This is a genomic window from Synechococcus sp. W55.1, from assembly GCF_047461655.1.
GTDB lineage: Bacteria > Cyanobacteriota > Cyanobacteriia > Thermostichales > Thermostichaceae > Thermostichus.
Genome location: NZ_JANSHN010000002.1, coordinates 1 through 197,011 on the forward strand (window position 1 = coordinate 1; position 197,011 = coordinate 197,011).

Annotated in this window: 176 protein-coding genes, 2 tRNA genes, 1 other RNA gene, 4 pseudogenes and 1 riboswitch; of the genes and pseudogenes, 79 read left to right on the top strand and 104 right to left on the bottom strand. The window is 58.0% G+C overall.

The genetic code is table 11. The annotated features are described in order from the left end of the window. Positions 1 to 153: 153 nt before the first annotated feature. Positions 154 to 1,134 carry an alpha-ketoacid dehydrogenase subunit beta gene (locus NW816_RS01220; RefSeq protein ID WP_414407965.1) on the bottom strand — a complete coding sequence of 327 codons (981 nt, stop codon included), beginning with the start codon at positions 1,132 to 1,134 and terminating at the stop codon, positions 154 to 156. 201 nt (positions 1,135 to 1,335) lie between these two features. Between NW816_RS01220 and pdxA the strand changes: the two genes are divergently transcribed. The 3 genes from pdxA (at position 1,336) to NW816_RS01235 (ending at position 4,396) form a co-directional block, all read left to right on the top strand. Continuing rightward, positions 1,336 to 2,370: a 4-hydroxythreonine-4-phosphate dehydrogenase PdxA gene (gene pdxA, locus NW816_RS01225; protein ID WP_414407966.1), complete on the top strand. Its 1,035-nt coding sequence runs from the start codon at positions 1,336 to 1,338 to the stop codon at positions 2,368 to 2,370. Positions 2,371 to 2,451: 81 nt separating this feature from the next. Then, positions 2,452 to 3,567 carry an aldo/keto reductase gene (locus NW816_RS01230; RefSeq protein WP_414408081.1) on the top strand — a complete coding sequence of 372 codons (1,116 nt, stop codon included), beginning with the start codon at positions 2,452 to 2,454 and terminating at the stop codon, positions 3,565 to 3,567. 397 nt (positions 3,568 to 3,964) lie between these two features. Beyond that, positions 3,965 to 4,396 (top strand): hypothetical protein, encoded by a 432-nt coding sequence (locus NW816_RS01235; RefSeq protein ID WP_414407967.1) that lies wholly within the window; start codon positions 3,965 to 3,967, stop codon positions 4,394 to 4,396. A 34-nt stretch (positions 4,397 to 4,430) separates the two neighbouring features. Here NW816_RS01235 and NW816_RS01240 read toward each other — a convergent pair whose 3' ends face one another. Next, positions 4,431 to 4,661, bottom strand: a complete 231-nt coding sequence (locus NW816_RS01240; RefSeq protein ID WP_414407968.1) for a DUF2555 domain-containing protein — start codon at positions 4,659 to 4,661, stop codon at positions 4,431 to 4,433. 236 nt (positions 4,662 to 4,897) lie between these two features. On the opposite strand from NW816_RS01240, the gene NW816_RS01245 reads away from it, so the two are divergent. Next, positions 4,898 to 6,676: a flavin reductase gene (locus NW816_RS01245; RefSeq protein ID WP_414407969.1), complete on the top strand. Its 1,779-nt coding sequence runs from the start codon at positions 4,898 to 4,900 to the stop codon at positions 6,674 to 6,676. A gap of 64 nt (positions 6,677 to 6,740) precedes the next feature. Further along, entirely contained in the window at positions 6,741 to 7,694 is a 954-nt protein-coding gene (locus NW816_RS01250; protein WP_414355762.1) for a DUF726 domain-containing protein, read from the top strand. 127 nt (positions 7,695 to 7,821) lie between these two features. Here NW816_RS01250 and NW816_RS01255 read toward each other — a convergent pair whose 3' ends face one another. The 4 genes and pseudogenes from NW816_RS01255 to apcD (NW816_RS01270) form a co-directional block, all read right to left on the bottom strand. After that, a complete protein-coding gene (locus NW816_RS01255; protein WP_414407970.1) occupies positions 7,822 to 8,376 on the bottom strand; it encodes a Uma2 family endonuclease in 555 nt (184 codons plus the stop codon). A gap of 721 nt (positions 8,377 to 9,097) precedes the next feature. Next, a pseudogene (locus NW816_RS01260) lies at positions 9,098 to 10,084 on the bottom strand (chlorophyll a/b binding light-harvesting protein); the annotation flags it as partial. 39 nt (positions 10,085 to 10,123) lie between these two features. Then, the gene (locus tag NW816_RS01265) at positions 10,124 to 10,609 is read right to left on the bottom strand and encodes an allophycocyanin subunit beta (RefSeq protein WP_099812041.1); all 486 of its coding nucleotides are present in this window, start codon (positions 10,607 to 10,609) and stop codon (positions 10,124 to 10,126) included. 267 nt (positions 10,610 to 10,876) lie between these two features. After that, complete coding sequence (gene apcD, locus NW816_RS01270) at positions 10,877 to 11,350, bottom strand: allophycocyanin subunit alpha-B (RefSeq protein WP_099812040.1); 474 nt, start codon at positions 11,348 to 11,350, stop codon at positions 10,877 to 10,879. Positions 11,351 to 11,681: 331 nt separating this feature from the next. Here apcD (NW816_RS01270) and rpsU point away from each other — a divergent pair. Then, positions 11,682 to 11,825, top strand: a pseudogene (rpsU, locus tag NW816_RS01275) (30S ribosomal protein S21). Here rpsU and NW816_RS01280 read toward each other — a convergent pair. The 5 genes and pseudogenes from NW816_RS01280 to NW816_RS01300 form a co-directional block, all read right to left on the bottom strand. Continuing rightward, positions 11,822 to 15,556 (bottom strand): PAS domain S-box protein, encoded by a 3,735-nt coding sequence (locus NW816_RS01280; RefSeq protein WP_414407971.1) that lies wholly within the window; start codon positions 15,554 to 15,556, stop codon positions 11,822 to 11,824. The pseudogene rpsU and the gene NW816_RS01280 overlap by 4 nt on opposite strands. 191 nt (positions 15,557 to 15,747) lie before the next feature. After that, the gene (locus NW816_RS01285) at positions 15,748 to 16,332 is read right to left on the bottom strand and encodes a hypothetical protein (RefSeq protein ID WP_414407972.1); all 585 of its coding nucleotides are present in this window, start codon (positions 16,330 to 16,332) and stop codon (positions 15,748 to 15,750) included. Positions 16,333 to 16,412: 80 nt separating this feature from the next. After that, positions 16,413 to 16,760 (bottom strand): Uma2 family endonuclease, encoded by a 348-nt coding sequence (locus NW816_RS01290; RefSeq protein ID WP_414407973.1) that lies wholly within the window; start codon positions 16,758 to 16,760, stop codon positions 16,413 to 16,415. A gap of 10 nt (positions 16,761 to 16,770) precedes the next feature. Continuing rightward, a pseudogene (locus NW816_RS01295) lies at positions 16,771 to 17,028 on the bottom strand (Uma2 family endonuclease); the annotation flags it as partial. Positions 17,029 to 17,148: 120 nt separating this feature from the next. Then, positions 17,149 to 18,453, bottom strand: a complete 1,305-nt coding sequence (locus tag NW816_RS01300; RefSeq protein WP_414407974.1) for a serpin family protein — start codon at positions 18,451 to 18,453, stop codon at positions 17,149 to 17,151. 253 nt (positions 18,454 to 18,706) lie between these two features. On the opposite strand from NW816_RS01300, the gene NW816_RS01305 reads away from it, so the two are divergent. The 8 genes from NW816_RS01305 to NW816_RS01340 all read left to right on the top strand — a co-directional run bounded on the left by NW816_RS01305 (position 18,707) and on the right by NW816_RS01340 (position 27,788). Then, on the top strand, positions 18,707 to 19,288 hold the full coding sequence (locus NW816_RS01305) for a DUF192 domain-containing protein (protein ID WP_414407975.1): 582 nt from the start codon (positions 18,707 to 18,709) through the stop codon (positions 19,286 to 19,288). A gap of 167 nt (positions 19,289 to 19,455) precedes the next feature. Next, positions 19,456 to 20,724, top strand: coding sequence for a bifunctional sterol desaturase/short chain dehydrogenase (locus tag NW816_RS01310; RefSeq protein WP_414407976.1), 1,269 nt, complete (start codon positions 19,456 to 19,458; stop codon positions 20,722 to 20,724). 191 nt (positions 20,725 to 20,915) lie between these two features. Next, on the top strand, positions 20,916 to 21,692 hold the full coding sequence (locus tag NW816_RS01315) for a DUF4397 domain-containing protein (RefSeq protein WP_414407977.1): 777 nt from the start codon (positions 20,916 to 20,918) through the stop codon (positions 21,690 to 21,692). Between the two features lie 252 nt (positions 21,693 to 21,944). Beyond that, positions 21,945 to 22,802, top strand: a complete 858-nt coding sequence (locus tag NW816_RS01320) for an FAD-dependent thymidylate synthase (protein WP_414408082.1) — start codon at positions 21,945 to 21,947, stop codon at positions 22,800 to 22,802. 77 nt (positions 22,803 to 22,879) lie between these two features. Then, a complete protein-coding gene (locus tag NW816_RS01325) occupies positions 22,880 to 23,617 on the top strand; it encodes a class I SAM-dependent methyltransferase (RefSeq protein ID WP_041436582.1) in 738 nt (245 codons plus the stop codon). Between the two features lie 353 nt (positions 23,618 to 23,970). After that, a complete protein-coding gene (locus NW816_RS01330) occupies positions 23,971 to 25,530 on the top strand; it encodes a sugar transferase (RefSeq protein WP_414407978.1) in 1,560 nt (519 codons plus the stop codon). Positions 25,531 to 25,540: 10 nt separating this feature from the next. Further along, a complete protein-coding gene (gene purC, locus NW816_RS01335) occupies positions 25,541 to 26,308 on the top strand; it encodes a phosphoribosylaminoimidazolesuccinocarboxamide synthase (protein WP_414407979.1) in 768 nt (255 codons plus the stop codon). A gap of 61 nt (positions 26,309 to 26,369) precedes the next feature. Continuing rightward, entirely contained in the window at positions 26,370 to 27,788 is a 1,419-nt protein-coding gene (locus NW816_RS01340) for a DUF2157 domain-containing protein (protein WP_414407980.1), read from the top strand. Positions 27,789 to 28,927: 1,139 nt separating this feature from the next. Here NW816_RS01340 and hemC read toward each other — a convergent pair. Continuing rightward, positions 28,928 to 29,914 (bottom strand): hydroxymethylbilane synthase, encoded by a 987-nt coding sequence (gene hemC / locus NW816_RS01345; RefSeq protein ID WP_414407981.1) that lies wholly within the window; start codon positions 29,912 to 29,914, stop codon positions 28,928 to 28,930. Between the two features lie 278 nt (positions 29,915 to 30,192). Between hemC and NW816_RS01350 the strand changes: the two genes are divergently transcribed. The 4 genes from NW816_RS01350 (at position 30,193) to serS (ending at position 34,718) form a co-directional block, all read left to right on the top strand. Then, positions 30,193 to 30,654 (top strand): YlqD family protein, encoded by a 462-nt coding sequence (locus NW816_RS01350; RefSeq protein WP_011433386.1) that lies wholly within the window; start codon positions 30,193 to 30,195, stop codon positions 30,652 to 30,654. Positions 30,655 to 30,841: 187 nt separating this feature from the next. Then, positions 30,842 to 32,320 (top strand): glycosyltransferase, encoded by a 1,479-nt coding sequence (locus tag NW816_RS01355; RefSeq protein ID WP_414407982.1) that lies wholly within the window; start codon positions 30,842 to 30,844, stop codon positions 32,318 to 32,320. 63 nt (positions 32,321 to 32,383) lie between these two features. After that, positions 32,384 to 33,376, top strand: coding sequence for a ketol-acid reductoisomerase (gene ilvC / locus NW816_RS01360; RefSeq protein ID WP_414407983.1), 993 nt, complete (start codon positions 32,384 to 32,386; stop codon positions 33,374 to 33,376). A 34-nt stretch (positions 33,377 to 33,410) separates the two neighbouring features. Next, entirely contained in the window at positions 33,411 to 34,718 is a 1,308-nt protein-coding gene (gene serS, locus NW816_RS01365; RefSeq protein WP_414407984.1) for a serine--tRNA ligase, read from the top strand. Positions 34,719 to 35,020: 302 nt separating this feature from the next. Here serS and NW816_RS01370 read toward each other — a convergent pair whose 3' ends face one another. The 12 genes from NW816_RS01370 to NW816_RS01425 form a co-directional block, all read right to left on the bottom strand. Beyond that, on the bottom strand, positions 35,021 to 35,425 hold the full coding sequence (locus NW816_RS01370; protein ID WP_414329207.1) for a hypothetical protein: 405 nt from the start codon (positions 35,423 to 35,425) through the stop codon (positions 35,021 to 35,023). A 64-nt stretch (positions 35,426 to 35,489) separates the two neighbouring features. Then, positions 35,490 to 35,587, bottom strand: an RNA gene (gene ffs, locus NW816_RS01375) — signal recognition particle sRNA small type. Between the two features lie 72 nt (positions 35,588 to 35,659). Then, on the bottom strand, positions 35,660 to 36,382 hold the full coding sequence (locus NW816_RS01380) for a carbon dioxide-concentrating mechanism protein CcmK (RefSeq protein ID WP_414329208.1): 723 nt from the start codon (positions 36,380 to 36,382) through the stop codon (positions 35,660 to 35,662). A gap of 26 nt (positions 36,383 to 36,408) precedes the next feature. Continuing rightward, on the bottom strand, positions 36,409 to 37,074 hold the full coding sequence (locus NW816_RS01385) for a hypothetical protein (protein WP_414407985.1): 666 nt from the start codon (positions 37,072 to 37,074) through the stop codon (positions 36,409 to 36,411). A gap of 66 nt (positions 37,075 to 37,140) precedes the next feature. Further along, positions 37,141 to 39,102 carry a ribulose bisphosphate carboxylase small subunit gene (locus tag NW816_RS01390; protein WP_414407986.1) on the bottom strand — a complete coding sequence of 654 codons (1,962 nt, stop codon included), beginning with the start codon at positions 39,100 to 39,102 and terminating at the stop codon, positions 37,141 to 37,143. Positions 39,103 to 39,173: 71 nt separating this feature from the next. Beyond that, positions 39,174 to 39,473 (bottom strand): EutN/CcmL family microcompartment protein, encoded by a 300-nt coding sequence (locus NW816_RS01395; protein WP_011433394.1) that lies wholly within the window; start codon positions 39,471 to 39,473, stop codon positions 39,174 to 39,176. Next, positions 39,473 to 39,814 (bottom strand): carbon dioxide-concentrating mechanism protein CcmK, encoded by a 342-nt coding sequence (locus NW816_RS01400; protein ID WP_011433395.1) that lies wholly within the window; start codon positions 39,812 to 39,814, stop codon positions 39,473 to 39,475. The genes NW816_RS01395 and NW816_RS01400 overlap by 1 nt, the downstream gene beginning before the upstream one ends. Before the next feature lie 71 nt (positions 39,815 to 39,885). Next, complete coding sequence (locus NW816_RS01405; RefSeq protein ID WP_011430450.1) at positions 39,886 to 40,194, bottom strand: carbon dioxide-concentrating mechanism protein CcmK; 309 nt, start codon at positions 40,192 to 40,194, stop codon at positions 39,886 to 39,888. 524 nt (positions 40,195 to 40,718) lie between these two features. Continuing rightward, entirely contained in the window at positions 40,719 to 41,444 is a 726-nt protein-coding gene (locus NW816_RS01410; protein ID WP_414407987.1) for an energy-coupling factor ABC transporter ATP-binding protein, read from the bottom strand. Between the two features lie 7 nt (positions 41,445 to 41,451). Next, entirely contained in the window at positions 41,452 to 42,279 is an 828-nt protein-coding gene (locus tag NW816_RS01415) for a cell division protein FtsQ/DivIB (protein WP_414407988.1), read from the bottom strand. Positions 42,280 to 42,336: 57 nt separating this feature from the next. Then, positions 42,337 to 42,555 carry an NAD(P)H-quinone oxidoreductase subunit O gene (locus NW816_RS01420; protein WP_011433398.1) on the bottom strand — a complete coding sequence of 73 codons (219 nt, stop codon included), beginning with the start codon at positions 42,553 to 42,555 and terminating at the stop codon, positions 42,337 to 42,339. A 129-nt stretch (positions 42,556 to 42,684) separates the two neighbouring features. Then, positions 42,685 to 43,089: a hypothetical protein gene (locus NW816_RS01425; protein ID WP_414407989.1), complete on the bottom strand. Its 405-nt coding sequence runs from the start codon at positions 43,087 to 43,089 to the stop codon at positions 42,685 to 42,687. 1,607 nt (positions 43,090 to 44,696) lie between these two features. Between NW816_RS01425 and petE the strand changes: the two genes are divergently transcribed. Both petE and NW816_RS01435 read left to right on the top strand, forming a co-directional pair. After that, entirely contained in the window at positions 44,697 to 45,107 is a 411-nt protein-coding gene (petE, locus tag NW816_RS01430) for a plastocyanin (protein ID WP_011433401.1), read from the top strand. 176 nt (positions 45,108 to 45,283) lie between these two features. Further along, positions 45,284 to 45,514 (top strand): hypothetical protein, encoded by a 231-nt coding sequence (locus NW816_RS01435; RefSeq protein WP_414380853.1) that lies wholly within the window; start codon positions 45,284 to 45,286, stop codon positions 45,512 to 45,514. A gap of 36 nt (positions 45,515 to 45,550) precedes the next feature. Here the strand turns inward: NW816_RS01435 and NW816_RS01440 are convergent, their stop codons facing one another. Beyond that, positions 45,551 to 45,763: a DUF2997 domain-containing protein gene (locus tag NW816_RS01440; protein ID WP_414344087.1), complete on the bottom strand. Its 213-nt coding sequence runs from the start codon at positions 45,761 to 45,763 to the stop codon at positions 45,551 to 45,553. A gap of 88 nt (positions 45,764 to 45,851) precedes the next feature. Here NW816_RS01440 and NW816_RS01445 point away from each other — a divergent pair, with 88 nt between their 5' ends. Beyond that, positions 45,852 to 46,901: a potassium channel family protein gene (locus tag NW816_RS01445; RefSeq protein WP_414407990.1), complete on the top strand. Its 1,050-nt coding sequence runs from the start codon at positions 45,852 to 45,854 to the stop codon at positions 46,899 to 46,901. Positions 46,902 to 46,924: 23 nt separating this feature from the next. On the opposite strand, the gene NW816_RS01450 is transcribed toward NW816_RS01445, so the two are convergent. From NW816_RS01450 to NW816_RS01480, 7 genes are all read right to left on the bottom strand, one after another. After that, entirely contained in the window at positions 46,925 to 47,593 is a 669-nt protein-coding gene (locus NW816_RS01450) for a PHP domain-containing protein (RefSeq protein ID WP_414407991.1), read from the bottom strand. 98 nt (positions 47,594 to 47,691) lie between these two features. After that, the gene (locus NW816_RS01455) at positions 47,692 to 48,855 is read right to left on the bottom strand and encodes a pyridoxal-phosphate-dependent aminotransferase family protein (protein ID WP_414380850.1); all 1,164 of its coding nucleotides are present in this window, start codon (positions 48,853 to 48,855) and stop codon (positions 47,692 to 47,694) included. Between the two features lie 34 nt (positions 48,856 to 48,889). Then, positions 48,890 to 48,961: transfer RNA gene (locus tag NW816_RS01460), tRNA-Cys, on the bottom strand. Positions 48,962 to 49,043: 82 nt separating this feature from the next. Continuing rightward, positions 49,044 to 50,225, bottom strand: coding sequence for a CO2 hydration protein (locus NW816_RS01465; RefSeq protein WP_414407992.1), 1,182 nt, complete (start codon positions 50,223 to 50,225; stop codon positions 49,044 to 49,046). Between the two features lie 36 nt (positions 50,226 to 50,261). Further along, positions 50,262 to 51,770 carry an NADH-quinone oxidoreductase subunit M gene (locus NW816_RS01470; protein ID WP_414407993.1) on the bottom strand — a complete coding sequence of 503 codons (1,509 nt, stop codon included), beginning with the start codon at positions 51,768 to 51,770 and terminating at the stop codon, positions 50,262 to 50,264. Positions 51,771 to 51,782: 12 nt separating this feature from the next. Further along, a complete protein-coding gene (locus NW816_RS01475; RefSeq protein WP_414407994.1) occupies positions 51,783 to 53,636 on the bottom strand; it encodes an NAD(P)H-quinone oxidoreductase subunit F in 1,854 nt (617 codons plus the stop codon). Positions 53,637 to 53,734: 98 nt separating this feature from the next. After that, a complete protein-coding gene (locus tag NW816_RS01480; protein WP_414407995.1) occupies positions 53,735 to 54,985 on the bottom strand; it encodes a lipid-A-disaccharide synthase-related protein in 1,251 nt (416 codons plus the stop codon). Positions 54,986 to 55,053: 68 nt separating this feature from the next. Between NW816_RS01480 and NW816_RS01485 the strand changes: the two genes are divergently transcribed. From NW816_RS01485 to NW816_RS01495, 3 genes are all read left to right on the top strand, one after another. Further along, a complete protein-coding gene (locus NW816_RS01485) occupies positions 55,054 to 55,389 on the top strand; it encodes a hypothetical protein (protein WP_011433411.1) in 336 nt (111 codons plus the stop codon). Between the two features lie 109 nt (positions 55,390 to 55,498). Then, positions 55,499 to 56,545 carry a thiamine phosphate synthase gene (locus tag NW816_RS01490; RefSeq protein ID WP_414407996.1) on the top strand — a complete coding sequence of 349 codons (1,047 nt, stop codon included), beginning with the start codon at positions 55,499 to 55,501 and terminating at the stop codon, positions 56,543 to 56,545. A 203-nt stretch (positions 56,546 to 56,748) separates the two neighbouring features. Next, positions 56,749 to 58,272 carry an AAA family ATPase gene (locus NW816_RS01495; protein WP_414408083.1) on the top strand — a complete coding sequence of 508 codons (1,524 nt, stop codon included), beginning with the start codon at positions 56,749 to 56,751 and terminating at the stop codon, positions 58,270 to 58,272. 103 nt (positions 58,273 to 58,375) lie between these two features. On the opposite strand, the gene NW816_RS01500 is transcribed toward NW816_RS01495, so the two are convergent. The 5 genes from NW816_RS01500 to NW816_RS01520 form a co-directional block, all read right to left on the bottom strand. Next, positions 58,376 to 58,804, bottom strand: coding sequence for a hypothetical protein (locus NW816_RS01500; RefSeq protein WP_414407997.1), 429 nt, complete (start codon positions 58,802 to 58,804; stop codon positions 58,376 to 58,378). Positions 58,805 to 58,903: 99 nt separating this feature from the next. Further along, positions 58,904 to 59,233 (bottom strand): DnaJ domain-containing protein, encoded by a 330-nt coding sequence (locus NW816_RS01505; protein WP_414407998.1) that lies wholly within the window; start codon positions 59,231 to 59,233, stop codon positions 58,904 to 58,906. A 202-nt stretch (positions 59,234 to 59,435) separates the two neighbouring features. Next, positions 59,436 to 60,968 (bottom strand): leucyl aminopeptidase, encoded by a 1,533-nt coding sequence (locus NW816_RS01510; RefSeq protein ID WP_414407999.1) that lies wholly within the window; start codon positions 60,966 to 60,968, stop codon positions 59,436 to 59,438. 81 nt (positions 60,969 to 61,049) lie between these two features. Further along, complete coding sequence (locus NW816_RS01515; protein WP_011433416.1) at positions 61,050 to 62,375, bottom strand: FIST N-terminal domain-containing protein; 1,326 nt, start codon at positions 62,373 to 62,375, stop codon at positions 61,050 to 61,052. A 92-nt stretch (positions 62,376 to 62,467) separates the two neighbouring features. Continuing rightward, on the bottom strand, positions 62,468 to 63,934 hold the full coding sequence (locus tag NW816_RS01520) for a LysM peptidoglycan-binding domain-containing protein (protein WP_414408000.1): 1,467 nt from the start codon (positions 63,932 to 63,934) through the stop codon (positions 62,468 to 62,470). A 556-nt stretch (positions 63,935 to 64,490) separates the two neighbouring features. Here NW816_RS01520 and cysS point away from each other — a divergent pair. Then, positions 64,491 to 66,074: a cysteine--tRNA ligase gene (gene cysS / locus NW816_RS01525; protein ID WP_414408001.1), complete on the top strand. Its 1,584-nt coding sequence runs from the start codon at positions 64,491 to 64,493 to the stop codon at positions 66,072 to 66,074. Positions 66,075 to 66,266: 192 nt separating this feature from the next. Here the strand turns inward: cysS and NW816_RS01530 are convergent, their stop codons facing one another. The 7 genes from NW816_RS01530 to NW816_RS01560 all read right to left on the bottom strand — a co-directional run bounded on the left by NW816_RS01530 (position 66,267) and on the right by NW816_RS01560 (position 74,510). After that, positions 66,267 to 67,100: an ABC transporter ATP-binding protein gene (locus tag NW816_RS01530; RefSeq protein WP_414356827.1), complete on the bottom strand. Its 834-nt coding sequence runs from the start codon at positions 67,098 to 67,100 to the stop codon at positions 66,267 to 66,269. 360 nt (positions 67,101 to 67,460) lie between these two features. Beyond that, a complete protein-coding gene (locus tag NW816_RS01535) occupies positions 67,461 to 68,879 on the bottom strand; it encodes a CmpA/NrtA family ABC transporter substrate-binding protein (RefSeq protein WP_414356818.1) in 1,419 nt (472 codons plus the stop codon). Between the two features lie 162 nt (positions 68,880 to 69,041). Next, on the bottom strand, positions 69,042 to 69,791 hold the full coding sequence (ntrB, locus tag NW816_RS01540; RefSeq protein WP_414373765.1) for a nitrate ABC transporter permease: 750 nt from the start codon (positions 69,789 to 69,791) through the stop codon (positions 69,042 to 69,044). 235 nt (positions 69,792 to 70,026) lie between these two features. Beyond that, positions 70,027 to 70,168, bottom strand: a riboswitch (cyclic di-AMP (ydaO/yuaA leader). Positions 70,169 to 70,314: 146 nt separating this feature from the next. Next, complete coding sequence (locus tag NW816_RS01545) at positions 70,315 to 71,850, bottom strand: S10 family peptidase (RefSeq protein WP_414408002.1); 1,536 nt, start codon at positions 71,848 to 71,850, stop codon at positions 70,315 to 70,317. 77 nt (positions 71,851 to 71,927) lie between these two features. Next, entirely contained in the window at positions 71,928 to 72,521 is a 594-nt protein-coding gene (locus tag NW816_RS01550; protein WP_414408003.1) for a hypothetical protein, read from the bottom strand. A gap of 201 nt (positions 72,522 to 72,722) precedes the next feature. Next, entirely contained in the window at positions 72,723 to 73,745 is a 1,023-nt protein-coding gene (gene thiL, locus NW816_RS01555) for a thiamine-phosphate kinase (RefSeq protein WP_414408004.1), read from the bottom strand. Positions 73,746 to 73,859: 114 nt separating this feature from the next. Continuing rightward, positions 73,860 to 74,510: a class I SAM-dependent methyltransferase gene (locus NW816_RS01560; RefSeq protein WP_414408005.1), complete on the bottom strand. Its 651-nt coding sequence runs from the start codon at positions 74,508 to 74,510 to the stop codon at positions 73,860 to 73,862. A gap of 113 nt (positions 74,511 to 74,623) precedes the next feature. Between NW816_RS01560 and NW816_RS01565 the strand changes: the two genes are divergently transcribed. Next, complete coding sequence (locus NW816_RS01565) at positions 74,624 to 74,842, top strand: hypothetical protein (protein ID WP_414399141.1); 219 nt, start codon at positions 74,624 to 74,626, stop codon at positions 74,840 to 74,842. Between the two features lie 24 nt (positions 74,843 to 74,866). Here the strand turns inward: NW816_RS01565 and NW816_RS01570 are convergent, their stop codons facing one another. Together NW816_RS01570 and NW816_RS01575 are read right to left on the bottom strand one after the other, a co-directional pair. After that, positions 74,867 to 75,721, bottom strand: coding sequence for an ABC transporter permease (locus NW816_RS01570; RefSeq protein ID WP_414408006.1), 855 nt, complete (start codon positions 75,719 to 75,721; stop codon positions 74,867 to 74,869). A 112-nt stretch (positions 75,722 to 75,833) separates the two neighbouring features. Beyond that, complete coding sequence (locus tag NW816_RS01575) at positions 75,834 to 76,847, bottom strand: ATP-binding cassette domain-containing protein (RefSeq protein WP_414408007.1); 1,014 nt, start codon at positions 76,845 to 76,847, stop codon at positions 75,834 to 75,836. Positions 76,848 to 77,168: 321 nt separating this feature from the next. Here NW816_RS01575 and NW816_RS01580 point away from each other — a divergent pair, with 321 nt between their 5' ends. From NW816_RS01580 to chrA, 6 genes are all read left to right on the top strand, one after another. Next, positions 77,169 to 78,179: a hypothetical protein gene (locus NW816_RS01580; protein WP_414408008.1), complete on the top strand. Its 1,011-nt coding sequence runs from the start codon at positions 77,169 to 77,171 to the stop codon at positions 78,177 to 78,179. A 297-nt stretch (positions 78,180 to 78,476) separates the two neighbouring features. Continuing rightward, on the top strand, positions 78,477 to 83,084 hold the full coding sequence (locus tag NW816_RS01585) for a glutamate synthase-related protein (RefSeq protein WP_414408009.1): 4,608 nt from the start codon (positions 78,477 to 78,479) through the stop codon (positions 83,082 to 83,084). A 104-nt stretch (positions 83,085 to 83,188) separates the two neighbouring features. Then, on the top strand, positions 83,189 to 84,280 hold the full coding sequence (gene acsF / locus NW816_RS01590) for a magnesium-protoporphyrin IX monomethyl ester (oxidative) cyclase (protein WP_414408010.1): 1,092 nt from the start codon (positions 83,189 to 83,191) through the stop codon (positions 84,278 to 84,280). A gap of 73 nt (positions 84,281 to 84,353) precedes the next feature. Next, entirely contained in the window at positions 84,354 to 85,829 is a 1,476-nt protein-coding gene (locus NW816_RS01595; protein ID WP_414373771.1) for a site-2 protease family protein, read from the top strand. A 48-nt stretch (positions 85,830 to 85,877) separates the two neighbouring features. Continuing rightward, positions 85,878 to 87,839 carry a tetratricopeptide repeat protein gene (locus NW816_RS01600; RefSeq protein WP_414408011.1) on the top strand — a complete coding sequence of 654 codons (1,962 nt, stop codon included), beginning with the start codon at positions 85,878 to 85,880 and terminating at the stop codon, positions 87,837 to 87,839. 102 nt (positions 87,840 to 87,941) lie between these two features. Then, positions 87,942 to 89,213 (top strand): chromate efflux transporter, encoded by a 1,272-nt coding sequence (gene chrA, locus NW816_RS01605; protein ID WP_414408012.1) that lies wholly within the window; start codon positions 87,942 to 87,944, stop codon positions 89,211 to 89,213. Between the two features lie 74 nt (positions 89,214 to 89,287). Here the strand turns inward: chrA and lgt are convergent, their stop codons facing one another. Continuing rightward, complete coding sequence (gene lgt / locus NW816_RS01610) at positions 89,288 to 90,445, bottom strand: prolipoprotein diacylglyceryl transferase (protein ID WP_414408013.1); 1,158 nt, start codon at positions 90,443 to 90,445, stop codon at positions 89,288 to 89,290. A 69-nt stretch (positions 90,446 to 90,514) separates the two neighbouring features. Beyond that, on the bottom strand, positions 90,515 to 91,207 hold the full coding sequence (locus NW816_RS01615; RefSeq protein WP_414373777.1) for a response regulator transcription factor: 693 nt from the start codon (positions 91,205 to 91,207) through the stop codon (positions 90,515 to 90,517). 207 nt (positions 91,208 to 91,414) lie between these two features. Here NW816_RS01615 and NW816_RS01620 point away from each other — a divergent pair, with 207 nt between their 5' ends. Next, positions 91,415 to 92,188, top strand: coding sequence for a Uma2 family endonuclease (locus tag NW816_RS01620; RefSeq protein ID WP_414408014.1), 774 nt, complete (start codon positions 91,415 to 91,417; stop codon positions 92,186 to 92,188). An 8-nt stretch (positions 92,189 to 92,196) separates the two neighbouring features. On the opposite strand, the gene NW816_RS01625 is transcribed toward NW816_RS01620, so the two are convergent. After that, positions 92,197 to 93,378, bottom strand: coding sequence for a glycosyltransferase (locus NW816_RS01625; RefSeq protein ID WP_414408015.1), 1,182 nt, complete (start codon positions 93,376 to 93,378; stop codon positions 92,197 to 92,199). Positions 93,379 to 93,531: 153 nt separating this feature from the next. Between NW816_RS01625 and NW816_RS01630 the strand changes: the two genes are divergently transcribed. Beyond that, positions 93,532 to 93,879, top strand: coding sequence for an STAS domain-containing protein (locus NW816_RS01630; RefSeq protein ID WP_414408016.1), 348 nt, complete (start codon positions 93,532 to 93,534; stop codon positions 93,877 to 93,879). A 79-nt stretch (positions 93,880 to 93,958) separates the two neighbouring features. On the opposite strand, the gene NW816_RS01635 is transcribed toward NW816_RS01630, so the two are convergent. After that, the gene (locus NW816_RS01635) at positions 93,959 to 94,783 is read right to left on the bottom strand and encodes a tetratricopeptide repeat protein (RefSeq protein WP_414408017.1); all 825 of its coding nucleotides are present in this window, start codon (positions 94,781 to 94,783) and stop codon (positions 93,959 to 93,961) included. 134 nt (positions 94,784 to 94,917) lie between these two features. On the opposite strand from NW816_RS01635, the gene NW816_RS01640 reads away from it, so the two are divergent. After that, positions 94,918 to 95,988 carry a 2Fe-2S iron-sulfur cluster-binding protein gene (locus NW816_RS01640; protein ID WP_414408018.1) on the top strand — a complete coding sequence of 357 codons (1,071 nt, stop codon included), beginning with the start codon at positions 94,918 to 94,920 and terminating at the stop codon, positions 95,986 to 95,988. A 9-nt stretch (positions 95,989 to 95,997) separates the two neighbouring features. Here NW816_RS01640 and NW816_RS01645 read toward each other — a convergent pair whose 3' ends face one another. The 5 genes from NW816_RS01645 to rpsO form a co-directional block, all read right to left on the bottom strand. Further along, positions 95,998 to 97,779 carry an NADPH-dependent assimilatory sulfite reductase hemoprotein subunit gene (locus NW816_RS01645; protein WP_414408019.1) on the bottom strand — a complete coding sequence of 594 codons (1,782 nt, stop codon included), beginning with the start codon at positions 97,777 to 97,779 and terminating at the stop codon, positions 95,998 to 96,000. A 154-nt stretch (positions 97,780 to 97,933) separates the two neighbouring features. Next, positions 97,934 to 99,928, bottom strand: coding sequence for an ABC transporter ATP-binding protein/permease (locus NW816_RS01650; protein WP_414408020.1), 1,995 nt, complete (start codon positions 99,926 to 99,928; stop codon positions 97,934 to 97,936). A 183-nt stretch (positions 99,929 to 100,111) separates the two neighbouring features. After that, positions 100,112 to 101,305, bottom strand: a complete 1,194-nt coding sequence (larC, locus tag NW816_RS01655; RefSeq protein ID WP_414408021.1) for a nickel pincer cofactor biosynthesis protein LarC — start codon at positions 101,303 to 101,305, stop codon at positions 100,112 to 100,114. A 96-nt stretch (positions 101,306 to 101,401) separates the two neighbouring features. Continuing rightward, positions 101,402 to 101,839 (bottom strand): photosystem II biosynthesis protein, encoded by a 438-nt coding sequence (locus NW816_RS01660; RefSeq protein ID WP_414408022.1) that lies wholly within the window; start codon positions 101,837 to 101,839, stop codon positions 101,402 to 101,404. Between the two features lie 36 nt (positions 101,840 to 101,875). Beyond that, positions 101,876 to 102,151: a 30S ribosomal protein S15 gene (rpsO, locus tag NW816_RS01665; RefSeq protein WP_011431855.1), complete on the bottom strand. Its 276-nt coding sequence runs from the start codon at positions 102,149 to 102,151 to the stop codon at positions 101,876 to 101,878. 92 nt (positions 102,152 to 102,243) lie between these two features. Here rpsO and NW816_RS01670 point away from each other — a divergent pair, with 92 nt between their 5' ends. Beyond that, positions 102,244 to 102,927 carry a HEAT repeat domain-containing protein gene (locus NW816_RS01670; protein ID WP_414408023.1) on the top strand — a complete coding sequence of 228 codons (684 nt, stop codon included), beginning with the start codon at positions 102,244 to 102,246 and terminating at the stop codon, positions 102,925 to 102,927. A gap of 4 nt (positions 102,928 to 102,931) precedes the next feature. On the opposite strand, the gene apcD (NW816_RS01675) is transcribed toward NW816_RS01670, so the two are convergent. From apcD (NW816_RS01675) to NW816_RS01690, 4 genes are all read right to left on the bottom strand, one after another. Then, positions 102,932 to 103,417 (bottom strand): allophycocyanin subunit alpha-B, encoded by a 486-nt coding sequence (apcD, locus tag NW816_RS01675; protein WP_011431857.1) that lies wholly within the window; start codon positions 103,415 to 103,417, stop codon positions 102,932 to 102,934. 192 nt (positions 103,418 to 103,609) lie between these two features. Beyond that, positions 103,610 to 104,944, bottom strand: a complete 1,335-nt coding sequence (locus NW816_RS01680) for a type IV pilus twitching motility protein PilT (RefSeq protein WP_414408084.1) — start codon at positions 104,942 to 104,944, stop codon at positions 103,610 to 103,612. 271 nt (positions 104,945 to 105,215) lie between these two features. Then, positions 105,216 to 105,905 carry a GTP cyclohydrolase I FolE gene (gene folE / locus NW816_RS01685; protein ID WP_414408024.1) on the bottom strand — a complete coding sequence of 230 codons (690 nt, stop codon included), beginning with the start codon at positions 105,903 to 105,905 and terminating at the stop codon, positions 105,216 to 105,218. Between the two features lie 131 nt (positions 105,906 to 106,036). Beyond that, positions 106,037 to 106,768 (bottom strand): SDR family oxidoreductase, encoded by a 732-nt coding sequence (locus NW816_RS01690; RefSeq protein ID WP_414408025.1) that lies wholly within the window; start codon positions 106,766 to 106,768, stop codon positions 106,037 to 106,039. Positions 106,769 to 107,010: 242 nt separating this feature from the next. Here NW816_RS01690 and NW816_RS01695 point away from each other — a divergent pair, with 242 nt between their 5' ends. From NW816_RS01695 to NW816_RS01715, 5 genes are all read left to right on the top strand, one after another. Further along, entirely contained in the window at positions 107,011 to 108,234 is a 1,224-nt protein-coding gene (locus tag NW816_RS01695; RefSeq protein WP_414408026.1) for an ABC transporter ATP-binding protein, read from the top strand. A 161-nt stretch (positions 108,235 to 108,395) separates the two neighbouring features. Next, a complete protein-coding gene (locus NW816_RS01700; protein ID WP_414408027.1) occupies positions 108,396 to 109,139 on the top strand; it encodes an NUDIX hydrolase in 744 nt (247 codons plus the stop codon). A 386-nt stretch (positions 109,140 to 109,525) separates the two neighbouring features. Continuing rightward, a complete protein-coding gene (gene trxA / locus NW816_RS01705) occupies positions 109,526 to 109,867 on the top strand; it encodes a thioredoxin (RefSeq protein ID WP_011431863.1) in 342 nt (113 codons plus the stop codon). 127 nt (positions 109,868 to 109,994) lie between these two features. Continuing rightward, on the top strand, positions 109,995 to 111,065 hold the full coding sequence (locus tag NW816_RS01710) for an LOG family protein (RefSeq protein WP_414408028.1): 1,071 nt from the start codon (positions 109,995 to 109,997) through the stop codon (positions 111,063 to 111,065). Between the two features lie 62 nt (positions 111,066 to 111,127). Beyond that, a complete protein-coding gene (locus NW816_RS01715) occupies positions 111,128 to 111,829 on the top strand; it encodes a phosphoribosylanthranilate isomerase (protein WP_414408029.1) in 702 nt (233 codons plus the stop codon). Between the two features lie 16 nt (positions 111,830 to 111,845). On the opposite strand, the gene NW816_RS01720 is transcribed toward NW816_RS01715, so the two are convergent. The 5 genes and pseudogenes from NW816_RS01720 to rbfA form a co-directional block, all read right to left on the bottom strand. Then, positions 111,846 to 112,373 carry a DUF4115 domain-containing protein gene (locus NW816_RS01720; protein WP_414408085.1) on the bottom strand — a complete coding sequence of 176 codons (528 nt, stop codon included), beginning with the start codon at positions 112,371 to 112,373 and terminating at the stop codon, positions 111,846 to 111,848. Positions 112,374 to 112,505: 132 nt separating this feature from the next. Continuing rightward, a pseudogene (locus tag NW816_RS01725) lies at positions 112,506 to 112,718 on the bottom strand (helix-turn-helix domain-containing protein); the annotation flags it as partial. Positions 112,719 to 112,783: 65 nt separating this feature from the next. Further along, a complete protein-coding gene (locus NW816_RS01730; RefSeq protein WP_414408030.1) occupies positions 112,784 to 113,584 on the bottom strand; it encodes a pseudouridine synthase in 801 nt (266 codons plus the stop codon). A gap of 41 nt (positions 113,585 to 113,625) precedes the next feature. Next, a complete protein-coding gene (locus NW816_RS01735) occupies positions 113,626 to 114,159 on the bottom strand; it encodes a hypothetical protein (protein ID WP_414408031.1) in 534 nt (177 codons plus the stop codon). 295 nt (positions 114,160 to 114,454) lie between these two features. After that, the gene (rbfA, locus tag NW816_RS01740) at positions 114,455 to 114,889 is read right to left on the bottom strand and encodes a 30S ribosome-binding factor RbfA (RefSeq protein ID WP_414382476.1); all 435 of its coding nucleotides are present in this window, start codon (positions 114,887 to 114,889) and stop codon (positions 114,455 to 114,457) included. 191 nt (positions 114,890 to 115,080) lie between these two features. Between rbfA and NW816_RS01745 the strand changes: the two genes are divergently transcribed. Next, positions 115,081 to 115,296 carry a hypothetical protein gene (locus NW816_RS01745; protein WP_238376842.1) on the top strand — a complete coding sequence of 72 codons (216 nt, stop codon included), beginning with the start codon at positions 115,081 to 115,083 and terminating at the stop codon, positions 115,294 to 115,296. A gap of 122 nt (positions 115,297 to 115,418) precedes the next feature. After that, a complete protein-coding gene (locus NW816_RS01750; RefSeq protein ID WP_414408032.1) occupies positions 115,419 to 116,894 on the top strand; it encodes a cryptochrome/photolyase family protein in 1,476 nt (491 codons plus the stop codon). An 85-nt stretch (positions 116,895 to 116,979) separates the two neighbouring features. Here the strand turns inward: NW816_RS01750 and NW816_RS01755 are convergent, their stop codons facing one another. Both NW816_RS01755 and NW816_RS01760 read right to left on the bottom strand, forming a co-directional pair. Beyond that, on the bottom strand, positions 116,980 to 118,320 hold the full coding sequence (locus tag NW816_RS01755; RefSeq protein ID WP_414408033.1) for an alkaline phosphatase: 1,341 nt from the start codon (positions 118,318 to 118,320) through the stop codon (positions 116,980 to 116,982). Positions 118,321 to 118,576: 256 nt separating this feature from the next. Next, positions 118,577 to 120,955, bottom strand: a complete 2,379-nt coding sequence (locus NW816_RS01760) for a transglutaminaseTgpA domain-containing protein (protein ID WP_414408034.1) — start codon at positions 120,953 to 120,955, stop codon at positions 118,577 to 118,579. 183 nt (positions 120,956 to 121,138) lie between these two features. On the opposite strand from NW816_RS01760, the gene uvrA reads away from it, so the two are divergent. From uvrA to NW816_RS01785, 5 genes are all read left to right on the top strand, one after another. Further along, the gene (gene uvrA, locus NW816_RS01765; protein ID WP_414408035.1) at positions 121,139 to 124,042 is read left to right on the top strand and encodes an excinuclease ABC subunit UvrA; all 2,904 of its coding nucleotides are present in this window, start codon (positions 121,139 to 121,141) and stop codon (positions 124,040 to 124,042) included. Positions 124,043 to 124,179: 137 nt separating this feature from the next. Beyond that, positions 124,180 to 126,438 (top strand): hypothetical protein, encoded by a 2,259-nt coding sequence (locus tag NW816_RS01770; RefSeq protein ID WP_414408036.1) that lies wholly within the window; start codon positions 124,180 to 124,182, stop codon positions 126,436 to 126,438. Continuing rightward, the gene (locus tag NW816_RS01775) at positions 126,438 to 127,802 is read left to right on the top strand and encodes an NAD(P)/FAD-dependent oxidoreductase (protein ID WP_414408037.1); all 1,365 of its coding nucleotides are present in this window, start codon (positions 126,438 to 126,440) and stop codon (positions 127,800 to 127,802) included. The genes NW816_RS01770 and NW816_RS01775 overlap by 1 nt, the downstream gene beginning before the upstream one ends. A 65-nt stretch (positions 127,803 to 127,867) precedes the next feature. After that, positions 127,868 to 128,599 (top strand): glycerophosphoryl diester phosphodiesterase membrane domain-containing protein, encoded by a 732-nt coding sequence (locus NW816_RS01780; RefSeq protein ID WP_414408038.1) that lies wholly within the window; start codon positions 127,868 to 127,870, stop codon positions 128,597 to 128,599. Positions 128,600 to 128,651: 52 nt separating this feature from the next. Next, entirely contained in the window at positions 128,652 to 129,422 is a 771-nt protein-coding gene (locus tag NW816_RS01785) for a glycerophosphoryl diester phosphodiesterase membrane domain-containing protein (RefSeq protein WP_414408039.1), read from the top strand. A gap of 12 nt (positions 129,423 to 129,434) precedes the next feature. Here the strand turns inward: NW816_RS01785 and mnmA are convergent, their stop codons facing one another. Together mnmA and NW816_RS01795 are read right to left on the bottom strand one after the other, a co-directional pair. Beyond that, on the bottom strand, positions 129,435 to 130,547 hold the full coding sequence (gene mnmA, locus NW816_RS01790) for a tRNA 2-thiouridine(34) synthase MnmA (protein WP_414408040.1): 1,113 nt from the start codon (positions 130,545 to 130,547) through the stop codon (positions 129,435 to 129,437). Between the two features lie 102 nt (positions 130,548 to 130,649). Then, positions 130,650 to 131,387 (bottom strand): HEAT repeat domain-containing protein, encoded by a 738-nt coding sequence (locus tag NW816_RS01795; protein WP_414408041.1) that lies wholly within the window; start codon positions 131,385 to 131,387, stop codon positions 130,650 to 130,652. 226 nt (positions 131,388 to 131,613) lie between these two features. On the opposite strand from NW816_RS01795, the gene NW816_RS01800 reads away from it, so the two are divergent. After that, positions 131,614 to 132,498 carry a hypothetical protein gene (locus NW816_RS01800; protein WP_414381889.1) on the top strand — a complete coding sequence of 295 codons (885 nt, stop codon included), beginning with the start codon at positions 131,614 to 131,616 and terminating at the stop codon, positions 132,496 to 132,498. Positions 132,499 to 132,719: 221 nt separating this feature from the next. Here the strand turns inward: NW816_RS01800 and NW816_RS01805 are convergent, their stop codons facing one another. Beyond that, positions 132,720 to 133,307, bottom strand: a complete 588-nt coding sequence (locus NW816_RS01805; protein WP_414329849.1) for a hypothetical protein — start codon at positions 133,305 to 133,307, stop codon at positions 132,720 to 132,722. Positions 133,308 to 133,614: 307 nt separating this feature from the next. On the opposite strand from NW816_RS01805, the gene NW816_RS01810 reads away from it, so the two are divergent. Then, positions 133,615 to 134,556, top strand: a complete 942-nt coding sequence (locus NW816_RS01810) for a hypothetical protein (protein ID WP_414408042.1) — start codon at positions 133,615 to 133,617, stop codon at positions 134,554 to 134,556. A 47-nt stretch (positions 134,557 to 134,603) separates the two neighbouring features. Here NW816_RS01810 and NW816_RS01815 read toward each other — a convergent pair whose 3' ends face one another. The 3 genes from NW816_RS01815 to selD all read right to left on the bottom strand — a co-directional run bounded on the left by NW816_RS01815 (position 134,604) and on the right by selD (position 137,608). After that, on the bottom strand, positions 134,604 to 135,740 hold the full coding sequence (locus tag NW816_RS01815) for an ABC transporter permease (RefSeq protein ID WP_414408043.1): 1,137 nt from the start codon (positions 135,738 to 135,740) through the stop codon (positions 134,604 to 134,606). 171 nt (positions 135,741 to 135,911) lie between these two features. After that, a complete protein-coding gene (locus NW816_RS01820) occupies positions 135,912 to 136,409 on the bottom strand; it encodes a hypothetical protein (protein WP_414408044.1) in 498 nt (165 codons plus the stop codon). 131 nt (positions 136,410 to 136,540) lie between these two features. After that, complete coding sequence (gene selD / locus NW816_RS01825; RefSeq protein WP_414408045.1) at positions 136,541 to 137,608, bottom strand: selenide, water dikinase SelD; 1,068 nt, start codon at positions 137,606 to 137,608, stop codon at positions 136,541 to 136,543. A 117-nt stretch (positions 137,609 to 137,725) separates the two neighbouring features. Between selD and NW816_RS01830 the strand changes: the two genes are divergently transcribed. Then, positions 137,726 to 141,223: a DNA polymerase III subunit alpha gene (locus tag NW816_RS01830; RefSeq protein WP_414408046.1), complete on the top strand. Its 3,498-nt coding sequence runs from the start codon at positions 137,726 to 137,728 to the stop codon at positions 141,221 to 141,223. 37 nt (positions 141,224 to 141,260) lie between these two features. Here the strand turns inward: NW816_RS01830 and NW816_RS01835 are convergent, their stop codons facing one another. From NW816_RS01835 to NW816_RS01880, 10 genes are all read right to left on the bottom strand, one after another. Next, a complete protein-coding gene (locus NW816_RS01835) occupies positions 141,261 to 141,521 on the bottom strand; it encodes a glutaredoxin family protein (RefSeq protein WP_414408047.1) in 261 nt (86 codons plus the stop codon). A gap of 9 nt (positions 141,522 to 141,530) precedes the next feature. Next, positions 141,531 to 142,358, bottom strand: a complete 828-nt coding sequence (locus tag NW816_RS01840; protein WP_011432809.1) for a carbon-nitrogen hydrolase family protein — start codon at positions 142,356 to 142,358, stop codon at positions 141,531 to 141,533. Between the two features lie 40 nt (positions 142,359 to 142,398). Beyond that, positions 142,399 to 142,620 (bottom strand): DUF2839 domain-containing protein, encoded by a 222-nt coding sequence (locus tag NW816_RS01845; protein WP_011432808.1) that lies wholly within the window; start codon positions 142,618 to 142,620, stop codon positions 142,399 to 142,401. Between the two features lie 149 nt (positions 142,621 to 142,769). Further along, on the bottom strand, positions 142,770 to 143,516 hold the full coding sequence (locus tag NW816_RS01850) for an anti-sigma factor domain-containing protein (protein ID WP_414408048.1): 747 nt from the start codon (positions 143,514 to 143,516) through the stop codon (positions 142,770 to 142,772). Further along, positions 143,513 to 144,094, bottom strand: a complete 582-nt coding sequence (locus NW816_RS01855) for a sigma-70 family RNA polymerase sigma factor (protein ID WP_414408049.1) — start codon at positions 144,092 to 144,094, stop codon at positions 143,513 to 143,515. The genes NW816_RS01850 and NW816_RS01855 overlap by 4 nt, the downstream gene beginning before the upstream one ends. A 287-nt stretch (positions 144,095 to 144,381) precedes the next feature. Beyond that, entirely contained in the window at positions 144,382 to 145,095 is a 714-nt protein-coding gene (locus NW816_RS01860; RefSeq protein WP_414408050.1) for a DUF4394 domain-containing protein, read from the bottom strand. Between the two features lie 341 nt (positions 145,096 to 145,436). Beyond that, entirely contained in the window at positions 145,437 to 146,219 is a 783-nt protein-coding gene (locus NW816_RS01865) for an ABC transporter permease (RefSeq protein WP_414349888.1), read from the bottom strand. A gap of 17 nt (positions 146,220 to 146,236) precedes the next feature. Further along, positions 146,237 to 146,980 carry a class I SAM-dependent methyltransferase gene (locus NW816_RS01870; protein WP_414381914.1) on the bottom strand — a complete coding sequence of 248 codons (744 nt, stop codon included), beginning with the start codon at positions 146,978 to 146,980 and terminating at the stop codon, positions 146,237 to 146,239. Between the two features lie 42 nt (positions 146,981 to 147,022). Continuing rightward, positions 147,023 to 147,508, bottom strand: coding sequence for an FHA domain-containing protein (locus NW816_RS01875; protein WP_414408051.1), 486 nt, complete (start codon positions 147,506 to 147,508; stop codon positions 147,023 to 147,025). Between the two features lie 181 nt (positions 147,509 to 147,689). Beyond that, complete coding sequence (locus NW816_RS01880; protein ID WP_414408052.1) at positions 147,690 to 148,880, bottom strand: RNA-guided endonuclease InsQ/TnpB family protein; 1,191 nt, start codon at positions 148,878 to 148,880, stop codon at positions 147,690 to 147,692. A 380-nt stretch (positions 148,881 to 149,260) separates the two neighbouring features. Here NW816_RS01880 and NW816_RS01885 point away from each other — a divergent pair, with 380 nt between their 5' ends. Then, positions 149,261 to 149,941 carry a DUF3318 domain-containing protein gene (locus NW816_RS01885; protein ID WP_414408053.1) on the top strand — a complete coding sequence of 227 codons (681 nt, stop codon included), beginning with the start codon at positions 149,261 to 149,263 and terminating at the stop codon, positions 149,939 to 149,941. Between the two features lie 4 nt (positions 149,942 to 149,945). Here the strand turns inward: NW816_RS01885 and NW816_RS01890 are convergent, their stop codons facing one another. Next, on the bottom strand, positions 149,946 to 150,899 hold the full coding sequence (locus tag NW816_RS01890) for an asparaginase (RefSeq protein WP_414408054.1): 954 nt from the start codon (positions 150,897 to 150,899) through the stop codon (positions 149,946 to 149,948). Positions 150,900 to 151,041: 142 nt separating this feature from the next. Here NW816_RS01890 and NW816_RS01895 point away from each other — a divergent pair, with 142 nt between their 5' ends. From NW816_RS01895 to NW816_RS01910, 4 genes are all read left to right on the top strand, one after another. Continuing rightward, positions 151,042 to 151,836 carry a sirohydrochlorin chelatase gene (locus NW816_RS01895; RefSeq protein ID WP_414384297.1) on the top strand — a complete coding sequence of 265 codons (795 nt, stop codon included), beginning with the start codon at positions 151,042 to 151,044 and terminating at the stop codon, positions 151,834 to 151,836. 43 nt (positions 151,837 to 151,879) lie between these two features. After that, entirely contained in the window at positions 151,880 to 152,683 is an 804-nt protein-coding gene (cobA, locus tag NW816_RS01900; RefSeq protein ID WP_414408055.1) for a uroporphyrinogen-III C-methyltransferase, read from the top strand. Then, positions 152,680 to 153,468 (top strand): ABC transporter permease, encoded by a 789-nt coding sequence (locus tag NW816_RS01905; RefSeq protein WP_414408056.1) that lies wholly within the window; start codon positions 152,680 to 152,682, stop codon positions 153,466 to 153,468. The genes cobA and NW816_RS01905 overlap by 4 nt, the downstream gene beginning before the upstream one ends. 189 nt (positions 153,469 to 153,657) lie before the next feature. Continuing rightward, the gene (locus NW816_RS01910; RefSeq protein WP_414408057.1) at positions 153,658 to 154,347 is read left to right on the top strand and encodes a response regulator transcription factor; all 690 of its coding nucleotides are present in this window, start codon (positions 153,658 to 153,660) and stop codon (positions 154,345 to 154,347) included. Here the strand turns inward: NW816_RS01910 and NW816_RS01915 are convergent. Then, a complete protein-coding gene (locus NW816_RS01915) occupies positions 154,333 to 154,596 on the bottom strand; it encodes a sulfiredoxin (protein ID WP_011432677.1) in 264 nt (87 codons plus the stop codon). The genes NW816_RS01910 and NW816_RS01915 overlap by 15 nt on opposite strands. Before the next feature lie 148 nt (positions 154,597 to 154,744). On the opposite strand from NW816_RS01915, the gene NW816_RS01920 reads away from it, so the two are divergent. The 3 genes from NW816_RS01920 to NW816_RS01930 all read left to right on the top strand — a co-directional run bounded on the left by NW816_RS01920 (position 154,745) and on the right by NW816_RS01930 (position 156,885). Continuing rightward, on the top strand, positions 154,745 to 155,179 hold the full coding sequence (locus NW816_RS01920) for a hypothetical protein (protein ID WP_414408058.1): 435 nt from the start codon (positions 154,745 to 154,747) through the stop codon (positions 155,177 to 155,179). Between the two features lie 138 nt (positions 155,180 to 155,317). Then, positions 155,318 to 155,800 carry an ABA4-like family protein gene (locus NW816_RS01925; RefSeq protein ID WP_414382604.1) on the top strand — a complete coding sequence of 161 codons (483 nt, stop codon included), beginning with the start codon at positions 155,318 to 155,320 and terminating at the stop codon, positions 155,798 to 155,800. Between the two features lie 464 nt (positions 155,801 to 156,264). Next, positions 156,265 to 156,885, top strand: coding sequence for a biotin transporter BioY (locus NW816_RS01930; RefSeq protein WP_414408059.1), 621 nt, complete (start codon positions 156,265 to 156,267; stop codon positions 156,883 to 156,885). 403 nt (positions 156,886 to 157,288) lie between these two features. On the opposite strand, the gene gshB is transcribed toward NW816_RS01930, so the two are convergent. Beyond that, positions 157,289 to 158,236, bottom strand: coding sequence for a glutathione synthase (gshB, locus tag NW816_RS01935; RefSeq protein ID WP_414408060.1), 948 nt, complete (start codon positions 158,234 to 158,236; stop codon positions 157,289 to 157,291). A 252-nt stretch (positions 158,237 to 158,488) separates the two neighbouring features. Here gshB and NW816_RS01940 point away from each other — a divergent pair, with 252 nt between their 5' ends. Further along, positions 158,489 to 159,217: a pentapeptide repeat-containing protein gene (locus NW816_RS01940; protein WP_414408061.1), complete on the top strand. Its 729-nt coding sequence runs from the start codon at positions 158,489 to 158,491 to the stop codon at positions 159,215 to 159,217. Between the two features lie 39 nt (positions 159,218 to 159,256). On the opposite strand, the gene rpmB is transcribed toward NW816_RS01940, so the two are convergent. Together rpmB and NW816_RS01950 are read right to left on the bottom strand one after the other, a co-directional pair. After that, on the bottom strand, positions 159,257 to 159,493 hold the full coding sequence (gene rpmB, locus NW816_RS01945; protein WP_414373986.1) for a 50S ribosomal protein L28: 237 nt from the start codon (positions 159,491 to 159,493) through the stop codon (positions 159,257 to 159,259). A gap of 24 nt (positions 159,494 to 159,517) precedes the next feature. Next, on the bottom strand, positions 159,518 to 159,880 hold the full coding sequence (locus NW816_RS01950; protein ID WP_414408062.1) for a hypothetical protein: 363 nt from the start codon (positions 159,878 to 159,880) through the stop codon (positions 159,518 to 159,520). Between the two features lie 180 nt (positions 159,881 to 160,060). Between NW816_RS01950 and NW816_RS01955 the strand changes: the two genes are divergently transcribed. The 5 genes from NW816_RS01955 to NW816_RS01975 all read left to right on the top strand — a co-directional run bounded on the left by NW816_RS01955 (position 160,061) and on the right by NW816_RS01975 (position 164,759). Then, complete coding sequence (locus tag NW816_RS01955) at positions 160,061 to 161,173, top strand: dockerin type I domain-containing protein (protein WP_414408063.1); 1,113 nt, start codon at positions 160,061 to 160,063, stop codon at positions 161,171 to 161,173. A gap of 318 nt (positions 161,174 to 161,491) precedes the next feature. After that, entirely contained in the window at positions 161,492 to 162,628 is a 1,137-nt protein-coding gene (locus tag NW816_RS01960; RefSeq protein WP_414329613.1) for an NYN domain-containing protein, read from the top strand. Positions 162,629 to 162,844: 216 nt separating this feature from the next. Beyond that, positions 162,845 to 163,462 carry an HD domain-containing protein gene (locus NW816_RS01965; protein WP_414329611.1) on the top strand — a complete coding sequence of 206 codons (618 nt, stop codon included), beginning with the start codon at positions 162,845 to 162,847 and terminating at the stop codon, positions 163,460 to 163,462. Between the two features lie 70 nt (positions 163,463 to 163,532). Continuing rightward, the gene (locus tag NW816_RS01970; RefSeq protein WP_011432689.1) at positions 163,533 to 163,970 is read left to right on the top strand and encodes a peroxiredoxin; all 438 of its coding nucleotides are present in this window, start codon (positions 163,533 to 163,535) and stop codon (positions 163,968 to 163,970) included. A 48-nt stretch (positions 163,971 to 164,018) separates the two neighbouring features. Next, positions 164,019 to 164,759: a D-alanyl-D-alanine carboxypeptidase family protein gene (locus NW816_RS01975; protein ID WP_414351645.1), complete on the top strand. Its 741-nt coding sequence runs from the start codon at positions 164,019 to 164,021 to the stop codon at positions 164,757 to 164,759. A gap of 49 nt (positions 164,760 to 164,808) precedes the next feature. Here NW816_RS01975 and NW816_RS01980 read toward each other — a convergent pair. Beyond that, positions 164,809 to 164,880: transfer RNA gene (locus NW816_RS01980), tRNA-Gly, on the bottom strand. Positions 164,881 to 165,032: 152 nt separating this feature from the next. Between NW816_RS01980 and zds the strand changes: the two genes are divergently transcribed. Together zds and NW816_RS01990 are read left to right on the top strand one after the other, a co-directional pair. After that, the gene (gene zds / locus NW816_RS01985) at positions 165,033 to 166,475 is read left to right on the top strand and encodes a 9,9'-di-cis-zeta-carotene desaturase (RefSeq protein ID WP_414408064.1); all 1,443 of its coding nucleotides are present in this window, start codon (positions 165,033 to 165,035) and stop codon (positions 166,473 to 166,475) included. Between the two features lie 328 nt (positions 166,476 to 166,803). Then, complete coding sequence (locus NW816_RS01990; protein WP_414408086.1) at positions 166,804 to 167,376, top strand: Uma2 family endonuclease; 573 nt, start codon at positions 166,804 to 166,806, stop codon at positions 167,374 to 167,376. Positions 167,377 to 167,453: 77 nt separating this feature from the next. On the opposite strand, the gene NW816_RS01995 is transcribed toward NW816_RS01990, so the two are convergent. From NW816_RS01995 to NW816_RS02015, 5 genes are all read right to left on the bottom strand, one after another. After that, on the bottom strand, positions 167,454 to 168,818 hold the full coding sequence (locus NW816_RS01995; protein WP_414408087.1) for a cytosine deaminase: 1,365 nt from the start codon (positions 168,816 to 168,818) through the stop codon (positions 167,454 to 167,456). Between the two features lie 75 nt (positions 168,819 to 168,893). After that, entirely contained in the window at positions 168,894 to 169,223 is a 330-nt protein-coding gene (locus tag NW816_RS02000; protein WP_414408065.1) for a YggT family protein, read from the bottom strand. A 178-nt stretch (positions 169,224 to 169,401) separates the two neighbouring features. Beyond that, positions 169,402 to 169,770, bottom strand: a complete 369-nt coding sequence (locus NW816_RS02005; RefSeq protein WP_414355872.1) for a hypothetical protein — start codon at positions 169,768 to 169,770, stop codon at positions 169,402 to 169,404. 55 nt (positions 169,771 to 169,825) lie between these two features. Beyond that, positions 169,826 to 171,598 (bottom strand): ABC1 kinase family protein, encoded by a 1,773-nt coding sequence (locus NW816_RS02010; RefSeq protein ID WP_414408066.1) that lies wholly within the window; start codon positions 171,596 to 171,598, stop codon positions 169,826 to 169,828. Between the two features lie 135 nt (positions 171,599 to 171,733). Then, on the bottom strand, positions 171,734 to 173,020 hold the full coding sequence (locus NW816_RS02015) for a glucose-1-phosphate adenylyltransferase (RefSeq protein WP_414408067.1): 1,287 nt from the start codon (positions 173,018 to 173,020) through the stop codon (positions 171,734 to 171,736). 124 nt (positions 173,021 to 173,144) lie between these two features. On the opposite strand from NW816_RS02015, the gene NW816_RS02020 reads away from it, so the two are divergent. The 3 genes from NW816_RS02020 (at position 173,145) to sat (ending at position 175,799) form a co-directional block, all read left to right on the top strand. Beyond that, positions 173,145 to 173,927 carry a ParA family protein gene (locus NW816_RS02020; RefSeq protein ID WP_414355869.1) on the top strand — a complete coding sequence of 261 codons (783 nt, stop codon included), beginning with the start codon at positions 173,145 to 173,147 and terminating at the stop codon, positions 173,925 to 173,927. 140 nt (positions 173,928 to 174,067) lie between these two features. Beyond that, positions 174,068 to 174,436 (top strand): hypothetical protein, encoded by a 369-nt coding sequence (locus NW816_RS02025; protein ID WP_414408068.1) that lies wholly within the window; start codon positions 174,068 to 174,070, stop codon positions 174,434 to 174,436. 166 nt (positions 174,437 to 174,602) lie between these two features. Beyond that, entirely contained in the window at positions 174,603 to 175,799 is a 1,197-nt protein-coding gene (gene sat, locus NW816_RS02030) for a sulfate adenylyltransferase (RefSeq protein WP_414408069.1), read from the top strand. 77 nt (positions 175,800 to 175,876) lie between these two features. Here the strand turns inward: sat and NW816_RS02035 are convergent, their stop codons facing one another. The 8 genes from NW816_RS02035 to pstS form a co-directional block, all read right to left on the bottom strand. Beyond that, the gene (locus NW816_RS02035; RefSeq protein WP_414408070.1) at positions 175,877 to 177,877 is read right to left on the bottom strand and encodes a primary-amine oxidase; all 2,001 of its coding nucleotides are present in this window, start codon (positions 177,875 to 177,877) and stop codon (positions 175,877 to 175,879) included. Positions 177,878 to 178,121: 244 nt separating this feature from the next. After that, complete coding sequence (locus NW816_RS02040) at positions 178,122 to 178,298, bottom strand: hypothetical protein (RefSeq protein WP_414355865.1); 177 nt, start codon at positions 178,296 to 178,298, stop codon at positions 178,122 to 178,124. 368 nt (positions 178,299 to 178,666) lie between these two features. After that, the gene (locus NW816_RS02045; protein WP_011432703.1) at positions 178,667 to 179,092 is read right to left on the bottom strand and encodes a hypothetical protein; all 426 of its coding nucleotides are present in this window, start codon (positions 179,090 to 179,092) and stop codon (positions 178,667 to 178,669) included. Between the two features lie 43 nt (positions 179,093 to 179,135). After that, entirely contained in the window at positions 179,136 to 179,963 is an 828-nt protein-coding gene (locus NW816_RS02050) for a TlyA family RNA methyltransferase (protein ID WP_414408071.1), read from the bottom strand. 95 nt (positions 179,964 to 180,058) lie between these two features. Further along, a complete protein-coding gene (gene pstB, locus NW816_RS02055) occupies positions 180,059 to 180,886 on the bottom strand; it encodes a phosphate ABC transporter ATP-binding protein PstB (RefSeq protein ID WP_414355863.1) in 828 nt (275 codons plus the stop codon). Positions 180,887 to 180,952: 66 nt separating this feature from the next. Continuing rightward, entirely contained in the window at positions 180,953 to 181,843 is an 891-nt protein-coding gene (pstA, locus tag NW816_RS02060; protein WP_414408072.1) for a phosphate ABC transporter permease PstA, read from the bottom strand. Positions 181,844 to 181,849: 6 nt separating this feature from the next. Further along, positions 181,850 to 182,818 carry a phosphate ABC transporter permease subunit PstC gene (gene pstC / locus NW816_RS02065; protein WP_414408073.1) on the bottom strand — a complete coding sequence of 323 codons (969 nt, stop codon included), beginning with the start codon at positions 182,816 to 182,818 and terminating at the stop codon, positions 181,850 to 181,852. Positions 182,819 to 182,904: 86 nt separating this feature from the next. Beyond that, positions 182,905 to 183,981, bottom strand: a complete 1,077-nt coding sequence (pstS, locus tag NW816_RS02070; protein WP_414408074.1) for a phosphate ABC transporter substrate-binding protein PstS — start codon at positions 183,979 to 183,981, stop codon at positions 182,905 to 182,907. A gap of 623 nt (positions 183,982 to 184,604) precedes the next feature. Between pstS and rplI the strand changes: the two genes are divergently transcribed. The 8 genes from rplI to glmS all read left to right on the top strand — a co-directional run bounded on the left by rplI (position 184,605) and on the right by glmS (position 194,324). Further along, entirely contained in the window at positions 184,605 to 185,069 is a 465-nt protein-coding gene (gene rplI, locus NW816_RS02075) for a 50S ribosomal protein L9 (protein WP_414329820.1), read from the top strand. A 171-nt stretch (positions 185,070 to 185,240) separates the two neighbouring features. Beyond that, positions 185,241 to 187,013: a replicative DNA helicase gene (dnaB, locus tag NW816_RS02080; RefSeq protein ID WP_414408088.1), complete on the top strand. Its 1,773-nt coding sequence runs from the start codon at positions 185,241 to 185,243 to the stop codon at positions 187,011 to 187,013. A 131-nt stretch (positions 187,014 to 187,144) separates the two neighbouring features. Beyond that, positions 187,145 to 188,041: a universal stress protein gene (locus NW816_RS02085; RefSeq protein ID WP_414408075.1), complete on the top strand. Its 897-nt coding sequence runs from the start codon at positions 187,145 to 187,147 to the stop codon at positions 188,039 to 188,041. A gap of 46 nt (positions 188,042 to 188,087) precedes the next feature. After that, the gene (larB, locus tag NW816_RS02090; RefSeq protein ID WP_414408076.1) at positions 188,088 to 188,921 is read left to right on the top strand and encodes a nickel pincer cofactor biosynthesis protein LarB; all 834 of its coding nucleotides are present in this window, start codon (positions 188,088 to 188,090) and stop codon (positions 188,919 to 188,921) included. Between the two features lie 272 nt (positions 188,922 to 189,193). Then, positions 189,194 to 190,069 carry a TerC family protein gene (locus tag NW816_RS02095; protein ID WP_414408077.1) on the top strand — a complete coding sequence of 292 codons (876 nt, stop codon included), beginning with the start codon at positions 189,194 to 189,196 and terminating at the stop codon, positions 190,067 to 190,069. Positions 190,070 to 190,273: 204 nt separating this feature from the next. Next, a complete protein-coding gene (locus NW816_RS02100) occupies positions 190,274 to 191,080 on the top strand; it encodes an ABC transporter ATP-binding protein (RefSeq protein ID WP_414355855.1) in 807 nt (268 codons plus the stop codon). Next, the gene (locus tag NW816_RS02105) at positions 191,080 to 192,300 is read left to right on the top strand and encodes an MlaD family protein (RefSeq protein ID WP_414408078.1); all 1,221 of its coding nucleotides are present in this window, start codon (positions 191,080 to 191,082) and stop codon (positions 192,298 to 192,300) included. The genes NW816_RS02100 and NW816_RS02105 overlap by 1 nt, the downstream gene beginning before the upstream one ends. A 176-nt stretch (positions 192,301 to 192,476) precedes the next feature. After that, positions 192,477 to 194,324 (top strand): glutamine--fructose-6-phosphate transaminase (isomerizing), encoded by a 1,848-nt coding sequence (gene glmS, locus NW816_RS02110; RefSeq protein ID WP_414382665.1) that lies wholly within the window; start codon positions 192,477 to 192,479, stop codon positions 194,322 to 194,324. Here the strand turns inward: glmS and NW816_RS02115 are convergent. Further along, entirely contained in the window at positions 194,285 to 194,791 is a 507-nt protein-coding gene (locus NW816_RS02115; protein WP_414408079.1) for a heavy metal-responsive transcriptional regulator, read from the bottom strand. The genes glmS and NW816_RS02115 overlap by 40 nt on opposite strands. 160 nt (positions 194,792 to 194,951) lie before the next feature. Next, positions 194,952 to 195,359 carry an ATP synthase F1 subunit epsilon gene (gene atpC / locus NW816_RS02120; RefSeq protein ID WP_414355851.1) on the bottom strand — a complete coding sequence of 136 codons (408 nt, stop codon included), beginning with the start codon at positions 195,357 to 195,359 and terminating at the stop codon, positions 194,952 to 194,954. Positions 195,360 to 195,665: 306 nt separating this feature from the next. Here atpC and NW816_RS02125 point away from each other — a divergent pair, with 306 nt between their 5' ends. Beyond that, a complete protein-coding gene (locus NW816_RS02125) occupies positions 195,666 to 196,304 on the top strand; it encodes a Crp/Fnr family transcriptional regulator (RefSeq protein WP_414355850.1) in 639 nt (212 codons plus the stop codon). 401 nt (positions 196,305 to 196,705) lie between these two features. On the opposite strand, the gene NW816_RS02130 is transcribed toward NW816_RS02125, so the two are convergent. Next, positions 196,706 to 197,011: zinc ribbon domain-containing protein (locus NW816_RS02130; RefSeq protein ID WP_414408080.1), on the bottom strand; the 306-nt coding region annotated here is incomplete at its 5' end.

Consider the following 197,011-nt stretch of genomic DNA (forward strand, 5'->3'; position numbering starts at 1 on the left):
CCAGCCTAGAGGTCAAGCCTACGGCTCGCTTCGCGAACGTGGTTGGCTTGCCAACTACAGGGCTACCGAAAGCCTGCACTCTTTCGCTTTAGCGGCGCGGAGCACTCTGCGTCAGCATGAGTGCGGGTAGTTTACTGTTGTTTTGTAGGGGTTCTAATCCGCGTAGAGGAGCTGCTCCACCGCCGCCACGATATCTGCAGGTTGCACGATGGTGGCTGCCTCCAGGGTGCCGTTGTAGGGGGTGGGAATGTCCTGCGAAGCCAAACGCACCACCGGCGCATCCAGCTCATCGAACAGTTCTTCCATGATGCGAGCCGTCAGTTCCGCCCCAATGCCACCCGATTTCATGTCTTCCTCAACAATAATCACCCGATGGGTTTTGCGCACCGAAGCGGCAATGGTCTCCATATCCAGAGGCTTGAGGGAGATCAAGTCGATCACCTCGGGGTCGATCTCCTGCTGCACCAGAGTGTCCACGGCCTTGAGCACGTGGTAGCGCATGCGGGAGTAGGTGAGCAGGGTAACATCGGAGCCAGATCGGACGATTTCGGCTTTGTCCAGAGGCAAAAGGTATTCTTCCTCCGGCAGATCTTCTTTCAAGTTGTACAAAAGGACATGCTCGAAAAAGAGAACTGGGTTGTCATCGCGGATGGCGGACTTGAGCAAGCCCTTGGCATTGTAAGGCGTTGAACAGGCTACGATCTTGAGCCCAGGCACCGCTTGAAAGTAAGCCTCTAGCCGCTGCGAGTGCTCTGCCCCCAACTGACGACCCACCCCGCCCGGCCCGCGGATGACCATCGGGATCTTGAAGTTGCCCCCAGAAGTGTAGCGAAGCATACCGGCATTGTTGGCAATTTGGTTGAAGGCCAGGAGCAGAAAGCCCATGTTCATCCCTTCCACCACCGGGCGCAAGCCGGTCATGGCTGCCCCAATGGCCAAGCCGGTAAAGCTGTTCTCGCAGATGGGGGTATCCAGCAGGCGCATCTCCCCATACTTGCGATACAGGTCTTTGGTGACTTTGTAGGAGCCACCGTAATGGCCGACATCTTCTCCCAAAACAAACACGTTGGGATCCCGGGCCATTTCTTCGTCGAGGGCAGCACGCAAGGCGTTGTAAAGGAATGTCTCGGCCATATGAGGTCAAATATCGCTAAACCCTCATTAAACCATTTTGCCGGCATGGATCCCCTTGCAGATGACTGGATAGGCTGAGCTCAGCATTCTGGCTCAGAGGGATGGCGACCTTACCCCACAGCTTTTGTCGGCACTCTGCTTCCCCTGCAAAATGGAGATCATCTGTCTTCTCAAGATCTGTCTTCTCAAGATAAAGACACCATGAGCCTTGCACTGCCCAAACTGGCCCTGACCTTGGGGGATCCCACGGGAATTGGGCCGGAAATTGTGCTCAAGGTGCTGGCGGATCCTGAGGTGCGGTCTTGCGCCCACATCACGGTTGTGGGGGATTGGCAGGTTTTGGAAGCCACCTATCGCCTGCTCAGGGATCGATTGCCGGCTCCGTTGGCCCATCCAGCAGGGATCCCGATGGTGGAATGCGACACGGGCTTTCGATTACAGTCTGGCCGTATCGGTCAAGGGGATGCTGACAGTGGTGCAGCCAGCTTTGCTTACCTGAAAACGTCAGTCGAAGCGACGCTGCGGGGCGAGTTTCAGGGGATCGTGACAGCGCCCATCGCCAAATATCTCTGGCATCGCGCCAGCTATCGGTTCCCCGGCCAAACAGAGGTTTTGGCCCAACTGAGTGGGTCTGAACGCTACGGGATGCTGTTTGTCGCCCGTTCCCCCCACAGCGGCTGGCAGATGCGGGTTTTGCTGGCCACCACCCATATTCCCCTCGGCCAAGTGCCCACCGTGCTGACCCCAGAGCGGTTGCGGACAACGCTGGATTTGCTGGTGGGATCCCTGCGCCACACCTTTGGGATCCCGGCTCCTGTGATTGCGGTAGCTGGCCTGAATCCCCATGCCGGCGAACAGGGGCAACTGGGATCCGAGGAAAAAGAATGGCTGACCGAGCTGCTGCGCACCTATTCCCAGGCCCAAATCTGGGGGCCGCTCCCCCCTGACACCATGTGGCTAGCTCCCGCGCAGGCCTGGTATGGCCAGGGATCCCCAAGTGTGGCAGATGCTTACTTGGCTCTCTATCATGATCAAGGCTTGATCCCGGTGAAGATGCTGGCCTTTGACCGGGCGGTCAACCTGACGATTGGGCTGCCTTTTATTCGCACCTCTCCCGATCATGGCACCGCCTTCGACATTGCCGGCCAAGGGTTGGCCCGCTGCGAGAGCCTTAAGCAGGCGATCCTGCTGGCGGCAGAACTGCTGGGCAAAAGACAATCCCCTGAAGGAAACTAATGTCTGTACCCGACAACCTGAGGCTGTTTCCCGCTTTCAAGAGGTGGCTTGATGGGAGTGCCTGGCATTACCACAACCGGAATGCTTTACCGCCGCTTTGGGCGCACCCAGCAGCTCATTTCGGCCTTTTCTCTGGGCAGCATGCGCCTGGTCAATGTGCCCAGGGATCAGGCTCAGGCAACCGTTGAGGCAGCCCTAGCCGCAGGGATCAACCACATCGAAACGGCCCAGGCTTATGGTCATGCCGAGGTGCTCTTGGGCGAGATTTTACAAGCTCTGCCCTTCCCACGCCATCAGTTGATTCTGACCAGCAAACTCACGCCCACAGATGGGTTGCGAGAGCGGCTGCAGGGATCCCTGCGCCGTCTGCGGGTGGATTATCTGGATCAGTTTGCCTTTCATGGCATCAACTTGCCGGAACATCTGGAGTGGGTTCTGCAGAAAGGGTTACCGGTTCTCAAGCAGCTCCAGCAGGAAGGCTGGGTGCGCCACATTGGTTTTTCGACCCATGGATCCCTGGAGTTGATCTTGCAGGCCATCCAGACCGGATGCTTTGACTTTGTCAATTTGCACTACCACTTTTTCCAGCAACGCAATGCGCCGGCCCTGGAAGCGGCTGTCCAGCAGGATATGGGTGTGTTCATCATTTCTCCTGCCGATAAAGGGGGGATGCTCTATCGCCCGCCTCAACGCCTGCAGGAGTGCTGTGCGCCTTTCAGCCCCTTAGAATTTGCCTATCGTTTTTTGCTGGCGGATCCCCGTGTGCACACCCTCAGCCTGGGCATCACTCATCCTGAGGAGCTACAGGTGGCCTTGTCGGCCTTACGGGATCCCGACCGTTGGTGGGTGGATGGCCCTCAGATTCAGGAGCGGTTGCGCCAAACCGAGCAGGAACGCTTGGGATCCAGTCGCTGCACCCAGTGCTACGCCTGCCTGCCTTGCCCAGAAGGGATCCACATTCCTGAAGTGCTGCGGTTGCGCAACTTGGCCATCGCCCACGAGATGACGGAGTTTGCCCAGTACCGCTACAACATGTTCGGCCAAGCTGGGCATTGGTTTCCGGGGTTACCTGCCGACCGCTGTACCGAATGCGGTGACTGCTTGCCCCGCTGCCCAGAGCATCTGCGGATCCCGGAGTTGCTGGCCGAAGCCCACCAGTTGCTGCATCGGTCTCCGATCCGGCGACTCTGGGAATGACCATTCCCCCTATCCTGCTTGGCTGAGCTCAACTTCGTTTATCAGAAAACTGGGTTTAAAACCCCGCCCTTTGTTGCTACGCAATGCTATCGCGACAGGGCGGCTTTGTGCTTTCGCGTAAGCGGCACGGAGTGCTAAGCTTGGCTAAGGAAGTTAAAGTCAAACTTCCGCAGTCGGGATGGGGCAAAGCGCTCCGCGCCGCCGGAGGCGAACGCCCGACTTTAAAACGGACGTGGAGATCGTTCGCGTTAGCGGGACGGAGTCCTCGTAAGACTGCATAGTTGCAAGGCTACGCAGCATCGGTCAATGAAGCGTCAAGAATCCTTGCCCTTCAGGGCAGGGAGTATGTCAAGATCGGCTGCAGTTCGTCGATGAACTCACAAGGCGAGGCATTAGGGTGAATAGTCAGAGCCAAGACCGCCTAGACCGAGTGGAGCAACTGCTGGCCTGGACGGCTGAACAGACTGCTGCCAACAGCCGAGAAATCCGGGAGCTCTGCCAATCCATCCAGGAGCTGCGCCAGTCCATCCAAGAAAGCCGCACCCAGTCTGCCGAACAAGCTGCTGCTCAAGCTCAAAGCCTGCGAGAGCTACAGCAAGTTGTCAGCGAGACCCGCTCTGACCTAGCTCACCTTGCCGAGTGGGCAGAGGAAGTGACTCAAGCTCTGGTCACCCTCACCGCCCTACAACGAGAGCACGAGCGCGCCATCCAGGCCATCAACCAACGGCAAGCGGAAACGGATCAGAGGTTCAACGTTCTCCTTGAAGAAGTGCGCTACCTGATTCGCAGGCAAGGCTCTGACGGAAATTCTCCCCCCTCGTCGGTCTGAGCACTGGGATCCCTTTAGAACCGCGAAGACAGTCCTAATCTTCATCCACTTCCCACTCCAATAGGTGTGCGTAGGGAGCCACTAGGTCGGGCGCATAGAAAGCAATAGCTCGAAGGGCATGCCAGTCTTCCAAGCAGCCAAAGACGGTCGGATAGTCATTGCGCTCCAACCGCTCTGCAATTGCCGCCACCTCAGCTTCGGTAAACTGGCGGGGATCCATCCCCTTGGCAGGGGCTTCCACTTTGGACTTGGATCGGGCAGACATAGGCAGCCTGAACACGCTACAAGCCGATCTTAGCCTCTTCCTTTTTGCCCGGCCGACTTTGAAAAAACTTGACACACTCCCCACCTCAATCGCTTGCTTCTTGCGCAGTTGTGAGGACGGGGCCTCAGACTTAACTTTTGGGCAAGCCGGGCCGTGGGCTCCCAAACTCTGAAAAGGGATCCCCATTCCTCCAGTTTCGTGGCAAGGTGAGGACAGATACCGCATCGGAGGCTGCCATGGAGAGCAAGATCCCCGCCCGCGATGTCCAAGTCGCCCTTATCGGCCCGTCCACGTTGGTTCTCCGCTCCCGCACCTGGGATCGCCTGAAGTTTGAGCTGGAATACGCTCGGCAACGGGGCACCACTGCCAATAGCTACCTCATCCAGGCCCGCCAAACCCTTCTCATCGATCCTCCCGGGGAATCGTTCACCGGCATCTTCTTAGAAGAGTTGGCCCAACACCAGTACCTGCAGCGGTTGGACTTTATTTTGCTCAGCCACGTCAACTTTAACCGCATTGCCACTCTCAAAGCCCTATTGCCTCTGGCTCCCTACGCGATGGTGCTCTGCTCCAAGCCGGGATCCATTACGCTACGGGCCGCCTTTGAAGAGATGGATCCCTTGCCCCGCAGTCGCGACGAAGAGGAAGCCGCCGATCTGGGCATTTTCTACAATGGCGACCAGTCTTTCCGTTTGCGGGTCATCCGAGATGGGGATCGCCTGGATTTGGGAGAAGGGCATGAGTTGCACTTTCGCACCGTGCCCACACCCCGCCACCCCGATGCCCTCTGTGCCTACGATCCGGCTACCGGGATCCTCTACACCGATAAGTTGTTCGGTGCCCATGTGTGCGATGAGCAGGTGTTTGACGAGCATTGGCGGCAGCTCAGCGAAGACCGTCGCTACTACTTCGACTGCTTGCACCGCAACCAATTGCCCCAGGTGAAGGCAGCCCTGGCCAAGTTGGAAGAATTTCCCGCCCAAATCTATGCCCCTGCCCACGGCCCCTTGGTGCGCCACAGCCTGCGGCGGTTGCGGTTGGACTACCACACTTGGTGCGAGGAGGATCCCGGCGAGCAGCGGGTAGCTCTTCTGTACACTTCTGCTTACGGGAATACAGGTTTGATGGCCATGGCCATAGCCCAAGGGTTGGAGCGAGCCGGCGTTAAGGTGGAGCGGATCAACTGCGAATGGGCCACCCCGGAAGAGATTGCCCAGGCTCTGGAGCGCTGCCAAGGGTTTGTTATCGGATCCCCGACCTTGGCCGGCCATCCTCCTGTGCAGATTCAAACCGCCCTCGGCATCATCCTTTCTTCGGTTCCCACCACCCGGTTGGCCGGGGTTTTTGGCTCCTACGGCTGGAGCGGAGAAGCGGTGGATCTCATCGAGAGCAAGTTGCTCAATGCCGGCTTTTCTCTGGGGTTTGAGACGATCCGAGCCAAGTTTAAGCCCACTCCCGAAATCCTAGAAGCCTGTCAAGAGGCGGGATCCCAGTTTGCTCAGGCCCTGCGCAAAGCCAAACGAGCCCGCGCCCCTCGCCAAACCAGCAGTGAAACTCAGGCGGATCGGGTTGGGCAAGCCCTAAGCCGGGTAGTGGGATCCCTGTGCGTCGTGACCGCTCTACAAGGAGAGACCCGCCGTGGCTTTCTCACCTGGTCGGTGGCCCAGGCTAGCTTCAATCCACCAGGGCTAACCCTGTCGGTGAACAAGGAACAAGAAGCCGAATTGCTGACCTATCCCCAGGCCCCCTTTGTGCTCAACATCTTGCGGGAAGGCAAAGGTAGCAATTTGCAACGGCACTTTCAGCGGCCCCAGCGCCCTGGAGAAGATCGGTTTGCCGGCTTGTCCACGGCCACTGCCGAAAATGGCTGCCCCATTTTGTTGGACGCCCTAGCTTACCTGGAGTGCCGTGTCAAAACCTGGATGGACTGCGGGGATCGCTACCTGGTCTATGCCGAGGTGGAACGGGGCAAAGTTCTGGATCCCACAGGAGTTACCGCCATGCGGCGGGGGTAGGATATGCCAAAGTACGCTCCAATCTGAGTCTTTTGTTGGTCTCAGCTTTTGGGCAATCAGAAACATGAGAGAACTTTCCCACATTTTTCAGCAGGCTATTGAAGCTTCTGTCGGGGTCGGGGGAGAAATTGTAGAGATAGTCTTCGGCACCAGTAAGGTTGCCGGCCAGGTTATCGGGAAAGTCGGGCAAACTACTGTAGGCACAACCATTGAGATCACCAAGAAAGGTGAGGAAATTCTCTTTGACACCAGTAAAGCCACTACCCAAGTTGTCTTTCACGAAGAAGTTGTCCATCATGAGCCCTATCTGATCCCTATTGAACCCTCTCTAGGTTGGGACGAAGCTCTGGTTTTTATCAATGGTTTTCTCAGCGAGGGTGAAACTCAACCCTGGAGAAAAAGACTATTGTGGGAGACGATCCGACGGGCTGGATGGAAGGGATCCCTGTACTACCTTTGGTGGGATGCCTCCAACCCGGCAAGTTTGGTTTTGTCCACTCTTAAACTTGGGGTAGGACTGCTTGCCCACTGGGAAGCTCACAAAGCAAAGGCTAAAGAAGTGGGGCTTGAGTACGCCTATCCTTTGCTCTCCTCCTTGCCAGAAAGGCAGATTACGCTGATGGGGTTTTCTTTGGGAGCAAGGATAGCCTACTACGTTATGCGAGGTTGGCCTCAAACTGCAAATCGGCGCCTTAAGGACATCATTCTGCTCAGCGGTGCTGTTAGAAGGCAAGCCGATAAGCACTGGAGCCTGCATGTAGAAAATATTACCGGAAAGCTGGTGAATATTTACAACGAAGATGACGCGGTTTTAGCCTTTGTCTTCAAAGTCCCTTCCCTCAACCGCAGCCCCTGTGGGATCAAGCCGATTAAAGAGTTTCACCCCAGAATCGAGAACCTCAATGCCACTCACTTAATTGGCTCAGGAGAGCACAGCTACGAAGCCTATCTACCTCACTTGGAGTTTCTTCTCGATCAGAAACTGGACTGGAAAGCTCGCAGGAGCCGCTGGGTCTAGCTCACCCAAAACCCAGCCATCTAGCAGCTACCTCTCTTGCCGCCCACCAAAGAGGATCCCTGCCGAGTTCTACCCGAGGAAGAAACCGGAAGATCATCGTCTGCAGCTTTTGGCTTGTCTAGCTTGTTCAACTTTCAGCCATCCTAAAGATCTGCTGCGGGGTCAATGCTAGCTGGATCCCGTCAATGACCTTGAGTTGGCGATCTCCTCGGCAAATTTCTGGCTCTTGTTGAGGGGCAAATATCAAAACAGAGTAATCATCTGGATCAACCATCCACCCCAATTGACTGCCATGCTTGAGGCAATGTAGGATATTGTCAATTACACGGCTTACCCTTTGACCAGGTGAAAGAATTTCGATGATCCAGTCGGGTGCTGAGGTGAAGTCATCCTCTAGCTCGCCTGTTTCACTTGGGTAAACTCGATCCCACGCGATTACGGCAATATCGGGAACAATAGAACGATCGGCGAAAGTGCATCGCAATTCGGGCAGGGCAGTATAGCCGGTGGTGCTGCCATCAACCTCGGCCACAAGGTGTTTTTGCAAAATGGAGTGGCGGGCTTTGGGTATCGGTTTTTGAATGGCAACTCCATCCACATACTCCCACGCCGGAGAATCTTCTATGTAAGGCAACTTGAGGAAGTCTTCAAGGGTAAGAGGCGGAGCCAGGCGAGTTGTCATAGGTTTAGGCAAAGCTCCTCAGGATCCCTACCAGTACTGTATCCCAAATCCCCAAGCGAGGGCGAGTGGTGGAGTAGGGGTTAGAATTGCAGCAATTGGAGTAGATGTAGCGTGAAAGTTGTCCAGCCGGCGGCGCTGCTGACCTCGATGGATCCCCTCAGTTGATCCACCATTTGCTTCACCAAGGCCAAGTCTAGATCGGTACTCCCTTCCTTAGCCCACACTGCGGAGCCCTAGCAAAGCAAAAAGCCCCCAGGCAGGGTAATCACCTCTCCTGAGGGCCAAACCCCCTCAAATCCCAGGTAGGTTAAGCCTGAACTCTGCTCGGCTCGTAGAAGACTTTGGGCAGAGATCGAGCAAACTTCGAGAAATCAGCCCTTGACTTGCGCGAACCATAATCTGCCTTTAAGTCAGAACGATTGAAAGCTATCTTCTCTCTTGCGGGCTCGTAGAAGATCCACCTCCTAAGGGTGTAGTTCACTTCATAGAGAGTTTGCCGAACGCCGTTTATCAACGATAGAGATCTGGAGCTGGGAGCCTTTGGCGGCTGATACCAGTAGATATCCTCGGGAGATACAGATAGAGGCTCTGGACCTGCAAAGGGCGGCTCGTAAAAAGTTGCAAAGTCAGGCTGAGGTCGGCACTGAAATTGAACCTGATACACCGACTGAGAGGTCATTTCCTGCCGACTCTGCTGCCAAAGCTGCAGCATCTTGCCGACATCAAATCCCATCGCTCGCTGAAAATGCCACAGGGATCCTTGTAGAAAAAAGAAGGCTAAGTAGAAGTGAGCATTCGCCAGCCAAACCCTTGAGGAGTAGTTCCACGCTCCCGTTTGATTTGGATCGAAGTAGTAAGGAGTAAAGGCGGATTTCAGCTCCAGGGTGGGGCCGTAAAACTCCACCGGGTAGGCCAGCGAGTTAAACCCACAGTAGTAAGAAGCCGCAAAACCGGCTAGGGCGATGCCGAATAGAGAGTAGGAGAGGATCCCATCTGCTGAGAAGAGAAAGCGAGCTTTAACCCACTCAAACGGCGGAACCAGGATATGCCACACCCCTCCCAACAAGAGAAGAGCTCCCACATAGATATGGCCCCCCACCAAGTCTTCCAAATTATTGACATCAAACAGGTGGGTGCGGTAGTTCCAAAGGGTGGCAAAGTCCAAAGTTGGAGCCGTAACCAGGCGTACCTGACCGGTGTTGGCGTCATACAGCCCCCCGAACACCATCGCCTTGGCCACCAACAATAGGGATCCCAGGCCCAAAATCAGTAGGTGGTGCCCCAAAATCACTCCCAACGTTTTGGCATCATCCCAAGTGAAGTGAAACTTGGCAGCCCTGCCGAATTCCATATCTAAGCTGGGGGGAAGTTGGGTTTGGTGGAAGTAGGCTCCTCCAGCCAACACGCCGGCAGCCACCAGGTGAATTGAGGCAATGGCCACATAGGGAAAGGTATTGACGATCTGGCCACCGGGGCCAACCCCCCACCCCAATGTGGCCAAGTGGGGCAGCAAAATCAGCCCTTGCTCGTACATGGGCCGCTCTGGCGAGAACTTGGCCAGCTCAAACAAGGTAAAGCCCCCCGCCCAAGCCATGATCAAGGCCGCATGGGCCACATGCGCCACGATAAAAGTATTAGAGAGGTTCATCAATCGAGCGTTACCTGACCACCAGGGGTAGCCCGATGGGTGCATCTTTTTGGCATTCATAGATAGCTCCTCAGTGAGCCCTCAAAAATACAGGCACGTTTAGCTCAGACCGGCAATGATATGGTCAAGATAAACGGCCATTTCTTGACTTGCCTCTGTGTCGAGACTTTCGGTCAGGACCTCTTTCATGGCATTGAGGGCCTGAATGACGCGATCGATGGGAACGCCGAGGGTGATGTAAGTTTCTTTTAAACCCTGCAACACGCGCTCATCCAAAATTGAGGGATCGGCAGCCAACATGGCGTAGGTGGCATAGCGTAGAAAATAGGTCAGGTCCCGCAAGCAAGCCGCGTAGCGCCGAGTAGGGTACATATTGCCCCCCGGTAGGGTAATATCCCCGTAGAGCAAGCTCTTGGCAACCGTTTTGCTGATAATGCTGCTGGCGCTGGAGCTGATGGTTTTGGCCGCCTTGACGCGCATGTTGCCACTCTGGAAATAGCGATTTAATTGTTCCAGAGCTGCGGCATCTAAGTAAGAGCCTTTCTCATCGGCGGGGTTAATCAGGGAAGTGATGGTATCTTTCATGGATTTTTCTCCTCTAAGCACTAGTAGGGACTGATTTCTTGAGGCAATTGGGCAAATGCTGTTCGCGTTAGCGGGACGGAGTCCTTGCACCGCTTGCTCAGGCATTGCCTGTGAGAACTCTTATGGATTGCAACTTAAGACAACTTCACAGCTTGCAGGTCAAGCTCGCAAAGCCAGCCGAAACCTCAAGCTCACAGAGGCAGGAGTAGCGCGCCTCAACTCTAAAACTGAGCGAGAGGGCAGCGATTTGTCTATCCATTCATCGATTCAAAAAGCGCGAATCAGTCGATCAAAGTAGGGGGCAGCTAGAGCCATCTCCTCTGAAGAAAGAATGCCGGCAGCTACCTCTTTTAGGCAGCTCATCGCCACCCGCAGGTTGGGTAGCGGCACGCCCAAAGAGATGTACATTTCTCGCATGCCGTTCAAGCCGATATCTTCCAGCGGCTTATCGTTGCCTGCCAAGATGCAATAGCTAACCAAGCGGATATACCAGCCTTGATCTCGTTGACAGAGGGCAGTTTTTTGAGGGTTGCCCTTATTGCTGGGGGTGTTGGGGCATTTGGCCCAAAACCGTTTGCTGCCTTCCTGGACAATTTTTTGCTCGTTCTCTGCTAACTTTTGGGCGGCTCGGATGCGAACTTGACCCTTGCTGAAGAAATCCTCTAGCTTGGCGATCTCGGCACTGCTGAGGAAGCGATCAGCCGCGTCCGACTGCGCGATGACTTGGGCAACAATGCTCATAGGTTTTTGGCAAGGAACACTCTACAGGTAACAAAGTAAGCCAGATCCTCAAGAACCGAAATCACTTATTAAGAAAAAGTTGTGAATTGAAACTTACTTGCAACAAATCCTCTCTGCCTCGCGTCTTCGGCAGCGTGACCAGATTGAGAAGGTTGGGTTGGCGGCCAATCCAGATCCCGGATACGACAGCAACCCTCAGAATACTCAGCCTCTATCTCTTCTGGCCGAGATGAGCATCTGTGTTGGGAACTATTTCCGTATCTGTTGCTACAGAACTTACAATAAGACGGGCTGTGCAGAGGTACCGGGGGAGAGAACCCCTAAGGTAGGGATCAAATCGGCGCTGCGCCGCTTTAAGGGCTAAGTTTCTGAGGCAGGAATCTTGCCAGATCTGCGTAACCATCGCTACTTTGAAACCAACCTGGAAAAGCGCAAGCGCAAAGCAGGAGTCCCCAGGGATCCGCTCAACCTTTAAAACTGGGGCAGAGGGGGCAGGTGGAGCGTGAAAGTTGTCCAGCCGGCGGCGCTGCTGACCTCGATGGATCCCCTTAGTTGATCCACCATTTGCTTCACTAGGGCCAAGCCTAGACCGGTGCCCCCTTCCTTCCAGGGATCACTCTTAGGGATCCGGTAAAAGCGCTCGAAAATGCGAGTTAACTCCTCAGAGGGGATCTCTTGGCTGTTGCTGACCTGGATATGGCTTTGGCGGTTTTCCGTTTCAATTTGTAAGCGGATGGATCCCTGGGGCGGAGTGTATTTAACGGCATTGTGCAGCAACTCCCGCAGGATCCGCCCCAAAAGTAATGGATCCGTCGTGATGGAGCTCTCCAGGGGAACGCTGGCTTGAAAGCTCTGCCCCTTGGCGTGAGCCCGTTCGCCAATAGCCAAAAGCAAATCTCCCAACAGGGTTTCCCAGGTCAGTGTTTGCAGATTCAAAGCATAGGCTCCTGCCTTCATCCGTTGCCAATCCAACAGATCGTTGATCAGCTCGATTTCCCGCTGGCATTCCCGCTCGGCAATCGACAGGTATTGGGCTTGTTTTTCGCCTGAGGAAGCTATCTGCAGCATTTTGAGAGCCATCTTCAGGCTGGTGAGGGGGGTGCGCAGCTCGTGGCTGACAGTACTGATAAAGTCATCTTTGAGACGGTTAAGGCGCTCCAGAGCTTGCACTTGCTCTTGGGCAGCTTGGAATAGGCGCGCCTGGCGCAGCCCGATGGCACACTGATTGGCCACCTGTTGAACAAGGGCGAGCTCCTGCTCATCAAAAGGATGGCCAGAGCACCGAAATAGCCATAAATCTCCCAGGACTTGGTCTTTATCGCTGAGGGGACAGGCGACCACCACACAGTGATCCTTGGCGGGGCGTGGCGGATCTGGGGAGATGACGCAAAATAAACAAGGCTGCCCGCGCGTTAGTTGACGATATAGATCGTCGTAGAGGCCCCCCACCATTGGTGTGGCAGCGTTGAGGGCGGAATCACAGCGTGGGCAATACTCATAGCTGATGGTGGAAAGGGTGAGGTCGGCGTTGTAAAGGCCAATATCGCAGCCATCCACATTTAAGTTTTCCCCCAGCTCGCGCAGAGCGGTGTTGAGGATTTCGGCTTCGTCCAGAGAATCCCGCACTCGGTCGGTAATGCGTTTCAGCAGGGCCTCGAATTGCAAAGCCCGCTCCAGGTCCGCAGTGCGCTGCTGCACTCTTTCCTCTAGAGTTTGGTTCAGAGCTTTTACTTGCTCATATAACTGAGCCTGTTGCAACGCAATGGCCAACTGGTCAGTCAGCTCTCGCAAAAGCCGAATTTCCCACTCTTGCCAAGGGCGGCTGGATTGGCAGTGCTGAGCTACCAGTAAACCCCACAAGGCCTCGCCTAGCCGAATGGGGATCACCAAGTTGGCTTGGGCTTGGAAAGACTCCAGCAGCTCTCGATAACAAGGATTCAAATTGGCCGTCGCCACATTTTCCACCGCCTGGACAAAGCCCTCTTGGTACTTGCGATAGCATGAATCCATGTGAAAATACTCATCCCACACGTAGCGGCCCAGGTGGCTAGGCCAGGGATCCAGCACCGACTCGGCAGCCACGATGCCGCCCCTGTTTTCCTGGAGCCGGTAGATCATCACCCGATCTACTTGGAGAAACTCCCTTACTTCTGCAACCGTTGTTTCCAAGAGGGCTTGCAAGTCCAAAACTTGACGGATCCGCCGCAGCAAAGCCCCCAGCAGTCGCTCTCGTTCTGCTTCTTGCAGCAACAGATCTTGAGCCTGCTTAAGAGGGGTTATGTCCACAGCAATGCCACAAACGGCATAGGGATCCCCTTGCCGATCCCGCAGGGCAAATTTGGTGACCCACTGGCTCAACTGCTTTCCGTCGCGGAAAAAAATCCGCTCATAGCTGATAGGATATGGGGGTTGGAGAGCTCTTTGATCCTGCTCTCGAAACTCGAGGGCCTCTTCGGGGGTGAAAAGCTCATCATCTAACTTGCCAATAAGTTCTTCTAACTCACAACCCCTCTGTTGTAGATAAAACCTATTGGCGTGGAGATAGCGCCCCTCCAGATCTTTGAGAAAGATGGAAAAAGGGATCCCGTCCAGAATAGCCCTAAGCTGGGCCTCGCTTTCCTGCAAAGCCAGCTCTGCTTCTTTCTGCTCCGTAATATCTTCGGTAATGCCAACAATACGAATAACCTCTTGCTGCTCGTTCAGGATGGGTCGGCAGGAAGTGCGCAGCCAGCGCAGCCTGCCATCCCTGTGGAAAATGCGGTAAGTGACCTGCTGGGCTTCTTGAGAAGCTTGGGCGGCCACCTGCAGTACTCTTGGCAGATCTTCAGGATGGATCCTGTCTTTCCAAAGGTCTGGCTTGTGGCGAAACTCCTCCGGCGTGTACCCCCAGATCCTCTCGCTTTGAGGGCTTTTGTAAAGAAACTGGCTCAGTTCTGGAGAATACACAAAGAAAGATACTGGCACAGTCTCTGCAATTTCGCGGAAGCGGGCTTCGCTCTCCCGCAGAGCCAGTTCTATCTCTTTTTGCTGAGTAATGTCGCGGGTGCTGCCTACAATCCCCTGCACCACAGGATCGTGCAGCAAATTGGTGCAGCGGCTCTCTAGCCACAACCAACGACCATCGGCGTGCTGTGCCCGATAGACAAAGCTGATCGCCTCGCCAGGTCGAGACTTGAATTGCTCAAGAGTGTCAGCAACGATCTGCCGATCCTCAGGGTGAAACCAATCCAAAGGCATGACTTCTCCCTGGTTGGGAGCATGACCCAAAATTCTCTCAACAACCGGGCGATTTAGGATGTACAGCAAACCTTGGGCATCGATCCGGCACAAAATGTCGTGGCTGTTGTTGATAAAGGCGCGGAAGCGTTCCTGTTGCTCCGCTAGATCTTGTTGCAGGCGCTTTAGCTCGGTGATGTCCAGCACAATGCCGAGAACCCCTAGACCTTCTGGTTGCTCTGTCAGGGGCAGGGCTACGGAATAAATATAGCGCTCTTCTCCCTGAATGAGCTCTTTCCGCTCGCACTTGACAACTTCGCCTCGAAGAGCATGGGTGAGATCTTTCTGCCAATCGGGGTGGTCTTGGGCCACCTCCTCCAAAGAAGTGCCCAGCAGATCGCCAAACCAGGCGCGGTCGGTGGCATTTTGCAAAATCAGCACTCCCTGGGGATCCCTGGCCCACACCGCCAAGGGCAGGGCATTCAACAAGGTGCGCAGTTGGGCTTCCCGCAGCCGCAGGTTTTCTTCCAACTGTTTCTTCTCGGTAATGTCTCGGCCCACCCCGCGAATGAACTGCAAGCGGCCCCGCCGATCGAAGATGCCTTGGTTGATCCACTCAAACCAGTGCACCTGCCCCGCTGCATCCAGTACCCTACCAACTCGGCTGAAGGTGGGCTGCTGAGGGGTGAGCTGGGCTATCTTTTGCCGCACCTCCTCCTGCTCTTCTGCCGGCAGCGCATCAATCCAGCGCCTGCCCCGCCAGTTGCCCAGGAGCTCTTGACAAGCTTGGTTACATTCCACCACCGTCGTATCCGCGCGCGCCAGCATGATGACATCGGAAAAACCCACCTGAGCCCGCTGCAGCCACTTCCTTTGCCAGTAAATCACTGCAGCCAGCGAGGATCCCCACAGGAGCAGCCAAAGCCACTCCGGCAGAGTGTTCCAGTCGAGGAAGGTGATCAAGTTGACGAGATCCCAGGGGACGCTCATAAAGCTTGTCGATCAATTAAGTGTATAGAGTGTCAAAGAGTACAGCGTTTTCAGTAGCATTTTTAACCTAGACTCAAGCACTGTGCCAACATTTCTCCCATCGCCCTCTAGAGGAGAGGGAAGCCTGGGTTCACTGCAAACTGGATTCACCGCAAGTGTAAGGTAGTATGCCCTGAAAAGAGGGATTTTAGTTATGAAGAGTTCTTGCTTGGGTTTCCTGATTGCTCCGATAGATAGGTCTGAATCCAGCGCACCAGCCGCTGAGAGAGCACGAAAGCTTCTGGCTCATTCCCTTTGATGCCTACTTGGCTATTCAAGCAAGCGATGACCTCCTCTTTTAGATCAAGCTGCGAAGGGTCTCCGCGAAACTGGAGCCGCACCTGACTTTGTACCTGAAAACTCTCTTGAGCTTGGTTATCCAAAACTTCCTGACCTATCCGATACATTCGCACCCCTTGCAATTGGGCTAAGGGGTAGGAAAACACCTGCTGCCGCCAAATTCCCCAAGGGCCACGCAGCCGGGTTAAGGTCACCCGTCGGCTTTCGCAATCCAAGCTCAGGATCTGCCCCAAGCCCCAAGGGATCCCGATCCATAGGCCTGCTCCTAGAGCTACCAACCCCAATAGCAGCGAACGGGCCCACAGTTCGGATCCCACAAGAACCAGCAGAACTCCCCCTGAAGCTCGCAGCAGCATCTGCCGACCCGTAAGGGGCTGCAGAGCAATTGTCAGCCGTCTGGGGTTGCGCTCCAAAACTTGTGGGTAAATCCGGGCCATGGAATGGGATCCCGTTTTTGGGGCCAGTTTACCAGGTGCCGCAGAACCCTAAAAGGCTTTGTTGCTAGATCGGCAAAGGGCTAGAACTCAGGTTCGGCAAAAAACTCTGACAAATCCAAGGCAAACCCAGGGATCACCTCTCCGTCTTCCAGGATGTCGCCGGGTTTCTTCAATACTTCAGGCTCAGGCCGGCGGTAGGCCAGAACGTATTTTTCTTCAGGATGGATGATCCAGACCAGTCGGGATCCATTCTCAAAATACTCGACGATCTTGTCGTGGATCTCTACTACAGTGTTGGCATCCGAGAGAACTTCCACAACCAAATCTGGGGATCCCTCGATATAACCCTTGGGGATCCCGCCAAGGGGTGGCAGCCGCTCTTTGGAGAAGAAAGAACAATTTGGGGAGCGGCGATTGCCGGATTTCATTATTGAATGAAGTGTCAGAATCAAAAACAATGCCCATGTTTTGGGCTCTAACATAAGCAGTTAAGAAAAAGTTTATTAGACTAACGTAGTACCCATTCTTTGCGTCTGCCGAGCCCCTGTTAACCAGTTCTCCGTTCACAACCTCATAGCGATTGCCATCCTCCTGTAAAGCCATAAACTCTTCGTCAGTCCAAGTTTTTCGAGAATCCGGTGGGGGGCTATCGGCAGGTGTCTCGGCTAATTTTTCTCTTTCCAAAACCTCAATCATAATGATCCCCTTAATGAAAAACAGCTAAACCAACTAAGGGATCCAGCCTTGAGTAAACACATCCTGAGAAACGACCTGCAAGCCCAGCAAAAAGTCAGCAAGCTGTTTTGAGGGATCCCCTTACTCAGGATCCACGAGGGATCCCATGAACAGCACGGTTTGGGCCTCTGGGTTGCCGCCGGATCCTGAGGCCACAATGGCAAACCAGAAAGGGCGATCCGCTACGAATTGGAAGGGCTCTTGCCGGTCAATGGCTGTACGGGAGACGATCACCCCGGTAGCGGCTGCTGCCTCGGATCCCTCTTCGTTCACTTCGAGGGCTGCCTTGTGCAGGACTCTGCTGATCCGCGCTGGCTCCGGGGTCATCTGGCTGAAATCGGCTCGGTTGGAAAAGGCAATCTCCAAGCCCAACTGCTGCAGAACTGAAGTGAGATCCGTTTCATAAGCCAATTCAAATTTCGGGATCCGCACCGAGCCCGCACGGGGGCGCAGGGATCCCGTCCATTCTTGCCAAGTTTCTGGGCTCAGCTCTGACCGCAGCGATTCCAGATCCACCCCTTTCTTGGGTAGCAGGATCAGCATTTCCAGCTCCCCTTCCCCATAGGGCAGGCTCACCACCTGCAACCGCTCGGTCTCCAGGTAGTTGTAACGACCGGATTGAACCATCATGGGCACTCGCACACGGCGGCCATCCAACCGGGTGAAGGGCTGAGTTTGGGTGCGCTCCGGATCGAAGGGCTGAGTCCACTCGCCTTTGAAGTAGATGGCATTGAGCAAAACCATCAAATCCTCGCGGCTGAGGCGATCCACAATGCGGTCGATCTTGCGCTGGGTGCGCTCGGCCACCCAGCCGTTGATTTGGTTCACCGTCTGCCGGGATCCCAAATCCACCCGATTCACCACCGCTTGGTAGTAGGTGGCCAAAGCCTGCAAAAACTGGGGCCGTAAGGTGAGGGCTTGATCCACCCAGAGGCCGTTGGCGATTTGCACTTGGACTGGCCCTTCGGCCTGGGATCCCTCTACCAGCCAGCGCACCATTTGGGCATTGGCCCAGTTTAGCTCGTTCAGAGAAAGGTCTTGGGCCTCCAGCACCTCGGCCATCGCCGCTTGCGTCTCCCCAGAGGCGCCGTTGTAGACCATGGTCAGAGCCAGGCGAATGCTCAACGGGGAGAAAAAGAGGTTCTCTTGAGGCTGCTGCCGGAGCAGGTGATCAAACAGTTTCAGGGCAAAGCGGGTTTGGGCTTGCTGGGCCACGACCTCTTCTCCATAGCCTTCGCCATAGGTCACCGTCGGCTCAAACGGGATCCGCACCGGGGTTTCCTGGGATCCCATCCCGTGCGTGGGCCAGAGGCCCAAAAGCAATAGGCCAAACAGAGCCAGAAGAGGGATCCGGCTCAGCGAGGATCTCTTGAAAAGGTCTTTCATAAGGCTCTCCTGGCACGGTGGGGAACGACAGCGTCTATGGCTATGCTATCGGGTCGGTTGTGGACTGCTCTTGCCGAGGGCCGCCATCTCCGCTGCGCTCAAGGTGGAAAGACGCGGGCAGCTTTCTGCAAGCTAAGAGTCTGCAAGGCTCCCTCAGACAGGAAAGAGCACTTGACCTTTCTGTGTCCGGCTGGCCAAGTCGCAGCAGCAGCACCTGGCGAGATAGGATGAAACCTGCACCGGAGAGCGCCACATGGTTCTGTTCGCGATACGGAGTCCGCAAAAAGTTCCGCGAGGGTGCAGAGTCGCCTTGGGTCTGGCTCTGCTGCTCCTGGGATCCGGCTTGGGATGTGCTGCTGCCACGGAGAGATCTCCCTCCTCACAAACTCAAGTGGCGGAAGCTGTCTCCCCATCCCCCCCAGCCATAGGGCAGCCCCAGCAACTGCCGGTTGAGGCGGAAGTCACCCTTGCCGGCCAACGCTTTCAGCTCGAGGTGGCCCGCACGCCTGAGCAACAGCGCTTGGGCTTGATGTTTCGCACCGATTTGCCGCCGGATCGGGGCATGTGGTTTCCCTTTGATCCTCCGCAGCCGGCTTCTTTTTGGATGTTCAACACTCTGATCAACCTGGACATCATTTTCCTCCACCAAGGCAAAGTGGTGTACATTGCCGCCAATGTGCCCGGCTGCCCCGCCCAACCCTGCCCCACCTACGGGCCGCCCCCTGACCAGTTGGTGGACGGCGTGCTGGAGTTTCGCGGCGGGACGGCTGCCGCTCTGGGTTTGGCCGTTGGAGATGTGGTCGAGATCCGGGAGCTTCAGCCCGCAGCCCCTTGATCTTGACCTCTCTTCTCCCTTGGGGAGAGAGGCTGGGGGTGAAGGAAGACAGACTTCAAGATGATCTTTTGAAGAATCTTTGCGATGATTTTTTAAGAGTTGCCAACTGAGCCAACAGAAGAGGCAACCGCAAGCCCAAGAGCGGCTTGGCCACTGCAAGCGAGCCTATGGATGTCAGCAGCGTAAGTCATTGGATAGGGGTGGGGGCCGTCGCCCTGGTCTCCATCTTTTGGGCCGAGATCGTGCGGGATGTGCGCCATTGGCTGGCCCACAGGTGGCCCTGGCTGATGCCCAAACACACCCTGCACCACCGCCTGTTCCGTCCCGATCTCAGCGTGGTAGACCCGAAGGTGTACCGAGAATCCCAGTGGCACCACGATGTTCCCGAGGCGGCGACGATGATCCTGGCCGGGATCCCTTGGGTGGTGGTGTTGGGGCAGGGATCCTGGCTGTACGGCCTGGCGGCAACGGTGGGCATTCTCTACTCGGCCAGTTTCTGGGTGGCCGGCATGCTGCGCGGCTATGGGCTGGCCCTGCAAACGGACATCACCCACCAGCCGGGGCCTTTCCCCGCTCCCCCCAGTCAGTGGCATGTTAACCGCGCCTACCACTGGCGGCACCACTTCGACGATACCAACGCCTACTTTTGCGGCACCCTGACCTTGGTGGATCGAATCATGGGCACCAGTCTCTCCTTGAAAGGCAAGCGCGTGGCCGTCACCGGCGCCTCTGGCACCCTGGGCCAGGCCTTGCTCAAGCACTTTCACCGCCACGGCGCCAAAGTTATTGCCCTCAGCTCCCATCTGGATCCCGTTCACCTCGAAGTCGATGGTCAGCTCCAGCCGGTGGAGACCATCCACTGGCAGGTGGGCCAAGAGGGATCCCTGGCAGAGCTGCTGGAGCGGGTGGATATTTTGGTGCTCAACCACGGCTTCAATGTTCATGGGGATCGGGATCCCGAGGCCGTTCGCCAGTCTTATGCCGTCAACACCTTCTCCAGTTGGCGGCTGATGGAGCTGTTCTTCCAGACAGTTCGCAACAACTCCGAGATGGCCACCAAAGAGGTGTGGGTGAACACCTCGGAAGCCGAGGTCAGCCCCGCCTTCAGTCCCCTCTATGAACTCTCCAAGCGGGCTTTGGGAGACCTGGTTACCCTGCGCCGCCTGGATGCCCCCTGTGTGGTGCGCAAGCTCATCCTCGGCCCCTTCAAGAGCCAGCTCAATCCCATCGGGGTCATGTCGGGAGATTGGGTGGCCGCCCAGATCCTGGCTCAAGCCAAACGCGATTGCCGCAACATCATCGTCACCATCAACCCCCTGACCTACTTGCTTTTCCCGCTCAAAGAGCTAGCTGTGAGCACCTATTTTCGCCTGTTCAGCCGCCGCTCTTCTCGCCCAGTTCTTCTTGATCCTGCCGCCGGGATCCCTTTGATTTAGAGGAGTCGGCAAATCCTGGTCGGCTCTATGGCATTGGGCGCAAAAGTGGAGTAAGACAAGAGCAGGTTCCTTGGCGTCAGCAGGGTGGGATCCCTTGCGCCAATACGAACTTTTGGGGAGCGAGAGCGCCCCTTGGCTTGGCGGAACACAGCAGCTCGATCCCCGGTGAGCGTTGGGTGTGAGGAGTAGGAGTGAGCGTGAACATGGTGCGACGGTGGGTGGGCGCAGTGCTCTGCGTGGTGGGTGGGTCGTTGATGCCGGGGCTGTTGTCCGGCTGTGCCATCCCGATGCCTTCGGCATCTGCAGGGGTTTCTGAAGTGCAGGTGCGGTTGGTGCATGTGGCCCCCAATGCCCCTCGAATTGACTTGGAGGTGGGAGGGGTGAAGGCTGCTCGGGGTGTAGCCTATGGCTCGGTGAGCGAATACGTGCGCATACCGGCGGGCGAGTACGACATCGTTTTGTTTTCAACACCTGAGACTCTCAACCCTGGCCAGCCTGCGAGTTCTGCGGTTGCGGCCAGAACCGTAGCCAATCTCAGGGGCGGGGGAGTGTTCTCGGTGGTGGCCGCCAATGAGCCGAATCGCATGACAGCCCTGGTCTTAGAGGACAACATCCATCCGCCGTTTGATCAGGCCCTGGTGCGGTTTGTCCACGCTGCTCCCGATGCACCGGCCCTGCAATGGCAAGGAGAGCAAGGGCGTGTGCTGATCCCCCAGTTGGCGTTTGGACAGGTGTCCACCTTTCAAGCCATGCGCCCCGGCTTTACCCAAATTCAGGTGGCCATAGCCCCTTCAGCCCCTGGGCCAGGTGTGCAGTCGGCTCCCAGCCGGAGCATTCCCTTGCAACGGTTTGACCTCCAGTTGGAGGCGGGGAAGGTCTATACCCTTTACGTAGCGGGATTGTTGCGCAGCAATCCGGCCCTAAGCCTGGTGCTGGCAGAGGAAACTCGAGCTCGCAGGCTCCTATAGCCAAGGTGTTTCGGTCTCTCTTCTCCTTACACTGAGTTAAGGAATACCTCAGGGTGGGGGCAGATAGGGAATATGCTCTGTGGTGGAGCAGGCCAATGCCGTTGGCGTTCTCCGCTGCCAATATGATCTTACAAGGATCTCAGAATCCTAACATGCGGTGCGAAGCACTAGGGGATGCAGCCTGTGGATGCTTTGTTTCAAGTTGTGGTGCTGAATCAAACCCCAGATCCAGAACGGGTCATCTACCAGGCAATGCACCAGGATTACAGCCCTGATTTTGTCACCTCAGAAAGCCGGATCCCGGAAAAGTATGGAGAGGCCGTGGTGCGGCATTTGCTGGAGGGCAACCGTGGCCACTATGGGCCTCTAGAGCATCCTCAGATCACGTTTGGGGTAGGCTATTTTCCCCATGCTGTCATGCAACAGGCCCGTACTCATCGGGTAGGAATTTCCTTCGATGTTCAGTCTTTCCGATATACAGGCCAGCAAATTGCTGATTTGGGCAGAAGGCTTCTGTTAGGCCTCCGGCCCGCTGACGCGAAAGGCCTCCGGCCCGCTGACGCGAAAGGCCTCCGGCCCGCTGACGCGAAAGGCCTCCGGCCCGCTGACGCGAACACGCCAGCGGTGCAGTTCCCGACAGGGTGCCGTAGGCATAGCACAAACGAGACTGCTGCTTCTGCTGACGAAACCGAGACAGAGTCCTCGTTGTCTTTGCAAGAGCTGGAAACTCTGTTTTACGTTCCTGCCAGCGTCAAAGAGGGCAAGGCCAAAACCCGCCAAGGCTTTAGGCCCATCTCCCCCGAAGCTTTGGATATCATTCTTGCGCAATATCGCAGCCAGGCCATTGCTTATTATCGCCTGGTAGAAGAGTGCGGATTGCCCTATGAAGATGCCCGTAACATCATTGGCTACGGGATCCGACAACACTTCGTGGTCTCTTTCAATTGCCGTAGTCTAATGCATTTTTTGGATTTACGAGCCAAAGAAGATGCTCAACGAGAAATTCAACATCTGTGTGAACTGATTTGGCCCCACTTTGAAGCGTGGTGTCCCCACGTGGCGGCCTGGTATCGTAAGCATCGCTGGGGAAAGGCTCGATTATCCCCCTAAACTTAGTTTAGATAGATATGCTCTGCTAACCCCTTCTGCGGCTAATCCTGTTTTTGATCTTTTGTTGGGTTACGGGTATGGATCCCGAAGCTTATGAGCAAATGGCAGGCTTGGAAGACCGGCATTGGTGGTTTTTGGGTCGCCGTCACATTCTGAGTCGGGTTATTGGATCCCTGTCGCTTCCCCCCTCTGCTTATATTTTGGAAGCTGGCTGTGGTAGCGGCGGCAACCTGGAGATGTTGTCCAGATTTGGCAAAGTTTGGGCTATGGAAAAGAGTGAAATTGCACTGCCGCTGGCCCAAGCTCGCGGTATTGGGATCGTGGCAGAGGGGGAGTTGCCAAACCGGATCCCCTTTGGTTCTCAACGATTTGATTTGATTGCTTTGCTGGATGTGCTGGAGCATCTGGAGAATGACAAAGAAGCTCTCCTAGCCCTCAGTCAAAGGTTAACCCCATCTGGCTACTTAGTTGTAACTGTTCCGGCTTATCCGTGGCTGTGGAGTTTACATGATGAGCTTAATCATCACAAGAGACGATATACCCGCGGGCAACTTTTGTCGTTGCTTAAAAGCTCAGGTCTAGAAGTTTATACCCTTGTTTTCTTCAACAGTTTTCTTTTCCCAATCATTTCAGGGATCCGCATAATGCAGAAAGTGCTTCGCCTGAGGGAAAGCCAAGATCTGAAAATGCCGCCGCTTTGGCTCAATCGACTGCTGACGGGTATTTTTGCTGCAGAAGCCTATCTGATACCTAAGTTTTCTCTGCCCTTTGGTGTATCTCTGCTGGCAGTAGCCGGCCCGGCAACGAAATCGTAGTATCCTGTCATCATTGCTGTTCTCAGACTGCACTTTGATCATTGCTTAAACTCTCATGTTTCGACATCCAATGTCTGCAATTCTGGTAGTTTCTACAACAGCCTTTTCCGACGGTACTTAACCCACTCAACAGGGATTTTTATCTCTTGCATGATGAGGATCCCAATTACTTAAAGAACTTATTTTGTGTCAGCAGCATGAAGTCCTTTGAAGCTGGGAAGGGCCGTCAATAGAATTATCTGGTGAGGGCTACCCATTCAAGTTTTGGTCAACACTGATCTTGTCCAATAGCCTCAGATGCACAATCTTTTCTGTAAGATTGTCAACAGTCTTGATGCCGAAGGAGATAACCCTTGGCCGAACGCGGCTATAAAACTCGTCTGGATCTGCATCGTTTGTGGGTGCCCTTGGCCTGTTTTGGCGATGGCCTTTGTATTTGGTTGGCCTTTGGGGCGGGCTACTGGCTGCGCAGCTTGCGTCCTCATCAGCTCTTGCCTTGGGATGTCTACGCGGCCTTGGGATTGTTGACCGCCCTCAGTTATTGGGGCATTCAGGCGGGCTTAGGCGGATACGGTGAGTCGAAGCGCTTGTCTCGCTTTGAAGAATGGGCCAGTTTGCTGGTGGGGTTGGGATTGACGTTTGGTTTGGTGCTGGCAGGGGCCTTTTTCGTTCGCTCGGTCTCTTTGTCGCGGCTGGTGGTGGGCTACGCCGGCTTGTTGGCTCTGCTGAGTTTGACTTTGGTACGGGTGGGGTTGCGGCTGGGCATGGGCTGGTTGTGCTCTAGGGGCTACGGTCGGCGGCAGGTCATCTGGGTGGGATCCTGGTCGGTGTTGGCGGAAGTGTTGGAGCGATTGCAGCGATCCCCGCAGTTGGGCTTCCAGGTAGTCGCCTGGGCAGGCGTAGAGCAAGGCTCTTTTGAGGAAGATCCCCCATCTCAAAATGGGGATCCCTGTCAAGATTCATATCCAGTACTAAACACCGCCCGCCCTACCTCTGACGGGGTTAAGTCTGCCGACAGGACTCTGTCCGGCTCATCCCGAGGAACCCTCTCCTGCTTGTGCAGTCAGCTTGAGCCTTCCTGGTCGGCTCTTGAGCGTCTGGATCTGGTCCATTTGATTGCCTATCTGCAAGCCCACCCAGAAGTGCAGGAGGTGTGGTTTGGGCAACCGGAGCTGGCAACTGCTCCTCTGTTGCTCAGTTTGCAAACATTGTCGGTGCAGGTGCGCTTGGTGCCGGATATCTTGAGTTTTTTAACGGTGAACTTCAGCCTGCAGTCTCTCGACGGGATCCCGCTGCTAACTCTGCGTCAGCCCCCTTTGCGCTACGCCCACAACCGGTTCCTCAAGCGAGCTGTAGACATCCTAGGAGCTTCCCTGGGCCTGATCTTGCTTAGCCCTCTGTTTTTGATTATTGCCCTGCTGGTAGCCTGCAGCAGTCCTGGCCCCATTCTGTATTGGCAAGAGCGGGTGAGCTTGGACGGGCGTCGCTTTTGGATTGCCAAGTTTCGCACCATGCGGGTGGATGCCGAGGGATCCGACCGGCCCGGCTGGACGCGCCCTGGGGATCCACGGCGGACGGCGGTGGGGGCCTTTTTGCGCCGCGCCAACTTGGATGAGCTGCCCCAACTGTGGAACGTGTTGAAGGGAGAAATGAGCTTGGTGGGGCCTCGCCCAGAGCAGCCCTATTTTGTGGAGCAATTTAGCCAGGAGATCCCCAAGTATCCTGATCGGCATTTGGTGAAAAGCGGCCTGACTGGCTGGGCCCAGATCCACGGCCTACGGGGGGATACCAGCATTGCCCGCCGCACCCAGTATGATCTCTATTACGTGCAAAACTGGTCGCTGTGGCTGGATCTGCGCATCTTGGCCATCACCTTCTGGCAAGGGATCCGCGGACGGCTGGCCGGATACTAGGGGTTAGCGTATGCCATTCTCCCCCCAAGAGCTGCTCTACGAGGGCAAGGCCAAGCGCATCTACCGCACTGCCGATCCCAGGGTTTATCTTTGCCAATACAAAGACGACGCCACGGCCTTCAACGCCCAAAAGCGGGGATCCATCGCCGGCAAGGGAGAAGTTAATTGCACTGTCTCTAGCCGGGTGTTTGCCTACCTGGCGCAGCAAGGGATCCCCAACCATTTCTTGGCCCAAACCGGCCCCACCGAGATGCAGGTGCGAGCCTTGCACATCCTGCCTTTGGAAGTGGTGGTGCGCAACCGCACAGCGGGTAGCCTCTGCCGACGGCTGGGCCTGGAGCAGGGCCTTCCCATCGAGCCGCCGCTGGTGGAGTTCTATTACAAAAACGATGCCTTGGGGGATCCCTTGGTGACCCCAGATCACATCCGCCTATTGCAGTTGGCCACGCCGGAGCAGGTGGAGCGCTTGGGATCCCTGGCTTTGGCCATCAACAACCATCTGCAGGCTTTCTGGCGAAGCTGCCGCCTAGAGTTGGTGGACTTTAAGCTGGAGTTTGGCCTGGACGAGAAGGGAGAGATCCTGCTAGCCGACGAGATTAGCCCCGATACCTGCCGTCTTTGGGATCGGGAGGGATCCGAGCCGCGAGTGCTGGACAAGGATCTCTTTCGCTTTGATCTGGGGGATCCGGTGGCTGGCTACCAGGAGGTGCTGCAGCGAGTGCTCCAGGCTACTCTCCCCTCTCCGTCTGGGAGAGGGGCCGGGGGTGAGGGACTATAATCGCCTCAGCGATCCCACTCCTTTAACGCCCGAGCCTCCTTTCGCTTGTCGGGATCCCGCCATGACCTCTCCCCGCCCCCCCTACCCCGGCGAGCGTTTCCGCCGCCAACTGGCCGACCTGCTGAACACCTGGGTGGAGCAGGGGTTGATTGAACCTGAGCAGCGGGATCGGCTGTGGGAGTACTACCAACTGGATAGCTTGCCCCGAGCGGCCGGCAGCCGTTTTGTCTTGGTGCTGCTACTGTTTGGCGCAGTTCTGGTGGGCCTAGGGGTGATCTCCTTTGTGGCGGCCAACTGGGCTGCCATTCCCCGCTGGGCAAGAGCCTGGGGGTGCTTGGCCCTCATGGTAGGGCTGCAGGTGGCTGGCTTCCAGGTTTGGCAGCAGGGATCCCGACGGCTGGGCAGCGCCCTGCTGATAGCCGGTGAACTGACCCTGGGAGCCTGTATTGGCCTGATGGCCCAGTGGGTTCAGCTTGGGGGATCTGCGGCAGGCTTGTTTTGGGCCTGGGGGATGGGCAGTTTGGCCATGGCCTACAGCTTGCGTCACAGCCCCAGTGGTGTACTGGCCTGCCTTCTGCTGGGCTTGGGGATGGTAGCCGACTTCGTGGATTGGGGGACTGTCAACTTCCTCTATCCTTGGTTGACCCTGGGCCTGCTGGTTCCTCTGGCCTATTGGTGTTGCTCTCGCTGGGTTTTTGCCCTGGCCGTGGTGAACTTTGGCCTGGCGTTGCAAGGGTTAGCCGAGCGTTTGGGCAGCTCTTTCCAAGGTTTAACCCTTTTGCATCTGCTTGGTGTTGCAGTTGTGTGGGGGTTGGGTCTGTGGCACCAACGCCATAAGCCTTGGCTAAGCCGGGTTTTAACTGAAGGAAGGGATCCAGAGCTTCCCGGCGAGCTGGAGCAAGGCTTGGATTTGGCCCCGACGGCCCAGAACTTGGCTCTGCTGGGGTTGGGTGTCCTGCTCTATGTCTGGAGCTTCTGGGGCACCTGGCTCGTTGATCTTCCTGCCGATCCCCTCTTGGACGCTGGGGATCCCTGGGCTGGGCTGTCGGCGGCGGGGTTACTGCTGCTGACGGGCTGGGGCTGGTGGCAGGGTTGGCAGGAGAAGAGATCCCAGCCCGTTTCGTCTTGGCTGAAGGATGCTGCTGTTCTGATTTCTCTGGTTGCCTTGGCGCTTTTGCTGGGGATCGGCAGCGCTGTGCCTTTGAACGTGACGGCAGGAGCAGCCTTGGTCCTCTTTGCCCCCTGGATAGTGACCTTGCTGTTGCTGGGGCTGTCAGCAGTGCTCTGCTGGGAAGGGCTGCAGCAGGGGCGGCGAGGACGTTTCTGGCAGGGACTGTTGGGGCTGACCCTGGTGGTGCTGACCCGCTTTTTCGAGTACCCAACCGGCCTGTTGGTCAAGTCGGTGGCGTTGGTGGTTTGTGGGATCGGGGTGATCTGGATTGGGCTGAAGTTTGAGCGGCGCATCTTCTCCAGATCCTAAGTTTTCTTTCCCTTCTGGGAAGCCAAGTCCGCTTGGTTTAATTTGGTTTAACTAAGCGCACCTTAAGGCAAAGACCTAAATTAAGCTTAATTAAATTTCACAAGGTTTGAGGAACCTGCTCGTATTCCGGAAAGTCTTTGCTGCCAGATTATTTTTCCTCTCCGTCGGCTTTAGCTGTAACTGAGGAAGAACGGGCATCTCTATACTTTTAAGGTTTGGAGAACACAGATGAAAGCAGGGCTTCACTTGGGCATTTTGGCTCTACTACTCACACCGTTTTGGGAGAGTGGTTTTCTTCCAGGTACTGCCTTGGCTCGAGATCATTTTTTGGTGGCTCAGGCCCCGGAGCCAGCTAGGCAGCCTATGCCTTCTGTGCCTAGATCGATACCCTCCCCAGTTCCCATAGCTCCGGCAGAATCCTCAGAAACTGTAGATGAGCTATTCCGCCAGGTTCCTTTCCCCCCTTCGCCAAGACCTCTGCCTGGCCTTCCGTGCTCGAGACCCATGGTGTTGCGCTCAGTAACCCTCAGCGCTCCTCCGCCAAACCCTGCTTCACCCCTTCAATCGGAGCTTCCAGCCCAGATTTGGACAACTCTCCAGGGCCCTTTCGGGACAGTCAACTGGGGAGAGCCCCAAGCCAATAAACTCTTTGCTCATACCTTCCAATGGAGCCCCCCTTGTAAAACGGGCTGCCGGATGGGAGGCACCCTTACGTTTACCTATCGCAATAACTTGCAGGCAACAAGTAACACAACTCCTGATGCCGGGAACGACAAGTACTACCTATTCAACAGCGCGATTTCAACCGACGGGATTTCACCTCCAACTCAAGCAACTCAAGCGGGGTTTTTGTATACTTTCCCAAGTCCGCCTACTTCCCCAATTCCGCCTGGCCAAACCTTCACCAAAACTCTAACCCTCTCGCCGGCAGAGATTGCCAACAACCGAGTGACCTTAGTAGTTCAAGATGATACGGCGGTTTTGGGAGCTAAGCTAGAGCTTAGATACTGCTGCTGCGAATGCGAATTTCCCATTTGAAGTTGAGTGAAATTTGCCTTAGGGGGGACTTCCGTGCCCCCCTTTTCTTCAACTCCCCCTGGCTGCAGACCTCAAAGCTTACTCAGAAAGGGTGGAAAAGCCTAACGGCGGGCCTGGGCAAAAATGGCTTGCAAAATCTCGTCGGCCCCCTGCTGTTTTAGCTTTTCTGCCAAAGCTACCCCCACCGCTTCCGGGTCGGCTACGGATCCCATTTGGCTGTCGCGGATGAGCCGCCGGCCATCCAGGTCGGCCACCATACCGGTTAGGTGCAGCGCCTCCCCTTGGACTTGGCTGTGAACGCCAATGGGCACTTGACACCCTCCTTCCAAAGCCCGCAGGAAAGCTCGCTCTGCCAAGCAGCGGGCTGTGGCCTCCGCATCGGCCAAGGGTCGGATAAGCTCCAGAATCCGCTCATCTCCCTGCCGACACTCGATTCCCAGGGATCCCTGCCCAACCGCGTACAGAGACACGCTGGGATCCAACACCTCGTGGATCCGGTCGGCTTTGCCCAGACGCTTCAAGCCGGCCACCGCCAAAATCAGGCCATCGTACTCTCCCCGCTCCAGCTTAGCCAGGCGGGTGTTGAGGTTGCCCCGCACGTCCTTAAAGCGCAAGTGGGGAAAGGCATGGCGCAGTTGGGCCAGCCGCCGCAGCGATGAAGTGCCGATCACCGTCCCCTCTGGCAGGGTGGCCAGTCGGTAATCCCGGAACTTTTCCCCCACCACCAAAGCATCCAGGGGATCCTCCCGCCGCGTGATCGCCCCCAACACCAAGCCCTCCGGCAGGCGAGTGGGCAAGTCTTTAAGGCTGTGTACCGCCAAGTCGCTGCTGCCGTTGAGCAGGCTAACTTCCAATTCCTTGGTAAAAAGACCTTTGTCCCCAATTTTGGCCAGTGCCACATCCAGGATGATGTCTCCCTGGGTGGAAAGGGTGTTGAGCTCCAGGGGTAATCCCGGATGGTGTTCTTGCAACTGACCCATCACCCACTGGGTCTGCACCAAAGCCAACTCGCTTTTTCGAGAGGCAATCCGCACCGGCTTGGTGATCCCAGCAGAGGGCTTGGAAGGGGTCGAGGCCCGTTCGCTCATGGCTGCCGCAAAAAAGAACACTGTCTCTCACGCTAGCCGAATCTGTGCCAGGGCAAGGCGGCGGCCTTTAAGATCCTTAACCAAAATTGCAGTTTCCCGAAATCAAGACTTTACCGCAGGGATCCCAGCCGGTAGGATAAGTAGATGGATTCTCCGGCTCGGCGGGGGAGGATCCGGTCTGTCAAGCTCCTCTTCCCCAACCCCAGAGCTTTTGAGGGGAGCTTTCTACAATGGGCACAAGCCCCTGGTTTGGTTGGTCGTCTGCCTGGATGAGTCTTATGGAAGAAAACAACGTCAGCAACGGCACTCAATTACTGCTCAAACGCAACATTCCCGTTAAGGTGGTGGTCACACCCCTTTGGAAAAAGGAAATGCAGGAGCAATTAGAGCGGCAGATCGAAGCCACCGATGCTCAGATGCAACAGCTGGAGTTTCAGGGCAAGCGGGCTATTGCCGAACTGGAGAAACAGAGCCCCAACCCCAACAGCCCCCAAGTGCTCCAACAGGTGGAAGCGGTGAAAAGCCGCGTGAACGAGCAGAAAATCCGCCTCTTGGATCAGAAAAACCAATTGTTGCAGCAGATCAACCAACTGAGCACCCTGGAGCTTAACCAAGAAGTGCTGCAGGGCAATGTGGAGAGCTTCTTCCGAGTCCAAAAAGGAGACAACCTGATCCAGAAAATGCAGGTCGAGATCCTTCTGGAAGATGGGGTGATCAAAGAGATTCGCGGTAACCCATAGGCTACTCACCCCCTTGCCGGAGAAGCGGCAGTCGGGATCCCCAATTTTTCTCGCCTGTAGGTTCTCGAGAACTCCGTTTCGCCAACACAATGGGTGACAATAGGTAACAACCTCTTAACAGCCTTTGGGTTAACGCTCGCACAGGCTGGCGAGGTTGGGTAACATTGCCGCCCGGGGGAGGATTCCCATGTCTGAGTTCGTCTGGTCAGAGCCAGAGCCTCTCGAGGATCTTTATCTTCCCGATTGGTTGCTCACCTCGGCCCAGCGCCGCCGTCTCAAGGCTCTGCTGGTTCTGGCCATGGTGTGGGGGTTGGTCAGCCTGATGCATGTGGTGCCGACGGCCCGTTGGATCACCGTTGGTTTGGCCACGTTCATGGTGATCCACATTAGCCGCTTATTTCGCCTGCAACCGGCGACCTCCCTGCCCCCTCTGAGACTTCCTCCTGCCGCTGCGACCCGCCGGGATCCCAGGTCAGCAGATAACAACAATGACTCCGTCCTGCCGATGCAACCGGATGGGCAGAGCGGTCTTGCTAAGTTCGGTGACGAGTTGGGGGGGCTGGCCTTGCCCCGTGTGGCTGTGTTGATCCCGGCCAAGAACGAGAGCGCAGTACTCCCGCGTCTGTTGCACAGCTTGACCCAGCTCCGTTACCCCACCAGCCATCTGGAGCTGTGGGCCATCGACGACAACAGCAGCGATGCCACCCCTGAAGTTCTGCGGGAAGCCCAAAAGCGGATCCCCCATCTGCGGGTTTACCGGCGGCAGCCGGGGCGGGGCGGGGGTAAGTCCGGCGCCCTCAACGAGGTACTGCCCCTCACCCAAGGGGAGATCATCCTGGTCTGCGATGCCGATGCTGTGGTGCCTTCGGATTTTCTTGCCCGCACTCTACCCTTGTTTGTTCAAGTGAGCAGCCTGCGCAGCCGTTTCAGCAGACGGACGGTAGGCGCTGTCCAGGTGCGCAAGGCCCTGAGCAACCCCAACGTCAACTTCTGGACTCTGGGGCAGGTGGCGGAAATGGCCTCTGATGCTTACTTCCAGCAGCAGCGCGTGGCTGTGAGGGGTATTGGCGAGCTACGTGGCAACGGCCAACTGGTGCGGCGAGATGTCTTGGAAAAGTGCGGCGGCTGGAATGAGAGCACCCTCACTGACGACCTGGATCTCACCTTCAAGCTGCACCTGGCGGGCGTAGATATCGCCTTTCTGACGGAGCCGGCCATCGTCGAAGAAGGGGTCACCTCTTGGAAAAGTCTCTGGCACCAGCGCTGCCGCTGGGCGGAAGGGGGCTACCAGCGCTATCTCGACTACTGGCCAGGGATCCTCAGTCGCCGCATGGGGATGGCCAAAACGGTGGATCTCTGGGCCTTCTTTATTTCTCAGTACTTGCTGCCGATGGCCTTGGTTCCCGACACCCTCTGGGTGCTGTTGACGGGCCACTCCTCGGTGCTGCTCCCCTTGAACGCTCTGGTGATGGGCTGCCTGACGGTGGCTTTTTACCGGGGGCTACGCCAGGTGGAGGGCTTGCGCGGACGGCGACTTTGGTGGCACACCGCCCTGGGCTTGGTCTACATGCTCCACTGGCTGCCGGTTATGATCGCCACAACCGCTCGCATGTGTGTACAGCCCAAGCGCCTAAGGTGGGTGAAAACTGTTCATCACGGCGCTTGAGGTCAGCAAGTTGGATCCAATCCTGCTATCCTAGTCAAGCACCTGCTCACGCCCTGCTCGACCATGGCCCGCCTCTACTACGACACCGACGCCAACCTAGAGCCTTTGGCCGATAAAACCGTTGCCATCATCGGCTATGGCAGCCAAGGCCACGCCCACGCCCTCAATTTGCGCGATAGCGGTGTCCAGGTCATCGTTGGCCTTTACCCTGGCAGCCCTTCCTGGCCCAAAGCCGAGCAAGACGGCTTAATGGTCAAAACGGTGGCGAATGCTGCCGATGCCGCCGATTGGGTAATGGTTTTGCTGCCCGATGAAGTGCAAAAGGCCGTTTTCCAGGGCGAAATCCGTCCCCACCTGCAGCCGGGGAACGTGCTCCTCTTTGCCCACGGCTTCAACATTCACTTCGGGCAGATCCAGCCGCCGGCAGACGTGGATGTCATCATGGTTGCCCCCAAAGGCCCTGGGCACTTGGTGCGGCGCACCTACCAAGCGGGGGAAGGGGTGCCCTGCCTGTTTGCCGTCTATCAAGATGCCTCGGGAATGGCACGGGAGCGGGCCATGGCCTATGCCAAAGCCATCGGTGGCACGCGGGCCGGCATTTTGGAAACCACCTTCCGGGAAGAGACCGAAACCGACCTCTTTGGCGAGCAGGTGGTGCTCTGTGGTGGGCTGACGGCTCTGATCAAAGCGGGGTTTGAAACCTTGGTGGAAGCGGGCTACCAGCCGGAACTGGCCTACTTCGAGTGCCTGCACGAGGTGAAGCTGATCGTGGATCTCATCGTCGAGGGGGGCTTGGAGAAAATGCGCCACAGCATCTCCAACACGGCAGAATACGGCGACTACACCCGTGGCCCCCGCATCATCACGGAGCAAACCCGCGCCGAGATGAAACGCATCCTCGCCGAGATTCAAAGCGGCCAATTTGCCCGTGAATTTGTCTTGGAAAATCAGGCCGGCAAGCCAGGGTTTACTGCGATGCGGCGCCGCGAGGCCGAACACCCCATTGAACAGGTGGGCAGGGAGCTGCGGGCCATGTTTAGCTGGCTAAAGAAATAGGTCGGATATCTGGAGCTGAGGGTAGACCATCTCTGTGCTGGATCTGAAGCTGCTGCGGGATCGCCCTGAACAGGTACGCCAAGCCCTGCAAAACCGCCGGGCCACAGTCGATCTGGATGGGATCCTGCAGTTGGATCGGGAGCGGCGGCAGTTGGAGGCCCGCAAGGGATCCCTGCAGGCCGAAAGCAACAGCCTCGGCAAAAAAGTCGGCGAGATCATCCGCCAGGGGGCGGATCCCCAAGGCCCCGAAGTGGCGGCCCTGCGGCAGCGGGGGGTGGATCTCAAGGCCGAGATTGCCCAACTGGAGCAGCAGGAACGGGAGCTGGAAGAGGAGATTCGTGCTCGGCTGCTTACCCTGCCCAATTTGCCCCTGCCCAGCGTGCCGGTTGGCCGAGATGAGGCCGACAATGTAGAGGTGCGCCGCTGGGGTGAGGAGCTAAAGCCGGCCCATCCTGTCCTTCCCCATGACGAGATTGCCGAAAAACTGGGGTTGCTGGAGATTGGCCGTGCGGTCAAAGTGTCCCAAAGCCGCTTTGTGGCTATGGTAGGGGCGGGCGCGGCCCTGGAACGGGCTTTGATTGCCATGATGCTGGAGCGCCACGTTGCAGCCGGCTACACCGAGGTGATCCCACCCTTTTTGGTCAACAGCGCCGCTTTGCAGGGGACGGGGCAGTTGCCCAAGTTTGCCGAAGACAGCTTTCGCTGTGCTGACGACGACCTGTGGCTGATCCCGACGGCGGAAGTTCCCCTTACCAATCTGTACCGGGATGAGGTGATCCCTGCGGAGTCCCTCCCTCTTTACTTCTGTGCTTACACCCCTTGTTTTCGCCGTGAGGCGGGCAGCTATGGCCGCGACACCAAGGGGCTGATCCGATTGCACCAATTTCAAAAAGTGGAGCTGGTTAAGGTCACTCGCCCAGATCAATCGGAAGCCGAACACGAGAAGCTGGTGCAGGATGCCGAGGCCATTTTACAGATGCTGGAGCTGCCCTACCGGGTGGTGGAGCTGTGTAGCGGCGATTTGGGCTTTGCGGCAGCCCGCTGCTTTGACCTGGAAGTGTGGTTCCCCTCCCAAAATCAGTACCGCGAGATCTCCAGTTGCTCCAACTGCTGGGACTTTCAGGCCCGCCGTGCCAACCTGCGCTACAAAGAGACCGGCCAGAAAGGCACCCAGTTAGTTCACACCCTGAACGGCTCTGGCTTGGCGGTGGGGCGCTCTCTGGCTGCCCTGCTGGAAAATCACCAACAGCCGGATGGCTCGATTCGCATTCCCAAGGCGCTGCGTCCCTTTCTCAGCTCCCGGTTTCTCTCGGAAGACGGGATCCTCATTCCTGCTGCCTGAGCTCAAACTCAACCCAGTTTGATTGAGACTCGATTGAGACGCTCCTGCCCACCTGGCAGACGCCCTTATCTTTTCTGCAGTTTGGAAATGAATCAGCTTGACCTGCTCCTCGCTCTACAAGGATGAGGATCCCTAACACTTCACAGAGACGATCCACCTGACGGTAGCCTCAATCTTTAGGGTCATTTCAAGTTAGGTTGAGACACTTCCCAAGTGCTCTGCGGTACCGCTTCCGCTATGCAAAAGGGGAGAGGAGCTAGGAAGCAATGCATTCCTACCTTCCTGCCGGGCTGTCCTTCCGCTCAAGATTTGCCCTTGAGGCGATCCAACTCAGCTTGCAATTCGGCGATCTTCTGGCGCAAACGGGCCGCTTCTGAAAGTTCGATGGCCGTGCCTGCCTCGCCCTCGGCATTGCTAATGTCGTCGATGGTGATCTTGCGGGGACCGGCAGTTTGTCTGTCTTCTCCCTTGCGGTTGGCGTTGGCGGCGATGGCATCCATGTAAGCCCGCGCCTCTTCAGCGGTCATCGCCCCCCGCTCCACCAGCTCGTCCACCAAAGCTTGCGCCTGCTTGCGCAACTCCATCAGACGGATACCCGCTTTGCTGGCCACCTTGGCAGCATTATCCGCCGCCACAGCCGCCAAACCCATGCCGAAGTAAAAGGCTTTCTGAGCCCAGTTGGCGAGGGGATTGTCTGTTTCGGACATAGTGTAATGCGCTGCTAGGGCAAGGAGGAGAGAACCCAGCAGAGAGGAAAGTGGGGTAGCAAAGGGCGACCCGGGTTGACGCGCCTGCTCTGAGCATCCCGTGGTGCTGCTATCTTCCGATCCTGACACGGTTTGGGCGTCGGAGCTGCACGGACCCAGGTCTTTCAGTAGCCTAGCATTTTTCCGTTCTGCCCTGCTCGGCTTTCTTGGGCAACAGATGGGTTTCTCAGGGGGCTAGGGAGTTTCAGGCGGCTCCAGATAAACAGGGATCCGCTCTACGGCTGTATCGCTGCGCTGCACCTCCTGTTCCTGAACTTGAGGAAGGGTTACCGGCAGGGTAACCGGTTGAGCAACAAAACAACTGGCCACGGGCAGCGCTTGCTCCAGTTCGTCCAGAGGGCGGGGGATCACTGCCACCGCGTGCAATTCCCCAATGCGCTCTGCTTCGTACATGCCGGCATCGATGGCAATGGCCACGTTGGCCACTGTACCGCGGATAATGGCCGTACATAGGCCATCCCCAATGGTCTCGTAGGCCGCCAGTTGGACATCCGCGGTTTTGAGCATGACATCGGCAGCTCCCACCATTGCCGGGAAGCCGCGAGTTTCCAGCAGGCCCACGGCCAAGTTACTGAGGCGGCTGTAGCCGCGGTTTTGTGCCAGTTGAGACAGCTTGCTGCTGATCGGCAGTACCACTTCCAAGTTGGGCAGGGGGCGCGGGATCACCAAACTGGAGATCTCCTCTTGGTCAAACTGGCGGGCCAGCTCAATGCCCTCCTCAATGGCAATGCGCACATCGGCAATTCCCCCCCGCACAATGGCTGTGCAGTAGCCCCCCGAGGTTTTCTCAAAGCCGATCAGCGTCACGCCTGCCGACTTGGTCATAGCGTCGGCAATGCGCACGATGACCGGAAAGCTGCGCGTCTGAATCAGGCCCAGGGAGGTTGACATCGGCATCCTAACTACTCACGCCAGTTTAGCCATTAGAGCCGGCTATCCCCAGAGGAGAGCACCTGTCGATAGGGATAAATCTTGCTCAAGAGGCGATCCAATTCCCAATGGCCAGGGATCCCATTGAGCTTATGGGTTTTGGTCTCTGGGGAGTCGGATTTTTCTTGGTGCCAACGGCGGGTTTGCTTTTCAACATTGGCCACCGGAGAACTGGGTGGGGGAGACGGCTCAGGCGACATCTCTGGAGCCATTTCCACTGCCGCCGGCGAGGGCTCTGCCGGGATGGGCTTGCTGCCGCCCGCCTCCTGGAGATCGAAACCATAGGTGGGATCCCCGAGCAGCGAGCCGGGGGGAATGACTGCTTGGCTGAGCACCGAACAATTCAGCACTGTGGTTTCTGAGCCGATGCAGGCGTTTTTGCCGATGGTGCCCTGCCCGATCACCAGCACCCCCATTCCCAAGGTTGCTCCCGCCTCCACGATGAGGGATCCCCCACAGGCGTGCAGAACGGATCCCATGCCGATACACGCGCCGCGCTCGATGTAGATCCGACAGCCGGGGTTAGCCCGCAGCAGCACCCCTGCCCCAATCCCCACCCCAGCTTCCACCTGCACCTCACCACTGACAAAATAGCGAGTTTCGCCGTTTTGGCCGAGCAAGGTGCGGAGCGTCATGGAGTTGGGCAAAGTAGAGGCCAACAGGGTACTCCTCATCGCTGGGGGGTTGGACTTGAACCAACAGAGGTCAAAAAAAGCTGGGATCCCTCAAGGGGTTTGGATGATCTGCTCCAGCACTCGCCGTTTGGCTTTTGGGTCAATACCCAGCAGGCGGACGTATTCGCCGCGATGTTCCTCCAGACAGGCTTCCAGAGCTGCCACCACTTGGGGCACTTGGGTGGCCTCGATGGGGCTACAGCTTTGCCAAGAAGAGGTGCGAAAACGGCGCTTGTCCGCATGTTCGGTGCCGATGCGGTAGCCTTGGCTGAGCAACTGCTGCACCTGAGCCACCACCTCGGCATTGAGGCGGGTGCCAGAAGGGGATCCCTTGGGGGCAGAAGCAGGAGCCGCGGCAGCAGCAGCAGATTTTCCGCTAGGGGTTTGGATGATGCGCTCATAGACCCGCCGTTTGCCTTTGGGATCGATCCCCAGCAGGCGCACATATTCTCCCTGGTGCTCCGCCAGGGCAGCCGTCAGCTTAGCCAACACCTCTGGCCCGCGGGTGGCGCGAATGGCCGGCCCACTCTGCCAGGAAGAGGTTTTGAAGCGGCGCTCGTCGGCATATTCGTAGCCGATGCGATAGCCCTGAGCCAGCAGCCGATGCACCTCCTCCTGCACCTCCAGATCCAGGCCGGCACTGCCCCCTGCCGCAGGAGCCGTATCTGCCACCACGCCGGTTCCTGCAGGACTGCTGCTCACCTGGCCTTGCGGGGTTTGAATGACCTTCTCCAGCACCCGCCGTTTGCCTTTGGGATCGATCCCCAACAGGCGCACATATTCTCCCTGGTGCTCTGCTAGGGCAGCCTGAACAGCGGCCAGGATCTCCTGCGGCTGACCGCTCAAATTGCTCAAGGTCTGCCAAGAAGAGGTGCGGTAGCGGCGGGCATCAGCCACCTCCAGGCCAACGCGATACCCCTGCGCCAACAGCGTTCGGATTTCTTCCTCTAGCCCTGAGCCAGACTGAGGGCCGGATGTGCCAGAACTCGGGGCAGCGGCTGCCGAGACGCGGCTGGGCATCCCAGAAACCAGCGCCGGCCCATCGGGGGTTTGGATGATCTGCTCCAGCACCCGCCGTTTGGCCTTGGGATCGATCCCCAGCAGGCGCACATATTCCCCTTGGTGTTCTGCCAGGATGGCCCCCAATGACTGCACCACCTCCGCCTCGTGGGTGCTGGTGATTGGGCTTTCGCTTTGCCAGGAAGAGGTTTTGAAGCGGCGAGCATCGGCATATTCCAGCCCCACGCGATAGCCTTGGGCCAGCAGGGCGCGAATTTGCTCCACCACCTCCGGCTTGAGAGGGGATCCGCCGCCGTTCCGGCCATTGCCGCGATGGGAAGAATGAGTCATGGGTGCCGTCTCCGTAGCCGTTGAGTGAGAGGTGCGCTGCAGTTCGTTGCGGATGGGGGCAATACAGACAAGGTTTTCGCTGCACTGGTAGCCCTCTCGCAGGGCTTGGTTGATGCCGATCACGTGTTGGGCAAACTTGGCATCGCTATCCTGGACGTCGGGCAGCCGGTCGGCCTCCGCCTGGGTGGTGATGATGGATCCAGAAGGCACATACTTGCCTGGGGGGATCTCCACATCCTGGATTAGGCAATGCAACATGATGATGCAGCCATCCCCCACTCGCGCGTTGAACACCGTCGAGCGGAAGCCAATAAAGCAGTCGTTGCCCACGTAGGCCGGCCCGTGGATCAGAGCCATGTGGGCAATGGAAGTGTTTCTGCCAATCCAAACGGAGTAGGGTTGGCCGTCTTCTCCTATCACCCGCCCCTGCTCCAGGCCGTGGATGACCACCCCATCCTGAATGTTGGATCTGGCGCCAATGTGGAAGGGGGATCCCTCGTCAGCGCGAATGGAAGTTCCCGGGGCGATCAGCACCTCCGCTTCCACCCGCACATCCCCAATGAGGTTGGAGAAAGAATGCACGTAGGCTGTGGGATCGATCTTGGGCTCCGCCAGTCGGCGAGACCAGGGCGTTGGCGGTGCAGCATAGGTGTGAGCAGGCATAACCGTGAGCCTCTAGAACGCAGTAGGGCGGACAAGGGCAGCAAGAGAGATGAGAAGGGAAGGGATCCCAGCTAGCGTTGATCGCGCTTGTTGTAGAGAGAGCGACCGCCAACGCTGACCGTATCGATAATCGCCATCACCACTGCATCCAGCGGGCGAGTCTGGTTTCCTTGCGGCTGGCGAGCGGCACTGCCTTGGCTAACCAGCACCCACTCGTCAATGCCGGCCCCCACCGGATCGGCAGCCACAGCGTAATCGGGTTGCGGCTGGCCCTCGAGATCGACGTACTGCACCAACAAAAACTTCACGCCCGTCAAGCTGGGATCCTTTTGAGTGCTGGTGACGGTGCCCCGCACAATGGCAATACGCATCAGGGACGGGTGAAGGGACGGATGGCATTGACCCCTTCGCGGAACTGAGCCACATCCTCGGTGTAGCGAATGGGCAACACGTACTCCAGGTTCTCGTGGGGACGGGCGATAATGTGCCAAGACAACAACTGGCCGCCGTTCACCCGCTTCACCGAGTCAATGCCGGCAGCCACCGAGGCTTGCACCTCCGAGACATCCCCCCGCACGATCACGGTGACCCGACCGCTGCTGATTTTCTCGTAACCCACCAGGGTAACGCGGGCTGCCTTGACCATGGCGTCGGCAGCTTCTACCACTGCCGGGAAGCCCAGGGTTTCGATCATTCCAACTGCAATAGCCATAGGTACTCCTTACGCTGAAAGTGAAAGTGGGGTGCGAACTTTCTGGGGTGCGAACTTTACTGAAGTGGGGACTAGGTGCGGAACTGCTCTACCGCCTCGGTATAGCGGATGGGCAACACAAACTCCAGGTTCTCGTGGGGACGGGCAATGATGTGGTGGGAGAGAATCTCACCCCCGCTCACCCGCTTGGCAGACTCCAAACCGGCAGCCACCGAGGCTTGCACCTCCGAGACATCCCCCCGCACGATCACGGTGACCCGACCGCTGCCGATTTTCTCGTAACCCACCAGGGTAACGCGGGCCGCCTTGACCATGGCGTCGGCAGCTTCTACCACTGCCGGGAACCCGCGGGTTTCGATCATTCCAACTGCAATAGGCATATCAACTCTCCACTTCTGAACACTCAGTTCCTGAACGTTGTCGAACCCAGCAACAAGGCAAATTGATCTCGCTTATTGGGTTCGCTCATGCAATCTCCTTTCGATTTCATCAGAGAGATCCTCTGCCCAAATCTCGATTGACAGCTTTTCCCGGCGACACCTACCCCAGCCACCAGAGACCCCCCTCTGAGGGGAGAAGGCTCTGAGCCACAGACCTCCGACTGAAGTCAGAACAGGTTGTAGGAGCCATCAGGGTTAAGCGCAACTGTCACTCAGGCGGGCAAAGCTGCCAGCTCTGAGCTAAGTCCACATCTTTCTTGTACAAAATCGATCATACAAAATTGACTAGGACAGCTCAGAGAAGGGATCCCCGACTTAACAAAATGATATCCCTATTTAATCCTGGACGAAAATCAATATTTTTAATTAGCACGATAGCTTTTTATTAAGAGAGGCAAAATTGTTATCAATTCAAAAATAATTCTTGACATCTTTTCAACTTTCACCGCTCATCGACTCCTGGATCATCGGCGCAGTGAGGGGGGCACTTCCAGGCCGTGGGCTTCCATGAGGTCGGCTTGGCCCATCAGGTGGGCTGGGGATCCCTGGGCCCAGATCCGCCCTTGATCCAACAGGATGACCTGATCGCACACCTCCAGGATCAGCTCCAGATCGTGGGAAGCCAGCAGAAAAGTGTGGGCGGCCTGTTGCAAAAAAACTATCAACCGGCGCCGGGCTCGCAAATCGAGGTTGGCTGTCGGCTCATCGTAGAGCACCAACTGGGGCTGCATCGCCAGGATCCCGGCAATGGCGACCATGCGCTTTTCCCCACCGGAGAGGTGATGGGGGGGACGATCGGCCAAATGGAGGGTGCCGGTCATCTGCAGGGCGGCCTGAACGGCAGCCGCAATCTCCCCCTCAGGACGGGCCAAATTGCGCAGTCCGAAGGCCACATCTTCGGCCACCGATGGGGCAAACAGTTGGTCGTTGGGATCTTGAAACACCAACCCCACCTCAGGGCGAAACTGGCCGGGCCGCAGCGGCTGGCCAAACAAACTCACCTGGCCAGAGCAGGGGGGCAACAGGCCGCAGAGGGTGAGGAACAGGGTAGTTTTACCCGCGCCATTGGGGCCGATCACCCCCAGATGTTGCCCAACCTCGACCCGTAGATCCAGCCCTTGCAGCACCGGCGGATGACCGGGATAAGCTGTCCACAATTGGTTCACCTCCACCGCCGGCACCGGGTTCATGGCAAAGCTAGGGCATTCGCAGGTCTTTCCAGCGCTCCTGGGTGGCCGTGGGGGTAAGTTGCAAGGTGGGCACACTGGGGCTGGTGAGGTCAATGTGGACGATGTCGTCGGGCGTACACTCGCAGTAGCGGCGCAGATCCCGCATTTGGTTGAGGGTCTGAATTTGCAAGGGCAAGCGGTCGGAAATCGGCCCCAGGTAGACGTTGCCCAGCTCAGTATGCAGGGTAATTCCCGCTCCAGATTGCCAATCCACTGCCCTGATCTGAATTTCAGACTGCTGTAAAGCCCTGAGCAACAGCGCCCATTGCTCTGGGGTGTGGTTCTCCCAGCCCAGCAGCTCCAGCTCAGGCCAAGACTTGGGGGAACGGTAGGGATCGGGAGACAGCCAGTTGCCCTGGACATCCACCCAGCCCATCTGGTCGCCCCATCGCGCGCGCGCCACAGGTTGCCGTTCCCGCACCTGGACGATTACCCCCACCGGCAGCAGCCGCCGCTGCACCTGGACGCTTTCGATGGGAGAGGGGCGGGTCGGGGATCCCAGCAAAGCCCTTTCCAAAACAGCCGGTTGCACCTGCCAAATGTTGAGGGGATACTGCAGGGGCAATTGTGCCCGTATCCAGGCGGGATCGACCCAGTGGGCACCCTTTACCTGAATCTGTTCTGGCTGACGAATTTGCCAGTGGGGCTGCCGTAGGCCCAGCACCAGCAGCGCCAAGAGGGTCATCGAACCGGTCAGGCGCCAGGATCCCTGCCAAAATCGGCTGCGCCGTTGCCGACGCAAAAGCTGCCTACGCTGCAGGATTTGTTCACGGTTGGGAGCAGCCAGGAGTGCCATGGATCCCCCTTCACCCCATCACGGGGTATGCAGATGGGGAACATTCCGTGCTTCTACTCAACCCGCCATCTCCTGAACCTGATCCGCCCGCAGCCAAACCGTAGGGGTGGGAACAGCCCCAAACTTAATCTGCAGGTAGTCACCTTTGATATCCACGACTTCTCCGGGGGTCTCGAAAACGTAGTTGGGAATAAAAGGATCGCTTGCCTGCGCTTCTAAGCTACCCTCCAGTTTCTCGCGGATAGCCCGCACCAAGGTGCCTCGCTTAATCGCCATTGCTCCTCCTCAGTTCAGTCGCAGATTAGCCGGTTCGATAGCAGTTGTATCACGCCTGTCGCTGCTGCGAAGAGGAAAGCTGGGATCCAGCCTCTGGTTGGCTCTGACAGGGATCAACCTGAGTTTGGCTTATTTGCGTTTTAGGCTGCGGGCCATATTGCGGAAGGTATCCATGTCCGATCCCCCCTGACGGCGTGGGCTTGCTCCGCTGCTGCTTGAAGCGGAGGATCCCTGCTCAGCAGCAGTTTCAGGAGTTTTGGCTTGCTCTGTGGACAACTTAACTTTGCTGAGGGAAGAGACCTGCTCCACCACCTCCACCTTCTCCTTGCTGCCGAAATCCTGGAAGGTGTGCTTCACGATCCTGGGGGTGCGCATATACTCGATGTTGCCAAGGGTTTTGGCTTCATCTGGGTCGAGAAAAAAAGTATTGTCGTTTTTCGCTTTCTTTGGGGTTGGCTTAGCAACAGTTTCCGGTGAGGACGTGGCCGCAGCTTTGCCGCGCGAGCCGAACAAGCGCCTGAAGATGCCTACCATGGTCGTTTTGCCTGCAATGGGAAGGAAGTTGAGCCGAACCCTGGGCGGGCCAGCTGCCCTCGACAAGGTGAAGGCCAAGCCCAGTCATGAAATAATGTTAAGCCAACTGAGAGCGCCGTGCCCCCTTGGCAGAAGGTTTTCTGGGCCAAGTGCTTGTGGCTGCTCTGACCAGTTTGAGTTCCCCTGCTCTCCGGCCTGCTGGGCGACTGTCCTCACCCCTTTTCCCAAAACGAGAGAGCTGACCTGGGAGGATTAGACCGCCTTACGGAAGCCATCATCCAGGGGATTGTTCAGAACTAGCTCTGTAGACTCCGCACGCAGTTTAATATGACCTGCAGGTTTTTCAGCCCTAAGGCTTTGGACGAACGGGATCCCTGCCCCACAGAAGCTGCATTGCGCATTGCTAAATACAATCACTTTAAGCAATCACTTTAAGCACACTTTAAGCAGGAAGGAGACTTTTCCGTTGTGTTGCTTCCTAGCTCCTCTCTCCCTATGGGAGAGGGGTTGGGGGTGGTTGCGGAAGCGGCGCAGAGCGTTTGGACGGCACTGCGTAGCAATTAGTAAAGTGTCTTAATCTAACTTGAAATGACTATCGTGATGATGTAGTGAATAGAGTTGTCTCAATCCAGCCAGACTAAAATCGTCGGCTTATGCCCAGCTCCTCTCTTCTAGAGAGACCTCAGGTGTGCTGTTCCAGCCAGCAGTGACTATACGGACATACAACGAAATAAGAAGCCCAAAAATCACTCTAGCCCCAGGCAAGCACAAACCATAGTAGCAGCTGTGCCCCTAGAGCGGCCTGCCAAGAAAACCTTGCTACCGAGCTTGTGAGGTGTAGTGCACTTCAACCCTGAGAGGAGCGCCCAGGTTCAAGGCAGTGCCAATACACCGGGCCAAGATTTGAATGTTAAGCCGCTGATCCGTCGATTCTAAACTTGTTGCAAGCCGACTCTTGCTTGGACCAACTACGGGTGAACGCTGTACGCTCATCTTAACAGACTCCCTATTTTGGTGAGGGCTGAACAACCAACTGACTTTCAGGTGATGTTATTGAGGAATCTCAAAGGAATACCGACCAGCAGCATCCAAGAACCTGCTCTTTGAGATTAGGATGATTTGCCCTTCTTGTGCATCGACAACCCTACGGATTTGTTAGGCAAGACACTCTTGGACTTTAAGGGATCCCACGGAAAAAGAATCTCTACTTTGCGAAACTTTGCGAAGCACTTTTGGGTAGAGATGAGGACGACCCGGAAAACTGGCTCTCGGTCACCTGCGCACGCTCACCAACCGCCAAAACATCCTGCCCCAACTGGCCGGGGATCCAGCCGCATCGGGTTGCCCAGCAGAAGTGTTGCCATAGACCCGCGAGAGAGTTCTGTTGTTTGACGGGTTCGGTCTGCTGTGGCCTTCTGTTAAAGAACGGATGCTACCGCTCCATAGGTGGGCATGCTCTATTTTGGGATGAGCCCCCTTATAATGAACATTGGGAATCCAACTGTCCCTGCTGTCCCTCTGCCTGGCTGGGTTCTCTTCACTACCTGGAAGGGAACAACGGAGCCGCAAAGTCTGGGATAACTGCTGTTGCGTTTTGAGAGGAATCCATGTCTCTAGTTTTTAACCTGGTGAAGCGTTTGCAGCTCATCCTGCTCAGCCTTGTGGTTGGGGGGTTGGCTGTGGCGTTCTTGTCCAACCCTGCTGCTGCCGAGACCTACATTGTCAAAATGGGATCTGACAAGGCCCAGTTGGTCTACGATCCGCCTTCTCTCACCATCAACCAAGGGGATACCGTTCAGTGGGTGAACAACAAGGTCTATCCCCACAACGTCGTCTTTGACAAGGTGCCCGGTGGAGATGCGGCTTTGGCGGCCAAACTCTCCCACAAGGCGCTGCTTACAGCTCCCAAGCAGGTGGTGGAGTCAGCTTTTGTTGATGTTCCTCCAGGTGAGTACACCTACTACTGCACGCCCCACCGTGGGGCCGGAATGGTCGGCAAGATCATCGTGAACGGCTAAATCCGCACCCTATCTGCTAGGGATCCCACTTTTGGTTTTGCCTTGCTGGATAGGGATCCCTGCCTTTAGCATAAAAGTTAGCCCTCTCAGGAGTGGGAGGGCTTTTTAGCGAATGAATACGCATCTAACCGGCTTGTCTTCGAGCCGCACAAGTTTAGTCCACAAACGGGTTCTCTATGACCACCAGCGTTAAAGGTTACCTGCTCTTGGCCGTTTCCTGCCTCAGCGCCATTGCTGCTGTTGGCTCAATTTTCGAGTTGGCTTCTGGCGAGCCGGATTTTGGCGTCGGCACCACCAGTATCATCTTGGTTGTCGCTGCTCCATTGGCTGTTTGGCTGTTTCAGGCTGCGGTTGGAGCGGCACGGGCCGGCAATACGGCCGGAAAGGGGAGCAAAAAGAAAAAGTGAGAAGATGGTGAGAACCCTAGGCAAATGGATATGGAGTCAGCGGGTTTGCTTCAAAGAGACTTCTGACTCCCTCTCGATTTCAGTCAGTTGGTGAAACTCCGGCAAGAGCTCCCGTTTCTGCACGGCTCCGAGCGCCGATTCCAAGCCGGCGGTAGCTAGGGTACAACTGGAGCCAGAACCATTCAGTACGGTCTCGGTAACCTGTCCGTTTTTGTCGATCCGATATTCCACCTTGATGTATTCAGGCATCGGCACTCCGCTTGTTACCGAACAACAACGGGTTCTTCCCCATTCTAGTTCTTGCTTCCTTTTCCTGGGCTAGATCTGGCTGGGCTCTATGGCTTCTGCTCGTCCCCTCTTCCAGGCTGCCAAAAAGGATCCCGGGATCCGGCGAGACCTCGGCTTGGGTGTGGGGGCATTGGTGTGTGTGGTGCTGATCGGCACCCTCTGGTACCACGGGGTGGAGCAGTGGCCGTGGGTGGAAGCTTTTTACATGACCATCATCACCCTGACCACTGTTGGCTTTATGGAGGTGGAGCCGCTGGGGGAGCGGGGGCGTTTATTTACGGTGGCCTTGATCCTGATGGGGGTCTTGAGCATCGGCTTCATGGTGAATCGCTTTACAGAGGCCCTCATCCAGGGACATTTTCAGGAAGGGATCCGGCAACGGAAATGGAAGAAACAGATGGAAGCGCTGAACAACCACTACATCATTTGCGGTTTCGGGCGCATTGGCCGGCAGGTGGCCCAAGAGTTTCGAGCAGAAGGGGTGCCATTTTTGGTGATCGATCAGTCTGCTGAGGCGATTCAGGTGGCTCAAGAGCTGGGATATGTGGCTCTCCAGGGGGATAGTACTCTAGATGCCACTTTGCTCGAAGCGCGGGTGCAACAGGCGGAGGGGCTGATTGCCGCCCTGTCTTCCGATGCCGAGAACCTCTACGTGGTCTTGTCGGCCCGCACCTTGAACCCCCGCATTCGCACCATTGCCCGCGCCAATACGGAGGAGGCTTTGCAAAAACTGCAGCGGGCGGGCGTTGCCCATGCCATTTCTCCCTACATCACGGGCGGAAAACGCATGGCGGCGGCTGCCTTACGCCCCCGGGTTGTGGACTTTGTGGATGGCATCCTTGTCGGTCGGGATCGCACTTTTTACCTAGAGGAGTACGAGCTGGCAGCCCAAGAATGTCCTTATGTCGGGCAAACCCTACGGAAAGCCGATTTGCGCAACCGATCCGGAGCTTTGGTGGTGGCGATTCGACGGGCGGATGGCCAGTTGATTGGTGGCCCCAGCGGAGAAACCCTGTTGCAGCCGGGGGATCTGCTGCTGTGTATGGGCACTGCAGAGCAGTTGCGCCGGCTTGGTCAGCTGCTCTATCCACGCCCGTAGCAGCTTGTTCTGGGTAGCCTGGCTCAAATCCGCCTCAGGATACTGGGGCCGTGAGAGTCGGTGCCGCAGGTTTTCAAAAGTCCGTAGGCCTCGGCCAACTCTTCCGCTTTCTCCGTCACTTCTGGGCTAGGGATCCAAATCTCCGGGTTTTTGTAGGCGTAGTAGACCTCAAGGCCATCTATTCCCAACTCCGCTGCTGCTGGGACAATTTCCTCTGCAGGCAGGCAATAGCGAAAGGGATGGGCCAACACCGCCAAGCCTCCTGCCGCTTGAATGGCCTGGATCGCGTCGGCGGCAGGCCAGCCGGGAACCTGCTCCCCTTGGGCAAAGGGATCCAGGACACCATCGGTGGGATCGAAGCCGTAGCCCAGAATATGCACTTCACAGCCCAACAGGTTGGCTGTGATCTCGATCCCCGGCCACAGGATGGGGTCGTCGGGACGATCCAGGTGGGCACGGGCTCGCTCGTAGCCCTTCAGGGTGTGGTGATCGGTGATGGCTAGGCCCTTGAGGCCGTGCCGGCGCGCCTGCTCCGCCAGATCCAAGGGATCCATCTGCCCATCCGAACAACGAGTGTGTAGGTGAAAGTTGTACTGCAAGGGACAAGAACGAGGGCCAACCCCCTGTAGCACCTGCCGCAACTCCCCAGCAGAAGGCACCACGCAGGGATCCCGTTCCAAGCTGACAGCCATAGCCACCCTTGGGTTCTGAAGTTTTATTAAGCATGTCCCCTCATTGTAGCCAGGGGTAGGGGTCAGTGCTATGGGTCAAAGACTACTGAGCTGGGGGCTCAGAAGCCGTGGGCCAATACTTCCTCGGCGGCGCGAGTTCCCGCCCCTGGGGTGAAGTCGCTGTAGCCCACGGTGTGTAAAGCTGACTCCAGAGCAGCCAAGGTCATCAGCACATCGCGGTCACTCACAAAGCCCAAATGGCCAATGCGGAAGATTTTGCCCTTGAGGTGGTCTTGTCCAGCGGCAAGGGCGATGTCGAAGTGTTTCTTCAAGGTGCTGCGGATGGTGTCAGCGTTGATCCCTTCGGGAGCGAGTACAGCTGTTACCGAAGGACTGGCCGCTGACTCTGGATCAACCAAGAGCTTTAGCCCCAGAGCCTTGACGCCAGCACGGGTGGCCTGGGCCAGCTTGGCATGACGCCGGTAGATGGCTTCCAACCCTTCTGCGCGCATCATGCGCAGGGTAACCTGCAGGGCGTAAAACAGGTTCACCGCCGGTGTAAAGGGAGTGGTGCCTTGGCGCAGGGCCTTTTGCGCCAGCTTAAAGCTCCAGTAGTACTTGGGAAACCTAGAGCGCTCCGTAGCGGCCATGGCCCGCGGGCTGACGGCCACAAATCCCAGCCCTGGTGGGATCATATAGCCCTTCTGGGATCCCGAGGCCACCACATCCAAGCCCCATTCGTCCATTAACACCGGCATTGCCCCCACGCTGGTGACCCCATCCACCAGGACGAGGGCTTCCCCGTGCTCGCGGGCAGCAGCAGCAATGGCTTGGACATCGTTGGCTACGCCGCTGGAAGTCTCCGAGTGGGTGAGGATGACGGCTTTGATGGTTTTTTCCCGGTCGGCAGCCAGCTTTTCTTGGAAGATCTCGACGGGGTAAGGGATCCCCCAGGGGGTTTCCACCCGCTCACACTGAAGGCCAAACTGCTCGGACATTTCCGCCCAGCGCTCCCCAAACTTGCCGTTCACCCCCACCAAAACCCGATCCCCAGGGCTGAGGGTGTTGAGGATCCCGGCTTCCATGGCACCAGTGCCACTGGCGGAAAAGACAAACACATCGGAGGTGGTTTGGTGCAGCCAGCGCAACCCATCGGTGACCTCTTCCAAAATGGCGGTGAACTCTTTGCTGCGGTGCTCGATGGGCCCTCGTGCCATCGCCAGCAGCGCACTCTCGGGAACGGGAGTGGGGCCGGGGATCATCAATATCAGCTTGTCTTTCATGCTTGCCCTGCTTGGGATGCAAGTAAGGTTTAAAAGGTGGCGGCCAGATTCGAACTGGCGCATAGAGGTTTTGCAGACCTCTGCCTTACCACTTGGCTACGCCACCCCATTGCTCAACTGGGCGCAGATATTGTATCCGAAAAGGGGATCCCCCTTCCAGTAACCAAAAGTAGCAGTTCCCAGCTCAGCTAGGCCTCAACCCTTTCTTCCTGCACCTTTAACAGACGGGATCCCAGCAGGCGCTGCAGCCAAGGAGCCAGAAACTTGCGGTTGGCCAACTGCTGCTGGGGATCCTGAGTTTCCAGAGGGAAGGGGGCAAGAGCCCGCAGGGCGGCAGTGGTAACACAGAACATGGCCTTTTGGAAGCTAAGGCAGATTTTCACCCGCAGGTCATCATCCCCGCGAGGCTGGCGGCGGTAGTGCTCTCGCAAGTAGGGGGGCAGGTGGCGCATCATATCCTGCATCAACAGGGTAGGCGGGATCCCAGCGCTGCCTACCGGCAGCGGATCGGCGTAGAGGGCGCCGTAGGCAAAGTCAGCCTGCTCAGCCGGGATCTGGTGGGCCTGGGCGTTGTAGGAAACCGTGCCCATAAAGGGAAAAGAGCGGAAAAACACCGCCTCCACATAAGGGATGGCCGTATCCGGCAGGAAGGTCAGGCCTGCTGAGAGAGGAATGATCTCATAGCGCCGGCCCCAGATGCAGGGAGCATAGGCGATGGGTTTGTCGGCGGCGGCCACCAGCCCTTGCTGAATGTGGGCCACTACCTCGGGGATGGTGAGGTGGGGTTCTGTCTCGGAGCGCTTGGACAGAGACAGGAAAATATCGCTCATCACCCGCCAAAACTGGCCCAAGCCGCTGTACATAGCCAGCATGCGCACCTGTTCCAGAGCAAAGTCGGGAAACAAGATCCCCAAGCCCTGCAAGAAGGGATTGAAGCGGATTTTGGCCCGGATGGCTCTCTTGGCCCGCTCGACAAATTCAGGGGTATCCAGGTAGCGGTCTAGCCCCCCTCCCCCATGCCAGAGCATGGCCTTCATGCAGTATTCGGCAAACTCGTAGTTGATGCGGTCATGCCACAGGTAGCGCAGCCATTTGCCCAGGGTAATCTCGCCGTTGAAATACTTGAACGCCGGAAAAAGCTCCAAAAATTGGTGGTCGGCAATAAAGATCAAATTGCGCGAATAGGCATCCAGCACCTCGCCGTAGCTATGCAGGATGCCAATGACCTCTAGGCGATTGGCAGGGGCATCCGGCACAAGGGCTCCCCCTGCCTCTAGGCGCTGGACAATAGGAGCCAGTTGCAGTTGCTCCAGAGGAGATAAGCCGGCCAGAAAGAAGCAGGAAGGAGCAGGAGCAAGAGTGGCAGTCATGGGAGCAAAAGAAACTCCGTCGATCTCATCAAATCATCAAAAGGAAGACAACCCAAACTGAAAGGCAGTGACCAGTCCTGCAACACCAGCTAGGTTAGCCTTGGCCAAGGCCAAGGTGGTGGACTCCACCCAGCGGGTTGCCCAGCTAGGCTGCAGGCCCAGTAACACCACCAGCGTTGCCAAAACAACAGCAGGCAGGCGCTCTTCAGTGGCGTGGCGTTGCATGGCTATGGCCACTTGCGAGAGGCGCCCAAAAAAGACACGGTTCACCATCAGCAGAAAATAGGCCGCCGTCAATCCCGTCCCCACCATGCACAGGAGCGTTTGCAGGGGAAAGACGGCAAAGCTGCCCCGAAAGAGGGTGAACTCAGCTATAAAGCCCACCATGCCCGGTGTGCCGCCACTGGCCATCACCCCTAGCACCATCAAGCTACCAATAAGCGGTAAGCCCCGCTCCGGGTTGAGCAATCCCCGCAGCAGCTTGAGATCCCGTGTGCCGGTGTTGGCATAGACGGCTCCCACCAGAAGAAACAGCAGCGAGGAGATGAGGCCATGGCTGACCATCTGAAAGATGGATCCCACCAGGGAGAGGGGAGTGGCTGCTGCTACAGCCAAGAGGATGTAGCCCATGTGGGCAATGGAGCTGTAGGCCACCAGCTTTTTCATATCCTGCTGCACCAAGGCGTTCAGGGATCCATAGAGCACGTTAACCACCGCCCAACCGGCCAGCCAAGGCCCGGCTTGATCCCAGGCATCCGGCAAGAGCTGCAGGCCAAAGCGCACCAGGCCGTAGGTGCCCAACTTCAAAAGCAAACCCGCCAGCAACACGGAAATGGGGGTGGAAGCCTCCACATGGGCATCCGGCAACCAGGTGTGGAAGGGCACCAAGGGGATCTTGATGGCCAGACCCAGCAGAATGGGAATGAGCAAAAGGATCTGCGACAGCCGAGGTAAAGGGTGGGCCTGCAGGACGGTGTAGGTAAAGCTGTGGGCATCGCTCAGCCAACTGAGGCCGAAAAAGCCAATCAAGAGGAGGATCCCCGACAGAGCGGTGTAAACCAAAAACTTGGTGGCGGCATAGGTGCGGCGCGGCCCTCCCCAGATGGCGATGAGCAAATACAGGGGGATCAGCTCGACTTCGTAGAACAGGAAAAACAGCAGCAAATTCTGAGCCAAAAAAGCTCCGGCCACCGCTGCCGCCAGCATGAGCACCAAGCTGTAGTAGAGGCGGGGCCGCTCCACCTGGCCGCTGGCCCAAATAGCCATCAACACCAGTAGCCCGGTCATCACCACCAAAGGCAGAGAGATCCCATCCACTCCCACCTCATAAACCAAGCCCAACTGGGGGATCCAGGCCATCCTTTCCGCCAATTGCAGGGATCCCAGATGCGGGTCAAAGATCAGCAACAGCCCCGCGCTCAGGCCAAACAAAACCCACCCAAACCCCAAGGCCAAAGCCCGGTGCAAGCCCTTCCCCGCCTGCTCGGGAATCAACCCAATCAAGATGCTCCCCAACAACGGGATCCCAATCAAAAGGCTCAACATGGCTCTCTCCCATCAATAGGCCAACCCCAAATGGGGCGAACGCAGTAGCCAAGCTGTAACCAACACCATCCCGATGACAATCACCAGCACATAGAGTTGCATCCGCCCCGACAGGGTGTACTTGAGGGCTTCGCCGCTGAAGAAAAAGGCCAGGCTCACCCCGTTCACCAAGCCGTCCACTCCGTTGCGATCCAGCCACTCCAATCCGCGGGAGAGGGCGCTGACCGGTTGCACCACCAGGGCTTGGTAGAGGTGCCCCGTGTAAAAGTCGTGGGCCAGCAGATCCTGCAACTCCGGCCAGGGCAGATATACCCTCCGTTGGTCCCCCCAGTACAGCCAGCCGCCAATGGCTGCCCCCACCAGCCCAGCAGCCGTCAGCAGAGCCGCCATCCACCTCAGCTGCGGGTTCCAGTCGGGATAGAGCCCCCAGCGCCCCAACAGCCAGGGCATGAGCAAGGTTTGCACCGTCAGGATGCCCATGGGCAGAGCCATCAGCCAGCCCACCTCAGGGGCCCGGCGGGTTTTGGGTTGAGGGGATCCCAAAAAGACCAGGCCAAACACCCGCGCCAGGTTGAGAGCCGTCAGCCCATTCACCAGCAGCAGCACCCCCACCAGGGCCGGTTGCAAAACGCCGTACACCAGCGCCAGGCGGGCCAGCGTCCAAAAGCACCCCAGCGGCAGCAGGGCCACCATCCCCAGGGATCCCACGGCAAAAGCGGCCACCGTGGCCGGCATGCGGCTGCGCAACCCTCCCAATTCCGTCAGGTTTTGGGTAGCGGTGGTGTAGATGAGGGATCCCACCCCCATAAACAGCAGCGCCTTAGCCAGGCCGTGCATCAGCAGCAACTCCAGGGCCAGCTCCGGCTGCTGCATTCCCACTGCCATAAACACCAACCCCAAGTAGGCGCTGGTGGAATAGGAAAAGGTGCGCTTGAGGTCAATTTGCGCCAAGGCCACCAGGGATCCGCCCAGGGCTGTGATCGTGCCGATGACCACCAAGACCCCATTCGTAATCGGCGACAGGGCCAAGAGCGGCTGCAGCTTAATCAGCACAAAAGCCCCGCAGGCCACCACTGCCGAATTGCGCAAAATCGAAGCCGGGTTGGGCGCTTCCATCGCCTCATCCAGCCACAGGTGCAGCGGAAATTGAGCGCATTTGCCCAAGGGCCCCGCCATCAAGGCCAAGCCCATCCAAGCTGCCCAGGTGGGATCCAAGCTGGCCGTAGCCGCCCAGTCCCGCAGGCCGGAAAAGGTCAAGGCCCCAGAAAAGTTGGAAATTGCCACCACCCCCATCAGCAGCAGCAGATCCCCTACCCGCTTGGTTAAAAACGCATCCCGCGCCGCCGTCACCACCAGAGGCTGGGCGTACCAAAAGCCCACCAGCAAATAGGTGGAAAGGGTGAGCATCTCCAGCAGGGCATAGCTGAAAAACAGCGAGTCGCTGAGGGCGATCCCTGTCATTCCCCCCTCGAAAAAGCCCATTAGAGCGGCAAAGCGACCCAGGCCCCAGTCCTTATCCAAATACCCCAGCGCATAGATCTGGGCCAGCAGGCTCAAACCGCTGATCCAGACGACGGCCCCCATTGTCAGAGGCGAGATCTCCAAAGACAGAGTCAAATCCAAATCGGCCACCCGAAACCAGAGGTAGTTCAAGATCTGGGGATCCCGACCCCAAACCTGCCGCAACAGCCAAAGGCCATGAGCAAAGGCGGCAAAAGTCAGAAGGATGTTGAGGTAAGCTGCCGGACGCGGGCCACTGCGCTTGACCCACCCCGTTGCCCAGGGAATGGCCAAAGCTGTTCCCGCCCACCCATAGCAAGGGATCCACCAACTGCTCTCCAACCCCAAAAGAAGGTTCAAGGCCATCAAATACTTAAAAACGGAAAACTAAACTTAACAGCAATAAGTCGGGCCTTTTAACGACCTGCTCCCCATTTCACAATATATTTCACAATGTGTCTGGCTCACAATGTGTCTGGCTCGAACGGTTCCAAAACCGGGCCGGATGGCTTGAGCCAATCTCGAAGTTGAGCGGCAATGCGCCGGGCGGCCCCTGGGGATCCCATGCGGCGGCGTCCATGGGCCCGCAACTCAGCCGCGTAGTTGGGATCGGCGGCCAGGCGTTCCAGAATCCGGCCAACCACGGCGGGAGCCTGCTCCACTGAGGTCAGGTGGACGGCGGATCCCAAAAGACGGGTCTGCGCTTCAGCAAAGCGCGGGGTAAACTGCGGTCCCTCTCCCGGCAGGGTCACCACCGGTTTTCCCAAGCCCACACATTGCTCGGTGGCCGTTCCCGCCATGGCCAGCACCACCGTTGCTCGTTGGGCACAGGCGCCGAAGTCCCCCCAAACCAGAAGTACATCGCTGCGCTGAGATGGGATCCGAGCCTGAAGCGGGTCTCGTTCCAGGTTGGGGCTGAGGGCAGCATAGACTTGCAGCTCCGTTGGGAGCCGCTCCACCACCTGCATCATCAGGGCCCAGTTGCGATAGGCTTCCGGCGGACGGGATCCGGGCAAGAGCAGCAAGGCCGGCCGGTGGGGATCCAAAGGCAATGTCCCGCGTGGCTCTAGGCCATCCATCATCGGGTTGCCCAGGTAAAAGGCCCTTAGGCCCCGTTTTTGCAAAGCTGTAGCCGTCAGCTCATCCCGCAAAAAAGAACCCAGGCAGCGTCGGTGGGCCATCAGCCAGCGCTCCCAGGGCAGGTAATCGGAAATCGGCTGCCCAAAAGGGATCCAGGGGCGTCGGTAGGGCCCCCGTTCATCTCGCCAGTAATAGTCCGACTTGGCCGTGCCCACAAAGGCGTAGGGGATCCCGCTCCACCATGCCATCAGCAAGGGCACAATATCCCCCACGGCCAGCACCAGGTTCCTCTGGGCTGCTGCCCGCCGAACCAACGCCAATTGCCGCCCCGTCAGCCCCAGCAAACCGGCCCGCAAATCCCGCCACAACTGCCGCCAATCCTGATAAATAAACCCCCCCGACGGCATCACCTGGGCAATGGGCAGCAGGGGGATCCCTTGGCGTTGGTAGGCTGTCCCTTCTCCCACAATCGGCAAGGCTTGCACCGGGATCCCCAGTTGGACTAGGGCAACAGCAAGGCGACTGCCCACCTCATCTTCCCCGTGTCCATTGCTCAGACACAGCACCTGCGGTGGATTCGTTGGATTCCATTGGGTTTCCACAGCTTGCCGTAGGCGCAATCTGGGCTGAATCAAGAGGGATCCCCCAGCTCACCAGAAATCTCCTCATAGAATAGAGCCAATCCAAGAGGGGAACCCGGGAGATGATCCGAAATGAGCGACAACGAGCCGAGCTTATTGCAGCGGTAGAAGCCCTTCAGCTGGAAGGCCCCTACTTTATAGAAGAGCGCCTCGCCCGCCATCGCGGCCCTTTCTTGCGGGCAGTGAAAGATGTGCCTGTAGGGGGAACTTGGTGGGAGATCCGCTACTTTCCCGCCTGCGAGCGCTATGCTTGGGCCTACTTGCCGGAAGGGGCCGGCCCACGGGCCTTCGCCTGGGGACACACGCCGCAGCAAGCCTTTCTTAACGCCTTATGGCATCACCCTCTTTCTCCTCAGGGCCAAGGACAGCCTCAGGGAAACCATTCCGATTTACAGTGAATTGACTACTCTCCACCCTACTGACTTGCTTCCGGCTAAGGGTAGGACGGGGCTTTAGGCGCATTTTTTTGGTAAAAATTAAGCAACTCTCTTCCCACGTATAGGGAACATGAAACCCCAGGCCGTCGCCCGTATTCTGGATGCCAACCTCGATCGAGCTCGTGAAGGACTACGGGTATTGGAAGAATGGTTTCGTTTCGGCCTGGAAGAGGGAGAGCTCTCTGCCGAATGCAAGGCCATGCGCCAAGCCCTGGCCCGCTGGCACAGCGATCCCCTGCGTTTGGCCCGCGATACTTCCGCCGATCCGGGCACCCAGATCTCCCACCCGCAAGAGGAGCAACGGCGGGATCTCCGCCATCTCTTGCAAGCCAATTGCAGCCGTGTGCAAGAAGCCCTGCGGGTGTTAGAAGAATACGGCAAGTTGGCCGAATCCCACCACTGGGTGGCCCCTGGCCTGGCCAAGCTGGCCAAAGACATGCGCTATCGGCTCTACGTCTTGGAAAGTGAACTGCTGGGCGGATCCCTGCGGCAGCGTCTCCTGGCAGCCCATCTTTATTTGGTGACCAGCCCTGTGCCCCACTGGCTAGAGGTGGTAGAAAAATCCCTGCGGGGCGGGGTGACCCTGGTGCAATATCGCCGCAAAAACCTTCCCGACGGCGAGATGCTTCGGGATCTCAAGCAGTTGCGGCAACTGTGCAACCGCTACCAGGCGCTGATGATCGTCAACGACCGCGTGGATTTGGCTCTGCTCAGCCAGGCAGATGGGGTACACCTGGGCCAGACGGATCTGCCGGTGGCTGAAGCCCGACAACTGCTGGGATCCCAGCGGCTCATTGGCCTGTCCACCACCAATGCCGAGGAGTTGGCCCAAGCCCTGAACAGCGACGTGGACTACATCGGCGTCGGCCCCGTTTACCCCACCCCCACCAAAGCGGAGAAACCCCCTGCCGGCCTGGAGTACGTGCGCCTGGCTGCCGAGAAAGCCTACCTGCCCTGGTTTGCCATCGGCGGCATCGATCCCCACAACCTACCGGAAGTGCGTCGAGCTGGGGCCACCCGTGTAGCCGTGGTGCGTGCTTTGATGGAAGCTGCAGATCCCACCCAGACTGCCCGCACCATGCTGGCCGAACTGCAAGGGATCCCTGCCCCATCCTGAAACTCAACCTTGAGCGTTTTGCTGCTCTATTGACTGCTCCAAATGGTTTCTGAACAAGTGAAAGGAAGATGAAGATAAAGATCTTCTAAACTCCAGAGGCGATGACAGAAGCCGCAAGAAAAACAAATCCAGACAGCAGGGATCCTGCCCTGGTCGAGATCCCGGCGGAGCTGCAAGCAGGGCTGGTGACAGAGCTGGATTTGATGATCCGGGCCCGCTACCCCCTGGTTTACTTGGTCTCTCCAGAAGAAGAGCCTGCCGATGCCGTGCTAACCCAAGTAGCCAGACGGACAGACCCACCGCGGCAATTGTTGTTCTGGGACTTGGTGCGGGGCTGGCAAGATACAGGCGAGGATCGGGGCTCCATCATGGCAGCTCTGGGGCGGGTGTGGCGCTCTGCCCCCAACGAGGACACCCTGTTTGTGCTGCGGGATCTGCACTTTGTGTTGCGCAACGCCACCAGCGACAAAAACGCTCCCATCATCCGGGAGCTGAAAAACCTCAGCCGCGAGCTCAAGCGCACCCGCAAGATGCTGATCCTGCTCAGCCACACCCTGGAAGTGCCCAGCGACCTGGCAGAGGAGGTCACCGTCGTCGATATTCCCTTGCCCAACAGCGAAGAGATCAGCCGCCTCATCCAGCTCTACGTGGCCCCAGATAAACTCAAGCTCACCCCTCTGGCCCGCGAGCAACTGGTCAAAGCCTGTCAAGGGCTGAGCCGAGAACGTATTCGCCGCGTTTTGGCCCGCGCTTTGGCCGCCAAGCAGGAGGTCAATGAAGCCGATATCGACCTGGTGCTAGAGGAAAAAAAGCAGGCCATCCGCCAAACCGGCATCCTGGAGTTTTTCACCGCCCGCGAGACCCTCAAAAGCGTGGGGGGCCTGGATAACCTCAAGGCCTGGGTGCGGGTGCGCCAGGAAGCCTTTACCGAAGAGGCGCGGCGCTATGGCCTGCCCAACCCCAAAGGCGTGCTGCTGGTCGGGATCCAGGGCACCGGCAAATCCCTCTCCGCCAAGACCATCGCCAATGAGTGGCGGCTGCCCCTGCTGAGATTGGATGCCGGGCGGCTGTTTGCCGGCATCGTCGGCGAGTCGGAAAGCCGGGTGCGGCAGATGATCCAACTGGCAGAGGCGATGGCCCCCTGCGTGCTTTGGATCGACGAGATCGACAAAGCCTTTGGCAACATCACCAGCAGTGCCGATGGAGATTCTGGTACCAGCCGCCGGGTGTTTGGCAGCCTGATTACCTGGATGCAGGAGAAGACCAGCCCCGTTTTCATTGTGGCCACTGCCAACAACGTGCCGCTGCTGCCGCCAGAGCTGTTGCGCAAGGGCCGCTTTGACGAGATTTTCTTCTTGAACCTGCCCACCCACGCTGAGCGCAAAGAGATCTTCCGGGTGCATTTGCAGCGGTTGCGCCCCAGCCGCCTGCGGGAGTTCGACCTGGAAGCCTTGGCAGCCACAGCTCAGGACTTCAGCGGGGCCGAGATCGAGCAAGCTATCGTAGATGCCATGTACAACGCCTTTGGGGGCAGTGGCAGCAGCACTCGGCGGGACTTTACCCAAGAGGATATCCTGCAGGCCATCCGCGAAACCGTGCCTTTGGCCTCGATTGCCCGCGACCAAATCGAGAGTCTTAAGTGCTGGGCTGCTCAAGCGGGCGCGAGAACGGCCTCTCAAGATGCCCAGGTGCTGCAGGAGATGAAGCAGTGTTTTGCCTCTTCTTGAGATTCAGAATGGGTGAAATCCACCTCCCAGCCCAAATAAGGCGGCTAGTATGCCAATACCCACAGCAACTCCAGCCGCTATCTTCAAGTTTTCTTCTAGGCTTTTAGCATCTGCCTTTTCCTTCATTGCAGTTAGCAAAAATAGCTGATCCTCCCCACTCAGCCCACTTATAAAATGGGGATATAGATTCGATAGGGACAGCTTTAAAATGATCGATCCTACTTCTACAGTGAAGCTCAAGCTGGGAAAGCTTCGAGTTCCTATCTTTCTCTATCTGGGCTATTACTGATTTTGCCTCTTCCTGTAGCTTCTTAGCGCTCTCAACTTGCGACTTGCTATATCCTTTATCAAAAATGGCCATAAAAAGACTAATAACTGAGATTAGAAAGAGCACAAGCCCGATTGAGCTACTTAAGGCACCAATGAACAAGCTCAGGACTAAAAGCGAGAGGGCACCCAGTATAGTGTCACTTTTGGTGGCAAAGGTATGATCAATTTTAGCTTCCTCTTGTTTTATTCCGATAGAGATCAAGTTTCTCCTTAACTCAGACTTAACTTGCTCTACTCTTTGGTTATAGTTGGCCTCGATGTTTTTCTTACGACGTTCTATCTCTTCTGCAGCTTCCTTTATCTAGTCGAAGTCAAAGGGCCAAGGTTTGCCATCTTGTGTGCTGTAACCGCGTTCTGCTTTTAAGTCTTGGTCATACCCGCTCCCTTTTGTGGGCGAAGTCTGGGAAAGCCTTTGGGAGTCATAGGCTTTTCGCTTCACAGGATCACTCAGGACCGAGTATGCTTCCTGAATAGACTTAAACTTTTCCTCAATGTACTGCCGCCCCTTAACAGGTGTATCTGGGTGAAGTTTATCGGGATGGTATTCTTTGGCAAGCCGCCTGTAGCTCTCTTTAATTTCTTCTAGATTTGCATTGGGCTGTAATTCCAGCTCGCGGTAAAGGTCTTTCATGGGAGGATCCGGCGCAGGGGGCCTTGTGCCAGCTACTTTGATGCGGGGATCCTATTCCCTGAGGGGAAGCCTTGCAAAGTGCTACTCAATACCTAGACTCTTTTTTAAGCCTATTTTAGGGAGCGGACAGCTCCAGCCAAGCAGCCCTTGGCTCCTCCCTCAGTAGATGCTTTTTCAAGGACCAACGTCCAGAAAGGCGGGGTTATGAGCAAGCTGCTGCGGCTTGCCGCGCCAAGACCCACTCCACCAGGGTGCGCACCCCATAACCGGTGGCCCCTTTGTTGTTGTAGCCTGCATCCTTCTCTGTCCAAACGGGGCCTGCTATATCCAGGTGGGCCCAAGGGGTTTTCTCCACAAACTGCTTCAGGAACAGGGCAGCGGTGATGGATCCCCCTGAGCGGGGACCAGTGTTTTTCATGTCGGCCACAATGGAGCTGAGACCCTCGAAGTAGCCTTCCTCCAGCGGCAGGCGCCAGATTTTTTCGCCGGAAAGATTGGCAGCCTGCTGTAGCTCCTGGGCCAGCGTCTCATCTGGGGTGAACAAGCCGGCAATTTCTTCCCCCAGAGCAATCACACAAGCACCGGTCAGGGTAGCCAGATCGAGGATGGCATCAACGCCCAGCTTTTCCGCAAACACCAGGGCATCTGCCAAGGTGAGGCGGCCTTCTGCATCGGTGTTGTTGACCTCAATGGTCTTCTGGTTAGAAGCGGTGAGGATATCCCCTGGGTGGATGGCATGGCCGCTGATCATGTTTTCCGTGGCAGCGACGATGAAGTGCAGCTCCACTTGCGGCTTGAGGGCGGCTAGGGCCCGTGCAGCTCCCAAAACTGCCGCTGCTCCCCCCATGTCGGTTTTCATCATGGCGATGCTGCGGGAGTCGGTTTTGATGTTCAGCCCACCGGAATCAAAGGTCAGCCCCTTGCCCACCAGGGCCAATTTGGTGACGGGATTCCCTTGTGCCGGCTTGTAGGTGAGGTGGATAAACTGGGGCGGCAGATCAGAGGCTTTGGCCACACCCAAAAAAGCCCCCATCCCCAGAGCTTCGCATTCTTCCTGTCCCAGAATCTCCACCTCTAGGCCATATTCCTGGGCCAGTTGGCGGGCGGTATCGGCCAGGGCAAGAGGAGTAACAATGTTGGCGGGGGCAGCCACCAATTCCCGAGCCAAGATGGTTCCTGCCGCCATCTCAATGGCCCGCTGCAGCGCGACTTCGTAATCGGGGCGAGCCTGGGCCAACCCCGGCACCAAGAGAGTTACTTCCTGCACAGAAAAGCTGTTTTCCTCTTCCCCTTTGGCTGAAGATTTAAACCGATTGTCCCGGTGCGCCACCAGTAGGCAGGCTTCGGCCACCGCCTGAACCCCACGCACCCGATCCAACCCCGTCTCCGGCAAAGACAGCATCACCTGCTTGGCTTTTAAGCTGTGAGCCTGGCGCAGGCCGTTGGCTGTGGCCCGTCGTAGGGCTTCTAGCGTTAGGGCCGCGGGATCCCCTAGCCCCACCAACACCAGTTTGCGGATCTCTCCTGTCAGGCGCAGGGCAACACTGCTATTCGGCTTCCCCTGAAACCCCTGCTCCTGAACGGTTTCCGCCACCAGCCCTGACCACGCCTTTTCATCCCAAGAGGCGATCTCAGGGGGCAGAGGAAAGCGGCCATTCCCGCCGGAAGCGGCAAAGCAATAGACCAGGGCACATTCCCCTTGAGTGAGTGGCGGCTCGCTAAGATGAAGCTGCATGAGAAACCCTTGACCAAGCTGTTGACAGCAGATCCTCAGTTTATCTAATTTTGCCGGCTCTTAGGGCAAGGGATCCCCCCTCTAGTGGGCGGGCCGGAAGATCCCGAAGCAGGAAGTGTAGCCGTGTAAAAAGGTGGATCCCCCAACGGGGCCGATCTCACCATTGCAAAAGAACCCCCCCAAGGGCAGCTCTCCAAGCAATTCCCGAAACCGTTGCGAGTCAAAATCGGGAGTGCCGTACAGGCCCTTGCCTCGCCCCAAACAGGAGAACATCAACGCCCCACAAGGCTCCGGCCTCGGTTGAGAGGGGCTTTGCCTCAAGTTGCGCTCGGCACAATAGCGGCTGAGGGCCCAACGCAGATCTTCTGCCGAAGTCTGGGCATCCCGCAGATGAAATTGCACCGTCTGGCCAGGGCGCACCTGATCCCCGATGGCCAGCGCCCCCACGCGCGGATCAACGCCCAAGATTACGCGAATGAGGAAATCTCCCGGCGTCGGCTCCGACTTGAACTCATCCATCAGCAGGCCGATGAAGAGAGAGTGGCGGGCCAATCGCTGATCCACGGGACTGAGCCGCTCTGCCAAGTCCTGCAAAACCGCTAGAGGAGGGCGACCCTCCAAGCCAAGAATCACATTCCCCTCTGCTTCCGTCACCCGCAAGGGATCCCCAATGGGGCGACACCCCTGGGCCACCACTGCATCCAGCACCACATTGCCGTAGAGCGCTAGCCCCACTGTGCCCTCTCGATACAGCTCCCGCCGAGGTGTGAGGGTACGCGCATCCAGCAAAAACAGAGCATTGCCCCGAGGGCCGCGGCCCCCACTGGCCAATCCCCCCACTTTGACTGATCCCGGATAGGCGAAATCCAACCCCTGCAGCAACTCTGAGATGCCAGAGGAAAATCCATCGGCCAAGAGCAGAAAATGAGGCTTGCTCTGCGGCGAAACCCCAACACAATCGACCCAGGCAGAAGGAGCCGCATCCAAGTCTGGCAATTGGTTCCCCCGCAGATGAAAAGGATGCAGCACCACCTCCGGCATGACCGCCAAAGACAAGGAGAGAGCCGGGCCATCCTCAATTTCATGCCCGCCACCCACAATGCCACCCCCGGAGCAGCCGATCAAAACGTCCACCTCCAGCAGCCCCGACAGCAATGGCAACACCCGGATGTATTCGCTGGCAAAGGCCGCCGACACAAACAAAACCCCCAGGTTGGGCCGCAGAGGCTGAGAGGGAACATACCCTGTCAGCAGCCCCGGCAAGCTGCCGGATCCCACCGTCTGCACCTGCCGACTCAAGGCACTTTTCAGCTGGGCCGCCTGAAGCTTGGCCTTGGCTTCCTCCACCACCTGCCGCAGAGCCGCTTCTAGGGAAGGGAGCTGGGAGAGCGCGTTCACCCACTGCATCGGCGTGTTCCTACGGTCTGGAGTTTGCTGTCTTTAGGCTAGCAATTTATGGCCAGGCTGGCTGTTCTGTGTAGTCTCGCTTTGGGACAGGATCAGGGCAGATAGGGCCGGGGATCCACAGGCGCGCCCCCGCCGGGGCGGACTTCAAAGTGCAGATGCGGCCCTGTGCTCCAGCCAGTGCTGCCGCGGCTCATGATTGTCTGCCCCTGCTGCACGTACTGGCCTGTGGAAACGTAAATCTGATGGCCGTGGGCATAGCGAGTAACAATTCCGTTGGGATGGCGAATGTCCACTCGATTGCCGTAGCCATCCCCAGCATTCCCCGCGAAGATCACCACTCCCTCCTGAACGGCTACAATGGGGGATCCCACGGGGCCAGGAATATCTACCCCTGCATGAAGGCGACCGCGACGGTAGCCAAAGCCAGAGGTGATTTGCCCGGAGACCGGCCAGACAAACCCACTGCTGCGAACCTGGGGAGGGGCTGGAGGGGGCGCTGGCGGAGCCTGTCGGGCGGGAGCTGGGGTGGGCTGCGTACCCGGCGCCGGAATCGTAAGGCGTTGGCCAATGCGCAGCCAGTGGGGATTGCGCAAGTTGTTGGCTTGAATAATGGATCGCTGAGTTACCCCATAGCGGGCGGCGATCCGTTCGATGGTGTCACCGGCTCCAACTGTGTGGGTCAGGGATCCACCGGCCAAGAGGGCCTGCCGTTCTTGTTCCATTTGCTGGGCCCGGCGTTGCTGCTCCGCCTGTAATCGAGCTTGGGCTTCGGCTTGGCGTTGGGCTTCCTCCTCTTGCTGGCGGCGCTCTTCCTCTTCGCGAGCTTTCTGGGCAGCGATCATCTCCTTCTGACGCTGGATCAACTCGCCCACATCGCCGGGGATGAGCAGGCGTTGGCCAATGCGCAGATATTCCGGGCGATCCAGAGGAGTCGCTTCGATAATCCGCTGCTGGGGAACTCGGTAGCGGTTGGCAATGTCCTCCAGTGTGTCTCCCTGCTTGACGGTGTAGATCAATCCCGGCTGGCTGGGGATGAGGAGAACTTGCCCCGGCTTCAGCTCAGTACTGGCCTGAATACCATTGGAGACGGTGATGGCAGCCGCGTCGAGCTGATACATCTGGGTCAGTTGCCAGAGGGTTTCCCCCGGCTGAATTTCATGCTCCAGAATGCCTCTGGGCCCTTCTCCTGTCGGGATTCGCCCTTCTGCGAAGGCTTGGCGCAGCTGCTCCTTTTTCCGCTCGTAGTTTTGCTGCAGAGCGCCAGATAGCGTATGCACAGAGGGTGGGATCGGCTCTACCGCCGGAGACAGGGGGCGATTCAACTGTCGCTGCTGTAGGGTAGCGACTCCGGCCAAGCCCAGCATCAGCAAAAGACCAGTGGCCCAAGCCGGATATCCCCGACGCGCAGGAGCAGAATCCCCCGGCTCTGGATGGGCTGTCTCAGGCTCGGTTGGGCACCTGGGGGTGGCCGGCAGCTGCTCTTCCCCAGCTTCTGCGCAGGGATCCGCCTCCAGCTTCAGAAGCCATACCAGGCCCGTTAAGCTGAGAGAGAGGGCCAAACCAACCCATCTTGGCTTCGACCGCCCAGAGAGAGGGGCTGGAGCCCACTCCAGAAGATAGGCTTCCTCGGCAGATGAATCCGCAGAAGTCCAGGACTGTTCTGAAGGGATCCCTGCCGAGCCCTTTGGGGGTGGGGGGAAAAGGGTGCTCACGGCAGCACCGCGGAAATCCGGCTCCCCCTTTTGGGGACTTGGGAAAGTGGGTTTTAAAGGCATCCTCACACCAACAGGCTGACACTAGAGTGCAAGAGAAGAAGATGTCAAAATGAGGGGCACAAGCCCCTTGGCACCGAGCACCCCTGGGGTGACTCAAGCCGGAGTGGAGTTCGCTAATGAACAGGCTGACTCGCACTCAGGTTAGAGTACCGTAGTTAACAAATCTAGACAAGTCTTGGCAGATAATTTCAGCCAAAATGCTTGCCTCACAATGGTTCCAGCCCTTGGCTCGTTGAGATTTTGTCGAGCCTCATCCGATTCAAGACAAAGTGCGCCATCGTCTTTTTTTGGAAGACAAAGCCTGTTTTGCTGTAGCTGAAACTACAAACTAGGGATACCCATGGATTTGGTTGTCTATAACACATTGACTCGCCGCAAGGAAGTGTTTCAGCCGCTGGCAGCAGGTGGATCTCAATCCGTTTCCACCGGCGATTCCCAGGGATCTGCAGCTCCGGTTGCGGGGGAGAAGCCCCTGGTGCGGATGTATGTCTGTGGTGTAACGGTTTACGACCTCTGCCACCTCGGCCATGCGCGTACCTACGTGGTTTGGGACATGGTGCGTCGCTACTTGGAGTGGCGCGGCTACCGAGTGAAGTATGTGCAGAATTTTACCGATGTGGACGACAAGATCCTCAAGCGGGCGTTGGAACGTGGCGAATCCATGCAAGCGGTGGCGGAACGCTTCATCGCCGAGTATTTCCGAGATATGGATTGCCTGAACATCAAGCGGGCCGATCTCTACCCCAGGGCAACCCAATCGCTGCAAGCCATGTTCCAGTTGATCCAATCTTTGGAGCTCAAAGGCTTTGCCTACCGGGTACGGGATCCCATTCGACACCAGACCGACCCGTCTTCCCTCCGGCAAACCGGGCACAAGCCGGAGACCCCCACCTCTATTCAGTACTCTGTTTACTACTCTGTCCGCAAATTCCCGGATTACGGCCAGCTATCCGGTCGAAAACTGGAGGAGATGGAGGCGGGAGCCAGTGGCCGGGTAGGAGAAGAAGGAGCTGAGAAACAGGATCCCTTCGACTTTGCCCTTTGGAAAGCGGCCCCCCCTTCTGAGCCGGGGTTTGCCTCCCCTTGGGGTTGGGGGCGACCGGGCTGGCACATCGAATGTTCCGCCATGGTGCGGGAGACCCTGGGAGATCACATCGACATTCACGCCGGCGGGGCAGATTTGATTTTCCCCCACCACGAAAATGAGCTGGCCCAATCGGAGCCGATCACCGGCAAGCCGATGGCCAAGTACTGGATGCACAACGGCTTTCTCAACATCAACGGCGAGAAAATGTCCAAATCTTTGGGCAACTTCACCACCCTGCGACAGGCCCTCGCCGTCTATCACCCCATGGCCTTGCGGCTGTTCCTGTTGCAGACCCACTACCGCAGCCCGATTGACCTCACCGAGGCAGCCATGCAGGCAGCCAGCCGTGGCTGGGAAACCCTCCAGAAAGGGATCCACTGTGCCCAGCAATTCTGCAAAGGAGAAAAGGGATCCCCTGATGCTGAGGCAATGCAAACCTTCCAAGCTGCCATGGACGATGATTTTGGCACCCCTGAAGCGCTGGCTATCGCCTTTGAATTGGCCAAAGAACTCACCCGCGAACACAACCTGTTCACCCATCAAGGCCAAACCCATCTGGAGCCCCAGGCCCTCAAACAAAAAAGCGCTGCCTTGCTGGAGATTTTGGCTACTTTGGGATTCTGTTGGCCCTCATTCTCTGAATTCGAGGGATCCAAAGAAGCAGCTACAAATGGGGAACTTAACTTTAAAAAAATCGAGGAGCTGATCGCGCAGCGCTCGGCAGCCCGCAAGGCCAAAAACTTTGCCGAAGCCGATCGCATTCGGGATCAGTTGAAAGCCTTCGGCATCACCCTCATCGATCAAAAAGATGGCACCACCCGTTGGCTGCGAGAATAGGGGTTGAGGAGCACTTCTCAGACCTATAGTCACTTCAAGTCAAGAGTGAAACTGTCCCGTTGCCTTGCTTCCCAGCTTTTCTCTTCCTTGGGCCGGGGGTGGTTGCGGAAGCGGCGCAGAGCAGTCGGGAAGTGTCTCAACCTAACTTGTAACCATAAAAGTGAGCCCGTTGGTTGGGCTGTCACTTTCAGGCTATGACTTGTAAGATCTTTCCAAGAAATCCAAGGCGTGATTCCTCAGTTCGTGATAGGTTTTCATCTCGCGCAAATCATGACGACTGGGGCGTGGACGCGGCAGGTTGACATTTAAAATCTCGGCAATCCGGGCCTTGGGGCCATTGCTCATCAAAACAATTCTGTCTGACATATAGACGGCCTCATCGACATCGTGGGTAATCATGATAACAGCCTGGCGGTGTGTTTCCCAAATACCCAAAACCTCTTCCTGAAGTCGGCGTCGAGTGAGGGCATCCAAAGCTCCAAATGGCTCATCCATGAGCAATAACTTTGGCCGAATTGCTAAAGCCCGAGCAATTCCTACCCGCTGTTTCATCCCCCCAGAAATTTGATCGGGATATTTGTCGGCAGCCGCCTCCAGATGAACCAAGCGGATGTGCTCTTCGGTGATCTGCCGCCGCTCTTGACGGGATTTGGTTTTGAGCACCTCATCCACCGCAAGCTGAATGTTGTCCCGCACCGTTAGCCACGGCAACAATGAATATTGTTGAAATACCATCATCCGCTCGGCTCCCGGCTTGCGAATCGGCTTGCCCTCTAGGGTCAGGGATCCCTCCGTTGGTTGCTCTAGCCCTGCCACCAGTTTGAGCAAGGTGGATTTACCGCAGCCGGAATGTCCAACAATCGAGACATATTCAGTTTCACCTACGGTGAGATCAATGCCATCGAGCACCACCAAATCCTGCCCACGCGGATTCCGATAAGTTTTCACCACCCCTCGGATATCTAAGAAAGTATCTGATTTGGTTTGGAGACTTAAGCCCTGAGTAGCAGAAACTGGGTAATCCATGAAAAACCTCTCCTGATCGATCAATCAACATTGACAAGTAAGCCACGGGTCTGAACAAGATATAGCTTTTCCAATAGATCCCCATTGCAAGAAACGGGCAGCCGGAAAAGATTGAGGTGGATAAAGATTTGGATTCGATTGAGTTGACTTATCTTTTGGCTGTTGCAAAGTCGATCGTAAAAAAGAGAAAATGATAATAACTGCTGGCCTCTCATGGCAAAATCTCCGGTGGTAGAAAATTACAGGAAACATTCATAGGTTAAAGGCTGGGTTTTGTGAAAAAGGCTTGGCAAATGATGCTTGCAGAGCTTATCCCCTAAGCTGTTTTGTGGCTTTATCGAGAATGGGGTTTGTTAGACATCAGGATCGGCCTCCATAAGCTGTAGTGCGTATCCCCGGAAAAAACTGTAAAGGACGATTGGCGCGGATTTCGAAGCTATTGAGGTAACCCACGGGATCGCCGGGATCAAAGGCTTTGCCATCGATAAATACCTCCTCTGGCTCCACCTTAAAATCCTCAGCAGGGCAAGGGATCCCCATTTCAGCGGCGATCTCCCGATACAGATCGGTGCGCCATGCTCGCCGGATCTGCTCCTCCACATCAGCAGGGATCTCGGCGATTTGGTTCCAACGGGCCGCTTGAGTGACCAGCCAGAGTCCCTGAGATTGCCACAGAAACGTGGAGTGATCATGCTCTGGGTGAGGTAGATCCTCAGGCATCCGAAAAAACAAGGTACTGTCTGGCATCTGGCGAGTCCGGTCTTGCCCATCAAAGCCGCCATAGTTGTAGTTCCCCACAATGGCAGGTCTGGTGTAGCGCAGGGGAGCACCTGTGTAGGCGCGGGCCGAAATCAACTCCGCCACCTCCTCCCGGTGGTCATCGCAATACCGACAGGCTTCGATCATCGCCATCACCAACGAGCGGTAGGTGCGGGGGTTCTCCTCGATAAAGCTCTCCATCACCGCCAATACTCGGTCGGGATGTCCACGCCAGATCTCTTTGCCGTGGGCGAAGGTGAACCCCACTCCCTCATTGCCCGCAATGGCACGGGTATTCCACGGCTCTGCCACCATGTAAGCTTGCATGGATCCAATGCGGATATGAGTCACCATCTGTGGCGGGGGAATGATAATGATGCGGAACTCGGCCATGGGATCGATCCCGGCTGCCCCTGCCAGATAGCGAATGAAGTACTCGTAGATGGCGGAACTGAGCACTGTTGCCCACAGTCGCCGCTCGACGGGCAAGCTCTGGAAATACCCACGAAAATCCCGTCCGAAGAACTCCAGATCGCCGTCGTATTCATACCAAGGTCGTAAGCCGTAGTCCCACATGGCGCGGTTCATGGTCATGGCGTTGCCATGGCGATGAATGGTCATGGCCGCACACAGGGGAACCCGCCGCGCCCCTTCTGCCCCTAGGCGGGCATTGGTCACTGCTCCCGCCACCACCGGTGAGGCGTCCAAGCGTCCGAAGATCACCCCATCGCGAGAGTTGGCCCAACTGGACTCGCGGCTCAAGCGCACATTCAACCCATATTTGCGAAAGAAACCTTTCTCATAGGCCACGGCAAAGGGCGCACAATCGTTGACCGGCACATAGCCCACCGTTAAATTGGGTTTTTCCAGGGATCCAGGATCCACCACCGGCTCGATATCGGCAGCCTCCACGGCTCTGTATCCTTTGGCCGCTAGGATCCCGGCCCCCACAGCCCCCAAGCCCTGCAAGACTTTTCGGCGGAAATACAGTTTTGCACCACCTTCGGCCAGAACTTTCATGAAAAACCCTCCGATGGATAAGTCTGGTCAGGCAAGCGTCGCGTAGCAGAGATGGAGCAATGTGCAGATCTGACAAACAAACTGATCTAGGTCTGAAAATTTCTAAGAGCGAAGCTCATTATTGACATCAAGAAGAACCGAAAAAGAGAAAATCACCCGGCTTTAGGTCTGGGTTGCCGGTCGGTGGGTCACCCAGGTTTGAATTCGTCGCAAAGCCAGATCCAGCACCAGCCCCGTTGCTCCAATCAGCAACACCGACAGGAACACCGCGCTCAAATTGAGACGGTTCCATTCATCCCAGACAAAAAATCCAATGCCAATGCCGCCGGTCAGCATTTCGACAGCCACAATGACCAACCAAGCAATACCCAAGCTGATGCGCAAGCCCGTAAAGATGTAGGGTAGGGCGGCAGGCCAGATGATCTTGAGGATCCGTCGCCAACGGGGCATCTCCAGCACCAGCGCCACATCCAGATAGTCCTGAGGCACACTGGCCACCCCCAAGGCCGTATTGATGAGAGTTGGCCACAGAGAGGTGATGAATATCACGAAAATGGCTGCGGGATCCGCCGAATTAAAAATAGACAGGGCAATGGGCAGCCAGGCTAGCGGAGAAACCGGCCTCAAAATCTGGACAATTGGGTTAAACATCGCCATTGCCGATGGCGACATTCCAATCCAAAACCCCATAGGAATGGCCACCACTGCGCCCAGCAAAAAGCCAATCAAAACTCGCCGCAAACTCGCCAATAAGAGCCAGCCAACGCCCAAATCGCCCGGCCCACGCCGATAAAATGGATGAAGAATGTAGTCGAGATTGTCAACAAAGGCTTGTGGCGGAGTGGGCACCAACTCACTGCGAAAAAGAGCGACAACCCACCAAATTGCCAGTAGCAGGGCAAATCCGGCCATTGGCAAAATGACCTGTTCTCGCCAAACGTACCTTTGGATCCAAAAACTTCCCCTGCGACCGATAGCCACAAGTTGAGAGCGGTTCTGCATGTTGTTTGGTAAGGTGAGGAGAAGTGGGAAGAGTAAGCTAAGCAGCCGCCAGAGGGGGGTAGAAAGTGCCGATGGCAACCCTCAACCCCTTGGAAGGCATCCAGTCGATGTACGCAAAATCCCTCTAGGGCAGACGTACAGCTCTGTAGCCACCTCTTAGTGCCGACGGGGTTAGCTGACGGGCTAGAGCTAAGAGATGCTCTCCCTGGCGTTTGCTCAGAGTAAGCCCCCGAAATGGTTCCCCCGCTCTTGTTCAAAAACTGAACAGGATTAGGCTGGCCAACATGGCTAGATGCTATCAGGGCTGATTCTCGATGTCAAGGCAATGCAATTTTATCCAATTTTATCAATATATGTATATGCAATGTATATGCAAACCTGCTGTGGCAAGTCTCTCGGCTAAGGCTTCCAAGAGCCTCAATCCTCCAGTTGCTTAGCGCAGAGTTTGCAACTCTGAGCCCGAAGCCGTTTTTGAGTAGAACGCACGCATTTCTGTAAACCACTCCAACCGCGAGAGATCCCAGGTGTAGAACATGTGTCCGCCGCGATAATGACGTAGGGTGAGGTTGGCCTTCAACCGCGGATCCAACTTCATCAAATCCACCAGGTGATTCGAGGCAAAGTAGGGAGTGACCAGGTCGTAAAAGCCATGATGAATGCTCACCCGCATGTGAGGGTTGAGGGCCATGCTGCTGCGCAGCTCGTCCATTGCGCCGATGAATCCTTGCTTAAACTCTCCTTTTGGGGTGAACCGCCAGGACTTGAACACCTCCAGGTTCAGTAGGTGATAGGTCAACTCCGTTTCCACCTGCAAGGTCTCTCGCAAGTGGCTGTTGATGGCTGCCGTGAACAGGCGATCGATCCCATCCAAGGTGGGATCGGATCCCTCAAAGGTAGGCCGATCCGGAAAGGGATCCACCGTGGTTACAGAAGCATCGTAAAGCCCCAGCACCAGTCGCTGCGACCGCAACAGCTCGCGGGCAAAACTGGCGATATCGATCCGCCCGCCTTTGTGGGCTACATATTCTGGAGATAAGCCGATCCCTGCCGCCATCTCCTGATACACCGCTTGCCGTTCTGCCTCTGGCATTGCCTCCCCCATGGCCAAGAGGGGCAGCAGACGTTGTCGGGCAAAGCGTTCTGCTTTGGGCAGCAGGATCTGCAAATCCTCCCCCCAGCCACACCGTCCATGATGAGCTGCTGTAGCTACGTAGGAAGGGAAAAGCGTTGCCCAAGTGCTGAGGTTGTAATCGTTGGTCTCCAGCAACCCAAACTCAAGTGCAGGCGAGATGAGAATGGCCCCCGACAAGCCTACGCCAAACTTGGATTGCAGCTCCTTGGCCAGCCGCGCCACCCGAAACCCACCGTAGCTTTCGCCGGCAATGAAAATGGGGGAAAGCCAGCGTTTGTATCGGGAAAGGAAGCCCTGAATGAACTCGCCCAAGGATTGCAAATCCCGTTCCACATCCCAGAAAGGTGATTCCTTAGGAGGCTCCTCCGCCTTGGCATCCGGCTGAGGGGGCTTGGATGCCGGATCGGATTTCTCCCGGGAATCTTTGGGGTCTTGAGAATCCTTGGGCAGGGCGCGGCTGAACCCCGTCCCCACCGGATCGACAAAGACCAGGTCGGAAAAGGGCAACCAACTTTCGGCATTGTCCACCAGCCGCACCGGGGAGGGGGGCAAACTGCCGTTGGGCCCGAAGCCAATCCGTTTGGGCCCCAGCGCTCCCATGTGCAGGTAGGCAGAAGCTGCCCCAGGCCCACCGTTGAACACAAAAGTGAGAGGGCGGTGCTGGGCAGCAGAGTCTTGCTTCAGATAGGCGACGTGAAAGATCTCGGCCACCGGTTTTTCCCGCTGAAAAAGGGTCTGCCAACCGGCCAGCGCTCTGTAGGTAAAGCTCTCCTCTCCAGCCGTAAACCTGTGCTCGGTGGAGGAGAGGGGGGAAGTGGGCTTAGATTCAGTAGCCATGAAATGAAAACAGGGATCGGCAACTTGATCCCCAGTGAATCACAAGTCGCCGACCATCAACACCTCCAAATGGAACCTCACAGCGTCAGCGGAGCTTCCAAGGTCAGATTGAAAGATTGGCCGGGGCGCAGCACCACCACCTGGGGAGCGGTAACATTGCCCACCACCACTCCGGTCACGGCGCCTCCTAAGACATTGCCCACCGAGACTCCGCCCGTGATCGCCCCCAAAATGGCCCCTGCGGCTGCCCCAATGGCTGCATCTTGAGCAATGGCCTCAGCCGAATACTGACGGGGATCCTTTTCGTCGTGGAGGATGTTGGAGGAAGCCCGTAGGCTGTAGGTACGACCGCCGAGAACAATGGAAGTGCCGACAAAGCGGGATCCGCCCGGTGCAGGTTCCATCTGTCCAAAAACGCGGCTACCCGCCGGGATCACCAAGCGCCCCTGGCTGTCAAAAATGTTCTGAGTAACGGCCACTTCCAGGGGATAAACGGTGTCCGGGTAAAAGTATTGCGGCTCTTCGCTGCTCAGGCTGCCGACCGGGATAATCGTCCCCTGCTCAAGGCGGTAGGCACCCAATTCAAACAGCGGCTGAGCCGAACTGGGCAAGGGGGCCAACGCAGGGATCCCGGCCAGGCCAAGAATGGCTGCTGTTAAGATAGCTTTCATGAGTAGAGTCTCCAATGCTTCTCCAAGTTCTGCCGAGTTCTGAGCAGTTGCCTGAAGCTATTCCAAGTCAATTTGCTTCCTTGTCTCAGCTTCTCTCCGCTTCTAGGTTACCGAATCCTTCCTGAAGCTTGTTTTCCCCCACAAGTCGATTTGTTTTCAACTGTTGGCAGTTTGGGTGGCCATCCTGCAGCACAACGCCTCTTAGAAATGCTGGAAGGCTTGTTGACGGCTGAGGGCCTGCCCGTCCTTCAGCCAGACGGTTCCCTGCGGATCCCAGCCTGTCACTTCTCCAATCCAAACGGCCCCTGGCAATTCTTCCAACAGATGCTTGGCCACCGACACCTCGGCACTGAGGAGCAGCTCAAAATCTTCGCCTCCATAGAGCGCCCACTCCCAGGCTTGGGCCGGAAAAGCCTGCCGCAAAGCTTCTGAAATCGGGATCCGCTCCACCTCGATCCTCGCCGCCACCCCGCTGGCCTGACACACCTGCACCAGGGCATCTGCCAAACCATCGCTGGTATCCATGCCGGCAATGCGCAAGGGATCCGGGATCCCTTCCAAGAGGGGCACCAGATCCAGGCGCGGGCGTGGGTATTGGTGAGCCCTGATCAACTGCTCGCGCTCGGCTGCCGTGGCTGAGGATCCCTGTTCAGGATGGAGAAGCAGTTCCAAGCCTGCCCGCGCATCTCCGTGCGGCCCTGTCACCACCAGCCAATCGCCGGGTTGAGCCCGTCTGCGCTGAATAGCCCGCCCCGGCTGCACCCTTCCCAAAGCCGTGATCGCCACGAACCGATGCGGCGACCGACACAGATCCCCTCCCACCAGGTGACATCCCCAGCGGGCGCAACAGGCTTGCATCCCTTGATAAAGCTCCTCCACCCAAGCGACCGGCGTGGATCCCGGCAAGCCCAAGCCCACCACCAACGCCTGCGGACGGGATCCCATCGCGGCCAGATCCGACAGATTGGCGGCCACCGCGCGCCAGCCCACCGCATGGGCCGGGGTCGTCAGATCGCTGAAGTGAACTCCCTCCACCAACACATCGGTTGTCACCACCAACTGCCCCTCCGGAGCAGCCAACACCGCCGCATCGTCTCCCACCACCTGGGCCGGACAGTAGCGCTGCACGATCTGCAGCAGCCCCGCTTCCCCAATTGCTGAGATGGGTAGGGGGGAAGGATCGCCGTTTTGTGGAGAAGCACTGTCAGGAAGACCGGAGAACAAAACAGCCCTCTGAGGGTAGCGAGGATAGCAAAGCTGAAAAAGCTGATGGATGATGGGTTCTTGTTGGATATTTCCAAGGATCCCGCCTGCACGCCACAGGCAAGCTGGAGAATTCTACCCCGCCGTCCGCTGTCCAATTAGGGCATAGAAGGGATCCCCGCCTCCGCCTGCCCAAAAGCCCAGCCAACCCATAGGGGCAGGCCGCTGGATCACTTTCACCACCTCAAACCCCGGCACTGACTCAAAATAGCGCCTGACCAACTCCACCCGCCCCGCCTCGGAGTTGTCCCGCCAAGCCTGGATCGCCTTCTGGAAAAACATGCGATTGGAGAAGCTGACGATGAACAGGCCCTGGGGCTTTAGAATGCGATACACCTCTGCAAACACCTGCTCCGGCTGCTGCAGATACTGCACCGAAACCGTATTCAGCACCGCATCGAAGGAGTGATCGGGGAAGGGCAGAACTGGGTTTTGGTTCAAGTTCTGGATGAAGAAGTGATTGAGCCGGGGGTTGGCCGCCAGTTCCTCCGGGTTCATCCCATGCCCCTCCACATGGGCAAACTCCATCTCAGGCGGCAAATGGGAGACCCAACTGCTCATCAGATCGAGAATGCGGGTCTGGGGCCGCAGATGCTCGCGGTACAGATCGGTGAGCTGGCCGATGAAGCCAGAATCCACATGGGTCACAAAGCGGGGATAGCTGTAGAAGAGGGCATCGTCGCTGGGATCCAACTTGGAGCGCTGCCAATCCTTGAGCACCACCATGGCCGAATGATTTCAAAGCTTAATCAAAGCTAACATTTTGGAACCTTCAGAAAAGGGGCAGGCGTGATAGCTTAGCAGAGCAACGGTGGCAATTTCGCGAGGGACTCCTTGCCATGATGTCTGCATCTCACCCCTCGGCAGCGAGCCGTTCTTCTGCTGAGTCCGGCCTTGGCCTGCGGGAGTACGTAACCGAACTGCAGCTCCACATGGCCCTGCAGGCTCGCAGCCTTACCCCCTCTCTAAGCGTCTCCCCGGCTCAGGACAGCCCCCTGGCTCTGGTGCAGCAGGCACAGGCGGCTATGGAGAAGTCCGCTTCCCGCCGATGGCTTTGAGGGGCACAGCCTGGGCAGAGAGGCTCAGGCCAAACTTTTGCGCAACACCCCCTGCACCAGCAGAACCGACACTACGACAAACCCCGTCAAGAGGCCCAGGGATCCCGCCAGGGTGAGATCGCCCCAGGGAGCCTGCAGCACCACATCGGCCCAGCTCCAGCTATCGCTGCGGTAGACATGGCGAATGGGCTCGATGGCAAAGGTGAGGGGGTTGAGGCTGGCCACCCAACGCAGCCAGGTGGGCATAAAGCTCAGGGGAGCCAAGGCCGTGCTGGAAAAGATCAGGGGCAAGTTCACCAAAAAGATGAAAGCCAGCAATTGCTGGTGCCCCGGCATGGCAAAGGCCAAGCCCAAGCTCAGCGCCGTAAAGCCCAAGACCAACAGGCCCACGATCAGGGCCACCACCGCCAAGCCTGGCCCGTCGGGGATCCCGGCCCCAAGGGCGTAGTCTGCCCCCACAATGACTGCCGTCTGCAGCAACGCCAAGCTGACGATAAACAGGCTAGAAGCAAGAACAATGGAAAAACGAGAGGTGAGGGGAGCCACCAACAACCGGTTCAAAAAGCCAAATTCTCGGTCGAAAATCACCGGCACTCCGGCATTCAAGGCTCCACCAAAAGCCGTAAACACGATGACTCCCGCCCCCAAAAACTGGGTGTAGTTTTGTCCGGCCCCGAAAATGCCGGCAGGAGCATTCTGAAACAAGGCTCCAAATAGAATCAGCCAGAGCAACGGCTGGATAATGCCGGCCAGCAAGGTTGTGGGGCGACGCTGCAGTTGGATAAACAAGCGGCGGGTGAGGGCAAAGGTCTCCTGCCAAAAATCAGCCGTCAAAAGGGGGATCGGGTTGGGTTGAACCGAGGAAGAGGCAGAGTTCATACCAAAGCTCCTGTAGGGTTGCGATCAATCAATCCATTCCAAATCCATCTACCAAATACCTCGATGTGCCTTTGTATAGGGATCAACAGGGCTCGAGCATGAGGTGATGAAGTTACTTTTTCTTTTTGCCCAGATTGGCCTCGGCAGCGGCCAGCTCCGCGTCCATCAGGGTTTGCCCGGTTGCCGCCAAATACACATCATCCAAGCTGGGACGAGACTGGGTGCTGCTGAACACCTCTAGCCCATGAGCTTGCAAGTGAGCGCGGATCTGGCTGAGGGGATCCTCCCCATTCCGCTGCACCACCAGGTTCAGGGCGTTGCCCTGGGCGCTGTTGATCACCACCTTCTGGACAAAGGGCAGGGATCCCAGCAGTTGGGCACCCCGTTGGGCCAGTTCCGCCGGGGCAAATTCCTGCAGCTTGACGGTGATGCGCTCGCCGCCGACGCGGGTTTTCAGCTCCTCGAGGGTTCCCTCGGCAATCACCTTGCCCCGGTCGATGATGGCCACCCGATCCGCCAGCAGGTCGATCTCCTCCAGGTAGTGGCTGCTGAGCACCACTGTGATCCCTGTGTTCTTGAGTTGGCGCAAAAAATCCCAGATGGCCAGCCGACTGGGAATGTCCAGGCCCACCGTGGGCTCGTCCAAGACCAGCACCTGGGGTTGATGGAGCAGTCCTGCCGCCAGATCCAAGCGTTTGCGCAGCCCGCCGGAGTAGGTACCGATGAGTTGGTCGGCGCGGTCGGTCAGCCCCAGCAGTTCCAGGACGGCAGCGATTCGCTCTTGAGCCAAGGGGCGAGGCAGGTGGTGGAGATCGGCCTGCAACTGCAACAATTCTCGCCCGGTCAGCACCTTATCCAAAGCCACCTCTTGGGCAACAAACCCCAGTTTTTCTCGTACCGCTTTGGGGTTTTCGCTGGCTGGGATCCCGTACACCTCTATCCGGCCCGCATCGGGACGAAGCAAGGTGCAAAGGCAATGCAAAGTGGTGGTCTTGCCGGCCCCATTGGGGCCAAGAATGCCGTAGATCTGGCCGGGTTCCACCTGAAACGAGACGTCCGCCACGGCCACTGTGGATCCGTAGCGCTTTTGAAGTTGCTCTACCAAGACCGCAGGAGTATCTGACATGGGTATCCACATCTCGCTTCCTCTAGGCTATCAAGCCTGTTCGGGAGATGAGGCCAGGGATCGCCACCATTTCTTGCTCGTTGCCGCCAGCCCCCTAGGGATGGTGGGAGCTGAACCGAGGCTCACGGTATAGTGGTTCAGGCGAATCCGATGAGTGCAGAGGGATCCCCGCCCATCCTCAACTCAGTCCGGTTGGGTTTAACCCTCGCCAAGGTGTCTGTTGTGGAGAGGAGATGAATGCTGAAGCCAAAGCATGCCTGCCGGCCCCTGCTGCCGACTTGTGGGAGCTCGGATTCCCCTATCGAAAAAGGATGCTCTGTTGTGGCTTATACAGCCTTGGCCATTTTAGCGCTTGGCTTGGTCGGTTGCGGCGAGGGAACAACTCCTCTGGGCCCCCTGGAAAATGTCTTCCTGCGGGCGGATGATTTTGAAATCACAGGAGGATCCCCGGCAGCGGGCGCAGTGGGGCCCTACCTACAGTTCAACATGCGGCGGCAGCGGGATAACCAAATCCTAAATCGCCCCCTTAATGTCTATGTGGACAATGCCGGGCTGGCAGAAAGGCGGAATCCCCTTTTGGATAACCAAAACCGTCCTATTCTCTTACAGCGCTCGGTGGCCTTCTTGGGCAATGGGCTGGATCTGAACAGAGATGGCCAGCCGGATCTGCCCCCCAAAGAACCCCCCAACTTCACCAGTGGCCCGCTGCTGCCCTACACCCCGCCCAATCAGTGGCAAAGCCGGGCTGCCCTTGCCTATGTCCCCGGACAGGCCAATATCCCCGGACGGAGTCCCAGCGACCGCTTTGGCATCTACTTTTCTTCCATCCTGCCCTACACCGGGCAGCTTCGCTTTCGCGCCCGCGACGAGCTGGGCAATGCCTTTGCCCGCACCTTTGAGGTCACCTATCCGGCAGCAGCCAGCCGTGCCACGGTCACCGTCACCTTGGCCAACCTCACCGCCACTGCCCAAGAGCCGGTTCTCATTGCCATTTGTAACCAGTTGGGAGCTGCTGCCGTGGTGGGCCTGCGGAGTGGCACGTTCACCGAGCTGGTGGATCTCCTGCCGGCCCCAGAGCTGCCGGTGGATCCCATCTTGAGCGAGCCCATCCGCTATGTGGCCGAGGCTTATCAATTGAACCGCGATCGAGCCGTGATCCGCGTCTCCCAAAATCCCGCCGATCCCAGCCGCATGAGCGTTCCTCTACTGGGATCCGAAGGGGCAACCGGTCGGGCAGATCTGACGCTGGTGAACTCCGCAGGGGATCGGCTGACTTGCTTCAACGATCGGCTTTCGGATCTGCGGGATACGTTTTCTGACTTTTTCAGATAGCGATTGATCGCAGTTCTCCACAGAGCCAGTTGGCCGTGAGCTGGCGCCTATGCCTCGGTTTTCTCAGATCGTCTCAAAGTCTGCCGGAGAAGCCTGCAGAAGAAGCTCGAAAAATCTGTTCATAGTGAGCCTTTTTGAACTCTACTTCGCTGCTTCCTTCCGCTGGAACATTCTGTTGCCTTACTGGCAAAATCCGGCCCTAACTTGGGGCTGCCCCCTTTTCCTGTCGGATTGGAGTGCGATATGCTGGTTTTCCACCTCTAAAAGCGTGATTTATTCCAAACTGTTTTGACTCCTATGAATCCCCATCGCTCTCAGGTCTCGGTTCCTATCCTGCAGGAAAACTGGCACTTTCAAGAGCGGGATGCTTGCGGGGTCGGCTTTTTGGTGGATCAGCGGGGAAGAGCCAGCCACGACCTCTTGCAGAAAACCCTTCAGGCTCTCACCTGTATGGAGCATCGGGGTGGCTGTGGCGGCGACGGCCAGAGCGGCGATGGGGCGGGCATTGCGACGGCGATCCCCTGGTCGCTGTTGCAAGCAGAAATGGAAGAAATTCGAGCTTTGGATCCCGCTTACAGCGCGGTGGGGATGGTCTTTTTGCCTCAGGATCCCGCTGAGTGCCAGGCGGTGCAGCAGGTGATCGATGAATACTTGGCCACCACCGACTGGCAGCGGGTGGCTTGGCGGCAGGTGCCGGTCAATCCCGATTGCCTGGGGCCGATGGCGCGGCAGACCATGCCCTCTATCTGGCAGTTGATCCTTGCCCATCCCAGCCTGAGCGGAGATACCCTGGAGCAGCAGCTTTATCTGTTGCGGCGGCGCATTCGGCGGCGGGTGGAGGCTCAGTTTGGCTTTTATGCCCTGTACTTTGCCTCTTTGTCCTGCCGGGTCATCGTTTACAAAGGCATGGTGCAATCGGCGGTTCTGGGCCGGTTTTATCGAGATCTGCAAAACCCCCTCTACACCACTGCCTACGCCACTTACCATCGCCGCTTCAGCACCAACACCCTGCCGCGTTGGTCCCTGGCCCAGCCTTTTCGCTACCTTTGCCACAACGGCGAGATCAACACCTACCTGGGCAATGTCAACTGGATGGCCGCCCGCGAACAGACCCTTTCCCATCCCCGCTGGGGTACAGCGGTCGAGGATCTGAAGCCGATTATTGACCCCGGCACCAGCGACTCGGCGGGCCTGGACGCCGTGTTTGAGCTGTTGATTCAGTCCGGCTACTCCACTCAGCAGGCGATGATGGTGCTGATCCCGGAAGCCTATCGCAACCAGCCGGAGCTTCAGGATCACCCGGAAGTGGTGGATTTCTACGAGTTCTTCGGCGGCCTGCAGGAGCCCTGGGATGGCCCAGCGATGGTGGTTTTCTGCGATGGCAAAACCATCGGCGCCACCTTGGATCGGAATGGATTGCGTCCCGCCCGCTATGCGATCACCCGCGATGGGCTGCTGGCGGTGGGCTCAGAAGCCGGGGTGGTTGCCCTGCCGGAGACCGACATTTTGGAAAAAGGGCGGCTAGGCCCGGGGCAAATGCTGACGGTGGATCTGCAGAGCGGGCACATCTGCAAAAACTGGGAGATCAAAACCCAGGTGGCGGCCCAACACCCCTACGGCGAGTGGCTCAAAGCCCATCGCGTTCAGCTCAGCACCCAGGGCTTTGAAAATACCCCTCACCTCTCGGAAGAACAACTGCTCCAAGCCCAAACTGCCTTCGGCTACTCCTCGGAAGATGTGGAGATGATCATTGAGGAGATGGCGGCTACGGGCAAGGAGCCCACCTTCAGCATGGGGGATGATGCGCCGCTGGCTGTGCTGTCCACCCAGCCTCATCCCCTCTACGACTATTTCAAGCAGCGCTTTGCCCAGGTCACCAACCCCGCCATCGATCCCCTGCGGGAGAGCTTGGTGATGTCTTTGGATGTGTATCTGGGATCCAAGGGCAACCTGCTGGAGATCCGGCCTGAGCATGCCCGCCTGTTGCAGTTGCGCAGCCCGGTGCTCAACGAAGCGGAGCTGGCTGCCCTACAGCACACTCCTTTCCCCTGCCACACGCTCCCGATTCTCTACCCGGTGGCTGCTGGCCCAGAAGGACTGGCAGCCCAAGTACGGGCCCTTTGCCAGCAGGCGGCCCAGGCGGTGCGGGGGGGAGCTGAGATCTTGATTCTCTCGGATCGCGGCCTCAATGCCGAGCAGGCTCTGATCCCACCTCTGTTGGCAGTGGGCGCTATCCATCATCACCTCATCCAGGAAGGGCTGCGCCTGCAGACCTCTCTGGTGGTGGAGACTGCCCAATGCTGGAGCACCCATCACTTTGCCTGCTTGATCGGCTATGGGGCCAGCGCCGTTTGTCCTTATCTGGCCTATGAAGCTGTGCGGCAGTGGTGGCACAAGCCCAAGACGCAAACCCAGATGGCTGCCGGCAAGTTGCCCCAGCTTTCCCTGGCCGAGGTGCAACTGAAGTACCGCGCCGCCATTGAGGCAGGGCTGCTCAAGATTCTTTCCAAAATGGGCATTTCTCTGCTCTCCAGCTACCACGGAGCGCAGATTTTCGAGGCCATTGGCCTGAGCCAAGAGGTGATCGACCTGGCCTTCCGCGGCACGGTGTCGCGGGTGGGGGGCATGACGCTGGCAGATCTGGCCCGCGAGGGCATGGTGAATCACCAGCGGGCCTTCCCCGAACTCACCTCGAAAAAGCTGGAGAACTTTGGCTTTATCCAGGCGCGGCCCAAAGGCGAATACCACATCAACAGCCCGGAAATGGCCAAGCTGCTGCACAAGGCCATCGAATCGGGCCAGCCTGCCCACTATGAGATCTACAGGGCCCACCTGCGCAGCCGCACCCCCACCGCGTTGCGAGACCTGCTGGATTTCCGCAGCGACCGGGATCCCATCCCCCTGGAGGAAGTGGAACCGGCATCGGAGATTTTCAAACGCTTTGCCACAGGCGGGATGTCCTTGGGGGCCCTCAGCCGCGAAGCCCACGAGACCCTGGCCATCGCCATGAACCGCATCGGCGGCAAGTCCAACTCGGGAGAAGGGGGCGAAGATCCGGAGCGATATGCCCCCATCACCGATGTGGCCCCGGATGGCACCTCGGCTCGCTTTCCCCACCTGAAGGGACTGCGGATGGGGGACAACGCCAGCTCAGCCGTCAAACAGGTGGCCTCGGGGCGTTTTGGCGTGACACCAGAGTATTTGCTCAACGCCCAGCAAATCGAGATCAAGATAGCCCAGGGGGCCAAGCCGGGCGAGGGGGGGCAACTGCCGGGCAAAAAGGTGAGTCCCTACATTGCCAAGCTGCGCCGCTCCAAGCCGGGGGTGACCTTGATCTCGCCGCCGCCCCACCACGACATCTACTCCATTGAAGATCTGGCGCAGTTGATCTTCGACTTGCACCAGGTCAACCCCCAGGCCCAGGTGTCGGTGAAGCTGGTCTCGGAAGTGGGCATCGGCACGGTGGCGGCGGGGGTGGCCAAGGCCAACGCCGACATCATTCAAATCTCAGGGCATGAAGGGGGCACCGGGGCTTCCCCCCTGAGCTCCATCAAACATGCCGGGGCACCTTGGGAGCTGGGCCTGGTGGAGGTGCATCATGCCCTGCTGGAAAACGGCCTGCGGCAGCGCTCCATCCTGCGGGTGGATGGCGGCATTCGCACCGGCTGGGAAGTGGTGATGGCGGCCATGCTGGGGGCAGAAGAGTTTGGCTTCGGCACCGTGGCCATGATCGCGGAGGGGTGCATCATGGCGCGGGTATGCCATACCAACAATTGCCCGGTGGGGGTGACCAGCCAGAAGGAAGAGCTGCGCAAGCGCTTCCCCGGCACACCGGATCACGTGGTGACCTTCTTCACGTTTGTGGCGGAGGAGGTGCGCCAAGTCTTAGCCCAACTGGGCTACCGCTCTCTGAAGGAGGTGATCGGGCGGGTGGATCTGCTCTGTCCGCGCGCCGATGCGGTTCTGCAGAAGACCCAATCCTTGAACTTGGAGTGTCTGCTGCGAACTCCCCCCGGTTTTGATCCCAACACCCTGCCCGACTGGTTGGAGCATGAGCCGGTTCACGCCAACGGCCCGGTGCTGGATGAGCAGATCCTGGCTCAGCCGGAGGTGCAGAAGGCGGTGGAGACCTGCGGCACGGCCACGGTGGAGATCCCTATCGCCAACACCGACCGCTGCGTAGGCGGGCGCATTGCCGGAACCTTGGCCCGCTTGTACGGAGATACCGGCTTTGCCCAACAGGGGGGGCAGTTGGATCTGCGCTTTGTCGGCAGCGCCGGCCAGAGCTTTGGCGCTTTTACGCTGGCGGGGATGCGCCTGACCCTGACAGGAGAAGCCAATGACTACGTGGGCAAAAGCATGTGCGGGGGTGAGATCGTCATCTTGGCTCCCGGCGATGCGCCACGGGATCCCTCGGAAAATGTGATCTTGGGCAATACTTGCCTGTACGGAGCCACCGGGGGTTACCTATTCGCCAACGGCCAGGCAGGGGAACGCTTTGCGGTGCGCAACTCGGGAGCGCAGGCGGTGATCGAGGGATCCGGCGACCACTGCTGCGAGTACATGACCGGTGGTGTGGTGGTGGTGCTGGGGCGGGTGGGCCGCAACTTGGGGGCTGGGATGACCGGCGGCCTGGCCTATGTGCTGGATGAGCAGGGCGACTTTCCCGCCAAGGTCAACGGGGAGATCGTGCGCATTCAGCGGGTGCAGACGGCGGCAGCAGAGGCACAACTGAAGAGCCTGATCCAGGAGCACTATCGCCGCACCCATTCCCCCAAAGCGGAGCGCATTCTGCAAAATTGGGAATCCTGCTTGCCCCTGTTTTGGCAGGTGATCCCGCCTTCGGAGGAGGGCAGCGAGCTGACGGATCCCTTGCGATCCCAGCCGCTGGCAGTGGAGTCTTAAGGATCTCTCAGAGCCTGCCGGTAACACTTCTTATCCCCACGACGGCCAGAGAGGCTGGTAAACTGCGAGAGTATACCTGGCCTTTTCATCCGCTTTAAATCACTATGAGTCCCAGTTTGCAAGCTGCTCAAACTCAAGCGCGAGTGCCCACCGAGACCATCCTGACGCCGCGCTTCTACACCACCGATTTCGAGGCCATCGGCAAAATGGGCTTAGGGGATCGAGAGGCCGATTTCCGGGCCATCCTGCAGGAGTTTCGCGCCGACTACAACCGCCATCACTTCGTCCGGGGTGAGGAGTTCAACCAAGACTGGGAAAGCCGCCTGGATCCGCAGGCGCGCCGGTTGTTTGTGGAGTTCTTGGAGCGCTCCTGTACAGCCGAGTTCTCCGGTTTTCTCCTCTACAAGGAGCTGTCGCGCAAGCTAAAAGAGACCAACCCCGTTTTGGCCGAGTGCTTTGCCCTGATGAGCCGCGATGAGGCCCGCCATGCCGGCTTTCTGAACCGCGCCATGGGCGACTTCAACATGGCCTTCGACCTGAGCTTTCTCACTAAGCACAAGTCTTACACCTATTTCGCGCCGCGTTTCATCTTCTATGCCACCTATCTCTCGGAGAAGATTGGCTACTGGCGCTACATTCTCATCTACCGCCACCTGGAGGCCCACCCCGAGGATCGCGTTTACCCGATCTTCAACTTCTTCAAGAACTGGTGCCAGGACGAGAACCGCCACGGCGATTTCTTCGCGCTGATGCTTCTGAGCCAGCCCAGGCTGCTGCAGGGGTGGGTGGCCAAGCTGTGGTGCCGCTTCTTCTTGCTGTCGGTGTTCGCCACCATGTACCTCAATGATGTGGGAGAGCGCCCCGATTTCTACCGCCTCATCGGCTTGGATCCCCATGCTTATGACATGGAGGTGATCTACAAGACCAACCGCGAGGCGGCCAAGGTGTTTCCGGTGGTGTTGGATGTGGAAAACCCTGAGTTTGTGCGGCGGCTGCAGAAGTGTGTGGCCAACAACGCCAAGCTGAGGGAGATTGCCCGGGGATCCGGCCCCTTCAAGGGTTTGCGCAAGCTGCCCCTCTACCTGAATAACTTCTATCAGTTTTTGCGGCTGTTTCTGCTCAAGCCCCGCCGTGCCGGCTTCTACTTGTGGGAGCAGCCTGAGCCCCGTTTTGAGGGAGCGGCTGTTTCTGCTTAAGCTGTCTGCTGCCTCGCCTCAGTCGCGTCAGGGGTGTGGAGCACTCTTGCAGGTAGGCCATCACAGGTAGACCATGAACATCGCCACCGAGATTACTCCCCTCTTTTTGCTGGGAACGCTGGCCTTTTTGGGTTGGGGATTTTGGCGGGCTCGCCGACGGGGATCCTTGGCCGTCTGGGTGTGGTTGCAGGGATCCCTGCTCTTGTTGCCGTGGGTGGTTTTCCTGGGGCTGCTGCTGCTGGGGATCTACCTCAATTTTGCAGGCTTCCTGGTGTTGCTGTTGGTCTTTACAGGGCTTTACATTGCTGTGGGGCGCAAGACCCGCCAGTTGGCCCAGCAGGAGCTGCAGGCCCGTCGCGAGCAGTTGGCTCGTCTGGAAGAGCAGGGGGAAGCCCCTTCGGCAGGGGAGGCGCCTTTGGAAGCGCCTGCGGTTCTGCAGCGGATCTCGGCTGAGGATCTGCAGGCCATTCAGTCTATTTTCGGCCTCGATACCTTTTTCGTCACCGAGACCGTCCCCTATGGGGAAGGGGCGATTTTTAAGGGCAACCTGCGCCAGGAGGCGGAGGTGGTGGTACCCCTGCTGGTGGAGAAGCTCAAAGAGCAGGTGGGCAGTCGCTACCAGCTCTTTTTGGTGGAGGATCCGGCGGAAAAGCCGGCGGTGGTGGTCTTGCCGGATCCCATCGTCAATTACCGCGCTTCCGTGGGGGCGCAGATCCTGGCGGGGGCGTTGCTGGTCTTCAGCTTCGTCGCCACGTTGGAGGTGGGGGCCAATCTCTTGGGCTTCCGGCTGTTGGATGCGCCGGGGCGCTGGGTGGAAGCCCTGCCGGTGGCAGCCGGGATCTTCGCCATCTTGCTGGTGCACGAGACCGGACACCGCTGGATGGCGGGCAAGTACGGGGTGCGCCTCAGCCCTGCCTTTGTTATCCCCAGCTTGGGCATTGGCACGCTGGGATCCCTGAACCGCATCCAATCGCCAGTGCCCAACCGCAAGGCTTTGTTCGACATTGCCTTTGCTGGCCCGGCGGCGAGCGGGATCCTGTCGCTGCTGGTGCTCTTGGCTGGCCTGAAGCTATCCGGCTCAGGAGGGCTGTATGTGCCTACCGAGATATTCCGCAGCTCCATCCTAGTGGGCACTCTGGCCCGGCTGGTGCTGGGATCCGAGTTTCAGTCGGAGCTGATCCCCATTCATCCTTTCGTCGCCGTGGGCTGGATCGGCCTGGCGATAACGGCCTTGAGCCTGCTGCCTGCCGGCCAGTTGGATGGAGGTCGCATTGTGCAGGCGGTGTACGGGCGGAAGACGGCGGCCCGCGCCACCTTCATCACCCTCATTGCCCTGGCGGTCGCTTCCTTTAGCAACGTCTTGGCCCTCTATTGGGCGCTGCTGATCCTGTTCATTGCTCGCGAGCCAGAGCGTCCCCCTCAGGATGAAATCACAGAGACCGATGGCCAGCGGGATGCGCTGGCTTTGCTGGCCCTCTTTTTGATGGTGATGACCCTGCTGCCGATTGCCCCGGCTTTGGCGGGCTTTCTCAATTTCCCCAACGGCTGATGGGGCACAGGCTCAGGATCCGCCCGCGCGAGGAGCGCACTGCCATCCATGCCTAGACCGGGGAAAGGCTTTGGCCCAAGCAGAGCTGGAAAGGGCAAAGGAGAGCATCTGCAGCGTCTGTTGGCCCAGGCCGTTCGCCATCACCAAGCGGGGCAATGGCCACAGGCCGTCTCGCTTTACCAGCAGGTGCTGCAAGCCCAGCCCACTCACCCGGAGGCGCTGCACCTCTTGGGGGTCTGTCGGCAGCAACAGGGATCCCTAGAGGAAGCAATTGCCCTGATCCGGCAGGCCCTTGTCCAACAGCTTTGGTTCCCCGATGCCCACTTTAACCTGGGGATTGCCCTCAAGCAGGCGGGGCGGCTGGCGGAGGCGAAAACTCACCTGCAACTGGCCCTAGAGCAGGGGGGGCCGGATCCAGAAGTCTTCTACCAGTTGGGGCTGGTGCTGCGGCAGCAGGGGGATTTGGAGGCGGCCCTTGTCCCCTTAGGACAGGCCCTGGAGCTGCAGCCGGACTTTGCCGATGCTGCCTACACCTTGGCCATTGTGCTGCGGGATTGTGGCCAAGAGGAAAAAGCGGCGGAGCTGTTTTACCGCCTTTGGCAGGCCGATCCTGCCGACTTGGCCGCTGCCCTGGGGTGGTGTGTGAGCCAGTTGCCCTTGCTGTACGCCTCGGCAGACCAAGTTCCCGTGGCCCGGGAGCGCTACCGCCAAGCCCTACAACAGGTAAAGGCCCGCTGGGAACAACTGCCGCGGGATCCGATAACCCTGGAGCAAGCGGCTGCCGGGATCGGCTCCGTCCAGCCCTTCTTTTTGCCCTACCAAGGCCAGAACGACCGCGATCTGCAGCAGCTCTACGGATCCCTGGTCTGTGAGGTCATGGCAGCCCGCTACTCCCACCCCCCTCTGCTGCTCAAGCAACGCGCCGACAAGCTGCGGGTGGGCATTGTCTCCGGCCTGTTTCGGGATCACTCCGTTTGGAAGATCCTGACTCGCGGCTGGGTAGAAGCTTTGGATCGCTCCCAAGTGGCTCTCTACGGCTTCCACACCTCTCCCGTTCACGATGAAATCACCCAATCCCTACCCCCCTATTTCGAGCGCTTTGTGGCCGGATCCCGCAGCTTGGAGGAATGGCAGACGGCCATTCGAGAAGCCCAGTTGGATGTGATCCTGTATCCCGAAGTGGGGATCGATCCCGTCTGCGCCCCGTTGGCCGCCTTGCGTTTGGCCCCCGTGCAGGCCATGGCCTGGGGACATCCACAAACCTCTGGGCTGCCCACCATCGATGTTTTCCTGAGCAGCGAGCTCATGGAGCCGCCAGAAGGGGCCAGCCACTACTGCGAACGGCTGCTTCCCCTGCCCGGAATCGGCACCTACTATGTTCCCCTGGATATTCTCCCGGCCCCAGTGGATTGGCGAGCTTGGGGGGTGGATCCCGATAGGGTGCTCTATCTCTGCGCCCAATCCCTGTTTAAATACCTGCCCCAGCACGACGAGGTGTTCCCTCGCATCGCCCGGAAAGTGGGGAAGTGTCAATTTCTATTTTTGCGAGGCCGCTTCTCCCAAGGGATCCGCGAGCGCTTTTGGCAACGGATGCGGCGGGCCTTTCAAGCCTATGACCTGGCCGCTGAAGAGTATGTGGTGCTCTTACCAGAACTCTCCCCCGCAGAATATGCGGCCTACAATGCCCTGGGGGATATTTACCTGGATAGCCTCGGCTGGTCAGGGGGCAACACCACCCTGGAAGCCCTGCCCCACGGGCTGCCCATCGTCACCCTGCCGGGATCCCTGATGCGGGGCCGCCACACCTACGCCATCCTGCAGCAGATGGGGATTCTCGATACCATCGCTCATAACCTCGATGAATACGTCCAGATTGCCAGTCGGTTGGGCTTGGATCCAGAGTGGCGAGAGCAAATGGGCCAGCAGGTGAAAGCACGTCAAGATCGCGTCTACCGGGATCCCGCGCCGATCCGCGCTCTGGAAGAGTGGTTGCGAAGCCTGAAGACCTGAGGGGGCAGTTTGGGTGAAAGGATAAACGGGCGAGTGTTGTCCTCTTGAAGGGATCCCGGACAGATGGCAGGATAGGCGGGGTTGTCTTGCCGGGCTTTGCCCATGTCTTCTGAGTCTGCTCCCGGTCAGTTCCCCAGGCCGGAAAACGCCCCCGACAACTTGCCCTCCCTTTCAACGCGCCTGAAAGAGATTGCCGTGGTATTCCTGCGGCTGGGATCCCTGGGTTTCGGCGGCCCCCAAGCCCACATCGCCATGCAACACGATGAGGCGGTGATCCGGCGGGGCTGGATGAGCCAGGAACAATTTACCGAAGGGGTGGGCCTATGTGAAATGTTGCCAGGGCCAGCTTCTACCCAGATGGGGATCTATGTCGGCTATGTGCGGGCAGGCTGGTTGGGGGCGGTGCTGGCGGGGATTTGCTTCATTGCCCCTGCTTTTGTGATCGAGGTGATTTTTTCTTGGCTTTACTTTCGCTTTCAGGGGGTGCCGCAGCTAGAGGGGATGTTTTTTGGGGTGGCCCCGGTGGTGATCGCCATTATCCTGGCCTTTTGCTGGAAACTGGGCCGTAAAGCTGTGAAGGATTGGAGCCGGGGGCTGATCGCGGTGGCGGCCTTTGCCCTGCTGCTGATTGGGGGGGTGAATATCCTGTTGCTGTTCGGGCTGGCGGCTCTGGTGGGGCTGCTGCTGTATGGGCCCAAAAAAGGCCCACTATCGGGGATCCCGATTTTACTCCCTTGGCCAGTATTGACGTTGGCCCAGACGGTAGTGGCCACGGTTCCACCGGAAACCCTTATCCTGAGCAGCTTTTGGGGTCTGGAGCGGATTGGTGCCTATTTCTGGCCTTTGACCTTGTTTTTCCTGAAAGTAGGCGGCGCCATCTTCGGGGGAGGGCTGGTGATCATCCCCTTCATCGCCGACGAGGTGGTGGATCAGTTGGGCTGGTTGACGCCGACAGAGTTCTTGGATGGGGTGGCCATTGGGCAATTTACTCCTGGCCCGGTGGTGCTGACGGCAGCCTTTATCGGCTACAAGGTGGCAGGGGTGCTGGGGGCCCTGACGGCAACAGTGGCCATCTTTGCCCCTTCTTTTGCCTTTATTTTGCTGGCAGCTCCGGTTCTGTTGCGCATACGGCACAATGCTTGGGTGAAGGGATCCCTGCAGGCAATTACCCCAACGGCCCTGGGGGCTGTTGCTGCGGCTACAGTGCCCTTGGCCCAAAATGCGCTGCTACACCAAACAACTCCCGCTTCGCTGGTGGCTTTGGGGATCGGGGTAGCGGCCTTCATTGCCTTGATGCGCTTTCGCCAGCCCACTTGGCTGTTGGTGTTGATGGGAGGGGGGGCGGGTTTGCTGGCCCGAGGTCTGCTGGCCTAAAGGTTTTGCTCCCTGGCCCTGCTTTCTCCTTGGGGGTGAGGGAATGACCCTGATTCAGCCTGATGGCCACGGCACTAACTGGCTTGGGCCAGCCCTTCCTCAGAGGGATCCCTGCCTTCCAGGCGACAAAACAGTTGCCGCATGAGCAGCTCCCGTTGGCCAAGAGACAGGTGAGGGGCAAGGGTGCCGGGAAAGTGGGGCATGGCGAGGGTGACACGATCCAACAGGTCGGCGCGGCGATGTCTCTGTTGAATAGCCCAAGCCCGTTCCAGAAGGTTTTGGGCTGCTTCTGGCGCTAATCCCGCTTGCTCCGATAACCACGCTGCCAGTTGTTCCAAATCGGGGTCGAAGCGCAGCCGGTACATGTAGATCAACATGCCGATCCCGATCACCAAGCCCAAGCCACTGGCTACATAGGCGGCTTTGATGGAAGTTCCCGGCAGATAGGCCACCGCCGACACGCGCAAGATTTCGTAAGGGATGCGAATCAAGCTGTAGCCGACCACATACGTCCAAACCCAAGTGCCATCTTTAAGCTTGGGGAATCGCCAGAACATCCCCATCAACAGAGCAAACAGGGCCAGATTGAGGATGCTCTCGTAGAAAAAGATCGGGTGGAAAAACTCAAACTGGCTGTATTCCGGCTCGCGAGCTTGGGGAGGAATGTACACCCGCAGCGGCCAAGGGCTGTCCGGGGGAATAGGGGCACCATAGGCCTCGGAATTGAAAAAGTTGCCCCAGCGCCCAATGGCTTGGCCCAAAATTAACCCAGGGGTGAGAACATCGGCATACTTCCAGCCGTGGATCCCGGTGGCGCGGCAATAGAAGTAGAGAGCCAGAGCACCGGCCAGCACCCCGCCATGGATGATGAGGCCCCCCTGCCAAATGGCGAAGGCCGAGAGGGGGTTATCTCTGAACTCTGACCAATGGGTGATGACGTAGTAGAGTCTGGCCCCCAGAAACCCAGACACCACCAGCCACAGGGCCAGTAGCTCCACCCGTTCGCCGGCTTTGCCGGGTTCTTTCTCCAAATGACGGGATTCGGCCAGTGCTTTGGTCAAGATCAAGCCGACCAACACGGCCACTGCCATCAATAGGCCATACCAGCGCAGGCCCAGCCCTCCCACCAGCGGGGTGCCAGGGGGAAAACGGAAGACAAATTCTCCAGGTGAGCTGAAGGTGAGACCCAACAGCCCTGCACTCCATAGGTTCATCAACAACACGCTCTGCACCCCAAAATCCCTCAATTCAACTAACCTCACAGGCAAGATTCCACTGGGGGGTTTTGGATCCCCATACCCCTACTCCCGCAGCACGTAGCCCACCCCACGCACGGTCTGGATGAGGCGCTTTTCCCCTTGGCCTTCGATCTTGAGGCGCAAATAGCGAATGTAGACCTCGATGATGTTGGAGTCGCCCATGTAGTCCAGCCCCCACACATGCTCCAAAATCTGCTGGCGGGTGAGCACCTGTCGAGGGTGTTCCATCAAGTAGCGCAGCAGGTCGTATTCTTTGGCTGTTAACTCCACTTGCCGCTCTCCCCGAGTGACCTCCCGCGTTACGGGATCCAGAATCAGATCCATGAACACCAACTGGCCATCGCGGGATCGCCTTGGCTGCCGCAAATAGATCCGTATCCGAGACAGCAGCTCCTGAATGCTGAAGGGTTTGACCACGTAATCATCTGCCCCGGCATCCAACCCCGCTGCTCGATCCGACACCTCATCTCTGGCGGTCATCAACACCACCGGCACGCGGTTGCCCGTTGAGCGCAGTCGCCGACAAATTTCCAAACCTGAGATGCCGGGCAACATCCAGTCCAACAGCACCAAGTCGGGGTTTTGGTCGCAGGCTGCCCTCAACCCGGCCATGCCATCGCTGGCTACGCTGACTCGATATCCCTCACAGGTCAGCTCCGTTTCCACAAAACGAGCCAGCTTAGCTTCATCTTCGATCACCAGAATGTGGGCAGAAGAGGGTTCAGGCTCTGGCATACGCTCTCTTGCTGAATCCAAGGAAGACGCCGAAAAACTTGCTCATTGCCCCCAAGCATATCTCAACCGTATGGATTGGCAGTCGAGATGACTGAATCCGTCCTAGCCTGCAACAGCCTTGTGGAATTGCCTGGGGTTGATATCAGCAAGTGCTTTGAGTTATTCAAAAGGCATTCATGTACCTTATCACCATGAGTATCCTAAGCCATGACCCTCTCTCCTGTTCGGCTCACCCCGCCCCTACCTCCCATTCGATGGGAAAAACTGCCGGAAGACTTTCCCTTGCCGGATGAGCCTGTGGAAAGCACCTTACAGCCCCTTTTGGCTGCTGCTCTGCGTGAGGCATTGGAACTCGCTCAGATGATCCCTGCCCAGGCTTTGATCGCCTCCAACTTTGGCCTTTGCAGCACTGTCGGGGACAAGGTGGTGGTGAAAGCCCCCGACTGGGTTTATGTGCCCGCAGTACAGCCGATTCCCGAAGGAGAGATCCGCCGCAGCTATACCCCACACTTAGAAGGGAATCCCCCGGCGATTGTGATGGAATTCATCTCCGAAACCGAGGGCGGCGAGTACTCCATCAATCCCCACTATCCCTATGGAAAATGGTATTTCTACGAGCGCATTTTGCAGGTGCCTGTCTATGTAATCTTTCATCCCAAAACCGGTGAGCTGGATGTCTACCGCCTGGAGAATGGCCGCTATACCCCTGTATCGGCGGATGAAAACCGTCGCTACTGGATCCCGGAGATTGGCTTGTTTTTGGGGGTGTGGCGGGGACAAAAAGCCGAGACCAAAGCCAACTGGTTGCGGTGGTGGACTGCCGATGGGAATTTGCTCCTATGGGGAATCGAACAGGTAGAGCAGGAGCGGCAGCGGGCCGAAGCGGCAGAAGCAGCCCTCGAACAGGCCCGTCTGGAACAGCAGCGCCTAGCCGCGAAATTGCGGGAGTTGGGCGTGGATCCCGAGGCAATAGCCGATTGAGGGCTCTCCTAGTAGGTGCGCCCGCGCCAAGAGCGGGGCCGGCTGAGGGCAGATAGGATTATCCGCAGAACGGCCAAGGGATCCGCCAGAGGCGACATCCAGAACGTCCAAGGGGGATCCTGATAAGAGCCGCGAATGCCCAGCAGTACACCTAAGCGCAGAATCAGTAAGCCTAGGTTAAGCCCCAGCAGCACCTGCTCCGTCAGGGAAAAGGGAAACCCCATCCCGGCTTTGCCCAACAGCCCTACAACCACCGGCCCAGGGATCCCTTGGGTGAGGACGAGGAGAGCTATATCCCCCCACAACTGGGCCACAGGGGTGGCATCTTTCAAATCGAGGGATCGGCCCCACTCTCGCCAAGTTTCGCCAAAGGAAGTGTACATCCGCACCTGGAGCAGATGCCGACCATCCTCAAAGGCCACGTTGAAGCCCGCTGCCGCAATCTGCCGCACCAGGGTCACATCGTCACAAAATGAAGCCCGCGCCACTGTGTAGCCATTCATCGCTTCCAGCACCGACCGGCGCACCAGCATACATTGCCCATTGGCCATCGTCCGTTCTGGCAGGGTAGCCCTGTCTCCGGCTGCCCCATAGCGATAGATCAGGGTTACCAAAAGAGCCGGTTGCAGCCAGCCTTCCCCCCAGTGCTGCAAGATAAACTGCGGTGCCAGGGTGATCAGATCCAGACCTTGGGCCTGGGCAGTTTCCAGCAGGCGCTCCACCAATCCTGGCTGGGGACGGGTATCGGCATCAATGCCCAGGATCCACTCAGAGGCCGGATCCGACTGGAGAAATCCGTAGTGCAAAGCCCAGGGGCGGCCCACCCATCCGCCGGGGAGGGGATCGTCGGTCAGCAGGCGAAAGCGGGGATCCCGCTTGGCCATCTGCAGCACTTTTTCGGGGGTGCCATCTTGAGAGCGGCTGTCCACCACCAGCACCTCCCGCAGGACGGAGCTCTGTTGGTGCAATCCTTCCAGGCAGGGATCGATGCGTTCCGCTTCGTTGAGGGTGGGCAACAACACGCTGACCAAGCCCGGCTGCAAAGGGATCCCAGGCTGACCGGGAGGCAGAGGGGAAGGGCGCCGCAAAGAGGGCAGCAGCCGCGCCAGCAGCACCGCCAGCATCGGCACTTGCATAACCAATAGGCTCAGGGCGGCAGCATCTCCAGCCCAGGCAGGGATCCCGTTCATGCCAGTCCCAACCTGCAAGAGAAAAGTGTCCGAGAATGCTTGCAAGACAAGCTCAGGGAAGACAAACTCATACTCATGGTGATTTAGCAACTCAAAATCAGTTTGGTTCCATCGTGCCTGTGCCCATTCCCCCTCAAACCTGCCGGGCTCTTCATGGATGTCTTCATCCAGCTCAGCCACAAGGGATCCCCTGTTACAGTTGTGAGATTGCTTGGTGAAAAGCTCAGCGCCGCCATTGCCCGCGAGGTACGGAAAGAGCTAAGCCAAATTCTCACCAAGAAACCGGGACATTTCTTGTTGGATCTCAGTCAAGTGAGTCTGATCGACAGCGTAGGGCTGTCTGTTTTGGTCGGAGCGCATCGCCATTGCCGCGCTTCGGGCTATCAACTCAAGTTCTGCGGCCTGCAGGAGCAAGTCAAGCTGCTCTTCGCCATCGTCGGTTTGGATGCCATTTACGAGATCTACCCCTCTGTAGAAAAGGCACTTGAGTCTTTTCCGTAGCTCTCCCTATCGGGTCAACTGAGAACCGTCAGGGATCAGCTTCTCAACACCTGGATTAGCCTAACGGTTGAAAACCTGCTCAGGGGGAGGGGTTGCTGTTTTGGTTCTCGACCGTCTGGGGCCGGTTCACCTGGGCATAAACTTCTGCCTGTTGCCGAATCTGCTCCCGGACTTGGGGTGGGGCCAACCGCGCTGCTTGCTCAAACAGCTCAGGCGCTTTTGCCCGTAGGTTTTCATCGGTGGCAGAGCTGAGGGCTATGGCTTTGCCGAGCACGGGAGTGAAATCACTGGGATCCGCCGCGATTAACTCGTCGTAGAGGGCTATGGCTTTTTCGGTCTGGTTGTTGCGGGCGTAGACAAAGGCCAAGCGCAAACGTACATCATTATCTTCCGGCACTTCTTCAAGATGCTTCTCCAGCAGGGCAATGGCCTCAGAGGTGCGGCCCAGGGTTAGCTGCACATCCACCAACTGCTGCAGCACCTGGCCATCTTTGGGATCCCCCTCGTAAAGGATCTGGAGCTGTTCTAATGCCCCTTCAAAATCCCCCGTATCCTGCTGGATTTCGGCCAAAAAGGCTCTCAGTTGCCGATTTTCGGGCTCCAGTTGTACCAGCTTCTTCAGCGGCTCAATGGCCCCTTGCGGCTCGTTCAATTGCAGTTGGGTGTCGATCAACCCCCGCAGGGCAATGGGGTTATCCGGCTCCCGCTCCAGCACGACGCGATAGCCGTCTGCCTGGGCCCGCAGTTGCTCGGTTACCAGGCTGGCCTCTGGCGATTCAGAAGGCCCCAGGGCCTGGAATAGCGGGCCAAAGGAGAAGCCCAAGAAAGTTACCGTGCCCACCACCAGCAGCAAAATGTTGAGGAGCTTGCGGGCTGGGGATTCTTGGGGTTTGGACTGAGGCATAAAGGGCTCGCGCAGAAGACTCCTCTGTACTCTATCATCGGCGCCGGGGCAGGCTGCGGGGTGAGGTTACCCAATACCCAAAACTTTTGAAAACAGCATCCAAGGGGAGGGCAATGCCGTACTGAATTTAGGTAGTGCTGAATCTTTTTGCCACCCCTCACTCCCTCTTAACCATGCGGATCACCTGTTACCCCGACAACCTCACCTTGGAAGCCAATCCCCTGCTCACGGTTCTGGAAAATCTGCTCAGGGCGGGGGTGCGCCATGTCCATGCCTGTGGGGGCAATGCCGCCTGTTCCACCTGTCGCATTCTGATTTTGGAAGGCAGCCAAAACTGCCGCAGCATGACCCCTGCCGAGAAGAGGTTGGCCCAACGGCTGGATCTTCCCGTGCATATTCGCCTGGCCTGTCAAACCCGCATCACCGGAGATGTCACCCTGCAGCGGCTGGTGATCGATAAAGCAGATGTGGAAGTGGCCCAACATCAATTGCAGGCCCACTCGGTCGGCAGCCAAGTCACCGCCGCCATTCTCAGCGCTTCCCTGCGGGGGACAGCCAACTTCGACGAGGAGAACTTTCCCTACGATGTTGTCTACACCTTGGGTCGCTACTTCACCCAGATGGGAGCATTGGTGCAGCAACATGGGGGAGTACTGGCCAACCAGAGTGGGCTGAGAAGTTTGGCCTTGTTTGGCTTAAAACAACCCGAGCTGGCCGTACAGCAGGCACTGCAGGCGGGATTGGCGCTTGGACAGTCGGTGGCGGAGTTGAATAGGTCTCTGCGGCAACTCTCCTACCCCCAGGTTAAGCTCACCCTCGGGATCCACCACGGCCCGGTTCTTCTGCTCCCCATTGATCCCCAAGATCCGCAGCGGCTGTCTGCCTTTGGCAAGTCGGTCAATGTTGCCACCTGGCTGGAGTCGGTTGAGGATTTTTCGGAAGGGGGGGAACAGACTGAGGAACAGAGCTTTCGGTTGCTCATCTCGGCAGCCGTGTATCGAGCAGTGGAAGGGCAACTCCTGCAGGTGGAGCCTCTTTCGGTGAAACCTTTTCCCAACGCCAAACCCATCCGAGTTTACAGGGTGCACCCTGACCAAGTTAGCTTGCCGGCTGGCGAGGAGGAAGCTCCAGAAGCAGCCAAGCCCGAACCGATTGGATGGCTGGAAGCGCTCCGGGAATGGCTACAGGCTTGGTCTCGTTTTTGAGGGATCCCTTCAGGCAAAAACGCCATCCCTTTGCTGCACCTGGGCCCTCAGGTAGGGGATCCCCACCCGATGGCAGTAATCTCCAAAGCTCTCGCCAGGACGGCGCTCCTGCTTGTAGGCCTGCAGGAGAACTCTCATCAGCGGCACGATCTGGCTGATGTGTACCCGATCCTGAAACACTTGCGCCAGGCGATCCCCCTGCGGGCTGGCTCCCAGCCAAATCTGGTAGTAGCCATCGGGGGCGGATCCCACCAATCCCAGTTCCGCCAAGTAGGGTCGGGCACAGCCGTTGGGGCAGCCGGTCATGCGCACCAAAAAGGGCGAATCCTGCAGATCCAGCTCCTGCAACAGCCGATCCAACTGGCGAACCAGCCCCGGCAAAGCCCGCTCCGACTCGGTAATCGCCAACCCACAGGTGGGCAGGGCAGGGCAGGCCATCGACAGCCGCACCAGTTGGGGGATCTCTTCCTTGGAAAGCACCCCGTGGGATTTGAGGATCTGGTTGATGGCATCCCGCTGCTGCTCCGCAATGTCGATGAAAAGTAAATCCTGAGTGGGGGTCAGCCGCACGTGCAGAGAAAAGGCTTCCACAATCCGGCGCAGCGCCGTTTTGAGCTGCCGCTCTGGGGTGTCCTGGATACGGCCATTTTCGATGGAAATGCCCAAAAACCAACGGCCATCCCCCTGCTCGTGCCAGCCCAGGTAGTCGTCGCTGTTGGGAACAAACTTGGGTAGGGGGCGAAACCGGGGCAATTTTTCCCCCACATACTCCTCGACAACGCGGCGAAACTTGCGGATCCCCCACTCTCTCACCAGATACTTCAGCCGCGCCTGCTTGCGGTCGTAGCGGTTGCCGTAGTCTCGCTGCACGGCCAAAACCGCTTGGCAAACCCGATACACCGCCTCCGGAGGGGCAAAGCAGAGCTTCTGGGCCAGCAAGGGCTGGGTTTCTTCCTTGCCGTGAGTGCGTCCCATCCCGCCACCTACCACGATGTTGAAGCCCTTGAGGTTGCCCTTGCGGTCGGTGAGCACAATCAAGCCCAGGTCCTGGGAGTACACATCTACCGTGTTTTCCCCAGCTACGGTGATGGCTGTCTTGAACTTGCGGGGCAAATAGACGGGGCCATACAGGGGTTCTGGGCCCTCTAACCTCACCCCGTTGCCGACAAACTTCTCGGCTTCCACCACTTCCTCATCCACCGGCGGGATGGGAATGGGCTCGCCATCCACCCAGATCTCGTAGTAGGCAGAGGTTTTTGGAGCCAACAGATCCGCCAGCTTGCGGGCATACTCTTGGGCATAGCGATAGGCAGGGCGATTTTTGTAGGGGGCCACCGGTGCCATCACGTTGCGGTTGACATCGCCGCAGGCGGCCAGGGTGGATCCCATCTGCTTGAGAATGCTGGCTATGGTGGCCTTGAGGTTTTTCTTGAGGATCCCGTGCAACTGAAAGGTTTGCCGCGTTGTGGCTCGCAGGGTGCCATTGCCGTACTCATCGGCCAGCCGATCCAAGGTCAAATAAAGCTGCGGGGGCACGTGTCCCCCGGGGATGCGGGTGCGCAACATGATGGAATAGGCCCGCTCCAATCCTTCCTGCTTCCGTTGCTGCCGCAGATCCCGGTCATCCTGCTGGTAGGCGCCATGGAACTTGAGCACCTGCACCGCCGCCTCGCTGAAATGGGTGGTGTCTTGGGCCAGCTCCTGCTGAAGGGGATCCCGTAGAAAGTGGCTGTCTGCCTTGATCTGCTCCACCTTGGAGCGCTTGGCCTCGGATGGGATCATGGGGGGCATTGGTGATCTCCGGTAAACCGGTCGGAATACTTGTGAATAACAGGCTATCACCTCCCTTGGGCGGCGTCCAGTTGGAAAAGTCAGCCTCCTATCCGGGTTTTGTCCCAAACCCGCAAAACTTGTTATTTGAGTCAGCTTGAGATCGTCGGCGCTTCTAGCTGGCCAGGGCTAGGCGGGCACCATACTCCTGCACCGACCACAGTTGCCAGGCACAATTCCCCTGCAGCTCCAAAACCAGGTCGTGGTAGGCCAAGAGGGTGGGACGATGGCCGACGCTGATGTAGGTGGTGTTCAAGTGTTGCAGTTGCAGGTAGAGCAGTTTTTCGTTGGCCACATCCAGGGCGCTGGTGGCCTCGTCCAAGATGGCGTAGCGGGGCTGAGTGATCAAAATGCGGGCGAAGGCAAGGCGCTGCTGCTCCCCAAGGGAGAGGGTGCTGGCCCAATCTTTCTCCACATCAAAGCCGCCCACCCGCTCCGGCAAGTCCCCCAAGTTCACCTGGGCCAAGACTCGGATGAGATCTTCATCGGTGAGGTCTCGGCGGCGTTTGGGATAGAGCAGTTGATCCCGCAGGGATCCCAGCAGCATATAGGGTTTCTGGGGCAAAAAGAGCATCTCCTGAGTATCTGGGCGGGCGATGGATCCCTGGCCGTTGGTCCATAGGCCGGCAATGGCCCGCAACAGGGAACTTTTGCCGCTGCCGCTAACACCGACAATCAAAAGCCGCTGGCCGGCTTCCAAGGCGAAGGAGAGATCCCGCACCAGGGTTCGTTCTGAATTGGGGGTGAGCAAAGTGACGTGGTTTAGCGCCAATTGCTGGGCAATGCGAGTTTGAATGTTGCTTTCCCGAGCGCCGGTGTGGCGCAGCGCCGGATCTTCCAGAGACTCGTGAAAGGAGCCTAAGCGGTTGATCCCAGCGGCAAAACTGGAAATGCTTTGAATCTGGTTGGCCACAATGGAGAGGGCGCTCAACACCTGGCTGAAGGCAATGGTGGCTTGGGTAATGGTGCCGAAATCTCGCACGCCGCTGAAGTAAAGGGGGGCGACGATGACATAGGGCACAATGCGGGTGAAATAGTTGTAGGCGTATTGGAAAATATCGATGATGGCCTGCCAGATGATCAGCAAATTAAAATTGCGCAAGGCCGCACCAAAGCGATGCAAAATTTGCCTGAGTTCTTGATCCTCTCCCTGGTAGAAGGCAATGGACTCGGCATTATCCCGCACGTGCACTAAGCTGTAGCGAAAATCGGCTTCGTAGCGCAGTTGATCGAAGTTAATTTTGATCAGCTTGCGACCAGCCAAAATGGCAATGGCGGTACCAATGGTGGCATAGACCACCAGCCCCAACGCCAACGGACGAGAAATGCCATAGAGAATGCCAGTAAAAGCATAGAGGGTGAGAATCGAGTCGAGAATGTCCAACAGGAAGGAGAGGGTGGTGCCGGTAAAGGAGCGAACATCCTCGGAAATGCGCTGGTCGGGGTTGTCGATTTCGGTGTTGGCGGCGTTGGAATCCAGCTCGTAGTAAGCCCGCTGATCGAAGTAGCGATCCAGAAAATGATCGGTCAGCCATTCTCGCCAAAACAGCCCTAGCTTGAGGCGAGTGTAGCGGTAGATCACCAAAATCGGAATGGCTGAGATAATCAGCACTCCATAAATAATCAAAAACTGCCAGAAAGTGGGCTCTTCTTTTTGCTGCAGAGCTGTGTCGATAAACCGAAAGATAAAGCTAATCATCACGTTCAGCCGGTTTACCGTCAGCGACAGAAACAGCAAAAAGGTGAGCAGCGCCCACTGCAACCAGCGCTGGCGAAGCTGCCGCCACGCCGCCCCAAAACAAAGGCTGCTCAGAGCCAAGCTGACCGAGGCCACCCACAGCACCGGCGAGGACAAGTTTCTCTCCGTTTGCGCCACCAATCCGGCTGCCACATTGGTGAAAAACTCCGGGAACAGGGCCTGACCGACCAAAGTCACCCCAATCTCCACAAAGAACATCAGGGCAACCACAAACACCATGGCCGCTGCCAGCAAGCCCAAAAAGATCCAGCCCCCATAGCGTACTCTGGGGTAAAAGTAGGGCTGGGCCACGGTGATAAACCGATCCCACAGTTTGCGGTCGAAGTTAAATTGAGAGGCTTGGGATTCCATTTTTGCGGTCGGCGCAGAGAGCAAGATCGACATCTCCCAGGCTAGCAGGCCATGGGTGCCAATCTGTGTTCAACAGGAGCGGATTCATTGGGGGTGAAACGCGGATCCCCCTTGTCCCATCCAAACCGTCTTGGCTCTGGGTCTTGCTCACCCACACACCCCTTGCTTAAAGCCAGTGTCCCTTCAACCTTGCAACCGGCTTTGCCAAGCCGATTGGGCCGCCAGCCACACCGTCTGAACCGGCACGTGCAATTCCTGGGCGCGGGCCACACAATCGCGAAACTCCGGCTGAGCGTTGACGATGCGGCCATGGTGGCGGGCCACTTTGATGTCGACCAAGCCGTAAGGGGTTTCCACCCGCTCAATGACCCGCTCCAGTAGGGTGCGCTGCTGTTGGAAGTGGCGAATGCCCAGGGTGGTGGTCTCCCGGAAGATGAGATCTTGACACTCCGGCACCCGATCCGGCGGACAGATGACGGTAAGCAGGATCCCCGGCCGCCCCTGTTTCATGGTGATCGGCTGGGTAAACACGTCCCAGGCCCCGAGGGCCAACAACTGCTCGCAGGTGTAGGCAACCACTTGGGGGTTGAGATCGTCAATTTGGGTCTGCAACACCGATACCGTTTCCGTTAGCTCTCCCCCATCGGCTTCCCCAATCCAGAGACGAAACACGTTGGGAATGGGCAGCTCTTGGGCACCGGCCCCACGCCCCACTTTTTCCACCCGCATCGGCGGACAGGGGCCAAACTCTTCCGCCAACGCCACAGCCAAGGCTGCTCCTGTGGGGGTCACCAGCTCGGCTTCCACCCCGTTGCTGAACACCGGCACGCGGCCCATTTCCCACAACTCGATCACCGCCGGCACCGGCACGGCCAATTTGCCATGCTCTGTGCTCACCCAGCCGCCCCCAACAGGATGGGGGGATGACAACACCCGCTCCACCTGCAGCCAATCCAGGCCAATGCAAGTGCCGACAATATCCACCAAAGCATCCACTGCCCCCACTTCGTGAAAGTGCACTTTTTCCACAGGCATCTGATGGACTTTTGCTTCTGCCTGCGCCAACTTTTCAAACACCGCCAGGCTGCGGGCCTTAATGGCTGGGGAAAGCTGGGATCCCGCGATCAAAGCCTGAATCTCTGCCCAATGCCGAGCAAGGGATCCCCCACTCTGGGATCCCAGCACCTCCACCACAGCTTGCAGAGCAGGCTGCCCACACCGCTGCACCCGGCTCACCTGCAGGCTATATTCCCCCTCGATGCCCAACGCCTGGAGCTGACGGTTGAGGTACTCCAAAGGCACCCCGCAATCCAGCAGGGCTCCTAGACACATATCGCCGGCAATGCCCGCCGCACAGTCGAAGTAGGCTATTTTCATGCTGGAGAACTGGGGGTAGCCGCTGCCGCCAGAATGGACTTGGATCCCTCTTGATTGTAGGCAGCAACCGGCCTGGAAAAGGCGACGGGAGAGCAGTTAGGCTTCCCTAGAGTCAGAAGATTCAGAAGATCGAGCAGCAGATTCCCGCCACTGTTGGATGATGTTGCCCAAATTGCGCCGGAATTCTCCAATTCCCAGCAGGGATCCCGGCTCGGGATCCCAGGAAGCCGAGAACACACCGTAGCTGATGCCCAAAAAACCAAGGCCAAACAAAGTTAGCGACTCCGCCAAGGTGAAGTAAGGGGGCAGAGGAACCACGTGGTTGGTCAAGAGATAGTAATTCACAAAAAAGCTGCTCAGACCTAGCCCCGAAGGGATCCCAGAAAACACCAGAATCCGCCGCACCATCCGCCGGCTGACCTCAGGGGGAATCACGGCAACAGGCTCCTTCTTTGCCGGCTTCTTCTCCACCTCAACAGAGGCGGAGGGGGAGCGACGGCGAAAGGTTTTGGACTGGCGGCTGGATTTGCCCACGAAGACAGATCTCCGATAGCGTTTTGGATGGGCTGCCTACTTTTTCACCCGGATGTTCAGCCGTTCGGCCAGCTCCCGGAAGCGGTCAGGAGAATGCTTGGCAATGTAGTTAAGCAGTCGCTTGCGGCGACCGATCATCATCAACAGGCCGCGGCGGGAGTTGAAATCTTTCGGGTTTCTCTGCAGGTGCTGAGAGAGTTGGTTGATGCGGCTGGTGAGCAGAGCCACTTGCACCTCGGCAGAACCGGTGTCGGTGTCGTGCAGTCGATAGCTCTCGATGATCTGCTGCTTCTCTTGTTGCAATAAGGCCATAAGATCAAGGGACTGGATGCACTGCTTCAAGATAATAACATCGGCTTTTCCTCCCTCGCTATGGCCGAGGAGGGTTATGGAGAGAATGGGATATGACAACAACCTCTGGGGATCCTCCGGCACTGCCCGCTTTGCTGGAGCTGTTGAGCTCACAAGACTTGGGAGATCGGCTGCGCGCCGTCAACAAGGCCAGAGAGCTGCCAGGGCCAGAAGCCTTGACGCTGTTGCAGCGAGCAATCACCGATGAGAATGCCCGCGTCCGCTATGCTGCCATCAGCCAGATGGGCACCCTGTCTGGCGTCGATCCGGCTCCACTGTTGCCCATTTTGCAGCGCTCTTTGCGAGAGGATCCGGAGTTCGATGTGCGGGCTGCTGCCGCCGCTGCCCTGGGGGATCTCAAGCAGCCACAGGCCCTGGCCGATCTCCTGGAAGCTTATCGGCGAGAAACGGAGTGGCTGGTACGGTTTAGCATCATCGCTGCCCTGGGAGAGCTGGGGAACCCTGCCGCCTTCGACACTCTGGTGGAAGCTTTGCAGGACAAGAGCGAGCTGATCACCACAGCCGCTGCCGCTGCCTTGGGCGATCTGGGGGATCCGCGGGCCATCCCCTACCTGGATCCCCTCATTGATTCCGACGACTGGCAACTGCGCTACCGCGTCTGCATTGCCCTGGCCAAGTTGGGAACAGAAGCCGCTCGCGCCGGACTGACCCGGCTGGCCCAGGATTCCCAAGAACAGGTGGCCGTACATGCCCGGGCTGCCTTGGGATCCCTGTAGTTCCCTAGCTCATGGCATTGATGATGTAGTCAAAGTAAGGGGCGGCTTCAGCGGCTGCCGCCGGCTCCAACAAGCTGAGGGCAGCTTCCTTCAAAAAGACAATCGCATCGATCATGCCGGCGATGGGTACGTTGAGGGCATTGTACATTTCCCGCACCCCTATCAGGCCGATAGACTCAATCGGCTCTTTGCTGCCGGCAATAATGCCATAGGTCACCAGACGCAGATACCAGTCGTAATCTCGCAAACATTGGTTGTAGCGCTTGTCACCGTAGGCATTGCCACCGGGTTGCACGTACTCGGGCCGCTTGGCGAATAGCTGCTTCTGGGCCTGGTCGATGATGCGCTTTTTGTTTTCTGCGAGCACCTGAGCGATTTGCAAGCGCCTCTCGCCGGTGGTCATGTAATTCCTGATGGCTTCCAGTTCGCTGACGGAGAGGTAACGCAGTTGGTCATCCGCGGTCTCGATGATCTGGTTGATCACGCTCACGGTAGGGATTCTCCTGTTTTCTAACTTGCTTTCAATTCGGTTCATCAATCCAGCAACCCATCCCCCAAGCCCAAGGCTGGCCCAAGAGATGAGAAGGTAGCTTGGCAGGCCAGCGCCGCCGGCTGCTCTCAGTTTAAGATAGGGCTCATCTTCCCTCAAGCACCCCAGCGCGACTCCACCTCGAGACCGACCCTAGATCCGGCCCCGCAGCCATTGGGCCATCTCATTGCGGCGCGGGGCAGCCTCCAGACACACCTCTTCGGTAATCCGCCCCTCTTGGTAAAGCCTAAACAGAGACTGATTCATCGTACACATGCCCTCATAGGAGCCGTCGGCGATCAGTTCCTCAATTTCGTCCACCGCCCCCCGCTTGATGTAGTCGCGAATGGCATCGGTGTTGCGCATGATCTCGTGGGCCGCAGCTCGCTTGCCATCGGTGGTGCGCACTAAGGTTTGAGCGATGATCGCCACCAGGGTTTCTGCCAGTTGCAGGCGCATCGGCTCCTGTTCCTCCGGCTTGTAAATCCCCAGCAGACGCTCGATGGTGCGGACGGCACTGTTGGTGTGCAGGGTTCCAAAGACCAAGTGGCCCGTCTGGCCAGCCTTTAGGGCAATATCCACCGTCTCTCGATCCCGCATCTCCCCAATCAAGATGATGTCCGGATCTTCCCGCAGCGAGGCTTTCAGGGCATTGGCAAACTCCAGGGTGTGGATCCCGACCTCCCGCTGCCGCACCATCGATTTCTTGCTCTGGTGGACAAATTCGATGGGATCCTCGATGGAAATGATGTGTTTGGGAAAGTTGGAGTTGATGTAGTCCACCATCGCCGCCAAGGTCGTGGACTTACCGGAGCCGGTGGGGCCGGTCACCAAAACCAAGCCTTTGTGCTCCTCGGCAATGCGCTTTAGCACTTCCGGTGCCCGCAACTGCTCCAGCGTCAAAATTTTCAACGGGATCAGACGCATCACCATAGCCGGGCCAAGCAGGGAAACAAAGCAGTTGACCCGACACCGCACCAAACCCTCGTACTGGATGGCGGTATCCAGTTCCAAACATTCTTCAAACTGGCGAATTTGGTTCTCCGGCAGGCTTTCCCGCAGCCAGCCATAGAACATCTCGGTGGTGGTGACCGGGTAGTTGGTCAAGAGCATCTGCCCCCGATCCCGAAAGCGAGGCACTTCCCCCACCCCCAAATGAATATCGGAGTAGCCTTTGTCATAGGCTTCCTGCACCAGTTGGCGCAGAGTCAGGCCCGCAGGAGTAGCCGGGGCCACCGGGATCCGACCGGCAGCCGTTGGGCGAGCTGGTGGCGCAAAAGGCGGGGCAGCAGGAGTGGGGACAGGTGGCGACACTGGAGGCCGAGCAGCAGCAGCCGGAGCCGGAGTGGGCGGGGGCATTCGAGGGGGAGCGACAGGATCGGGCACAGGCACAGGCACCTGAGGGGGAGCGACAGCCACACCAGGAGGAAGGGGCCGACCCAGAATGGGGTTGGGGGGGCTTTTGGCGTTGACAGGCCGGGATCCCATCCCTTGGGAAGCTGAACCCAGCACCGGATCCAGTTGCGTTGGGGGCTCCACCGGGGGCGTTTGAGCAGCCGGACGAGGCGGACGCTGCATGACCGGCGGAGCCGGGGGCTTCCAATCGGACTCCACGTCGGTGGGAAATTGATTTTCAGGGCTGACCTCGCTCATGACGGGCCTCGCTTCTGGCAGGGTTTGAGTCGATCTTAGGCTAGTATTCCCAGCCTGAGCAGAGGGTTAACTCAACCCAACCACCGGCAAAGCTCCGGGAAGCTCCCTAAAAATTGGACGGATGGCGAATAAGACTCAAAAACTCCTCACGGGTACGGGGATCCTCCTGAAACACCCCCACCATCGAGCTGGTGACCGTCCAGGAGCCAGCTTTCTGTACCCCCCGCATCACCATGCACATGTGGGTAGCCTCGATAACCACCCCCACCCCGTAGGGATCCAGCACCTCCATCAAGGCCTCAGCAATTTGCCGTGTCAGGCGTTCCTGAACCTGCAGGCGGCGGGAGTACATCTCGACGATACGGGCAATTTTGCTTAGGCCCACCACCTTTTGCTTGGGGATGTAGGCCACATGGGCTTTGCCGATAAAGGGCAGCAGATGGTGCTCGCACAGGCTAAACAGAGACACATCCCGCAACAGCACCATCTCGTCATGGCCCTCATCAAAGATGGCACTGTTCAGTAGCTCCTCCAAAGACTGCCGATACCCACTGGTCAAAAACTTCAAAGCCGCAACCACTCGTTCCGGAGTCTTCTGTAGCCCCTCTCGATGGGGATCCTCCCCGATCCCCCGCAGCAGCGTCTCCACCGCCGCCACCATAGCCGGATCTGAGACATCCGAGCTACCCAATTCTTCTTCCGCAAAAGTGGCTCGATCTCGAATCACCCGAGACTTGAAATGGGCTTTGTCATCCATTCGAGATTGCGAGCCAGATCCGGGTTTCGCAAGGGTCATAGCAGGATATTCCTTGGTTAACGAAAGGCTAAGAGAACTCGGTGCATGCAACTCAGCTCAGGTGGCATCCAGTCAAAGGCTGCGATAGCCAAAACCCTCCCAAGTCACGGGCAACCCCAAACCAGCCAGGTCTAAAAGGCTCCCACCGCAGGCATGAAGGTGAGATCTTCCACCACCGCACCTGTGGGCAACCGAACAATATAGGTAATCAAATCGGCTACCCATTCCGGCGAGAGCATTTTGGAGCGGTCGAAGTTGACCCCTACCGTGCCCGTATCCCAGAGGGACGTGTCCACGGCACCAGGGCACAGGCTGGTGACCCGAATGCCATGCTGTCGTTCCTCTTCGGCCAAAGCTTGAGAAAAGCCCATTAGGCCGAACTTGCTGGCACAGTAAGCTCCCCAGTTGGGAAAAGCTCGCTTGCCCGCAATCGAGATGACGTTGACAATCGTGCCGCAGCGCTGCCGGCGCATTCCGGGAAGTACGGCTTGGGCACACAGAAAAGCTGCCGTCAAGTTCAAGTCGATCACTCGCTGCCAATCCGACAAAGGTAAGGTGGCCAAGGGGCCAACATGGGCTATGCCCGCATTATTGACCAAGACATCGCAGACGCCAAATCGATCCAGGAGAGCCTGCAACTGCTGGGGCAGAGCCGCTAGGTCGGCCAAGTCGATGGGAAAAATCGCTGCCTTGCCGCCCTGGGCTTGGATTTGGGCTTGCACCGCCAGCAGATCAGGTTGGGAACGGGCCACCAGAGCTACTGCTATCCCTTGTCGAGCTAGGGCTAGGGCTACAGCTCTGCCGATCCCTCGACTGGCCCCTGTAATCAGAGCACGTTCGGGAAACTTTGTCTCAAAACTCATTTAGAACAAGCCTCTGGAGTGCGCCACACAAACAAGCGCCGCCCAGGCCTGAGAAACTTCGTTAACTAAGTTTAACACTGATTTTCCGCTGCTTCGCTTGGAATCAGGGCGAGGCGTAGAAACCTTATTCTGTCCTGCTCAAGATCTGGCTGCTGGCTGTTGGATCCCGATCCGGTTGGACGGGATCCGGGGACATGGTAGTGTGGTAAAAATAGTGAAAATCTTTTGCAACAACAACCGTCATGGCTGAGTTCTTGTTTTCTCCAAGTCCCACTGCCGTGCGCGAGGATCCCTCCTACATCCTTCAGCTCGAGGGCATCAGCAAGGGGTTTCCCGGCCAGCGGCAGTTGGTTTTGCGGGAAGTCGAGTTTCGCCTGCCCCAAGGAGACATCCTCAGCATTGTGGGCCCATCAGGTTGTGGGAAAACCACCTTATTGCGCACCATTGCCGGATTTGAGCAGCCGGATAGCGGGCGGATCCTGCTGGGGGGGCAGGTTGTGGCTGGGGAGGGGCAGTGGATCCCACCGGAGCGACGGGGAGTGGGGCTGGTGTTTCAGGATTTTGCCCTGTTTCCCCACTTGAACGTGTTGGCCAATGTGATGTTTGGCCTCCGACCCACTACCCCGTTTGCGTCGGCGGCAGGGGGTGGCAATCGCTCCTCCTCAACTGAGTTGCGAGCTGAGTTGCGAGGCGCTGCCCAACAGGCGCGGGAACGCGCTTACGAGGTGTTGCGGTTGGTGGGCCTGGAAGACTACACCCATCGTTATCCCCACGAGCTTTCGGGCGGGCAGCAGCAGCGGGTGGCTTTGGCGCGGGCTTTGGCCCCCAGGCCTAGCTTGATCCTGTTGGATGAGCCCCTGAGCAATTTGGATGTGCAGGTGCGCTACTACCTGCGGGAAGAAATCCGCAAAATCCTCAAGCAAACCCAGACCTCGGCCATTTTTGTCACCCACGACCAAGAGGAGGCTCTCTGCCTTTCCGACTGGGTGGCGGTGATGCGGGAAGGCCGTATTGAGCAATGGGGATCCCCGGAGGAGGTCTATCGGGAGCCGGCTACTCGCTTCGTGGCAGAGTTTATTACCCAGGCCAACTTTCTGCGCTGTGAGCGGCGGGAGTTTGGTTGGCAGGCTGAAGAGCTGCTGCACATCCCATTCCAGGCTTTGAGGGATCAGCCCGACCCCAGCTTGCGCTGCGCAGAGTTGATGGTTCGCCAGGAGGAGTTGCATTTGCACCCTGATCCTCAGGGAGGCATTGTCATTCGGGATCGGCAGTTTTTGGGGCGAGAGTACCGCTATTGCCTGATCACAGAGACCGGCAAAGAACTGCACGCTCTGGCGCGGGAAGCTCTGCCTGTGGGCACGCGGGTTCAGATCGCTGTCAGACAAGGTCGGCTGTTTCCCCTCGCTGAGGGGTCCTCCGTGGCTGAAAAAGAGCCAAATCGCGCAAAAAGTAAAAGTGTTGCCTGAGTCGGGGTTCTTTTGCACACCTTTAGCAACCCATCTTCCCCGCGACACGAAAGCCTTCGCCCCAGATAGGGCTTAGACTGGCAAGACGGTGGTCCAGGCTGGTAGCTCCCTCTGGAGGGACAAACTGGGTAGGCTGTTGGTGGAGGATTCAGTGCCAAGCTATGCAGGGATCCCGCATCGTGGCAGGCCCATCGGAGAACCGGATCGCCTTGGCGGAGTTCCGGGTGGGCGTGGATGCGGTCATTTTCTCCATCGACACTGAGCAGAATCGCCTTCTGGTGCTGCTGGTGCGGCGGCGGGAGGATCCCTTCCGCGGTTGCTGGGCCCTGCCAGGAACACTGGTGCGGCGCTCAGAATCCCTAGAAGCAGCGGCCTACCGCATCTTGGCGGAGAAAATTCGTGTTAAAAACCTCTATCTGGAGCAGCTCTACACCTTCGGGGGGCCGGAGCGGGATCCCCGCGAGGCCGAGGATGCCTATGGGGTGCGCTACCTGTCGGTCAGCTACTTTGCCCTAGTGCGGTTCCAGGATGCTGAATTGCTGGCGGACGGAGTGGAGGGCATTGCCTGGTATCCCGCCGACCAAATTCCCTCTTTAGCCTTTGACCACGAAGAGATTTGCCGCTATGCCCGCCGTCGCCTCTGCGCCAAGTTGGAGTACAGCCCGATTGCCTTTGACATTTTGCCCGCCACCTTCACGCTAGGGGAGGTCTATCAGCTCTACGGCACCGTTTTGGGCGAGGGGTTCTCCGACTACTCCAATTTTCGCGCCCGCCTACTGAAACTGGGTATCTTGCAAGATACCGGCCAGAAAAGCACCCAAGGCACAGGCAGACCGGCAACCCTCTACCGTTTTGATGCGGCTGCTTTCGAGAAAATCCGTCATAAGCCAATGGTATTTGTCTAAGGGATCCCAGCTCACCAATGCTAATCCGGCCAGTCCAGCCAGATCGTTAACGTTCTCCCCACGGCTAAAGCCGGGGGATTTTTTCCATCGCTCCACGCTCCTCGCGCTTCGTTGCAATGGGCTACACGAGGGCCTATATCCTCGTGGGGGACGCCATCTCCTCAACTACTGAGATGCCAAAACACCCCAGATACTTCTACTTCACCTTTAACGCTGCACCCTTCCATAAGCGGGTGGAGCGAGTCTCCCGTCCTGTCATGAGACGGTGACTTATCCCCAGGCATGAATGCCGGGGCCTGCGACGCCGAGTTTTCGGTCAGCAGCAGCCAGAGAGCTGTGCTAAGATTAGAAACCATGATAGGTATTGTTTCAGGAGTTCTCCAAGCATGTCTGCAGCAATAGATATCGCTGATGCTACCTTTGAGGCAGAGGTGCTGCGCAGCGATATTCCGGTTTTGGTCGATTTTTGGGCACCTTGGTGTGGCCCCTGCCGGATGGTGGCTCCTGTGGTTCAGGAGATAGCTGAGCAGTATGTCGGCAAAGTTAAGGTTGTAAAAATTAATACTGACGAGAACCCTCAAACTGCCAGCCAGTACGGCATTCGCAGCATTCCCACCCTGATGTTGTTCAAGGGCGGCCAGAAGGTGGATGTGGTGGTCGGCGCCGTACCCAAGGCAACTCTGACCACGATCCTGGAAAAGCACTTCGACACACCTGCCGAAGCCTGAGGACAGCCCTGAGGCCAGGAGCCTGGATGTTTCAGAATGTAACTTTTGGGTTCTGCATTGGAACCTGGTTGATATTTTGTGCTGAGAACTGATTAAAGTGAATCCCAGAGAACTTTAGGATCCCAGCTTGACCGATTCTGTTTCTTCCCTTCTGCGAGAGGTTTTTTCCAACGCTGAGACTCGCCTAAAGCAGTTGGAGCATCACCCCAACCGGACAGCCTGGCTGCGTATTTTGCAGTCGCTGCAGCGCATGGGATCCCTAGAGCTGAGCCGTTTGGATGCCAAGATCTTGGCGGCCACTCTTGAGGATCTGGAGCAGGGGTTTGCCGCCTTCCAAAACTACGCTCATCAACGCAAGATCACCGTTTTCGGGTCGGCACGACTGGGGCCAGAAAGTCCCGAATATCGCCAGGCCCAGTTGTTCGCCCACTGCATCAGTCAACGGGGGTTCATGGTGATGACGGGGGGCGGCGGCGGCATTATGGAAGCCGGCAACCGAGGGGCAGGGCTGGAAAACTCTTTTGGGCTCAATATCCAGCTTCCCTTTGAGCAAATGGCCAATCCCGTTATTGCTGCCAGCGATCGGGTCATCAACTTCAAGTATTTCTTTTCGCGCAAGCTCTTTTTTGTTAAAGAAACCGACGCGCTGGTGCTTTTTCCCGGCGGTTTCGGCACTCAGGATGAAGCCTTTGAATGCCTAACCCTGATGCAAACCGGCAAAACCAAGCTCATGCCCTTGGTGCTGGTGGACAGAACAGGTGGCTGCTACTGGAAAGAATGGGACGAATACGTGCGGGAGCACCTGCTTGGTCGCGGCTTGATCAGCCCAGAAGATCTCTTCCTCTACACCCTAACCGACGACGTGGAAGATGCCTGCCAGCAGATTGTCGATTTTTATCGCGTCTTTCACAGCAATCGCTACGTGCGGGAGCTCCTGGTTTTGCGCTTGAACACCAGACTCTCACCGGAAGCCCTAGACATCTTAAACGAAGAGTTTGCCGATATTCTCGATTCGGGCCGGATCGAGCAAACTGGGGCCTTGCCGGAGGAAGCCGAGGAAGATATTGCCCATCTGCCACGGCTGGTGATGCACTTCAACCAGCGCAACTTTGGACGGCTATGGCAAATGGTGCGCCGGATCAACAAGCTTCACTCGGAACAGCCGGATCCTCTGCAAATGCGCCCTGAACAAAAGTAGATGTATCAGCGCTCTCAGAACCATCCAAGAACCAGCAGCCAATTGTTTTGGTGGTGCTCCCAATGGGCCGGTTGTTTGTCAAAATCTGCGGCATCACCCGTCAGGATCAGGCGGAGGCCATCGCCGCGCTGGGGGTGAGTGCCCTTGGGTTCATCGCGGTGCCCAATACCCCCCGCTATTTGCCCCTCTCGGAAATGGCTCGTTGGGTGGGATCCCTGCCCGGCCCTGTGGAAAAGGTGGGGGTCTTCCTGGATCAGGATCCCCGCGCCATCGCCGCCTGGGTGGAAACGGTGGGCCTCACGGCTGTCCAGTTGCATGGCCAAGAATCCCCGCAAGATTGTCAGCAATTGGGGGAATGGCTTCCCGGGATCCGCCGCATCAAAGCCCTGCGCATTCGCCAGCCGGCGGATCTGGAAGTAGCCTATCTCTACCGAGACTGTGTGGAGGTGCTGCTTTTGGATGCCTATCACCCCCAACAGGCGGGGGGAACGGGGCGAACCCTGAATTGGCCAGAACTTGCTCGCCTTTCGCGTGAGCGGGCTCTGCCCTTGCCTTGGCTACTGGCCGGTGGTCTGAACCCGGACAATGTTCTGCAGGCACTCAGCCACCTTCAGCCAAGCGGCATCGACCTCTCCAGTGGTGTGGAACGCCACCCCGGCGATAAAGACATAGACAAAGTCCGACACCTGCTGCAGCAGCTCCGCTCCCAGGGGTGGGAGATTGCTCCTACTCTGCCGCCGATAATGCCAAGCGCAACGGGATGATCATTTGGCTGGGTTCCTACTGCAGCGACTGAATATCCAACCCCGGCTCGAACATCAGCTCTTTCACTTCCCCAAATCGGCCCATCACTCCAAGCTCCCGGTCGTTAAAGGTCACCAACACACCGCCCGCATTGCCGGTACGCAACACGATTGACTGCTCCGCTTCCCAATTCAACTCGGCCCCTGGCTGTAAGGTGGCCTCAAAAACCGTTTGCCCATCGGCGATGACCCGCAACCAGGAAGGGCGCTCCACAACGCGAATATCCAGACGCACCGGCTTGCGCCCCGCCCCCCCTGAGTGAGCTTCCAAGACCTCGGGGAAGACGCCCTGAATGCGCGTCCATTGGTCGAGGGTGGGAAACAGTTGGCGGGCCGTGGGCTGAGCTGCCGACAGAGTGGGATCCGGGGAGTTGGCAGCAGGCGGTTGCTGGCCGGAGCCTTCCCGGCCAACTGTTGGCAGGCTCACCAGCCAACGCCCAAAAGGATTGCCTGTGCCCTCCAAAAGAGCTGATAATCCCCCCACCGTCAGCACAATCAGCACCACATAAGCGGCCCAAAGGTGGAGAGGGCGCAGGGCAAAGGCAGGTTGCTGGCCGACAACAGCAAGAGGAGCTGGCGCGCGGGGGGTTTTGGCCGATAAAAGCGGAGAGGCACGCCGAGAGAGGGTTTCGCCATCCAACCCCAAATAGTCGGCATAGCGCTTGAGAAACCCTTGCACATACACCGGCTCCGGTAACCGGCTCAAGTCAGCTTCCTCCAGCGCCTGCAGATATTGGCAGCGAATGAAGGTATCGTTAGCTACTTCTGTCAACGTCAGTCCCCGTGCCTCCCGTGTTTGCCGCAACAGGGATCCCAGGGCTTCTAAAGAGTGTGCTGGCTCTTGCATCATTTGGCCACCTGCGGAAGAAAGGAGGCTACTGTGAGAGTTTGCACTCAGTTAGAGGCTCTGACGAGCTAAAGAGGGCGCTTCCCGAGCGAGGATGAGCTGCTGTGCCCGGTGAGAGGGGCCAGCAAAGCTTGGAGCTCATGGGGATCCAACTGGCGGAACTGGCCTGCTTTCAGGTTGCCCAAGCCCAGTGGGCCAATGGCTTCCCGATGTAAGCTGAGCACCGGATGCCCAAGACGCTCCGCCACCCGCCGAATTTGCCGGTTGCGTCCCTCAAACAACACCACCCTCAGCCAGGAGCAATTGGGATGCTCCCTTTGCCGGAAATCCGGGGCAGGACAAAACTCCACCTCCGCCGGCAGAGTGGTGTACCCCTCTAAGTCTACTCCGTCTCGCCAATGTTGCAGAGTGGCCTGACTCGGATGCCCTTGTACCTGTACCCGGTAGGTTTTGGGCAGATGATAGCGCGGATGGGTCAGCTTCAAGGTCAAGTCGCCATCATTGGTGAGCAGCAAAGCGCCACTGCTGTCCGCATCCAGCCGGCCCACCGGGTAGAGGCGGGTTTGCCGTTTCCAAGATGGGGGGAGCAGATCCAGCACCGTCTTGCGTCCCCAAGGATCTGCACAGGTTGACAAAACCCCCACTGGCTTGTGCAGGAGCAAAACATAGCGCGCCGGATCCTTGGCCAAAGGGATCACTTGCCCATTCACTTCGATGCAATCCCGCTCTGGGTCGGCTTTGGAGCCCAGCTCAGTGACCACCTTCCCATTGACCCGAACGCGCCCGGCCAGGATCCAAGCTTCCACCTGGCGACGCGAGGCCAATCCCTGCTGAGCCAAGAGCTTCTGTAGCCGTTGGGGTTCTGCCATGGGGATTTGAACAGCAAAAGCAGCAACCGAAGCTGGGGGTGCTAGGCGGCAGAGCCTGGGGCCTCCGGCCCGCTTACGTGAACGGGGTTGGAGAGTCGGTCGGACAAATCAGCAGAATTGGGGGGCAACAGCAGCATTTCCGACTGAGACTCTGAGTTTTCTCCTAGAGAATAGCTGAGGCCACAGTCAAACTCTTCTGCCAGCCGGCAGACTTCCTTGAGATCTCCCACCGACCAAATGCTCCAACTGCTGCGAATTTGGTTATCCACCCACACTTCCACGCGGTTGCCTTCGATGTGAAGGATGCGCTTGGGCTGGGCTTCTGAAGGGCAGCCTGCAGGCTCGGCCAAGACCTCCGGCCCGCTCACGCGAAGGGAAGATTTTTGCCTCAAGGCCCCCAGAGCTGCCATGAGCTGCGGCAGAGCCAGCAAAAGGTGCTGAGTGGCCTGTTGGGGTTGCCCTTTCAAGCAGGAAACCAGAGCTTCGGCAACACTCTGGTTGAGGGCCTGCAGAGCTTGGAGTGGAGTAGCACCCCCTAGAGAGGGATCCGGTTGCAGTGGGCTTTGAACATCCATGAAAAGGCAGGGAAGGCATGGACAGCAACCTTACAGCCCTTTCGCAGGTTGACCACAACAACGCCGCTGCCCTTTGGAGCAGAGCGCTCTGGTTTGCGCAAGTGTGCCGCAGACATGGAGTCCTGTACGGATAGACGATCGGGGGAAGGGCTGTATAGCTCCCTTAAGCCTAACAAATCCAAAAACTTCAGGGCCCGCTTACGCGACACGAACGGTAAAAAATCTTTCTTTCATGTTGTCCGCATTGCTGCAAAGCAAAGGCCTCTCTATCTGGTCTGCTTAGCCATCGGTGCAATTATTCACCGCCCGATGGGTTTTCTTCGCCCTCGGCGGTGTTCTCTAGCGGTTCCTCAACCCCAGTCTGGGCCTTGGCCTCAAAGGTCGGTCTCAGTTGGTTGAGCAGGGCCAAAACGCGGGATCCCCGCTCCAAAGAGCGATCCTGCAAAAACACCACCGTTGGCACCCGTCGCAGGCTGAGGCGCTGGCCGATTTCCCGCCGCACAAAGGGTGTGGCCGCTGCTAGCCCTTCCATAGCTCGGTGTTGAGCTGTCTCATCCCCATAAATGCTGACGAAGATGCGGGCGTTTTGCAGGTCATTGGAAACCTCGACATCCACAATGCTGACCATCCCTGCCCCAACCCGGTCATCTTTGATCTCCGAGAGCAGGATTTGGCTGACCTCTCGTTTGATCAGCTCTGCTACCCGTGCCACCCGTCGCGCTGTCGCCATTTTTGGATACCTAGGCTAACATCATCCGCAAGCCTGCTCTGGCTGGTGTGGAGCTCAGCCCTTGCCGGCTCGATCCCAAGAACAGTAGCCAATGCTACGAGCATCTCTTCCTTCCACCTTTATCCTGAGTCCATGTCCATCTTGCCTTGAGTATGTATACCTAAAGCCATCGATGGATGGATGGAGACGTGATGATCAAGACGCCAGAGGCGCTGCGGCGCTCCATTGAGCAGTTTATGCTGAATGTGACGGAGCCGCTTGACCCGTTGCTTTCCCTGAAGCTGACTCAGCTGGTGGTGATGTTGGGGGATACAGCTTACGCGATGGGATACAGCGATGGCCAGCAAAAGCCAGAGGAGCGCTGCCGCTATTGTCCCAGTCGGGTGTTCGACAGTCTAGAGCTTTGATAGGGTTCTTCAAGGTTCTTTAGAATGTAGCTTCTGGCCGCCCCGGCTCCCAGCCTTGAGGGGAGTGAGTTGAAAGGGGCGGTGGCAACCGGCCAAGATGGGATCCCATTGCTTGGCAGCCTATGACTTCCCCCGTTTTGCTTTGGCATCGTCGCGATCTGCGGTTAGGGGACAACACAGCTCTTCATGAGGCAGCCCAGCGCAGCTCTCAGGTGGTGCCTGTCTTCATTTTCGACCCGCAGATGCTGAGACGGTCGGACATGGCCCCAGCTAGGGTGGCCTTTTTGCTTCAGGCTCTGCAAGAGCTCCAAGAGCGCTACGCCCAGATGGGGATCCCACTGATCTGGCGGCTGGGGGATCCCTCGGTGGAGTTGCGGTGCTTGGCCACAGACCTGGGAGCCAGGGCCGTGTTTTGGAATGCCGATGGGGAGCCGTTCGCCCTACAGCAAGAGAGTCGAGTGCAGGCCAGTTTGGCCGCAGCCGGGATCCAGTCCTTCTCCTACCAAGATATGCTGCTGCACGGGCCGGGGGAAGTGTTGACCCAGGCAGGGGAGCCCTATTCGGTCTTCACTCCCTTCTGGCGCAGGTGGGCGAGCTTGCCCAAGCGGGATCCCTACCCAACCCCCGAGGGTCTGCAGCCGGTATCGGGACTAAAAGCGCAGCCTCTACCGACTTTGGCAGATTTGGGCTTTGTCTGCGACCAGCGGATCCCAGCAGCGGGGGAAGCAGCGGCTCAAGCCCTTTTGGAAGACTTTTGTCAGGGTTTGCGCATTTTGGACTACGAGCGAGCCCGCAACTTCCCGGCTGAGCCGGGCACTTCTCTACTGAGCCCCCACTTGTGCTGGGGAACGATCGGCATTCGCCAGGTGTGGCAAGCCACGCGGGAGGTGGAAGCCGAGGTGCGCAGCCAAGAGGCCGAAAGCAGCTTGCAAACTTGGCGGCAGGAGCTGTGCTGGCGAGAGTTTTACAAGCATGTCTTGGCCCACTGGCCTCACGTGGAAACCGGAGCCTATCGACGAGCCTTCGACGCCCTGGAGTGGGACAATCGGCAGGACTGGTTTCAGGCCTGGTGCACCGGTCAGACGGGCTACCCCATCGTGGATGCGGCCATGCGCCAACTGAACGAAACTGGCTGGATGCACAACCGCTGCCGCATGATTGTGGCCAGCTTCCTGACCAAGGATCTGCTTATCGATTGGCGCTGGGGGGAACGCTACTTTATGCAAAAGCTAGTGGATGGGGATCTGGCGGCCAATAACGGCGGTTGGCAGTGGAGCGCCAGTGTGGGCACGGATCCCAAGCCCCTGCGCATCTTCAACCCGGCCACGCAAGCAGCCCGCTATGACCCGGAAGGAGAGTACATCCGTCGCTATCTGCCGGAGCTGGCACGGCTGGATACGCCGGCTCTGCTGTGGGTGGGAGATGACCCCAAGGGAGCCTGGGCTTTGCGGGAACGGCGAAGTTGTGGCTATCCGGATCCCATCGTGGATCACAAGGTGCAGCAGCAGGAGTTCAAACGGCGCTACCAGGCGGTGCAGCAGGGGTACTCCAAGTCTGTTCAACGATCAAACGATCATAGAAATCCAAGCGTTGTGTAGTCTCGTAAAAAAAGGGGATCCAATGGATCCCCCGTGGCTACCAGAGCTTAAGGCAAATGCCCGTCCAAAGCAGGTAACTGCAGCACTAGGGCTTCAGCTCGCTGGGGATCCGCTCCCCAAAGAGAACTGAGTAGAGAATCCGGTAGATGTCCGTGTTCAGGATCCCGGTGGTCGGCACCAGCTCTTGGGCATTCAAGCCCGCAGCGCGAGCGATGACGCCGCTGCCCACGTCATCCTTACTGGCCCAAGCCACGGCAAAGGGAAAGCGCTTGCCATTTTTGTCGGGAGCGGAAATGAACGGCTTGCTACCGGTGCCGTCAACCCCGTCAATGGGGGCACCACTTTCTTCGGGATCGGTGGGGGGCAACGGCTCATCGGCGGACTCGACATCCACCAACTGCATGCCACCGGCATTGCTGTCGCTGGTGGTGATCATGAAGGTCTTGGGATTCTTCTCGATAAAGTTGAGAATCACCCCGATGGCATCGTCGGCCCGCTTCATAGCCTCCAGGCAGCCAGAGGCATTGAGGTTATTGCACATGTTGTCGGTGCCCTCTTCTTCGATGACGGCGAAGAAGCCCTTGGGATTGCGGGAGATCCGCGCCAGGGCAAATTCGGTCATCTCGGCAATGGTGGGGGCGCTGGCAATGTAGTTGGGCAGGTTTTGGGCGCGCAGCTCTTCCTCTGGCTTGTCGTAGAAGGTGTCCTCCACGTTGAACACCCCCAAAACTTTGGAAACATCAGCCGGCAGCTTCAGCAGCTCGTCGCGGGTGTAGACAACGGCGTACCCTTTTTTCTTGGCCTCCTCAATCAGGTTGCGGCCATCCTTGCGCTTCCCTTGGCCAAAGCGCCCCTGGACGCCCTCCGGCAGCAGCCATTCCTCGCCAGCCCCGAGAATGATGTCCACCCCCGACTCCACCACCTGCAGGGCAATCTCTTCGTAATCGCTGCGCTTGGCAGCCTTGGCAACGAAGGCAGCCGTCCCCGGCTCGATGAGGGAGCCCGACTGCACCAAAGCTGTACCCAAGCCCGCCGCCACAGCATCTTCCATGATCGTGTTCAGGGTACCGTTGGCAGAAGGATACTCCTTGCCGTCCGGATCCAACCCAAAGCTCTTGGCGTGGGCACGGGTTCCCGTGGCATGGATCACCGCTCCGGCGTTGGAAGTTCCTCCAAGCTGGTCAAGAAGGTGCCCGCGATAGGGGGCAATCACGGGGAGACGATCCCAGTTCAGAAAGCCATCAGGGCCGTAGTGGAGAATGCGCGTAATGTCCCAGTGGGAAGCTGAGGTTCCATCTGGGTGAAAGAAGATTGCACCGTTGCCGGTTGGCTTAGGCGCCGCTTGAGCCACACTAGAGGAAAAAACTGACGAGGACAGCAGACACAAAGTTGCAGCCAAAGCCGCCCTCAAAGAATAGCTACGCATAGCTAACACGCCCTTGCTCGTTCGAAGCTGAACGTTAAAAAACGTAACACAGCTTCAGATGAGTTTGCAAGGGCATAGCAATGCAGCGGCGCGAAACTTGCCTGAAGCGAGTGCGCCACTGAGCGATTTCCCCGTCTGACAGTGCAGCTTACGGGGTCTATAACTAACGTTAACTATCTCTTAACTGTCTCATAACTGTCAAGGCTTCTCGCAGGGCTTTTGGGGTACCTGTTCTAAGGCGCAGCCGTCCCTCTGGTCAAGTGGCTCTTCTGGAGGTGATGGCGGGGTTTTTGGCCAGTGGCTGCCATGCTTGCCTAAGCTGTCTGAGTTGCTGCTGCCAGCGCTGCAGTTCCCCCACCTCCAACGGGATCCCACCGAAGCGCACCTCCATGTAGCGCTCCAAGAACCGGATGGCCAACTGGGCTTGTGGCAAATCGGAGTGGCGCAGGTGCTCAACCCGTTGCGCTGGCCCCAAGTGCTCCGGGATCCCCACTGCTGTCGAAGCCTCCCGCAGTTGCAGGTACAGCTTTGAGATCGCCTGTCGCCGGTGCTGGGATCTGGGCAGAGCTGCCGGACTCCAGCGCACCAGAGCAAAGGTCAGCCCTGGCAGCAGGATCCCTACCATCCAGGTAGGCCATGCAGGGGGCGGCTGCCACAGGGATCCCAGCAAAACCCCATTGCCGGCAGTGGCCAACAGAATCCACCCCCCATCCTGCCAGCGCAAAGCCCGATAGCGGCGGCGGCGACCCCAATAGGCCATGGATCCGGTGATCAAAACCACCCCCAACACCGGCAGGCCATTCTGCTGCAACGTTTGCCCCAAGGCAACCAGGCTGCGACGGAAGCCAGCACCGACATCCTCTCGATCCGGAGAGGCGGCTACAGCGCTGGCCATCTCCTGAATCTGCCGCCAGATCTGCTGCTGGGTGGATAGGTCGTACTGGATGACGTACTTGAACCAGCGAAAGCGCAAGCTGTCGTAAAAATCCTGAATCGGATCCCACCAGGTTTCCCGCCGGCTGACATTGGCCTCTGCCGGTGTGGCATCGAAAATGATCCACCCGTAGGAGCCAAAGGGGATCTCTGTCCAGGAATGGGCGTCGGCATTGCGCACTGCCAGATACCGTTCCTGCACCACCCAGCGCCCGCCCAAAAAGCCATTCACCATTCGGGCCGGGATGCCAATGCTGCGGGCCAGCACCGTCAGGGCTGTGGCGAAATATTCGCAGTGGCCCCGCCGATGGGTGAACAGAAAGGCGTCCAAAGGCGGCTCAGAGCCGGGATCCGGCAGATCGGTGGTGTAGGCATAGTTCTCCAGCAGGTAATTCTGCAAGGCGGTCATCTTGCTGAAAACGTCAGGGATCCCAGCGGTGATCTGCTCCGCCAAAGCCGGAACGCGCGGATCCAAATCTTGCGGTAGTTGCAGATAGGCTTCCCGTTGAACCGCATCGAGGGCATTGAGCAGCTCTGCGTGGCTCAGCCGGCGCAAGCGCGGGCCCAACTCCCTTGGGATCCGGCTCCGGGCACGGTAGAGATGGGGCACCTGCCGAGGCAGAGAATGGCCGATATCTCCGGTCTCGCTCAAGATGAGGCGGCGATTTTGCCGTTGCCAGGCTTGTTGCACCGTCGCCGCTCCTCCCCGCTCCAGCCATTCAACTTCCACCAGTGGGGCCACCCCAAAAACGGTGTTGGTGGCCAGCGGCTCCAGATAGATGAGCTGCTCCAGCGGGAAGAACTGGAGTTCGGGGGCTGTGGGGATCAAGCTGGAGGCAGAGAGATCAAATACCCCTGCTGCGTTGGGGAAAATGGGGATGAAGCGGTCTAGCGTTCGCGACCAGGCCCGTCCATCGTAGCGATCGAAGCTGATCCCGCGCCAGTAGAGGGACTCCACACGGGGCGGCACCCCTGCCGGAAATTCCACCCGCATGACAACGGTGTTATCGGTTTTGAGGGTGCCGAATGCTCCCAGGCTGACTTCCTCGGCAAAGCCGGTGGTCATCACCGGGGAGCGGGCCTGGCGGCCCAGGATTCCTAAACTAACTCGCGGGAACAGGAAGAACAAAGCCACCGACAGGATCACCGCCAGCAAGGCCAGGGATCCGAGAAAGCCCAAAAAGTTGAGGTTGATGCCACGGGTTTGGCTGGCTGCCTGCGGGTGCTGCTCTGCTTGCAGGCGCAGGTGGTAAAGGGTGAGGTTGATTAGCCCTACCCCCACGTACAGCAAAAACAGCAGCCCAAAGCTGATGTCTTCGTTGAACAGGGTGGCAATGGCCATCAGCAGCAGAGACAGCACCGCCAACTGGATGTGATCGGCTGCCCGTTCCCGCTGAAACAGCTTGGCCCCCGTTAGGTAAAGCACCAAGCCAATGGCCCCATCGGAAAAGGGAAGGATCCCAAAGATAACCAAAGCCAGCAGGCTGAGCAACACCGCCACCGTCAGAGGCATCCACAGGGGGGCATAGCGGGCAAAAGCAATCCTTGGCGGCTCCCAAAACCAACTGCAGGCCCCCGCTGCCAAACAGACACCAATCACCGGTGGCGACAAAGCCTGATCCCCCAGACAAAGAGCCGTGAAGGCAATCCCCACCAACAGGTAAACAAACACCTTTTGAACGGATGGCAGTGTCCAGGTCATGGCCCTTGGGGGTCGATCTTTTCCAGCATAGCTAAGTCTTTTTTGCTACCGATTTGTCGTCCCTGGGATCCCCTTTTGGACAAAGCGAAGAGCATTAGAATCGTTAACTAAGAATCGTTAAGATTTTGTTACTCGCCGGTCTCGACGGGATGCCTGTGACACGCTGCGCGAAAAGGTGGTGAGATGTCCAGCCAAAACGAAATTCACGTGGTGGGGGCGCGGCAGCACAACCTCAAGAATGTCGAGCTGCGGATCCCGCGCGATCGCCTGGTGGTATTCACGGGCGTCTCCGGATCGGGCAAGTCCTCCTTGGCTTTCGACACCATCTTTGCCGAGGGACAGCGGCGCTATGTGGAATCCCTCAGCGCCTATGCGCGACAGTTTTTGGGGCAACTGGACAAACCGGATGTGGATCGCATCGAAGGGCTGAGTCCGGCCATCTCCATCGATCAAAAGTCCACCAGCCACAACCCCCGTTCCACCGTCGGCACCGTTACCGAAATCTACGACTACCTGCGGCTTCTGTACGGAAGAGCTGGGATCCCTCACTGTCCCCATTGCAACCGGGTGATTGCCCCGCAGACGGTGGATCAGATTGTGGATCAGATCATGGCTCTGCCGGATCGGACGCGGTTTCAGTTGCTTTCGCCGGTGGTGAAAGGAAAAAAGGGCACCCACGCCAACTTGTTACAAAGCCTGCGACACCAGGGGTTTGTGCGGGTGCGTGTCGATGGCCAGGTGCGGGAGCTGAGTGAGGAGATCACCTTGGCCAAAAACAAAGCCCACGACATCGAGATCGTAGTGGATCGGCTGGTGAAAGGCCCGGATTTGGCAGAGCGACTCACCGACTCTCTGGTTACCTGTCTGCGGCAGTCGCAGGGGATCGCGGTGGTGGAAGTGATGCCTCGCGAGGGCGAACAAGAATTCCTGCTGCAGAAAGTGGCCGAGTCGGCGGGGCAATACCTGAACGGCAAGCCGACGGAGCTGGTCTTTTCCGAGCAATTTGCCTGCCCGGAGCACGGTTCGGTGATGGGCGAGCTGTCGCCGCGCCTGTTTTCCTTCAACTCACCGATTGGGGCCTGTCCCGTCTGCCACGGTTTGGGCTTTGAACCGATCTTCGACCCCGACCGGGTGGTGCCCGATCCGAAGCTACCCCTGTACGCCGCCATCGCACCTTGGTCAGAGCGGGAGAACCCCTACTATCTGGCCCTGTTGGCAGGAGCCGCCAAGGCTTTTGGCTTCGACCTCAGCACCCGCTGGTGCGATCTCACCCCCCAACAACAGCAGATCATCCTCTACGGTGCAGACCAAGAGATCTATATCGTCGAGGCGGAATCTCAATACCGAGGCCGGGGGTACTATCGCCGCTATGAAGGGGTGATCCCCCAATTGCAGCGGCACTACCAGGAAACCACTTCCGAAGTCTATCGGCAAAAGCTGGAAACCTACCTCACCCACCGTCCCTGTTCCGCCTGTGGGGGATCCCGTCTCAAGCCGGAAGCTCTGGCCGTGCGCATTGGGGGCTACCGCATCACGGATCTCACCGAAATCTCTATCAGAGACTGCCTGCGCCGCCTGGAGCAGCTAAACCTTACCCCCCGCCAAGCGCAGATCGGCGAGTTGGTGCTGCGGGAGATCAAAACCCGGCTGCAGTTTTTGGTGGATGTGGGCCTCGACTACCTCACCTTGGCCCGTCCGGCCATGACCCTCTCCGGCGGCGAAGCGCAGCGGATCCGGCTGGCCAGCCAAATGGGCTCCGGCTTGACGGGCGTGCTCTACGTGTTGGACGAACCCTCCATCGGCCTGCACCAGCGGGATAATGAGCGCCTGTTGCAGACCTTGTTTCGCCTGCGGGATCTGGGCAACACGCTGATCGTGGTGGAACACGACGAAGAAACCATCCGTGCCGCCGATTACATCGTGGATATCGGCCCTGGAGCCGGGATCCACGGGGGGGAAGTGGTGGTGCAGGGATCCCTGGCGGACATCATGGCCTGCGAACGCTCCATCACCGGAGCCTATCTCTCAGGGCGGGAGCGGATCCCGACCCCTGGGCAGCGGCGGGCCGGCAAGGCGGTTTCTCTCAAGCTCACCAATGCCCACAAAAACAACCTCAAGCACATTGATGTAGAGATCCCCCTGGGCAAGTTGGTCTGTGTCACGGGGGTCTCTGGCTCCGGCAAATCCACCTTGGTCAACGAATTGCTCTACCCTGCCCTGCAGCACCATCTTGGACACAAGGTGCCCCAACCCACGGAGATGGGAGCACTTGAGGGCATCGAACACATTGACAAGGTGATCGTGATCGACCAATCTCCCATTGGCCGTACCCCCCGCTCCAACCCTGCCACCTACACCGGCCTGTTCGACCCGATCCGCCAAACCTTTGCCCAAACCTTGGATGCCAAGGCCAGAGGCTACCAATCCGGCCACTTTTCCTTCAACGTCAAGGGGGGGCGCTGTGAAGCCTGCAAAGGGCAGGGGGTGAACGTGATTGAAATGAACTTTCTGCCCGATGTGTACGTCACCTGTGAAGTCTGTGGGGGCAGCCGCTACAGCCGCGAAACCCTGCAGATCAAGTACAAAGGCAAAAACATCGCCGAAGTCCTGGACATGACAGTGGGGGAAGCGCTGGATTTTTTCTCGGCTCTGCCCCCCGCCGCCAAGATCCTGCAGACTCTGGCCGATGTGGGCCTCGATTACATCAAGCTGGGCCAGCCAGCCCCGACCCTCTCCGGTGGGGAAGCGCAACGGGTCAAGTTGGCCGCAGAACTGGCCCGCCGCTCCACCGGCAAAACCCTCTATCTGTTGGATGAGCCTTCCACCGGCTTGTCCTTTTACGATGTCCACAAACTCTTGAACGTCCTGCAACGGCTGGTGGATACGGGCAACACCGTGCTGGTGATCGAGCACAACCTGGACATTCTCCGCTGTGCCGATTGGATCATCGACCTGGGGCCAGAAGGCGGCGACCACGGCGGCCAGATCATCGCCGTTGGCACCCCAGAACAGGTGGCCGAGCAGCCCGGATCCCATACAGGGCGATATTTGAAGCAGGTTTTGCAACAACACCCCCCAGGTCGCTGAGCAACTCAGCCTGCTCTCAACTTCAGGGAGAGAGTTGACCGAAAGCGGCCCAAAGTGCTCCGCACCGCGAACGGTTGGCCTGAGTCTGGCGTCGCTATGGCATGATGGGTCGGAAAGCAAAGGTTCGTACTTTCCCCATGGTAGGGCAGACCCTGGGTGGCCGCTATCGGATCTTAGAAGCACTGGGATCCAGCGGACAGACCTACTTGGCACAAGATGGCCATCACCCTGAGCGGCTTCGGGTGGTGATCAGGCGCTGGCAGCCCGGCCAAAGTGCTCTGCACCGCGAACGGGGTGAGGACTCCGCCTCGCTGCGGCATCTCTTTCAACAAGAAGCGGCCCTGCGGGAACACTTGGGATCCCACGAAGGTATTACCCGCCTGTTGGCCTACTTTGAGCAAGAGGGGGAGTTTTATTGGGTGGAAGAATGGGTTGAAGGGCCCACCCTGGAACAGACTCTATTGCTGGGCGACACAACCGAGAAGGGCCAGCCAACGACTCCTTCCCACCAAAGTGCCATGCACCGCTATTGCGAACGCGACTGGACGGAGGCTGAGGTACGGGCCTTGTTGCAAGATGTGCTACAAACCTTGGCCTTCCTAAACCGGGAAGGGGTGAGCTGCTGCAACCTGCAGCCCTCTCGCTTGATCTACCGTCAGCCGGATGGCCGATGGGTGTTGTTGGGGTGGGGAGTTGGGGCCTTTTCCGGCTCTGGCTCCGAGAACCCTCCTGGCTCCAGGCGTTGCGGCGACCTCCATGCTCTTGGGCTGATCGCCCTGCAGGCCCTCAGCGGGATCCCGCCCCAGAAGTTGTTTCGCGATCCGTTGACGGGGGAGTTGCGCTGGCATGATCTGGTCTCCAAAAAACTCCATCCTGCTCTCAGCGCCCCTTTCGCTGCCTTTCTGGATCGTTTGGTAGGCTGCAACCCACAGCAGTGCTTTCCTTCAGCAGCGGAAGCTCTGGCCGCTTTGCAGGCTTTGCCGGCAGGTGACAGCTCCGTTGCCCCCATTGCTGCCGATTGGGTGCGGAGCACTTTGCTTTTTCCCGATCCCGGCGCTGCGGCGGATCCTCTGCAGGAGCCGACCACTCCACCCCGTTCTCCCGTTGCTCTGCGGGCGCGTCCCTGGATCCCACCGGTTTGGGCGGGGGGCAGCTTAGCGGCTTTGCTGGTGTTGATGGTGGCAGGGGCCTGGCAGATGAGGGCGAACTTTGGCCTGCGGGGGGAGCCCAAGGATTCTGTCCCGCTCACGAGAACGGGATCCTCTGGCCCGGCAGGGCGCAACGGCCTAGGACTCCGTCCCACTCGCGAGAACGGTTCTCATGCCTCCGTCCCCACCGCTGTCACGGTCGCGGAAGCGTCGCGTAGCGATAACGACCCGGCAGACTGGGCCAAGTCTTTGCAGCTCAAGGCCACGCTGGAAGGCCCTGCCGCCATCACTGCTCTGGCCATCAGCCCGGATGGAAATCTCCTTGCTGCCGGGGGAGACGACGGCATAATCCGGCTTTGGGATCCCCACGCCGGTGAACTTCTCCAAACCTTAGCAGGCCACAAGGGATCCATCGAAGCGTTGGCCATCAGCCCGGATGGCACTTTTCTGGTCAGTGGGGGGGCCGACAAAACAGTGCGCGTCTGGGATTTTCCGGCTCTCCCGCCGGGGGATGGGGTGCCACGGTTGCAGTTGCAGGGACACACGGAGCTGATCAACAGCGTCGCCATCAGCCCAGAGGGTCGCTGGATCGCCAGTGGCAGCGCCGACCGCACCATCCGCCTTTGGCAGGCCGACAACGGCCAGTTGATCCGCACCCTATCGCCTCACACTGCTGCCGCCGCCCAGGAGACCACTCAGAGGGCAGGCATTACAGCGGTGGCCTTTGGCCCAAGACCCACCCGTATGGATACTTCCCGCCAGTCTGAAGGGATCCCCCCTTGGATCTTGGTGGCCGCCAATGGAGATCCCACCGTTTACCTTTGGGATCCCGGCAGCGGAGCCTTGCTGGAAACCCTAAAGGCCGACTACCCCATCGAGCAGGTGCTTCTGAGCCCAGATGGCCGCTATTTGCTTGCCGGCAGTACCGGTGGCATCTTGGTCTGGAACCTGGGCGTGGGAGCCCTAGAGCGTACCTTGCCGCAGCCGTTTGCCGGCTTGGCCGCCCTTGCCCTCAGCTCCGATGGCCGCTTGCTCGCCAGCGGCACCGATCACCGTGCCCACCAGATCAAACTCTGGGATCTGCGCAGCGGAGAAGAGTTGCGCACCCTAGCCGGGCAGACTTGGATGGTGAGCGCCTTGCTGTTTGGCCCCGGTCGCGGAAGCGTCGCGCAGCGATATGGACAGACCCTTCTCAGTGGTGGCGCCGATGGCTCGATTCGCATCTGGGGGCCGCCTGTTCAACCCTGATGGGATCCGAGCAGATAGAATACTCCACGGAGAAGGGATCCCGGCAGAGCATGGGCAAAGTGGTGGTTATCGGCGCGGGGCTGGCAGGGCTGACCTGTGCCAAGGTGCTGAGGGGCCAGAGGGATGTTCTCGTCTTGGAAAAAAGCGATGGCCCTGGGGGGCGGGTGCGTACCGACAAGGTGGATGGCTTTCGCCTGGATCGCGGCTTTCAGGTGCTGTTCACCGCCTATCCCAAAGTGCAGCAGCATTTGGATCTGGGTAAGCTCGATCCCCGTCCCTACCGGCCCGGCGCTATGTTGGCCCGGCCAGGGTGGTTTTGGCTGTTGGGGGATCCCCTGCGGGATCTGGCCGGTGGGATCCCATCCCTGCTCAATCCTTTGGCCAGCTTTGGGGACAAGCTCAAGGTGCTGCAATTGCGGGCAGAGCTGGCCCGGCGCACCCCTGAGCAAGTCTTTCAAGAAGGTCTGGGGGGATCCGATTGTTCTGTGCAGGCATTCCTGCAGCGGTATGGGTTTTCCGCCAAGATTTGCCAGCACTTTTTCTACCCCTTTTTCCGAGGGATCCTCCTGGATCCAGACCTGGCCAGCAGCGCCCGCCTCTTTGCCTTCTACTTCAAGATGATGGCTGAGGGCTCCATCGTCACCCCGGCCTTGGGTATGGGAGAGCTGGCCCGACAACTGGCCGGTCACCTGTCCCCCGAACAGATCCGCTACCAAACCCAGGTGGAGCGCATTCTGGCAGAAGATGGGAAAGTGCGCGGCATTCGCACCGCCAATGGCGAAGAGATCCCTGCCGAGTGGGTAGTCTGCGCCGCCGATGCCCCCCAAGCGCGGGCCTGGCAAGCGGAGCTGTGCCCTCAGGCCCCCACCCCCATTCCCACTCCAGGGCGAGCGGTGACCTGCCTCTACTTCTGCGCTCCCTTTTCCCTCACTCGTGGTGGCTATTTGCACCTCAACGCCACCGGCCAGGGCTGGATCAACCATTGGGTTCAGCTCACCCACATCAGCCCGGCACTGGCTCCCCCCGGCCAACACCTGTACTCTGTGGTGGTGCTGGGGGATCCCCCCTTAGGTGACGAGGAGCTGGCCCAAGCCTGCCGGGCCGAGCTGCAAACTTACTTCCCCGTCGCGGCAGCGTCGCGTAGCGATAAAGCCCCCTTGGAGCAACTGCGCCTGCTGCGGGTGTACCGGATCCCTTTTGCCCAGTTTGTACAACCCCCCGGCTTTCAGCAGCATCTGGTTCCCACCTTTAGCGGCCTGCCGGGCCTCCTCTGGGCGGGGGAATACACCCACCAGAGCAGCATCGAGGGGGCTCTCCGCAGCGGCGAGCAGGCAGCGGCGTGGATCCTCCAAAAATCCGCCTAGATCTGTACAAAGCAATACAGACTTTCTTAAGCCTGCTCCCAGAACCAAAGCCGGGATCCCGTGGTATGAAGGGGGTGAACTTGGTCGCCCACGAGGATCCCTCTGTCATGCAAAACGCTACCCTCAGCCCCATCCCGCTCCTGCAGCGGTCATTCGAGATGGCGGGCCCCATCTATGGGCCGCTGCTGATCCTGGCCTCTCCTGGCTTTATCATTCCCATCGTCGCGGAGCTGATCCCGCTTGCCGGGGGGATCCTCAACTTGGCCTATCTGATTGGTGCGCCCATCCTGGCCGGGGCAGCCTTCTGGTTGGTGGATCAGCACTTGAAGCAGCGAACTCCCCCGCTGGGCAACAGCCTGGATCGGGCTGTCTCTAGGGCAGTGCCTCTGGTATTCGGCAGCATTCTGCTGGTGTTGATTGTCTCGCTGGGGATGCTGTTGTTTGTGCTTCCCGGCATCTACTGGGGGATAAGGCTGGCTTTCACGCTCTGCGCGATTGTCCTGGAAGACAAAGGTGCCACAGAAGGGTTGGGCTACAGTTGGAACCTCGTCAGGGGCCGTTGGTGGGGGGTGTTTTGGGCATCTCTGGCAGTTCTGGCTGTGGCCTTGATCTTCGGCATCGCGATCGCGATCCTCGCGATCCTGATTTCGTTTTTTGTTGGGGGGATCCTGGGAGCTACCCTAGGTGCGGCTGTGGTTGGGAATGCTGCCGTCACGGCAGTTGCGCCTATCCTCGATATCTATACAGTGCTCCTGTTCCGATCCCTGCAGCAGTTGCAGGCGCAAGCAGCCTCCTAACTTCAGCTTTTGCACCTGTTTCAGATGAGTTCCGGGATCAAGCCGAAACAGTTTGCCAGTATCCCGTGGTATGAAGGGGGTGAACTTGGTCGCCCACGAGGATCCCTCTGTCATGCAAAACGCTACCCTCAGTCCCATCCGGCTCCTGCAGCGGTCGTTCGAGATGGTAGGCCCCATCTATGGGCCGTTGCTGATCCTGGCCTCTCCCGGCTTCATCATTTCCATCATCGCCGAGCTAATCCCACTTTTCGGGGGAATCCTCAACTTGGCCTATGTCCTGATTGGTGCGCCCATCCTGGCAGGGGCAGCCTTTTGGCTGGTGGATCAGCACTTGAAGCAGCGCACTCCTCCCCTGGGCAACAGTCTGGATCAGGCTGTCTCCAAGGCAGTGCCTCTGATATTCGGCAGCCTCCTGGTGGGGTTGATTTCCTTAGTCGGGATGATGTTATTCGTGCTTCCTGGAATCTACTGGGGAGTAAGGCTGGCTTTCACGCCCTGCGCAATTGTCCTGGAAGACAAAGGCACTACAGAAGGGTTGGGCTACAGTTGGAGCCTCGTCAAGGGCCGCTGGTGGGGAGCGTTTTGGGCACTTCTTATCTTTGGCCTCACGGTGGTTGTGGCATTTCTGGCCGGGAATTTCATCTTTGGCTTCACGGTAGGTGTGATTTCGTCTTCTGACGAGACTTTTGCTGAGAAAATTTTGGAAGTTGTGAGTGTGACTGTGGTTGGGAATGCCGCCGCCACGGCGGTTGCCCCTATCTTGATTGCCTATATGGTGCTTCTCTTTCGATCCCTGCAGCAGGTGCGGGAGTGGGCAGCCTAGTTTGGCTTCCCCTCACCCCTGAGAAGAAGGGCGCTCCAGGATCCCTCCCCCAAGTAGGAGCTCCCCGTGGTACCAGACGGCGGCTTGGCCGGGGGTAACCCCAAACTGGGGCTCGGCAAACTGCAACTTCACCCGCTCAGGAGATTCCGGGATCACCGTGGCAGGCACCGGCGGTGTGCGGTAGCGCACCTGAACCTCTACGGCAAGGGGTTGTGTTGGGGGTGGGATGGAGACCCAGTTTACTTGGCTTACCCACGCTTCAGCCTGGGTGGCTTCCTCTCGTTCTCCAACCACCACGCGGTTGGTAGCTGCCTCGATGCGCACCACGTAAAGCGGACGGGAAGAGGCAATCCCCAACCCCTTGCGCTGGCCCACCGTGTAGTGGTGGATGCCCTCATGGGATCCCAGCACTCGCCCCTGGGTATCGACGATTTCCCCTGGCCTTTGCCCAAGGTACTGATCCAAAAAGCTCCGCATCGAGCCATAGGTTTCAATCAAGCAGAGATCCTGGCTTTCGGGCTTGTCGGCTGTAACCAGCCCGTAGCGGGCAGCCAACTGACGGGTTTGGGCCTTGGTGTACTCGCCCAAGGGGAAGAGGCTATGGGCTAGGTGCTCTTGGCTGAGGTCGTAGAGAAAATAGGACTGATCCTTCTGCCGATCTACCGCCCGCAGGAGTTGGTAACGTCCTAGCCCGGCGTTAAAGCGCACCCGTGCGTAGTGGCCGGTGGCCATCTGCGAGATGCCCAGCTTTTCGCGGGCATAGGCCAGCAACGGGCCGAATTTCACCAGCTTGTTGCATTGGGAGCAGGGCAGGGGAGTAATGCCCTCCGCGTAGCCGGCTACCAGGTAATCGACAATGTTGGCCTGGAACAGCTCGCGGCTATCCACCACATGGTGCGGGATCCCCAGCTGCTCACAAACAGCTGCCGCATCCACCAAGCCTTCGGTACAGCACTGCCCCTTCCCCCTCATGAGCCAGAGGGTGACCCCCTCCACGGCGTAGCCCTGTTCCTGCAAAAGGGCCGCCACCGTAGAGCTATCCACACCCCCAGAAAGGGCCGCCACAATGCGGGGCCGCGACGGGGATGCAACAGGTGAAACCGATGAGTGGGGGCTGATAACCATTGAGACAAGGGATCCTAGGAAAAGAAAGGCTCAGCCGGAAACAGAGGAGGCCTCTCTCTGGGGATTGGGGAACCCGGAACAAGCTGAGCTGGGATCTTTACTTTAGCCTTCCTCAGGGTTGGCTGGCTGGGATCCGGTTTCTGAGATGCCCCTTTGCCGCAAGCGCCGCAGCGAATCCAAAGCAGCCGCCACAACGCTATCGTGGGGATCCCTGGCCAGGTAGTTGAGAGCAGAAACGCTCTTGGGGGAAGGCAAATTGCCCAGCGCTTGGGCCAGCCGCTGCCGCACCAGCCAGTCTTCCGATTGGGCAAACCGCAGGATGTGATCCAGGGCCCGCGGATCCCCCAGTTCTCCCAAAGCTGCGATGGCCGCCTGTTGTAGCAGCTCTTCTGGCCCCTCCAACGCCCGCAGCAGCACGTCGTAAGCCCGCGGATCCTTCAAGTTCCCCAAGGCCACCGCGGCACTGAAGCGCACCAGCCATTCTACATCCTCGTAGAAAGCACGCACTAAAGCTTCAAAAGCCCGCGGATCTTCCAAGTAGCCCAGGGCACCTGCCGCGTCGGCGCGAATGCCGTAGTCCGGGTCTTGGGTGAGGATTTCCAGCAATTTGGGCAGACAGGCGTCCGTTTGCTTGATCCCCAGGGCAAAGACGGCAAAAGAGCGCACCTGCAGGTTCTCATCGTCGATGACCTGCAAAATCAGCGGCACCGCCTGCTCTGCCGGCACATCCCGCAACTGGGCCAAGGCCACCATCCGGTCCGCAGAACGCGGGCTGCGCAAGCGTTGAGCGATCTCCTGTAAACGGGCGGGGTTGGCGGGATCCAAAGCAGAGACAGTCATGGCGTTAACAAATATTTACAATCTTTCTTCAGTATGGCAAACGAGGCTGCGCTTGGACAGAGGCCGTCTTTGTCTGGCCCGGTCGGGATCTCTGGGGACATGGTGCCACTGTTTCGATCGACAAATCCTAGCACTGTTGTCGAGAAAAGCAGGTTGACTTGGCCCCATCACGAAGATTTTGGATATTTTGGTGGAGAGGATACGAGGCTCTCTCCCGGTGGTCTCTATGCTGAAATCGCTGCCTGCTCGCCCATTGTCCTGCTTTCTTGTAGCCGGCCTGCTGTTGGCAGGGGGCGTTGCGTTTTTGGCCCCCCGTTGGTTCCCGGCTCTGGCCAACGAACAGGCTGTTCCTGAGGCCGAACTGGCGCTTCGGCCCCTCTTGCCTCCGGGATCCCGGATCCTCAGCTCGCGGCGATTGAGCGACACAGAAGCGGAAATTTGGGTGGAGTCTCGGGGGGGAACCAGCCCTGTGATCATGCGGCTGAATGCTGCAGGGACTTGGGAACAGGATATGAGCGCCACCTTGGCCCGCGGAGCCAGCCAGATGCAAGCTCTCGCCCGGCAACAAACGGTGAACTTGCCTGCCGGCTTTGGCCAGACCGCCCCCGATCAACCCCCGCCGCCGGTGCCCTCCCTTCTGCAGGCTACCCAAGCTGCCTCTAGCCTGATCCCGCCAGTGGATCGAGAGCAGGAAACCCAGCGGGCCTTGAGTGGGGCTGGCCGTGTGGATCCCTTTGTGCCCCAGAACATTCGCGCTCCTGAACCGCAGATTGTCCTGCCGCCCCTGCCTCCACCTCCGGTTTTGCCCCCTCCTGGCAGCGGCAATGGCGCCCCTGTAGCCGTGGCTACCCCGATCCCAACGCCTACCCCTGACCCAGCTGCGTTTGCCCGCAGTGTACAGGTTTCCGGGATGATACAGATTGGCGGCGAGTCCTTTGCTCTGGTTTCTGGCCCAGGTGTCATTCCCGCTGTGGTGCAGGCCGGGCAAAACTACCAAACCGCCAAGGTGGCCGGAGTATCGGTGCCAGAGCGACGGGTTGTGCTCTCCGAAGGGGGAGAAACGGTCGTGAAGCAAATGGAAGACACCAGCGTGATTGTAGGTGCGCCCTAGCTTCAGCAGCAGCAAGACACCGACGGTAGAACGGGCTTATTCCAAGTAGCAGCCAACTAGCAGTAAAACAGTTGGCTGGCTTGATTCCCAACTCCCCCTTCCAGAGGGGCCGGGGGCAAGGGTCAGAGGCTACTTGAACGGGCTCGGAACAACCCTAGTTGGAAGATAGGAGTTGCCAGATCTCCAGATCCCGAGATCTTGGCGGCAAGGCCGAGAAGACTTCAAAAGCGGGGTTCGCTGCTGAGGCGGGAGGGCTGCTGTTTTAGGTAGCGCAAAAACTCCCGCAGCTCGGCGTCGCTTAGTTGGTGGCGAGATTTCTTCTGAAAGCGACGTTCCAAAAACTCTTGTCCTTCCTTGCGGCCCCAGCCAATGCGCTGCATCTCCACATCCGTTTGGGCAATGATGTCCGATAGGTCATCCCCATAGGCCGCCGGCTCACTTAGACCGGGCAGCTCTGGGGAACTTGGCTTTGCAGGGATCCCTATCGACTCAGGGGCTGGAGAAGCAGGGGAAGACTGAGCGTGTCCGTTGGCCAACTCAGGAGTTGGCAGATAAGGCACCCTGGCGGCAGCAGAATCCATGCCCAAACTCAAAGAGGAAGTGGGGCGACCAAATCCTGCGTGGTGGAGGGCGCGCTTCAAGGCAGCATCTTCCGCCTCTTCGACGGTGTTCGAGCCAGCCATGCCACTGCCCAAAACCGTGTTGTTCACCACCACCTGGGCTCTGACGATGTAGATCCCTTCTTCCACCCGCAACAGATCGGTGAGCAAGCTGCCCATGGGGTACCGCTCTCGAAAGTCTTGGATCATGTTGGCGTCAGAACCTGTTGCTGCTGAAGCTCTGACTACAAGCTAGCCCGAAAGTTAACTTGGCATCCAGATCTCAATCCAATCCCACCCTCAATATCGACATTGAATTGATATAAAGCGAGAGATCTCAACAAGAGGGAGTTGTCCGAGCAGATAACATCCCGGCTGGTGAGGGTATGCTATGGCCAAGGAATCCAGTTATATTAAGCAAGCGTCAACCCACGTGGCTGGCTTGGAAAACCTGAATTATCAGCAGCTCAGCCTTGACTCTTAGCTCTATTGTCGGCGCCAAGACAGATGGGGGACTATGGCCAGCGATACCATCGGGGTCAGCTCAGCGAGTTTGGGACGGGCAGCCATTCGAGAGCGCAACTACGGCACTGCTTTGCAGTTGCTCCGGCGAGCTTATCGTGCGGATCCCAGCCCAGAGAATGCCCGTTGGCTGGCCACTGCCTATGAAGAAGCGGGTTACCTGCAATTGGCCGCTCTGTACCGAGAATTGGCCCAAGAGCGCAGGGAGACTCCCAAAGCGATTCAATTTCAAGCCCCCAAACCTCCCGGCATCCTTGAAGAGCTGAAACAGCCACCGCCTGAACCGCCGGATCGCAAGACCATTCCCTTGCCGCAGCCGATCCCACGCCCAACCCCACCCGCATCTCCTCCGGATCAGCCAATTTGGGTTTACAAGCCCACCCCCATCGATCCCAAAAGCATCAGCCGCCAAGCGCCCCTTCGACCTCAAGCTGCAGAGCCTGCCCCTTCCCCTCAACCATCGGCGAAGAGGGACGACTATCTGCCGGTTCAGCACGCCCCGGATTTGAAAAACCCGCAGCAGGGATCCCCCTTTGTGCGGCGACTGAACCAACTGCATCGCCAGTTTAAGGATCAGCCCACAGCGGAACTGGCGCTACAACTGGCGGAAGCCTACGACGAGCAAAAGAACTTTAAAGAGGCCCAGCGCTACTACCGAGAGGTTTTGGATCTGGATGACTCTTGGCTGTTACGACCGATGGTGCAAGAGCGCCTAGAAGAGCTGCGGCAACTGCAGGAGCCAACAGCCGAACAGAATCCTTGGGCAGATCTCTCAGCCCAAAACTTGCTCAAGCTAGGAGAAAAGTTGGAACAGGAAGGGGAAGTGGCTCGTGCCGAGCAAGTTTACCGGCAGATCCTGAAAATGGATGCCACCCTGGATGTCCATGCTAAGGCTCGCAAGGGTCTAAACCGGCTCTATCCCGACGGAAAGCGGTGATTTGCAGGCCACTCCATTCCCCTCACTCGGCGCAATGGGGAAGCAGCTCACCCTTCCCGAGGATCGAGGGCGTCCCGCAAACCATCCCCCAGCAGGTTAAAGGATAGAGAGGTCAGCACCACCATCAAAGTGGGGGCCAGCACCAGCCAGGGCTGTAGGATGATCACCGAAGCGTTGGTGGCCAGCGAGAGCATGTTGCCCCAAGAGGCATCCGGCTGTTGGATCCCCAACCCGATGAGGCTCAGCACCGACTCTGCCGCAATGTAGCCGGGCACCGCCAAGGTTGCCGAGATCACCACATAAGTAGCTGTCTGGGGCAAAATATGCCGCACCAGCAGATACAGGGATCCCGCCCCGGCCACCCGCGCTGCCTGCACAAAGTCCCGCTCTCGCAAGGACAGCACCTGCCCGCGAATCACTCTGGCTAGGCCCGCCCAACCGACAAAAGAGAGGATCACCACAATCACCAAGAAGCGCTCGGCATTGCTGAAGGGCACCCCGGTCAGCGGATTTACCTGCAACACCGCTGCCAGCGACACCAGCAGATACAGCGTCGGAATCGACATCAACACCTCTGCCAAGCGCATCAGGAGCGTATCCACCCAGCCCCCAAAGTAGCCGGATATGGCTCCCACCAGCAGGCCAATGGGGAAAGAGATGCCAATGCCCACCAAGCCGATAAACAGGCTGACGCGCCCACCATAGACCAAGCGACTGAAATAGTCTCGACCTTGATCATCGGTGCCCAGCAGGTGTAGCCGTGCCACAGAGGGCTCTTCGCCGATTGGGGATCCCACCTGTCCCTCTTCTGCAACAGGCCGCAGCGGGACGGTGCCGAACAGATGCCGATTGGAGGGGATCAACCCCAACCAACGGTAGGGAGTACCGACCACAAACAAGCGGATCCCGGCGGGACGGCTGGTATCCACCAAGAGCGGGCGTTCTCCCGTTTCCAGATCCACCGGCCCCTGGCGGGTTGGATAAACGTGGGGCCCAATCCAAGCGCCCGATTCATCCCAAAAGTGAATGGCGGTGGGCGGCAGAAGGGATCCCCCCGGCTGCGATTCCAGCGGGCTGTAGGGGGCAACAAACTCGGCAAAAATGGCGCAGGCGTAGAAAACAAGGAGAATGTAAGCTCCTACTTGGGCCCATCGGTTTTGGCGAAGCCGTTTCCACCACTGCATGAGGCAAAGATTCCGGTCGAGTCCAGTTGAACCAACTGCCAACGCAAATTGGCTTTCAGTGTAGCTGATCGTGTCTCGTTCCCGTTGCAGAGAGGGGCTAGAGGTGAGGGCCGGCAGCCTGTCACCGATTCCCATCAGCAGGACGAGTTCCTTCCCCAGTCCAAGACAAGCTCAGCCTGCCAAGGAATAGCTGGGGCTGTAGAGGGCCATCATCTCCATCCGCACCGCAGCAACCGTCTGGGGCAGCACTCCCACCAGCCGCGCCAAAATGTCATCTGGCAATTGGCTGACCAAATCCGCAGAGAAAAATTCCTCTAAGCTAAAGAGCAAAACCCGCGCCCGCTGGGCCGGCAAAGGATTGTCGGTGATTTGCTGCAGCCAACGCATCCAGTGCAGTCGCTTGGCATAGGCATTTTGCCGCTCTTGGTGGTCTTGCGGATGCAGCAAAACCACATCCCCAATGGGGACAACGCCGCCGGACTCCACATCCAATGGCCCCCCCACCGCAGCGCCTGGCCCGGCAAACTCGGCATGAAACGTCTTGCAGATGATCAGGGCGTTGTGCCGCTGGGGATCCACCATCAGCAATTGCCCACTGCTGAGGGTTCGAATCAGCTGGCCAGGCTCAACTCGCTGAACCAGACTACGGCTGGGGGGAAGCTCGCTCATAGATTTTAGGATATCTCAACCTTCCCTTGCCTCACATGGGATCTTTAACTTTCTCAGAGCTGCTTGACGCAATCTTCATATTGAGCCCTCTATCGAGACTTTGTGTTGCGAGCATTGCCAGAGGGTCTTCGTCAGGCTGCCGCTGGGCTGAGGCTGATCTTGCCGGTAACATGGATCCTGGTGTCTCCAGCTTGGCATCGGCCAATGCGACGGGCGTAGGGGTAGCCGGCACTGTGCAGCTCTTGCAAGAGGTCTGAGGTGTAGCCGGGATCCACCGCCACCAGCAAGCCCCCGCTGGTTTGGGGATCTGCCAGCAGCAGTTGCTGCCACTCGGGCAGGGATTCTGCCTGTACCCCCTCATAGCCCTGCCAATTGCGACGAGCCGCTCCTGGAAAGATCCCCGCCTCTGCCAGCGAGAGCGCTTCTGCCAAAAACGGAATGGAAGCCAGATCCAAACTGGCCCCCACCCCCGAGCCGCGACAGACTTCCAGCAAGTGTCCCACCAGGCCAAACCCTGTTACATCCGTCATAGCGTGAACTTGCGGTCGCCGAGCCAGTTGCGAGCCGATGCGATTCAGCTGGGTCATCACCTGCAAAACTTCCGCGTAGCCTGCCGCACTGAGCTGACCCTTTTTCAGAGCGGTGGTCATCACCCCGATCCCCAGCGGCTTGGTCAGGATCAGATCGTCCCCAGGTTGGGCCGTGGCATTGCGGCGAATGTGGTGTGGATGGGCCAAACCTGCTGCCACCAAGCCGAAGATGGGCTCCGGCGAATCGATGGAGTGCCCCCCTGCCAAAGGGATCCCGGCTTCTTGGCAAACCTGGATCCCTCCGGCCATGATCCCTTGGATGGCCTGCATCGGCAGGGTATTGACCGGCATGCCCAAAACCGCCAAAGCCAGAATGGGAGTGCCCCCCATCGCGTAGACATCGGAAAGGGCATTGGTCGCCGCGATCCGACCAAAATCCACCGGCTCATCCACAATCGGCATGAAGAAGTCGGTGGTCAAAATTAGGGCTTGGTGGTCGTTTAGTTGATAGACAGCCGCATCATCGCTGGTTTCAGCTCCCACCAACAAAGCCGGATTTGGGGATAGCAGGGGCACATCCTTAAGAATTTGTTGCAGCAGGGCCGGGGCAATTTTACAGCCGCAGCCACCGCCGTGGGAGTACTGGGTGAGGCGAATGGGAGCATCCATAGATTCAAGAAAAGGGAAAAAACATCAGCTGACTTTACTGTAGCGGCATCTGCAGGCAGTCGAGAAATGGACACGCTGAGTTAAGGTTAAAGGGATCCCACTATCCATAGCGTTGCCATGTCTTTTGTTCCTTTGCATCTCCACAGCGAATACAGCCTCTTGGATGGCGCCAGCCAATTGCCGCGTCTGATCGAGCAGGTGGTCGCTATGGGTTTGCCGGGGCTGGCCCTGACGGATCACGGTGTCATGTATGGGGCGTTAGAGCTGGTGAAACTGTGTAAAAGCAAAGGGATTACTCCAATCATCGGCAATGAAATGTACGTGATCAACGGCGATATCCGCGATAAAAGCCGCAAGTACCCCAAGTATCACCAGGTGGTTCTGGCCAAAAACACCCAGGGCTACAAAAACTTGGTAAAGCTGACCACCATTTCTCATCTACACGGCATTCAAGGCAAAGGGATTTTCTCTCGCCCCTGCATTAACAAAGAGTATTTGGTGCAATACAAAGAAGGGTTGATCGTCACCAGTGGCTGCTTGGCAGGAGAAGTGCCTCAGGCTATTTTGCAGCGGCGGCCAGAAATTGCCCGTGAAGTTGCCGCTTGGTATCAAGAGCAGTTTGGGGATGATTATTACATCGAGATTCAGGATCACGGCTATCAAGAAGATCGCTTTGTCAATGTGCAGTTGGTGCGCATCGCCCGCGAATTGGGGATCCCGATCATCCTCACCAACGATAGCCATTTTATTTCCTGCTGGGATGTAGAGGCCCACGATGCGCTGCTCTGCATTCAAACAGGCAAATCCCTTACTGAAAAAAATCGCCTTCGCTACACCGGAACCGAATACCTGAAAAGCCCAGAAGAGATGCGCCGTCTCTGCCGTGACCATTTGGAACAGGAGGTGATTGACGAGGCCATCGCCAACACCCTGAAGGTGCTGGAAAAGATCGAGGGCTATGACCTATTTGGGGAAATGCGCATGCCCGACTACCCGGTTCCACCGGGCCATTCTGCCGATAGCTATCTCACAGAATTAGCCTGGCAGGGGCTGGCGAAGCGCTGCGGTGTTGCTCAGCCGGATCAGATCCCCCAAAACTACCAGGAGCGCCTGCGCTTTGAGCTGAACATCATCCAACAAAAGGGCTTCTCCAGCTATTTCCTGGTGGTCTGGGACTACGTTCGCTATGCCCGCGAGCAGGGGATCCCGGTGGGGCCGGGGCGAGGCTCGGCAGCAGGATCCCTGGTGGCCTATGCCCTACAAATTACCAACATTGACCCGGTTAAATACGGCCTACTGTTTGAGCGATTTCTCAATCCAGAACGTCAATCGATGCCGGATATCGATACGGATTTTTGCATCGAGCGGCGGGGAGAGCTGATCGACTATGTGACCCGCAAATACGGCCAAGAGCGAGTCGCCCAGATCATCACCTTTAACCGCATGACCTCTAAAGCCATTCTCAAAGATGTCGGTCGAGTCTTAGACATTCCCTACTCAGAAGCCGACAAAATGGCGAAATTGATCCCGGTATCCCGAGGCAAGCCCGCAAAATTGGAAGAGATGATTGGCGAGGATACTCCCGCTCCAGAGTTCAAAGAAAAATACGAGAAAGACCCAACCACCCACCGCTGGATCGAGCTGGCACGTTTGTTGGAGGGCACCAACAAAACCTTCGGGGTTCACGCTGCCGGTGTGGTGATTGCTAAGGATCCCTTAGATGAGATCGTGCCCCTACAATATAACAACGAAGGCCAGATCATCACCCAGTACTCGATGGAAGATATCGAGTCTTTGGGCTTGTTAAAAATGGACTTTTTGGGGCTGCGCAACCTGACGATGATTCAGCGGGCGGTGGAACTGATTCGAGAACACAATGGCGTCAACATAGATCTGGATAACCTGCCCCTAGATGACAAGAAAACCTATCAACTGCTGGAAAAGGGAGAGCTGGAAGGGATCTTCCAACTGGAGTCTTCTGGCATGAAGCAGGTGGTGCGGGAGCTCAAACCTTCCAACCTGGAAGATATTTCTTCAGTATTGGCCTTGTACCGGCCAGGCCCATTGGATACGGGAATGATCCCCGACTTTATCGATCGCAAGCACGGTCGCAAACCGGTAACCTATGCCCACGAACTCCTCAAGCCCATTCTTCAGGATACCTACGGAGCCATCCTCTACCAGGAACAGATCATGCGCATTGCCCAAGACATGGCCGGATACACCTTAGGCCAAGCCGATCTGCTGCGGCGAGCGATGGGGAAAAAGAAAGTCTCCGAGATGGAGAAACACCGCGAGCAATTTGTGCAGGGGGCAGCCAAGCGGGGTGTAAGCCAAGAAGTTGCCACAGAATTGTTTGATCAAATGGTTGCTTTTGCCGAGTATTGCTTCAATAAATCGCATTCTACTGCCTATGGGTTGATTACTTTTCAAACAGCTTACCTCAAGGCCAATTACCCAACGGAATATATGGCAGCCTTGCTCTCTTCTGTGGGGGGAGATCAGGACAAGGTACAGCGCTACATTACCTATTGCTTGTCAATTGGGATCCAAATTCAGCCGCCGGATATCAACCGTTCTGGAATGGACTTTACTCCCCAGGGATCCAGCATTTTGTTTGGTCTGGGGGCAGTGAAGAATGTAGGGGAGGGGGCCATTCAAAACATTTTGGCTGCCCGTCAAGCTGATGGCCCCTTCACCTCTCTGGCGGATTTTTGCCAGCGGGTGGATCTGCGCATTGTTAACCGTCGTGCCCTGGAGGCCCTGATTTGTGCGGGCGCTTTTGATTGTATTTCTGGAAATCGTAAACAACTAATTGCCGATTTGGATCCCATCCTCAGTTGGGCAGCGCAGCGAGCCAAGTCCAAAGCCATCGGCCAAGCCAGCTTGTTCGATCTACTGGGGAGCAATAGCAGCGCCGGCAATGGATTTGTGGAGGCTCCGCGTGGGCCGGCTACTGAAGATTTTCCACCCCAGGAAAAGTTGAGGCTAGAACGGGAGCTGCTGGGGTTTTATGTCTCGGATCATCCGCTGCGGCGCATTCAGGAGCAAGCGCGGCTGCTGGCCCCTGTAAACCTAGCTGACTTGGGCGGCTGCGCAGCCGATGCCTCTGTGGGCGTTCTCGCCCTGGTGACTGCCATTAAAAATGTCACAACCAAGAAAGGGGATCGCATGGCCATTTTGCAACTGGAAGATCTCACCGGCAGTTGTGAAGCGGTGATCTTTCCCAAAACCTACGAACGTTTGCGAGGTCGCCTGGAGGTGGATCAACGGCTGTGGGTCTGGGCCAAAGTGGATCAGCGGGATGAACAGGTGCAACTGATTGTGGAAGATTTACAACCGATTGAATCTGTTAGTTGGGTAACGGTGGAGATCCCTCTCGACTCTGCTGGGACACTGGAGGATCGATACCGTTTACAGACGCTAATCGCTCGCCAACGCTCGGAAATTAAAGAAGAAAATCGCATTCCTGTCGTGGCTGCCATCACCGCCCATCCCCATACCCTTTGGGTGAGAATGGGATCCCAATTTTGGGTTAACAATGCCCAAGCCGCCGTTGAAGCCCTGCGTCAAGCCGGCTACACCGCCCGCAGCGAATCGCTGCTCTCTCCATAGGCATGGCAGAGAAAGCTCCGGCAGCAGCAGGAGAAATTCAACGGAGCTGTTTCTCAAGCCAAGCCCGCAACTGGCTCACCGTCAGCCGAGGGGAAGGACGTGGCAAAGGTCGCTCGGGATCCCCTGCCAGGGTGAGCACGGGAACTTCCAGTTGGTATTGCTCCCACCAACTCGGGTTGGAGGTGATGTCGCGGATTTCCAACAGGGTGATCTCAGGGATCTGCCGCAACTTCTCCACCAAGCTCTCGCAGAGGTGGCAGCCGGGTTTGCTGTAGAGAATCAGGGGGGGCCAAGGCACAGCGGATCCCTAGCGGGTGACGGTGCAGGCCAGCCGACGGTGTTGTAGGGAAGGCATCTGCCGCCTGACCAACTGGAAACGCTCTGGGTTAATTTCAGCAATGGCCACCCCCGGTTTTTCGCCACCCGCATCCGCCAAGATAGTCCCCCAGGGGTCCACGATCATGGCATGGCCGTGACACTGTCGCCGCTCGTAGTGGGTGCCCACCTGGGCGGGGGCTATCACGTAACAGGTGTTCTCAATGGCCCGGCATTGCAGCAAAACCTGCCAGTGATCCCGACCCGTGTAGGCCGTGAAGGCGGCAGGGATGAGCAAAATCTGGGCTCCGCGATCCACCAGGGATCGGTACAGCTCTGGAAAGCGTACGTCGTAGCAGACCGACAAACCGAGGTTCCCCAGTTGCTCTTGCTCGCAGGTGACCACCTCATCTCCGCTGACCACCGTGTTCGACTCGCGGTAGGTATTGCCGTCGGGCAGATTGACATCGAACAGGTGGATTTTGCGATAGCGGGCCAGCTCTTTGCCGTCAGGGCTGTAGAGGGCAGCGGTATTGTAAACTTTGCCCTGCCCGTCCGGCACAGGATACCCTCCTCCCAAAATAAATACCTGGTAACGCTGGGCCATCTTGGCCAAAAACTCCTCCGCCCGCTCCGCAATCTCAGGAGCAAGGCGGGCTTTCTCGGCTTCCGGCCCCATGAAGGCAAAGTTTTCTGGTAGCGTCACCAGCTCGCATCCCTGGCGCACTGCAAAGTCGATCCACTCTTCCGCCTGCTGCAAGTTGCTGGCCAGATCGGGAATGCTGGTCATTTGAATGGCGGCTGCCAGATAAGAGCGCATAGACGGAAACTCCAAAGGATGCTAAAGGGGATCCGGCCGGCTAGCCGACCAGATGCCACCAGCCCAAGGCAGGCCCCACAAATCGGATCACAACCCAAACAATCGCCAGCAGAATAATGCCTGCCCAAGCACCACGGGTTGTCCAATTGTAGATCGCGCGAGCTTGCCCTTTGGTGAGGGGAATGTCTTTGAGGTTGGGAAACACCAGCTCTTGGTCGGGATCTTGGCTGATGCGGGTTTTACGGCGCTTTGCTTCGCCCATGGGGTAGCCTCCGAGTTCTTCGCCGGGTGGCGACTTTTATCTTAAGGTTTTCTGTCTGGGTCACAAGACTGGGTGGATATCAATCTGCATAATAATCGCCTATTTACGCCATCAGGCCACGCCAATCCATGGGCCTGCCGATGCTTTCCCTAGCCGGAAATCCACAAGGGGGATCCTTCGTGCTCTTGGGGACGCTCGCTGTCCTCTTCGCTAATGGCCACAGCCCGCACCCATTCTGCAGATTCAAACACCGGCGGTAGGCGCAGCTCCTGTTGGCGGTTTCCTGTTTCATCCACCGGAAAAGCTGCCATGAGGATGGCCCCCGCACTATCGGTGGTGAAGGGCGCCTCAGGATCCACCACCACCCACAGGGCATAGACCCGGCCTTCCGGCAGAGGTGGCAAACCTTGGGCCACCAATCGCCCTTGCAAGCGCTGGGGATCCACCTCAAGCCTGACCGAGCCGGTTAGGTTCTCCGCAGTCGGCTGCAACTCATAAGTCAACACCTCGGCAGGGATCCCTTGAGTCTGGGCTAGCTGCAGCCTGCGCCACAGGTAGAGGTTCCCCAGCCCCAAAGCGACGATCAAGCCTGCGGCCACTGCCCCCAAGCCCCGCTGCCAGAGACGGGATCCCTTGGCAACCCAGGTGGGGGTGTGCATCGGTTGGGCTGCCTGCGCCTGCAACAGAGAAGCCCGCAGGGTAGGGGGGGGTTGCTTTTCCTCTATACCGTAGGCTGTCTCCAATGCCTGTTGCAAAGCCTGCAGTTCTCGGTGCAGCTCCGGGCGCAGCTTGAGCAATGCCTCCAGCCGGTCGGCCTCTTCCGGGGAGAGATCCCCCAGCACATAGCCTGCCAGCCACAGTTGCAGTTCTTCGGGAGACACAGATTCGGCTTTCATGAGGGGCCTCCCAACAACTCGCGCAGCCGCAGCAAACCCCGCCGGGCTCTGGCTTTGACCGTTCCCAAAGGCAGATCCAGTTGCTTGGCAATTTCCGTTTGGCTCATGCCTTCGTAATAGGCCATCTTCAAGACTTGCCGCTGACTTTCGGACAACTCGGCCAAAGCCGTTTGCACCTCAACCACCTGCTCTGCTTGAGCCAACTGCTCCAAGGCGGGATCCGCAGCAGGGTTGCCCTGTAATTCCACTCTGCCCCGTTCCAAGGAACGCTGTCGACTCCGCCAAGAGCGCAGCCGATCCAAACAGCGAGAGCGGGCCAAGATGCTCAGGTAGGTGCGCAGGGATCCCCGCCTGGGATCGAAGGCAGAACGGGCCAAGTTCAAAAAAATATCTTGGGTGAGATCTTCGGCTTCGGCAGTGTTGCCCAGCATTTTGCAGGCAATTCCGTACACCAAGCCGGCATGTCGGTCGTAGAGAATGGCCAGAGCTTGTGACCGGCCTGCTTTTAGGGCTGCAAACACCTCTGCATCGGTTTTTTCCTGCAGGGATCCCTCAGCTTTGTCGCCCTCGATCTTCATGAGCGGGAAGAGGAAACGGGATGGAAGAGAGAGAGAAACTGCAGAGGCACAAGCATCGCCCAGGACAACCCAAGCAGGGCAGCGGCTTTCATAATTTATCGTCTGCATAGGCGAAGGTCAACCCTGACTTGTGGGGAAATAGAAGGCCCAATCCTGAGCTGGGATCGGGCCACGCAAGGGATCAACTGCGGCAATGATTTCAAAAAGTTGATCCAAACCCATGAATTCAAAATGTTGATTAACGCTGATGAATCTTGATTTAGATAGGCAAATAGGAATCGGTCTTCCTAGAGGGCAGCCAAGCCAAAGAACGGCCCACCCGGCAGCGTGCCCAGGGATGTGGCACGACCGGTGTTGAGGTCAATTCGATACAAGGTGGAGCCGCCGATGGCAAAGCCGGTATCCACCCCATCAGCAGTACGGATGTCAAACCCGCCCACAGGGCCGAAGTTCACCCCCAGGGGGCCAATGGGCACCTGAACCCCATCGTTGGGGGGATTCTGCAACACCAGCAGGTTCCGTTGCCCGTCGATGTTCAGCAGCCGCGTGGATTGGGCACCCGCCACATTGTTGGTGTAGGCGGCGGCGGTGATGGCCGGCTGGGATCCCTGTAGTTCCATTGGGCCAAAGGCCAAAGGTCTATCTTGGATCACTTCGCCCGTATCCACATTGATGCGGAAGTTCTGGCCATTGGCTCCCACCAAGCGCAGCCGATCCGGAACAGGGTTGAAATCCATGCCAGAAAGCGTGCCCGCGGTGAAGGGAACCGACAGAGTGCTGGCCACGGTAGCGACACCGGTCTGCAAGTTGATGGTGTAAAGGATGCTGGTGTCGGTCAGCCCGTAAAGCAGCCGGTTGGCAGGGCGCACATCGATACCAATGAGGTTGCCGTTCACTCCTGTTACCGTCAGGGATCCCTGCACAAAGGCATCGGCAGAGCGGATGAAAGTGAGGCGATTGCCGCCGCTCAAAGCCACCAAATCCGCTTGGAAAGGCATCATCGAAGACGAAGTGCTGCTGCCACAGCCCAAGAGAGCAAAACTGCCGGCTATCACAGATGCTGCTACAAAGCTTGTGTGTTTGTGCATTGAACAGGCTCCTCAAAAGATCGACAGACCATCAAAACCACTGACAGACAAGCCCCCCTAAACCACAGAGCCTGTGGCTGCAAAGCGCTGCAGTGAAAACTTTTTTGCCCTCAACCCAGAGAACTCTGCGATTCCCTCTGCCTTGTACTGAAGGCAGTTGTTCTCCGCGATGTCGGCGCGTGGGGCGCGTCTGTAGAAATTACTCAACTCCTGGAAACTCGGATGCGTGGGATCCAAGCTTTTTGGCCCAGACTTTAACTGGAAGCGCTGGTGTAAAAGCGCAGGGCAAAGCGCCAGAAGAGATGGGATCCCCACAACAGCCCTGCCGCCAGCAGAGCGGATCCCAGCAGCCACGGCCATTGGGCTCGCCCCAGCAGGGTCTCCGCCGGGATGGTGGTCAGGAAAGCCACCGGCACGACGAAGGTGAAAAACACGCGGTAGGCCACCGGATAGGCCACTATCGGAAATCGTCCTGCCTCTACTAGGCCCCGCAGCACCTCGGTGACGTTGTAGATTTTGACAAACCAAATGCTGGTGGCTCCCAACATAAACCAGAGGCTGTAGAGGATGATCAGCCCCAGCAGCAGAGGCAGCAGCCCCAGAGCATAGGCCCAAGCAGGCAAATGGAGCTGGATCCCGGCGTAGAGAATCAGCAACAGGCCAAAGCCGATATCCACCAGGCCCCAGGGGGAAAACACCCTGGCCGACAGCCAAAACTGGCTGCTTATTGGCTTTAGCAAAACAAAATCCAAGGTGCCTTCCTGCACCTGCTGCACAATGCGATTGAGGTTGACGTTAAAGAGACTGGCCGACACCCCCTGCAGAATGGTGAACACCCCCAACACGATGAGGGCTTCCGGCCAACTCCAACCGCCCAGCCGGTGCCCCTGCTGGTAAAACAACGACAGCCCAAACAGAGCGGATCCCAAGCCACCCAGACTGCTGAGGCTGGCAAAGAAAAAATTGGCACGGTACTCCATTTCTGCCGCGATTGAGGTGCTCCAAAACAGCCACAGTATCCGCAAATAGCGCAGCACCTTGGTTTTCTCCAATCTCAGCTTTTATCCCACTTGCGGTAACAGCGGGCGGTAATGAAATAGGGGTGAAACACCTCCAAAAAACAGCTTTGCAGCACCTGAAAGAATTGCTCTACCTTTTGCGGGTCGTCCAGGTGAAAAGGAAACTCGCCGTTAAACCCCTTGAAAAAGTACCAGTTGATCAAAAGCTTACCTGACGGCTTGAGCCAGTCGTAAAACTGCCGCAACTGCGCTGCCGGATCCGCCAGATGTTCCACCACATCGAAGCAGATGACCGTGTCAAAAAAGATCTCTTCTGGGAAGTTTTCTGGACAGTGGATGCGCTCGGTTAAGCCCAGCTTTTCCGCCCGCCGTTGCACAAACTGCCGATGGATGGGGTTGATATCCCAGAAGATCACCTGATCCACCGCTGCGCAGAGGGCCGCCCCGATAGCATGGGTACCGATGCCGCCGCCAAAATCCAACACCAACCCGCGGGCATGATCCGCCACCAGGCGTAAGGTATCGCCGATGTAGTCGGTGCTGCTCAGGTGCCAAGCCGCCAAATCCAGCAGATAGGCGGATCTCACCTGATCCCGATAAAACGCATCTGCCCGATCCCAGCCAAAGTCTCGCCGGCCCAACTCCGCCAATTGCTGCTGCCCTGCCCGCAGTTTCTCCCGCAGATCGGCAGCCCCAAGGCCCAGGAAGGATCCCAGATGGGCTTCTAGGTCAAAGGCATTTTGCCAGTAGCCGCTCAGAGCAGGTGGGATGGGGGGCACAGCAATCAGAGCTCGATCATCTGCTGAATTCGGGGCAGGGAATCAGGCGGCGGTAAAGTCGCCGTTTTTTTTCGGGATCTCTTCCGAGGTTTTCTTCTGGGATCCCAGCAGGGCCCTGTGGTCGCCGGGGGATAAAGGCTTTAACAGACCGGCCAGGGTTTCGGGAGTGAGGCGGTCGGTGCTCTCCACAATTGCCGTCACATTCGGGCCAAAGCCTATCTTATCCAACAACTCAAGGCGATGGGACAAAACCCGTTTCCCATTGACGAATAGGCCGTTGGTGCTGCGGCCAGATCCAGAGCCGCCATCGAACACCACATAGCCATATCCAACCCGGTTCTCATCGGGAATGCGGATGATCAACGCATGCTTGCGAGAGACGCAAGGGTCGTAAAGGCGAATGTGGTTGTTCACTGCCCGGCCTACCGAGTAGTAAATGTTGTCCAGGACAACACCGCGCCGACCCATCTGATCGGTGAAGATCAAGACCGGGTGAGCAGGGTTGGGTTGGGCAGCAGAAGCGTTCATGCTATGGGTGCGCTCGGCGTGGTTGAGGTGTTGGAAACGGCAGCCCAAGGACGGCCAGGCAACGAAGCTGCAGTTAACCCCAGAATGAGGACTTCCCCCTCTTATCGCCCGCCATCGGCTCAAATCATACACCACCATCTTATTTGACATTCTCCCCCGCCTGAAGCCGGGGGATTCTTTCTCAGGTTGCAGAATGACTCCTGCTTACTGAGCTACACCGGGTATGGGGTCGAAACCTCAACCCGATGGGGGATGCCATCACCCCAACTACTGGGACATCAAACTGCCCCAGATACTTTCGTCTCAGATTTACCGACCCTACGCCGTCGCGGTGAAACCGAAAGCCACAAGCCCGGCAATGATACTCCCTACCCCTGGGCTTGTGGAGCATGTGGCAACGCGGGCACTTCTGCGAGGTGTACCGCTCCTCTTGCAACACCACCCACATCCCCAACCGCTCTGCCTTGTAGGTGAGCAGCCACCGCACCTGTCCCGACAGCATTTGGTGGATTTTCTGGTTCGCTACCTTGTTGTACTTGGCTGACTGCCGGATGTTTCGGATGTCACCAATCACAACCGTCTGCACGCCTCTTGCTTGGAGCGTGGAGACAAGCCTAGTCGTTTGCTTGTGTAGAATGTCCGCAACTTGTTTTTGTAACTTAGCTAGCTGGTTCTGCCGAGAACGAACTAACCGCTTCCAGCGCTGCGAGCCTCTCTTCTTGCGAGCCATTAGCCTGGAGAGCTTGCCCTTCAGCTTGTTCTGATAACGCCTTTGGGAACGCAGCAACCGCCCGTTAGCTATAAAAGTTGCCCGACCGTCGTGAGCAGTAGCTAAATGCACTTCCCCTAAATCGACACCTGCTACTTCCCCAGCCTTTGCCGTTACTTCCCCTTCCGGCCTACTTAACTCGTAGCAGGCCCGCAACTCGTACTGCTTGCCGTCCCAGCCGATTTCTACCTGCACCGGTGTATCCCATGCCCAAGGAATAACCACAGGCGGGTTGGTCTTGCCGTTGGAAAGAACTAACTTCCCACCCCGAACCCTAATGGCAGAGGACTTCCAGATGACCTTGAAGTAGCGCCGCCGTCTTTTGGGGGGCTTGGCGTTGGGATCCGTTTTACGACGCTTGTACCAAGACTTCAGAGAAGCAAAGAAACTTTGTACCACTGCATCGGCACTATGGGCGTGAAGTTCGTTTCCACTACTGTTGGGAAACCAGCGCATCAAACTCGAGGGTTTTAACCACAAGCCTTTCTTGCGTGCCACTCGCCAAAAGAAAACCAAGGTCTTGGAGTATAGCTCGCCCGCGGCTAAAGCCAGATGCTGCAGTTGCTCTGAAAACCCCAACTTTAGCTTCCGAGCAAAATACATCGGAAACCCTACTCGTGCTAGCCGGATTTTAGCAAAAAGCCGCCCTACTCGCGTCAGCGGGCCGTAGGCCCCAGGGCGGGGCTTGAACCCAGTTTTTTGGTCAACTCATACCGACAGCGTCCTCTACTTCCCCTGCCTCTCAAGGGCAGAAAGGCCCAAAAGATGGGCGCGTTGCAAAAATGACAACTGATCCAGAACAAGCTGGTCTGGTTTTTACAGTCAATTCAGTTGAGGGTGAGACGGCATTACAGGTGAGATGGCATGGACGCAGACCTCAAATCGCAAAAGGCTTTCTTGGAGCTAGCCTGCAAGGAAGGCTAGGATCCTTATACTATGGGGGTAATGATCTCCAGCCGCTCCTTTAACCGCACCGTGCCAGCATGTATACCATTTCCGACTTTGACCGCCTGATCCAGTTTCTCCCGGTGGAGATCCGCCCTGAAGTGCAGATCGAGATCGGCACCCCCGACCAGTCTCGGATTGTGCAGCCGCTGTGGCGCTTTCCCTGGCAGAAATACTCTCGCTTCGCCATTGACCTCAGCCGTTGGCAGAAGCTGAGCCCTGACCAGCAGAAGATCTACTTCCTGCGAGAAGCGGTGATGGCCACAGAGCTGGCTTTGGGGGATAACTGGTCGGCGTTGTTGCTGTATCCCGCCTTGATCGGGGCCGGCAGCATGGGCATTTTGGTAGAGCTGCAGATGGGAGATAACCTCGGCGTTGGCTTAGCAGCAGGCTTGGCCGCGTCAGCGGTGTTTCTGTTGCGCAAAGCGGAGAAGGGCCAGAAGGCCCAGGTAGCAGCCGACGAGTTTGCCGTGCGCTATGCCTCCCAGAATGGCTACACCTCCGAGCAAGCTGCTGCTATCTTGCTGAGCGCGCTGCAGCAGGTGGCCATCCTCGAAGATCGCGTCAAGAACGACTACGACACCACCATGCGCCGCCGCAACCTGGAGTTCTTGGCGCAGCGGGGTTTGGGATCCGGCACCTTGACCATCAATCCTAAGTACCGCAACAAAGGCCAGAGCTCCAACCCCAATCCTTACCAAAACCCCTTCCAGCGCTGAGTCTTCAAGGCATGCGCAGTTCCCCTTCTACTTCTAGGCGGGTGTAGGGGCCGACGTTGAGGAAGCGCTCCCCCAGCATCTCGGCGGCGGCAGGTTGGATCCAGCCCATGCGCTGCAGCAGGTGCAAAGCCAGGGCATACTTGGCCCGTGCAGCTCCATCCTGAACCTTGATGGCCAGGCCCATGCCTTCCCCCACCCGGCCAATGCACTGGATCCCTTCAGCACCCGATTTGCTCACCAGATCCCCTTGAGTGGCCCGCATCAATTCCGTGTCGAAACACCCCTGTCCGGCCACCATCTCCGGGTGATGGGTCATGGCCCGTGCTACCGATTCCAAGTCGGGCCGCTCGCCAGCAGTCAGTTGGGCGAATAGGGAGGCCAGGTGGTTCAGTTGCAATTGGTAGGTGGGCACCCCACAGTCATCCCGCGCAAACAAAAACTCCTCCGAGGGCATTTGCAGCAAATCCGCCAACTTGGCCCGCACCAGCGCTTGCACCGGATGCTGCCGCTGGGCGTAGTCTGACAAGGTCCAGTTTTGGGCGCGGCTGGCCACCAGCATGCCAGCATGTTTGCCGGAGCAGTTGTGGCACAGGGGGCTGGGCTTGCCGGGTGGGGTGGGGCAGACCAGCAAATCGGGAGACAGATCGGCCCGCCACAGTATACTGAACACCTGCCGCGCATGAGCCGTGGTGCCCTGATGGGATCCGCACATGATGGCAATATCTTTCTCGCTGAGGCGGTAGCGCTCGCGGATGCCGGTGGAGAGCATGGCCAGCGCTTGGAAAGGCTTGAGGGCAGAACGGGCAAAGACGGGGGTGGTGCTGTTGCCGGCCATGGCCAGAGAACGCCCGCGGCTATCGGCCACGACAGCTTGGCAATGATGGATAGATTCGGTCAACCCCTCCCGCAAGACATGGATTAAGAGTTCAGGGGCGGTGGAACGATTCTCAAATGACATGAAAACCTGGGAAAGGGCTGACGAAGCTGGGAAAGAGGGTGTGTACTCTTCAAATCATACGCGCAGATCCTACGCGAGAAGTTGGCGGGATCCCCTAAAGTAGCAAAATGGAACCCTTCCGCTCGGAGCCCTGACCTCTGCCATGTCCTCCAATCCCCTGGTGTTTTTGGTCTGTCACGGCAGCCGGGATCCCGATTATCAGCAGGCTTTGGCAGATTTGTTGGCCCGGGTGCAGCAGCAGCTGGCTCCCCAGCCGGTGGAGCTGGCCCAGTTGGAAGGTCAGCCTCTCACCCTGGCCGAACAGATTCAAGGACGGCTGGCAGCTTGGCTGGGCGCAGGCCGATCTCCCGATCAAGTGGTGCTGCTGTCGCTGTTTATGGGCGAGGGATCCCATGTGGAAGAGGATTTACCGGCTGCGGTGAAGCAGGTTCAAGCTCGCTGGCCGCGCCTGCCCATCCGGTTAACACCCCCCATTGGCCAGCACCCGGCCCTCCTGGATCTGTTGGTGGCTCGCATTCTGGCTCCACAGCCCTCTTGCTCTGCAACGCTCAGGCAATCCGGCGAACGGGCAGATGCCTGGATTGTGCTTGGCCATGGCAGCCGTCTGCCGGGGTTTGCCGCCCAGCTCCAAGCAGGGATCCAAACTGTGCAACGGCGCTTGCCCGAGATCCCCTTGCATGTGGCTTTTGCTGCCCAGTCCCCCACTTTGGAGGCGGCTGTGATCCATTGCTTACGCCTCAGCCAATACCGCCTGCGGGTGCTGCCGTTTTTTCTCTTTCCAGGCGGTCTGCTGCGCGCCCTACAAGAACAGGCTCAGCGATTACAGCGGGAATGGCCTCTGCTCCAAATCCAGGTGGAGCCGCCCCTCTGGCGGGATCCTCAACTGATGCAGGCCATTGTGGAGACACTCCAGGCTTTTAGCCCGGCGCTGGAATAGCCGAATCTTTCCCGTTCCCTCAAAATGGATATTTCCAACAGCAATGACGCGACCAGGACTTGAGATGGGCAAAGTGTATTTGGTGGGGGCAGGGCCTGGGGATCCAGGGCTGCTGACGGTGAAGGGGAAGGCGCTGCTCGCCCACGCGGATGTGGTCATCCACGATGCCCTGGTGGGAGCCCCCATCTTGGATCTGATCCCGCCGACGGCAGAACGGATCTATGCTGGCAAACACTGCGGCGCTCACACCTTGCCCCAGGAGCAGATCACAGCCTTGCTGATGGAGAAAGCTCGGACGGCAGCCGTGGTGGTGCGGCTCAAAGGGGGGGATCCCTTCATCTTTGGGCGAGGCGGCGAGGAGATGTTGGCTCTGGTGCAGGCCGGGATCCCAGTGGAGGTGGTGCCGGGCATTACGGCGGGCATTGCCGCCAGCGCCTATGCCGGGATCCCTCTCACCCATCGCGACCTCAGCTCCTCAGTTGCTTTTGTTACCGGACATGAGGCGGCAGGGAAATACCGCCCTCAGGTCAATTGGCGGGCTTTGGCCGGGGCGGTGGAAACCCTGGTGATCTACATGGGCATGCACAACCTCAGCCACATTGCCGCTGAATTGTTGGCCGGAGGGAAAGCTCCCGACACCCCAGTTGCCCTGATCCGCTGGGGCACCACCCCTGAGCAAGAGATTCATCTGCTCCGCCTGCAGACTCTGGCTGGGCAGCCCTCGCCCGTAGCACCGCCTTCAATTGTTGTGGTGGGAGCGGTGGTCAGCCTGGCCAGCTTGTTGCCCACTTTGCGTCCGCCAGTCTCGTATTGCTCCGCAGCGCTTGCGCAACCGGAATCTCCATGAACGCCTTCTTTCGCAAGTTGGGTGCCCTCTTCTCCGCCTACTACGCCTACATGCTGGAGTACCGGGCCGAGCTGATCCTGTGGGTGTTGGCCGGATCCCTGCCCCTGATCATGATGGGGGTGTGGAGCGAGGCAGCCCGCTCAGGAGACTTCTCGCTGTCTGCTCTGGAGTTCATCCGCTACTTTCTGGCGGTGTTCCTGGTGCGCCAGTTCACCATCGTCTGGGTCATCTGGGACTTTGAGCGAGAGGTGGTCGAAGGCAAATTATCTCCTCGCCTGTTGCAGCCTCTGGATCCCGCTTGGCACCATGTGGCCAGCCACCTGATGGAGCGCTTGGCCCGTCTCCCCTTTACCCTGGTTTTAATCGCCCTTTTCTTCGTCCTCTACCCCCCTGCCTTTTGGATCCCCTCTTGGGCCCAGGCGGGGCTGGGATCCCTGGCCATTCTCCTAGCTTTTGCCCTGCGCTTTCTCATGCAGTACACCCTGGCGCTGCTGGCCTTTTGGGTGGAACGGGTGACGGCCTTGGAGCAGTTCCATTTTTTGGTGTACTTGTTTTTCTCGGGGGTGATCGCTCCTCTGGAGGTGTTCCCACCACCCGTGCGCCAGGTCTTGGCCTGGACACCCTTCCCCTACCTGGTGCATTTTCCCGCCAGCCTCTGGGCAGGGATCCCGGTGGATATTCTGGGCGGCTTTGGCATGGGCCTGGCCTGGACGGGCCTGCTCTGGCTGGCTAACCGCTGGTTGTGGCGCAAAGGCTTGCAACAGTACTCGGGAATGGGAACTTAGAGGGCCAGGTTCAGTCCCTCATTTCACAGCTACCGTAGTCTTCAGCTTTCAACCAGGCCACCCTTGAAACCACTATCATGGGTTCAGTCTCCGTAGCCAAATGACGAATCCTGTCCGTCTCCCTAAAATAGCGACAGATAACGGGTAATAGCGCTTTACCCTTTTCCTTGACAGCCTCCTCGGGTTCTCATGAAGCGTGTACTGGTCGTAGATGACGATCCCCTCTCCCTGAAGGTGCTGAGCCGCCACCTGACTCAGCATGGCTATCGGGTTTGTACAGGCGCTTCGGGTGTAGAAGGGTTGCGTCTGTTTGCCCAAGAGCAGCCGGATGTGGTGGTTTCAGATGTGGTGATGCCGGAAATGGACGGCTTCGAGTTTTGCCGACAACTGCGCCAACAGCGCGGCGGCGAGCTCGTCCCCTTCATTTTTCTCTCTTCGCGGGGAGAGATCGATGACCGGGTTCAGGGCTATGAGCGGGGGGCGGATGACTACATCATCAAGCCCTTTGAACCCCTGGAACTGGTGGCCAAAATCGAGGCCCAGATTGAACGCTCCCGCCGCACCCAATCGGAAATTTTGCGGCTAATCCAACAGCAGTCCCAGCCAAAACCCGAAGCGGCCCCCCGCCCCACCCCACCCGAATTGCCTCTGACCCCTGCTGAGGAGCGGGTCTTTCGGGAAGTCATTCGCGGCTTCACCAACAAGCAAATCGGCGAGAAGCTGTTCATCAGCCCGCGCACTGTGCAAACTCACCTGACCAACATCCTCAGCAAGCTCTCTCTGGAAAATCGCTCGCAACTGGTGCGTTTTGCCTACGAACGGGGCTACACCGCCGGAGAGGAGCCGGGCCAGAAGGGATCCCTTTCAGGCCAGGTGTAGCCTCAAAACAGCACGTGGCGCTTTTCGCACCCGGCAGGGAATCCGCTCCTTGCCCAAGCGGACAAATGCCTCGTAGCGATGGCAGCCGGAGAACCCATAATACTCCCCTTCCACTTCCAAAACCTCAATGGGCTCCTGTAGGCCGACTGCTTCAATGGAAGCCATCAGCGCCTGCACCTTATCCGGATCCGTTTGCCGCGGCAAAGGGCGGCGAATTTGGGCAAGGGGAATCTCGCGAATCTGCGCCATGTTGAACTTTCTCCCTAAGCAAGCTACTTAATCATACTCGTTATGACTTTGCTCTATCAAGACTGGCAGAGGGAATGGATTCTCAGGCCAGAGCATGGCAGGATAACACCATTCCTCACTGCTCTCTCCCTCAGTAGCCAACCCAGCCATGTGGCAACTCCTCAAAGCCTTATGGGGAAAGATCGCCGGCCAAGCCCCCCCTGCACCCCCCGCTGCCGCGCCACGACCACCCCTTGACAAGAGGCTGGTTCAGCAGCCCTCTCCCCGGAATGTCCCTGCTGCAGAGGCCGCCCGCAAAGAAGAAGCCCCTGAGCCCACACCAGAACATCCCGCCCCAAAAGTTGCAGCAGCCCAACGGGGTGAGGAACCTGTGGTGTTGCTCCCTTCTCAGGAGAAATCTCCAGACTCTGTGGCAGTAGAATCCCCCATCGGCCCGGCTCAACCCACCTCTACCGCCAAAAGCATCAGCAGCTTCTGGGCCATGACCGACACTGGATCCCGCATTTCCCGCATTGCTGCCACCACCGACAGTGGCCGTGCGGTCAGCTCCATTGCGACTGCTAGGCTCCGCCAACCGGAATAGCGACCGGGATCCCTCTGGCTCCAGAAAAAAACTTCAGGGCAAGTCAGGAATAACTCCCATCCATTTCCACCCGCTACTGCAGGGATCCCCAGGGGGCATTAGGCCGATAATGGACAGGTAGCGTTGGGGGTTCCAAGCATGCTGGAGATGATCTTTAACGGGGCCAACTGGTTTGCTTTGCCCTTTTGGGCCTTGATGATTCTGCTGCCGGGTTGGAAGGTAACCCGCAAGGTGATGGAATCGCTTTTGCCCATCGCTATTTTGGCGGCGGTTTATTTGTATCTTTTGGTCACCGGGTTCAACGCGGATGTCCTCAAGGAATTTTCCGACCCTCAACTGTCTCTGACCAGCCTAACCGACCTATTCAGTCAACCCGCCGTTATGGCGACGGGATGGGTACACTACATCGTCATGGATTTGTTTGTGGGCCGCTGGATCTTCTTGGAAGGGTGGGATAAGCGAGTATGGACAACCCATTCTCTGATTTTGTGCTTGTTTGCCGGGCCTGTGGGTCTGCTCTCCCATTTGCTTACGGTGGCGATTGTACAAGCAACTCGCCAGAACCGGCCCAGTGTTGCTCAACCTGAAAAGGGCTCAGAAGTGCCGCAAGAATCCATCTAGCCCCTGCTTGGCTTTATGGCTCTTTCCGATGCACAGGGTGCAAAATGAGCAGCGTGGGATCATCCTCGACCTCAACGTTGCTGCCACGCAGCTCCCCAGCGCTACGTACTCGCCAGCACACAGGGTGGTTCCCGAGTACCTTTAGGTGCCGTTGTAAACAACAACCACAAAACCCACTGAGGTCGGATCCAACCGTCAGGCTGTCGGGTTTAGGGCCTACAGCCCGTTTACGCGAACAATGCGCCCTGTGCTGCTGTGGGCGAGAGCGGCTGACTACCCTGGCACTGCAGGCAGCGTAGCACAAAGCCGCTTTAAAGGGCGGGGCTTCAAACCCAGTTTTTCGGTAACCGAATTCTTGTATTCTGAAACCCTGACATACTCCCCGCCCTACTGGCTTGCTTCCGCGCAGCGATGGGACGGGGCCTTAAGCTCAGTCTTCGGGTAAACAGGAGTGCAAACCTCTCATGACTGCTACCTTTGTTCACACACCCTTGGCGCAAACTGTTCTGCCTCGCCCTTCCCGAGTTCGGGATCTCCTGCTGGTTCTGGGGGGAAGTTTGTTCGTAGCTGCCCTGGCTCAGGTGCGGATCCCTCTGCCCTTCACGCCGGTACCGATTACCGGGCAAACCTTTGGAGTAATGCTGGTGGGGGCAGGCTTTGGGGCACGGCTGGGCTTTCTCACGTTGCTGGTCTACCTGCTGGAAGGGATCCTGGGATTGCCCTTCTTCAGCGGTGGCAGATCCGGGCTTGGCCACTTGGCCGGGGCGACGGGGGGCTACCTGTTGGCTTTTCCCCTGGCTGCAGGGCTGATGGGTTGGTTGGTGGAGCGCTGGGGCGTGGATCGCAACCCCTGGAAGATGGCGCTGGCGATGTTGTCCTGCTCAGCTCTGATTTTTTTGCTGGGAGCCACTTGGCTGGGGGTGTGGCTGAACCAGAATGTTGAGCCCACCTCGATCTTGGCCGTCCTCAACAAAGGGGTCTTCCCTTTTATCCCAGGAGACTTGGTGAAGTGCGGATTGGCGGCAGTGCTGCTGCCCACCATCTGGCGCTGGGTGGGACGGGAAAGGCCACCGGCTGACTCGTAACCCACTGGGCAAGAGCAGCAACTCAAAGCTCACCCCAGCAAAACAGAAGGGGCTCGGGATTAGCCTCGGGCCGAAAAATCTAAAAAAAAGATAACAACTCCGAGGATTTAGCCTTTTTTCTGAGATTCTAAAAACTGTGCTCAATACGGTGTTCAATACGGCCTATTCATGGAGCTTTTCTTTATATTGCTCTAGAGTTTTATAAGTCGCTGACTGGTCGCGGCAGAGCCCCCTTGTGGGGCTTTTTATTTTCTATCTGCCGACCAAAAGAAGCTGATCTCAACCTTAAGCTATAATTATGTCTTTCTGAATTCATGGGATCCCTATGGATTCCCTGGATAGACGGGATCCCTGCCATGCAACAGACGCGCCGGATCCCAGAAACATCCTGGTGGGTAGTCATTCAGCCCTTGACGGGCACCTTCTTTTCCAGCCACTGAGCCACTTGATCCGCCAGATCAACTCCTTCCAACTGACAGAGTTCTCGCAGCATCGTTGGGCTGGTTACATTCACTTCGGTTAGTCGTTCCCCGATAACATCAATCCCGACAAAATACAGCTTCTCCTGCCTGAGCACCGGTGCCAAAGCCCCGCAGAGAGCCCGTTCTTTTTCGGTAATCTTGGTTTTTTCCACTCGACCGCCGGCAGCAACATTGCCCCGAAAATCGCCCTCTCCAGGGATCCGATTGACGGCGCCCAAAGGTTCTCCTTCCAGCAACAAAATGCGTTTATCTCCTGCCGCCGCCTGTGGCAAATACTCTTGCACCATCACGGGCAGCCGACCAAATTGGGTGCTCATTTCAATCAACGAGTTGAGGTTTGGATCCCCGGCATTGACCCTCAGGATCCCTTCCCCACCTTTGCCACCCAAAGGCTTGAGCACCGCCTGTCCTTCCTGTTCGACGAACTGACGCAGCAGGCGTTTGTTGCTGCTGACGCGGGTGCGCGGGATCCACTCTTGAAATTGCAGGGCATAGAGCTTTTCGTTGGCCGAGCGGATCCCGGCAGGATGATTGAGCACCAGTGTGCGGCTGGGGGAGAGACGATCCAAAAGGTAAGTGGCATAGAGATAGGCCGTATCCACCGGCGGATCCTTGCGCATCCACACCGCCTGCATTTGGCTCAGGGGCAGCAGTTTTTGGTCTTTGACCTCATACCAGGGATCCGCTTGCAGATCCAACCGGATTTCCTCAAGGGATCCCCAAGTTTCCCCTTGATCCCAGTAGAGATCCGCCAGGCCCAGGCAGAAAATGCGGTGTCCCCGTTTCTGCAGAGCTTCCATCAGGGCAATGCTGGTGTCATGGCCCACCTGCAACTGAGGCAATGGATCGACAATGAAAGCTACCTGCATGGGAGGTGCGGTTCACTCACGAAAGGCTGCCCCGAGTATGCAACAAATCGGAGCCGATGGCTCTCCCCCGGTAGGCTGTTTCCACAAGAGAAGGCCCCCTCTGGAAAGCTCGATGCAGGGTTGTCTTTTTAACATCCTCTTAACCTCGGCAGGCGGCGCAAACGTTAGCTTGATAGGTGGGATCCCTGTTGGCCCCCAGTTTACGGCTGGGTTGGCCGGGTTTCTGGCCTAACTGTGAGGAATGCTCCATCCGTGAGTGCTCCCCCTTCTCAACCCTCGAATCCGGTTCGCATTGAAACCACGCGGGACTTGCTGGAAGCCTTGCGTGAGGGGCGCTCCCTGGTGGGTGCCAACCTGGAGAATGCCTACCTCTCGCGGGGCCTGTTCGACCGCATTCAGATGCCCAAATCCAATTTGACGCGGGCTAACCTGCGCTCGATCAGCCTGCAGCAAGCCGACCTACGTCTGTGCAACTTTCGCCGCGCTGAGCTAGAGCGGGCCAATTTTACCGCCTCAGATCTACGGGGATCCAGCTTTAGCCAGGCTCTGGGGGACTACAGCAACTTTACCGCCGCCAAACTGGACAAAAGCAGCTTTCAGGGGGGCCGTTTCAGCCATGCCATCTTTCGCGAAGCCAGCTTGGTGGCTGCCAACCTAGCGGAGGGGAACTTCTTTGCCGCCGACTTCCGCCAGGCTAACCTATCTCGCTGCAACCTCTCCCAGGCCGCCTTGGTGAGTTGCCAGCTTCAGTTTGCCAACCTGGAACAGGCCATTTTGGTGGGGGCCAACCTACAGGATGCTCAGATTGAAGATACGCTCTTCAGTGGAGCCGATTTTACCGATGCCAAACTCTCCGACGAAATGCGCAAGCTCTTGATTGAGCGGGCCAGCGGCACCAACGAGCTTACCCAACGGGATACCCTCAACACTTTGCTGGCGGGTTTGCAGCCCAAGTCGCGTAAGCTTTTTGGCTTGCTGTGAGGTTGGAGCCGTCAAGGACAACCGGGCTAAAGAGAAAGCTCAAAACCGGCTGAGGTCGATCCCAGCTTCCCGGGCCATGGCTCCTATACCCTTGGCCTTGAGAGTCTTCAAGGCTTTGGTGGAAAGGCGCAGACGAACAAACCGCTTACCCTCTTCCCACCAGATGCGCTTCCACTGCAAATTGACTTCCTGCAGACGCTTGGTGCGCCGGTGGGAGTGGGAGATGGCAAAAGCGTTGTTGCGTTTCTTGTTGGTTAGTTGGCAGCGACGCGCCATGGGATCAAAGCAAACTCAGCCTAGCTATCGTAAGGCATCTTTTTGTTGGGCAGCAAGCTGAAGTTGACTTTGCAACTGGGCTAGCTCTGCCTTCAGTCGGTCAAAGGTTTGTTGGCAGTGGTTAACGCTTTTTAGGGGCAGCTCTTCATTTTTGGCAATGCAGGTCACCTGTACAGAGCCGTCGGCAGCCTGGAGGGTGCGATCCACAAACACTTCCACCGTGACCAGTTTGGTGTGGGGATTTTTTCCGGGAGGCTCACCGGCCACCCAGTAATCAGGGCTGCTGTGGAGGACATTGAGTTGGCAGCGCTCCAAAACGGCGCGGATCGACTCGCTTAGCTGCTCGGCTGAGCCCACAAGCTGGGTAACGCAGGAGTATCGAGCCATAGGACAAGCAAGTCACCACGGTTATCCTACCATCAAGTTTTCGGCTCCTGCAGCCAAAGGCGAACCGGCAGAATTGCGCTCAAGAGTACTCTACACCGGCTCGGTCAACCCTGCTGCGAAGAGGCAAGTTACGTTAGAACATGAACAATGCCTTCCGGCTCTTTCCCCAGGAGAGTTGCAATGTCTAGGGTCTCCTGTTCTGTTCATTCTCTCTTGCTGCTGGGATCCCTTGGCCTGGGTTGGATAGGCGTGTCTTTTGCCCAAGCGCAGCCCTTTCAAGCGGGCGATTTGGACGGGGATGGCCGTTTGACGGTGCAGGATCTCAACCTGTTGGGGGCCTACTTGCGTGGAGAACGGGGACTGACCGACAACCAGATTCGAGCTGCCGATGTCGACCAGGATGGACGGATCACAGAAGCCGATTGGCAGGTGTTGCAGCAGCGCATTCAGGCAGCAACGGATGCGCCCACAGGACAGGTGCAGTTGGATTCCGCCTATTCGGGACAGGTGGTGGATCGGCTGACAGGGCAGCCCTTGGCCGGGGCGGAGGTGGCCATTCCGGGGGCGGGTATTTCGGTGCGCACCGATGCCCAGGGTCGGTTTCGCCTGCCAGGGCCGCTGCCGGCAGAAGAAATTTTGGTGGCGCGGCTGGAAAATTACTTGCCCTATTCCCAAAGTACAGGCAGCGGTCAAGCCGGCGGGGATCGGCCTTGGCAATTGCAGTTGGAGCGCTGGGATCCTAATACGACTTTGGTGCTGGAGGCGAATGTCATCCGCCTGGGGGATAACCAGTACTCACCGGAATCGGCTGCCGCCGGGCAATTTTTGGGCCCTGCCCAAGGGGTGGAGATGACCCGCTCTTTCACTTTGCAACGCCTGCCTTCGCGCCCACCGGTTTTGCGGATTGGATCCCTGATTGGGTTGGATACAGCTGCCGCCTATCGGGCCGGTCAATCCCGGATCCCCAGCGCCAATATGTCTCCCATGCAGGTCATTCTGAACGGGGTGGAAATCGAGCAGATTCACCTGGGGGGAGATAACCTACAGATTCCCCTGCCGCTGCAACATCTGCGCCTGGGCCTGAACACTGTTACCCTGCGCACCGGCAAAACCCTGATTGAGCCCAGCATGGTCACCCGTGGCCCCCAAGTGCCGATCAGCATTCCCCTTTTCGGGGGATCCCTGCACATCTCGGTGCCGCTGGGAGGTGATACAGTCATCCGGCACGGTGGAGCCTGGGTGGATCATGACGATGTGCAGTTGGCTAACGTAACCATCGAGATCCCCAACTGAGCTTGCTCCGTCGGAGGTTCCTGCCCCTCAAAGCTGAGCACGGAGCCCGTCGGCTAAGAGGAACAAGTTTAAGCCCGCTTTCGATAACCGATCCGTTTGATACCAAGGGGAATGGGTGTGTCCAACGATTGGAAGCTCCCCCTTCCAACAGCCGGCATACTGCAGTTGCTGAATTGCTCCTCTTCGATGCCTCTGGGAGTTCTGGGCATCTCGATCTTCGAGAGGGATCCCTGAGGTGGCCCATGTGAGTGAGGTGAAATCCTGGCAACCGAGCAGATCGATAACCCAAACTGAGGAGAGCTGACTATGAGTATGAGTATGAATAGGGCTTCTGCCTTCCCCTTAACCTGGCTGTGGACGGGATCCCTGGCCCTGGGGGTGACGGCCCTGGTGACCCGCCAAGTGATCTGGGGGCTCTTACCTTTGGCAGCAGCCTACCCTGCCATCCGCCGCCGCGAAGAACAGCTTGGCCAAGTTCTGGAACAGACCTGGACACAGCAGCAACAGACAGCAACCCAACTGGAGACCCTGCAAGCGCGTTTCGAGGTGCTGGACGCTCGGCTCACTGCTGAACCGTCCCTTCTGCAGCAGACCTTGGCTTCCCCGGCTGAAGCCATTCAAGAGCTCGAGCAGAAAGTAAAGGTTTTGGAGCCCATCTGGGTACAGCAGCAGCAGACGGCGGCCCAACTGGAAACATTACAAGGGCGGATCGACGCCCTCGAAGCTCGGCCCACGTCTCATCTGTCCGTGCGGCAACAGCTGGCCCCCATCACCCAGGCCATCCAGCAAATCCAGCAGCGGTTAAAAGCCGTGGAGCTGCGGTTGAATGCTCTGCCGGTATCCCAGCCCCAAGTGACTTTGGAGCAACTGGAGTTGGTGCAGGCGCAACTCCAACACCTGCAGCAGCTGGTGGCATCCCAGCCGAACCCTGCTTTTCCCCGCAAAGCCCTGGGGGTGTTCATCGACGCGGCCAATCTCCACGCCAGCGCCCAGCAGTGGGGATCCCATCTCGACTATCCCAGTCTGCTCAGCTGGCTGGCCCAGGGCAGATCCGAGATGGAAGTGCATGTCTACAGCGGGGTGGATCGCCACAACCTAGCTCAGCGTCGTTTCCTGCGGGAGTTGAGAAAACAGGGCTATCGGGTGGTCACCAAGCCGGTGGTGATCCACGCCGACGGCAGCCGCAAAGCCAATCTGGATGGGGAGCTGATCGTGGACTTGATGGCGATGCACTCCCACTACGAGACGGTGCTGCTGCTGAGTGGGGATGGAGATTTTGTGCCGGCCCTCAAGCATATCCGCCGCCAAGGCTGCCGGCTGGAGGTAGCCGCCTACAGGCCGAACACGAACCCGGCGTTAATTCGGATAGCCGACCAGTTCGTGGATTTGTGCGCTTGGCAGGGGACAGGAACGCTGGTGCCGCTGCCTGCAAAACAGACTCCGGCCACCGGCTGAACCTTGCCATCTCAGCACAGTTACATCGATCCCTGACTCCCCTCTCCCAAGGCAGGGAGAGGGGCTGGGGTTGAGGGTAGGCGGCACAGCGTCTTAACCTTGTTTGAAGTGATCAGAAGTGCTCATCCCATTTTCTGATTTGCAGTCTCAACGCCTGAGACTCGCTTGGATCAACCTTGCCCCAGCAGTCAACTTAACCCCAATTGGAGAGTCCAGATGTCAACGCAACTCACACAGCGGTTTGTGCAGGCAATGCACTATGCCCATCGCTGGCATGCTTCTCAAACCCGCAAGGGAACCGGGATCCCTTACCTCAGCCATCTGTTGGCCGTAGCAGCCATCGCCCTGGAGCATGGGGCGGATGAAGATGAAGCGATTGCCGCTCTGCTCCACGACAGCCTAGAGGACGGCCCCCACAACACAGGCGAGCCCCGGGCCCAGATTGAGCAACAGATCCGGGAGCACTTTGGAGAACGGGTGCTGCAGATCATCCTGGGATGTACGGATACCGAAAGCGATGGCTCCCGAGGCGAGCCCAAAGAAAACTGGAAAGAGCGCAAAACCGCCTACCTGAAGCACCTGGAAACGGCAAATGCCTCGGTTTTGTTGGTGGCCGCCTCTGACAAGCTGCACAACGCCCGCTGCATCTTGCGGGATTTTCGCCAACTGGGGGATAAACTCTGGCAGCGGTTTTCCGCCGGAAAAGAGGGATCCCTGTGGTATTATCGATCGTTGGCAGAGATTCTGAGGCGACGGCTGCCCGGCAATCTATCGGCGGAGCTTCAAGAGCTGGTGGCTGAGTTGCAATGCCAAGCTGGAGCGGTAATGCCTTGACAGAGACAAGCAGGGCTGAAGAAAATGCTGAGGGCAGCCCTATTCATCACACTTTTTGGGTCACGCACCTATGGTTCTCGCTGTTGGCACCCCTGCTCCTGGGTTCAACACCACTGACACCCAAGGCAACCAGGTTTCGCTGGCTGATTTTGCCGGCAAAACCGTTGTCCTCTATTTTTACCCCAAAGACGACACCCCCGGCTGTACCAAAGAAGCCTGTGGATTCCGCGACGCCTACGCCGACTACCAAAGCAAGGACGTGGTGGTGCTGGGGGTGAGCATGGACGACCAAGCTTCTCACCAAAAGTTCACCGAAAAGTACAACTTGCCTTTCCCCCTACTGGTGGATAGCAGTGGGGTGATTACCCGCGCCTACGATGTGGATGGGGGCGGCTATGCCAAGCGGGTGACCTACGTCATTGATGGCGAGGGCAAAATTGCCAAGGTCTACCAGAACATCAATACCGAAACCCATGCCCGCGATATTTTGGCGGATTTGGGTTTGTAGAAACGCTGCCTCTTTTCAGTACTCCTCGCTAGATCCCGGCCTTTGCGCATGAACGACGACATTCCGGTCGCCCGTCGCCAGTCCACTCCGGCGAAAAAAGCGCAAAGTTCGGTGCCTGCCCTGAGGTCCCGTCTAGTCTTGGGCCTGGTGCTGGTTGGGCTAGTGCTCCTGGCGGGTTGGGGGATAGAGAAGTTACCGGGATCCCAGCAGGCGGCGGATCCCCAAGTTCTGGAGGAAGCCGGTCAGCCCTCTCTGCCGCAGCCAACTGTGCAGAATGGGCGACCTTCTCTGTTGGGGCACTATGCCTATTCCGAAGCCCCTGCAGACAGCTTGCGGGTGGTGGGCAGCTACCGTGGTCGAGAGGTGCGCCTGCGCCAGGCGGCTGCCGAAAGTTACCTTCGCATGAGCGAAGCAGCTCAAGCTGCCGGGATCCGCCTTGTCCCCATTTCCGGGTTTCGCTCCATTGCGGATCAGGAATTCTTGTTTTTTCAATTGGCTCAATCCCGAGCCTTGCGACCCGAAGAACGAGCTGCTGTCAGTGCTCCCCCTGGCTACAGCGAGCACCACACTGGCTATGCCATCGACCTTGGGGATGCCGGGTTTCCGCAGTGGGATACTCAAGAAGCCTTTGAGACCACCCCGGCCTTCCAGTGGCTGCAGAGCAACGCGGCCCGCTTTGGCTTTGAGCTGTCTTTCCCCAGAAACAACCCTCAGGGGGTGAATTACGAACCCTGGCACTGGCGCTTTGTGGGCGACCGCCATAGCCTAGAGACCTTTTACAAGCGCTAGCCAACTCCCTTCTTCTGAGGGGAGGGGGGCTGGGGGTGAGGGCCCAAAGAGCGGATGACGCGATTCGAACGCGCGACCGTCTCGTTGGCAACGAGAAGCTCTACCACTGAGCTACATCCGCGTTGGGAAATTTATGATGGCAAGTTTTGCGGTGGTTTGTCAAGTCAGGGATCCCTGGCGCATTTTGTTCCAGAATGAGAGAAGTTCATCTTTCTTTGCAGTTGCGCAAAGTCTGGGCGGGATCCCGGGCAGCGCCTGTTTGAGGGTATTGCTATGCGGGTAGCCATTATTGGGGCCGGATTGGCCGGGTTGGTGACGGCAGTCGATTTGGTCGAGGCAGGACACGAGGTGCAGCTCTACGAGGCGCGGCCTTTTGTCGGCGGCAAGGTGGGATCCTGGCAGGATGCCGATGGCAACCACATCGAGATGGGGCTGCACGTTTTTTTCTGCAACTACAGCAATTTGTTTGCCCTGATGAAAAAGGTGGGGGCCTACGAGAACCTGCTGCCCAAGCAACACACCCACACCTTTGTCAACCGAGGTGGGCAAACGGCCAGTCTGGATTTTCGCTTTCCCCTGGGGGCGCCTTTCAACGGCCTCAAAGCTTTTTTCACCACCGAGCAGCTCTCTTGGGCGGACAAGCTGCGCAACGCCTTGGCGCTGGGCACCAGCCCTTTGATTCGCGGCTTGCTGGACTATGAAGGGGCAATGCGGCAAATTCGCGCCTTGGATCGGATGAGCTTTGCCGATTGGTTTCGGCGGCATGGGGGATCCGAGGGTAGCCTGAAGCGGATGTGGAACCCGATTGCCTATGCCTTGGGCTTTATCGATACAGAGCAGATTTCTGCCCGCTGCATGCTGACGATCTTTCAGATGTTTGCCAGCAAAACAGAGGCCTCCAAGCTCAATTTCCTCAAGGGATCCCCGGACACCTATCTCACTCAGCCTATCGTCCGCTACATCCAAGCCCGTGGGGGCCAGATCCACACCCGCAGAGGGGTCAGCCGCATTGAAGTGAACGACTCTCCTCCCTACGCGGTGACCGGCTTGCTCTTGGCCAATGGAGAGCGGGTGGAGGCAGATGTGTATGTGTGTGCAACGGCAGTGGAAGGGGCCAAACGGCTGATCCCGGAAGTATGGCGGCAGTGGCCTCAGTTCGACAACCTCTACAAGCTGGAATCCGTACCTGTGGCCACGGTGCAGTTGCGCTTCGATGGCTGGGTGACGGAGCTGAACCCCCAAGGCCAGGCCAAACGAGCCAGCCAACACCCAGAGGCTCTGGGTATCGACAATCTCCTCTACACCGCCGATGCCGATTTTTCCTGCTTTGCCGATCTGGCCCTCACCAGCCCCGCCGACTACTACAAGCCGGGCCAGGGATCCCTGCTACAATGCGTGCTCACGCCGGGGGATCCCTTCATTTCCATGCCCAACGAGCAAATTGCCCAGCACGTGTTGCACCAAGTCCACGAGCTGTTTCCTTCATCCCGGCAACTGAACATGACCTGGTACAGCGTGGTGAAACTGGCCCACTCCCTCTATCGAGAAGCGCCGGGCATGGATCCCTATCGCCCACAGCAAAAGACCCCAATACCCAACTTCTTTTTTGCCGGCAGCTACACCGCCCAAGACTACATCGACAGCATGGAAGGGGCCACCCTCTCCGGCCACCTGGCTGCTCAGGCCATTCTGGCTGCCCACAGGGATCCCCAATAGGAGGACTTTCACCTGATGGCACTTGACCCCTTTGACATACTCCCCGTCATAAAGGGCGAGGATTCCGGTTCCTGGTTCTGCTACGGCACTTCCTCTGTCGGGTTGCCCTCCCATTCGCGCCAGCGGGACGGAGCCCTTGAAGCCTGCACTCTATGTGTCGGCATGAGTGCGGGAGTATGTCACAGTGGGTACCAGAAGTCTTGGCCCAAAGCCGAGAGTTGGGTAGAAGTCCAGCCCTTCGCGCCCCTCGCCAAAAAATACGCTCCATCCTAGGGGATCAATACGAGCCACAGGCCCCATACCCTGAGAGTTTTGCCCAGGAAGGATGATGATCGCCCTCAACCTGCAGCCGGCTGTGAATTTAACCGATGAAGTTTTCGAGCAGCTCTGCCGGCGGAATCCTGAGCTGCGCCTGGAACGCACCGCCCAAGGAGAACTGATCGCCATGGCTCCTGCAGGCAGCGAAAGCAGTCGTCAAAACTTGAGCCTTAGCGCCCAGCTCTGGCAGTGGAACCGGCAAACTCAGCTTGGTGTGGCCTTTGACTCTTCCGCCGGTTTTGCCTTGCCCAATGGGGCCATTCGCTCTCCCGATGCCGCTTGGATGCCCAAAGAGCGCTGGCAGCAGCTCACCCCAGAGCAGCGCCGTCGGTTTGCTCCTCTGTGCCCTGACTTTGTGCTGGAACTGAAGTCTCCTACTGACGAGCTGGCCACCCTTCAGGCCAAGCTGCAGGAGTACCTGGACAACGGATCCCAACTGGGCTGGTTAATCGACCCGGAAAGCGGGAAGGTCTATGTCTATCGCACAGGTCAGCCGGTGCAAGTTTTGGAGCGACCTACCAGCTTGTCTGGGGATCCCGTTCTCCCTGGCTTTGTGGTGGATCTCACCTTAATCTGGGAATAATCGACCCACCTTTTTCCCAGGTTGGGGAGAAATGTCAGGGATCCCCCCGCTGTTTCACTGCTCAAAATAGCCCTGCTCTACTTCTTGGGGCTGAGCGCTGCCCCCACGTTCTCCATCAGGTCGTCCAATTCGCTGTAGTCCGGCAAAGCCGTGTCGATGGCCTGCCCCTGACGCAACACCACTCGGTCATGCTGGGGACGGGAAAGCAGCTCATCAAAGCCACGTCCTTTGAACAGCACCAGATCTGCCGGCAGCCCCACCCCAATTTGCCCTCGCTCGGTCAAGCCCATGATGCGGGCAGGGGTGGTGGTAATCGCCTGTGGCCAATCCCCATAGGGGGTATCCAGGTGCAAAATGCGGGTGGCCTCCCGGAACACCTCCAGGCCGTCGTGATCCCCAAAGCCATAAAAGGGATCCCGGCAATTATCGCTGGCTATCATCACCGGCACGCCCAAAGCCTTCAGCTCATGCAACAGCGTCACTCCCCGCCAGCGGGGGGTATGGCCGGGGTTACGGGCTTGCAAATATAGGTTACACATGGGCAGGCTGACCACGGCAATTCCCGCCTCTCTGACCAAGGCCATAGTCTTGTGGGCCACCTCCGGCGGTTGCACGGCCAGGCTACAGCAATGGCCACACACCACCTGATGGGGAAAATCGTTGCGCAAGGCCGCCGCTGCTACGTGTCTCAATGTGATGGATCCCGGATCATCCGTCTCATCCGTATGAAAGTCCAGAGCCAAGCCCCGCTCCTTGGCCAGGGCAAACACCCGATCCAATTGCCGATCCAGTTCCGGCCCCATCGCCGCCACCCCACCCAGGATCCCGCCCACTTCCGCCACCTTGTCCGCCAGCTTTTCCCCTGCAGGGGTGAGAAAGGTATCCAAGCTCAGAAGCGTGACCGCCTGGAGTTCCAGCTTGCCCGCCCACTCTCGGCGCAACTGGACAAACACCTCCCAGTTGGCCCCCATAACTTGAGGGTTCTCACAGGCCAGATGGGTGCGCACCGCCTGGGATCCATGGGCATAGCTGCAGCGCAAACCAAAGCTGAAGCGACGGTAGAGATCCTCCCGAAACCGCTCCGGATCCCCGTCATAGGCTTGCTTCATCTTCACCCAATCTTCCTGGCCGGCCTGCCTCGCCCCGGCAAAGGTACCATCGGGATTGGGGGTGCGCGGCCACACATGTCCCTTGTCCAGGTGGGTATGGATGTCCACAAAACACGGCCACACTTGGCCCCGCCTTAGATCCACGCTGGGGATCCCCTGGGGCGGGATCCCTGTTGCCAGCCGGATTTGGCGGATCTGCCCCCCTTCAATTTCCAGATCCAGCAACACCAGGTTATCGCGGTTGGGGACAGCCCCCCGCACCGCCTCCTTCAGTACCGACAGGGGAACCTGAGCATTCAGCAGCCAGTAGTGGGCAACGCCGGGGATCTGCATGGCGGGCAACGAAAAAAGCAGCTCTCCATCGTAAAGGGATCCCGGCCTATCCAGATGAATCCAGTGCTACAGCGGCTAGGCAAACTGGCCCACCACCTGCATGGCAAAACTGAGCAAAATGAAGGCCAGCCAGGGGGAAAAGTCCAAGCCGCCAATGGGGGGGATGATGCCGCGGAACAGGTTGAGATAGGGATCGGTGAGTTGGCTGAGCACCGACAGGATGGGGTTAGACCAGTTCAGTTGCGGGAACCAGCTCAGCAAGATCCGCACGATCAGCAGAGCATTGTAAATGACGATGAACTGGTAAAGGGAGCGGAACAGCAACGACCCGGCAGTGCCGTAGACCAACCCCAGAGAGAGGCCGCCCATCCAGGCGAGAGGAGACAACAAGTGGCTAAGCATCATAGCGGTTCAGAGAAGGGAATGAACAAAACACAGATCAGTCAGACAGACCAAACGCCGTCAGCAGAGGCAAACCTCACATCCGATGGCAACCCATCCAAAGATGCAAGGCAGAAAGCCATTGCCGCCTCTAGTTTGACATGGGCGGGAGACCCCTGAGGTTCCTTCTTCCCGCTCAAGCTCAAGAGTTTTCCTCAGCAGCAGGGGCAGGCACTTCCTTGACAAGCAACTGAGCCCGGGTGGCCTGGATCGCCTCGTTTAACTCGGCAATCTTGGCCTCTAGAGTGCGGCGGGCTTGGGCAATTCGTTCTGCCTCATTTTCCCACTTCTTCCAGTCGCTGGACATGGCGGGCTCACCTGAAGCACTGAGGCGCGGTCGTTCAGGGGTTGCGGAGGTGCCGTTGAGGCGATCTGGATCCCGGCGTTGGCCTTCGGCGGATCCCTTGCTGAGTCGAGGGGCAAGCACAAACCCGATCACCCCGCCGATGATCCCTCCCAACACGGCGCCGGTCACTACACCCGCAATGAAATCACCTTTCTGATCTGCCACGCTTCTGTCCAGCTCAATAAACAACAAACTTAAACTTGAGCCACCTTCTTCCGTTCTATCTTTCCTGTCCCACTCCTGCCAGCAAATCCGACCAGGGTTGAGGTGGCCGCCAGCGGCTAAGATGTTCCAGATGGGCTTGCACCTGATCCCTGAACTCGGCAAACGTGTGTTGCAGATCGCCGGTCGAGGGTAGGGATCTCAGCGTCGCCTGCCAGAGGTAGGCCGGGGAAAGTTCAGGGCTGATCAACCGCCACAGGCGCTGCAGCTCCTCAAAGTGAAGGCGATCATCTTCTGTGAGGGAAAGCACCAACTGGCGGCGCAGATCGCGGGCCTCTTCCGACATCAGGTAGCGCAAGCCCATTTGGGCGGTGGGCAACCAATCCAGTTCCCCATCGCTGCGGGCAATTTGAATCAGGTTCTCCAGGCGGTTCCAGCGGAACTTGCCGTCTTTGATCAACACTTGCAGCAGCCGTTGGCGAATACGAGGCGATTCGTCCGTCAGCAGGCGCTTGGCCACATAGGGATAGGCCACACCGACGATGCGGAACTGGGGATAGAGGCTGAGGGCTACTCCCTCTTGGGTGACCAAAGAGCGGATCACCAGAGCAAAGTGGGAGGGCACTCGAAAAGGATAGCGATACATCAGGTCAGAGAACTGATCCGTGGCCGTTTTGAAGTTAAAGTTGCCCACCTCTTGGGTCAACACATCCGCCAATACCTTTTCCAGGGCGCGGATCAGCTCTTGGCGGCTGACATCCGGCTGCAAAAAACCCAAGTGAACAAAGTCATCGATCAGGGCGTTGTAGTCGCGATCCACCAGGTGAACCAGAGCATCCACCAAGTACTCCTTCATTTCCTCGGTGAGCTGATCCATCATGCCGAAATCGATGTAGGCCATACGGCCATCGGTGAGGGCAAACAAGTTACCTGGGTGGGGATCCGCGTGGAAAAAGCCGTATTCCAGCAATTGCTTGAGGGCAGCAACCACCCCGATACGCACCAATTGTTTCACCTCCAGGTTGGCTGCTCGAATGCGCTCCACATCCGTCAGCTTGATGCCGTCGATCCACTCCAGGGTCAGAACCCGGCGGGTGCTGTAAGCCCAGAAGATGCGCGGCACGTACACATCCGGATCGTCGCGGAAGTATTCGGCGAAGCGCTCGCAGTTTCGCCCTTCGTGCAGGTAGTCGATCTCTTCAAAAAGCTTGCGGCCAAACTCATCGACCACCGCCGTCAAAGTACTGCCCAGGTTTAAGGGCAGCCAGGGGCCCAGCCATGTCGAGGCCCAGCGAATCAGGTACAGATCCAGGCTCAACTGCTCTCGCAGATGGGGTCGCTGCACCTTCACCGCCACCCATTCGCCGCTGTGCAACTGCGCTTTGTAAACCTGGCCCAAACTGGCAGCAGCCACCGGCTCTGGAGAGATCTGGGCAAAGATCTCGGCAATCGGACGGCCCAACTCGGATTCGATGCGGGCAAATGCTTGCTCGGAAGGAAATGGCGGCAGTTGATCTTGCAGTTGGGTGAGTTCTTCTAGGTAGTCTTTGCGCACCAGATCGGGGCGGGTGGAGAGGGCCTGACCCACCTTGATGAACGTTGGCCCCAGGTCGGTGAGCAGCTTTCGCAACTGCACCGAGCGCCGTCCCACATTGCGATCAGTGTGTCCCCACAGTTGATCCCAGCGCAAACAGAGGACAAACCACAAGAAAGGCCAGAGAATGGCCAGCGCCCGACCGATCACTTGGGGCAGGCGCCAGCGGTAATAGCGGCAGATCAATTGCGGATCGTAAACTTCCAAAGCGGCAATGGGCGAAGTTCTACTAAACACACTCCAGCGATCTCACAGTCTTTTGTTTTGAAGCTCTTGGTATCCATCTTAACAGAAAAAGCCTCGCCGTTTCTGCGCAAGGGCCTGTCAGCCCCATCCTGCCCCCTTCTCGGCCAGGGCCGGCCTGTTTCCCCCTCAAATGATGGTGTTGTCCGGGATCACCGAGTCTTTGATGATGGTGACGATGCCGTTGCTGATCCAGATCCCTTCCTCTTCCCGCTGCGCTTCGGTGACGTGATCCTTGTTGAGGATGCGGACATTGCGCCCAATGCGGGCATTCTTATCCACGATGGCGTTGACAATGTGAGAGTTGGCCCCGATGCCCACCGGTGGGATCCCTTCCTCCAGCCTGGCCTGTCGCTCTTCTGCCGACTCGTAGTAATCGGCTCCCATTACCAGGGTGTTTTCCACAATGGTGTTGGCCTCCAAGCGGCTGCGAATGCCGATGATGGAGTTGCGAATTTGGGCGTTTTTGATGATGCAGCCATCGGCGATCATGGAGTTGACGATCTGGGAGTCGAGGATTTTGTTGGGGGGCAAAAAGCGCGGGCGGGTGTAGATGGGCATTTCGCTGTCGAAGAAGCTGAAGGGCGGGTTGGGCTGCTGCACCAGTGCCAGATTGGCCCGGTAAAAAGCCTCGATGGTGCCGATGTCTTCCCAGTAACCCTGGAAGAGATAGGCTTGCAGATGGTATTTGCCGATGGCTGCCGGCAGCACCTCTTTGCCAAAGTCGGTGTGCTCCTTGACTTTGAGCATCTCGATCAGAGCTTCTCGCTTGAATACATAGATGCCCATGGAGGCGATGTAGGGCTTGGCTTTGGCTTCTTCCGGGCTGAGGCCGAGAGCTTGCGTGTCCACCTGGCAGGCTTTCAGCAGATCTCCTGTTGGCTTTTCCTTGAAATCCACAATGCGACCGTTTTCGCCGAGCTTGAGCAAGCCAAAACCCGAGGCCACTTTTTCTTCACAGGGGAGCACCGCCAGGGTCACATCGGCTCCCACCTGCCGGTGATGGTGGATGAAGGGGCGGTAGTCCATGCGGTAGAGGTGATCCCCAGACAGGATGAGGAAGTCCCGCGGCTTCCAGGAGTCCATCAGCCAGAGGTATTGGCGAACGGCATCGGCGGTGCCTTGGAACCAATCGGGATTGTCAGGGGTTTGTTGGGCCGCCAAAACGTCCACAAAGCCGCCTGTGAAGGGGGACAAGCGGTAGGTGTTGACGATGTGGCGGTTCAGAGAGGCAGAGTTGAACTGGGTGAGGACGTAGATTTTTTCGATGTCGGAGTTGATGCAGTTGCTGACCGGGATGTCGATGAGGCGGTATTTGCCGGCCAGGGGCACAGCAGGTTTAGCGCGGCGCTTGGTCAGGGGATAAAGTCGGGTGCCACGCCCACCTCCCAAGATGATCGCCAGTACATCGCGCATGGTTGTCCTCCACCAGGCTACACCCAATAGCATAGACTGCTGCGGGGCCACCTAAACGGCTGTCCTGTCGGATCTGGCCGGGCTGCTCGGAAAGGGGAACAAGTTGGCAAAACGGGGGGAGCTGATGGCGCGCATCCTGGCCTTTACCAACAACAAAGGGGGCACCGGCAAGTCCACCCTCTGCGTCCACGCGGCTCAGTTGACGGCCCAGCGGGGATACCGAGTTTTGCTCATCGATCTCACGTCCCAGGCCACCGCCAGCAACCTTTACCTGGAAGGGGCCGGATCCCTGGCGGCACTGGAAACGGCTTGGGCCAGCTTACACCCGCAGCACCAACGTCCTCTGGAAGAGGTGATCTACTGCACGGACAAGGGAGTGGATGTGGCGCCCTCCCACAGCACCATGGCGGAAGTGGCGGCCCAACTGGCTGCTGCCGGAGAGACGGGTCAGGATCTGTTGCAGCGCCAACTGGATCCCCTGCTGCAGGACTACGACTTCATCTTTCTCGATACGCCGGGAGAACTGAATGCTCTCACCGCCAATGCCCTGCGGGTGGCCCAGCGGGTACTGATCCCGACGCGGCTCAACCGCGCCGATTTCTCCTGCACGGAAGTGACCTTGCGCTACATTGAGGCCCTGAAAGGCCAGCTCAGCCACGCCCGCGCCGTTTTGACGATGCTGGACGACCGCTATCTGCCGGGGGGCATTTGGTCGGGATCCCATACCGGGCAATTGTATGTGCAAGCGCAACAGATTTTTGCGGATGTGCTTTCACCCGTTACTATTCCAGATAGCAGCGATTTGCGCATTGCTTTTGACTACGGCTTGACGGTGATGGACTATCGGCCTGGGTCGGCGGTGTGTCAGCGGCTGCTACAGTTGGTTGAACACGAGGTGCTCTTGTGACCGGATCTGACCGTAGCCTCTTTCCTTCGTCGGGGGAAACTTCCCGCCGCTCTGGCGGAATTCGGCGCAAGGCCAGTGCTAAAACCAGTTCAGAGCCCACCTCTGCAGAGTCTACTCCCACAGGTGAGGAGCCGACAACGATGTCTTCTCAGTCTCCCTCAGAACCAGCCCCAGAATCGCCGGAAATGGAAGCCCTCAAAAGCCAACTGGCCGAAGCTCAACAACTCTTGCAGGACTACCAAAACAAAGTCTCTGCCCTGCAAGCTCAATTGCAGCAGGTTACTGCCCATCGGGACGAATTGCAAAAGGCGCTGGCGCAGTTGCAAGCGGTTGCGGACGAGCGGGCCAAAACCATCCAGGAGTTACGGAAACCCAAAGAGCAAGCCCCCATCATTCAGCCCAAACCCCAATCCTCGCCTCTGCACGCGCAAAAGAAGATCATGAATCGGCCCATCTTCGACAATGTATCAGCCACCGATGAAAGCATGCCTCCCTATCTGCTGGATTGACTGGGATGGAGGGGATCCCTGAGGGTGTGAGCCTGGATGGGGTCTCCATCTGTTCTGCTCCCTCCTGTTTTCAGCCCGACCTGTGCTTTTTTCCCTGCTTCCTGGAGATCCGGGATCCGATAGTTGGATATTGGATTGGATAACCTTTGTTCCCGCTGCCCTTCCCATGAGCCAATCTCCATCGACTCTCCCTTCTGGTGATGCCATTCCGCCCCACGGGGGCACCCTGATCAACTGCATTGCCCCGCCTGAGCAGGCGCAGGAGCTGCGTTCCAAAGCCGAACATTGCCCCATCCTCTATCTCGACGAGCGGGCCCAATCGGATCTGGAGATGATCGCCATTGGGGGCTTCAGCCCGCTAACGGGGTTTATGGGGCGGGAAGATTACCAGGCCGTTCTGGAAACAATGCACCTGGCCAATGGCTTGGCTTGGTCGCTGCCGGTCACCCTGCCGGTCTCCTCGGAAGTGGCAGCGGGTCTGAAAGAGGGGCAAATGATTGCCTTGGCCAGTGCCGAGGGCAAGATCCTGGGCCTACTGGAGCTGACGGAGAAATTCACCTACGACAAAACCCGCGAAGCCCGGCAAGTTTATCGCACCACCGATGAGCAGCATCCAGGGGTAAAGGTGCTCTACGAGCAGGGATCCGTCTATTTGGCCGGCCCCGTCACCCTCCTGCAGCGGGATCCCCACCCTCTTTTTCCGGCCTACCAGATTGACCCGGCCCAATCGCGGCAACTGTTTCGGGAAAGAGGCTGGAGAACCATTGTAGGCTTCCAAACCCGCAACCCCATCCACCGCGCCCATGAATACATCCAAAAATGTGCCTTGGAGATTGTGGACGGGCTATTTTTGCACCCGCTGGTGGGGGCTACCAAAAGCGACGACATTCCCGCCGATGTGCGTATGCGCTGCTACGAGGTGTTGATCGAAAAGTACTACCCCAAGGAGCGGGTGATCTTGGCCATCAACCCTGCGTCGATGCGCTACGCCGGCCCCCGCGAGGCCATTTTCCATGCCCTCATTCGCAAAAACTACGGCTGTACCCATTTCATTGTGGGACGGGATCACGCCGGGGTGGGGAACTACTACGGCACCTACGATGCCCAACACATTTTCGATGAGTTCCAGCCGGGGGAGCTGGGCATCATTCCCTTGAAGTTTGAACATGCTTTCTATTGCACCGTCACCGGCACCATGGCCACGGCCAAGACCAGCCCCAGCCAGCCTCACCAGCGCATTCACCTCTCAGGTACCAAGGTGCGGGAAATGCTGCGCCGCGGTGAAGTGCCCCCGCCGGAGTTTTCTCGACCAGAAGTGGCCCGGCTGCTGGCCGAAGCCATGCGAGAACAGGGATCCCCCTGAGTGGCAATCAAAAAGGGCCTGAGACAGACCAGACCCTCTGTATTGAAAGTTGAAGTTAACAAGATTCAAGCCGAATATCAGGCCGGCTCCGCCAGATTGATCGTCGGGTTGCGGTCGAAGAAGCCCCAAGGTATCAGCTTAAAGCCCGTTCTGTGTACAGGCATCACCGGCCAATCCTCTGGGCGCGGCACATGGGAAACGCCCAAGGAATACCAAACCACCAGATCCTCCCCTTCTAGAGGTTGGTCGTCGCTCACCCACTTCGGCAATCCTTCTCCAGGCCCGCTTTGGTTGGGATAAGGGCCAGCAGCATACAGTTCGCCGGGCTGGTAGTGGGTAGCCCAGAAGTGGTGGGTGGCAAATCCGGCCCGCTCCCGCACGTTGGATCCCTCGACCGGCAGGAACATGGCATTGGGGCCGGGCATGAGGGCGTAGCCGGTAGGAGCGCCGAGGGCGTTGGTCTTGCTGCTGGAGACGATGACCCACTTACGGCTGCTGGCCATGTTCAAGTCCCGTACGGCCTCTTTTTCGCTGAGCAAATGCTTCTCCTCCATGATGAAGGCGTTGCCTGCCGGGTTGTCGGGGCTTTGGGGCAGGGGCTTGAGGTTCATCTCCATAACGGCATTGTCGGTGCCATCCACATCCATATCCAGCCGGAAGCTGAAGTAGTGCTGGTGGTTGGTACCGCCCACATTGGGTGCCATCAGGGGGGCAAAGGGATCCGCGTCAGCAGTCGTCACAGCATCTGTACCCTTGGCCAAGACGATTCCGGTCAGATCTGCCTGCACTTCAAAGGTGCCATCCTGGTGAAACACCCAGCTAATGCCGTAGTCGTAATTGCCGATGGCGGCGGTCATGGTCATGACCAACTCACGGCTGCGGCGCACATCGTTGCGCTTTGTGTTGTACTCGTAGTGCTTCCAGAGCATGCCGTTATCCCGCTCGTAGAGGCCAATCACCCCCGGCATCACGTAGGGCTCCCCATCGTTGTCGGCAAAGACGGCATCCAGCAACAGGCCGTTCTCCGGTACCTCCTTGCCCAGCTCCATGGTGTTGGCGAGCAAGCCAAAGTTGTATTCCCCCACATCAAAGGCGTTGCGGAAATACCAGGTTTCATCGGGATCCCCGTAGGGCACCACCATCTCCGAGAGGCTCACCCGGTAGAACACAGGCCGTTCTTCTTCTCCCTCTTGGTAGCGAGCAGTGTAGAGCACCAATCCCTCGCGCGGGTGCATCAGGTAGCGGAACTTCCAGCCTTGCCAGGTGATCTCGTTACCCTTGATGTCGTAGCTGGCGCCCTCGGGGTGGGTAATTTTTAGAGGTTTGGGGGCGGGGCGAACGCTGCCCAGAGAAGCGAGGTCGTAGTCAAAGCTCTCTTTGGAGAAGGCCACAAGGGTGTCATCGTCGATCAGCTTTGAGACTTTTCCCGTGTTCAGGTTCACAGTGGCCAAAACCCCTTCAATGGGGGCACCGTAGTAGTTCCAGTTGTCGCCTTTGTAGTAGGAAATGCCGCGACAGAAGCGATTTCCGGAGGCTTTTTCCTCTTCGCTCAAGTTGCCCGGCGCCCAACAATCCACAGCCACGCGGTCGAAATCGGTGATCCCCCGCTTGCGCATTGCCTCTTGCCAGCCGGGATCCGCCTTCACCACTTCTGCGGCCAACCCAAACTCGCTGCTCACCATCGCCGGTTGCACACCGGTCACTTCCGTCCAGCTAACCAGCTTGTTTTCCATCAGGTCGACAATGGCTTCGTGGGTGCGGTTGGCCTTCGGTTCGTAAACGATGGCAAAAGCTTCTCGGCGAAAGGGATCCCCCGGCAGAAAGCTGAGCACCTCGGCTTTGTCGGGCTCCCGCAGATCGATCAGCACAAAGGTGGCATCCTCGGCCAAGTTCTCGGCCTTGCGGATAACGCTGGCCGTCATTTTAATTTCCTCGGCAGTCAGGGGATCCAGCGGGTGAGAGGCCTTGGGGGATCCCGGCGAACTGGCGATGGTCAGAGCTACAATACCGACGCCAAATACAACTGTGATAACCAATATCTTTAGCCAACGTGGCCACTGCCGCCCAATGTTCAACATGGATAAACCCCCTTTTGGGTATGCGGATGGGGTGAGGATTGCCGGCCAAGCCCACCCCTCTAAAGTGGCCTCATTCAAGCATATGGACGGGGTTACAAGTGCATCCAACGCTACCAAGTCCGCTGCCGGCCTCTGCCTTATCCCATAAAAAACCCCACGCCAAAGGCATGGGGAGAATGCATGACGGGAATCCGGCTCTCCTACACCCTGAGGTCAAAAAGCCCTGAATAGGTGGCAACAGCCCTCATCCCGCTTCAAACCGGAGTTGTTCGGGATCCACATAATAGCAGCGGGCATTGTCAGCACAGATCAACGCCCAGCCATTTTGGTCAGCCTCGACCAAAGTATACTCAGACTGGGGGATGAAGTGGCCTTGGTGGTTTCGGGTATCGCTCTTAACCCAAACAATCTGACGGTTCATCTTAAAGTTCCTCCCATTTGCGGTCAAAGGGGTCAAAAGAGTAAGGTTCGAAAATAGGACTCGATCTCAGCGGCTATGGAAGCGGCGGCAATACAGCCCGCACCGCAATACAATGAAGTGCAGCGTAAAAAGTACAGCCACCACCGGGCCAAGCATCTCGCACCAACCCAGAGCCCAATCTCATCAATTGAGTCCGGCGAAGGGAAGGCGATGAGAGCTAGCCCCTATGGATAAATGGATTTCATCTTGCGATTGGGTACAATGAAGTCTAGCACCGACCCCATGAGGACATCGCTAAGAGTTGTAGATTAAAATAACGAGCCCTAGATTTTCCTAAAGTCTTGTTGCAAAACAAGGAATAGGGTCACTTAATCTTCTTCAAAGAGCCAGTTGTAAATCTTGCTCAAGTGGGGCCAAGCAGGACGGCGGTTCCCTCCCTCTTGCAGGTTGGATTTGACGCCCTCAATCTGCTCGGGATCCCGTGCCAAGATTTGCTTAATGGCCTCCACCTGCTGGCGTACCCCGGTTTTTTTCAGCTCCAGCATGGCTAGGGTCAGATTCACACGGGGCTGGGCATCCACCGGATCCAACTTCACAGCAGTCTGGGCGGCCTTCAGAGCTTTTTCCGCCTGCCCCTCCAGAAGGTAGAGCCAGGACAAGCACGTCCAAGCCGCCGCCGCCTTTGGGGATCCCTTACAGATCGACTCAAAAGAGGGAATTAACGTCTTGGCCGCTTCCCCGGATTCATAGCGCCGAATCCCTTCCTGAAATAATTCTTCAATTTTTTGGCTCATCTCCCTCAATCCAGCACATTAGCTTATTGACAAAATCGACGATCTATGCATGTAAAGTCGCTCTCGCCTGCTCGCTCATCTGTTGTAGCGCACTGCCGCTGGGGAGAGGGATCCCTTCTCCTTCGGCCAGCCAGAGCCAGTACTCGATATTGCCAGCAGAGCCGGTAATGGGCGACCACGTGTAGCCTTGCACCTGCCAACCCTGAGCCATAGCCGAGCGCATCACCGTCTCCAGCACGCGGGCATGGACAGCCGGATCCCGTACCACCCCCTTTTTACCCACCTGGTCTCGGCCCGCCTCAAACTGGGGCTTCACCAGCAACAGCGCCTCCCGTGGGAAACGCAACAGGTTCCACAGCGGAGCTAGCACCTTAGTCAGGGAAATAAAAGACAGGTCTACCACTGCCAAATCCGGCCAGCTCTGGGGAGGTGCCTCGCTTCCGTACAGATCCTCCGGCTGCAGATGGCGCAAGTTGGCCCGCTCCTTTAGGATCACCCGCGCATCCGTTCGCAAAGACCAGGCCAGTTGCCCATAGCCCACATCCACTCCGTAGACCCGCTGGGCTCCCCGTTTCAACAAGCAGTCTGTAAAACCTCCTGTGGAAATGCCCGCATCCAAACAAATACGACCCTGCACCTGAACAGGAAAAGTTTGCAGCGCCCCCTGTAGCTTTTCTCCCCCCCGTGAGACAAAAGCAGGCCCAGACTGGACTTGCACCGCTGGATCCCCGCTCACCCAGGTTCCAGGCTTTTCCGCCCGCACCCCATTTAGAAAGACTTCTCCTGCCAAAATGGAGCGTTGCGCTTGCTGGCGTGAGGAAAAATATCCGCGCTCCACCAACCAGCTATCCAGACGCACCCGCTTGGCCATCTCGCCGGTGCCTCACCTTGCATAGATCTTCCCGCCCATTAGAATAGGCGAGCGGGATCCCAACTGACCAGAATTGAGGGATCGCCAACAGCAGATTAGCCGAACCGTCCGCTCACGTACTCTTCCGTTTCCCGATGGGCGGGAGAGTTAAAGATTTTCTCAGTGCGGTTAAACTCCACCATCCGTCCGTAGCGAACCCCCTCTTCGTCGACTTCAGTGTTGAAGAAGGCGGTAAAGTCGGAGACCCGCGCTGCCTGCTGCATGTTGTGGGTAACGATAATGATCGTGTAGCGACGGCCCAGTTCCTTGAGCAACTCCTCAATGCGCAACGTGGAGATTGGATCCAACGAGGCACAAGGCTCATCCATCAGGATAACCTCCGGCTGGATGGCCAAGGTGCGGGCAATGCAAAGACGCTGCTGCTGTCCCCCCGAAAGGGAGAGCCCACTCATCTTCAGCTTGTCTTTCACCTCATCCCAGAGGACGGCCTGACGCAATGTGCGCTCTACCAGCTCATCCAAGTCTCCTTGGTAGCCGTTGACCCGTGGCCCAAAGGCAATGTTGTCGTAGATTGATTTGGGGAAAGGGTTGGGCTTTTGGAACACCAGGCCAACTCGCCGCCGCACTTCAGCAGGATCTACATCGGGATCGTAGATGTTTTTCCCGTGAAAAATGACGGATCCCTCTACTCTCGCCCCCGGGATCAGATCGTTCATGCGGTTAAAGCAGCGCAGCAAAGTACTCTTGCCGCAGCCGGAAGGGCCAATAAAAGCAGTGATGTGATTCTTGGGAATCTTCAGAGAAACCTGCTTCACCGCCAAATGAGAGCCGTAGTAAACACTGACTGCTTGCGTTTCCAGCTCAACAGTTAGGTTGGCGGATTTCTCAGAGGAGTCAGGCGTGCCAGGAAATGGAGGACGCATAGGAGTACCTGAAGTTAACGTTGCTTCAACACCAAAAGCCGAAGAGACAAGCCCAGGAGATACACCTCAGATGGTAATGGTTTCCTGACGACGGCTCAGCAGCAGCCGGAAACTGATCGTGGTGATCAAAACCAGAATCACCAAAGCCAAGGCTCCTCCCCAAGCAATTTTCTGCTGGTTCTCGAAAGGAACAATGGCAAAGTTGTAGATCAGCACCGCCAGCGAAGCTACTGGCTTCAGCAAACCATCGGGCCATAGGAAACTGAACAGAGCGGTGAAGATTAGAGGCGCTGTTTCCCCTGCTGCTCGGGCAATGGCCAAAGTCACCCCCGTTAGGATCACCGGCAAGGCAGCCGGCAAGACAACTCGAAACACGGTCTGCACCCGGGAAGCGCCCAGAGCATAGGCAGCAGCCCGAGTATCCGCCGGCACCAAGCGCAGAGCCTCTTCGCAAGAAAGGATGATGATGGGCAAAGTCAGCACCGATAGAGCTACCCCACCCGCCAGGGCAGAAAAGGTCTTAGTGGAGAGCACAAGCACCCCATAGGCAAACACCCCGGCAATGATGGAGGGAACCCCGGTCAGAACCTTGATGACGAAGCGCAAAGCCGAGGCTGTTGAGCTGTTCTGTCCAAACTCCGAAAGGTAAATCGCAGCAAACAAGCCAATTGGGAAGGAGATCAAGATGGCAATCGATACCACGATGATCGTCCCCAGCACCGCGTTGCCGAAGCCACCCACCTGATCTCCAGGAGGAGGAGGAAGCTGGGTTAAGGTCTGCCAATTGAAGCGCTCAATGCCATTGACGAAAACATAGTAAAGGATGGAAGCGAGCACAACAATCGCAAAAATGCTGGAAGCAAAGGTCAGGCCTGTCATCACCCAGTCCAGCACGACGCGCTTGGATCTGACTTTGCGTTTGAACAAATTGGCCTGTGCTGCCACTTGTGTCGCCATGTTCCTCTACTCCCGAGAAGCCGTCAAAGCAAACTTGACCCGACGAACCATCAGCTCAGCGATGATGTTGACCACCAGCGTGATGGCCAGCAAGATTAAAGCCACGTACATCAGAGCCGAAATCTGCTCGTCAGAGGCTTCTGCAAACTCGTTGGCCAGCAATGCAGGGATGTTGCTGGCAGGGGCCAAAAGCGAGACTCTAATCCCCCGCGCATTGCCAATCAGCATTGCCACCGCCATGGTCTCGCCCAGGGCGCGTCCCAAACCCAGCACCACAGCCCCCAACATACCCCCAATCGCAGCCGGTAGTACCACTCCAAAAATGGCTTCCCATCGCGTAGCCCCCATCGCATAGGCAGCCGCGCGCAGCTCAGGAGGAACAGCCACCAAAACCTCTCTGGCGATGGCCGTGATGATGGGGATGATCATGATCCCCAAGACTACTCCTGCCGTCAGCATCCCCGGCCCAATCGGTGGTGTGCTGAAAATGGGAAGCCAATTGAAGTTCTCGTACAGGAACATCTGAACGGGGCGGAAGAAGGGGATGAAGACAAACAATCCCCAAATGCCGAACACCACACTGGGAATAGCCGCCAGCAGCTCAACCACAATGATCAAAGCCAAACGCAGAGACTTCGGAAGAAAATCCTCGCTCAGAAAAATAGAGATGCCAAAGCTAAAAGGAACCCCCACAATCAGAGCGATGAGAGAAGTTACCAGCGTGCCGTAGATCTGTGGCCAGGCCCCATAGATATCCTCGACCGGATCCCAGGTGGTGCTCCAGAAGAAACTCAGTCCAAACTTGCTGATAGCTGGCAAAGACTGAATGCCGATCGCCAGAGCAATCCAGAGCAGCAGGAAGGCCGAGAAAAACACGGCAATCCGCGTAGCCCAGATAAAAACCTGGTCGCGCCGGCGCTGGAAAACCGGTCGAGGCTGAAACAGAAGGTTGCTGTCAGAAGAAAGGGAGCTCATACGCCTGGAGCTAGGGATAGTTGTTGACACGCCCCCCGTCCTAAAGAACAGGGATTCTTGTTCCTGGTTCTACTTAGTAAAAGTTCTTACGGAGTGATATTTTCTAGCGCAGCCAGAGCTTTTTGCCGCGTTTCTTCCGGCAGAGGGACATATCCCAACTGCTCAGCGAAAGCCTGCCCCTCAGTGAGGCCGTAGCGGAGAAACTCTTTAACGGCCTTGGAAGTCTCGGCTTTGGGGTAAACCTTGTAGGCAAGGATCCAGGTGTAGCCCACAATAGGGTAAGAGTCTTCCCCACTAGGATCCGGATCGACCCCCAGCAAACGCTCGTCGAGCTGAATTCTGGCCAGCGCCGCTTTCTCCGTCTCGACGTTGGGAGTTACAAACTTGCCTGCCCGGTTTTCCAGACGGGCAATGTTCAGGTTGTTGAGCTTGGCAAAGCCGAATTCCACGTAGCCAATCGAGCCAGAAATTTGCTTGATCTGCTCGGAAACCCCTTCATTCCCGCGCGCCCCTACGCCGGTTGGCCAGTTTACCGAAGAGCCGCGACCCACCTTTTGCTTCCACTCTGGGCTAATAGCGTTGAGGTGAGTGGTGAAGATATCGGTGGTACCACTTCCATCAGAGCGATGCACGACGGTAATCGGCAAATCCGGGAAAGTCACCCCTGGGTTAAGGCCAGCCAGCAGGGGATCGTTCCAGTTCTTGATCTTGCCCAGGAAGATATTCACCAGTGCCAGGCGGGAAAGGCGGATTTCGGGGCCCACCCCAGGAATGTTGTACGCTGCAACTACCGCTCCGCCCACCATGGGTAGAGAAACCATCCCTTTGGGAGGGTTAGCCTCATTCTCAATTTGGTTGATCTCTTCAGGACGGGGCACGCTGTCACTGGCACCGAAATCGACCGTGCGGGCTACAAACTGCCGACGACCCGCACCGCTTCCTACAGACTGATAGTTGACCTGGATGTTAGGGTTTTTCTTGCCAAACTCTTGGGCCCAAGTTTGATAGATGGGGGCCGGGAAGGTCGCCCCAGCGCCATTGATGGTGATGGTCTGCTGAGCAAACACCCGCTGCCAATTCGTCTGACTGGCCGCAAAGCCGGCAACAGTGGCAGATAGAAACTTCAGGAAAGAACGACGCTCCAAGGGGTGCAACGTCACCATACAGATCTCCTCTCCCAGATGAAGACAAAATCTCAGTCCAGCTCTAAAAAAGGCTATTCTACTTCAGAACTTCACCCAGCCCAATCAAAACTCGTTGAACCAGGTGAACCAATGCCGCCTGGAAGCTTAGAGGCAACTCTCAAGCTAGGCCTGCGATCCTCAACAAGCCTTCAACCGATCGCAACATCCCAGGGATCCCTTTGAGCACGCAGGGTTCCCTCGGGAACGCTCCATTGAAGACTTCGCCAGTCCGCGCAGCTACTATAACGTAAAGGCCAGTTGTTTTTGGTTAAAACGAGGTTAAGCCCAGGTTATCTCTGGGGATATCCGCCAAATGTTGCAAACCCCTCAAGGGATCCCCTTTGGTGTCAGCCACTCCCTATCCTGGATTGGGTATCTCCCAAAACAGAGAGCTTCCGCCTTTTGAGTTTGGAAAGGTGGCTTCTTCATCTTCCCGCCAAGGTTCAGAGCTGGAAGAGGACTCTAGAGACCTGCCAATCGGGAATAAGCTCTGAGAAGGGATCCCCTATGCCGACGGGCTGGTGGCTATGGCACTCTGGGCTGACGATGAACCTGCTGAGCCTCTAGAATGGAGGGCTGTCGAGAAAAGAAGTGTCTTCCCAATGTCGAAACGTAACATGCAGGTTGTGCTGCGCCAGGCGATCCCAGGGCTGGGCAAGCCCGGAGAGATTGTCAACGTCAAGCCCGGCTATGCTCGCAACTACCTCTTCCCGCGGCAGATGGCGGTGCGGGTTACCCCTGGCATATTGAAAGAGCAGCAGATGCGTCTGGAGCAGGAAGCGGCTCGTAAACTGGCAGAAAAACAACGGGCGGAAAACTACAAGACCGCTCTGGAGACCATTGGTCGCTTCGTCATCCGTAAGAAAGTGGGAGAACACGACCTCCTATTTGGGCAGGTGACCACCAGCGATATTGCTGAGGTGGTGCTGGCTACCAGCGGTCTAGATATCGACCGCCGCAACATTCTCCTCAACGAGGAAATCAAAAAAACCGGGGTTTATCCCGTGCAGGTAAAGTTACACCCCGAAGTTACCGCTACGCTGCGCATTCAGGTTACTCCCGAATGAGAAGCTACCTTTGAGGCTCCCTGAATTCCTGTGAGGGATCCCAGATAAAGCAGGGCTTCTATCTTAGGCTGACAGGCGGGTATGCTCAGTCTACCGGCCGGCTGGCTCTGTTTGGCTGTGAGGCCGGTTACCCTGGGTCTGGGTTGATTTTCCTACTCCTGGCTTGTGGTGATCAGCGATTACGACTTAACGGGTGGGGATCGGCTTCCTCCCCAGAACATAGAAGCTGAGGAGGAGATCCTGGGGGGCATTCTCCTTGATCCGGATGCATTGATGCGGGTCGCGGAGTTTCTGCGTCCGGAGATGTTTTACATCTCTGCCCACCAAGAGATTTACCGGGCTGCCCTCCAACTGCACAGCCAAGGCCAACCCACCGACTTGATGACTGTGTCTGCCTGGTTGGCAGATCATCACCTTCTGGAGCGGGTGGGGGGAACGGGGGCGATTCGTCGCCTGCTAGAGCAAACCGTCAGCAGCGTCAACATCGACCAGTATGCCCGCCTGGTGATGGATAAATACATGCGCCGCCAGTTGATCCAGGTGAGCAATACCTTGGCTCGTTTGGCCTACGATACCAGCCAGCCCCTGTCTCAGGTGATGGATCAAGCCGAGCAGGAGGTGTTTCGACTCACCCAAGAGCGGGTGCAGCGTAGCCTCATCCCGGCCTCTGAGGTTTTGGTCAATATCTTCTCGGATTTGGAAGAGAAGTTCCAAAGCGGGGCACAGCTTCCGGGGATCCCGACCAAATTCATCGACCTGGATAACCTGACCCAGGGCTTGCAGCGATCCGATTTGTTGATCCTGGCCGGTCGGCCTTCGATGGGGAAAACCAGCCTGGCCCTCAACATTGCCCAAAATGTGGCTGCCTACGCCAAGCAGCCGGTCGCTATCTTTAGCCTGGAAATGTCTCGGGAGCAACTGGTGCAGCGGCTTTTGGCCAGCGAAGCCCGCATCGACAGCAGCCGCCTGCGTTCTGGGCGCATTAGCGAACACGAGTGGCAGCGCCTGGGCCAAGCCATTGGTTTTTTATCGCAATTGCCCCTGTTCATCGACGATACCCCCGACTGTACCGTTACAGAAATTCGCTCCAAAGCGCGGCGTTTGCAGGCGGAACAGGGGGGAACGTTGGGGATGGTGTTGATCGACTACCTACAACTGATGCAGGGATCCGCCGCCGACAACCGGGTGCAGGAGCTGTCGCGCATTACCCGTGGTCTCAAGGCCATGGCCAAAGAGCTGATGGTGCCGGTGCTGGTGCTTTCTCAACTCAGTCGGGCTGTCGAGTCGCGCTCCGATAAGCGCCCGCAACTGGCAGATCTGCGGGAATCGGGCTGTCTGGCCGGGCATACCCAGGTGATGGATGTGGATCGCGGCAAGATCTGGCGGCTGGATCAACTGGCGGCCCTGCCGGCTGCGGCGGAACTGCCCCGTCTGCTCAGCTTGAACGGGCGCGGGCGCTTGGTGCCCCAACAGCCTGTGAAGGTGTTTTGCAGTGGTCGGCAGCCTACCTGTGTTCTGAAGACCCGTCTCAATTTCTCCATTCAAGCCACCGGCAATCACCCCTTTTTCACCCAACAGGGCTGGAAAACCCTGGATGAGCTGCAATTGGAAGAAGAGGTGGCGGTGGTGGTGCAGGAGGGGCTGATCTGGGATCCGGTGGTGTTCATCAGCGAGCCGGGGGAGCCTCAGCCGGTTTACGACGTCGAAATGCCCCGCCACCACAACTTCGTGGCCAACGGTCTGCTAGTTCACAACAGCATCGAGCAGGATGCCGATCTGGTGATGATGATCTATCGCCCGGAATACTACGATCCCAACACCAGCGATCGCGGCATTGCCGAGGTCATCATTGCCAAACATCGCAACGGCCCCACCGGCACTGTGCGCCTGCTGTTCGAAAGCCAGTACACCCAGTTTCGCAACCTGGCAGATCCCAACCGCTGAGCAACCGATGCCGAAGAGGGATCCGGAGCTGCTGCCTTGGGAACAACCCCGCAAGGTGTTAGCTTAGGATCGCTGCGGGCCAAAGCGTTGCTCTTGAGCCGGCTACCCTCTCTCCTAATGCTCAAAACGATATGTTTAAAAACGTGTTAATTGCCACCGACCGCCGAGATGGCCTGCAGCGTTTTGGCAAGTGTCTAGAAGATCTGCACAGCAATGGCATCGAGCGCGTCACCTTCGTGCGCAGTCTGGATTGGCAGGATGACGACATCGGCATTCCCGACGACATTACCCCCGAAGTCCAGGCAGAGCAGACCCAGTTGCAGAAGCTGCTGAACCCGATCCCGGCGGGGTTGGAAGTCGAGGCTCTGGTGCAGGCGGGCAGGCCAGCCGATCTAATCCTAAAAGGCATCCAAACCTATGGCTCCGATCTGCTGATTACAGGCATGGGTACCCACAACCTGCTCGCCGAAAAATTGTTCGGCAGCACCACCATGACGCTGTTGCCGAAGCTGAAAATCCCCCTACTGGTGATGCGCCCCCAGCTGCTGGCTACCTTTACCCTGGAAGAATTGCGCTTGCGCAGCCGCCACCTGTTTCGCTGCCTCTTAGTGCCCTTTGACTTTGAGCAGCCGCGTCAGCAGTTGCTGAACCATCTCGGCCACCTGCTGCCCGGTACTTCCCAGTGCCAGACGCTTACCCTGCTCTACGTGGTGGATCCCAGCGCCCGCCGCAACCAAGGAACTCCGGTGGAGGTGCTCCAACGCAAAGCCGAGGCTGACCTGGCCCAGGTGCTTGAACCCCTGAGCGAGCAGGTGAAGCCCGTACAGCTGCGCACCCTGGTGCGGGTGGGATCCCCTCTCAAAGAGATCCTAGCTACTGCTGCCGATGAAGACATGACGGCCATCGCCACTGCCTCCCCCCACGTGGGCAGCTTCTGGGAGTGGTCGGTTCGCAGCCTAACCGGCGAGATTTTGCGGCAAAGTTGGCATCCGGTGTTGTTTTTCCCGCACGGGTCTTTGGCCCAGTAGATCCAGGCAAGATCCAAGCCGAGTGTTGCAGATTAACTCATCCTCCATGACCCCCCCCTCTACAACAGCGCTGCAGGATCTGTTTCGGGCGGTGGCCCAAGGGAAGCTCACCCCAGAGCAAGCTCTGCAGGCCTATCGCTTTCTGCCCTTCGAGCCGGTGGGAGATTTCGCCCATGTGGATCACCACCGTCCCTTGCGCACGGGCTTTCCCGAAGCCGTGTGGGGGCCGGGCAAGACCCCAGATCAGATTGCCCAGATCCTGGAGCAACTCCACCAGCGGGGATCCCTGGCCTTGGCCACCCGCATCGAAGCCCAGGTGTATGCCGAGATCCGCAGCCGCTTGCCCCAGGCCCAGTATTCCGAGTTGGCCCGCTTGTGTTGGATCCCGCCCCGGCAGGTGGTCAGCCATCCTGGACAGGTCAGCGTGATCTCCGCCGGCACTGCCGACTTACCGGTGGCAGAAGAAGCCGCCCTCACGCTGGAGCTTTCCGGATTTCAGGTGAAGCGCCTCTGGGATGTGGGGGTGGCCGGGATCCATCGGCTGCTGCACAACCGGGCGGCCCTGCAAGCAGACGTGCTGATCGTGGTGGCGGGCATGGAGGGGGCCTTGGCCAGTGTGGTGGCGGGTCTGGCGGATTGTCCGGTGATCGCTGTGCCCACCAGCATTGGCTACGGGGCCAGCTTCCAGGGCTTGGCTGCCCTGCTCACCATGCTCAACTCTTGCGCGGCGGGGGTGGGAGTGCTGAACATCGATAACGGTTTCGGGGCGGCGATTCTGGCAGGCCAGATCCTGCGTTGCGGACAACGGCTGGCAGCTCGATTGAGTTCATGCGGCCCCACTGGAGATCCAACAGGGAATCGACAGATTTCGGAAGGTTAAGAATTGTAAATAGATCCTGAGCCAAACAGGCTATACTCAGGCCATAGTTTAGGCTTGGGCTTTCTCTTTCCCATCCTTCGGGAGTTTGAGGGTGTTGCCTCTGGTCACCTAACTGGGTTCATGCCTTTTTCTGGGGTACCTTTATCCGAAGATGGGGAGGGTTCCTACGCTGGTTAACTGCTGTGTTGGACTGACTGGGGCGGACAAAACGCGCGAATATGCTAATTGATGCAACACTTGTCAAAAATGCAACAGATGCGATGGGAGCGACCTTGACCCTGGCACAAGGGATGACTCAGTCCTTCACCTGGGCAGATCTTTTCTTGGTGGTGGCTCTGGTGTTTTTGGAGGCCGCCCTCTCTGCGGACAATGCCGTTGCCCTGGCGGCTCTGGTGAAACATCTGCCCACCCCTCAGCAACAAAATCGGGCCTTGCGCTGGGGCATCATCGGCGCTTACGGCTTTCGCATCGCCATTGTCTTTGCAGCGGTTTGGTTGGTGGAGTATCCGCCCGCCCAATTCTTGGGGGCCTGTTATCTGCTCTGGCTAGCCTGGCAGCACTTTCGGGGCGAGGAAGAAGGCCAAGAACAGGACATCACCCGCCACGCCAATTTTTGGCAGACCCTGGTGATGGTGGAACTGACGGATCTGGTTTTTTCTTTCGACAGCATCGCCGCTTCGGTGGGCGTCTCCCGCAAGGCTTGGGTAATCATCCTCGGCGGCATTCTCGGCATTACCCTGATGCGCTACATGGCTTCTCTGTTTTTGCGTTGGTTGGATGAGTTCTCTCACCTGGAAGACGCCGCTTTTGCCATCATCGCCTTGGTGGGGAGCACCATGTTGTTGGAGGTGTTTTTCCCCCAAATCGAGATCCCGGAGTGGGGGATGGTGGTGGCTGTGATCCCCCTATTTGTCTGGGGTTTCTCGCGGCGCGTGAAACTCAATTCGGAGCAGGATGAACAGCCGGAGCTGGCTGACGGAGAGAAGAGGGAAGAGAAAAGAGCAGGGGTTACAGACGAGATGGAGATCGTCCCCTCCGGTTGGGTGGCTGCCCTTGAGGAAGACCTCGCCCCTGAGCTGCAGAGCAGAGAGAATGGAGAGGAGAGGTACGGCTTGGGCCTATCGCCAGGGATCCCTGATCTGCCTTGATAGGGCTGTGGGCTGCTTCATTGCCTTGGCCCCTGCCGACTCCTAAACTAGCAGTGAAGCCGACTCAAGGAGGGAAGCATCCTGAGCCCCCAGTTTTGCTTGAAATCATTGGTCAAGTGCTTCAGAAGCAGCATAGACAGCCCAAAGGAGCAGCAGGCCGCGGAAAATAGGCTCCAGCCTTTGGCGAGGGCGGAGGTTCTGAGCATGCCAGCAGTGCAGAGCACTGCCCCCTTGGTGGAGCTGCGCCAAGTTTCCAAGCGCTTCGGCTCGACGGTGGTGCTTGACCACGTGGATCTGAAGGTGTACCGGGGTGAGGCCCTGGGCCTGGTGGGGCCTTCGGGCACCGGGAAATCGACGCTGCTGCGCATCATCGCCGGCCTAACGGAGCCAGACGCCGGAGAAGTGCTCTGGTGCGGGATCCCGCTCCCGGAGATTCAAGCCCATCATGCAACTCCCCCTTTGCGAGTAGGGATGGTGTTTCAGCAGGCCGCCCTCTTCGACTCCCTGACGGTGGAAGAAAACGTGGGGTTTTTGCTCTACGAGCACTCGCAGTTGCCCCGCTCCCGTATTCAGGAATTGGTGGCCGCCAAGCTGGAGGCGGTGGGACTGGCGGGCAAAGAGCACAACCTGCCAGAAGAACTCTCGGGGGGGATGCGCAAACGGGCTAGCTTCGCCCGCGCCATTATGGAGGATCCTTCTCTGCCCCAGGATGAGCCCCAATTGCTGCTGTACGACGAGCCCACAGCGGGCTTGGATCCCATTGCCTCCACGGTAATTGAAGATCTCATCCGGGAGCTGCAGCAGGTGAAAAAAGCCTGTGAGAGCTACATTGTGGTGACCCACCAGCACAGCACCATTTACCGCGCCACCGACCGCATTGTCCTGTTGGCTCAGGGGCGGGTGCAGTGGGAGGGATCCGTGCAGCAGATCGAAACGTGCGATAACCCCTTTGTGCGGCAGTTTTTCAGCGGTAGCGTAGAAGGGCCAATTCAAGTGGCGGGGCAGGTGTGATGCGTTCGCGAGCAGTGCGAGAAGGGGCAGTGGGCCTGTTGATCCTGGCGGGGGCGCTGGGCTTTGCCGGCCTGTTTTTGTGGATCTACAACCTGCGCTTTGGCAGTCGCGGCTTTCAATTTACCGTCACCTATACCAACGTGGTCGGCCTGACAGAGGGATCCAGCGTGCGGCTGCGGGGGGTAACCATAGGTCGAGTGGAGCGGATTGTGCCTCAACCCAGCCAAGTAGAAGTACAGGTGACCATTGATCAGCCCCTAGTCATCCCCCGCGATTCCCTGTTTCTTACCAAACAGACGGGGTTGGTGGGGGAAACGGTGATGGACATCCTGCCCCGACTGAACGTCCAGTTGACAGGATCCCCCCTGGCGCCAGACTGCGACAGCAGCCAAATGGTTTGCAATGGAGATGTGGTGGAGGGAACCCCTGGAGTGGATTTTGGCCAGCTATTGATTAGGCTGGATCGATTGCTCACACGGGTCAACGACGATGAGCTCTTCGACACCCTTAACGCCACCCTAGAAGGGCTCACCCGCGTTGCCAATAGCGTGGCCGATCTCTCAGAAACCGTGGAAGAGCGAGTAGCTGCCCTGCGCACCGAAGATCTGGACTTGTCGCAATTCACGACCGCTGCCACAGCCATCCAAGACGCGGCTGGGGCTGTGAGGGGAACTGCCCGCAGTTTGCAAGCGGCTGCCGATCAATTCACCGCCCTGGTGGATCAAAACCGCACTCCCCTTAACGCCGTCCTGGAGAACATTCAGCAGGTGAGCGCCGATCTACAGGCCATGTCGAGCGCGGTGCGCCCGCTGGTTACCGATCCACAACTCCAGGCCGATGTGCGCCAGATCCTGGCCGAGGTGCGAGCGGCTGCGGAGAACGTGGCCCAAGCTACCGAAGATCTGCAGCAGATTGCCGCCAGCCTCAACGATCCGGGCACTTTAGCTACTCTGCGCCAAACCCTCGATTCCGCCCGCATCACCTTTCAGAATATGCAAAAAATTACCGCCGACATCGACGAGCTGACCGGGGATCCCCAGTTTCGCCGCGGCATTCGAGAGTTGGTGTTGGGGCTGAGCAACTTGGTCTCCAGCGTCCCTGGGGAAGATGGGATCCAGCCCGCGGTGGCCGAAGGGTATCACTTTCGTTTTGCGCCCGTCTCTTTTGCCCAGGGAGTTGCCCCTGGATCCCAAGGATGGCAGCCGCAGACTTCCCCATAAGTTGGCTGCCTTTCCCCTCTCTCTAGCGGGAGTCTGGGATCCCTGAGATGACCCGCTGAGGTAACAACGGCGGCCAAAGCCGTTGAAGGGATCCCCAACCTGGGGTAGGCTTTGCGGATAAGGTGTTGCCTGTATTGCTACGCAACGCTGATGCAACTGAGGTTGAGGTGTGAGGAATGTGTGGCATTGTCGGCTACGTGGGTTTTCAGTGGGCTGCCCCCATCCTGTTGGAGGGCCTGCGCACCTTGGAGTATCGGGGCTATGATTCTGCCGGCATTGCCACAGTGGATCCCGAAGAAGGATTGAGAGTTGTCCGCGCCACCGGCAAGCTGCACAACCTGCTGGTGAAGCTCACCGCCAACATGCCCACCGCCAAGGTAGGGATCGGACATACCCGCTGGGCCACCCACGGCGGCGTGACCGAAGAAAATGCCCACCCCCAGTGCGACGAGCGCGGGCGCATTGTGGTGATCCAAAACGGCATTGTGGAAAACTACCTGGAGCTGAAGGAGCGCCTCTTGGAGCGGGGGATCCCATTTCGCTCCCAAACCGATACGGAAGTGATCGCCCAACTGCTGGGTCTCTACACCGAAGAGCTGGGCTCCTTTGAGGCGGCCTTTGGCCAGGTCATGGGGCAACTGCGGGGGGGAAACGCCGTGGTGGCTCTGGATCGGGAGGCGCCGGATCGGCTGATCGCAGCCCGTTTGGGCAATGCCGGAGCCGTGGTGGTGGGAGAGGGAGAAGGGGAAAACTTCGTGGCCTCCGATCTGCCTGCCATTGTCCGCCATACCCGCAAGGTGGTGTTCTTAGAAGATGGGGAAATGGCGGTTCTCACGGAGTCTCAAGTGCGCTACCTGCGCATTACCGGCGAGGAGCTGCGCAAATCCAGCATCACCGTGGCCTGGGATCCCGTCTCAGCCGCCAAGGGAGGCTACAAGCACTTCATGCAAAAGGAGATCTTTGAGCAGCCCCGCACCACCACCGATACGCTACGGGGGCGGGTGGATCTGGAACAGGGCCGGGTGACACTGGAGGGGCTAACGCTTTCTGAAGCACAACTGGCCCACATTGAGCACATCCACGCCGTAGCCTGTGGTACTGCCTGGCACGCCTGCTGGGTGCTCAAGTACTTCATCGAGAGCTTGGCCCGTACCCCCGTGGAGGTGGACTATGCCTCTGAGTTTCGCTACCGCCAGCCGGTGTTGCGCCCCAACCACCTGTTGCTGGCTCTAACCCAGTCGGGAGAAACCGTCGATACGCTGGCAGCCATGAGCGAGGCCCGCACCCAAGGGATCCCGACTCTGGCGATTGTCAACGCCATCGGATCCCAGGCCAGCCGCCTGGCGGATGCTGGAGTCCTCTACATCCATGCCGGGCCGGAGATTGCCGTGGCTTCCACCAAAGTGTTTACCGGCATGTTGGTGGCAGGGTACTTGCTGGCCTTGCAACTGGCCCAGGCCAAAGGGATCCTCAGCCCGGCCCAGATCCAAGCCCACCTGCAAGCCTTGATTGAGCTGCCGGGCAAGATCAGCCTGATGCTGAAGGACGCCGCCCTCTACGACCAACTGGCGGAGCAGTACCATCATGTTGCCAACATGCTCTATCTGGGCCGCTGGGTTAACGCCCCGATTGCCCTGGAAGGAGCTTTGAAGATGAAAGAGGTGAGCTATATCCACGCCGAAGGCTACCCGGCAGGGGAGATGAAGCATGGCCCTATCGCCCTCATCGACGAGCGGGTGCCGGTGGTGTGCATTGCCACCCGGGATCCCGTCTACGAAAAAATGCTCTCCAACATCGAACAGGTGCGGGCGCGGGGGGGACGGGTGATCGCCCTCATCAACCCCGAAGACACCCAGGTGCGGGAGAAAGCCGACCACATCATCGAGGTGCCCAGCACGACACCCCTGTTGTCGGCGGTTCTGAACGTGATCCCCCTGCAGTTGTTCGCCTACGCCATGGCTTTGCGCCGCGGAGCCGATGTGGATCAGCCGCGCAACTTGGCTAAGTCGGTAACAGTGGAGTAACGGCTGTCGCTCTTGCCACCGCCGGCCCCTGGTTTTTGCAAAATCGGGCAGATCATCTCTTTTTCATCAGCAGCCGCAGGGGTGATTTGCCAATCGGAGAGCAGACCTTGAATTTGGCTTTTCAGAGCTTGCAGTTCGGCAATTCGCCGTTCGATCTCTTGCAGCTTGTCTTGCAGGTGCTGGCGAATTTTTGGGCAAGGCTGCTCCCCTCGGTCGTGGATGTCCAGGATGTGGCGAATTTCCTCCAAGCTCAGGCCCAGGCTCTGGCAGCGGCGGATAAAAGCCAGGCGAACCAAAACCGAAGGGTCGAACAATCGATAGCTGGACTCCGCCCGTTCCACCGTTGGCTTCAGCAGGCCAATCGACTCGTAGTAACGCACCGTGCGCACGGACAAGCCAGCTGCCAATGCCACCTGGCCGATCTTCAGGCTGGCAGACAAGTCCTGGACAGCAGCAGGATTCAACATGCCTTCAACTGGATCTTTTGTGGATTCCTCCAGCCTAACAAAGCCAATCTCGGAAGATGGAGAATGGCCATCTGGCTGCGCCTCACCTCCCCCTCTTCCCTGCAGCTTGGGCTATATCTGGAGATCCTGCATCGGGACAGAGTCAGCTTCAAGAGATCCCTCAGGTCTTACTGCCCATCTCGGCAGCTTGGATCAAGGCCCTGGCCCGCTGTTGATCCAACTTGGCCTGCAAGCGCTCTTGCTTGTCGCTGCTGGTATTCAAAACTTTGCTGGCTTCATCCAAGAGGGCCTGAGCCGCCGCCTTATCCACTGTTTCGCCCCGCTCGGCTCGGTTAACCAGGACGGTTACCTCGTTGTTTTCGACTTCTGCAAATCCGCCCATGACCGCAATGGCCGACCACTTTCCATCGGCTTTGACCCGCATAACGCCATTGCCGATAGCAGTTAAGAGGGGGGCGTGCCCGGTGAGAATGCCCAATTGGCCCGAAGTGGCAGGGAGGATCACTTCCTCGCTGGGGGCATCCCAAACCGTGCGGTCGGGGGTAATCACACGAACCATCAGCGTCACGACAGATCTCCTGAAAGCTTGAGCACTTTCGCGTCGACGGTGCGGAGCACCCTGGTTTCGATCCTAGCGGATTAGGATCCCTGCAGCTTTGCCTGGTTCCCCTTTTGTCTTTATTCTCTCGGGGCAGCCACACTTAACCTGGACATAACCTTGCCTTTACTTCAGACTGGGAGGCAAGCGCTAAGGTGTTGTCGGGAACACTTATCTCATGCCCCAACCTCAGCATTGACGGCCAGCCCGTTGCTGTTGGTTTGCAAGGGGGAGCCCAACGACTGGTGCGCCCAGTTTTCCTAGCGGAGCCAGCCTATGCCTGAAGCGATGCCTAGCCATTTTGCTGCCGGCCTGTCCACACGGGAGCGCCAACTGCTGGAAGACCTCTACCGCAGCCGCAGTTTATCCCCCTACACTCCCGGCCAGGTTATCCCTTTGTTTCCTGATGAATGGGTGATCGTCTGTCGGGGGGTGGTGCAGTTGACCACCCTCTATCCCAACGGTGGTGAGGCGCTGTTGGGGTTTGCCGGCCCTTCCATGCCCCTGGGATCCCCGCTGACGATGTTGGATCCCTACCAAGCCACGGCTTTGACGGCAGTTGATGTGCTGCGGCTGCCGGCAGCAGAAGTGGAAGCCTCAGAGATCCTGAGTCAAGGGCTGCTCAAGCAGGTGGTGCGTCGGCTGCGCCAAACCGAAGCATTGCTCGCCTTGGCCGGACGGCGGCGGGTGGAGGATCGGCTGCGCCAGTTGCTCTCCCTTTTGGCTGGGGAGCTGGGATCCCCAGTTGCGACAGGGGTTCGCATTCAGGTGCGCCTTACCCACCAGGACTTGGCCAATGCCATCGGCACCACCCGGGTCACCATTACCCGTCTCCTGAACCGTTTTCGCCAGCAGGGCTGGATTGCGGTGGACAAAAACCGTCACCTTGTTATCAAACTCGCCCCCGCTCCGTGAAGCTAGTAGAAAGCCAGTAGAAGCTGAATAAGATCTGCTTCTAGGGCATGGCTAAAAGCTGGCAGTTTTTTGTTCGGAGTTGTAGTCGTTGCAGGTTAGAGTGAGATGCCTGGGCTATCGATCGCGCCAGCGGGACGCAGTCCTTGAAAAGCCTTCTGGCCCCGTGCATTATTGCTCCACAACGCTATTGCTCCGCAACGCTGACGCGACGACGTGACCAATGTTTTAGGTGTGGGTGCAGTATCTCAGTTTGAATCGAAATGGCCATAAACTGTTAGAGAATGGCTGCGTTAGCCTCGCACGTATAGAGTGAAGCGACAGGGATCCCCTTTGAAGTCAGGGTTGATCTCGGGCCTAATGCTTCGACTTATCCTGGAATCTTCATCAGTGGCAGCTATGAACTACCCCACCGCATAGGCGGATGGGGTTTCTGATGCCCCATTCGCTTGACGGCAGGATTTTAGTCTCTTCCTCTGCCCCAGGTGCTTCATAGACCCGCAGGACTTTGAAGTAGTGCTGAGACATCCAAGACTCACGAGGCCGGTTCCCAACCCCGGTTGCCGATTAGTGGCAACGGTGTACATCACCATCACCGAGCCCCGATCCCTGGGGATTTCAAACCCACAAGCCGAGCAGACATGATAGCGGTTGCTCAAGTCCGCCCACTCCTTGTGGACTGCCCCACATTGGGGACAGCGTTGGCTCGG

Coding starts and splice junctions, on each gene's coding strand:
- gshB (WP_414408060.1), bottom strand. CDS start 158,236: ATGCAGGTAGCTTTCATTGTCGATCCATTGCCTCAGTTGCAGGTGGGC.
- NW816_RS01795 (WP_414408041.1), bottom strand. CDS start 131,387: ATGACTGTCTCTGCTTTGGATCCCGCCAACCCCGCCCGTTTACAGGAG.
- NW816_RS01780 (WP_414408038.1), top strand. CDS start 127,868: ATGAAGGGGGTGAACTTGGTCGCCCACGAGGATCCCTCTGTCATGCAA.
- NW816_RS01575 (WP_414408007.1), bottom strand. CDS start 76,847: ATGTCAGATACTCCTGCGGTCTTGGTAGAGCAACTTCAAAAGCGCTAC.
- NW816_RS01600 (WP_414408011.1), top strand. CDS start 85,878: ATGCCTAGACCGGGGAAAGGCTTTGGCCCAAGCAGAGCTGGAAAGGGC.
- NW816_RS01470 (WP_414407993.1), bottom strand. CDS start 51,770: ATGTTGAGCCTTTTGATTGGGATCCCGTTGTTGGGGAGCATCTTGATT.
- pdxA (WP_414407966.1), top strand. CDS start 1,336: ATGAGCCTTGCACTGCCCAAACTGGCCCTGACCTTGGGGGATCCCACG.
- apcD (WP_099812040.1), bottom strand. CDS start 11,350: ATGAGCATTGTTGCCCAAGTCATCGCGCAGTCGGACGCGGCTGATCGC.
- NW816_RS01700 (WP_414408027.1), top strand. CDS start 108,396: ATGCAGGGATCCCGCATCGTGGCAGGCCCATCGGAGAACCGGATCGCC.
- NW816_RS01830 (WP_414408046.1), top strand. CDS start 137,726: ATGTCTTTTGTTCCTTTGCATCTCCACAGCGAATACAGCCTCTTGGAT.
- NW816_RS01955 (WP_414408063.1), top strand. CDS start 160,061: ATGTCTAGGGTCTCCTGTTCTGTTCATTCTCTCTTGCTGCTGGGATCC.
- NW816_RS01615 (WP_414373777.1), bottom strand. CDS start 91,207: ATGCCAGAGCCTGAACCCTCTTCTGCCCACATTCTGGTGATCGAAGAT.
- NW816_RS02020 (WP_414355869.1), top strand. CDS start 173,145: ATGGCGCGCATCCTGGCCTTTACCAACAACAAAGGGGGCACCGGCAAG.
- NW816_RS01535 (WP_414356818.1), bottom strand. CDS start 68,879: ATGAAAGTTCTGGCCGAAGGTGGTGCAAAACTGTATTTCCGCCGAAAA.
- NW816_RS01875 (WP_414408051.1), bottom strand. CDS start 147,508: ATGAACGCTTCTGCTGCCCAACCCAACCCTGCTCACCCGGTCTTGATC.
- NW816_RS01530 (WP_414356827.1), bottom strand. CDS start 67,100: ATGGATTACCCAGTTTCTGCTACTCAGGGCTTAAGTCTCCAAACCAAA.
- NW816_RS01265 (WP_099812041.1), bottom strand. CDS start 10,609: ATGAAAGATACCATCACTTCCCTGATTAACCCCGCCGATGAGAAAGGC.
- NW816_RS01395 (WP_011433394.1), bottom strand. CDS start 39,473: ATGCGTATTGCCATTGTGCGGGGCACCGTCACCAGCACTCAAAAGGAT.
- NW816_RS01990 (WP_414408086.1), top strand. CDS start 166,804: ATGATCGCCCTCAACCTGCAGCCGGCTGTGAATTTAACCGATGAAGTT.
- NW816_RS01240 (WP_414407968.1), bottom strand. CDS start 4,661: ATGTCTGCCCGATCCAAGTCCAAAGTGGAAGCCCCTGCCAAGGGGATG.
- NW816_RS01880 (WP_414408052.1), bottom strand. CDS start 148,880: ATGTATTTTGCTCGGAAGCTAAAGTTGGGGTTTTCAGAGCAACTGCAG.
- NW816_RS01760 (WP_414408034.1), bottom strand. CDS start 120,955: ATGACCTGGACACTGCCATCCGTTCAAAAGGTGTTTGTTTACCTGTTG.
- NW816_RS01850 (WP_414408048.1), bottom strand. CDS start 143,516: ATGAAAGCCGAATCTGTGTCTCCCGAAGAACTGCAACTGTGGCTGGCA.
- NW816_RS01285 (WP_414407972.1), bottom strand. CDS start 16,332: ATGGCCCGGATTTACCCACAAGTTTTGGAGCGCAACCCCAGACGGCTG.
- NW816_RS01860 (WP_414408050.1), bottom strand. CDS start 145,095: ATGATGCCTTTCCAAGCGGATTTGGTGGCTTTGAGCGGCGGCAATCGC.
- hemC (WP_414407981.1), bottom strand. CDS start 29,914: ATGAGCGAACGGGCCTCGACCCCTTCCAAGCCCTCTGCTGGGATCACC.
- NW816_RS01485 (WP_011433411.1), top strand. CDS start 55,054: ATGATCCGAAATGAGCGACAACGAGCCGAGCTTATTGCAGCGGTAGAA.
- mnmA (WP_414408040.1), bottom strand. CDS start 130,547: ATGGTTATCAGCCCCCACTCATCGGTTTCACCTGTTGCATCCCCGTCG.
- NW816_RS01840 (WP_011432809.1), bottom strand. CDS start 142,358: ATGCGCTCTTATCTGGCAGCCGCCATTCAAATGACCAGCATTCCCGAT.
- NW816_RS02105 (WP_414408078.1), top strand. CDS start 191,080: ATGCGTTCGCGAGCAGTGCGAGAAGGGGCAGTGGGCCTGTTGATCCTG.
- NW816_RS01425 (WP_414407989.1), bottom strand. CDS start 43,089: ATGGTAGGCATCTTCAGGCGCTTGTTCGGCTCGCGCGGCAAAGCTGCG.
- purC (WP_414407979.1), top strand. CDS start 25,541: ATGCCATTCTCCCCCCAAGAGCTGCTCTACGAGGGCAAGGCCAAGCGC.
- NW816_RS01620 (WP_414408014.1), top strand. CDS start 91,415: ATGACCCTCTCTCCTGTTCGGCTCACCCCGCCCCTACCTCCCATTCGA.
- zds (WP_414408064.1), top strand. CDS start 165,033: ATGCGGGTAGCCATTATTGGGGCCGGATTGGCCGGGTTGGTGACGGCA.
- NW816_RS01370 (WP_414329207.1), bottom strand. CDS start 35,425: ATGTCCGAAACAGACAATCCCCTCGCCAACTGGGCTCAGAAAGCCTTT.
- NW816_RS01495 (WP_414408083.1), top strand. CDS start 56,749: ATGATCCGGGCCCGCTACCCCCTGGTTTACTTGGTCTCTCCAGAAGAA.
- pstS (WP_414408074.1), bottom strand. CDS start 183,981: ATGGTGACGTTGCACCCCTTGGAGCGTCGTTCTTTCCTGAAGTTTCTA.
- NW816_RS01805 (WP_414329849.1), bottom strand. CDS start 133,307: ATGATCCAAGACTTTCGAGAGCGGTACCCCATGGGCAGCTTGCTCACC.
- pstA (WP_414408072.1), bottom strand. CDS start 181,843: ATGGCGACACAAGTGGCAGCACAGGCCAATTTGTTCAAACGCAAAGTC.
- NW816_RS01220 (WP_414407965.1), bottom strand. CDS start 1,134: ATGGCCGAGACATTCCTTTACAACGCCTTGCGTGCTGCCCTCGACGAA.
- rbfA (WP_414382476.1), bottom strand. CDS start 114,889: ATGGCGACAGCGCGACGGGTGGCACGGGTAGCAGAGCTGATCAAACGA.
- NW816_RS01855 (WP_414408049.1), bottom strand. CDS start 144,094: ATGAAGATCGAGGGCGACAAAGCTGAGGGATCCCTGCAGGAAAAAACC.
- NW816_RS01300 (WP_414407974.1), bottom strand. CDS start 18,453: ATGAAAGACCTTTTCAAGAGATCCTCGCTGAGCCGGATCCCTCTTCTG.
- rpmB (WP_414373986.1), bottom strand. CDS start 159,493: ATGGCGCGTCGCTGCCAACTAACCAACAAGAAACGCAACAACGCTTTT.
- NW816_RS02015 (WP_414408067.1), bottom strand. CDS start 173,020: ATGCGCGATGTACTGGCGATCATCTTGGGAGGTGGGCGTGGCACCCGA.
- NW816_RS01695 (WP_414408026.1), top strand. CDS start 107,011: ATGGCTGAGTTCTTGTTTTCTCCAAGTCCCACTGCCGTGCGCGAGGAT.
- NW816_RS01435 (WP_414380853.1), top strand. CDS start 45,284: ATGACCACCAGCGTTAAAGGTTACCTGCTCTTGGCCGTTTCCTGCCTC.
- NW816_RS01305 (WP_414407975.1), top strand. CDS start 18,707: ATGGTTCTGTTCGCGATACGGAGTCCGCAAAAAGTTCCGCGAGGGTGC.
- NW816_RS01625 (WP_414408015.1), bottom strand. CDS start 93,378: ATGAACGGGATCCCTGCCTGGGCTGGAGATGCTGCCGCCCTGAGCCTA.
- NW816_RS01350 (WP_011433386.1), top strand. CDS start 30,193: ATGGAAGAAAACAACGTCAGCAACGGCACTCAATTACTGCTCAAACGC.
- NW816_RS01560 (WP_414408005.1), bottom strand. CDS start 74,510: ATGGTGGTGCTCAAGGATTGGCAGCGCTCCAAGTTGGATCCCAGCGAC.
- larC (WP_414408021.1), bottom strand. CDS start 101,305: ATGAAAATAGCCTACTTCGACTGTGCGGCGGGCATTGCCGGCGATATG.
- NW816_RS01490 (WP_414407996.1), top strand. CDS start 55,499: ATGAAACCCCAGGCCGTCGCCCGTATTCTGGATGCCAACCTCGATCGA.
- trxA (WP_011431863.1), top strand. CDS start 109,526: ATGTCTGCAGCAATAGATATCGCTGATGCTACCTTTGAGGCAGAGGTG.
- NW816_RS01415 (WP_414407988.1), bottom strand. CDS start 42,279: ATGGCACTCCTGGCTGCTCCCAACCGTGAACAAATCCTGCAGCGTAGG.
- NW816_RS02050 (WP_414408071.1), bottom strand. CDS start 179,963: ATGGCCAAGCGGGTGCGTCTGGATAGCTGGTTGGTGGAGCGCGGATAT.
- larB (WP_414408076.1), top strand. CDS start 188,088: ATGACCCCCCCCTCTACAACAGCGCTGCAGGATCTGTTTCGGGCGGTG.
- NW816_RS01820 (WP_414408044.1), bottom strand. CDS start 136,409: ATGAGCGAGCTTCCCCCCAGCCGTAGTCTGGTTCAGCGAGTTGAGCCT.
- NW816_RS01755 (WP_414408033.1), bottom strand. CDS start 118,320: ATGCGTAGCTATTCTTTGAGGGCGGCTTTGGCTGCAACTTTGTGTCTG.
- NW816_RS01505 (WP_414407998.1), bottom strand. CDS start 59,233: ATGAAAGACCTTTACCGCGAGCTGGAATTACAGCCCAATGCAAATCTA.
- NW816_RS01975 (WP_414351645.1), top strand. CDS start 164,019: ATGAACGACGACATTCCGGTCGCCCGTCGCCAGTCCACTCCGGCGAAA.
- NW816_RS01950 (WP_414408062.1), bottom strand. CDS start 159,880: ATGGCTCGATACTCCTGCGTTACCCAGCTTGTGGGCTCAGCCGAGCAG.
- rpsO (WP_011431855.1), bottom strand. CDS start 102,151: ATGGCCTTATTGCAACAAGAGAAGCAGCAGATCATCGAGAGCTATCGA.
- NW816_RS02085 (WP_414408075.1), top strand. CDS start 187,145: ATGTTTAAAAACGTGTTAATTGCCACCGACCGCCGAGATGGCCTGCAG.
- folE (WP_414408024.1), bottom strand. CDS start 105,905: ATGACCCTTGCGAAACCCGGATCTGGCTCGCAATCTCGAATGGATGAC.
- NW816_RS01230 (WP_414408081.1), top strand. CDS start 2,452: ATGCTTTACCGCCGCTTTGGGCGCACCCAGCAGCTCATTTCGGCCTTT.
- petE (WP_011433401.1), top strand. CDS start 44,697: ATGTCTCTAGTTTTTAACCTGGTGAAGCGTTTGCAGCTCATCCTGCTC.
- NW816_RS01800 (WP_414381889.1), top strand. CDS start 131,614: ATGCTGAAATCGCTGCCTGCTCGCCCATTGTCCTGCTTTCTTGTAGCC.
- NW816_RS01250 (WP_414355762.1), top strand. CDS start 6,741: ATGAGAGAACTTTCCCACATTTTTCAGCAGGCTATTGAAGCTTCTGTC.
- NW816_RS01925 (WP_414382604.1), top strand. CDS start 155,318: ATGCTGGAGATGATCTTTAACGGGGCCAACTGGTTTGCTTTGCCCTTT.
- NW816_RS01930 (WP_414408059.1), top strand. CDS start 156,265: ATGACTGCTACCTTTGTTCACACACCCTTGGCGCAAACTGTTCTGCCT.
- NW816_RS01455 (WP_414380850.1), bottom strand. CDS start 48,855: ATGAAAGACAAGCTGATATTGATGATCCCCGGCCCCACTCCCGTTCCC.
- NW816_RS01445 (WP_414407990.1), top strand. CDS start 45,852: ATGGCTTCTGCTCGTCCCCTCTTCCAGGCTGCCAAAAAGGATCCCGGG.
- NW816_RS01670 (WP_414408023.1), top strand. CDS start 102,244: ATGACAACAACCTCTGGGGATCCTCCGGCACTGCCCGCTTTGCTGGAG.
- NW816_RS01355 (WP_414407982.1), top strand. CDS start 30,842: ATGTCTGAGTTCGTCTGGTCAGAGCCAGAGCCTCTCGAGGATCTTTAT.
- glmS (WP_414382665.1), top strand. CDS start 192,477: ATGTGTGGCATTGTCGGCTACGTGGGTTTTCAGTGGGCTGCCCCCATC.
- NW816_RS01255 (WP_414407970.1), bottom strand. CDS start 8,376: ATGACAACTCGCCTGGCTCCGCCTCTTACCCTTGAAGACTTCCTCAAG.
- NW816_RS01565 (WP_414399141.1), top strand. CDS start 74,624: ATGATGTCTGCATCTCACCCCTCGGCAGCGAGCCGTTCTTCTGCTGAG.
- NW816_RS01450 (WP_414407991.1), bottom strand. CDS start 47,593: ATGGCTGTCAGCTTGGAACGGGATCCCTGCGTGGTGCCTTCTGCTGGG.
- NW816_RS01910 (WP_414408057.1), top strand. CDS start 153,658: ATGAAGCGTGTACTGGTCGTAGATGACGATCCCCTCTCCCTGAAGGTG.
- NW816_RS02115 (WP_414408079.1), bottom strand. CDS start 194,791: ATGTTGAATCCTGCTGCTGTCCAGGACTTGTCTGCCAGCCTGAAGATC.
- NW816_RS01680 (WP_414408084.1), bottom strand. CDS start 104,944: ATGGGATCCCGGCCTGTCAACGCCAAAAGCCCCCCCAACCCCATTCTG.
- pstC (WP_414408073.1), bottom strand. CDS start 182,818: ATGAGCTCCCTTTCTTCTGACAGCAACCTTCTGTTTCAGCCTCGACCG.
- NW816_RS01585 (WP_414408009.1), top strand. CDS start 78,477: ATGAATCCCCATCGCTCTCAGGTCTCGGTTCCTATCCTGCAGGAAAAC.
- cobA (WP_414408055.1), top strand. CDS start 151,880: ATGACGCGACCAGGACTTGAGATGGGCAAAGTGTATTTGGTGGGGGCA.
- NW816_RS01915 (WP_011432677.1), bottom strand. CDS start 154,596: ATGGCGCAGATTCGCGAGATTCCCCTTGCCCAAATTCGCCGCCCTTTG.
- NW816_RS01920 (WP_414408058.1), top strand. CDS start 154,745: ATGTGGCAACTCCTCAAAGCCTTATGGGGAAAGATCGCCGGCCAAGCC.
- NW816_RS01400 (WP_011433395.1), bottom strand. CDS start 39,814: ATGGCTATTGCAGTTGGAATGATCGAAACCCTGGGCTTCCCGGCAGTG.
- NW816_RS01320 (WP_414408082.1), top strand. CDS start 21,945: ATGCACCAGGATTACAGCCCTGATTTTGTCACCTCAGAAAGCCGGATC.
- NW816_RS01775 (WP_414408037.1), top strand. CDS start 126,438: ATGGGATCCGAGCAGATAGAATACTCCACGGAGAAGGGATCCCGGCAG.
- NW816_RS01390 (WP_414407986.1), bottom strand. CDS start 39,102: ATGCCTGCTCACACCTATGCTGCACCGCCAACGCCCTGGTCTCGCCGA.
- NW816_RS02000 (WP_414408065.1), bottom strand. CDS start 169,223: ATGATGCTTAGCCACTTGTTGTCTCCTCTCGCCTGGATGGGCGGCCTC.
- NW816_RS01905 (WP_414408056.1), top strand. CDS start 152,680: ATGAACGCCTTCTTTCGCAAGTTGGGTGCCCTCTTCTCCGCCTACTAC.
- NW816_RS01405 (WP_011430450.1), bottom strand. CDS start 40,194: ATGCCTATTGCAGTTGGAATGATCGAAACCCGCGGGTTCCCGGCAGTG.
- NW816_RS02025 (WP_414408068.1), top strand. CDS start 174,068: ATGTCTTCTCAGTCTCCCTCAGAACCAGCCCCAGAATCGCCGGAAATG.
- NW816_RS01545 (WP_414408002.1), bottom strand. CDS start 71,850: ATGGCTACTGAATCTAAGCCCACTTCCCCCCTCTCCTCCACCGAGCAC.
- NW816_RS01570 (WP_414408006.1), bottom strand. CDS start 75,721: ATGAACTCTGCCTCTTCCTCGGTTCAACCCAACCCGATCCCCCTTTTG.
- NW816_RS01325 (WP_041436582.1), top strand. CDS start 22,880: ATGGATCCCGAAGCTTATGAGCAAATGGCAGGCTTGGAAGACCGGCAT.
- NW816_RS01735 (WP_414408031.1), bottom strand. CDS start 114,159: ATGGATGTTCAAAGCCCACTGCAACCGGATCCCTCTCTAGGGGGTGCT.
- NW816_RS01515 (WP_011433416.1), bottom strand. CDS start 62,375: ATGCAGTGGGTGAACGCGCTCTCCCAGCTCCCTTCCCTAGAAGCGGCT.
- NW816_RS01290 (WP_414407973.1), bottom strand. CDS start 16,760: ATGAAATCCGGCAATCGCCGCTCCCCAAATTGTTCTTTCTTCTCCAAA.
- cysS (WP_414408001.1), top strand. CDS start 64,491: ATGGATTTGGTTGTCTATAACACATTGACTCGCCGCAAGGAAGTGTTT.
- NW816_RS01845 (WP_011432808.1), bottom strand. CDS start 142,620: ATGGGCGAAGCAAAGCGCCGTAAAACCCGCATCAGCCAAGATCCCGAC.
- pstB (WP_414355863.1), bottom strand. CDS start 180,886: ATGCGTCCTCCATTTCCTGGCACGCCTGACTCCTCTGAGAAATCCGCC.
- ntrB (WP_414373765.1), bottom strand. CDS start 69,791: ATGGCCGGATTTGCCCTGCTACTGGCAATTTGGTGGGTTGTCGCTCTT.
- NW816_RS01890 (WP_414408054.1), bottom strand. CDS start 150,899: ATGTCATTTGAGAATCGTTCCACCGCCCCTGAACTCTTAATCCATGTC.
- chrA (WP_414408012.1), top strand. CDS start 87,942: ATGTCTTCTGAGTCTGCTCCCGGTCAGTTCCCCAGGCCGGAAAACGCC.
- acsF (WP_414408010.1), top strand. CDS start 83,189: ATGAGTCCCAGTTTGCAAGCTGCTCAAACTCAAGCGCGAGTGCCCACC.
- NW816_RS01420 (WP_011433398.1), bottom strand. CDS start 42,555: ATGGCGATTAAGCGAGGCACCTTGGTGCGGGCTATCCGCGAGAAACTG.
- NW816_RS01745 (WP_238376842.1), top strand. CDS start 115,081: ATGATCAAGACGCCAGAGGCGCTGCGGCGCTCCATTGAGCAGTTTATG.
- NW816_RS01245 (WP_414407969.1), top strand. CDS start 4,898: ATGGAGAGCAAGATCCCCGCCCGCGATGTCCAAGTCGCCCTTATCGGC.
- NW816_RS01960 (WP_414329613.1), top strand. CDS start 161,492: ATGAATAGGGCTTCTGCCTTCCCCTTAACCTGGCTGTGGACGGGATCC.
- NW816_RS01810 (WP_414408042.1), top strand. CDS start 133,615: ATGGCCAGCGATACCATCGGGGTCAGCTCAGCGAGTTTGGGACGGGCA.
- NW816_RS01340 (WP_414407980.1), top strand. CDS start 26,370: ATGACCTCTCCCCGCCCCCCCTACCCCGGCGAGCGTTTCCGCCGCCAA.
- NW816_RS01885 (WP_414408053.1), top strand. CDS start 149,261: ATGTATACCATTTCCGACTTTGACCGCCTGATCCAGTTTCTCCCGGTG.
- NW816_RS01310 (WP_414407976.1), top strand. CDS start 19,456: ATGGATGTCAGCAGCGTAAGTCATTGGATAGGGGTGGGGGCCGTCGCC.
- NW816_RS01895 (WP_414384297.1), top strand. CDS start 151,042: ATGTCCTCCAATCCCCTGGTGTTTTTGGTCTGTCACGGCAGCCGGGAT.
- NW816_RS01595 (WP_414373771.1), top strand. CDS start 84,354: ATGAACATCGCCACCGAGATTACTCCCCTCTTTTTGCTGGGAACGCTG.
- NW816_RS01815 (WP_414408043.1), bottom strand. CDS start 135,740: ATGCAGTGGTGGAAACGGCTTCGCCAAAACCGATGGGCCCAAGTAGGA.
- NW816_RS01510 (WP_414407999.1), bottom strand. CDS start 60,968: ATGCAGCTTCATCTTAGCGAGCCGCCACTCACTCAAGGGGAATGTGCC.
- NW816_RS01650 (WP_414408020.1), bottom strand. CDS start 99,928: ATGGAATCCCAAGCCTCTCAATTTAACTTCGACCGCAAACTGTGGGAT.
- NW816_RS01645 (WP_414408019.1), bottom strand. CDS start 97,779: ATGCCCCCCATGATCCCATCCGAGGCCAAGCGCTCCAAGGTGGAGCAG.
- ilvC (WP_414407983.1), top strand. CDS start 32,384: ATGGCCCGCCTCTACTACGACACCGACGCCAACCTAGAGCCTTTGGCC.
- NW816_RS01970 (WP_011432689.1), top strand. CDS start 163,533: ATGGTTCTCGCTGTTGGCACCCCTGCTCCTGGGTTCAACACCACTGAC.
- NW816_RS01280 (WP_414407971.1), bottom strand. CDS start 15,556: ATGAGCGTCCCCTGGGATCTCGTCAACTTGATCACCTTCCTCGACTGG.
- NW816_RS01730 (WP_414408030.1), bottom strand. CDS start 113,584: ATGGCAGAACCCCAACGGCTACAGAAGCTCTTGGCTCAGCAGGGATTG.
- NW816_RS01715 (WP_414408029.1), top strand. CDS start 111,128: ATGGGCCGGTTGTTTGTCAAAATCTGCGGCATCACCCGTCAGGATCAG.
- selD (WP_414408045.1), bottom strand. CDS start 137,608: ATGGATGCTCCCATTCGCCTCACCCAGTACTCCCACGGCGGTGGCTGC.
- NW816_RS02035 (WP_414408070.1), bottom strand. CDS start 177,877: ATGTTGAACATTGGGCGGCAGTGGCCACGTTGGCTAAAGATATTGGTT.
- NW816_RS01750 (WP_414408032.1), top strand. CDS start 115,419: ATGACTTCCCCCGTTTTGCTTTGGCATCGTCGCGATCTGCGGTTAGGG.
- NW816_RS01635 (WP_414408017.1), bottom strand. CDS start 94,783: ATGCCTCAGTCCAAACCCCAAGAATCCCCAGCCCGCAAGCTCCTCAAC.
- rplI (WP_414329820.1), top strand. CDS start 184,605: ATGTCGAAACGTAACATGCAGGTTGTGCTGCGCCAGGCGATCCCAGGG.
- NW816_RS01965 (WP_414329611.1), top strand. CDS start 162,845: ATGTCAACGCAACTCACACAGCGGTTTGTGCAGGCAATGCACTATGCC.
- NW816_RS01380 (WP_414329208.1), bottom strand. CDS start 36,382: ATGCCGATGTCAACCTCCCTGGGCCTGATTCAGACGCGCAGCTTTCCG.
- NW816_RS01630 (WP_414408016.1), top strand. CDS start 93,532: ATGGATGTCTTCATCCAGCTCAGCCACAAGGGATCCCCTGTTACAGTT.
- NW816_RS02045 (WP_011432703.1), bottom strand. CDS start 179,092: ATGAGCCAAAAAATTGAAGAATTATTTCAGGAAGGGATTCGGCGCTAT.
- uvrA (WP_414408035.1), top strand. CDS start 121,139: ATGTCCAGCCAAAACGAAATTCACGTGGTGGGGGCGCGGCAGCACAAC.
- NW816_RS01465 (WP_414407992.1), bottom strand. CDS start 50,225: ATGACTGCCACTCTTGCTCCTGCTCCTTCCTGCTTCTTTCTGGCCGGC.
- NW816_RS01475 (WP_414407994.1), bottom strand. CDS start 53,636: ATGGCCTTGAACCTTCTTTTGGGGTTGGAGAGCAGTTGGTGGATCCCT.
- NW816_RS02125 (WP_414355850.1), top strand. CDS start 195,666: ATGCCTGAAGCGATGCCTAGCCATTTTGCTGCCGGCCTGTCCACACGG.
- NW816_RS01550 (WP_414408003.1), bottom strand. CDS start 72,521: ATGAAAGCTATCTTAACAGCAGCCATTCTTGGCCTGGCCGGGATCCCT.
- NW816_RS02100 (WP_414355855.1), top strand. CDS start 190,274: ATGCCAGCAGTGCAGAGCACTGCCCCCTTGGTGGAGCTGCGCCAAGTT.
- NW816_RS01690 (WP_414408025.1), bottom strand. CDS start 106,768: ATGAGTTTTGAGACAAAGTTTCCCGAACGTGCTCTGATTACAGGGGCC.
- NW816_RS01770 (WP_414408036.1), top strand. CDS start 124,180: ATGGTAGGGCAGACCCTGGGTGGCCGCTATCGGATCTTAGAAGCACTG.
- NW816_RS01440 (WP_414344087.1), bottom strand. CDS start 45,763: ATGCCTGAATACATCAAGGTGGAATATCGGATCGACAAAAACGGACAG.
- NW816_RS01410 (WP_414407987.1), bottom strand. CDS start 41,444: ATGAACCCGGTGCCGGCGGTGGAGGTGAACCAATTGTGGACAGCTTAT.
- NW816_RS01995 (WP_414408087.1), bottom strand. CDS start 168,818: ATGCAGATCCCCGGCGTTGCCCACTACTGGCTGCTGAATGCTCAGGTT.
- sat (WP_414408069.1), top strand. CDS start 174,603: ATGAGCCAATCTCCATCGACTCTCCCTTCTGGTGATGCCATTCCGCCC.
- NW816_RS02040 (WP_414355865.1), bottom strand. CDS start 178,298: ATGAACCGTCAGATTGTTTGGGTTAAGAGCGATACCCGAAACCACCAA.